This is a genomic window from Sphingobium sp. LB126 (genome assembly GCF_002795205.1).
Taxonomy (GTDB): domain Bacteria; phylum Pseudomonadota; class Alphaproteobacteria; order Sphingomonadales; family Sphingomonadaceae; genus Sphingobium; species Sphingobium chungbukense.
Window position 1 is genome coordinate 348,121 of record NZ_NETV01000002.1, and the last position, 230,686, is coordinate 578,806.

Below are 230,686 nucleotides of genomic sequence, written 5' to 3' on the forward strand. Positions count from 1 at the left end.
TCCTCGAACATGGTGCCGGGTTTGGACGTTTGCGCATTGTTCACCAATATGTCGAGCCCGCCGAACAGGTCGACCGCCTTGGCGACGGCGGCCTCCGCATCCGCGCGCACGCCAGCGGTTCCCGCGATCCAGGCCGCTTCGCCACCCTCCGCCTTCAGCGCTGCAACCGCCGCTTCCAGCTTGTCGGGAGTGCGGCCGGTGATCAGCACTTTCGCGCCTTCGCGCAGGAAAACCTGGGCGATGCCCAGGCCGACGCCCTGACCGCCGCCGGTGACGATTGCGACCTTGCCGTTCAATCTGCCTGCCATGATCTCTCCTTTCAATCTGTGGGTTCAGGCGCCGATGAATTCGCGCAGCGCCCTGTGGAAATTCGATACACTTCGTTCCTGCACGGGGTTGGTGCGCGATCCGGTGAAGCCGGTCGAGCGCATGCCCCGCTGCACTTCGGTCATATTCTCGAAATCCTGCGTCAGGATCAGGCCCCAGGCGTCATGATCGCGCCAATCCCTGAACTCCTGCCGTTCCAGCGGCGGTTCCTGCCCTTCGGGATAAAGGACCAGCGAATAGACTTCGAAGATGCATCGTTCCGGGTCATTGCGGTCGGGGCGCGCACGGTAGGCGAGCATGGCATCGGGCGCCGGCAGAAAGACCATGTTGGGAAAAAGATGCCAGTCCGCTCCGGCGCGGGCGATTTCCTCCGGTGTCAGCGAAGGGAAGGGGATATCGCGTTCCTGTGCGGCCTCGAAGGCGATCTGGCCATATTTCATCAGCACGTCGAGCAACGACGCATCCTGAGGCAGCTCGTCGACCAGCCGGTCCGCCAGTTCCGACATATGCGGCGGGATCGATGCTTTCAGATCCTGTTCCAGCATCAGGACGAAATCGCGGACGTTCCGACGATAGTCGACCTTCGTGCTGGCCAGCCGGGGAGAACGTTCACCCAGCGAAATCCGCCCCGGCGCAAGCTGGTAGCTGCCATGGCGCCCCTCCGCGAACGACAGGGCTTCGTCATCGTGGACCGGCAGCAATTGGGTATGGGTGGTCTGGACGTGATAGCCCTCGTTGAAGGCTTCCAGCGCCGTCTTCCAGTTGCAGTCGATGCCCGTGCGCTTGTACCAGCGATAGCGCATCTTCTCGAACGGGTAATTGCGGAACACCTCCGGGATCGGCGACAGGAATTCCAGCAACGGTTCGGCATTGTCGTCCATGCAGATGAAGACGAAACCGCCCCAGCTATCGACGCGGACTTTGGGCAGGGCGATGTCCTCGTCCTTCAGGCTGCCGTCCCAATTGTCACGGTCGACGACGTTGGCGATCGTCCCGTCCAGCTTCCACGACCAGCCATGAAAGCGGCAGAACAGACGCGCCGTATGGCCGCAACCGTCCGTCAGGCGGCGGCCGCGATGCTGGCACGCGTTGTGATAGGCCGCGATCCGGTCCGCCGCGACACGCACGACGATGAAGGATTCATCGAGCACGTCATAGGTGACATAATCGCCGACGCGGGGGATTTCCTCCTCGCGGCAGGCCATCTGCCATGTCCGCGGCCAGAGACGCTGCTGTTCCAGCCGGGCGAAGTCGCGGCTGACATAATCTTCCTTCGGGATGAAATCCTCTGGACCGGCCTTCTTCCTGCGCGTGATTTCCGGCTGTAGCGCGCCGACTGGCTGGTTCACTGCCCTATCCTCTCCTTCTGATCTCGCCATCAGCTTCTCGCCGGTACGGCGCAAGTCAATGTCAGGGCCGCCAACGCCCCTCCATCATCGCCAGTCTGATCGCTCCTTGTCGCTGGACCGGATGAAATCACGCAGTCGCGGCATGCACCGCCGCGACTGACGTCTCGAAAGCGCGACGGGCGCGTGCTTTCCGGTCAAGCTCCGGTTCCGCGCGTGGTATCTCGACGCCGATGATGATGTCATCGGGCAGGGCGCGGATGAACTCCGCGACCGGCAGCGTGCCTTCGCCGGGCCAAAGCCGGTGCCTGACCGCATCATGTGCATAGCTTTCGAAATCGACCACGCCCGGCGCATCGCACAGTTGCGCGCCCCGGATCATGCCCGGAGGCACGCGGGCAAGGTCGGCCGGCCTTCCGCCCGATTGGGCCAGATGCAGCAGGTCGACCAGCAAGCCTGCATTGGCGCTGTCGACCCGGTCAAGGAAGGCGAGCGCCGCATCCAGCGTACCGATGCGCGAAAGCGGCGTGAATTCCAGCGCGGTGCCGATGCCCGCCACCTTCGCCCATGTGTCGAGCTGGCAGAAACGGTCGAAGCCGCGCTCCATGTCGCTGTCGAAATGCAGGGCGACGATGTTGCGCGCGCCCATTTCCGCCATCAGCGCAATGCCATCACGATAGGCGGCCATGGGCGCTTCATCCCCCAATGCAAAGCCGTCGGCCTGATTGAGCGCCACGCCCGTTTCGCGCAGGCGTCGCGCCATGGCAGCCGTCGCAGGATCGCCGGCGCGCAAATGGTTGGCGGGCAGGGCGTCGTAAGGGACAACCGCGAGCCAGGGGCTGATCGCGGCGAAACCCGCGTCGGCCGCCAGGTCCACCAATTCGGCCGGGTCTGTGCCGATTACGGTCAGTTGGTCGAGGGCAAGGGGACGGGTCATGCCATCATCCTCACATCTGCGGAACCGCGCCGCCATGGGCGGCGATGGAGGCCATGATCTCCTCGGTCGTGGGATTGCGGCGCAGCGTCAGGCCGCCCGTCACGTTGAACGTCTGGCCGGTCATGAAACATTCGTCGCTGGCCATGAACAGCGCCGCATTGGCGATATCCTCCACCGTCGTGATCCGGCCCAGCGGATATTCCTTCGCATAGGCCTCGACCATGCCGGGCACGTTGAACCCGCCCAGCATCGGCGTGATGGTCAGGCCCGGCGCCAGGATGTTGGCGCGAATGCCATGCTTGCCATATTGATAGGCGACGAAGCGTGTCATCTGGTTGAGCGCGGCCTTGGCGCCCATATAGCTGCAATGATCGTCGGACATGATGTCCGCCACGGCGGAGGAGATGTTGATGATCGCGCCGCCCCGTCCACCGGGCCTTTCGCGCTTCATCGCCCCGACCATCACCTGCATGAAGAACAGCCCGCCCTTGAAGATGATGGAGAGCATCGAATCGATCTGCTCCTCCGTCTCCTCCTCGAAAGGCGCAAGGAAGCCGATAGCGGCTGCGTTGACGGCGATATCGATGGCGCCATGACGCGCCAGCACCGCATCGGCGAGGGACTGGATCTGGGCGCGGTGGCTGATGTCACATGGAATGGCGGTGGCTCCGGTTGCCGCCGCGAACGCGTCCAGTCCTTCCTTCCCGCGCCCGGATACGACCACCTGCGCGCCTTCCTCCAGAAAGCGCGTGGCAATCGCCTGGCCCATATTGCCTTCGCGCGTGGCGCCCATGATCACCGCGACCTTGCCCTTCAATCGGCCCATCATGCTCTCCTTATCCTGCCAGTTCCGCCGGTCGTGCGAGCAGCGATTCATAGTCTCGATAGGGCGGGAATTTACGGCGGAAGACGGCGTTGGCGCGCAGGGCCGTCTCGCCGTCCGCGATGAAACGGCATTGCGCGAACGCCAGATTGGGTGTCCACCGCAATATCTCCGCCCGGCCTTCCACCCACTGGCCTTCCGTTGCTGCACCCAAAAAGTCGATGCTCATGGAAACCGTCGGCCCGCTCTGGCCGGTCACGAACCCGACATTCATGCCCATGACCACGTCGGCCATGGTCGCCCAGGTGCCGCCATGGCAGTTGCCGCGCGGGTTGCAGTGCTGGCGCGCGATGTGAAAGCCGAGCGCGATATATCCGCCGTCCTCCTGCCGGATATAAACCGGGTCGAAACCGCCCATGACCTCGTCCAGCCGGTCCAGCCGGTGGAAACCTGCGGGTATGTCCGCCACCCTCGCCTTTACATTTTGCATAATGAGAGAGGACTGCCCCGACTGCCGGATCGGGGCAAGACAAGGGGGGTGCAAGGATCACATTTCCGATAGGCGGCCGAGCCTGCCTCGCCAGCACTACATGAGGCGCGCTATGCTGGGCCGATATGGTTTTGGAGAGCGGAACATGGGCATGAAATGGCTTAAGTCGACGGAATGTATCAGCTTTGAAGTGCGCGACAATGTGGCGCGCATCACCCTGAACCGGCCCGAAAAGCGTAATGCCCTGTCCGGACAGACGCTCAGGGAATTGCATCAGGCCCTGCTGGAAGCGGACGACCGGCGAGATGCCAACGTCATCCTGCTTTCTGGCGAGGGCAAGGATTTTTGCGCCGGCTACGACCTGACGGACAGCTATGGCGGGGCGGCTGACACCGCGACAGAATATGATCCCGCCGCCTATCGCAGCCGTGCCGGGACGATCGACGACGATATCTGGAATCTGGAACGGCAGCAGGAACTGACGTCCATCATGTTGGACCTGCACAAGCCGATCGTGGCGAAGGTTCAGGGCAATTGCCTGGCGGGTGGCACCGATCTCGCCTTCTCCTGCGACATCGTGCTGGCGGCGGACAATGCCAAGATCGGTTTCCCCGCCGCCCGCGCCAATGGCACGCCGCCGACGAACCTGTGGTTCTATCATTGCGGTCCGCAATGGACCAAGCGCATGCTGTTCACCGGTGATACGATCAGCGGCATCGACGCCGCGCGCATCGGCCTGGTCCTGGAGGCCCATCCGGCCGAGGAACTGGATTTCGAGGCCGATGAAATGGTGCGCCGCATCGGCAGCGTCGATGCCGAGATTCTCTCCACCCACAAGCGCGTCGTCAATGCGCAGATGGAACTGGCGGGCGCGAAGCAGTCCATGCGCTATGCCGCTGAACTGGACGCGCGCGCCCACCTGAGCACCGGTCCGCGCCGCAGCCAGTTCCGCAAGGATATGGCGGAAAAGGGGCTGAAGGAGGCATTGACCAACCGCGATGCGCCGTTCGGAAAGGGGCGGATCGAGCTTCGCGCGCGGCGTCCCTGACCGGCAGAGGCGCGCCGCCCCACCCTTCACAATTGCGATATGGAAGGGGCGGGGCTTCCACACCCGGCAAAACATGGCAGATGCTCACATCCGTATAGTGAGAATCCGGCCTTTCGAAAGGACGTCTGAAATGAGCAACAGGGCAACCCCCGATGCGGCGACGCAGATAGAGATCTACCGCCGCATGGCGCTGATCAAGGCGAATGACGAACGGTCGCGCAAGGTCATCATGAACGGGCGGCTGGTCATGCCCTATTACAGCCCGCGCGGTCAGGAAGTGATCCCCAGCGCCATCTCGGTCAACCTGACCGACGAGGATTATATCTGCACCATCTATCGCGGCAGCCACGACCAGCTGGCCAAGGGCCTGCCGCTGAAGGATCTGTGGGCGGAAGTCGCCGGGCGCACCACCGGCACCTGCAAGGGGAAGGGCGGGCCGATGCACGTCACCTATCCCACCAAGGGGATCATGGTGACGACCGGCATCGTCGGGTCGACCATGCCGATCGCCAACGGCCTTGCCTGGGGTTCGCAGTTGCGCGGCGACGGTCGCGTGACGGTCGCCTCCTTCGGTGATGGCGCGGCCAACATCGGCGCCTTCCATGAATCGCTCAATCTGGCCGCCGTCTGGAAATTGCCGGTGATCTTCGTCTGCCAGAATAACGAGTGGGGCGAACATACCGCCTATGACAAGACCAGCAATGTGAAGGTCGCCGACCGCGCAGCCGCCTATGGCATGCCGGGCGTGCGGGTGGACGGCAACGATCCGTTCGAGATGTACGCCATCGCCAGCGAGGCGATCGCCCGCGCCCGCGCCGGTGAGGGGCCGACCCTGATCGAGGCGATGACCTATCGTTTCTTCGGCCACGTCTTCGGTGACGCCGACGCCTATATGGACAAGGCGCGCAAGGAAGAGGCGATGGCGAACGATCCGGTCCCGCGCTTCCGCGCGCAGCTGATCGAAAGCGGCATCGCGACCGAGGAGCTGCTGGCCGAGATGGAAGCTGCCATCGAGAAGGATATCGACGAGGCGGTCGAATTCGCGCTGGCAAGCGACTTCCCCGGCGTGGAGGAACTGAAGCGCGACGTGTTCGCGGAGGAGATGGCCTGATGAACGCCCAGAGCAATGTGAAGGCCGCCAAGGCCAATATCCTTCAGGCCATCAATGCCGCCATCGCCGACGCGATGGAGGCGGATGACAATGTCATCGCGCTTGGCGAAGATCTGGCCGACCCCGAGGAAGGCGGCGTCTGCGGCGTCACCAAGGGGCTTTCGTCGCGCTTCGGCGAACATCGCGTGCGCTCCACCCCCATTTCCGAACAGGCGATCATCGGCGCGGCCATCGGCGCCAGCCTGGTCGGCTTCAAGCCCATCGCGGAAATCATGCTGATGAACTTCACGACGGTGGCGATGGACATGATCGTCAACCATGCGGCGAAGCTGCGCTTCATGTCGGGAGGGCAGACCCATGTGCCCATCGTCATCCGCACGATGACCGGCACCGGCTTTGCCAGTGGCGGCCAGCATTGCGACTATCTGGAGGCATGGTTCGCGCACACGGCGGGGATCAAGGTCGTCGCGCCTTCCAGCCCGCAGGACGCCTATGGCCTGATGCGCAGCGCCATCGACGACCCCGATCCGGTGCTGTTCATCGAGAATCTGCCGACCTACTGGACGCCCGCCGAAGCGCCGGAAAAGGGCCATCGCGTGCCCATCGGCAAGGCCAACGTGCTGAGCGAGGGCAGCGACGTCACCATCATCGCCTATGCCCGCATGATTCAGGAGGCGACGCCTGCCGTCGCGAAGCTCAAGGAAGCGGGGATTTCCGCCGAACTCATCGACCTGCGCACCATTGCGCCGTGGGATCAGGAAACGGTGCTGAAGTCAGTGGCCAAGACCGGCCGTGCCGTGATCGTGCATGAGGCGGTGACGCCGTTCGGCGCGGGCGCGGAAATCGCGGCGGTGCTCAATGAGCAACTGTTCGGCAAGCTCAAGGCCCCGGTCAAGCGGTTGGGCGGCGCCTTTTGCCCCGTGCCTTTCTCCAAACCGCTGGAAACCGCCTTCGCGCCGCAGACGGCCGACATCGTCGCGGCGGCCGAGGCCCTCGCCAAATCCTAATATTCTCAGGGAGTTCCCAATGGCTGTTGAAGTATTGCTGCCCAAGATCGGCTTTTCGATGAATGAAGGTACGCTGGCCGAATGGCTGGTGGAAGATGGCGGCCAGGCCGTCGAGGGCCAGCCGCTCTATGCGTTGGAGTCCGAGAAATCGACGCAGGAAGTCGAAAGCCCCGCCAGCGGCACGCTCAAGATCATCGCTCAGATCGGCGAAACCTACGAAGTCGGCACCCTTCTGGCGACGATCGAGTAACCCGATGCGCTATATCCTGCATGTCACTTCGCGCGCGGTGGTCGGGCGCGAGGCGGAATATGACCGCTGGTATGATGAGATACATTCGGTCGAGATGTGCCGGTTGCCGGGTATCCTGTCCTGCACCCGTTACAGGGAACTGGACATGACCGGCACGCCGACCGGCCTGTTCGTCGCCGATTATGAGGTCGAGACCGACGATCCTCCAGCATTGCTGGAAAGCGTTTTCGCGGCGGCGCCGACCATGCAGCTCACGGATTCCATAGACATGGAAAGCCCGCGCTTCTCATTCCTCAAGCCGACGGGGCCTGAGCGCATATGAGCGATCTTCTGGCCGGTCTTGCGCCTTGGCCTACGGGCGACTTCTCCGCCTTTGGGGAGGTCGAGCAGCGCCCCCTCAGCAAGATTCAAAAATATGTCGCGGCCTTTCTCGGCCGCAACTGGGTTGCCATTCCGCACGTCACCCATCAGGATGATGCGGACGTCACCGAACTGGAGGAGCGGCGCAAGGCGCATAACGCCTCAGGCGGCACGAAGTTGACTGCCGTGCCGCTGCTCGTGAAGGCGCTGGCTGACGGCCTTTCCGCCTTTCCGCAGTTCAACGCCTCGCTCGATCCGGTGAGCGGCATGCTGACGCTCAAGAAATATGTGCATGTCGGCGTGGCGGTGGATACGCCCGGCGGGCTCCTGGTGCCGGTCATCCGCGATTGCGACCGCAAATCCGCGACGCAGATCGCGGAGGAGATCGTCGCCCTCTCGGACAAGGCGCGGACCAAGGGCCTGTCCATGGCGGAAATGTCCGGCGGTTGCATCACGCTGACGTCATTGGGCCATATCGGTGGGACGGGCTTCACGCCGATCGTCAATGCGCCCGAAGTCGCGATTCTGGGCGTTACGCGCGCTCGGCCGGTGCCGGTTCCCGCAGATGATGGGGGGATTGCCTGGCGGCAGATGCTGCCTCTGTCGCTCAGCTATGATCATCGGGTGATCAACGGTGCGGATGCGGCGCGTTTCTGCCGCTTCGTCGCCGACCGGCTGGCGGCGGCCGGCCTCTTCGCCTGAGAGCTGGAATGCGGTTCTGAGGACGTCTCATCTTTCGGCGGATCGACGCGGGCTGGAACGGCCCCGCATCGATCCGCCGAACGATCATTTTCCCGCCCTCATGGCCGCGAGCGCGTCCGCCGTCTCCGTCCAGATCGCGCCCATGTCCGGATGCTGCCGCGCTTTCTCCCGATAGCCCGCCAGATTGGGGCAGTCCGCGAGAGGATCGTCGAGGCCGAAGATTTGGGCGACCACCTCGCATAGCAACAGGCTGGGCAACAGGATGCAGTCAGCCTTGCTGATCGCGCCGCCTGCGGCGAAAGTCGCGTCCGCCACGAACCGGTCGGTGAGCGCCAGCCCGTTGCGCCAATTGGCGATCTCGGCTGTGACGGTCGCGTCGTCGCGGGCTGCGGGATCCATCTGCTTGAACAGGCGGGACATGGCAGGCGTCGCATAGAGTTCGAAACTGCGGATGATGTTGCGCATCCCCGCCCGTTCGGCCGTGTCGGATGGCAGCAGGGATGGAGTGGGGAACCGCTCGTCCAGATAGTCGATGATGGTTTCGGACTCGGCGATCGCCAGCCCATCGTCCGTCACCAGCACAGGCAATTTCCCGATCGGATTGATCGCCAGATATTCGGGCGACCGCGTGCTGCCCCCCGGCGGTGGCTGCATGGCATAGTCCAGCCCCTTGATACGCAGCGCCAGCCGCACGCGGGCGGCGAAGGGCGAAAGGGCGACGGCGTAGAGGATCATGCATCGTCTCCGTCGCGATAGAGGCGCGCTAGGGTGCCGGCGAGCGGTGTGGGTACGAAGCCGTCGCCAAAGGGCCAGTCCAGCATGCCCGCCGCCGCCATGGTGCCGCCGTCGACATGCAGCGTCATCCCCGACACGAAGGTGGACAGGTCCGAACCCAGGAACAGCACGGCATCGGCCAGCGCGTCGACCGGCGGTTGCTCGCCCCTGGGAATGTACATTTCAAGGCCCTTGCCCTGGGCATGGGCAGGCAGTTTCGCAAAGCCCTCCGCAAAGGAGGGCGGCATGGCCGCCACATTGCCCCGGCTCAATGTCGTGTCGGGCGCGATGCAACTGACGCGAATCCTGTCCTTGCCCAGTTCCACGGCCATCGAGCGGGTAAAGTTGGTCGTCGCCGCCTTGGCGCCTGCATAGACGGAGAAGCTGGCGGCGCCGCGATGCGCCTCTATGGTGGTGAAATTGATGATGCTGCCACCCTGGCCCGATCGCTTGATCAGCGGCACGGCGCGCTGCACCGATTGGACGACATAGCCATAGTTGCGGTGAATATCGCGCGCGATGTCGGCCCGGCTGGCCTCGGACAGCAATTGCCGCTTCGTTCCGCCTGCCACGTTCACCACTATGTCAAGGCGCGGGCAGGTGCGTTCGACCATGTCGTAAAAGGCGTCGAGCGCGGCTTCATCCGTGGCGTCGGCGGTCATGGCGGCGACCTTGCCGCCCCTGGATTTGATCGCGCTCTCCGTCTCGGTCAGCGCCGCCGCATCAATGTCGCAGATCGCCAGTTCCACCCCGGCGCCTGCCAGCGTCAGCGATATGCCCGCGCCGATGCCGCCGCCCCCGCCGATAACGGCCGCCACCTTCCCCGCCAGATTGGCGCGTTCGTCCAGAAAACCGCTCATCCAAGGCTCCTCTCTCCGCCCTGTTGTCGCAGGGTTGCATGCAAAGCGGCAAGAAGATCGCGGAAGGCATCAAGAGGCCGATGAGAAGGGCAGGGTGACTGTGCCGCGGGGCATTCCGATGTAGGATGCACGGCTCGACCCACCCGGAACCTCGAAGTCTTGTCAAACGCAATCCCGATGGCGGCTCCCTTGCATTGCCGCGCCCCGGGCCGGCCCAGACCCGTCATCGCACGCAGCAGGAGCAGCAGATGGACCGGCTGACGGCGATGGAAGCCTTTGTGGCGGTGGCCGAGGCGGGCTCCTTCACGCGTGCCGCGCTGCGCCTCAATATCTCGACGCCCATGGTGACCCTGCATGTCAGGCGGCTGGAGGAGCATCTGGGCGTGCGGCTGTTCAACCGCTCGACGCGCCGCGTCGACCTGACCGCCGAAGGGGGTCATTATCTGACCTATGCGCAGGCTGCGCTGGACGCCGTGGCCACCGCCGACATGGCGGTGCGGCCGGGGGCGGGCATAGCGGGGCGCGTGCGGCTGGACGCACCGGCCTCCATGGGACAGGCGTTCATCATGCCCGCTTTGGCGGAATTCCAGCAACGCCACCCGCGGCTCATTCTTGACCTGACCCTGGGCGATCGCGGAACGTTCTTCCGCGTCGACGGCTTCGATCTGGTCATCCGGGCGGGCGAGGCACCACCGACGGGATGGAAGACCGTGACGCTTGGCACGACCCGGCTGATCTGCCTGGCATCCCCCGATTATATCGCCCAGCATGGCCAACCGGCGGAAGCGGACGATCTGGCCCAGCATCGCGCCATCCTCTATGCCAGCGTGGAGACGCCGGGCGGCAATCCGCTGCAACTGCGGCAAGGCGATCGCGCCGTCCGCGTGCGGCCGCCCACCGCCTTCACCTTCAACGACGGCGCAGCGATATTGTCCGCGACGCTGGCGGGGCTGGGTGTCGGCCAGACGCTGGAGATGCTGGCCCGCGACCATATCGATGCCGGCCGCCTGATCCCTCTGCTGCCCGAAGCGAACTGGCCCCGGCTGCCCGTCGTGCTGATGGGCGCGCCGGATCGGCTCGCCCTGCCGCATGTGCAGGCTGCGCTCGCCTTCCTGACCGAGCGGATCGACTGGCACCTCGATCGCGGCTGATCCGTCAGGCCGCCAGATCGGCCCGGCCGCACAGCGCGGGCGTGCCCTTGGTGCTGATCCGGTAGAGCAGGCGGCGCTTGCCGGGTTCGTCGGAATAGTCGATCGGCGTGGCGCTGTGCAGAACCTGGAAATTGTCCCACAGGAAGATGTCGCCGGTCTCGACCTTGTAGCGCGTGACGAATTCGGGCTGGGTGCAATGGGCGCGCAATTGGTTGATCAGCGCGCGTCCCTCATCGACGTCCAGTCCTTCCGCACCGAAGGCCGATCCGGACAGATAGAGCGCCTTTCGGCCCGTGACCGGATGACGCATCACCAGCGGATGCGAAACAATGCCGTGCCGCGCCGTATTTTCCGGAATGAAGGGGATTTTCTCGCCCGGCAGGGCCGGTGATCCGCCCAGGCAATGCAATCCGGTGAGGCCGTCGATCCTGGCCTTCATGCCGTCATCCAGCGCGTCATAGGCCAGGGCGGTGCTGGCGATCAGCGTTTCACCCCCTTCATCGGGGGTTTCCGCGCCGTATAGCATGGTCACGCTGGCGGGCACCGCTTCATAGCTGCTGTCCTGATGCCAGAATTTGGCGCCGTCGCGATAGCGATCGGGCGTGGCGGCGGCATTGGTAATCCGGATCATCTCCGGAAAATCATCCTTCCTGTGCGACGGCAGGTGGAACATCAGCGGGTCGCCCCATTGATGGCCAAAGGCGACATAGTCCGCATCGGTCAGCCGTTGGCCGCGTATCGCCAATATTTGATGTTCGTGAAGGGCGGCGATCAATGCGCGCAAGCTGTCGTCACTCTGCGGGAGGGAAAGGTCGATATCTTCGACGATGGCTCCGAAGGGGCCGGGCATGGCGCTGACGATCATGGGGGAATCCTCTCAATTTCTTGGGAGGCATCATAGGCTCCGACAGAAATAAAGCAAATGCTTTAATTTGAGGTCTGGCCATCCTTTGTGGGCCAGCTACAAGCATCGTCATGGCCTCCACTTCCCGCAGCGAAACCACCCGCCGGCAGCTTTGCCTCGCGGCAGAGACATTGGTGGCGCAATCGGGGATCGGCGTGGCGACGCTGCGTGCCGTCGCGATTGCCGCCGGGCAGAAGAACACCGCCGCCGTCAGCTATCATTTCGGCAGCGTGGAGGAGTTGCTGCGCGCCGTCATCGACCTGCGGCTTCGCGATACGGAGGCGGAGCGCGCGCGGATGATCCGGGAAAGCGGACCCTCGCTGGAGGATGCGGACGCCTTCACCGCCTGGCGCTGCATGATGCGGCCCTATTTCCTCCTCGACGATGAACAGACGCCGCACGCCCATATCCGGTTCATGATGCATATGAGCGCGGCGGGTTTGCTCAGCGATCCGTTCGATGCGCGCATCCCCCGGCCCGGCGCGCCCAGCATCGCGGCCCTGCTGGAACGGCTGCACGCCGCGCTGGCCTGGCTGCCGCCGCAACTGGGCCGCGCGCGCATAGCGCTGGCGGGGGCGATGATGTGGAATGCGGTGGCGCTGTTCGACAAGCATGGCTTTGGCGAGGAGCAGCCCGCGCTGGAGATGGAGACGCTGCTCACCGATGTCGAGAAACTGGTGCGGCTGGTGTTGAGCGCGCCCGCCTGAGGGGCTGGGCGCACTCTCATTCTCCTGCATTTATAGCGTTTCGGCCGTTCCCAGCACGACCGTCGCTTCGCTCGACAACACGCCGCCATTACCATGCGCGACCGCAAGGCGGGCATCCTTGACCTGTCGTTCGCCGCATTCGCCGCGAAGCTGACGCGTGGCCTCCACCAGCAGGAACAGGCCATACATGCCCGGATGCACGCAGGACAGGCCGCCGCCATTGGTGTTGAGCGCCAGCCCGCCGCCCGGCGCGACATGGCCGCCCGAGACGAAACGGCCGCCTTCGCCCTTGGGGCAGAAGCCCAGATCCTCCAGGAACAGGATGGGCGTGATGGTGAACGCATCATAGAGCATCGCCACATCCATGTCGGCGGGCTTGACCCCGGCCTGCGCGAAGGCCTGCGGACCGGAAATCGCGGCCCCCGTCACGGTGAGGTCGGGCATGGAGCTGATTTCGCGATGGGTGACGGCATGGGCCGCGCCCAGCACATGGACCGGCGCCCTGGCGCAATCCTTCGCCCGGTCGGCACGCACCATCACCACGGCGGCCGCGCCGTCGTTGAACAGGCAGCAATCGCGCACGGTCAGCGGATCGGACACCATCCGCGCCTTCAGCACATCCTCGATGCTCAGCGGATCGCGCACTGCTGCTTCGGGGTTGAGCTGCGCCCATTGCCGCGCGGCGACCGCCACTTCGGCCAGTTGCTCGCGGGTGGTGCCGTAGAGATGCATGTGCCGGCTCGCCGCCAGCGCATAGGAGGAGAGAGGAGCGAGCGGCTTGTACGGCGCTTCCCACGGGCTCTGGCGCGTCATGCCGACGCCGGGCGGCGGGTTGCTCGCCGGGTTGGAGCCATAGGCGATCAGCGCGCAGTCGATCAGCCCGGCCTCCAGCGCCAGCGCCGCCTGCTGCACATAGACTTCGAAGGCAGAGCCGCCCGTGCGGTTGCAGTCCGTCACCCTGGGCGTGATGCCCAGATATTCGGCCAGTTCCATGCCGCCCAGCGCCTCATAGGGCGCGGAGGTGTAGAGCGCATCCACTTCCGACAGGGCAATGCCGGCATCGGCCAGCGCCAGCAGCGCGGCCTTCGCCGCCATGTCCACGGCGGACAGGCCGGGGCATTGGCCGATGCCATAGGTGGAAGCGCCCGCGATCACGGTCCGGCCGCGCGGGAAACCGTTCGTCATGCTCATGCGGGCACGAAGACGAGCAAAGGCTTGTCCCCCTCTTGAACGATGCTGGCCTTGACCGCCATGCCGATATGGATGTCGTCGACCGGAACGCCATCGACGCGGCTCATGAGGCGCGGTCCTTCGGCCAGATCGACCAGAACCACATTATAGCTGTCGGCCGGGTCCTTCTTGCGCACGATGGTGACGGCATGCACCGTGGCCGCGCCGGATGCGCTCACCCATTCCAGATCCTCCGCGCCCGTGCCCGGCTCCATGACGCGGGGGTAGAAGACATGGCCGCCGGTCGACCGGCTGCGCTGGATCATGAAACGCCCCTCGGCCAGGTGCGCGCGCCATTCCGCTTCGGGCTGGAGCATCTGGGTCACTCGCCCTTGAACAGCGGCTTGCGCTTTTCGCGGAAGGCGGTCAGCCCTTCCTCATGGTCCTCGGTGCGGCTCATCAGGGGCTGGATCGCGGCCTCCAGCTCCAGATATTGCTCGAACCCGTTGTTCCAGCTCAGTTCGAACTGGCGCTTGGCCATGCCCATGGCGATGGTGGGGCCGGATGCGAAGCTCTCCGCCAGTTCCATCGCCCGGTCCATCAGCGACTCCTGGGCGACCTTCTCATAGGCGATGCCCATCGCCACGGCTTCGTCGGCACGGACGATCCGGCCCGAATAGACCAGTTCCTTGGCCTTCTGCACGCCCAGCAATTGGCGCAGGTGCCAGACAAGCCCGCCGTCGGGCGCCAACGCGATGTTGCGGAATATCGCGGCGAAGCGGGCCTGTTCGCCAGCCAGCACGATGTCGCAGGCCAGCGCGTAGGAGAAGCCGACGCCCACGCATATGCCCGGCACCGCCGCGATCGTGGGCTTCTTGAGCGAATAAATGGCCTTGGCGATGCGATTGAGCGTGTACATCCGGTCCATCGATCCGGTGACGCCGCCCTTGCCCATGCCGGTCACGTCCATGCCCGAGCAGAAATCGCCGTCTGCCCCGGTCAGGACCACGGCGCGGACATCATGGTCCATCGCAATATCCTCGAACGCGCCGTAGAGCTGGCCGCGCATGTCCTGCGTGATCGCGTTCTTGGTTTGCGGGCGATCAAGCGTCACGATCGCGACCGGACCTTGCTTTTCGACGGTAATGGTCATTGGAAGCTCCCTGCTTCGGATTCCTCTCCGCTTTGTGGATCGACGGGGCCGGGGTCAAGAATGGCGGGCGGCTTCATCAAAGACGTGATGAGGCAGGCCGCTTTATGGCAAGGGCCGCCGCCAGCCCCTATTTGCAAGGCAGCTTCTGATAGGAGATTTCTGGGCATGAAGGACGCGGCCATCGTCGCCACCGCGCGCACGCCGATCGGCAAGGCGCATCGGGGCGCGCTCAACAACATCCATGGCGCGACGCTGGCGGCGCACTCGATCCGCGCAGCCGTCGAGCGCGCCGGCATCGATCCGGCGGAGATCGAGGATGTTCTGCTGGGGTCGGCGCGGTGCGAAGGGGCGGTCGGGTCCAACATCGCGCGCCAGGCGGCGCTGCGCGCGGGCCTGCCGATCAGCGTCTGCGGCATGACGCTCGACCGCAAATGTTCCTCCGGCCTTCAGACCATCGCCATCGCGGCCCAGCGCATCCGCAGCGGCGAAGGGGGTATCCATGTGGCAGGCGGCGTGGAAACCGTCAGCCTGGTGGACCCGCATCGCAACAGCTTCCGCACCAAGGACGAATGGCTGCTGGAACATAAGCCCGAAATCTACATGGCGATGAACCTGACGGGCGACAATGTCGCGCGCCGCTATGGCATCAGCCGGGAGGCGCAGGACCGGTTTACGGTGACGAGCCAGTCGCGCACCGCGATCGCGCAGGAAAAGGGCTGGTTCGACGATGAGATCGTGCCGATCACCACGGTCAGGAATGTCGTGGACAAGGCGCTGGCCGTCACCGGTCAGGAAGAGGTCACGCTGACGAAGGACGAATGCAACCGGCCCGGCACCGACATGGAGGGGTTGGCCCGGTTGAAGCCGCTGTTCGAGGGCGGGTCCGTGACGGCGGGCAATTGCAGCCAGTTGTCGGACGGGTCGAGCGCCTGCGTCATCATGGACGCGGATGAAGCGGCGCGGCGCGGCCTGCCGATCCTGGGCCTCTACAAGGGGATGCAGGTGGCCGGATGCGAACCCGACGAAATGGGCATCGGACCGGTCTTTGCTGTTCCCCGGCTGCTGGAACGACTGGGGCTTTCCGTGTCGGACGTCGACCTGTGGGAATTGAACGAGGCCTATGCCAGCCAGGCGCTCTATTGCATCGACCGGCTGGGGATCGATCCTGAACGGGTCAATGTGGACGGCGGCGCCATTTCCATCGGCCACCCCTTCGGCATGACGGGATCGCGCATGACGGGCCATGCGCTGCTGGCCGGAAAGCGGCTGGGCGCGAAGAATGCCGTCGTCACCATGTGCATCGGCGGCGGCATGGGCGCGGCGGCGCTGTTCGAAATCGTCTGATGGACAAGCGGGCCATCAAGCCCGCTTGTCGCTTTCTTCAGTGTGTGTGGGAAGCTTCAACCGCCCTTCGACACCGGGATCAGCGCTCCGCTGATCGCCCGCGCCGCTGGAGAGGCCAGGAACCGGATCACATCGGCGATCGCGGCGGGCTGAACCCACTGGCTGAAATCCGCATCGGGCATGTCGGCGCGATTGGTCGGCGTGTCGATGATGCTGGGCAGGACCGCGTTCACGGTGATGTCCTTGCCCGCCAGTTCGGCGGCGAGGCTCTCGGTCAGCTTGTGCACCGCCATTTTCGACGCGGCATACCCCCCCATGCCCGCAGCCGCGACCACGGCGCCGCCCGCGCCGATATTGACGATGCGCCCCTGCGCCGCCTTTTCCAGTTCCGGCAGGGCCGCCTTCGTCATGTTGACGCAGGTGGTGGCGTTCATCGCGAACATGCGGTTCCACGTCGCGCTGCCGCCATCGGCCAGCGTTTCCCAGACAAAGCCGCCCGCGACATTGACCAGCACATCGATCGAGCCGAGCGCGCTCACAATGTCGGCGACCAGTTTCTGCGTCGCCGCGAAATCGGTGAGGTCGACGCCGCCGAAGTCCTGGCAGCCAGCGGGCGTTTCGGCCGGGGCGGGCGCGTAATCGATGCGCGCCACTCGGTCACCCGCAGCGGCGAAGCCGGCGGCGACGGCGCTGCCCAAGATTCCGAAAGCCCCGGTGACGACGACGGTCCGTGCGGTCATGCAATATCCTCTAGTCAGATGTGAAGGTCGGTTGGTTATATGTTTTGCCGAGGATCGGCAAATCAGCCCTGCGCTTTTCTGACCAGCGGCCTCGCATAGGATATGTCGCCCTTGTCGCGCCGGTTGGGTCCGGTGCTGAAGATACGGGCCTTCCATTCCTCCGGAATTTCCGCCGCCGTCAGCGTCGCCGTCATTTCATTGACGCAGACCCGATCGGCGATACGCCATTCGCCGTCGCGCTTTTCGAACCGGTCGACATAGCGGCCGAAGCTGAGCTGTGGCGGCGCGTCCTTATTCTCGCCCCAGAAGGTGTAATAGGTTTCGCCATGCGCGGTATCGCCGTCGATCTCGACTGTGTGGTTGCTGATCGCGTGATGATGCTTGGTCTGGAACTCCCCGTGCCAGCCGATCGCCCAGTCGACGAAATCGGCGGCATAGCCTTCGGCCACGCCATGATCGTCGAAAGCGTCGGGCCAATAGGCGGAAAGCATCAGTTCGCGGTCGTGCCGGTCGACACCGCGCGTATAGCGCAGCAGGCAGTCCTGGATGGCGGTACGGTCCTTCATCTCCTGGACGAAGGCGATGAGGTCGGGCGTGAGTTCGGTCATGGCAATCCCCTCTGCGCTATCGGTGCATGATCGGTGCATGGGGGCGGACGAGACGGTCGATCCGCTTCGCCCGCCTCCATCCGTCAGGCCGGTTCGAGGCTCTTTTCGGGCGCGATCTTCGGCGCTTCCTGGCCGCCGCGTACAAGGCGGCCGGGCAGGGCACCGGTGGAGCGGCCGTTGCGATAGGTGACCACGCCGCTCACGACCGTCGCGTCATAGCCGTCCGCGCGCTGTTGCAGGCGGCGCCCGCCCGTGGGCAGATTGTAAACGACATGCGGGGCGTAGAGATGCAGCCTTTCCATGTCGATGACGTTGAGGTCCGCCTTGTACCCCGGCTTGATCAGGCCGCGGTCGTCCAGGCCGACCGCATGGGCCGGTTCATAGGTCAGCTTGCGCACGGCATAGGGCAGGTCGATCTTCTTGTCGCCCTTGGCGTCGCGCACCCAATAGGTCAGGAAATAGGTGGTGTAGGCCGCGTCGCAGATCATGCTGTAATGGGCGCCGCCATCCCCCAGTGCGGGGAAGGTGCGGTCATTCTTCACCAGATTGCGGCCGGAGCTTTCGAACTTCTCGCCTTCCGAATTGCCCAGCGGGCGATAGAGCACTTCCCGACCGTCGCGTTGGAGCAGCGCGTCGTAGATCAGTTCCTTGGGATCGACGCCCATGGCGCGGGCGCGGGCGCCGATGCTCTCGTCGCTGCGCGGATTGTAGTTCGGCGGATTGCCGAGCACGAACATGGCGTCGAGGTCGGAGATGACATAGACGAAGAAGGCCTGCGGATCGGTCGGTTCTTCGGCGATCAGCTGCTTGCGGAACGCGGGATCGCGCATCCGCTCCACCTTCTCTTCCAGCGGCAAATGCTCGATCTGCCGGAAGCTGGGATTGAAGGAGAAGGGGTGCATCGACAGTTCGAGGCCCAGCAGCGCGCCGGTGGGACGTGGTATGATCTGGCCGCGCACTTCCAGGCCCTGATTCTTGGAGGCTTCCAGGCGTGCGACCATCTCCTGCCAGTCGCCCTCGCCCTTGGGTGTCTGCATGAAGGTGAAGGAAACCGGACGGCCCGACGTCCGCGCGATGTCGTCCAGCAGGTCCATGCGCTCGCCCGCTGTCACGTCATAGCTGGGCACCATCTGGAACACGCCCTTGCCGGCATCGCGCAGACCCTCGGCGAGCGCCAGCACTTCCTGGTCCTCGCTCTTGACCGAGGGGGCGGGGCGGCCATCGCGGAACTGGTGCGCATAGCTGCGCGAGGTGGTGACGCCCAACGCGCCTGCCTGGATCGCCTCTGCGGTGAGGCGGCGCATTTCCGCCAGATCTTCTTGCGTCGGCGGTTCCAGATTGGCGCCGCGTTCGCCCATCACATAGACGCGCAGCGGACTGTGCGGCAGCTGCGCGGCGAAATCGATGTCGCTTTCGCGCTGTTCCAGAGCATCCAGATATTCGGGGAAGCTTTCCCAGTTGAACGGCACGCCTTCGGCCATCACGACCTCGGGAATATCCTCGACGCCTTCCATCAGCTTGATCATCAGCTTGCGGTGCTCAGGGCGGGAGGGCGCGAAGCCGACGCCGCAATTGCCCATGACCACCGTCGTCACGCCATGGTCGGAGGAGGGGGCCAGCCTGTTTTCCCAGGTGATCTGCCCGTCATAATGGGTATGCACGTCGACGAAGCCCGGCGTCACGATGCGATCCGCCGCGTCGATCTCTTCCTTCGCGCTGCCCTGCACGTCGCCGACCGCGGCGATCACGCCGTCCTTGATGGCGACATCGGCAACGAACGGCTCTCCGCCGCTGCCGTCCAATATCTTTCCTCCCCGGATGATGAGATCATAATCGGGCATAGCGCGTCCTCTCCACTTGGCCTTGGGCCGGTGCGTCTGATTGAGCAGTTCGATCGCAACGCCGGCATTGGGCGGCCATTGCATCCTGTCACCCGCCGGAAGGTGACTCATGGCGAACCGCGTGCCAAGCGCCCTTCGCGCTCATCATCCGACATTTCAGATAAGCGATGCTTATCCTGCCGGGACCAGGGAGGCGGCAGCTTTTCAGTGTGCCGCTTCAGCATCATCGAGGGCACAGAGGCGAGTGCCGTGCCGGTGGTGCGTCCGGCGGAAATGGTGCCCGGAACCCACGCCCCCTTGGTTTGGACGCCGCATCGGGTTATCCGCACGGAATGAGCAGCGAAACCGTGACAGCAGGACCACAGGCAGGCAAACGCTGGCAGGGGGGGCGGCTGCCGCGTGCCGAGGTGGACCGGCGCATCGACCGCCTGCTTGACATCGCGCTGGAGGAGTTCGCGCTGACCGGGTTCGGGGGCACCAGCCTCGACCGGATGGTCGAGCGTTCGGGTGTCAGCAAGACCACCATTTACCGCCGTTTCGGCAGCAAGGAGGGGCTGTTCACCGCGCTCATCCATCGCAGCATGGAGGCGGTGCGTTCCGGCCTGTGGGCGGTGGAACTCGACCTGGAGGACCCGCTGGGTACGATCGAGCGGTTCGTCGCGACCTATACCGATGTGGCTGTCTGCCATCCGCTGGGACGAACTTTGCTCCAGATCGCCGTGGCCGAAGGGCGCGACTTCCCCCATCTGGGCGCGAAGCTGCTGGCCAATGCCTATGAGGGTTTCCGGCCGATCAGCGATTATTTCGAGCGGTTGATGGCAAAGGGTATATTGCGTCCGGGCGATCCGCAGGACGCCGCCTTCGACCTGCAGGGGCTTATCACGCAAGGCTTTCGCGTGATGGTGGATGATATTGCCTTTGTCCATCGCCCGGGGCGTTCGCGGGAGATTGCCGAACGGTTCCTGCGCGGCTGGTCCTGACACGGCCCGGCGTCCTTATGCGGCGCGGATAGATCATACCCGTGATGCATGGCGATCATTGCTGATTTCTACATGCAAAATCCTCTCTCCGCGGCAATAGCGAGGGCCATGACCTGAGGGTCGTTTTGGCCGTCGCGCCGACAATCCAGATGAGAGGGGAGCTCATGACCAGATTCAGCCTTGCCCTGCAATTGCTCGGCACTGCCGCCGCCGTCGGCTGTGCCGGCGCGGCGATCGCGCAGACCGGCGCTGCGGCGCAGATGACGCAGCCCTCCGACGACATCATCGTCACCGCACAGCGCCGCTCGGAACGGTTGCAGGATGTTCCCGTCTCCGTCACGGCGCAGAGCGCAGAACAGTTGCAAAGCGCCAACATCAGCAACGCCCGCGATCTGACGCTGGTCACGCCCGGCCTGCGCGTCGAGGCGAACGGCATCAATGCGCAGCCCGCGCTGCGCGGCGTTTCGTCCACCCTGGGGTCGTCCAACGCTGAAAACAACGTCGCCACCTATGTGGACGGCATCTATCAGCCCAACATCACCGGCGCCTTCTTCTCCTTGCCGGATGTAGAGAATGTCCAGGTACTGAAGGGGCCTCAGGGTTCCCTGTACGGCCGCAACGCGACCGGCGGCGTCATCCTCATCAACAGCAAGTCGCCCTCCTTCACGCCCCAGATGGACCTGGGATTGTCCTGGGCGCATTATGGCCGCGGCAGCGAAGGCGAACTCAATGCCCAGGCATTCGTGACCGGCCCCATCATAGGCGATGTGCTGGCCGCCAGCCTGACGCTGAGCAGCCGGGAACTGGGCAGCTATGTGCGTAACATCGCGACGGGCCGGAACACGCCGGACAACCACAATCGCTTCCTGCGCGCCAAGCTGCTGTTCCAGCCAACCGACCGGATCCGCCTGGAAGGCGCGTTCAGCTATAATCGCGAGAAGAACGCCATCGACCTGGCCTACACCAACTTCAGGGGCGCGAACGCGCTCGCCGGGCTGCCCGGCGTCGTCATCGCCAACCGGCCGTGGCAGACCTCGTCGGATATCGACAGCTATATCGATATCGACATGAAGACCTATTCCTTGAAGGCGGACTTCGAAACGGAATTGGGCACCTTCACCAGCATGACCGGCTATATCGACTATAGCACGCCCATCATGCAGGAGGCCGACTACAGCAATTTCGCGGGTGGCGTGTACGATATATTCAGCTTCTCCAAGTCCTTCTCGCAGGATGTCTATTTCACGTCCCATCCCATCGGTCCGGTTTCCTTCATCGCGGGCCTGAACTATTATCGCCGCAAGGTGGGCGACGACCCCGCGTTCATCAACATCCCGGCCTTCGGCTATATCGACAATATCTACAACCACAGCGTCAACAAGTCGCTGTCGGCCTTCTTCGAGGTGACCTGGAAGGTGACCGACCGGCTGAAGGTCATCGGCGGCGGCCGCTATACCAGGGACAAGAATAACGGCTTCGCCAACGGCTTCAACGACGTCACGCCTGAAGCCTTTCTGGGCGAGGTCAAATCGAAGAAGTTCACGCCGCGCGCCGCGATCATGTTCGACCTGACGGACAGCCTGAACCTCTATTATAATTACGCGCAGGGGTTCAAGGCGGGCCTGTTCAACACCATCGCCCGCCAAGCGACACCCGTTCGTCCCGAACTGCTGAAATCGCATGAGGTCGGCGCGAAATTCAAGTCGGGCGCCATGGCGCTCAATGTCGCGGGCTTCCATTATGACTATAAGAACCTGCAGGCGACGACCACCGTGGGCGGGGTCAGCACCTTGCAGAATGCCGGATCGGCCGAGATTTACGGCGTCGACGCCGACGCCAGCCTGCGCGCGAGCGACGATCTGACGCTGACCCTGGGCGCCGCCTGGCTGCATGCCCGATATGACAGCTTCCCCAATGCCAGCCTGGTGGAGATGGTCACGGATCGCGATTTCGACGGCACGCTGGACGGGCGGGCCGACATCAGCGGCCAGCGGATGATCCGCGCGCCCAAATTCACGCTGAACGGCCTGGTCGATTATCATCATGATTTCGACGCCGGGCGGCTCGCCCTGTCGGTGAACGGTTATTATTCGACCAAGGTGCGCATGGCGCTGGAAAGCCGGGTGTCGCAGAAGGACTATTTCATCGGCAATGCGCGTCTGGCGTTCACGCCGGCGGATACCGGTCTTACCCTGTCGCTGTTCACCCGCAACTTCACCAACGCGAAGGTGATCGGATCGACCTTCGTCAATCCTAGCGCGGATGCGATCATCTATTCGCCGCCACGCCAGATCGGCATCGGTCTGAACTATTCCTTCCGATGATGGGGTAATATCAAGGTCCGACGAGCTTGACTCATCGGACCTTGGTAAAGCCTGCGCGGCGCTTGAGTGTTTCCAAGTCGTGATGCGTCAGCATCTCAGCGACTTGGTATAAGCTTCGCCGTGAGACCGCGCGAAGCACCGGTTACGGCACGAGGCGAGAAGGGAATGGCATATGGCGACGGGCGAACGCACGCTTTTCCACGGTGGCAAGCTTTGGGACGGACGTGCTGAATCGGCGATCGATGCCGATCTTCTGGTGGAGGACGGCGTCATCCGCCAGATCGCGCCCGGTGGCCTGGACGCGGCCGGGGAAGCGCTGAAAATCGATGCCGGCGGGTGTACCATCATCCCCGGCATGGTGGAGGCGCACGGCCATCTCAGCTTTCCCATCGTCACCTACGCCTATCATATAGAGGACACGCCTCCCGAGGAGACGGTCCTTATCACGATGCACAATGCGAAGCGGCTGATCGATGCCGGCTTCACGGGCGTCATAGGAGCCGGATCGCCCAGGATACGGTCCGAAATCGTGATAAGGAACGAGATCGATGCCGGGCTGATTCCCGGACCTCGCCTCATGGCCTCCACGCCCACCCTGACCGCGACGGGCGGTCTCAACGATACCGGGCAATTGCATCAGCAACGGCTCGCCGCCGCGCTGGTGTGCGATGGGCCGGACGAAATCCGCAAGGCGATCCGCCTCTGTTATCGTGAGGGCGTGGATGTCGTGAAGCTCAACATCTCGGGCGACGATTTCTTCCCGCGCCCGGGCGGCCGGGTAACGACCATGGCGGAGGATGAGGTGGCGATGGCCTGCGCCACGGCGAACGAGCTGGGGCTTCTTGTCGCTGCTCATGCGCGGTCGGCGGAATCCGTGAAGCGGGCGGTGCGCTGCGGCGTTACCATCATCCACCATGCCGACTTCTGCGACGAGGAAGCGCTGGACATGCTGGAAGCGGCGAAGGACCGCATATTCGTGACGCCCGGCATCGGCTATTATCATGGGCTGGTCCACTATAGCGGCATGCCGGACGACATGCTGGCCGGAATGAAGGTGCGCGAGGGGATGGATGCCAATATCGCCACCCACAAGGCGCTGCGCAAACGCGGCGTGCGCATGCTGATCGGCGGCGATTATGGCCTGCCCTTCATGCCCAACGGGCTCAATGCCCAGGATGTCGCGCATCTGGTCAACTATATCGGCCTGACGCCGGTGGAAGCGTTGCGCGCGGCGACATGGCATGGCGGCCTCGCCATGGGAAAGGGGGCAGGGCTTTTGGTGGAAGGCGCTCCGGCCGACCTGCTGCTGTGCGACGGCGATCCGATGCAGGATGGCTCGGTCGTGGCCGATGCGGCGAAGCTGCGCGTCATCATGAAGGGCGGTAGCCTGCACAAGGTGCCGGAGCCGGTCCGCGCGCAGTCTGTGGGCGCGGCCTGAAATCGAGACATGAACATGCCGCCCTTCACCCTTTTCCAGATGGCCTATGTGACCGATGATATCGACGCGGCTATGCGGCAGGCGATGGCGACCTTTGGCATCGCGTCCTTTCAGGTCAATCGCGACATGGCGATCCAGACGGGGCAGGGGGTCGCGACGGCTCATTTCGCGCTCTGCTTTCTGGGCGATCTGCAAATAGAGATCATCCAGCCGACCGGCGGCGCGGATTCTGTCTACCGGCAGGGGATTGGGGGAAGCAGTGGCAGCCTGAGCTTCCATCATGCCGGAATGCTCATCACGGACGAGGCGCAATGGCATGCCACCGTGGCCGCGGTCGAACGGTCGGGTTCGCCTGTCCCCGTGCGTGGCGTTTTCGGGGACATGATGCATTATCTGTATGTCGATCAACGGGAGCAGATCGGCCATTATCTGGAATATATGTGGCGGACGGCGGCGGGTGCGGCGATCTTCGACGCGGTCCCGCGCACCTGATGTCATCCATGCCTCGCCGCACGGCGAGCTTGGCGATGATAGCGGGCAGTCGGGATCAGGAGATGGCGTTCGCCGGCAGGATCTGCACCGCTATGCTGCCCATGCGGGGCAGGCCGGTCACGGGGTCATAGCCATCCTCCACCGAAATCAGGCGTCCAGTGTTCGCGCCCAGATGGAGCGGGTCGTCCGATCCGGGATTGGCGCCGAAGCCATGGGCCATGGAGATGGTGCCCCGTCGCAAAGCGGTCTCCGCCGCGACGATGGCCTGGATTTCGCCGTGCAGGGAACGGATCGTCACGCAATCGCCCTCTGCAATGGCCAGGCTCGCAAGATCGTCGGGATGCATATGGGCCGGGTTCACGCCGTTCCCGGCCAGCCTGCCGATCCGCCGGCCGAAGCTGTTGAGGATAGTGTTGGTGCGTCGGGGCAGCAGCCGGAAAGGGTAATCCGCCTCGATGGCGCGATTATCCTCGGCCCATAGCTGCGCCAGTTCCTCCAGCATCGGCGGGGCGGCGAGTTCGAGGCGGTCGTCATTTCCCGCGGCGCGGGGCAGCACGCGTTGGTCGCTTTCGAAGATATGGCCGTCGGGATATTGCTTCACTCGATCCAGCGGAATGCGCGAGCCCTTGCATGACAGTTCGATCAATTCGTCGGTCGTCGGTTTCCGCCCGGCGGGATCGAGCGTGAAGGTCATTGGCGGAGCCTCCGCCTGCGGACCGTTGCCATAGCGGATGGTGGCGTCGATCCGCGATCCCATGCGCTGCGCCAGTCCCCAGAAGAATTCCCAATCCTCCATCACGTCGCTGCCGGTGGGCGGTTCCACCAGTGCCGGCGTGTAGGCGGCATAGGGGCTGGGGAAGCCGCGGGTCGTGCCGTAATATTTGACGCTTTCGGGCATATAGGTCGTCATCGGCGTTTCCAGCGTCAGCCGGGGCGCGATAACATAATCGGAAAGCTCGGCCGTGGCGGTCATCTCCGTATCCATGGTAACGAGCAGATCGAGCGTTTTCAGTGCGGCAAAGGCGCGCTTCTGGTCCGGCCAAGCCATCATCGGATTGCCCCCAGCCACGATCAGCGCCTTCACTTGTCCAGCGCCGGGCAGCAATATCTCGTCAGCCAGCGCGGCCGCCGACAGGCCGCTGGCGCAGCCGCCCAGCCCCCGGACGCGCAGGCGCGGTTCGAAGCCCCATGCCTGGAAGGGCGGCCAAGGCTGGGCGCGCGCCTCATAGCCGGGCAGCAGCACGTTGGGTTTGGCGAGCAGTTCGCCGGCCCGCGCCCAATGGCCGCAAATGCTGGCGAGGCAGAGGGCCAGATATTCGGTCAGCGTCGAATGGGTGGCGAAGCTGGGACCGGTGCCGCAACTCACTCCCGCATTGCCCGCGCCGGCGAAGATGCGCGCCGCCGCCAGCAGGTCGTCTTCCGCAATATCCGCCCGTCGGGCGACATATTCGGTCGTGAAAGGTTCCACCGCATCTCTCAGCGCCGCCACGCCCTGCGTATTCGCTGCAACGAAGTCGCTGTCATCGAGCCCTTCGGACAAGATGATGCGGATCATCCCGGCCAGGATGGCGGCATCCTCGCCCGGCCGTGCCTGCATATGGATATGGGCGCGCTTCGCCGTCTCCGTGACGCGGGGATCGATGACGATCAGCTTCGCCCGCGCTTTTTCCATGTCCTTGAGCACGCGGCCGGGATTTTGCCCCGGAAAGCCGGGAGATTTGCTGATCACCGGATTGATGCCGACCAGCAGCCAGGCGTCCGCCGTGTCGAAATGCGGCTGGCCCGCCTGCCACATGCCATGATGGGCCAGCGCGATCAGGATGCCGGGCTTGTCGATCGATCCTGCGGTGAAGAACATCGATGATCCGATGCCGTTCAGCCAGCCTGCCGCGATGGCGGTGGAGGCGACGAAAGGAACCAGCCCCATGCCGACATATAAGGCGACCGAGCGGGCCCCATGTTCCGCGATGATCGCCCTCAGCCTGTCGGCAACCTCATCCATGGCGCGTTCGGACGGGATCGTGCCGAAGCCGTCCGGTCCACGTTTCAGGCTGTGGAGCAGCCGTTGTTCGCCATAATGCTGTTCGGGCAGGGCGCGACCCTTCGGGCAGCTATAGCCGCCATAGAGCGGCGCGCGCGGATTGCCGGTGACCTTGGTCGCACGGCCGTTTTCGACCGTCACCTGTATCGGGCAATAGGCCGTGCACAGGCGGCAGATGCTGGGATGGACCTGGGCGTTCATGCGCCTTTTCAGTCCACCAGCCGCTTGACCTGCCGGTCCCGGTCGAGAGCCCGGTCGAGATAGCGGCCGACTTTGTAGTCACCCGCGATCGTCGTGCGGCGGGCGGTGCGCTTGCAATCGAGCGGCACGCCATTGGCGGAATGCACGATCCGCCAATTGTCCCAGACGACCATGTCGTTTTCCCGCCATTGGTGGAAATAGGCATGGGCCGGATCGCCCAGATGCGTCGCCAGTTCGGTCAGCAGCGCGTCGCTTTCCGCTTTGTCCATATCCAGCACGTAGCGAGCATGCATGGGCGAGAGTTTCAGCACCTTGCGGCCCGTTTCCCGTTGCGTGATCACCAGCGGATGGACGACCGGCGGGAAATTATAGTGCGACCCCGGCTTGACCGTCGCGCCAAAGTCGAGGCGCTCAATATCCTTGGGGAAGCCGAACTGGCCGGAGCAGAAATCGGGGTTGAATTCATAGACGACCTCCAGCCCCTCGATCCGCGCCTTCATGTCCGGCGATAGGCGGTCATAGGCCTGGATCGCGTCGATGAAGCCGGTTTCCCCCATGGCGCGGGCCGGTTCCGTCATGCGCAGCACGGCGCCGCGCACGATGGTGGGCATGAAGCTTTGATCCCAATGCCAGCCCAGCCAGCCTGCGCGGTCGATGCCGTCCACGCGATAAAAGGGGTTGGGACGGCCCGAGGGGTCCTGCGGATCATAGGCCAGCGTCATCATGAACTGATTGACGGGGTCGTTGAGATCGGCGGTGGCGGCGGGCTCCATTTCCCCGAAGATGGTGCTGAGCCGCATCTGCGCCAGGTCGTCGTTGCGCAGGTCGCGAAAGAGCAGGATGCCGGCGTCGATCCAGGCATCGTGGATCGACTTCCGCGTGGCGTCGTCGATGTCGCGGGTCAGGTCCGCGCCGACGATTTCCAGTCCGAAGGGCGCGTCGAGCGGGCGGCGTTCGATGATGGGGGCTTGGTTCAGCATGCGATCGGCTCCGGTTGCAGGATGAGGCGGCGCAGATCCTGCACCGCGCGATAGGCGTCGCGCACCGCTTCGCCGATCCGCGCGACCTGCGCGGCGTCACCGATGCGGATCATGGGGATGTCGAGACCGGCGAGCGCGTCCGGCAATTCATTGTCGGGAACCAGGCCATGGGCCAGCAGCAGGGCCGCGGCCGGTTGCTCCATCAGCGTTCCATCGCGGGAAAGCGCAACATGCTCGCCATCGACGGCGTGCAGCTTCGCGTGATCGAGGATGCGGATGGCGGGATTGGCGTGGAGCCGCTGCAACAGCGCGATACGATAGAGCACCTCGGCATTGCGGGCGAGGAATTTGGCGTCGGATCGCGTGACCAGCAGCACATGATGGCCGCTTTGGGCCAGAAACTCCGCCGTCTCCGTCCCGGTTTCGCCGCCGCCATAGATGACGATCGGCCGTTCGGGGGTGGAGGGCGGAACATCCGTTTCTCCCATCAGCACCTCATAGGCAGGCGCGGTCGGCAGATTGCCCCATTCGGCAAGGTCCAGCGGCGCCAGGCGCGATCCATTGGCGAGGATGACGACATCGGGCCGGTCGGCTTCGATGGCGTGGCGCGTCGCCTGTGTGCCGGTGCGGACCGCCACCTTGCTGCGCTCGATCCGGCCCAGCAGGAATTTATGATACCAGAACAGCTTGTCTTTTCCCGGAGGCACCGCCGAGGTGATGAGATTGCCGCCCAGACGCTCCCGCCTCTCATAGAGGGTGACGGCAAAGCCCACCTGGTCGAGCAGCAGCGCCGCAGCCATGCCCCCCGGTCCCGCGCCGACCACGACGGCCTTGCGGCCATCGGCGAAGCGGTCCAGTTCCGCTTCCGTCTCCTTGCCGCATCGGGGGTTTTCCGCGCAGGCGACCGACCGGCTCTGCGCCAGTTCGCGGATGCACCAGTTGCAGGAGGTGCAGGGGCGGATGTCGTCGGCCATGCCGCGCTGCGCCTTGATCGGCCACATCGGGTCGGCCAGCAGCGCCCGGCCCAGCGACACGATGTCGGTGTCGCCGTCGATCACCGCCTGTTCGCATTTGTCGGGCCAGCGCATCACGCCCGCGGTGATGACGGGCTTGCCGGTCGCTGCCCGGATGCGGCGGGCATAGGGGAGGCGATCGCCCTCCTCCACGGACATCGGCTCCAGGATGAGGTGCGCGCTTTCCAGAAAGCCCCAACTGATGTCGATCGCGTCCACGCCTGCCTGACACAGTCGAGGCGCGATCGTCTCGCTATCCTCTATGGTGATGCCGCCCTCGACCCCGTCGACCACGGACATGCGGTACAGGAGCGGCTTGTCCCCTATCTGGGCTTTGACAGCCTTGATGACTTCGGTGGGGAAGCGCAGCCGCCGTTCGAAATCGCCGCCCCATTCATCGGTGCGATGGTTCATCAGCGGGGACAGGAACTGCTGGATCAGATAGCCGTGCGCGCCGTGCAGCATCACTCCGTCATAGCCCGCCAGCATGGCGAGCCGCGCCGTGTTGGCGTAGCGGGCGATGATATGGCGTATCTCCGCATCCTCCAGCGGGCGGGGCACGGCGTTCATGTAGATGCTGTTCAGCGGGATCGGGCTGGAGGAGACCGGCTGGCGGCCGATCACGCTTTCCTTGGTCTGTCGGCCGGCGTGGGAAATCTGGATGACCGCCTTCGCTCCGGCGGCGTGGATGGCGGCGACCAGCCGCGCATGTCCGGCCTTGAACCGGTCATTGTCCAGGCGCAGTTGCGGGACATTGGAACTGAAGCCGGTTTCCGCGTCGACGCAGGTGAATTCTGTGATGATAAGGCCCGCGCCGCCGCGCGCGCGTTCGCGATAATAGGCGATGATCGCATCGTTCACGCCGCCGTCGGGTTCGCCCAGATGGGTCTCCATCGGCGCCATGGCGACACGGTTCTTGAGCGTCAGATTGCCGATTCGGAACGGCTCGAACAGGCGCGGATAGGCCATGCATCCTCTCAGCTTGTTTTTGGAACTTGCGCCTTTCTAGCATTGCGCTTTGGCCGGATAATCATCACAATTTGATATGCATTATACGGTGATATGAGATAGTAATGGATCGGCTGACGGGCTTTGAAGTTTTCGTGGCGATCGTGGATTCGGGCAGCTTCAACCGCGCCGCCGAGCGGCTGGCACTTTCGCCCACCATGGTTTCGACCCATCTGGCCAGGCTGGAAGATCGGCTGGGGACGCGGTTGATCCACCGGACGACCCGGCGCTTCGCCCTGACGCCCCAGGGGCATGTGTTTCTGGAAGAAGCGCGGGCCATATTGGAAGCGGTGGAGCAGGCCGAGGGCCGGATGCGGATGAGCGACATGGGGCCTTCCGGCCGCGTCGCGCTGGACGCGCCGGGCGCGATTGGATTGCGTTTCGTCGTGCCGGCGCTGCCGCAACTGCGGGCTGTGCATCCCCGCATCATGCTGGACCTCAGCGTCGGGGACCGGAGCATGATGTTCCGGCCTGAGGGGTTCGACATGCTGATTCGCGTGGGCGTCCCGGCGGAAAGGAGGGGGGACGTCATCAATCTGGGCCGGACCCGGTTCGTGCAGGTCGCGTCGCCCGATTATCTGGCCCGGCGGGGCGAGCCGGCTACGCCTGACGATCTGCACGATCATGACTGCGTGCTTTATGCGACGGTCGACCGGCCGGTCGGCCAATGGCGCTTCGTACGGGGGAAGGAGCGGCGATCATTGCGTCCCGCCAGTGTCGCTACCTTCAATCATGGTGATGCCATCGCGGCGGCCGCCGTCGCCGGAGTGGGCATAGCGCAGACGCTGGAGATGCTGGTCGCGCCCGAACTGGCGTCGGGTCGTTTGCAACCAGTGCTGGCGGAGTGGAACCGGGAGAGCGTGGATGTTCAGCTTTTCATTCCGCAGGACCGGACCAAGCGTCAGGCCGTCCGCGCCGTGGCGGATTTCCTGCAAAGCCGGGTCGACTGGGCGTGTCCTTCCTAAGCGTGCCGTCGTCGCAGGGCCGCGACGATCAGGTCGATGAGCAGCAGCGCCTGGATCGATAAGGTGCGCCGGGCGAGCGAAGCGACCACCAGTTCCAGCGGTTGCGCGACAGGCAGGCCGTGCACCAGCGCGTATCGATCGTCCGCCAGGGCTTCGGCCGTGATCCAGATGGCGTCGCTGGCGAGCGTGACCGATCCTGCAATCTCGAAATTGTCGCAACTGATGGTGGGTTGATAGGCTGGGCCGCCGCCAGTCCCGCCGATGATGGGAAAGGCGGTGATGTCCTCTTCGCTCACCGTTCGGCCGGCGAGGGGATGATCGCGGCGCACCAGCGCGCCGAGCCGGGTCTGGCCGAGGCGCCGGAAGCTGAGGTCGGGCTGGTCTTCGACCAAGACATGCGCCAGCACCGCGAAATCCAGCTCGCCCTCCCGCAGCCGTGTCAACAATTCGCCTGCATGGCCCAATGTCGTCCGCACCCGCAGCGCGGCATGATCCCGCGCCGCATGGGACAGCATGACTTCCAGCGCCAGCGCGGCGGCGAGCGGGCCGAAGCCGCAGCGCACTTCCCCCGCTCCCCGATCGGAGAGCAGGGCCATATTGCGTTCGAGCATCTCCATCTGCCGGAGCAGCGGCACCGCGTCGACCAACAGTGCTTCGCCGGCACGCGTGGGATATACGCCGTCGCGCCCGCGATCGAACAGGCGCAGGCCCAGTTCCGCCTCGGTTGCCTGGATGCTGCGCGTCAAAGCCGATTGCGTCAGGCCAAGCCGGTCCGCGGCGAGGCCAAAGTGCCGTTCCTGCCCCAAGGTGACGATATGGCGAAGTTTACGGATGTCCATGCATCATACTCATCGAAATCACACTATCAATGAATTGGATGCTTTTCCAGCGCCAGCCTAAAATGGCCGAAAGAGGAGAGGAACAATGTCCTATTATGGTCCGGTGCTCGCCGTCACGGCGGTCATCCTGCTGACGGAAATCCTGATGGGCCGACATCGCGGTATCTATCGCCGCGACGACATATTGGTGATCGGCTTGTGTGCCCTGCTCAATCCATTGGTCACGCGTGCATTGGCGGGATTGCTGATCGCGGGCGCGGCGGCGCTGCTGCTGCCGCAGGGGAAGGGCGCGCTGGCCCATCTTCCGCTATTGCCCTCCTATATCGGGCTGTTCCTGCTGGTGGAGTTCGCCTTCTACTGGGGGCATAGATGGGCGCATGAAGGGCAGCGCCGTCCGGCGCTGCGCTGGCTCTGGAAGATACACCGGACCCATCATGCGGGCCGGTACATGAACGTGCTGGTGACACAGCGCATCAATCTCTTCTGGTCCTTCGTCGTGCCGACCGCCTGGATCACCGGCTTCGCCGTCTATCTGGGGCAGGGGATGGCGGCGGGGCTGGTGGTGCTCACCATCTTCTGCTGGAACCTCATCACCCACAGTCATTTCCGCTGGGACGACGCCATCAGGCGCCACCCGCGCCTGGGGCGCGCCTTTCGCGGGATCGAACATCTGCTGATCAGCCCCGGCATGCATCATAGCCATCATGGTTATGGCAAGGATGGAGCCTCCTATCGCAACTATGCCGTGACTTTCGCCTTTCTCGACTGGATGTTCGGGACGCTGCACATTCCGGAGGGGCGCCCCTGGCGCTACGGCGTGCCGGGCGCGCAGCCGCATTGGGCGGAGGAGATATTCTATCCGCTGGTGCGCATCCCCGCCTCGGTACAGGAGGGCGGGAAAGCGCATCCGGCCGATGCGGAGGAGAAGGCGGTGGCATAGAAGCCGACCTGTTTTGGGAGTCACAAAGTCGGCAAGCTTGACGAAACTAATTTACTGAGTGCATCATATCTCCTGTAAATAGCCGAATATCATAGATATTCAGAACGATCGTTCTAAGATTGATAGGTCTGGAGCAGATGACGCCCCGGCCTGCATGGGAGAGGATGCGATGCCACTCGAAACCGGCGATTATTTCCTGTCGGCCACCAATCCGGTCGCGAATGTCGATCAGCGCGATCTCGAAAGGTTGGCAATGCGGCTGTTCGAGCGGCCGGATGTCAAGGCTGCGCGCGCCCGCGCCGAAATCATGTGGCGGCGGGTGGCCGACAGACTCATGCCCGCCGATCAGATGGCGCTGTTCGATGATCATGTGTCCGACTATTGCTTCAAATGCACGCTCGTCGCGGCCAACACGGATGCCAATCATCCGCGTGTCCTGCGGGTATATAGCGAGGGCACCCGATGGTTCGGACACAAGGTCCCCGGCGCCAAATGGGGGGGAGACAATCCCAACAACGCCTATCGCATCATTCCTGTCGCGGCAGGTGGGCGCTATGAAGTGACGGGGCAGCGGCAGGTCGAGCCGTCGACTTACGTGACGTTCCAATTGGTCGGTAACAGCACCACCTCGGCAACGCTGGCCTCGCTTGAACAACTCGACATGGAAATAGGGGGCGATGGCCGCTATACGCTGACGCTGGACGACATGCCGTCGGAGGGGCGGCGGAACCATCTTCAGATACCGCAAGGGACGCTCTATCTCTTCATCCGCGATTCCATGGGCGACTGGGGACGACAGCAGCCCGACGCGCTGCGCGTACGCCGGTTGGATCCGCCGTCGCGCACGCCGCTGACGGACGATGAACTGGCCGCCACTGCCATTCGCAACATCCTGTCCGACGTCTTCTACGCCTATTATGCCCAACGCCTCTTCTTCAACGGCCCGCAAATGATGACCATGCCGGAAGGGGCCGGATCGGTGGGTGGACTGGTTACCCAGCAGGGCAGTCTGGGTCATTTCACGCTGCGGGAGGACGAGGCGGTGATCATCACCGCCAACGCGGCGGGCGCGACCTATCGCGATATCGTGTTGCACGACCTGTGGCTGCGCAGCCTGCCCAATCGCGACAACCAGATCAGCCTGACCAATGCGCAGATGGCGCCGGACGCGGATGGCCGCTTCACCTATGTCCTGTCCATAGCGGACCCCGGCGTGCATAACTGGCTCGATCCATGCGGCCTGCATGATGTGTTGATCCTGCATCGCTGGCAGGGATTCCCTGACCCGGATGCGGGGCCGCCGACGATCGAAAGCCGCAAGGTGGCGTTCGCGGAACTAGGGGGTGCTTTGCCGCCCGGTATTGCAAGGATAACGCCTGAACAGCGTCGCGCGCAGATCGCACGCCGCCAGGCCGAATATGATCGCCGCTTCGCGGTGGATTGAACAGTCAATTCCCGGCGCCCGCGTACCAGCCTCCCCAGCGCAGATCCAGCCCGGCATTCTCTGCCGGGGAGGCGGCCTGCTGACAGAACGCATCCTCTCGTCGCGTCTCTCACCGCTCGCAATGACCGGCATGACCCGCGATCGGGAAATCCGCATCACCGACGATGACAGATGCGGCGGGAAAGATCACATATACGATCAATGCCCGCGCCCTTGCATGCAATATGCGTGAAGATTAGCTTGATATTGGATCTGGTGCAGGAGTGCCAGACCGCGGACCGGGGGCTTAAGCCACCGAACATCGAGACCGGCGAGAACGGCAGATGTCATGTCCGAAGCGGAGGGGACGATGCGACTTGCACGACGCCTGGCCATTTGCACAGATGTGTTCCGCATGGAAGGTCGTCGGCGTCCTACGCGGACATTTTATGCATCCGTGCAAGGCTTCGTCCGTCTTCAGCCGTCAGCCTTTCCCATGAACCATCTATTCGCTCATGGGGACGGCAGGTTTGCTTCGTTCACGCATAAAATAAAATCATAGGGAGAGAGATCAGTGAAAAAGCGGATATTTTTCGCCAGCGTGGCTCTATCGGCCTTATCCATGCCGTCCTTGGCCTGCGCGCAGGACGATGCTGGGCGACCGGCGGCGGGGGACGCGGACATCGTCGTCACGGCTACCCGGCGCGAACAACGGCTTCAGGAAGTGCCGCTCGCCGTCACGGCACTGAGCGGCGATACGCTGCGTAGCCGCGGCATCGAAAATCTGAACGATCTCGGCCCGGGCAAGATCGCGGGCCTGACATCCTATCCGCTCAACGGCACGGAAACGGGGGTGGCGCTCCAGATGCGCGGCTACGGCACGTCGGATGCATCGCAGGGTACGCAGGATAATGCGGTCGCCTTCTATATCGATGGGATCAACATTCCACGCGCCCAGGGCGGGGCGCTCGACCTGATCACGCCCGAACGCATCGAGGTGCTGCGCGGGCCGCAGGGCCAATTGTTCGGCCGCAACGCGGAAGCGGGCGTGGTGCAGGTCGTGTCACGCCGCCCAAGCGGCGTGCTGGGAGGGGATTTCCGCGCCGGCATTGGCAATTTCGATGCCTATGAACTCAAGGGGCGCCTTGATCTTCCTGAAATCGCTGGATTCAAAATACAGCTTTCGGGTATGTACCGCAAGCGAGGCGGGTATTTCCAGAATGTGAAAAGCGCTCTTCTTGAAAATATAACCCCTGTTTCCAGTCCATATTCGTCATTTCATTGGAAGACCGGGGATTATGACAAGGATTTTCGTCAGCTGAAGACTTATGGGGGCCGTATCGCGGTCGAAAGGGATTTCGGCGATCTCAATATCTTCTATGCCTATGACGATGTCTGGGCGAAGGACGACCAGGCCTTTCCTCAAATCCTTGTGTCGCCCAATACCGGCACGATCGAAAACCCCAATGGTGGTATCACTGTGCCACCGACCGGTCCTGCCACGATATTCACCACCGACGGGGGGCGATATCAACAATTACCGCTCGATCTGGACAAATATCCCGACCGCGCACCCTTCGCCATTCCGTCGCTCTATTTCATCACCAAGAATCACGGGCATGTGCTGAACCTGACCTATGGCGCCAGCGACGCCCTCACGCTGAAGTCCATCACCGGATTGCGGCGATCCATCAATTATGGTGGCGCCGTCACGTCGCTCGGGACTTCGCCTGTCCAGGCCTGGGCGAGCAATTATCTGGATTCGAAGGTCTTCAGTCAGGAACTGCAGGCGATCTACACGACCTCCAGCTTCAACATCACGGTCGGCGGCATCTATTTCTATGAAGATGTGCGCGACGAACGCGACTCCGGCTTTTCCACCAATTGTCCGGCAGGCATAGCGGGGGCACCCTGCACGCCCGGCGCCGGCCCCAGCCGCGCGCCATATTATAGTCCGTTCGCGCCCAATGGCGGCTTCATCCGGCAATTTTCGAAGACGAACGCCTATGCGGCCTATGGTCAGGCGAGCTGGACGCCGCCCGTGCTGGATGAGCGGCTGGAACTGACTGCCGGGCTTCGCTACAGTGACGATACGAAAACCGCCCGGCGCGACATCTTCAACGGGGTGATCCTGCCAGTCCAACTCCGCAATGAGGCGAAGGAAAAGCGAGTGGACCCCGCCTTTACGGCCAAGGTCAAGTTGACGGAGGATTTGAACACCTATGTCCGCTATGCCTCCGGCTTCCGGGATGGCGGCGCCAACGTCCGTTCGCAGGTCTTCACCGCTTATGATACAGAAGTCCTGAAGTCTTGGGAAATCGGTATCAAGTCGCAATGGTTCGACCGGCGCGTCACCTTCAACGTCGCAGCGTTCAAATATAAGGTGGATGACCAGCAACAATCGATCCAGACCAGCCCGGCAACGAACCCCAGCATTTCGGATACGTTCAACGTCTCCGTTCCCTACAAGGCCAAGGGTCTGGAAGTGGAACTGAGCGCCCGGATCGTGCCGGGATTGAGCATCGCGGGCAATTATACCTATGTCGACAGCAACAAGCGGCTGATCGGTATCGATCCACGGACGCTGACCACCTTCAAGCCGAACGGGACAAGCATCCTGTCGTCCGGTCCATGCGCGGCAGCTCCGGCAGGCAATTGCGCCGGCGCCCTGCTCGTATCCCCAGCGGATATAGCGGCCCATCCCGGTGCATCTTTCCTCCAGCTGCTGGGTGTGGGTGCGGCCAAGCATGCAGGTTCGGTCTCCGTGGACTTCAGCCAGCCGCTCGATCCCGGCGTCTTCAACATCCATTTCGACTGGACGCGCAGCTCGAAAATGACCTGCTGCGCGCCCTACAAGCTGTTGACGGTGGTCAATGCCGCCGGCACCGCGGCCTCGCCATCGCCGCGCTACAATCCGGGAGTGTTCACCAATCGCATCAACATGCGCACGGGCATTTCCGAGATTCCGCTCGGCAACGGGGTCAAGGGGGAACTGGCCTTCTGGGTCAAGAACCTGCTCAACCATGTCGATCTGGGCCAGCTATTCCCGGCCGGCAATGCGCTCAGCGCGGCACAGCCCTATCCGCAGGCGGCGACATATTTGCAGCCGCCGCGGACGATGGGTGGCGAATTCCGCGTCCAGTTCTGAAGGTCGGAGGGGAACGGCAAGGATTGTCGTTCCCCAAATCCGTCTGCGTACAAGGCCGGCGCGTGTCGGCAGCCGGTCAACATAATATCAGCGGCATTCCGAGATCGGACGGGTTCGCCGGGCCGGGTGAGGAAGAATGCGGATCGTCACCGTTCCGGACGAGGGCGCGATAGTGGCTCGCGCTCATGCCGGTATGTTGGCGGAAGGCCTGCTGGAAGGATTTGAGGTCATTATAGCCGATCAGCGTCGCGATCTGCGAAACAGGCCGGCTGGTATCGCGTAGCTGGGATTGAGCGCTATGCATGCGGATCAGCCGCAGATAGTCCCGGGGCGTCATGTCGAGTTGCGCGCGGAACCGCCGGATAAGGGTCTGCGGGCTGACCGCAAGATGCTCCGCCAGTGCGGCGATGTGCAGCCCACGCGATGCTCGTTCGGAGAGCCACATCTGCGCAGCGGCCACCAGCGGGTCGTCCGACAGTCCGGGGCGGTCCAGTTCCATGCCCATGGCATCCGCGAGCGTCCCGGCCATGGTCGGTGACAACAGCCTTCCGATCAGGCGGGTGAGCAGGCTCATTTCGTGCGTCATGCCGCGCGCCATCATGATGCGATCGACTTCGGCGATGGGGTCCGTGGTGTTGACACGGATATGCGGATAACGCCTGCGGAATTCGGCGGCTGCGCCTCTCGCCACCGGCACGGGGCCGTTTCCCAGCAGTCCGGCCTCAGCCAGCAATTCTATGCCCCGTCCCGTCGCAGATAGATGTGCGCCGCCCGCATATTGACTGCGGAGCCAGTCGATCACGGAATGGAGTTTGGCAATATAGTCCGGCGTCGTTTCCTCCGGACAATAGAAGTCGGGCACATGGATATAGATATGGGGTGTTGCCGCCAGCCCATCTTCCACTTGCAGCTTCCACCCGCCCAGGACTTGAATCGGCCTTGGACTTGGTCCCAACAATTTGGCGCGCGTGTGCATGCCGATATCGTCTCTTGTGCGGAACTGATGGGCCACGCGCAGGCGCATCTGGCCGAACAGATCCAGGAACAAGCCGATGCTGGCGAGACATGCGCCGTCAAATCCGATCACTGCAACATCGCGGGCCATAAGGGATGATAATTTACCCCCGTCACGATGTCAAAATCACACCTGACGCCAGGGCGAGGAGAGTCGCATGATGCATGGACAGAAAAGAGGCCGCACAGGTGGCCATAGGGAGAGTTTAGCATGATCGGGCAAACGACCGGGCGCGCAACAGGCGCGCCGGAGACGGCATTTTCATGTCTTTCGCAGGATGATCGGCCGGGCCGGGGTCGGGCCTGATTCATGCCGCAACCCACTATATTCTACCCTCGTCTCAAGGGGCGTTCGGCCATCGTCACGGGCGCGGGCACGCAGGGCGACGGCGTCGGCACCGGCCGCGCCATCGCGATGCTGCTGGCGGGCGAGGGCGCGCATGTCGCGCTGGTCGACCGTGACGGGGACAGCGCTGAGGAAACGCGCCGCCGCATCGTCGCCGCCGGCGGGCAGGCCTTCACGCTGGCTGGCGATGTCACCGCCAACGCCGATTGCCGCCATTTCGTCGAGCAGGCGGTCGAGCGCACCGGACGGCTGGACATATTGGTCAACAATGTCGGCATTTCCGATCCCGTGGCGTTGGACGCGGCGGACGAGAGCGGCTGGACGCGCGTCATCGACGTGAACGTCAAAAGCGCCATGCTGATGATCCGCCATGCCGTGCCGGCGATGAAGGCGGCGGGCGGGGGATCGATCGTCAACATCTCCTCGATCGCCGGAATGCGCGCGCACGGCTCCATAGCCTATGGCCCGTCAAAGGCGGCGATGGCGCAGCTCGCGGCCGAAATCGCGGTCCTCCATGGCCGCGACGGCATTCGTGTCAACACGGTCGCGCCGGGCCATATCATGACGCCGCATGCCATGCATGTGCTGCCCGAAGGCCTGCGCACCTTGCGCCGCGCCATCGGGCCGTTGGGCATAGAGGGCGACGCCTGGGACATCGCCCGCGCGGTCGCCTTCCTGGCCAGCGACGATGCGCGCTTCATCACCGGGGTTTTGCTGCCAGTGGATGGTGGCGTGACCCAGATCGGCCCCATTCCCGCGCACTTCCTGGCCGAAGCGGAACTGGCGGCGGTCGAGCAAGGAATGGAAGGACAAAAGCAATGAGCAGACTGGATGAAAAACAGGAATCGGGCGTCGCCTTCATCACCGGCGTGATGGGCGAACGCTTTGGCGGCGCCTTCAACGAAGCGGCGACATCGAGCCGGTTCGGGTCCGACATTACCCGCATGGCGGCGGGCTGGGCCTTTCACGACGCATGGCGGCATGACGGCATCAGCCGCAAGGAAAAGAGCATTGCCGTCATTTCCGCGCTGATCGCGTCGCGCCAGTCGCTGGAGCTGAAAAACCATGTGAAGATCGGTCTGGCCAATGGCCTGACGGTGGAGGAGCTGGAGGGGTTGCTGGTGCAACTGACGCCCTATGTCGGTTTCCCCTGCATCGCCTCTGCCCAGACCGCGGTGATCACGGCCATGCGCGAAGCCCATGTATCGCCCGAGGATCTGCCGACGTCGGAGGAACGCGGTTTGCTGTGACGAGGCAGCGATCCGGCGGCGCGCCGGGCCACGATTTTACAACAAAAGCGAACGTCAATGTTTCAGGGGAGGTTGTCATGAAAATTTCGAGTTTCTGGATGTCGTCCTGCGCGTGCCTGCTTTCGGCGGTTCCGGCGCTTGCATCGGCGCAGGGGGCGCCCGAACAGGAGCCCCAGCATGCGCAGGCCGCCTTCGGCAGCGATGACATCGTCGTGACGGCACGGCGCCGCGAAGAACGGTTGCAGGACGTACCGCTTTCGGTCAGCGCCGTGTCGGGCGCCACGTTGCAGCGTGCCAATATCTCGAACGTGGCGGGCCTCAGCCGCGTGGTGCCCAGCCTTGTGTCGGTTCCCGGCCAGGGCGGCAGCCGGTCGCTGCCCAATTTCGCGATCCGTGGTCTCAGCCAGCAGGAACTCACCCTGCTCGCGGACCAATCCGTTTCCACCTATATGGGCGACATCGTGCTGGCCCGTACGCAGGGGGTCAACGGAGCGTTGTTCGACATCGGGTCGGTGGAAGTGCTTCGCGGGCCGCAGGGCACGCTGTTCGGCCGCAACACGACCGGCGGCGCGATCATCATCCGTCCCAACCGGCCGACCGACGATTTCGAAGGCCGTGTCGGCGTCACTTATGGCAATCTGGACACCTTCATCATGGAAGGCATGCTGAACGTACCGCTGTCGCCCAACATCCTGGTACGTGTCGCCGGTCAGCGTCAGCGCGACGACGGCTTCGTCTATGACGAGATATTGGGACGCAATGTCAACGACACCGCGCAGGAGGGCGTGCGCGCCTCCGTCCTGATGAAGAATGACAGCGGCGTGGAATCGCTGACCGTCTATAATTATTTCCACGAAGACGATGGCGGCACAGCGAGCTTCATCTACAAGGTTCGCCCCACCGGATCGCTGAACGGCGCCGCCGTCCGCGCGGCACGCGGCTATCGTCCGCTTGAGCAACTGCTGGCCGAGCAGCAGGCGCGTGGTCCTTATCGCATCGCCAATGGCTCGAATATCTTCACCAAGGTGGAGACGCACGATATCGCCAATACCACGACGATTCCGGTCAACGACATGCTGACCGTCAAGAACATCGTCGGCTACCGTCACATCAAGGACAATATCTTCGATGATATGGACGGGACCATGAACAGCCTGCATCCGCAACAGCGGATAGACTGGACAGCGCAGTTTTCGGAAGAGCTGCAATTGCTGGGCGAAACAGAGAATTTCAACTGGATCACCGGCCTCTATTATTTCTGGGAAAGAGGCCGCAACCAGGGTCTTTCCACGGTTGGCAGCGTCGATCCGGGGCTGATCGAACCTGAAGATATTTTCGGCTATCCCACCGCCGCCTTCAGCAATACCGATGTGGCCGGCCGCAACCGCAGCTACGCCGTGTTCGCGCAAGGAACCTATCGCTTCAACGACAGCCTCAGCCTGACAGCCGGCGTTCGCTACAACCGCGACAAGCGCGAGGCGACGATCCGCAACCGGACGGCCACCGCATGCCGTTTCACCCGCGACCTCGACAATAATCCCGCGACGCCGGAGACCGCGGTGCCGCTTTCGCAGTGCGAACTGAACGTCGGCGACAGCTTCTCCGAGGTCACCTACAATCTCAGCCTGGAATATAAGATCGCGCAGGACAAGCTGATCTACCTTGCGCACCGGCATGGTTATCGCACCGGCGGCTTTGGCGCGCGTGCCTCGACCGAGGCCGGTCTGCGCCGGACCTTCAGGCCGGAAACGGTGGACGATGTCGAATTGGGCGTGAAGGCCGACTGGCGCATGGGGGACATGTTCCTGCGCACCAATCTGGCCGCCTATTACGCCAAATATAACGACATCCAGCGGCTCCTGACCGATCCTCTGGCCGTGCCTCCGACGACTGTCACGACCAATGCGGGCAAGGCGCGTATCTGGGGTATCGAGGCGGATATATTGTTCCGTCCGGTGTCGATGCTGGAACTGTCGGCCAACTATGCCTATACCAATGCGAAGTTCACCAAGTTCATCTATCCCGACGGCAGCGATCACAGCAACGATCCCTTCGCCCGTGCCCCGCGCAATGTCTACACGCTTGGCGCACGGCTGATTGCGCCGCTGGACAGTGCTCAGGGTGATGCATCGGTCGGCATCAGCTATTATCATACCGATGATTATGTCGGGAACGATACGGTTGTGCCCGGATATACGGATGCCAAGGGCTATAATCTGGTGAATCTGGACGCGAGCTGGAACCGGGTCATGGGATCGGGCTTCGACCTGGCGCTCTATGTCAATAATCTCACCAAGAAGAAGTATGATTTCCTGCTCATCAACCTCGACAGCCTGGGTTACACCAGCCACACGCCCGGCTTGCCCAGAACTTATGGCGTGACACTGCGCTATCATTTCTGAAATTGGGGTGGCTGCCCCGCGTCCTTCCCGTTTCGCGGGACGGACGCGGAGCGGCCTGGCTCCACTGACGTCCAGGGGAAGACCGGACATGGCCGACATGATGACTTCCAACTCTCCGGATACGCCGCCGATGCGGGAATTGAGGACCGCCAATCATCTGCTGGGCGATCGTGCGGCGCTGGATGCGGCATGGGAGCGCGATGGCTACTGGTTCTTCCGCGACGTGCTGGACAAGGAAGCCGTCGGGCGGCTGCGGGCGGTCTATCTGGATGTGTTGCGCGACCTGAATGTGATCGATCCGGGGCGGGACGATGCAGCCGTGTATAATGGCGCGCCCCTCGACAATTTCCCGATCCGCAACGACGGCACGCCGGCCACCGATCCGCTGCTGGCGCGCTATCCGCGGGATCAGTTCGTCGCGGAGCCCGCGATCCGTGCCTTTTTCGAGCAACTGTTCGGTGAAGAGGTCTTCTGGGTTCCCAACACCGAATATCACGCGCTGCCGCCGGGGACGGGTCGGCCGAATTCGCGTTTCAACTTCGTCCATTGCGATGGTCCCAACAACAAGGGGCTGCCGCTGAAAATCTGCTGGATGCCGCTCGCGCCGATCGATGAGGAGACCGGCGGTTTGGCCGTGGCGGAAGGGCTGCACCGCCCCCGGATGGATGATTTCCCCCGGCCGCCGCAGGGCATAGGCGACGATGTGATCCCGGCCGAGGCATGGTGCCGCGCCCTCTACCAGCCCGGCGACCTGCTGGTATTCAGCCTGGAAACGCCCCATAGCGGGCTCGCCAACCGGTCGGACCGCTATTTCCGCCTGTCGATGGATATTCGGGGCATGCCGAAGTCGGGCAATATCCCGACCGTCGGCACCGTTGCCGCGCTCGATGCCTGCGCCATCACCGTGGAAACGAAAGAAGGGGAACAGCGCACCTTCCGCATCGACGAGGACAGTTTCTGCCGGATCACGCGTGGACGGCTTACCGGCATGCCACTGGCGCTGGAGGAAATTCCGCAAATGGTGAAGATCGGCGACCCCGTCTATGTCGCATCCGACCATGGCACTGCCATGTTCATTCGTCCGCAGCACTGAAGCGCCAGTCAAGACACGGTTTGCGACAATGCCGCAAATATCGTCCGGCGTACGGACTTGTGATGCATCGCTGCGGTTCGCGTGAAAGCCATTGCCGGAATGGAAGCGATCTCCTCTACCTGACAGGATGATGGGGTAGGGCAGGACGACAGCCATGCGAGAAGCGATATTCCAGACCCGGATCACGGATTTACTGGGCATCCGCCATCCTATTCTCTGCGGGGGCATGGGGCCGCGCGTATCGGACGCACGCTATGTCGCGGCCGTCGTCAATGCCGGGGGCATGGGCTTCATCGTCGCGGCGGGGCATGAGTCCCGGGATGCTTTTGTCGATCAGCTCCGCCTCTGCCGGAAACTCACCGGCGGGAAACCCTTCGGTGTCAATTTCTACGTGTCGCGTCGTCCCGGATCGGTGGAGGCGTTGCTCGCGCTCATCCCGTTGCTTGCAGAGCATGGCGTGAACTGCGTCGAAACCGCCGGCGCCAATCCCGAGGATTTGATCCAGCCGCTACGCGACGCGGGTATCCGGATCATCCACAAGGCGCCGGGTGTCCGCTATGCCCTGACGGCGCAGCGCATGGGCGTGGATGCCGTGATCGTCGTCGGCTATGAATGCGGCGGTCATCCGGGTACGAAGCTGATCGGCAGCATGGTGCAGGCGGCGCATGCACCGCAGGCGATCGACATACCTGTCGTCATTGCGGGCGGCATCGGCACGGGCCGGCAATTGGCCGCGGCGCTCGCCATGGGCGCGGATGCCATATTGATGGGCACCCGTATGCTGGTTGCCGAGGAACTGTGGATCCATCCCGATCATAAGGCCCGGCTCGCCGCCGCCGACGGGACGGAAAGCGTGATCATAAAGACGCTTCTGCGCGATCATCACCGGGTGCTTGACAATCCCGGCGCGCGTGCCGTGCTGGCATTGGAGGCGGAAGGCATTACCGAATATGAGGCCTATAGCGACCTTATTTCCGGCGCTCACACCTATGCGGGTTATCGGAGCGGGAATATCGAGAAGGGCACTTATGATTGGGGGCAGTCAGCGATATTCGCAGGCGAGACAATGCCCGTCGCGGCGATTTTCGATGAGCTGCTGGACGATGCCGTGGCGGCGACGGACCGGATGCGGGAGCTGTGCGCATGGATGTAGTGGCTAACGGCCTTCTGATCCCGGAGGGGCCTGTGGCGCTGTCCGACGGATCGGCTCTGGTGGTCGAAGTGGGCGCCGGACGCCTCAGCCGTGTATGGCCAGACGGCAGGATCGGGCTGGTCGCCGATCTGGGCGGCGGTCCCAACGGGGCGGCGATCGGCCCCGACGGCGCTGTCTATGTGTGCAACAATGGCGGCGGTTTCGACTGTGCGCTCCGCGACGGTCACTTATCCATCGCCTATGCGCCTGACCGGCACGTCGGCGGTTCGATCCAGCGCGTCGATCTGGCAAGCGGCGTGGCGACCAGCCTCTACACCCAGGCCGATGGCCAGCCGCTGCTGGCGCCAAACGATATCGTCTTCGACGTGGCGGGAGGATTCTGGTTCACGGACCATGGCACGAGCACAAAGGAGGGCAAGACCTATGGAGGCCTCTATTATGCCCTTCCGAACGGTAGCGCCATCCACCAGGTCCGGTCGGGCCTGCTCTCGCCCAATGGCATCGGCCTGTCCCCCGACGGTCGCTGGCTCTATTGGGCCGATACGCTGAGCAGCCGGCTCTGGCGTGCGGAAATCGTCGGCCCCGGCCGGCTGCGCGATTATGGCGGTTCGCCGGGGGATGTCGTCGCGACGGGCGCTGGACATATCATGTTCGACAGCCTCGCGGTGGAGGCAGATGGCCGGATCTGCATCGGTTCCATCGTGCGTGGCGGGATCACCATCGTCGATCCGCTGACCGGCGCATGCGATCATATGCCGATCGACGACGCGATGGTCACGAATATCGCATTTGGCGGCGAGGATGGCCGGGACGTCTGGATCACGGCGGCGGGGACAGGCCGGTTGCTGCGGGGCCGGTGGCCCCGGCCGGGCCTGCCGCTGGCCTTCGCGGCATGAGCCACTCGACAAATTTTCGTCCCTGGTCTAGCGCGGATGCCATGACAGCCGACGATCATGCGATGGACCGGCCCGTCGAGCCCCTGCAACTGGAAGTCAGTGACGCACGCTCGCGCATCCTCGATGCCGCGGCGCATCTGTTCCGACGGGAAGGTTTCTCCGGTACGTCGATGGACGCCATCGCGGCGTTGGCGCGCATGTCGAAACGCACGCTATATGCCAGCTTTCCGGACAAGCGGGCCGTGCTGGAAGCGGTGCTTCAGCAGTTCATCGCCCGCCGCTTCTTCCTGATCGAGCGCGTCAGCCGCGACGCGGTGAGCGATGAGGCGTTACTGACGCGGATGGTGGGTGCCCTCCACGCCATGGCCACGGACGAGGATGCGCTTGCCATGTATCGGCTGCTCGTGGCACAGGCGACGAACCTGCCGGCCCTTGCATCGGATGCGAACCGCAACGGGTTGATGCAGGTCCAGGCCATGCTGCGCCAGCCGCTTCGCAACTGCGGTGTGCGTGATCCGGATATGGCTGCCCGCCTCCTTTACGATCTCGCCGTTCTCGCACCGATGCACCGCTTGCTGGTCGGTATGGAGGATATGCCCATGGACACCGTCGCCATCGTCCACATGGTTCTTCAGGGAATGAAAGGAATGTGACGCAGGATCGCGCTCCGATGGACAGGCGGGAACGGCTGGCGCTGACGCTTGGTGCGGCGGTGGCCGATCGTCAGCCCTGGACGCGATTCCTGCGCCTATGTTGCGATCTCGTCGGATTGTCTTACGCGAACCTTATTTTCCGCCGGGGGCCGAGCCGGTCCGTGGACGCCGAATTTTCCGCTGGCGGCACCGTCACTCCCGCGATGAAACAGCGTTATCGCAGTCAGTTCGCGATGGTCGATCCGGTCCATTATTTCGCGATGGAGCCGGGCCGCGTCTATCGCCTGCCCGAATTGCTGCGTACGGGGCGGGCGAGCGACCATCCCTATTATCAGGGCTTTCTCGCGCCGGCGGGGATCGGCCATATGCTGAGCGCCCGCATCGTCGAAGAGGAGGGGGAGACGGCCTGGCTGAGCTGGTGCCGCGACGCGGGGCGGGCGGATTTTCAGGATGAGGACGTCGCCCTGTTCCGGTCCCTTCTGCCGCATGTCGCCGTGGCGCTTCGCAGCTTCGTGCTGATCGACCGGCAGCGGGTGCAGGCCGCAATCGCGCGGCATGTTTCCACGCGGTTCGACATGGCGGCTGTCGCCCTGACCGCAAGCGGCAAGATAGTGGGCGTCGGCCCACTCGCTGCTTCGCTGCTGACGCGGAACGGCGGCGTCACCATCAGCCAGGACGGCTATTTGCGGGTAGGCGATGCCGCCGGACAGCGTCGCCTGTCCGATGCGATCGCCCTGGTCCTGGCAAGCGGTCACAGCCGCGCGCTGCTCGTCGATTTGGCCGGGGAACGTATCGAGATGCTGCTGGTGCCTTTCGGCGCGCAGGAGGGATATGGCGCCGCCCGGCCCGACCTTGTGCTTTATCTGCGTCGAGAGCGGGAGGCGAGCGGGGCGGGGAGCGACGTGCGGCAAAGTCTGGGCGCGATGTTCGGCCTGACCCCGGTCGAAGCGGACATCGCGCTCGGCCTCGCCGCCGGTCGGACGATGACCGCGGTGGCCGGGGATCTCCATCTTTCCGAACATACGGTGCGCAGCTATTCCAAGGCCATCTATGCCAAGCTGGGCGTGAAACGGCAGGTCGATCTGGTCCGTATGCTGCTGCTCAGCGTCGCACAGCTTGCCTGACGCGCCCATGGCAGGGCCGCCACATAGGTGCAGCGGAGGAAAACCCACAAATGGGGGGTGCGGGGCGTCATATCGCGCAGCAAGGTCATGGATGCGCAGACACAGGAGAGGCAAGCATGACATATCGTATCAATCCCCTTGGCGAAGAACTGGGATTCGGCCGTGAGGTTGTCGGGTTGACGCCAGGAGATATTGAGCGGGAAGCGGTTCGGCACGAATTGCGCGAACATTGGCTGAACGACGGCCTGCTGGTCTTTCGCGATAGCGAAGTGACCCCCGATTTCCAGATCGCGCTCAGCCAGGTCTTCGGGGAGCTGGAAATCCATCCGGTACGCGAACTGGTGACGGAGGGTACGCCCGAACTCATCACCCTGGTTTCCGATCAGGACAAGGAAGGGCTGTTCGAAGTGGACGGGAAGCCATCCATCGCCTTCCTGCCATGGCATTCGGACCTGGTCTTCACCGACCGGATCAACCATGGCGGGGTGCTGACCGCACAAAGGATTTCAAGCTGGGGCGGCCAGACCGGCTTCATCGATCAGGTCCAGGCCTACGCCCTGTTGCCCGAAGACCTGAAGGCGCGGATCGAGAATCTGGAGATCGTGTATCAGCTCACCGTCAATCCGGGCTATTCGCGCTACGGCACGAAGAGCCGGGTGCGCACGATCCGCATGAGCGATTTCGAGAAGTCGGTGGGGCCGCGTCTTGACACCGACTTCCCGCCGGTCGTGCATCCGATGGTCTTCACGCAGCCCGATACCGGGCGCAAGGTGCTCAACATCTCGCCTTTCGGCGCTCTCCATATTTTGGGGCAGGATGACGCGGAAGGGCATGCGTTGCTGCAAAGGCTTGTCGATCATCTGGTCGCCTGCCCCGCCTATTATCATGGCTGGAAACCGTCCGAGATGCTGCTGTGGGACAATTGGCGCATGGTCCATTGCGTGACCGGCGCGGCGCCTGACGAGGTCCGGATCATGCAGCGCACCACCATCATGGGCGATTATGGACTGGGCCGGAAGCTGCGCATGGAGGAGGCTGCATGAACGAACCCTGGTTGCCGCTGGTCCCGGAGGATGTCACTGCGCAATGGCTGAGCGACGCTTTGGCGCCGCGCTATCCCGGAACGCGGGTGGAGCGGATCGACATCAGCGAGATTCTCTGGGGCACGGGCACCAAGATGATGGCGACGGCGGCCTATAATGATGCCGGGCGGGTCCATGGGTTGCCGCGGGCGCTCTGCATCAAGGCGGGCCTGGCGGAGCACCGGGAACTGGTGAAATTCTGCTACCAGACGGAAGCGCGCTTCTTCGCGGAACTGGCGCCCCGCCTGACGCTGGGGCTGCCGCACATCCTCTATGCAGCGGCGAATGCCGATCAGGGGATGGTGGTCATGGAGGATCTGAGGCCGGCGGGCGCCCATATCTGCCGTGTGCAGCAGCCCCTGACCCGCGATCAGGCGGCGGCTTTTCTCGACGATCTGGCCGCGTTGCACGCTTGCTGGTGGGACAGTCCGGCGCTGGAGGATCATGGCGATCTCGGCTGGCTGATGCGCCACGATCCATTGCCGGACGAAGCCTGGGGCGATTTCGGACGCGGTCAGCTCCAGCCCGAGACATGGGCGCATTATATGGGGCTGCCCCGGTCGCTCGGGATTCCGGCGGCTTGCCGCGACCGGGAGAGGATTCATGCGGCGCTGCAGCAATTGCGCCGTTTCGGGGAGCAGGGGCCGCGTTGCGTGATCCATGGTGACGCGCATCTGGGCAATATGTATTTGACCCGCGAGGGCCGGCCGGGCTTCCTCGACTGGCAGACCACGCGTCGCGGCCATTGGGCGCAGGACGTGACCTATTTCTACATCTCCGCGCTCGATCCGCTGGACCGGCGGGCTTGGGAGAAGGATCTGGTCGCGGGCTATCTGGCCGCGCTGGCCCGCCATGGCGTCGCCAATCCGCCGTCGGAGGAAGAGGCGTGGCGCGCCATTCGCGCGCATATCGTCTATGGCCTGTTCTACTGGATGGTGAATCCGGTCGAATGGCAGGCGGAGGAGAATAACGCCGCCACCGCGCCGCGCTTCGGCTGGGCGGCGGTCGATCACGCCGCCCCGCCGCTTGGTCCCCTTTAGGCTGGATCGGGCGTCCGCACGAAGCGGTTCTGGATCGAGCCGAACAGATAGTCGCGGTTCGCCTGTTCGTCGAACGCATCGAGCGTCCAGCCGTCGGGATGGATGCTGGTGCGGATCGCTTCGGGTTCGGGGATCAGGGCCACTTCATCGCCCTGGATGTAGAAGTCCCGCCCGCTGACATGGGCGGCGGCGTCGGTGCACAGCCAGACGACCAGAGCGGCGACATGGGCGGGCAGGGCCGTCATGCGCGGCTGTGCCATCGGCTTGTTCCACAGCAGCGGAATGCCGAGCCGCGCCGATTCAGCGATGGTCTCGTCGATTTCCGGCGTATGCGTGCCCGTCAGGTGCGACACCGGGCGGATCAGATTGGCGCGAATGCCGAATTCCCCCAGGTCGCGCGCAATCGTGCGGGTGAAGCCCAGAAGGCCTTCCTTGGCGGCGGAATAATTGGCCATGCCCCAATGACCGAAGCCCGACGGCGATCCCGTATTGACGATAACGCCGGACCGCTGCGCGATCATATGCGCCGCCGCCGCGCGGCAGGTGAAGAAGCTCGACGTCAGGCTGACGTCCATGCAGAGGTTCCAGTCCTGGTCCGTCATCCGGTCTATCCGCGCCGGGCGCACGATCCCCGCATTGTTGACCAGAATGTCGATCCGGCCGAAGGCTTCGATGGCCGCCTGCACCGCCGCCTCGCCGCCCTCGCGGGTCGCCACGCTGGAACATTGGCCGATCGCCTCGCCGCCCGCGTCGCGTATCTCCTGCGCCACGGCCTCGGCCAGCGACGCGTCACCGCTCTCCGTGCCATAGGGGCCACCGCCCAGATCGTTGACCACGACCTTCGCGCCCTGCTCCGCCAGCAGCATCGCTTCGGCCCGGCCGATATTGCGGCCCGCGCCGGTCACGACGGCGACCTTGCCCTTCAGTCTCTGCATATTCCAGCTCCCGTTAATTGTGCCGGGAGAGTAGCCGCTGGCATCTTAAGACCCTAATCACTGACGTGATGATTGCGCCTGACGCGCTTCCCGACGATGCCCGGCTTCGCCACAAGATCACCGCCAACGGAGCGCGGCGATGATCCTGACCGAATGAAGGAGATGCAAGGGTGAAGGCGATCGTGATCAACCGCCATGGCGGCCCGGAGGTGTTGGAGCCTGCCGATTTGCCGCCGCCGCAGCCTCAGCCAGGGGAAGCGCTGGTGCGCATCCTGGCGGCGGCCGTCAATCCGGCGGACGGCAAATGGCGGGCGGGCCTGTTCGAAAGCTTCGCGCCTGTCGGTTTCCCTCATATTCTGGGCTATGACGTGGCGGGCGAAGTCATCGGCGGGGAGGGCTTTGCGCCCGGCGCTCGCGTCTTCGGCATGCTCGATCCGTTCCGCAAGGGCGGCTATGCCGAACAGGTCGCGGTGGCCGCCGATCATCTGGCGCTGGTGCCCGATGGCCTCGATCTGCCGACCGCCGCCGCGATCCCGACCGCTGGCCTGACCGGCTTGCAGATGGTCGAACGCGGGTTGGACCTTCAGGCCGGTCAGAGGCTGATGCTGACGGGTGCGCTGGGTGCCGTCGGCCGTTTCGCGCTGTTCGCGGCGAAGGAGCGGGGCGCCCATGTGACCGCCGCCGTCCGCGCCGCCCATGTCGAGGCTGTCCGCGCATTGGGCGCCGACGATGTGATCGCCCTGGGCGAGGAGGATTGGACCGGCGCGCCCTTCGACCATGTCATCGACACGGTGGGCGGCGAAGCGGTTGGCGCGCTTTGCCGGCGCCTGAAGCCCGGCGGCCGGGTGCTGACCGCCGCCACCACGCCGATCCCCCGCGACGGATTGCCGTCTGCGCCGGAATTTTTCGCCGTCGTCCCGAGCGGTGCCGATGCCGCTCGTCTGGCCGCCGCCGTCGCGCAGGGCAGGATCGCCGTGCCCATCGCCCGCATCCTGCCGCTCGATCAGGCAGCGGCAGCGCAGCGGCTGGTCGATGCGGGCGGATTGAACGGCAAGGTCATCCTGACGAACTGAAAATCCTGGCGACAGGATGGTCTTCAGCGTCGCATCAACCGGCCAGCGCAGCCAGCGCCGATGCCTTTTGCGCCAGCGCCCCGCGCATATCCTCGCCCACCGGCAGGCGCAGCGGCAGCGTTTCGCCGTCCAGCGCCGTCAATATCGCCTCCGCGACCGCTTCCGGCGGGCTGGCGGCGGTGGCGTAATAGCCGTCCAGCACCGCCTTGCCCTGCCCCGACAGAAAGCCGTAATCGGCAATGCGGACCTGCGCCTCGCGGGTGCCATGGCTGATGAAGCGGGTGGCGATCGCGCCCGGTTCGACCAGCATGGCGCGGATGCCAAAGGCCGCGACCTCCAGCGCCAGCGTCTCGGTCAGCCCCTCCAGCGCGAATTTGCTGGCGCAGTAAGCGCCAAGACCCGGCGTGCCGGTCAAACCGCAGCCCGACGACAATTGAACGATCGTGCCCGATCCCCGCGAGCGGAAATGCGGCAGCAGCGCCTGGGTCAACGCCCAGGGGCCGAAGAAATTGACCTCGAACAGTCGGCGCGCATCATCCAGATCGACTTCTTCGACCGCGCCGAACAGGCTCTGCCCGGCATTGTTGACCAATATGTCCACCGGCCCGGCGGCCAGCGTTTCGCTCGCAAGCCTCGCGATTTGCGCGGCGTCGCTCATGTCCGCGACGATGCCCTTGGCGCGGCCCGCGCCCTCCGCTTCAAACGCGGCGATCGCTTGTGCGTCGCGGGCGGTGCCGATGACATGGTCGCCCTGCGTCAAAGCGGCTTTCGCCAGCGCCGCGCCGATGCCGCTTGAAATGCCCGTGATCAGCCAGCGCCTCATACCCATCCTCCTCGACTGCTCGCCCCGGCGTCTCAGAAAAGCGCGATGTCGGCAATTGGCGGGGCGGGGAGCGCATAAACACCACATCCTTGATGCCTGACCGGATCGACCAGATGCCGGCCGCCGTTCAGCCTTCTATCCCCCGCAGGAACAATGCGACCACGCGGGCCGCCCATCGCCGCCGAAACCCTGCATCCGTAAAGTCGTCGGTCAGGAGGAAGCGCAGCCCGCCATTGGCCAGATTGATGAAGTGCAGGGCCAGTTCGGCAGGATCGTCGACCCTGTATCCCGCTTCGCGCAAATGCGTGAGATAGGCGGTGATCGGCGCCACCGTGTCAGCGATATGGCCGTGCAGGCGCATGGCTATGTCGGGGAAGCGTTCCTTCGCGGCGATGGCGAGCCGGAGCAGGGCGATCCGTTCCGCCTCCGCCACTTCGCCGGCGATGCGCAGGGCGAAGTCCATCAGCACGTCGGCGGGTTCCCGCCCGGCGACCGCGATGTCGCGGACATCGCTGCGCATGGATGCGACGCTGTGGAGCGCGACGGCCTCGAACAGCGCGGCCTTGTTGCCGAAACGGGCATAGATGGTCGCCTTGCTGACCCTGGCCGCGTCGGCGATATGGTCCATGCTCGCCCCCGCAAAGCCGTGCGTCAGGAATGCGCGGGCCGCCGCGTCGATCAGTTCGGCCTCCCGCACGGGCGCATCCGCATTTGTCGGCCTGCCCCGGCGCGGTCTTGCGATGTTGTCGTCCGGCACGCTTGCTCCGATAAAATAAAACTATACCGTTCATTTTAATTCATGCGATTCGGTCGCGCAAGGGCGATCGGGGAGAGGACCAATGAAACGCATCATCCGTTTGCGCGGGCCGCGATCGGCCCTGGCCGCATCGGCGCCCGAATGGGCCAAGGCGCAGGGCTGGGCCACAGCCGCCGAGCGGATCGTCGTGCATGTGGGACTGGAGGCTCCGGTCGATGATGGTGGCGCGGCGGTGCCGCCGGTCTATGACGCGGTGATCGAACTTTGGTCCGATGCTCCATGCGATGCGGACAGCCTTCGATCCGACTGGGAACAGGTGGAGGTTCGTTCCTCCACGCAGATCATCGGCAAGCCTTCGGAATATCCGCTTGCGGTCGGCATTTCGCCGGGGCTTTCGCAGCTTTCCTTCATCCGCGCCATCGAAGGCCTCCCGCGAACGGAGGTGGAGCGGCACTGGGGCGAGCATATTCCGCTGGCCTGCGAAATCCATGTCGGCATGAACCGCTATGTGCAGGATCGGCTTTCGCCGCCCGATCCATGGTTCGGCATGGCCCATCTTCATTTTCCAAGCGAGGCGGCGCTGCGCGACGGGTTGTTCCGGAGCGCGGAGGACATCGCCGTTATCACGGCGGACGTTGCCGAGTTCGTCAGCGATTACGCGACCATGGTCGCCATCGAGCATATCGTGAAAGCATAGGAGAGACGGGCATGGACCTTGGATTGGCAGGCAAGCGCGCGTTGGTGACGGGCAGCAGTTCCGGCATCGGCGCGGGGATAGCGCGGCTATTGGCGGCGGAAGGCTGCGCCGTGGTGGTGCATGGTCGCGATGCCGGAAAGGCGCATGGCGTGGCCGACTCCATCGGCGGCAACGCCAGCGTGGCGATCGGTGACCTTTCCGACAATGCGGGCGCGGATGCGGTCGCGGCGGCAGCGGGGGAGATCGACATATTGGTGAACAACGCAGGCGGAGCGGTGGGCACGTCGGCCATGCATTGGACGGAGGTGGACGAAGCGGGTTGGGAGGGCACCTATCAACTCAACGCCATTGCCGCCGCCCGCATGATCCGGCGCCTTCTGCCGGCGATGCAGGCGAAGGGGTGGGGCCGCATCATCAACATCGCCAGCGCCGCGGCCACGCAGCCCATCGCATTCGGTCCGGATTATGGCGCGGCCAAGGCAGCCATGCTGAACATGACCGTCAGTCTGGCGAAGGCGTTGGGGCCGTGCGGCGTCACCGCGAACAGCGTCAGCCCCGGCATGATTCTGACCCCGGCGGTCGAGGCCTGGTTGGGCAGGCTCAAGCAGAATATGGGCTGGGGCGACATTTCGCTGGAGGAAGCGGAAGCGCGCGCCGCGCGCGAGTTGACGCCGATTCCCGTCGGTCGCATCGGCCGGGTCGAGGAGATCGCCCATGCCGTTTGCATGATCGCCAGCCCGCATGCCGGTTACATGACCGGTGCGAATGTGCGCGTGGACGGCGGCCAGGTGCAGGGCGTGAACTGAACCTTGCGCGCAGGTTCATCGAATAGCCGATCTTTCCTCCGTTCGATGGCTTCCGCCGGGTGATGGGATAGGATCAGGCCCGCTTCCGTTCGCGGACATGATCGCCTGATCATGGGGATGAAGGCGCGGACCCAGAACAGACCTTAAGAAGAGGAAAATATGACGGATTTACGCTTCGACGGCCGCGTGGCGATCGTCACGGGCGCGGGCAATGGCCTGGGCAGGGATTATGCGCTGGAGCTTGCCCGGCGCGGCGCGAAGGTCGTGGTCAACGATCTGGGCGGCAGCGGATCGGGGCAGGGGGAATCGCATAATGCGGCGGACCTTGTGGTGCAGGAAATTCGCGACGCGGGCGGGGAAGCGGTCGCCAATTATGACAGCGTGTCGACCCGGCAGGGGGGCGCGGCCATCGTTCAGACTGCCCTCGACGCCTTCGGCAAGGTCGACATCTGCATCAACAACGCGGGCTTCCTGCGCAATGCCCGGTTCGAGGATCTGACCGACGGGCAGATCGATGCGATCATCGACGTGCATCTGAAGGGGGCGATCTACGTCGCCCAGCCCGCCTATAAGGCGATGCGCCGGAACGGTTATGGCCGGTTCCTTTTCACCGGCTCGGCATCCGCGATGTTCGGCCATGCCTGGCAGGCCAATTACGCGGCGGCCAAGGGCGGGCTCATGGGCCTCAGCCATATCGTCGCGATCGAGGGATCGGCCTATGGCATCACGTCGAACCTGCTGCTGCCCACGGCGCAATCGCGATTGGCGGCGGAAATGGATGCCGGTTTCATGGAAATTCCCGCCTTTGCGGAAGCGGTGCAGGGCGCCGATTATGCCGCGAGCGAGGGCCGTGTCGAAGTGCGCTTCAACACGCCGCTTGCCGTCTATCTGGTCAGCGAACAATGCACCTCCACCCATGGCATCTATTCGCAGAATAGCGGGCGTTATGCCAAGGTGCGCATCTGCGCCGCGGACGGTTGGGTCGCGCCGATGGGAGTGACGCCGCCTGCCGTGGAGGATATTGCCGCTCATTGGAGCAGCATCTCGGACGGCGCCATCGCCCATGAACCGCTGACCGTCTATGATGAGTTCACCGCCGTCGCGAAGGCGGCGCGGCGCCAGGGGCTGATCTGAACGGAACAAGTCCGGCCCGGCCGTGGCGGGCCGGGCATCGGCTTATCGATCGCTATAGGGTCCGCCCATGAATTCGCGGTCGAACCGCTGATGCAGGTCGCCCAGCAGACGGGAAAGCGTCTGCTGGTCGGCAGCGCTGAGTTGGCGGAAGAAGCGGACCAGCTTCGATTGCGCGGCTATGTCGACGATCGCCCGCTCGATCAGCGCGCGGCCCCTCGGCGTCAGGAACAGATCGAAGGCGCGACGGTCTTCCGGATTGCGGCGCCTTTCCAGCAGGCCGTCTTTTTCCAGCCGCGCTATCCTGGTCGAGATCACGGCATCGGACACATAGAGGGTGGAGGCGAGATCAGTTGCCCGATGAGGGATGTCCTGGTCGATCGCCAGCGTGCCGAGCAGGTCGAGATCGGCGAAACTATATCCCAGCTTGCCAGCGATGCTGTCGAGATCGGTCGTGACCAGATGCCCGACCGTGAAGAAATGCCAGAGCGGGCCGAAATGCTCGCTCGCCATGTCGGGCATATGGCGGGCATAGAAGGAACGGCCGGCATTGAGTTGGTCAACAGGCTTGCGAGGCATGATATTCGCGCTGTCCTCCTACGCGTAGGGAAGCGATTGGCCGTGGTTCAGGGCCAGCACAGGTCGAGACGGAGCACGCCGTTGACCATGCCCGTCGCCAGCACCGGCTTCGTTCCGGCCTTGATGCGGAAATCCGGAATGCGGCTCAGCCATTCCTGAAGGAAAATGCGGACTTCCCGCCGCGCCAGGACTGCCCCAGGGCAGGCATGGGGGCCATTTCCGAACGCCGCATGCACCGGCTTTTCCCGGTTGAAATCCACGACGAGTGGATTTTCGTTCACGCGGTCGTCCATGCCAACCCACAGATTGGCGGGCAGGATACGGTCACCCGCCCGGAAGTTCACACCTCCATATTCAAAGTCTTCGACGATCACGCGTGCTGTATTGGCAAGTCCATGGCGGCGAATCATTTCTTCGATGGCGTGCTTGACGAAATCTTCGTCATCAAGCCGTTCGACAAGCTGTCTGCGATGGCCGGGGTTCATTGCCAGGAATCGGGCAATGAACCCGATCATTCCGGCCACGGTGTCCAATCCGCCGAACAGCACCAGTGTCGAATAGCTGACGGCCTCCATCTCGGAGATTCGGCCGTCACCGACATTCACATTGACCAGCTTGCTAAGCAGGTCGTCTCCGGGATTTTCCCGGCGGGCGCGGATCTTGTCCAGCAGATACCCGCCCATCTCCTGCTGCGCGTTCAGCCGGATCTCGGCTGTATGACCCCGCACCGAACGTTCCGCGATCGGCAGCAGGCGATTCTTGTCGGATATGGGCAGGTCCACCAGTTCCAGGAAGACGTGGATGGGGAGAATCTTCGCGAAATCCTCGATGAATTCGCATTCGCCCTGCGGCAGGACGCGCTCTATCGCCTCTATCGCGACGTCGCGCACCTTGCTTTCGAGTTCCGACACGATCGCCGGCATCAGCGACTGCATCAACGGACGCCGGTATCGCGCATGTTCGGGCGGGTCCATCTCCAGCGGAATCTGGCGCGGCGTGCCCTTCGGCATGGGGGGCAGGACGATATGCTTGTGCGAGAAATGATGATAGTCGCGCTGCATCGCGATAATGTCTTGGCCCCGGGTCGCAACCCAGTGACCGCCATTGTGCGGCGTCCAGAAAATGTCGGGATTGGCCTGCTGGATCGCCGCATAAGCGGCCTGCACATCCTCTGCCGATCCGGGAACATCGTAGATGTTGAAATCACGCTCCAGCGCGGCCGGTACATGGTCGGGACGCGGCGCCAACTCGCCTTCGGGCACGCTTGTCATGTCAGCGCTCATTTTCTGTTTCCCTCTCCGAAACTGTCTTGACCCTAGGGAGGGGCGCGGCAAGGGCGGCGCCCGTCGATGGGCCAGGATTTCACAGATGCGATGGGTCGCGCGGCTCCTGCCGTTCGCCTCCCCTTCAATCCTCCGGCGCGATTGCGACGCGCAGGCCGTCCAGCTCCGCCGTGAGGGGGATCTGGCAGGACAATCGCGAATGTTCGTCGCGATGCTCCGAACTGTCGAGAAGGTCGCTTTCATCCTCGCTGATCGCGGGCAACAGGCCGATGAAGGCCGGATCGACCTTCACATGGCAGGTGGCGCAAGAGCAGCAGCCCCCGCAAAGCGCCAGCATTTCGTCGATCCCGGCATCGCGGATCGCTTCCATCAAGGACAATCCGGTTTCGGCGGCAATTTCCTTTTCCGCGCCATCGCGGGTCGTGACGATCACATTTGGCATATAGGGTCCCTTGAATGAAGATCAGTCGCCGAAGCGGACATGGAGATGCTTGGGCACCCGCATCATCGATCCGCGAATTTCGGGTCGCGGCTTGTCCGGGTCGAAGCGCAGATTGGGCAGGTTATCCAGCACCGCGTGCAGCGCGCGGGTCATCTCCACCCGCGCCAGATGCTGGCCGACGCAGATATGCGGCCCGCGAGAGAAGGAGAAATGCGCCTTGCGCTCGCGGAATATGTCGAACTTGTCGGGATCGGGGAAGATCGCCGGGTCGCGATTGGCCGCGCCCGCCACCACGTCGAGCAGCGATCCGGCCGGAATCTCCACGCCGCCGAGCACCACATCCACCTTCGCCATGCGAAGCTGCACGGCCACGGGACCGTCCCAGCGCAGCGCTTCCTCGATCGCGACGGGGATGAGCTTGCGGTCCGCCCGGATGGCGTCGAGCTGTTCGGGATTCTCCAGCAGCGCGGTCAACAGCACGCTGGTCCCGCGATAGGTGGTGTCGCCCGCCGCGTTCATCAATTGTCGCAGGAAGGAGATCAGCACCAGGGGCGGCAGATAATCGCCGTCCACTTCGGTATTGGCGAGCAGGCTGACCAGATCGTCGCCGGGATTGCGCCGCCGTTCCTCGACAAGGGCGGTGAAATATTCGCCTAGCTTGCGGGATGCCTCCTGCGCCTTGTCGATGTGCATATAGTCGGTCTGGCCAATGGCCAGCCGCTGGAAAGTGCGGACATCCGATTCCGGCAGGTCAAGCTGCTGATAGATGACTTCGAAAGGATAGAGCAGCGTGAATTGTTCGATGAGGTCGGCGCGGCCGGTGTTCACGAACTTGTCCATCAACTTGTGAACCACCGGATCGACGATGGTTTCGCCCCATGTTTTCACATATTGGGGCAGGAATATCTTCTGGAAGATCTTCCGCCAGCGGCCATGTTCGGGATTGTCCATGACGCTGATGCTGCCCTGGCCGAACGTCTCGCCGATGTTGAACTTATAGCCATGGTTGGAGAAGCGGTCGGTGTCGGTCAGGACCGTCAATATCTCGTCCGAACCGACGACCGTGAACATCCTGCGATCGGGATAGGTGGCGGATTGCAGGCCCATTTTCGGGCGGTAGTCGCCCTCCAGAACCGGGGCTTGCGCCCGCCATTTCGCGATCTCCGGATAGGGGTCCAGCGTATCTCCGAAATTGATGTCGTCCGCGCTGAACGGATCGTAGCTCGGATCGTCATATTCCTGAATCTTGACGGCGGTTTCCATGGCCGGAATCTCTCCTATGCAGTATATGCTACATAAGTCCGCCTGCCGGTGCTGTCAATCGAGCGGTGGCCCCACCAGCGACTGGGCGATCAATTGCTCCAGCACGTCCAGCACGGCTTCACGGCCCGGCGGGTCGGGAAAGAGCGCGTCGCGCAGGATCACGCTGGCGGCGATCATGCCAAAGCCCAGCCGCACGCCGATACCCAGGTCGAAAGGCGGATCGATCCCTGCGAGCGCATAGCGCCGGCGGACCTGATCGACCGACTGTTCGAAAAAGGGAGCAAGTCCGCGCAAACCCGGCGCCGCATCTTCGCCAGCGCTCGGTGGTCCGGCGAGGAGGGCACGGAACATCGCCTCATTGCCCTCGAACAATTCATAGACCTGCCGGGTGAAGCGGCGCGTCTCCGCCTGTCGGGGGAATGGAGCGGTGGGATCGGGATGCAGTTCCACGAAGTCCGCCATCAGCGTGTGGAACGGCGCGATCACCACCTCATTGAACAGCCCGGCCTTGTCGCGATAATAGCGGAACAGCAAGGTTTCGCTGACATCGGCCAGACGCGCGATTTCCCGCGTCGTGGTGCCGCCATAGCCGCGCTCCGCGAACAATTGCCGCGCCGCGTCGCAGATGCGCTGGACCACGTCCTCGCGCGTACGCCGCCGCCGCCGCACGCGCCCGCCATCTTCGGCGGAGGCGGTTTCGTCTGTCAGGATTTTAGCGATTGCGCTCCTCCAAGATCATGTCTGCCGCATTCCAGGCCGACGCCATGATCGGCCCGTTGGTATTGGCCGAAACCATCGTAGGCATGATCGATCCATCCATGACGCGCAAGCCGTCCACGCCCTTCACGCGCAGTTTTTCGTCCAGGACCGCATCGGCGAAATCCCCCATGCGGCAGGTTCCGCAGGCATGATAGCCTGCCTGGCCGATCTGGCGGAAGGCGGAGAGGATTTCATCGTCGGTCTGGAGCGAACGGGTCGGCTCCCGCTCTCCCGCGATCATCGGGGCGATGGCGGGACGGGACATCCAGTCGCGCAGATAGCGGTGCATCGCCACGGTGACCGCGCAATCATAGGGATCGGTAAGGTAGCCCGCCCGAATTTTGGCCGGAGCCATAGGGTCGGCTGCCGTGATCCGCACCGACCCTTCACTGCGTGAACGCAGGGGATAGCCGAACAGGGTGATGCTGTGCGCCGGATCGATGGCCATATTGCCCTTTGCATCCGGTGCCGCGACGGCGGGCGACAGCAGGATTTCGATGTCGGGCGTCTCCGCTTCCGGCAGCACGGTCGCAAAGGCGCCGACATTGCCATATCCCGCCGCCATCGGCCCGGTGCGAGTGAGATAATAGCGCAGCACGTTGCCGATCAGTTTCAGGCCCGCCAGATCCTTGTTCTGACTATGCGGAACGGCAAGGTCATAGACCATCGAAAGCAGGCGATGTTCCAGCATATGTTCGCCCACGCCCCGATTGTCGGCAACGACGGGGATGCCAAGATCGCGCAGCAGTTCGGCAGAGCCGACGCCCGAGCGCTGAAGGATTTGCGGCGACATCAGCGCGCCGGCGCTGACGATGATTTCGCGCCCGCTTGCGAAGTCCTGGGCCGCCCCGTTCACATTGGCGCGAACGCCGGTTGCGCGGCGGTCGGTGAACAGGATCTTGTCGACAATCGCGCCGGTGACGACGCGCAGATTGGTCCTGCCGCGCGCGCGCTTGAGGAAGGCTTGCGCCGCACTCTGCCGCTTGCCCTTCCATATGGTGCGCGGGGTATAGCCGACGCCGGCACGGCCAGACCGGTTGAGGTCGGTAACACGCGGCACGCCCATCTGTTCACCCGCTGCGATGAAGGCTTCGGTCAGCGGGTCACGTATCGGCTCGACCGAGATGCGGAGAGGACCGTCGCCGCCGCGCACCTCGTCGCCGCCCAGCTCGTGGCCTTCCATCGCGCGGAAGGCCGCGCCGATCCTGTTCCATCCCCAGCCCTTGGCGCCAAGGGCTTCCCACCCGTCATAATCTTCGGGCTGACCACGGAAATACATCATGCCGTTGACCGAGGACGAGCCGCCCAGCATCTTGCCGCGTATCCAGGTTTCCGGGGGAATGGCTTCATGCCCTTCGGTCTGGAAATACCAGACATGCCGGGGGTCGGTGTAGAGCTTCGCGGCGCCGCGCGGCATGTGGATGAAGGGGTTGCGGTCGTCCGGCCCTGCCTCCAGCAACAGCACGCTGTTCGCCGGATTTTCCGACAGGCGGTCCGCCAGCACGCATCCGGCGGAGCCGCCGCCGACGATGATATAGTCGTAAGTCATCACAGGGCCGCCCGGATCACATCGCCGATGATGGTGCGGCTGTCTTCTGCGATATCGATCGTATCGAACATGCGGTTGTGGCAGATGCCGACGGCCAATTTGGTTTCAGGGTCCGCCCAGCCGATATTGCCGCCCATGCCCGGATGGCAGAGCGCGCGCATGTTGCGAGGTGCGGAGACCGGAGGGTTTTCCGCGCCGCCCAGCCAGAAGCCCGACCAGGCGATGGGCACGACCATGCCGAAGAAGACGGGATCGGCATCCTCGAAATGCGGGCGCGGGGCGGCGAAGCTGGCGACGCGTTCCTCCGACAGCAGGCGCACGCCGTTGAACTGCCCGCCATTGGCCAGCATCGCCCAGAAGCGGGCGTTGCTCCGCGCGCTAAAGATGCCGCCGACGGCCGGAATGCACGCGCGGCGCACATAGGGCCGCTCGAACGGATCGGGCATCAGGTCGACGACCAGCGGCTGCGCCTCCCGCATCATATTATTGTCGGGAGCGACATAGACGGCGGCGGCGTCCAGCTTGGCGATGCGTGGCTCGACGGAATCGGGGATGCCCATCCACAGATCGGCGGCGCCCAGCGGGTCCGCTATCTCCTCCTTGATGAACTGGCCGAACGGGCGGCGTTTCGGATCGGTCCGGCGTACGACCTCGCCCACCATCCAGCCGAAGGTCATCGACTGGTAGGAGGAACGGCTGCCGGCGGGATAGACCCCCTCCATCTCCGCGATGCGGCGGCACATCCAGTCCCAGTTGGTCATCAGTTCGGGCGTCACGTCCGGCGGCATGCGCAGCACGCCGGAGACATGGGACAGGATGTGGCGGATGGTGACGTCCCCCTTTCCGGCCTGGGCAAATTCGGGCCAGTAGGTGGCGACGGGCGCATCATAGTCCACCAGGCCCCTTTCGGCCTGGATATGCAGGGCGGTGGCGGTCACGGCCTTCGACACGGAATAGACGTTGAACAACGTGTCGCCATCGACCGGCCTGCCGGTGGTCGCGTCAGCGAGGCCCGACCAGCAATCGACAATCTGTTCCTCGCCCAGCCAAGCGCTGACCTGAATGCCGATTTCCTTGCCCTCCGCGACAAGCCGGTCCAGCATCTCCTGCACCGCGTCGTTGACCTTCGTCATCCTTCCAATCGCCTTTCCTGCTTGCCATGGCGTCGACGCCAGCTATCAAGTGTGTGCTTGATAGCACGGAAAAGGACGAGGGAAAGAGAGATGGGCCAGGCGTTCGAAAATATCATAATGACGCACGATGACGGGATCGTCGAATTGCGCATCCACCATCGCGGCGGCTCGGCCAAATGGGCGCTCTGGGGTGGCCTGCACAAGGAATTGGGCATTGCCTTCGCGCACATCGCTGCCGATCCCGACGCCCGAGTGCTGCTGATCACCGGCACGGGCGACACATTCTGTGCTGAGTTCGACATGGATTGCGACATGCCGCAAATGGGCGGCGCAAGCTGGGATGTGATCTTCCGGGAGGGCAGGGCGCTGCTCAATAATCTGTTGGCCATAGAGATACCGGTCGTGGCCGCCGTCAATGGACCCGCTTTCATCCATGCGGAGATCGCGCTGCTGGCCGATGTCGTGCTGGCGGCGGAGGGTGCTGCCTTCGCCGATAAGCCGCACGCTCTTGCCGGTGTGGTGCCGGGCGATGGCGTGCACAGCATATGGCCGATGCTGCTGGGGCCGAATCGTGGCCGTTATTTCCTGATGACGGGGCAAGAGATCTGCGCGCAGGAGGCCCTGACGCTGGGACTGGTAGGCGAAATACTGTCACCTGACGTCCTGATGTCCCGCGCGCGCGAACTGGCCCGTACGATCGCGACCCGGCCGGCGGTCGCCAATCGCTATACCCGTATCCTGCTCACCCGCGATATCAGGGCGCGATTGGCGACTGAACTGGATCAAGGCCTGGCAATGGAGGGCATGGCGATCCTTGCGGCCATGCAAGGACAGGCCTGAGCCGCTCTTCGCTCATCCGGAGAAGAGGTCAGTCGGAATCGCTCAGACAATCCAACTCAGATGGAGCGATTCCATGGAATTCACCAGTCCCGTGGTCATCTTCGGCGGCTTGCCGGGGGTGAGCCGGAAATCGGGGATACGGGCCAGCCATTCTTCCAGAAAGATGCGGATTTCGCGCCGGGCCAGATTGTTGCCGATGCAAGTATGTACCCCGGTGCCGAAGGCCAGATGCCGCCGTCCCTTGCGGGTGAAGTCGAGCGTCATCGGATCGGGATTGATCGTCTCGTCCAAGCCGGCAGCTGGAAAGATGCCCACTATCATGTCGCCCTTGCGAAGTTCGGCACCGCCCAGGCTGGTGTCTTCACGCGCGATGCGACCCAGATTGCTCGTCCCGAACCGGCGAGCGATCTCCTCCGGCGCATCATTCATATAGTCCGGATTTTCGATCAGTTCCCGCCGCTTTTCGGGATGCTGTGCAAGGTAGCAAGCGGCAAAGCTGGTCATCGACACCACGGTATCGAGGCCGCCGCCGACGACAACCAGGCTCATGCTGAAGATTTCCTCGTCCGTCATCTTCCGACCGCCGACATCCGCCTGAAGCATCGAACTGATAAGGTCGTCCTGCGGCTGTTTCTTGCGCAATTCTATATGATAGCGAACATAATCCGAGACTTCGGACCAGGCTTGTGGAGACTTGGGATGAGTCGGCTTCGACATGTAGATCGCGAGCCCGCGTAGATAGGAATAGTCTTCCTCCGGCAAGTTGACGAGCGTGAGAAAGGCGACGATGGGCATCGTCCCGGCAAAATCCTCGACGAACTCGCATTCGCCCTGCGGCCTGATCCGCTCGATAATCTCGACGGCGGCCCTGCGTGCCCGGTCCGTGGCCGCGGCCAGCATCCTGGGAGTGAAGGCCGGCATCAGCAATTTGCGGAACTTCATATGATCCGGCGGGTCGAGTTGCACCGGCAGTTGCAGCGGCAAGGTGCTGCGGGGCAGGAAGGGTTCGGAACTGGAGAATGCTGCGAATTCCCGCAGCATGCGTTCAATCTCATTATAGCGTGTCGCGATCCAGTGCCCGCCATGATGCGGCGTCCAAAAGACCGGTGGATTGCTGTCCTGCACAGTCTTCCAGAGCGCATGAACGTCGTGCGTCGTCCGTCCTTCAATGCCCGGTGGGGCATAGATATCGATATCCCGCACCAAATCGGGGGGAACATGACTCGGAACGGCCTGCGCGACTTGCGGCATCGGAATATCCTCCCACCTGCGCCCTGCATTCCTGGCGCTCCCCACACTTATAGGTACTTTATAGGACCTATAATGTTGTGACGCAAGTCTTCACAGGCCCATCATATCCGCAGACACCACTATTGAGAGAAAGGTTCGCGATGAAATCGTGCGTGAAATCTTCCTTCTCTGCCACAGTCGATAAATCATATTCATGATCGTTGGGATCAAAGGGCTGTGTGCCCCTCCTCCTCTCCGCCGCGCCCACGGGCACTATGACGATGAAAGCCCGGTCTCTTCTCCCATCATGTTGCATGCATATATTGTGTAGTAATCACTACATTGATAACGGGATGCCGATCAAATCCATAAATCAGGGAGATTCGAATGAGAGGGTGCAGCAGGACTTTTCACGGCATGCTTTTGGGTTGCAGCGTTCTGGCGGGTGTTCCGGCAGCAGCCATGGCGCAGCAGCCGGGTGCAGCGGACGCGCGCCCAGCGAATGACGACATCGTCGTCACCGCCCGCCGACGCGAAGAACGTCTGCAGGATGTTCCGGTCGCGGTGACGGCGCTGGGCGCAGCCGCGATCGAGCGGCAGGGCGTCGTCAGCGTGCAGGATATCCGCCGTATTGCGCCCTCCACCAATGTCAGCCAGAGCGCGGGCGGTGGCCGCCAGATCCCGCTCTTCACCATCCGTGGCCAGCGCCAGGGCGACACCCTGGCTTCGGTCGATCCTTCGGTCGGCATCTATATCGGCGATCAGCTGTTCAAGCGCACTTTCGGTGTCGACCAGGTGGCCTTCGACCTCGCCTCGGTCGAAGTGCTGAAGGGTGCCCAAGGTACGCTGTTCGGTCTCAACGTGACGGGCGGCAACATCATATTCCGCCCCGCACTGCCGACTGACGACTTCGGGGCTTCGGTGATGGTCGGCATCGGCAATTTCGACGATCGAAAGATCGAGGGTTATGTCAATATTCCGCTTGGCGAAGGCGCGGCGCTGCGTGTGGCGGGACGTTATGAGAAGCGCGACGGCTATATCCGCGTTACCCGGCGCGACGGTGCCGATATGCCCCGGCCTGAGTTCAAGGACGGGCAGCAGACATATAGCCCAGGCGGTAGGCGGGAGGATGCGCAGGACCTCGATGGTGGTGCGTTCCGGATATCGCTGAAGCTGAATCCCACGGACAATCTCGAATCCGTCTTCTCGGGCAACTACATGCGCTCCGGCACGAACGGCTCGGGCTTTCGGATGACCGAATTCGTTTCACCGAGCACTTTGACCGCGCTGCAAACGCTGCCGGTCGTGCAGGCCGCTTATGACGACAGCCAGGCCCTTGGATTCTACGAAGCGCGATCCAATGTTCGTTCCTATGCGAAGACGTCGCCTGCCTGGAACATCACCAATACGACCAGTTATCATATAAGTGATGCCGTCACGCTCAAGAACATCATCGGATATCGTCGTTACAAGACCAAAAACTTCGAAAATATCGACGGATCCGATCTCCGATACATGGAATATGGCACCAATCAGAATGGCCGAGAATTTTCCGAGGAATTCCAGATCGTTGGTACGACCGATGAACTCGACTGGATCGTCGGGGCCTATTATATGCAAGAAAAGGTTCGGGCCTTTTCCAACTCGATCTCACTTCTCGCACCCTCGTTCGATGCGTTTCAGACACCCTATAACGTGTTCGAGAATGTGAAGAACAGGACCAAGTCGGTCTTCGGGTCCGCCACACAGAAGCTGGACAATATAACCGGGGGCCTGTCGCTGACTTTGGGCGGTCGCTATACCTGGGACACGCGCCAGGCGGAATATGGCACCATTTACCTCATCGGTCAGCCGGGCCAATATTGCGGTTTCGGAGCCGATGTCGCCGCCGCACCGGGCAATCCCTATGATTTCGATCCAGCGACATGTCTGGTGAACAGGAAGAAGACATTCTCCAAATTCACCTATACCGCGACCCTGGACTGGAAGGTCAGCCAGGATCTGCTGGTCTATTTCTCCAATCGAAAGGGTTATCGCGCCGGCGGATGGGGCACGCGCGCGCAGTCGGCGGCACAATTGGTCCCGTTCAATCCGGACACGGTCGTCGATTTCGAACTGGGCGCGAAATATAATCACCGTTTCGGCAATGGCGGATCGGTGACGGTCAACGCCGCGCTTTATCGGTCGAATTATTCCGATATCCAGCGGCTCGTCCCCTACCAGGATCCGGTCACGAAGCTGGTCTTCACCAATGTCGTCAACGCGGCCAATGCGCGCATCCAGGGATTTGAACTGGAAACCACGTTGCGGCCGAACCGGTTCATCGAATTGAGCGGCTTTCTGTCGCACACCGACCCCAAATATAAGAGATTCGACATCTTCGACTCCGCGACCGGCACGACGCAGAACGTCGCCGCGGTGGCCGACTTCTCGGGCGTGTCGCGCTGGCAATATGGGCTGACCGGTCGGTTGTCGTCGGAACTGGGTTCGATCGCGGAGGAAGGCGCCGTGCAGCTCACCTGGTATCACCAGTCGAAGTTCAATATCCAGGATCGGCCCTACAGGTCGCTCTATGGCGTGACGCCGGGCTATGGCTTGCTGAACGGACGCGTGGAGTTGAACAAGATATCCGGCCAGAACATCAACGCAGCCTTTTTCGTCAATAACCTGCTCGACAGGAAATATGAGGTGGCAAATTATTCGTTGGAGCGTGAGATCGGCTTCTCCTCCCGGCTGGTAGGCGCTCCGCGCATGTATGGGCTGGAAGTGCGCTTCACATATTGATCTGTGAAGCATGAGCCATGAAGGGATCGGCTGGTGACCGGCGGTCCCTTCCACTCATGTCGCCCATCCTGTTGCAGATGGGCCTCTGTCATCGATGCTGTGATCGCTTTCCCCAAGCTCTTGTCGTCGCATCATGGGCGGCATTAGCGCTGTGCGCCTTTCCACCGGTGGCAACAGGATGACGAACATGCGCGAAGACAGGAAAAAGGCGTTCCGAAATGCCTTGGGCAATTTTGCGACAGGCGTGACGATCGTCACGACGCGCGATGAGCATGGTCGACCGGTCGGGCTGACCGCCAGCAGCTTCAACAGCGTCTCGCTCGATCCGCCCATGGTGTTGTGGAGCCTTGCGCTGGAAAGTCCGAACATGGCCGCCTTTCGGCGGGCGAGTGGATGGGCGGTCCATATCTTGTCGGCGGATCAGGAAGAGCTGTCCAATCGTTTCGCGACGCGCGGGATAGACAAGTTCGCCGGTCTGGACATCCAGGATGGGCCGGAGGGAGCGCCCTTCATCGCCAACTGCGCTGCGCGTTTCGGATGTCGTCCGACGTTCGAATATGATGGGGGCGACCATGCGATCTTCGTGGGGGAAGTGATCGACTTTGTTCATAGCGAGCGTGCGCCGCTGCTATTTCATGGCGGCAAATATGGCCAGGTCGCCGCAAAGGCGCCGGCGGTTCGTCCGGACCGGATCGATCAGGACGGCGCGTTCGGCCGCTATTTCATCGGTCACCTGCTTCATCGCGCCCATAATGCGGCCTTTGCCGAATTGCGGCGGGAATATCGGCGCAGAGGCTTGCGATCCTCCGAATATACGGTTCTCGTTTCGCTCGGCCTGGGCGATGGGTGCACGCGAGACGCGTTGCTCGCCCGCGCCGCGAATGGCGGGGTCGACCTGCCCCTGGAGGCGATCGAACAGCTTTTGGCGCGCGGCCATCTCGTGACCGAAGGCGAAATGCTTCACCTTAGCGCGGCAGGGCGCCAGATGCTGACGGAATTGATGGCGGTTGCCCAGGCGGTCCAACTGCATTTCGAAGACAGCCTGACCCTGGCCGAAATGACGCAGTTGAACCACCTGCTTCGGCGCCTGTCGGAGGTCGCGCCAAGGGGCCGTCATTGACGGCACCCGTCGACGCTTCCCCGCAACAGGGCAGCGGTTTCAGGAGACGCGGTAGCCGCCGTCGACGGTCAGATGATGGCCGGTGATATAGCTTGCCGCATCGCTGGCGAGGAACAGGATGGCGCGGGCCTGCTCGATGGGATCGGAAATCCGGCCCAACGGGATGCGGCCGGGCGCGGTCATGGGGCCGCGCATCTGTATTTCGCTTCCCATCCTTTTCGCGCCGCCGCTCGCCGTCCCGCCGGGCTGGATCGAGTTGACACGTATTCCATGTTCGGCGAACTCGACGGCGGCAGCGCGGGTCATCGCATCGACGCCGGCCTTGGCGGAATCATAATGGGTGTTGTTGAAGATCGTCGGATGATCGGCGCTTACCGACGACACGTTGACGATGGCGCCGCCGCTGTCCTGATCGCGCATGATCTTGATGGCCTCCCGCATCATCAGGAAGGTGCCGCGCGTGGTGACGGCGTGCATGATGTCCCATTCCGACGCCGGCATCGTCATGGTGTCCGCCTTGCGCCGGTAGGCAGCGACATTCGCCAGCACATCGACGCCGCCGAACAGCGCTTTCGCCCGGTCGAAGGTGGCGATGACCTGCGCTTCATCCGAGATGTCGCAGACGGTGTAGGGGGACTGGCATGCCTCTGCCGCCTCGCTGACGGCGTCCGGGTCTATATCGACGAAAAGAACGCGAGCGCCCACCTGTGTGAACAGCGTGGCAGTCGCCTTGCCGATACCGGACCCTGCGCCGGTGACGATGGCGGACTTGCCTGCAAGGCCGAAGACGGAAAGTGGAGAAAGATCGGACATTGGGGGCTCCCGGGATGTGGATGGGTGGAAGGGGCGGGGATCAGCGCTGCCCGGCGGGATCCCAGACGAGCGGAAGGCGCAGGACGGCGTTCACCATGCCTGCGCCGAAAGTCGGCCGGTCAGTGGGATCAAGGGCGAAGTCGGGAATTCGTGCCAGCCACTCCTCCAGGAAAATCCGCATTTCACTGCGGGCGAGCGTCGCGCCGGGGCAGCGATGCGGTCCATTGCCGAACGCGGCATAGTTGCGTTCAAGAGCGGGACGCTCCCAATCCGCCTCCATCGGATTGGCGAATTTGCGTTCGTCCATCCCGTGCAGCAGAGGGCGAATGTAGATGCGGTCGCCGGCGCGGAAGGTGACACCGCCATGTTCGACGTCGCGGGTCACGACGCGCGCGGTTGATGACGGCGCGAACATGCGCAGAAGTTCGTCGACCGCGTTGGCGATCCATTCGGGGCGTTCGACAAGCTCGCGGCGCTTCGCGGGATTTTCGGCAAGGAACTTGGCAGCAAAGCCGAGCGAGGATGCAACGGTATCGAGACCGCCGAACATGAGGTTGCTCGTGATGCTGAGCAGGTCTTCCCGTGCTATGGCATTGCCGCCCACCTGCGCCATGACGACGGCGCTCAGAAGATCGTTCCCCGGCCTGGCCCTGCGTGCTTCGATGACATCTTCAAGATAGGCATTCATGGCGAGGGCAGCGGCGGTCCGGTCTTCCGGCTTTTTCGGGCGGACCGACATTTCGGTCCATTCCAGAAGCTGATCCAGCTGATCCAGCGGCTGGTCCACCATTTTCATGAAGATCGTGATGGGCAGTTTCATCGAGAAATCATTGATGAACTCGCAGCGTCCATCTGCCTTGAAGCCTTCGATCAGGGCGATGGCCAGTTGACGCGCTTCGTCCTGAAGGGCCTTGATCGCACGGGGCGTGAAGAACTGGTTCAGGATCGAACGGTAACGCGCATGTTCCGGCGGGTCCATTTCTATGGGCAGAAGCCGGGGGCGATCGGCATGTTCGGGCAGCACGATCCGCTGCATGGAAAAAGGATCGTGATGCTTCTGCATATATTCGATGTCATCTGCGCGGGTAACGATCCAATGCCCGCGATTATGGGGTGTCCAAATGATATCCGGTCCATCGTGAAGCTGTTTCCACGCAGCGTTCAGATTGTCTTCGCCACCGGGCGGTCGCGTGAAGTCCCAGTCTACGACGAGAGCGTCGGGTACATGATCCGGCTTGGGCGCTAGCTGCATTTCGGACATCGTCATCTCTCCCGGTCTTCGATTTATGTGATCGCGTACAGAGCGGCCGCGTTGCCGTATAAAATGGCCTGGCGATCCCGGTCGCAAAGCCCGGACAGCACATCGAGATAGGCGCCTACCAGTATGCCGAGATCGCAATGCGCGGCATCGACAGGAAAATTGGTCTCGAACAGGCACCGACCGGGCCCGAAGCGATCAATCAGATGGTCGAGCCAGGGCGCGATATCCTCGGCCAGCGCATCGCGCGTCCAGCGCTCCAGTCCACGCGCCTTTCGCCGGGCATCGACCGCGGTTCCCGGTGTCACGAGGCCGCCGATCTTCACCGCGACATTGGGCCGATCGGCAAGCGCGGCCATGGCGTCCCGCCATTCCCCTTCGACCGCGACACCCGCATGGCGGCCGGATGCCAACGGCGTGCCGGCATGGTCCAGAATGAAGGTGCAGCCGGGCACCGCCATGGCCAACTCTTCCAACTCGCCTATTTGCGGATGATAGAGCCAGGTTTCGAACAAAAGGTCGCGGTCAGCGAGAATATGCGCGGCATCCCGCATCTCGCGCCGCGCAAGCATGCCCCGCGATGTTTGCAGCACGGCATAGTTCAACGAACCATCCTCATCCCACGCCACCGATCGGCGGACGGCGCGAAGCCGCCCGTTCGCCGCATCCCTATGGGCGTCCACCACCGTCGCGAAGGAGGCTTCGTTCGCCAACGGATCGGCGAAGGCGATGATCCCGGAGGCGAAGCGGATGGTGGATGCCGCATGCCGTTCAGCCATGCGCGCGGCGAACCGCGTTTCCCCGGTGGAAGCGAGGGAGGACGGCAGTCGCATGTCATAGGCCGTCATGCATTCGGCAAAGACGGTCGCGACGATCGGCAGATCGGTGTCGGCGGCCATCGCCTGATAATGTTCCGGCCGAAACGGCGTGGCGCGCCTTTCGTCCGCATCCCAGAAATGCTGATGCGCATCCAGGATGCGGTCGACCGCGCTCTCCTCATCCGTCATCGCCGAGGGCCTGGTCATCAGACATCCCAGACCAGAGGCAGGGAATCGACGCCGTTGACCGAACCCGAATGGGTGACGGGCGGCCGTTCCGGATCGAGCCGGAAATCGGGCATCGCCTTCAGCCATTCCTCCAGAAACACCTGGATCTCGGCACGGGCGAGAGGACTGCCGACGCATTTGTGGGGGCCGTTGCCGAACGTGTGATGTTCGGGGTTGCGATCGAAATCGATCTCCATCGGCCTGTCGTAGAGGCGGTCGTCCATGCTGGACATGGAGATCGGCACCATGACCATCTCGTCCTTTCGGAAGGTCGCGCCCTTATATTCCAAGTCGCGCAGGATCAGGCGTCCCGTATTGGAAAGCCCGAACCGGCGCAGAAACTCTTCCGTGGCCTTGGGAATGATCGCGGGTTCATCGATCAGTCTCTGGCGTTGATGCCTATTCCGCGCGAGGTAACGCGTGATGAACGACAACATGTTGGCGACGGTGTCGAGACCGCCGAAAAAGACCAGGACGGCCATACCGATGACTTCATAATCGCCCTGGAAGCGCGAATTTTTTCGCCAGCCGGCAATCCTGCTGAGCAGATCGTCGCCGGGATTGGCAGCGCGTTCGTCAAGCACTTTTTGAAGATAGGCGACCACCTTTTCCTGAGCGCCGAGCTTCACCTTCGAATCCGTGGCGGTCATGAAGGTGACGCCCCATTCGACGAACTGTTCGCGCTGATCGAGCGGCAGATCGACAATTCCCAGGAACATCGTGACCGGCATGACCCGCGCGAAATCGTTGACGAATTCGCATTTTCCCTGCGGTTTGATCTGTTCGATCAGGTTGCGGGTCAGCGCGACCGCATCTTCGCGCATCCGGGAGACGCGGCTGGGCGTGAAGAAAGGGTTGAGGATGGCGCGATACCGGGCATGAAGCGGCGGATCGACAGTCAGTGGCGGCATGCGGATGGGCGAAGATCCACGGGGGATCGTGAACACTTCATGGCTGAAGATCTCGAAATTTTCCTGCACGAACCTGATGTCTTCGCCGCGCGTCACGATCCAGTGACCGCCATTGCAGGGCGTCCACACGATGTCCGGGCCATCATGCAGTCTTTTCCATGCGGTATAGACATCGCCTTCCTCCATGCCCGCAGGATGCAGATAGTCGAAGTCGGTCACCAGTTCGGGCGGCACGTGGTCGGGCACCTGCACCCGACCATAGAGCGCCTGATGCTGCGCATAGATGTCGACCATATCCGTGTCGGCCATCCCTATTTTCCCTTCAATTATGGGGCACGTCGTCATAGATCGACGTCGCTGCTCCGGTCAGATAGACGAATTCGCTGTAAATCCCGGTTTGGGCACGCGTGTCGGCGTAGATATAGTTGAGCTGGCCATCCATCACGGCTCCCCGCATCGGCGTCGCCCACCCTGCCTCCTCGATGCGCCTGTTGATCTCATCCCATATGGCGGCGTCGGCCACGCGAAAGCCGTGATGATGCAGTCGGACGGCAGATGGTTCTTCGGGCACATAGGCCGTGTAGATGTCGGGCGCGCCCGCGCTGACCTGGATGAGTTCCAGCATGGTGGAGCCTACCCAGGCATGGGCGGCGTCCATGGTCGGCGAGGAGCGCTTGCGACGGAAGTGTTTCACGCCGAAGCGCTTCCCCAGCGCCTCCGTGGCCCGGTCGAGATCGCGGGCGACAAAGCCCATTTGGTAGAAGCCGTCGAACAGGGTGGTCATGGAGCCGTTCCTCACGCGATCTGGAAGCCGCCATCGACGACGATCGCCTGGCCGTTGATGTAACGGCCGGCGGCGGAGGCCAACATCAGCGCGACCGGGGCGACGTCTTCCGGCGTGCCATGGCCCATGGGAAAGCGCTCCGGCTGCATGCCGGGTCCTGTAGGAGGCATGGGGCAGCCTGCGGGAAAGGGGTCGGAGGGGATGGCGCCGACCAGGATGGCGTTCGACGCGATTCCGTCCGCTGCACAATCCAGCGCGAACTGGCGGGTGAGGGCGTTCGTCCCGGCTCGCGAAGATCCATAGGCGTAATTGCCATGCAGCACCGGATGGACCGAGCCGATGGTCGACAGGTTGATAAGGCGGCCGCCGCGCCCGTGCACCCGCATCGTCCTGACGGCTTGCCGCATCAGCAGGAATGCGCCCCGAACATTGGTCGCATGCACGCGGTCCCATTCGTCCATGCTGAGCTCATCCAGCGGCCAGGGGCCGGTAACGACGGCGCCGTTCACCAATATATCGAGTTCCGGCGTGCCATCGAACAGGGCCTTCACCCCTTCTTCCGACAATTCCGGCTCCTGCGCATGGACGACTACGGCGCCCGCCGTTTCGAACAGGGACGCTATCGCGTGCGGCACCTTGCCCGCACCGACGATCAGGGCATTCTTGCCCGATAGTCCGTATAGCGAATCCAGCATCAGGGCATTCCTCTCGGCATGTTTTTCTGGTTTTTCGTTGTCTGGTCGTGAGATATAAGAAACATGTCTTATTGCAAGCTGCCCTATGTCGGAAAGGGGTGGTGAGCCGCTTCCATCGCTTATGTGATGGGTTTCATCGGCCGACGCCCGTGCCGACATCTTTCCATGGCGTTGCAATATCGCGACGTTGAGCGGATAGCGGAGCGAGCCACAGCAAGAGCGAAAGAGCGGTTCCAGTCATGAATGATCTTCCTGCCCAACCCTTCAAGGGCACGGCCCTCGCCCTGGTAGAGGCGGCGGAAAGGCTGTTCGGGGAGCATGGGATCGAAAATGTGTCGCTGCGCCAGATCAGGCTGGAAGCCAATGCCGCCAATAATTCCGCCGTCAGCTATCATTTCAACGATCGGGAAAAACTGGTGCGCGCGATCTGGGCACACCGCCTGCCCGCGCTCGACGCACGGCGGCGGGAGATGATGGATCTCATCCGCGCCGAAGGGCGGGAGACGGATGCCGCAGCGGTGCTTGGCGCGCTGGTCCTGCCCAATTACGAGCTTCGCGACGCGCAGGACGTCCATCGCTACGCCGCGTTTTTCCGCCATGCGTTACGGTGGAGGGAGGGCGCCGAGATTCGCAATTCCCAGCTTTATTCGACGCCCGCCAGCGGCGAGGCCATGGCGTTATACTTCGCCCTGCGGCCTGACGTGTCGCCGAACCTGCTCAGTTACCGCCTGCGGCATGGGACATGCACCTTTTTCGACATGATTTTCGAGCGCGACAAGAATGTGGCCGAAGGCCTTGCGGTCATGCCCGAAAGGGAATTTCTTGCCGAAGGTCTCGGCATGCTCGAAGCCATTTGCCTTCGTCCAGCACCCTCCTGTTAAGATAAGCCGATCCTCCCGCCTGGGCGTCCTTGCGAGCCATGGATCGCATAGGCGATCATTTCGGCATGGATTGGCGCTGCCGCTCTCTCCTCTCTAAGAGACGTGTCTCATATTAAGTCGCATGTCTTATATGTCATGTGGCGCAAATGATGAGTGCGAAAAGGGAGAGGATATGCTGAAAAGGACATTATATCTGGCCGGGATTTCGCTGCCCGGTCTTCTGACGGGTCTTGCTGTGCCCGCGCTGGCGCAGGATGGCGTTGCGGAAATCATCGTCACCGCCCAGAAGCGCGCCGAAAATCTTCAGGACGTGCCGATTGCCGTCAGCGCTTATTCGAGCGAGGCGCTCGAAGCCCGAGGCGCGACCGGCTTGACCGCCCTGTTCCAGTCGCCACCGCCAGGGGTGGTGATGCAACCTTTTGCGGGCAGCCAGAGCATGCTGATCGTCGACATGCGCGGCGTCACCAATGCTGATCCGGGCCAGGGCACGGTGGAACTGGGCACCGCCGTCTATATCGATGACGTTTATCTGGGCCGGGCCCAGGGCATGGGTGCCGAACTGGTGGACCCTGAGCGGATCGAGATATTGCGCGGGCCGCAGGGCACGCTGTTCGGCCGCAACGCCGAAGGCGGCGCAATCCGCATCGTCACGAAGAAACCCACCGGCATATTCGGTGGCGACGGCAAGGTGACGATCGGCAATTTCGACCAGCGCCGTTACGAGGCCCATCTCAACCTGCCGGAAATCGCGGGTTTTTCGATCAAGCTGGACTATCTCAATTCCAGTCATGGCGGATGGACCAAGAATGGGCCGCGCGTCGCGCGGATCGCTCGACAGGATGATTTCGGCACATTTGACGGCGAAGGGTATCGCGCCAGCGTGCGGTGGCAGCCGACCTCCGCGATCACCGTCGACTATGCCTATGACCATAGCGTGACCAAGGACACGCGCGACTATAATGTGCTGGTCCGCCCGCCGCTGATCGACCCGAACGGGCGTACGATCCTGCCGCTCGCCACGCTGACGGGTGCGCGTCCCCTGACGGACCGGATCGACCGTCGCACCGACACGGCATGGACATCGCTCTACAATGCGCCTTTACGCACCGAATCGTCCGGCCATATGCTTCAGGCGGGATGGGAACTCAGCGATGCACTCACGCTGCGGTCGATCACCGCCTTCCGCAAGACCGACGAGGAGGGGGGCAATCAGCTTGGCGGCGCTTTCAGCCTGACGAAATTCCCTGCTGCCCGCTCCGCCAGCATCCTGTTTCCGCGGCTGGGCGGGACCAGCCTCGGGATCGATCCCGCAACGCCGATCTGGGGCATTTCGGGCGTGACCTCGTACAACAAGGTCAAGCAGAAGCAGGAGAGCCAGGAATTCCAACTTGTCGGCAGCCTGCCCGAAATCGAGTTCGTCCTGGGCGCCTATTATTTTCATGAAAAGGTGCAGGATACCCGTCAGACGCTGCTCAGCATCGTCTATACCGATCCCACTTTCACCCAGGCGCTGGGGGTCAATCCGTTCTCGGTCGGCAGCGCGGGCGCGGGCCTTAATTCCCAAAGCGCCGAATCCACCTCCTATGCCGGTTTCGCACAGGCGACATGGTCGCCGGATTTCGCGGATAATCGGCTGCATCTGACGGGGGGCCTGCGCTACACGGATGACAAGAAGACCTTCGATCGCACCATGTCCAACGGCGTTTCGACAGCGATCATCGGCGCGCCGTTCCGGGAGAGGGGGCCGCTATGCCCAGGCCTATCGCGCCGGCGGCGTGTCGGTACGCTCGCCCTTGTTCAAGCCCTTTGGCGCGGAGGTGAACAAGTCCTTCGAAATCGGCCTGAAAAGCGACCTGATCGAGCGCCGTCTGCGCGTCAACGCGGCGCTGTTCGAAAACCGTATCCACAACCGCCAGATCACCAGTCAACTTGATCCGACCGGCGATCCGGCGATCACCGATACGCTCAACGCTGCGGGCGTCACCCGCATCCGCGGCGGCGAACTGGAGATCGTTGCGGCTCCTGCCCGTGGGCTTCAGGTTTCCGCGACCTACGCCTATCTGCATGGCAAGCGCCCCGGCAGCTATTTCATCATCGATCCCAATGCCGAATTGCGCATCCAGAGCCTGCCGAAACATGCGGTCACGCTCGCGATCGACTATAGCCTGCCCCTTGGCATCGGCGATCTGGCCTTCCATGGCGATTATGCCATGGCCAGCGACACGTCGGGCACGGGGCGCGTAGCCTTCGGCGCCTTCGCCTATGACATCCGCCGCGACGTCGCCAATGCACGCATCGCATTGCAGAATGTCGAAGTGGGACCCGCGAAGTGGCGGCTCGCGCTGTTCGCCAAGAACATCTTCGACACCGCCTATCCTGTCTTCACCGCGCCGGGGGCCAATGCGGTCCTTTCGCCTCCCAGAACCTATGGGGTCGAACTGGGGGCCAGCTTCTGACGTGATCCATCCGGCGCGCGGCTTCTCCTCGGGGAGCCGCGCGCTCGTCTTTGCAGGATAGTGCCATGACAACCGCCGCTCAGGAATGGAAAAGGCATTGGCGGACCCTTGCCACCTCCTCCTTGGGGGTCGCGACCGGCTTCTCCATGCTGCAATTCAATGCCAGCATCTTCATACAGCCCTGGCAGGAAAGTTTCGGATGGTCGCGGGGAGAAATCGCCGCCGCCCATAACGGGATGATCCTGACCGCGATCCTCTCCCCTTTTGCGGGGGCGCTGCTCGATCGCCATGGCGTGCGCCGTCCGTTGCTGGTGGCGATGGCGCTGACAGGTGTCGCCTATCTGGCCATGACGCAGCTTGGTGGATCGCTGGTTCAATTCTATGCGACCTATCTTGCGCTGCAGGTCATCGGCATCTTCACGACTGGCCTTGCATTCACCCGCATCGTCGCTGCGCGCTTCGTCAAGTCGCGTGGCCTTGCATTGGCATGCACGCGGGTCGGCATATCGATCCTGGGTATATTCCTGCCCGCTACGCTGCACGCCCTTGTCGAGCGGGAGGGATGGCAGGCGGGTTTCTACCTGCTTGCGGGCATCGTCCTGCTGGTCGGCCTGCCGGTCTGCTGGATCGGCATCCGCGATCTTCCGCGGGCGGCCGCGCCTGAAAGGTCGCAAGCGTGTTCGGAGGATAAAGAGAGCTATCTGGGGCTGCTGCGGCGCGAACCGCGCGTCCTGCTGCTGTGCCTCTGCGCGGGTTTCGGCTATGCGCCGTTATCGACCCTGCTCAGCCAGTTCCAGCCGCTGCTGACCGCCCTCGACATCGCGCCGGCCGATGCGGCGATGTTGACCGGCGTGCTGGCGGGGTCGGTGTTGATCGGCACGTTGGTTTCGGGAACGCTGATCGATCGTGTCTGGGCGCCCGCGATCGCATGCCTGTTCAGCCTGGGGCCGATATTGGGCTGCCTGCTCATGTTGCAGGGGAGCCTGACATTCCCCATGGCGCTGATCTCGGCGGTGCTGATCGGCGCAGCGCAGGGCGCGGAGATCGACATCGTCGCCTATATGGCCGCGCGCTATTTCGGCATGCGGCATTATTCCGCCATCTATGGCAGCACCATCACCGTCATGACGCTGATGGCCGTGGCGGGGCAGGTCGGCATCGGCTTCCTGTACGACCGCTTCGGTAATTATCACGTTGCCCTGATCGCTGTGATCGGCGGGCTTGCGGCCTCCATATTCCTCTACCTGTTGATGGGCCGTTACCCGCAGCAGGTAGAAGTTGAACCGGAACGGCCCGCAAGGCCCATCGCCGGAGAAGCCGCCGCCTGATCGTCCGCGCCATTTGATCCACAAATGGCGCGGAAAAGCCATGCTTAGTCCCAGGCGACCGGCAGTTCGCGCTGTCCCCAATATATCCAGCTATTGATCCGCTCGGGACTTCCGGTCAGGCGGAGATGGGGCAAACGCTCGACCAGCTTGCGCAGACCGACCTGTGCCTCCAGCCGGGCGATCGGCGCACCCAGGCAGAAATGAACGCCATAGCCGAAGGACAGATGCCGCTTCACCTGATTGAGTGGCCGATCCATGACGAAGCTGTCGGGATCAGGAAAGATGTCCGGATCGCGATTGGCGCCCATCATGGAGAACATCAGCTTGCTGCGTTCGGGCAACTGCGCGCCATGCATCTGCACCGGGCACAGGCTGGTGCGGAAATGGGAGTTGATCGGCGGGTCGAAGCGCAAGCTTTCCTCGATCACATTCTCCACCAGATGCGGCTCGGCTTTCAACCGTTCCCAGCGTTCGGGGACTTCCAGCAACCGCCAGACGACGTTGGTAAGAAGGCTGGTGGTCGTCTCCTGCCCCCCGGTCAGCAGCGCGGTGCAAATCTGGAACAATTCCATGTCGTTGAAACGCCGTCCTTCCACACGGCTGACAAGGCCAAGGGAGATATAATCGAACGGCAGCACCGTCCCCCAATGGTCGTGGGTGGGTTCATCGATGCCCGCATCGCGCAACATTTGCTTGCGCGCTTCGATAAGGCCCATGAAATGCGGCTGAATCTCCGCGATCAGCGTCTGTTCGGCGCTTGGGTTCTTGTCATTGAACAGCAGCGATTGCAATTCGTCCGCCCAGCGCTTGTAATCCGCGTAGAGCGCCTGATCCGCTCCCAGCATGAAACACATGGTCCGCGCGGGAAGCGGCAGGCAGAAGAGATCGTGGAAATTGCCCTCCTTATCGGCGCGCTTTTCAAGTCCGGAGACCAGATCTTCCGCGATCGCCTCCACCTCCGGCAGATAATAGCGCATCCGGGCCGGCGTCATCCCCTTGCGCAGGGCGGCGATATATTCGAGGTGGAAGGGCGGATCGGTCAATATCCCGAAGTCGCTGAACGTTTCCCAGTCCATGGGTGCGTCGCCCCATTTGAACGACCATGTGGGATTGTCGGATAATATCTTGTCTCGAATTTCCTTGTAGTCGCTGGTGATGTAGAATTGATAATCATCGCCCTTATAATGATAGAAGGGGCACTGCCTGGCGAGCGCCGAATAGGCGGGACCGGGATTGCGAACCGTATCCGGATCGAGCGGATCGAAGACATGGTCCGCCGCTGTTTTCAGTCGGCGCCCTTCCGGCTCCTGTATCCTCGTTTCTGTGATCTCGGTCATCCCATCCTCCGTCATGATGTCGAGCCGGAGCATAAGGGCTGCGGTTCCCGCGTTGAACGAAAAGTATTTTAGGGGCCTAACTATCGGAACATGTCGTCCCGGCGGGCGCACACGACTATGTCGGCGGGCGTCAGTCCCGTTGCTTGGGATAGCGGCCCATCATCAGGTAAACGCCGCCCGCCGCCATGAAGCTGGCGGCAATGACCAGCAGGGCAGCATCGTAATTGCCGTACCGGTCGAAGGCGACCCCGAGCATGGATGCTCCGACCGCACTGGAGAAGGCGATGAAGAAGACTGTCATGCCATAGATGGTCGAGAAGGACCGGATGCCGAAATAGCGCGCCACCATATAGGCGACCACGTCGATCTCCGCGCCCAGACCGAGGCCGATCAACAGGATGGCGAGGCTGGCCATCGGGCCATCGACCGCGCCGTGCCACGCCAGCAGGCAGGTGCCGGCAGCCGATCCGCAGGCGAAGAGAAAGGCGATGCCCGGCGCCCAGAAGCGATCGACCAGGCTGCCGGTGACGATCGCCCCGGCGAAACTCGCAATCCCCGCCATGCCCACCAGCGCGGCGGCGGCGTCGGCCTCAACGCCCTTGCTGATCAGCAGCGGCTGAAGCTGCGTCATGATCGCGGTGGCCGGCGCGTAACCGAGCCCGGCGCCCAGGCACAGCAGCCACACGCGCCGCTCCCGCAGCAAGTGTAACCATGTCGGCAGATCGGAATCGTGCCGTGCCGTGGTTGCAGATGTGCGGGAATCGCCGATCCAGAACCACACGACGGGCAATGCGATGATCAACACCAGCAAGGCTTCTGTCACATAGCCGGCGCGCCAGCCGAAACGCGCGATGATGGCGAAAAGGATGGTGGGCAAGGCCGCGCTGGCGAGCGCCAGGCCGCTGCGTGCGATCGCCAGGGAAACGCCCCGCGAACGGACGAAGGACTGGCTGACCACGCGGGAGCAGGTGAGACCGCTGGCAGACAGGCCGATGACGCCGGCAAGGACGCTGAGCATGTAGAACAGCGCGAGGGCGCCGTTCATCGACGCCAGGCCCAGATAGGTGAGGATCGACAGGACCATGCCGCAGAGCATGATGCGGCGTGCCCCGAACCGGTCCACTGCGCGACCCACGAAAGGCGCTGCGAAGGCGACGACCAGGGATGAATAATGGGCGAAAGCAATCTGGCCGCGCGACCAGCCGAATGCTTCCTGCAAAGGCAGGACAAACAGGCTGGAAAGCGCCTGGTAGGCGCCGTGGGACAAGCCGATGGTTATGAACGCGGCAAACCCTATCCGCCAGTTCAAGCGCCATTCCTCTATGGCATCTTGCCAGCGATGGTCCTCGTTTCGCGTACCGCCCTGGCCCCCGTCGCCAATATCCCGCGCCTTTTCAGTCATGCCAGGGCCTCTCCAATCATCGTTCAATGACTGACTGGCAGTATGCCCTGGAGCGGGTCAATCATCGCACCTTGCACATCACATGTGCGGTGCCCTGAATTCAGTGAATAAATGTGGTTTGAGATCGATCGGTGCGGTGTCTTCCACGCGAATGATTATCCGGACCTTGGCCCCCGCCGATCATCAAAACGGGCCTTGCCAAGCCTCTTTCGAAAATTCCTGTGGTTCAGTCCTGATGGAAACCGGTCCGTCCAGCGAGGGTAAGGATCGAATCATTCTGCGGTGCGTGGGCGCGGCTGCACAGCACATCGCGATAGTGCCGTTCGAGCGGATTATTGCGGGTGAGACCCGGATTTCCGGTGGCCTCAACCGCCAGGGCCACGGCGTCGATGGCATTGCCAGTGATGATATATTTGAGCAGCAGCGTTTCCGATGCAGGCGGGGGGGCTCCTGCTTCGGTCCGTCGCACCAGGTCCTGCAACAGGATGCGATTGTTCAACAGGAGCGCATCGATGCGGCCCAGCAATTCCTGATAGCGATAGAGCGTCGACAGGGGCGCGCCCAGATTGGAGGGCACCCTGGTGCGGGCGAACCGGGCGAACCAATCACGGCCCTGTTGCGCCACCGCGTCGTACAGGCTACCCAAAAGGCTCACCATCCAGGCGGTCTGAACCGAATTTTCTCCGTTCCATTCGGCCGGGCGACGCAGGTCCACCGCATGGTCGAACGGGATGGCCACGTCTTCCAGAATGACATCATGGCTGCCGCTCGCGCGCATCCCTGCATGGTTCCAGGTTTCCTCGATGCGAATGCCGGGGCTGTTGCCGGGCACGAGGAAATGGCCGACATGGGGGTCGTCGCCTTCGGTGCGGCCCCATATGAGCATATAGCTCAGGATCGGGCTTCCTGTGGAGAAGAGCTTGTGGCCGGAAATGCGCCAGCCATCACCATCGCGCCGTGCCGTGGTGACGGGTAGACCGCCGCGTGAAGGCGTGCCAAGTTCTGGTTCTACCCGTAGCGCATTCACGAGCGCTCCCCGCGAGACCGCCTCGGCCTCGATATGTCGGCGCAGATGTCCGGGCCAGCGATCCTTTTCAACGCCGACATGTATCAGATACTGCATGATGAGGACGAGTGCCGTTGAAGGATCGCCCTTGGCAATCTCCGCCACGACACGGCTGGTCTCGGAAAGTCCTCCTCCCAGGCCGCCTTTTTCGGGAGCAATGGTCAGAGCCAACAGCCCGTACTCATGGAGTGCGGAAAAGTTTTCGAAAGGAAAGGAAGCATCGCGGTCATGTTCGGCAGAAGTCTTCGCGAAACCCTCTCGCAAAGTGGCCAGGATTTCGTCTGACACCGGGGTGTGACTCAGATTGGGAGCTGTAGCCATTATTCGTCCAGCATTGTGTTGGGGAAAAGATTGAACACGGATATCACCGCTACCGACCGGCTTCGCAGGGAAGCCGGCAGCGAGGTAGAGCAGCTACGCCTCCGACGTGGATGATGGTCACCGGCCTTCTCCCTGGCAATGATCTGAACCGCATGGACGCCACCCATGGCAGCATCGCGGCAGGGAAACAAATAAATTATCTACTATATCAGTTGAGAAATATTTAGATGTTGAGACGGGGCGTGTCGTATATCCATCTCCCTCCTGTCGGGGCCGCCATCGGCTCCGAGGGCGGCAGCATCTTGGCCGGAGTAGACAGGCATGGTTATCGCAGATTGTATCGCGAATTTCGTCGATAGGTCATTTTGGCCCAGCGATGGGCGCGCCGCCTGGGGGAATTGACATGTCCTTGATCATCGCCAGCCAGCTGGAACCCGATTTCAATCACAGCCTGGGCCTGCATCCTTCCGGTCCGACCCTGATCGATGTGGCGGAGGATGAGCCGTGGACCGCCGCGAACGAGGCGGACATATTGCTGGTGCGACCTTCCCTGGCCTGGCGGCAATCCTCGCAGGTGCGGCCCAAAATATGGCCGGGGCGGCTCAAATGGGTCTATAGCGCTTCGGCGGGCGTGGATTTCTATCCCGGCTGGTTGCTGGACGCGCCGCTAGTCACTTGCGGTCGCGGCGTCGCTTCGGAGGAGATCGCCGATTATGTGATCGCCGCTATTTACGCCCATGCCAAGAATCTGGAGGCAGCGACGGTCCGTTCCCGTGATCAATGGGTTCCTCGTCCGCTGGGCCGGGTTTCGGGAACGACCATCGGTATCGTCGGCCTGGGCGCGATCGGCGCGGCGGTGGCGCGGCGCGGTCTGGCGCTGGGCGCGCAGGTCGTCGGGCTGCGGCGGAGCGGCGCGCAATCGGGCATTAGCGGAGTGCAGCATGTCGGCGATCTCGAAACGCTGGTGTCGGCGTCGGACCATATCGTCGTCGCCGTGCCCGGCACGCCGGAAACCCGCCATCTCTTCAATGAAGCGCTGTTCGCTCGGATCAAGCCGGGTGCGCATCTCATCAATGTGGCACGGGGCTCGGTGATCAATCAGGAAGCCCTGATCGATGCATTGGATCGGGAACGGCTGGGCTTCGCGACCCTGGATGTCACCGATCCGGAGCCGCTGCCCGAAGGCCACGCACTCTACAGTCATCCGCGGGTGCGACTGACGCCACATATTTCGAGCAACTACAATCTCATCCGCCACCGGTTGCTGGAAAAGGTGAATGACGATCTGTCTCGCTTCGTTCGTGGCGAAAAGCCCAGCGACATCGTCGATCCGGCACGGGGCTATTGAGTTTCAGAGCGTCTGAACCGTTTCCCGCGCGAGTTCGGCGAGACGATGCGCCGCCTTGTCCAGCTTATCGCCCGCGCGCAATATGGCGGCGACGCGTGGCAATTGCGGTAGCCTTTCATGTTCGAGCGCCTCGCTATCGCCCAGGAACAGATGGGTGCGGCAGGTGACGCCAAGCCCCGCGCCCACTGCCGCCTTCAGCGTCGCCAGATTGGGGGTCTCCACTGCGATCCGCCATTGCAGCCCACTATCCTCCAGCGCCCGGATGGCGGCTTCGCGGAACCGGCATGGCTCCTCCAGCACGGCGAGCGGAATCACGTCCCGCTCGACAAGCGCCGCTTCGCCATACCAGCTCATCGGCGCGATGGTCACGGCATGCGGATCGTTGGGTGCGGCAAAGCCCAGCAAAATGTCGAGCTCGCGGCGATCCAGCAGAGTCTGCAACTCCGCGGTTCCAGCGACGCGGGCATAGATTTGCGCATCGGGGTGCAGTTCGGAAAAACGCGACAGGAGTCCGCTGAGCAGGCTGTCGGCAAAGTCCTGCACCATGCCTATGCGCGCCGGTCCGGCAAAACGGCCTGCACTGACCGCCGCGACGGCCTCATCATGCAGCAGCAGCACGCGCCGCGCATAATCGAGCAGCACTTCCCCTGCCGAGGTCAGGTTCAACCGTCGCCCCTCCCGAAGGAACAGCGTCTGCTGCACCAGTTCCTCCAGTCGCTTGATTTGGAGGCTGAGCGCGGACTGGGTCACGAACACCTGCTCGGATGCGTTCAGCATCGACCCCGTATCGACGATGGCAACAAAGCTGCGCAAGAGATTGGTAGGCAGATTGACCGGCATGGAAACCTCATGAGGGAAAAGCGCAGCCGATCCGAGGCCGGGCATGGAGTCGCGCTCTTATCATCAATACAAATATATCAATCAAAATAGTAGAGATTTAAAGCGGGCAGAAAAATCTTGGTCCGAACGATCGAAGCCCACAAACCCGCCATTTTCTGCGATCGATAGAGCGTCATTTGCGCCGGATCGCCGCTTATCAGCGTCGCTCATAGATGGAGCGATAAAAACTCAATTGAATTGGTAGAGAATTCATGTTGGGCTTTTCCTCATTACCAAGAGGACGAGTTGATGACGGTTTTGGCAGCGGGCAAGCGCAGTTCCGGATATTCCGGCGTTCGGAGATTTTCCCTCGCACGCTTCGGTGGACGCTGGTTGTCGCCCGTCATCCTGCTGCTGCTCTGGGAGTTGGGATCGCGCAGCGGCCTTATCCCCGAACGTACCTTGGCCGCGCCTTCTGCGGTGATCGGCACGTTGGCCCAAATGCTGCTGTCGGGCGAATTGCCCTCGAACCTGCTGGTGTCATTTGCCCGCGTCGCGGTGGGGTTGCTGATAGGGGTGGGGCTTGGCCTGGGGCTCGGTCTCGTCTCAGGACTGTCCCGCACCGGGGAGTTGGCGGTCGATCCGCTGATGCAGATCAAAAGGACCATTCCCGTGCTGGCGCTGACGCCGTTGTTCATCGTCTGGTTCGGGATCGGGGAAACGCCCAAGATCGCGCTTATCGCCTTCGCGGCAGTCTTTCCCGTCTATCTCAACCTCTATAGCGGCATCCGGGGTGTCGACCTGCGCTTGCTGGATGCGGCGAAAAGCTTCGGGCTCAGCCGCTGGGAACAGATCTGGCATGTCATTCTGCCGTCCGCGCTGCCCTCGCTGTTGGTGGGGCTGCGTTATGCGCTGTCGGTTGCCATCCTGGTCCTCGTCGTGGCGGAGCAGATCAACGCATCGGCCGGCCTTGGTTATCTCATCAACAATGCCCGCGATTTCATGCGGACGGACATCATCGTCGTCTGCCTCATGGTCTACGCCATTCTCGGCCTTGGCGCCGACTGGCTGGTCCGCGCCATCGAAGCCCGCGCCCTTATCTGGCGCCCCAGCATAGTGGAGCAATAAGCATGGACGCCCGTCTCGGATTTTCCGCCCTGCAAAGTGCCGCCCATCACCGCGATCTTCCGCACCCTGAGCCGGTGGTGAGGCTGCGCGGTTTCGTCCGCCGCTTCGGCGCCAACACGATCATCGACGGTCTGGATCTGGACATCGCGCCGGGCGAATTCATTGCGCTCCTGGGCCGTTCCGGTTCCGGCAAGACAACCTTGTTGCGCACGCTCGCTGGTCTCGATGAGATACGTGGACAGGACGTCGAAGTCCCCGACTCGCGCGCAGTCGTGTTTCAGGATGCACGTCTGCTGCCCTGGAAGCCGGTATGGAAGAATGTGGCCCTGGGTCTCAAGGGCGACCGGGTGCGCGACCGAAGCGAGGCGGCGCTCAAGGAAGTCGGGCTTGGCCATCGGCTCGACGCCTGGCCGCTGACGCTCTCCGGCGGAGAAGCGCAGCGCGTCGCGCTTGCCCGTGCGCTGGTGCGCGAACCCAAGCTGCTGCTGCTTGATGAACCCTTTGCCGCGCTGGATGCGCTGACACGCTACAGGATGCATGAACTCGTCCTGTCGCTCTGGCGCGCGCACCGGCCTGCCGTGTTGATCGTGACCCATGATGTGGAGGAAGCGATCGCGCTCGCTGACCGGGTGCTGGTGCTCGACAAGGGGCGCATCGTAGCGCAGGAGCGGATTGCGGCTCCGCGGGGGGAACGGTCCGGTCTTTCGGGGCATCTGCGGGAAAAGCTGCTCTCCCATCTCGGTGGCGATGATGATCATGGCGCCGCTGTCCTGCCCTTCGCGCCGATCGCGGAGGCCGCCGAATGAATGCCGTCGCGACGATAAGTCGGCCTGCCGACGGCGCCGCCGACATCGCGCGTCTGCGCGGCTTCGTCACCGCTTTTGCCGATCTGGTGGCGGCGACGCGCGATGAAGGGGCGATATTGGAGAGTGGCCGCGCCCTGTTGAGCCGGCTGATCGCCAGGGACGACTGGCTGCCGGAGCAATTCACTCGCCCGCATCCCGAGCGCTACCAGCAATATCTGTTGCATTGCGACAGCCGCGAGCGCTTCAGCGTCGTCAGTTTTGTCTGGGGACCCGGCCAGTCCACGCCGGTCCACGATCATACGGTTTGGGGTTTGGTCGGCATTTTGCGCGGGGTCGAGAAGGTCGAGCGCTTCCGCCGGTCGCCCGACGGTCGATTGATCGCGCATGGTGAGCAATATCTTCGTGAGGGCGAAGTCGACGCCGTATCCCCCCGCATCGGGGACATCCATCGCGTGACCAACGGCCTTGTGGATCGGCCGTCGATCAGCATCCATGTCTACGGCGCCAATATCGGCGCGGTCGAGCGGGCGACCTATGCTGCCGACGGGACCGCCAAAAGCTTCATATCGGGTTACGCCAACGGCGTGATCCCCAACCTCTGGGACAGATCGAGAAACGCATGACCACCGATACGCTGGAACGCATTCAGCTTGCCACGCCGCAGGATATCCGTCGCGCCTTGCTGGTGGGCAGTGAGATTGCCCTGATCGACGTGCGCGAGGAGCATGAATTCGCGCAGGGCCATCCTTTGTTCGCCGCTCAGATTCCGCTGCGCCGGATCGATGAGGAAGCACGTTGGCGCATTCCCCGGCCGGATACGCCGATCGTCGTCTATGACAATGGTGAAGGGCTGGCGCGCAAGGCGGCCGTGCGGTTCGAGGGGCTGGGCTATACCGACGTCCGCGAACTGGAGGGCGGCCTCGATGGCTGGCGCACTGCGGGCTATGAGCTGTTCGAGGATGTGAACAGCTATTCCAAGGCCTTTGGCGAGTTGGTCGAGCATCGCCGCCATACGCCCAGCCTGGCGGCGGAAGAGGTGCAGGCGCTGATCAGGGAAAAGGCCGATATCGCGATCCTCGACGCTCGTCGTTACGACGAATATAACACGATGAGCATCCCGACCGGCACCAGCGTTCCCGGCGCGGAACTGGTGCTGCGCGCCCGGTCCATCGCGCCTGATCCCGATACCACGATCATCGTCAATTGTGCGGGCCGGACCCGGTCGATCATCGGCACCCAGTCGCTGGTCAATGCCGGTTTGCCCAACCCGATCTTCGCCCTGCGCAACGGTACGATCGGCTGGACGCTGGCGGGACAGGAACTGGAGACCGGCCAGACCCGCGTCGCGCCGGAGATCGACAATCGCTCTGCCGAGGATGCCCGCGCCCATGCTCGCGATGTTGCCTATCGCGCTGGGGTGAAGCGCATCGGATGGGACGAACTGGAGGCGTTGAAGGCTGACGAGGCACGTACCCTCTATCTTTACGATGTACGCCAGCCGCGTGAATATGAAAGCGGTCATCTGCCTGGCTTCCGCAATGCACAAGGTGGTCAACTCGTTCAGGAAACCGACCATAATGCCCCGGTACGGGGCGCGCGCATCGTCGTCACCGATGACATTGGCCCGCGCGCCGATATGACTGCCTCCTGGCTCGCGCAACTGGGGTGGGAGGTGTTCGTACTCGATGTCGACTGGGCCACGGTAGCGCTGGAAAAAGGACCAGATGGTGCCCCCAGTCCGCGCGGGCCGGAGGGCCGCTACAAGCGCCCCTATGAAGGAACGGACAACAAGGCGGCGGCCATGCAGGCCTATCTCGACTGGGAATATGGCCTTGTCGCTCAACTGGAGCGCGACGGCACTCACGGCTTTTTCGTGATCTGAATTGAGAGGTTACCATGAGCGTCAAATTTATCGGCTATATCGGCTTCAATAATGCCTCTGAAACCCAGGCGGCCGTACGAAGCCGTGTCCTCGACAAGGATTATGTCGAGGCATCAGCCAAGGCCCAGGAAGAGGGGGGCTTCGACCGGGTATTGATACCCTTCAGTTCCAACAGCCCGGAAAGCCAGATCGTTGCAGCCCATGCGGCGGCCATTACCTCGACCCTGGGTTTCCTGGTGGCGCATCGGCCCGGCTTCACCCAGCCGACCGTTGCCGCACGGCAACTGGCGACGCTGGATCAGTTGTCGGGCGGGCGTGTGGCGGTCCACATCATCACAGGTGGCGCCGACGATGAAATGGCGCGGGACGGCGATACCAGGAGCGTGAAGGCGGAACGATACGCCCGCACTGACGAATATCTTACCATCCTGCGGCAGGAATGGACGGCGGCCAGGCCATTCGACCATCAGGGCAGATTCTACGACGTGAAGCAGGCGTTCAGCGCCATCAAGCCCGACAATCTACCGGTTTTCTTCGGCGGTTCGTCGCCCGAAGCGATCGAGGTTGCGGGGCAGCATGCCGATGTCTACGCCCTTTGGGGCGAAACGCTGGAGGCGGTGCAGGATACTGTCCGGCAGGTGCGCCGGTCGGCGGCGCGTTTCGGTCGCGATCCCGGCTTCTCCCTTTCATTGCGGCCTGTGATCGCGGACACGGAAGAGGCGGCGTGGAAGCGCGCGGCCGAGATCGAAGATCAGGTGCGCGAAAACCGGATCGCCGCTGGACTGCCGCTGACCGGCCACCGTCCGCCCAATGCCGGATCGCTTCGCCTGCTCGAAACGGCGCGCGTCAATCGGCAGGACAAGCGGCTGTGGACCGGCGTTGCGGCCCTGACGGGTGCGGCCGGCAACAGCACGGGACTGGTCGGTACGCCCGAGCAGGTGGCGGACGCGATGCTCGATTATTATGATATCGGTATCGACCATTTCCTGATCCGCGGCTTCGATCCGTTGGGCGACTCCATCCTCTATGGCCGGGAACTTCTCCCTGTCGTGCGGCGTAAGGTCGCCGATCGGGAAAAGAACGGTCTGGCGTTGGCGGGCTGAAATGGCGAAAAACAGGGGCGCGATCATCGCGGTGATACTGGTTGCGGCGGCGGGCTTTGGTCTCGCCGCCGCGAAATTTGGCGGCAGCGATGATCGGGTGCTGCGCGTTGCCAACCAGAAGGGGCAGGTCAAATCCATGATGATCGCCTCGGGTGTTCTCAATGATGCGCCTTATACGGTCGAGTGGTCGGAATTTCCGGCAGCCCAGCCCTTGCTGGAGGCGTTGGGTGGCGGTGCGGCGGATCTCGGCCTGGCGGCCGACGCGCCCTTCATCTTCGCCTATCAAAGCGGTAGCCCGATCAAGGCCATCGGGGTGCAGGCGCCCGCTGCCCAGGCTGCGGAGGCGCTGGCCATATTGGTGAAGGACGGCTCGCCCGCGCGGTCGATACAGAATCTGATCGGCAAATCGATCGCCACCACGCGTGGATCGATCGGTCATCATCTGCTGCTTCAGGCGCTCGAACGGGCGCATATCCCGGCGGACAGGGTGCGCGTCACTTTCCTGTCGCCCGGCGATGCCAAGGCCGCCTTCGACAGCGGCGCGATCGACGCCTGGTCCACCTGGACGCCCTATACGAATGTGGCGATCAAGGAAGGCGCACGCGTGGTGGTCGATGCGAAGGATTACGGCCTGCCCAATTATATCGACATTGCCTATGCCGACTCCATCGGATCGAAGCGCGCCTTGCTTGCGGATTTTCTCCGGAGGGAGGCAAGGGCCGTCGACTGGGCGCGGGCGCATCCGGATGAGTTCGCGCAGGTTCTGGCGAAGGAAACCGGTCTGCCGCTCGACATCGCGCGCGCAAGTTTCGACCGCAACAACCGTGTGTCGCAACCCATCGACGGCAAGATCATCGCACACGAACAGGACATTACCCACCGCTTCCAGAAGGCCGGCTTGATTGATGGCAAGCGGGTGGTCGCCGATGCCTTCGATCCCGACTTCGGTAAAGGCGGGTAAAGCTGAATTTCGTCCCTATATAGAATAAATTAAATTCAAATATATTCATAGATGTAATGGTAAAGTCATTTCTCATCAATTTGATAGTAAATAGATGATCCCCATGTGATGGGGGATATGCCATGAACAATGAAAACTATTTTCTGTGCTCGACTGCAATTGCGATCGTCTTACTGACGACTGTTCCCTTGTTCGCGCAAACCGCCGCAGCAACTGAGGGCGTTGCGGCGGAAGCTGCCGACGATGCTGGCGCCATTATCGTGACGGGCGTGCGCGGTGCACCGCGTACCGTGGCGGAAAGTCCTGCGCCGATCGACGTCGTGAGCGCGGAGAAATTGCAGGCCACCGGCTCGGCCGAGTTCGGTGAAGCCCTGTCCAAGCTGCTGCCTTCGCTCAATTTCGGCGCGACCCATGCGGGCGTGTTCTCGATCGGGCGTCCGGTCACCAATCGCGGCCTTGCGCCCGCCTATACGCTGGTGCTGGTCAACGGCAAGCGGCGGCACAACGGCGCTTTCCTCAACAATTCGACCGCCGATACATCTGGCGCGAACCCGGTCGACATCGACCTCATCCCCACCAGCGCGATCAACCGGATCGAGGTGCTGAAGGACAGCGCCGCCGCCCAATATGGCACCGACGCCATAGCCGGGGTCATCAACATCCAATTGGCCGAGAAGGAAGGGCTGAGCGGCGATTTCACCTATGGCACGCTCTATAACGCGAATGGCAAGCCGGATAGCTGGAAGGGCACGATCCGTTACGGCACGAAGATCGGTGACGGCGGCTTCCTGACCCTGAGCGGCGACATTCGCAAGCGCGGCGGCGCCTGGTGGAACCTGCCCGCGACCGATACGAACATCTATGGCCTGCCCGCCAACCGCACGGTCGATCAGGTAGTGGCGACCAGCGGCCTGACCCGTGATCAGGTGCTGGTCAATGTCGCCCAGGCCAATGCCCGCAACGCGCAATGGAGCCGCGACGGCGCGCATAATGGCGACCCGCAGATCAAGGCGGTCAACCTTTCCTATAATGCGGAACTGCCGGTGACGGAGAATGCCACCCTCTACAGCTTCGGCACCTATGGCGAGCGCGACGCCCAGATCGGCAATAATTTCCGCCGTCCCAACAGCACCGCCAATTTCACCGCACTTTTCCCGGACGGCTATTATCCCCTCAACAATATCGACGAGAATGATTTCCAGTTCGTCGGCGGTTTGAGGGGCGTACTCTGGGGCTGGGACTATGATGTCAGTTCCTCTTTCGGCCGCAACTATAGTCATCAATATTCGAAATTGTCGGTCCGTCCCTCGCTCGGGGCGAACAGTCCGACAAGCTGGCCCAATCTCGCCAATTTCGAGTTCCGGCAATGGACTCACAATGTCGATCTTCACCGCGAAGTCGAAATCGGTCTGGCCAGGCCGCTGCAAATCTCCGTCGGCGGCGAATATCGGCTCGATCGCTTCCGGACCTTCGCGGGCGATCCGCTGGCTTATCAACCGGCGACCTATCGTTTCCAGCCCGGCGACCAGCAATATGACTGGAATGTCGGCGTCACCGCCTCGCCCGTGGTGCAGGGGGCGATCGTGCTGTCGCCCGCTGATGAGGCTGATATCGGCCGCAAAGTCTATGCGGGCTATGTCGACCTTGGCATCTATCCGCTCGATGCATGGTATATCGGCGCTGCGGTCCGCGCCGAACATTATAGCGACGGTTCCGGAAGCCCGGTCGGCCTGAAGCTCAACAGCCGCTATGAGATCAGCCCTGCCTTCGCCATTCGCGGCACGGTCGGCACCGGCTTCCGCGCGCCATCGCTGACGCAGATCGGCTACGCGCAGACCGATGGGCGAACCTCCTCCTTCTTCAATGCGCAGACCGGCCAGACGGAATTGCGGCCGACCGTCGCGAAATTGGTGACGGCGGATTCCGCCGTCGGCCAGTTGCTGGGCGCCAAGCCGCTCAAGGCGGAGAAGACCTGGAATGCCGGACTGGGCTTCGTCTTCACGCCTGCGCCGTTCCTGTCGGTGACGCTCGACGGCTATTATATCCGCATCAAGAACCGGATCGAGCGCACCGGCCGTTTGTTCGGACCTGGAATTTCCGCCATTCTTGCGACCAACGGCCTGTCGGACATCGAGCAGGCCGAATATTTCATCAACGCCGCCGACACCACGACCAAGGGTTTCGATCTGGTCGCTGACTATTCCAAAAACCTTGGCGATCTGGGCAAGCTAGGCCTGACTTTCGCATTCAACTATTCGAAGACGAAGGTGACGGATGTCGTCGCTACCCCGTCGCAACTCTTCGGTCCCACCGGCGCGTCGCTGCTGGGTGCGGGGTCGGTCTTCTTCGGCGGCGACAAGATCGGTGAATTGGAAGTGCTCCAGCCACATACGAAGCTGGTCAGCACGCTCAACTGGAGCAAGGGCATTTTCGGCTTCAGCCTCACCGCCACCCGCTACGGCAAATATACGCAGCGCACGGCGGCGGGCGACGACCGGCATTTCGGCGCGAAGATCATCACCGACGCCAGCATCAGCGCGAAGGTGACGCAGTTCGCCACGCTTTCGGCCGGCGCCACCAACCTGTTCGACGTCCGCCCCGAAACCAACGGGCCGGGCAATCCCCAGACGGGCCAAGGCTATTATGGTCCATCCCCCTTCAATCCCGCGGGCGGATATTATTATGGACGGATCGCGCTTGCTTTCTGATCGCCGGACCTTCCTGGCCGGGGCGGCGGCCCTCAGCCTGACCGCTTGCGCGGGGAAGGGCGGTCGCACCAGGCTGGTGCTGGGCGATCAGGTCCACCTCCTTCAGTCGAAAGCAGAGGCGGCGGGTGCCCTGAACGACCTGCCCTATGATGTGGAATGGGCCAATTTCGCCGGCGCCGCGCCGCTGCTGGAGGCGCTCAACGCCGGGGCGGTCGACACCGCTCCGGCGGGCGACCTGCCGGTCGTGCTGGCGGCATCGGCGGGCGTGCCGCTGAAGATCATCGCAGGCTCGATCTCCTCGACCAAGGACATTGGCATCATCGTTCCCGGCGGCTCTCCGATCCGGTCGGTCGCGGGCCTTGCGGGCAAGCGCGTGATCGTGTCGAGCGCGCGGGGCAGCATATCCCATTATCTGCTGCTCGAAGCGCTCAAGGAAACGAAGCTCGACCGGCGAAAGGTCGACATCGGCTTCATGCTGCCCAATGACGCTGCCGCTGCCTTCGCCGCCGGGCAGATAGAGGCATGGGCGACCTTCGGCACCTATCAGATCGCGGCGGAACAACGCGGCGCGCGCGTGTTGCGCGATGGGGAGGGTATCAATAGCGGCCTGACCCTGATCGCCGCCTCCCAGACCGCACTCGACGATCCGGCGAAGCGCGAAGCCCTGCGGGATGTCCTCACCCGCCTCCGCAAGGCGAGCCTATGGTCGCGGGCGCATCCCGCCGACTATGCCCGCCTTTTCGCGCGGCAGACGAAGGTTGACCCGAAGCTTGCCGCCTTGATCGTAGAACGGCAGAACCCGCTGCTCATCGCACCCGATGCGGCGGTGGTGAAGACGTTGCAACGGGTGGTCGACCGCTTCCATGCCGATGGTGAACTGCCCGCCCATATCGATGTCGCCTCCATCGTCGATCCGGGGATATTCCCCGCATGAGCAGCGCCAATCCATTTATCAGCAATTCTCATTGGGCGGCGCCCTGCCGCTTCCCTAAAATCCCGCGCAAAGGAGCAGCGCCATGGCCACAGTCTTGAAGGACGACCGTTTCCGCCAGTCGGGGATCAGCGAAGCGGAATGGAAGGTCCGCGTCGATCTTGCCGCTTTCTATCGCCTGTCCGCCCTCTATGGCTGGGACGATTTCATCTATACCCATATCTCCGCCCGCGCGCCGGGGCCGGAGCATCATTTCCTGATCAACCCCTTCGGCCTGATGTTCGATGAGATCACGGCGTCCAGTCTGGTCAAGGTGGACCTGGACGGCAATGTCATCGGGGAAAATGATTACGGCATCAACTATGCCGGCTATGTGATCCACAGCGCGATCCACGGCGCGCGGGAAGATGCCCATTATATCGCCCATTTCCACAGCGCCGATGGCGTGGCGGTGTCGGCACATGCCGAAGGGCTGCTGCCGCTCAACCAGCGCGCCCTCGCGCTGATCCCTGGTCTGTCCTATCATGACTATGAAGGCGTGGCGCTCAACCTGGATGAGCGGGAGCGGCTGGTAGCCGATCTTGGCAATACCAAGGTCATGCTGCTGCGCAATCACGGCACGCTGGCATTGGGATCGACGCCGGGCGAGGCGTTCAGCGGCATCTATCATCTGGAGGAAGCGTGCAAGGCACAGGTCCGCAGCCTTGCCGTCGGCCGCGACAATGTGCTGATCGCCCCCGAAGCCGCGCAGGAGGAAGTCCGACGCCAGATGAATCGGGACCGCAAGCCGGTGGAGGGCGCCCGATCGCATTACGACCTCGTCTGGGAGGCCGCGCTCCGCAAGGCGCAGCGCCAATCCCCCGGATTCGACGCCTGAGGAAAGCTTTCGGCATTCTGCTATGGCAAAGGCATCCGAGGCGTGGGCATTCTCCTAACAGTTGCCCATGCTTTCGCATGCGGCCGATATGCTGTCGGCCGGTGATCTAATCGGATAGTAATTGGTTGTCGGAGTTTTGGCGGCGCAATCCGGCAAAGCCTGTCGGGCGTGATGGGACGAATGCCAGCCTTGTCTCTGACTACAGCCAGGCATATTTGAAACCGACAGCAAATTTTCCCGGTCGTCGAGGGAAAGCCTCGACCAGATCAGCAATTCTCGTGATTGTCAGGGCAAGTCTCATTGGCGGACGCTGGTCGCGATCGCCAGAACGGGGTGTGCACGGTGAAGGAGATCATCATGGCCACCATAGCCAATGAAACACTCAAATCCCGCTATGCTGCCTTGCAGGCGGAGCGGGAGAGAAGCTGGTCCCCGGCCCAGCTTGAGGGCAACAAAAGGCAACGCACCCAGTTGCTGGAGCGCTTCGATCCCGCTGCCGTAGCTCAGCCCGGCGACGTCCTGTCGCCCCTGTCCTTCGCGGAGGTGGATGGCGGCACATTGAGGCTGGATGATCTCACCGCGGAAGGCCCGGCGCTGTTCGTCTTCTTCCGCTTCGCGGGCTGTCCGGCCTGCAACATCGCCTTGCCTTATTATGCCGAAAGATTGTTCCCTGCCCTCAGGCAGCGGCATATTCCGCTTGTGGCGCTCAGCCCCCAGCTATCCCATCTGTTGCGAGACATAAAGGTCCGGCACGATCTGCCCTTCCCGGTCGCGACCGATGCCGATAATGGCCTGGCGCGGTTGCTGCATATCAGTTTCGAGCCAGACCATCGTCCGTCGCCGCCCCCATCCGGCTGGATCGGTGAAGTGACGGGCACGGGGAGCTGGGAATTGCCCCAACCCGCTTTCCTCCTGGTTGGCCCCGGCCGCGTCGTGCGCTGGTTGCAGGTCAGCCCCGACTGGGTGGACCGGCCGGAAGCGGACGCCGTCCTCGACCAAATCGATCGAAATGGCGGGTAAAGCGATACAGCCGCTTTGAACGGAAAGGTCTGGGGCCGGTCGTTCCTTGGGGATTGATCGGCCCTATCATTCTTCTTTCGTGAGTGTCGGTCAGCGACGTACGGCTTAGTGCAGCAGCGGAGAGTGGCCAACAGCCGTGCAAATGCCCCATGCTGCCTCCCTGCGAGCTGCGATTTTGCCACCGATGACCCAGCAAGTTCGGGGCGGTCCTCCCGTCTATCACTCGGCAGCAATGGCGGGCGGGACCTCCGGCTTGCGTGCATAGCGGTTTTCGGGGACCGGAAGACCCAGATGCTCGCGGAAGGTGGTGCCTTCATAATCGGTGCGGAACAGGCCGCGCGCCTGAAGGATCGGGATCACCTTGTCGACGAACAGATCGAGCTGTCCGGGAAGGGGTTCGAAGAAGACAAAGCCGTCGGCTGCGCCGCCTTCGAACCATTGCTGCAAACGATCCGCCACGGTCTCGGGCGAGCCGATGAAGACACCGCGCGGCGTCGCCAGGCGTTCCGCCGTCTGACGCAGCGTCAGATTTTCCGCTCGCACCATGGCCAGGACCTTTTGCGATGCGCTTTGCTGGCTGTTGAATCCGATATGTTCGACATCGGGAAAGGGCCCGTCGAGATCATATTGGCGGAAATCATGATCGTTGAAGGTCCGGGACAGGAAGCCGAGGCCGGTGTCGATCGATTCCAGTGCCGCCAACTCGCGATAACGCGCTTCCGCATCCTCGTCCGTCTCCCCCACGATGGGCGCAATGCCTGGCAGGATGAACAACAGGTCGGGATTCCGGCCAAAGCTTCTGGCCCTGGCTTTCACATCGGCATAATAGGCCTGTCCGGCCGTCTCGTCTTCGGCGTGGGTGAAGATGACCTCCGCCTGTTTCGCCGCGAAATTGCGTCCGTCGTCCGAGGCGCCCGCCTGAAAGATGACCGGCTGCCCCTGCGGAGTCCGCTTGATGTTGAGCGGACCGCGCACCTGGAAGAATTCGCCCTTGTGGTCGAGGCGGTGGAGCCGCTCGGGATCGACGAATTGGCCGCTTTCCTTGTCCGCGACATGGGCGCCATCCTCCCAGCTGTCCCACAGGCCCTGAACCACGTCGAGATATTCACTGGCGATGCGATAGCGCAGGGCATGGGGCGGATGTTCGGTCTTGCTGAAATTGGCGGCGGTATCGCCCAGCCAGGAGGTCACGATGTTCCATCCTGCCCGTCCGCCACTTAGATGATCGAGCGAGGCGAATTGGCGCGCGACGTTGAATGGCTCGGAATAGCTGACGGTCAGCGTCGCCACCAGTCCGATACGGGATGTCGTGGCCGCTAGCGCGGATAGGATGGTGATCGGCTCGAAGCGGTTCAGATAATGCGGGCTGGACTTTTCCGTGATCGACAAGCTGTCGGCGACGAAGAGGAAGTCGAATTTGCCGCGCTCGGCCGTTGCAGCCTGCTTCTGATAGAGGGCGAGGCTGGTGCTGGCGTTGACATCACGGTCGGGGTGGCGCCAGTCGTTCCATGTGCGGCCCACGCCGTGCAGGATGAAACCGAGTTTGATATGGCGTTGCTGGGACATGATGATTCTCGCTGGATAGAGCCGATGCGAGAAATTTAGTGGCCGCCATGCACCTCGACTAATGCGCTTTGGTCGCCCTCCTATGATTTGGTCTCAACTCGTCGGGCAGATGCCGCCATTGCGAGTGCTCCTACGCCATCCCCTTCATATCTTCGAAGAACAACTCCCGACCGTCGGAAAGCCCGCCAAGATCGCCACCACAGCCCCCATGCGGAAGCGCGTCGTTACCGCGAACGTACTGCCCAAGGTTGATCGAAGCAGATCGCAAACCGCTCTAATGATCGTTTCTGGCCGACGATTTCTTGACCTTCCTGATCTGGCGGATGCCCAGGAAGACGGCAGCGATCGTGACGGGAAATAGCGCCAGATCGACCCAGCCGGGCAGATGAAGGCCCTGATGCTCCAGCGCTTCCCGGAGATGGTGCCACAGACCCAGCGCATAATAGCTGATGGCCACCACGGACAGCCCTTCGACCGTATGTTGCAGGCGCAGTTGCAATCCGGTGCGGCGATCCATCGATGCCAGCAAATCCCGGTTGCGCCGGGCCAGCGCAGTGTCCACACGGGTCCGCAGAAGGGCGCTGGTCCATGCCACGCGCTGGGCAAGGTCCTCCTGGCGCCGGGTGAAGGCATCGCAAGTGCGCATGGCCGGCAGCAGCCTGCGCTCGGTGAAATCGTCAAGCGAGCGATAGCCCCGGACGGGAAGCACACCGAGGCGGCGGATGCGATCGCGGCAGATTTCGGCATAGGCCTCCGTCGCGCTCATGCGGTAGCGGGTGCGCGCGACGATCTCGGCGAGTTCAGCGCTGAGCGAGGTGAGGTGCTCCAATGCCTGATCGTCATCGGCATCCTTTTGCGCCAGGCGGGTGGTGATGGCAGTCAATCGCTGTTCCAGCCCCGTCAGCAGCGGGGTGGCCCGTTGCGCCTCGGGCAGACCGAGCAGGGCGATCTTCCGGTAATTGCCCAATTCCTGCAACCGTTGCACGAGTTGAGAGCTTTCGCCACCCTGCAACCCCTTGTCATGGATGAGCAGCCGGCCGAAGCCGTCGCTGTGCAGGCGGAAGTCGCCCCAGATGCGCGCCTGGCCGTCGGCGACATCGGAGATGATGAGGTCGTCGGTGGCGAAATGCGCAGCGATGCTAGCGAAGGGTGGCTCGTCCTTGACCAGGGAGATATGGGTCGAGCGGATCACTTGGCCGGGGAACGCAGCTATCCAGCGCGCCACGTCGCCAAATGGCGCAAGATCGAACAGCGACCCGCCCTCGACCGGAGCGAGAAAGCTGTAAGTCATGAATTCCGTGTGGCGCTCCCAGGAAAAATGAAGATCGCCGATATGGTCCGTGAAGAAACGATCGCCAGGATTGAGCGTGGGAAATCGTTCGGCAAGAAGGACAAGACTGTCCCGGGCCTGCGCTTCATCGACCAGCAATACGAATTGCAGGGCGATTGCCGGTGCATCGAAGCGGGGCAGGCCGCGAATATGCATTTCCCGGGACAGAGAGGCGCGCAGCGGATGATCGCGCTGGCTGAGCGTACCGGCCGGATCGGCCGTGCTGCTGGTCATGTCGTCCATGGACCGTTCTTTGCTTCGGCATGATTGCGGTAAAAAGTCCGGGCCTGCCCCAACCGTCGTCCTTCCTTTATCGTTGCGGGATGGGGATTGGCAATCCGTACCGCTCGGAAGGATGCAGCCGCCTATTTCGAGGCCATGCTGATCGCGCTGCCGAGGCGATGTTCCTATCCGTTGCCCTTTTAGAGAATTTCCAGTGCCACCGCAGTGGCTTCACCGCCGCCGATGCATAGTGCCGCAACGCCTTTCCTGAGGCCGCGCGCCTTCAATGCGGCGATCAGCGTGGCGATGATCCGCGCGCCGCTGGCGCCAATGGGATGGCCAAGGGCGGTGGCGCCGCCATTGACGTTGATCTTGTCATGCGGAATGTCGAGGTCGCGCATTGCGATCATGGCGACGGTGGCGAAGGCCTCGTTGACTTCATAGAGGTCGACGTCGCTGGCGGACCAGCCGGCCTTTTCCAGCGCCTTGCGGATCGCGAAGACCGGGGCGGTGGTGAACAGCGCAGGCGCATGGGCATGGGCGGCGGTGGCTACGATGCGGGCTTCCCTCGCCAGGCCCAGCTTTTCCGCCACGTCGGCGCGGGTCAGCACCAAAGCTGCCGCACCGTCCGAAATCGAGGCGGAGGAGGCGGCGGTGATGGCGCCATCCTTGGCGAAGGCAGGTTTCAACGAAGGGATTTTCTCGGGCTTCGCATTGCCGGGTTGTTCGTCGGTATCGATCTGGATTTCTCCACTGCGGGTCTTGACCGTGACGGGCACGACTTCGCCTGCAAAGGCACCGCTGTCGATGGCCGCCTTGGCGCGGGCGAGACTCTCCATCGCATAGGCATCCATTTCCGCACGGGTGAACTGATAGTCGCGCGCCGTATCCTCGGCAAAGGCACCCATGGGCTTGCCGCGGTCATAGGCGTCCTCAAGCCCATCCATCATCATCGTATCGATGATCCGGTCGTGACCGATGCGCGCGCCGGACCGGTGCTTGGGGAGGGCATAGGGAGCATTGGTCATGCTCTCCATGCCGCCCGCGATGACGATATCGACGGAACCTGCGGCAATCGCTTCGGCGGCCATGATCGCGGCCTGCATGCCCGATCCGCACATCTTGTTGACGGTCGTGGCCTCGACCGACTGCGGCAGGCCCGCGGCCAACGCGGCCTGACGCGCGGGAGCCTGACCCAAGGCGGCGGGCAGGACGCAGCCCATATAGATGCGCTCTATGGCTTCCGGCGCGGCGCCCGAGCGCTCGACGGCTGCCTTGACCGCGACCGCGCCCAATTCGGTGGCGCTTACGCCGGAGAAAGCGCCCTGAAACCCGCCCATGGGGGTGCGGGCGTAGCCGGCGATGATGACGTCGTTCATATGTCTCTCCTCGAAGCGTATTTTACCGGGCCCTCATTTACAGGGCCCTGGCGATGACCAGCCGCTGTATGTCCGATGTGCCTTCATAAATCTGGCAGACGCGCACGTCGCGATAGATTTTGGCGAGGCCGAATTCCTCCAGATAGCCATAGCCGCCCAAGGTCTGGATCGCGCCCGATACGACCGCCTCCGCGGTTTCGGAGGCGAAGAGCTTGGCCATGGAGGCCTGCGTCAGTGCCGGCTCACCTGCATCCTTCAAGGCAGCCGCGGACAGGACGAGTTGGCGCGCTGCCTCCAGCCGGGTGGCGAGATCCGCAAGGCGGAAACCGACCGCCTGATGCTGGATGATCGACTGGCCGAAACTGTTGCGGTCCTTGGCATAGGCGATAGCGATGTCGAGCGCGGCTTGCGCCATGCCCACGCTCTGCGCGGCGATGCCGATGCGTCCGGCTTCCAGATTGGAGAGGGCGATGCCATAGCCTGCCCCTTCCGCGCCAAGACGAAGGTCATCCTCCAGGAACAGATTCTCGAACCGGATGGCGCAGGTGTCGGATGCACCTTGGCCGAGCTTGTGCTCGACCTTGTCGACGCCATAGCCGGGACGGTCGGTGGGGACGAGGAAGGCGCTGATACCGCGCTTGCCCGCCGCTGCATCGGTGACGGCATAGACGATGGCGAGGCGAGCGATCTTCCCCGAAGTGATGAACTGCTTGGCGCCGTTCAGACGGTAGCCGCCGGGCACTGTTTCGGCGCGGGTGCGGATGGCGGACGCGTCCGACCCGGCATCCGCTTCGGTAAGGGCGAAGGCGCCGATGGCGCGGCCCGATAGCAGGTCGGGAAGGAAGCGGGCCCGTTGTTCCGCCGTGCCATCCTTCAGCAGGCCCGAGACAATCAGGCTGTTCTGGATCGAGAGGATGGTGGATAGCGCGCCATCGGCAGCCGCGATTTCCATCAGCGCAAGCGCATAGGAGACATAATCCGCGCCAGCGCCGCCAATGTCCTCCGGTGCGGTCATGCCCATCAACCCGAGTTGCGCGATCCGTTCGAACAATTCTGCCGGATAGCCGCCTTCCGCTTCGAATGTCGCGCTGTGAGGACGAATTTCGCTCTGGGCGAAATCGCGAACCATGTCGCGGATGGCAGTTTGTGTTTCGGTCAGCATCCGAGCGCTCTCTCCGGGTCAAAATATTGGAACGGCAAGCCGCTCGGCTAAGGGTATCAGAAGGGCGGTAGCGTGTGTTGCCAAGTTTGCGGCAAAATTCCAGGGGATTCGGTAATATCTTTCATGGAAGGATCGTTGACAGAGATTTTGACGATGAAGGGCGATCTGGACAAAACGGGATACCCACATTCCCGAAATCTCAAGGTTGCGCAATTGCCCGAAATCGGCGCCGGCTATCTGATGGCCGGTGGGCGGATTTTATGCTCCATGCGTGACCATCATCCCAACCTGCCGACGATGATTACCCGGATCGAGGGTATCTCCCATATCCAGTCGAGCGTCATCCTCAAGTCGTTCGGCGGTGATGGCACCACAGCCTGATCAACGGTCACCGTCAGGGGCAGAGCCACGGCGATTGGGCATATCGATCTTGCCATCTTTTGACTTTTCCGCCTGACAGCCCAGATGCCGTTCGAGGAGGAGCAGCAGCGTCAGCACCAGCAGGGCGATCGCCGATCCGGCCAGAACGATGACATATTGACCCGCTCCTGCCGTAATGCCGACCGCTGCGGCCATCCAGAGGCTGGCGGCGGTGGTCATGTTGCGGACGTCCCTGCCGCGCACGAAGATCAAGCCTCCAGCAATGAAGCCTATGGCCTGAGCCAGTCCCTGCACGACGCGGATGGGGTCGCCATCGGGGTGGCTTTCGGCAAGTTCCAGCGCCGAGAGGGTGAGCATGGCGGAACTCAGCGACACCAGGCCATGGGTGCGCAAACCTGCATCATGGCCGTGGCGCTCGCGCTCGAAACCCAGGGCAAGGCCGAGCAGCGTCGCAAGTCCGAGGCGAATGAGCGTGATACCGAGATCGTTGGCCAACATGGCCATATTACCCGTGAAGGGCGGAGGCGTTCCCTGGGTAACGTGTCGATTCGTTCAGGGCCGTTCAGTCGGCATCAGACGGGATGTGCACGATCAACTGATTGACGCGCAGGTCATTTTCCGCCGTGCAGGCGAAAAGCTCGCAGAGCCATTCCATCCAATGAGCCAGTAAAATCATGGCTCCTCTCCCCATATTATTAAAGGGATTTTAGCAGAATGCGACGCGCAGAAAAAGGGGTATCAGCAGCCTCGCAGTCCCCTTGCGATGCAAGGCGTTGGCCTCTATCAGGCGGGTTGCGACAGGTTCCCCGCAAGGGGATGAAAAGGGAAGTCGGGTGAGGCCCGCGCTGCCCCTGCAACTGTAAGCGGCGAGCCATCCGGCCATCATGCCATTGGGACGTTCAAGTCCCGAGAAGGCGGTCGGACAGCATCGACCCGTGAGCCAGGAGACCTGCCTGACGCAGTCGTTCTTCGACCGGACAGGGTGTGCCGGACGGACGGGGTTTCCCTCGCTGAGCGACAGCCATTGCCTTGCCGGTTCGGCCGCGCGGGGAGCGCATGCCTGTGCGCCTTCCCCCCGCCGTCTTTCCGGTGAGCTGTTTGCCGTCCGGTTGGAGGAGCGAGGATGATTGATTTTGGGAAGCGGCGCTGATGTTGCATGCCGTGGGAAGCGGGGCTTCGGTGGTGGTCTGTTCGACCTGCCGCCTGTCGACGGAGAGCCGGGAGGATACAAAGGGGCGGCGCGGAGGTGCGCTGCTGGCTGAGGCGATCGCGGCCGTTCGGGCAAGCGATCCGGTCTATGAGGGAGTGGCGGTGCAGGAAATGCCATGCCTCTTCGCCTGTCAGCGGCATTGCACCGTGCATGTCCGGGGACCGGGGAAGATAGGCTATGTGCTGGGCGATTTCACGCCCGGCGAGGCTGCCGCGCGGGCGATACTGGATTATGCCGTGCGGCATGCGCAAAGCGAGGAAGGCGTGGTGCGCTATGCCGACTGGCCCCAGGGGGTGAAGGGGCATTTCATCGTCCGCACCCCGCCAGAAGGCTTTGTCTGTTCATGATCCATTTTGACGACAAGGCAGCCTTTGCCGCGGCATTGACGGATTTGCCGATGCCCGATGCGGCGGCTTTGGAAACGGCGGCCCGGCGGCAGGCGATGCTGACCAAGCCCGCAGGGTCGCTCGGACGGCTGGAGGAGATCGCGCTTTTCATGGCCGGCTGGCAGGGACGGGAAAGCCCTTGTGCGGAACGGATCCGGGCGGTCATCTTCGCGGGCAATCATGGCGTTGCAGCGCGAGGCGTGAGTGCTTTCCCCACGGAAGTGACGGCGCAGATGGTGACGAATTTCCATAATGGCGGGGCTGCTATCAACGCGCTGGCGGGGATGTGCGGTGCGGAATTATCCGTTGTGGCGCTCGATCTGGAACGGCCGACGGGCGATATTTGCGTGGGCCCAGCCATGAGCGAAGCGGAATGCCTGAACGCCCTTAATGCGGGTGCTGCGGCGGTCGATCCTGCGCTCGACCTGCTGCTGCTGGGCGAGATGGGGATTGCCAATACGACGCCGGCGGCGGCGCTGTGTGCAAAGGCTTTCGGCGGAACGGCGGAGCTTTGGGTCGGGCGCGGCACGGGCGTCGATACGCATGGGCTGACACGCAAGACAGAGGCCGTACAACTGGCGCTGGCATTGCATGACGATGCCTGCGGCGATGCCTTCGAGACGCTGCGGCGGCTTGGCGGGCGGGAGATTGCGGCGATGGCGGGCGCGGTGCTGGCGGCGCGCATCGTGCGTGTGCCGGTGATGCTGGACGGATTTATCGGATGCGCGGCGATAGCGCCGCTCGCGAAGGAAGCGCCTGCGATCACCGGGCATTGTCTGGCGGGGCATGTATCTGCCGAAGCGGGGCATGGACGGCTGCTGGCAGCCTTGGGGCTCGTGCCGTTGCTGAATCTCCACATGCGGCTAGGCGAAGGGAGCGGCGCGGCGGTCGCGGCGCAGATCGTGCGTTCGGCGCTTGCGGCGCACGGCGGCATGGCGACCTTTGCCGAGGCGACGGTGGCCCAGGCGTTGTGACTCCCTTCATACTCCATCTGATGCGCCATGGCGCACCGCAGCTTGCGGGGCGACTGCTGGGGCATCTGGATGCGCCGCCCGAAGCGGACGGGATCGAGGCCTGTGTCGCGCGGGCGCGCGGGCTGGACTTTGCACGGGTGGTGACGTCGGATCTGTCGCGCGCAATGGCGCCGGGCGCGATCATCGCGGATGAGCGGGGCCTCTCGCACAGCGTCGATGCGCGATGGCGGGAACTGTATTTCGGATGGTGGGAGGGGGCCGATCCCGCTGCCTTGCCGGGCGAAGCGCTCGCGCGTTTCTGGGACGATCCGGAAGTTTTCCCACCGCCGGGGGGCGAGCGTTGGTCCGATCTTCAGGCGCGGATATCGGCGGCGCTGGCCGATCTGACCGGTCCGGCGCTGGTGATCTGCCATGCGGGCGCGATGCGGGCGGCACTGGCGGTGCTGTGCGGGTTCGACCTACGGCAAGGGTGGGCGATCGATTTCCCCTATGGAGCATTGCTCAGCCTGCGCGTCTGGCCAGGGAAGCCGCTATCGGGCCAGATCACGGGGCTGGTGGCATGAAGCGGCTGGTGCTTGCGTTGCAATTGATGACCCGTCTGCCCCTGCCGTCGATCGAAGCCGACGAGGTGGATTTTGCCGGAGCGATCGGCTGGTGTCCGGCAGCGGGCATGGTCGTGGGCTTGGCCGTGGCCGGGATGGCGTGCCTCGGGCTTCGCGTCGATCCGTGGGTGGGCGCTTTGTCGGGGCTCGTGGCCTGGGTCGCCGTGACGGGTGCGCTGCATCTGGATGGGTTGGGCGATATAGCCGACGGCGCCGGCGCGGCGCACGGCTACAGGGATGGCGACAGCGACCAGGATAGGGCGCGGCTCCTGACGGTGCTCGCCGACCCGCATATCGGCAGCTTCGGCGTCGTTGCCATCGTCCTGCAATTGCTGGCGAAGCTGGTGTTGCTACGGTTCTGGCTGGAGGTTTTTCCGCCCTGGATGATGGTTCCGCTGGCGATGACGGCGCGGATCGGGCCGCTGGTCTGGACGCGCTGCTTGCCTTCTCTGCATGAAGGACTGGCAGACCGGTTCCGTGCAGGGTGGCGAGCAGGCCCTCTCATTCTTTGGGCCGCCCTGGGGCTGTTATGCGGCATCCGTGCGCCGGGCTTGCTGGCATGGATCGTCATGATCCCGCTTTGGGGATGGTGGCTGCGTCGGCGGATCGGCGGGATTTCCGGCGACGGGCATGGCGCAGGCATCGAATTGCTGGAAAGTGGATTGTTGCTCATCATGCTGGTGTCGCGATGAGTGGCTTTACCTGGCATGGCGGGCGGCTGGCGGAGGCGCGCGTGCATTATGGCGGGGAGGATTGGATCGACCTGTCGACGGGGATCAGTCCGCTGGTTTGGCCTGGGGTGGAGGGGATCGCGCCCGATTGGTGCAGATTGCCGGAGCCGAGCGAACTCGCGGCGCTCGAAAGGGCGGCGGCGGCGCATTTCGGAGTCGAACCGGATCATGTCTGCACGCTTCCGGGAAGCGAAATGGGACTGCGGCTGGTCGGGCGGATATTTGATATGCCGGGTCGCTGGCTGGTGCCGAGTTACCGCACCCATGGGGAGGCTTTTGCCGACGGATTGCCCATGGAGACCTGGAATGGCGCAGCGGAGAGGCTGGCATTGTTGCTGGCCAATCCGAACAATCCCGACGGCAGGGTGTTGGCGCCGGACCGGTTGAAGCCATGGCTGGCGGCGCTGGAGCAGGCCGGGGGGTGGCTGATCATCGACGAAGCCTATGCCGATGCCGTGCCTTCATCCAGCCTGGCGCGTGAAGTCGGCGACAACCGGCGGCTGATCCTGCTGCGATCCTTCGGAAAGTTTTTCGGTCTGGCGGGGGTCAGGCTGGGTTTCCTGGTCGGGCCGCGGACGATTGTCTCCCAAGCCCGGAAAATGGTGGGGGAATGGCCGGTTTCGGCGGCGGCGATCGCCTTCGGGCGGGCGGCCTATCGGGACCGGCAATGGATCGATGGGACGATCGAAGCTCTCGGAATGCGGGCGGCGGCTCTGGATGCCGTTCTGGCGCGGCATGGCCTGAGGGCGTGGGGGGAATGTCCGCTGTTTCGTCTGGTGGACTGCGAGGATGGGTTCGCCTTGTTCGAACATCTGGCGCGGCAAGCGATCCTGACGCGGCCTTTCGAGGAAAATCGGCGCTGGTTGCGGCTGGGATTGCCGGGCGACGAAGCGGCATTGGCGCGGCTCGACAAGGCGTTGGCGAGTGGCTGAGCCGGTAGCTTTGACGGCGCTGATATTGGATGCGGCGCTGGGCTGGCCGGGCCGGCTTCATGAACGGATCGGGCACCCGGTCGGGGGCTTTGCGCGAATCATCGACGGGGTGGAGCGGCGATGGAACAGGACAGAGGGCAGCGATCTTGCCCGGCGCTGGGCGGGGATCGGTTTGCTGGCGACATTGCTGGTCATGGCCGGGGGCATCGGCGCGGCCATGGAGTGGGGTATTCGGCATTGGGCCGGAGATTTCGCCTGGCCATGGTTGGCCCTGGCGGCCTGGCCTGGCTTGGCGCAGCGCAGCCTTTACGCGCATGTGGTGCCGGTGACGCGCGCTCTGGCGGCGGGTGATCTGGACGCGGCGCGGCGGACGGTGGGCTGGATCGTCGGCCGCGATACGGCGGTGCTGGACGAGGCGGGGGTTGCAAGGGCGGGCATTGAAAGTCTGGCCGAGAGTTTTTGCGACGGCGTCGTGGCGCCGCTTTTCTGGTTGCTGATGTTCGGACTGCCAGGCCTATGGGCCTATAAGGCGGTGAATACGGCGGACAGTCTGGTCGGGCACAAGGAGGCGCCCTTTACCGATTTTGGTTGGGCCGCGGCACGGTTCGACGATTTGCTCAACTGGGTTCCGGCGCGGTTGGCGGGGTTTTTGCTCTGTATCGCGGGCTGTGGTGGCTGGGCCGTGCTGTGGCGCGATCATAGGTGCCATGCCTCGCCCAATGCGGGTTGGCCGGAGGCGGCCATGGCGGGCGCCCTGGCGGTCCGCCTGGGCGGGCCGACGCGGTATGACGGGGTGCCGCACGACAAGCCATGGATGGGAGAGGGAAGAGAGGCGGACGTTCGGGCGATGCGGGCCGGGCTGCGCGTCTACCTTCGGGCCTGTCTGATGCTCTGGTTGTTGGCGGCATTGTGGGAAGGGATGGGGCGATGACCTTGCTGGTGCTGGGCGGAGCGCGTTCGGGCAAGAGCCGCTATGCGCAGGAGCGTTGCGAGGCAGTGCCGGGAAGGCTTGTCTATATTGCAACGGCGCAGGCGTTCGATTCGGAAATGACAGAGCGGATCGCGCGCCATCGGGGCGAGCGAGGGGCGCGCTGGTCGACCATCGAGGCACCCCTGGATCTGGCGGGCGCGATCGGGGAAGCCGCGGATCAGGGGGATGCGATCCTGATCGATTGCCTGACCTTATGGCTGTCCAACCTGCTCCTGGCGGGGACGGATATGGCGACGGCACGCGCAGGATTGATCGATGGCGTGGCCGCATGCCCCGTGCCCGTCATATCGGTGGCCAATGAAGTGGGCTTCGGCATCGTGCCGGATAATGCGCTGGCGCGGCGCTTTCGGGACGAGGCAGGATGGCTCAACCAGGACATGGCGGCGCTTTGCCGGGAGGTCGTGCTGGTGGCGGCCGGGTTGCCCTTGACCCTCAAGGCTTGATGTTGCGCCATGGGGCGCAATCTTGGTTCGGACGTGGTCGGTGTGGGATCCGCCGGTCCAAGGCCGGACCGAGGAAATAGTCCGGAATTGCGCCGATTTTACGCCAAAGTTCCCCCAAAGTTCACAGTGTATGCGCGCGCGTGCCTGGGCGCGCGTAGGCGTGACGGCGCGATGTGTCGGACGTTTCAAAGAGCGATGCGGGATAATCCTGTGCGTGCGAAATAGGACAGCGAAATCCTTTTCCTTTGGAGAGATAGGATGCTTTTTTGAAGGCTGTGGCCGTTGGGCCACGCATGATCCTTGGCTGATCATGGGACTTAGGGCGGCGGTGAAGGCAGAGTCTGAAACCGACCAGTTGTTGCCGTTGAAAGTGCTGGTTCCGTTTCCAATTAGCGGACAATTGTTGGGTCTACCGAGGCATTCGATTTTCGTTGTGGTGCGGGCCATTTTGGGGGCAAGCATCAAAGATGCGAACAGCTATATTATTTTTTGCGCTTATGGCGATCGGTGGATGCAGTCATCCCTCCGATCGGTACGCACGGAGCTTCGTTGCGTGGGACGCTCGTTCTGATGCCGAAAATGTGGCCGGTGAGCGGTGCAGCCACAGGTATAGGCTAATCGCAGGTCGGTCGGGATTTCTCAGTGACGACTACGAGTGCCTGACGACTTCACTTTTTTCGGGGCAACCTGCATCACTGCCAACGGAATCAGCGGCGGCGAACGGATATGCTTCTTACCAGGACAACATCTGCAAGAGTCTAATAGATGTCTGCGACGGCGTTACGTCGAACACATTTCGCCCGGATGAAGTGAAAAAGTTGGCTTGCCGCCCTGCGGTCCAAGGTGTTGCTCGGTGCACCTTTGAGATACGGGATCACGCTTGCAAGGCGCAGTTTATCCATTCGCCTTCGTCGGTTGACGGCTGGGCGGTGGCGTTCCGAAATCGTGTTCCAAAGGGACCGGATGTGATTTGCAAGTAGCCCCCTGATAGGCAGCTTCTACCTTATGTCGAGAGCGAAGCGGACGGTCTGAAATCCACCCAAATTACTCAGTTCAGCGAGTCTTGAATTTGTCCAGGCCGCCCGGTCAGCAAGCTGCCAGGTCTGCGCAGTCCTCTCCCTACAGGGAGAGGGATAAAGGAATGTCCGCCTTCCGTCCTTTTACCTCATGGGTCCTGAAAATCGGCGCCGATGACACGGTATAGCTGGATATGATTCCGGACCAGCGCCAGATCGGTCGCGATCGCGCTTTGCCGGGCGTTGTAGAGGTTGCGCTGGCTGGTCAGGCTGTTGAGGAAGGTGTCGATGCCTGCTCTGTAGCGCTCCTCGGCCAGGGCGTAGCTGCGCTGGCTGGCAAGCACCAGCCGTTGCTGGGCCGCCTGTTGGTCGTCGATCGTGCCTTCGCGGGCCAGGGCGTCGGATACTTCCCGGAACGCCGTCTGGATCGCCTTTTCATATCGGGCGAGAGTGAGGTCGCGCTGCGCCTTGCTGTAGTCGAGATTGCCGCGCGCGCCGCCGCCGAAGATCGGCAGGCTCGCGGACGGCGCGGCGGACCAGGCAAAACCGCCGCCGGTGAAGAGCGAGGACAGGGCCGAACTGGCGACGCCGATGGCGGCGGTGAGGCTGATTTTCGGGAACATCGCCGCGCGGGCCGCGCCGATATCGGCATTGGCGGCCTTGAGCTGATGTTCGGCCTCCAGCACGTCCGGGCGCTGGAGCAGCACGTCGGAGGAGAGGCCTGCGGGCACCTTCGCGATGGTGCCGGTCAGGCTTTCCAGCGATTGCGGGAGCAGGGCATCCTCCACCGGCGCGCCGGCCAGCAGGTCGAGCGCGTTCCTGTCCTGCGCGACCTGCGTGACATTGGCGGCGATGTCGCTGCGTGCCTGTTCCACGATGGTCTCGGCCTGATGGACGTCGAGCTTGCCCCTCAGCCCGGCACCGTTCAGCGAACGGGTGAGGGCGAGGGAGCGTTCGGCGCTGGCCAGGGTCTGGCGGGACAGGGCCAGCAATTCCTGATCGGCGGCGAGGGTGGCATAGGCGCTGGCCGTTTCCGCGATCAGGGCGATGCGGGTGGCGCGGGCCCCTTCCTCGGTCGCCAGATAGGATTCAAGGGCCGATCGGCTCAGATTCTTCACACGGCCGAACAGGTCGATCTCGAACGCGCTGAAGCCGATGTCGGCGCTGTAGCTGTCCTGTCGATTGTCGTTGCGCCGGGAAAAGTTGGCGGATGCCTCGCCCGTGACGGCGGGAAGCTGGGCGGCGCGCTGGATCCGATATTGGGCGCGGGCCGCCTCGATGGTGGCCAGCGCGGCGCGCAGGTCGCGATTATCGGCGAGCGCGCGGTCGATCACGGTCCGGAGGCGCGGGTCGCCCACCAGCGCCGTCCAGGGCAGGCCGGGTCTTTCCGTGGCCGCCGCCGGAACATAGGCGGGGCCGCTGGGGAAGCTGGCGGGCACGGGGGGCGCCGGACGGACATAATGGGGCGCCATGTCGCAGGCCGACAGAGCGGTCATGGCGCCGAGGGTGAGGAACGCGCGCTTCATGCCGGGACCTCCTCGGCGGAGGTGGGGGCAGGCGGCTGTTGCTTGCGGTTGAAGATGCGCATGATCGTCAGGAAGAAGAGCGGAACGTAGAAGATGGCGAGTATGGTCGCGGTCAGCATGCCGCCGATGACCGCCGTGCCGATGGCGACGCGGCTTTGCGCACCTGCCCCCGTGGCGATGGCGAGCGGGATGACGCCCGCGATGAAGGCCAGCGAGGTCATCAGGATCGGGCGGAAGCGCAGGCGCGCCGCCTCCAGCGCGGCCGCCATGGCATCCTTCCCTTGCAGATAGGCCAGTTCGGCAAACTCCACGATCAGGATCGCATTCTTGGCGGCAAGGCCCATGGTCGTGAGCAGGCCGACCTGGAAATAGATGTTGTTTTCCAACCCCCTCAGCGTCACCGCCAGCACCGCGCCGATCAGGCCGAGCGGGATGACCAGCAGTACCGCGAGCGGGATCGACCAGCTTTCGTAGAGCGCGGCGAGGCAGAGGAACACGACCAGCACGGAGAGGCCATAGAGCAGCGGTGCCTGCCCGCCGGAAAGCTGTTCCTGATAGGAGAGGCCGCTCCACGCATAGCTGGTGCCTGCCGGGAGTTGCCGTTGCAGCTTCACCATCTCGTCCATCGCTTCGCCCGAACTGGCGCCGGGTGCGGCCTGACCCTGGAGTTCATAGGAGGACAGGCCGTTATAGCGCGACAGGGTGGTCGGCCCCATCGTCCAATGGGCGGTGGCGAAGGCGGAGAAGGGCACCATCTCGCCCGTCGCGGCGGACCGCACCTGCCAGTTGTCGAGATCGGTCGGCAGCGCGCGGAACGGCGCGTCCGCCTGCATATAGACGCGCTTCACCCGGCCGCGGTCGACGAAATCGTTGATATAGGTGCTGCCCCAGGCGGCGCTCAGCACATTGTTGACGCTGCTTTGGGTGAGGCCCAGCACGGCGAGCTTTTCGGAGTCGATGTCGATCTTGAGCTGGGGCGTATCCTCCAGCGTGGCGGCGCGCACGCCCGCAAGTTTGGGACTGTCGGCCGCGGCCTTCATGAGCTGGTTGCGCAGCGCGAGGAAGCGTTCCCGGCTGAGGCCGCCGCTGTTGAGCAGTTCGAAGGTGAAGCCGTTGGACTGGCCAAGGCCGCGAATGGGCGGAGGGGTCATGGCCAGCGCCTTGGCATCGCGGATCGCGGCCAGTTGCTTGGTGGCGCGGTTGGCGATCATCGTCGCGCTGTTGGCGAAGCCCTTGCGCTGGTCCCAGGGCGCGAGGTTGATGAAGCCCTGCGCCGTATTCTCGCCCTGGCCGGCGAAGCTGAAACCCTGGGCGAAGAAGAGGAAGGAGACATTGTCCTTCTCATCGCTCATGAAATAATTCTGGATGCTCTCCATCGCGGCCGAGGTGCGGGAGGATTTGGCGCCCGCGGGCAGCGTGACCTGAACCATGACCTGGCCCTGATCCTCCACCGGCAGGAAGCTGGTAGGCAGGCGGACGAACAGCAGCCAGAGCAGGGCGAGCACGACGGCATAGCCGATCCAGAAGAAGGTCCGGCGAGCGATGAAGCCGTTGAGCCGCGTCATATAGCCGTGCGTGACGCGTTCGAACCAGCGGTTGAATTTGCCGGTCCAGCCGCGTTCGCGATGTTCGTTGGCGACGGGTTTGAGGATCGTGGCGCAAAGCGCGGGAGAGAGGATCAGCGCCACCAGCACCGAAAGCAGCATCGAGGACACGATGGTGATCGAGAATTGCCGGTAGATGACGCCGGTCGATCCGCCGAAAAAGGCCATGGGCAGCAATACGGCGGACAGGACGAGCGCGATGCCGACCAGCGCGCTGCCGATCTCCTCCATCGATTTGATCGTGGCGTCGCGGGGCGAAAGCCCCTCTTCCTCCATGAGACGTTCGACATTCTCGACCACGACGATGGCATCGTCGACCAGCAGGCCGATGGCGAGTACCATGCCGAACAGCGTCATGGTGTTGATCGAATAGCCGAACAGCGCCAGCACGCCGAAGGTGCCGAGCAGCACCACCGGCACGGCGATGGCGGGCACCAGCGTCGCGCGCCAGCTTTGCAGGAAGACGAACATCACGACGACGACCAGGCCGACGGCCTCGATCAGCGTCTGCACGACTTCCTCGACCGACAGCTTGATGAAGGGCGTGGTGTCGCGCGGATAGACGATGGTGTAGCCGTGCGGCAGGTGGGTGGAGAGCGCCTCCACCCTGGCCTTGACCAGTTCGGCGGTCTTGAGCGCGTCGGCGCCGGGCGCGAGCTGGATCGCCATGCCTGACGCGGGATGGCCGTTGAGGCGCGCCGACGAGCTATAGCTTTCATTGCCCAGTTCGACCCGCGCCACGTCGGACAGGTGGACGACCGAGCCGTCGTTCTGGGTCTTGACGACGATGTTGCGGAACTGTTCGGGCGTTTGCAGCCGCGCCTGGGCGGTCACGGTCGCGTTGATCTGCTGCCCTACGGGGGCGGGATCGGCGCCGATCTGGCCGGCTGAAACCTCTATGTTCTGGGCGGCGATGGCGCTTTGCACGTCGGACGGCATCAGCTTGACGGTGGCGAGCTTATAGGGGTCGAGCCAGATGCGCATCGCATATTGCGAACCGAAGATCTGGGACGATCCGACGCCGTCGATACGAGCGAGCGAATCCTGGAAATTGTTGACCAGATAGTCGGCGATGTCGGTCTGCGACGCGGTGTCGGTCTTGTCATAGAGGCCGACCAGCATCAGGAAGTCGGTCTGCGACTTGGTGACGGTCAGCCCTTGCTGCTGCACGGCATTGGGCAGGCGGCTCAAGGCCTGCTGCACCTTGTTCTGCACCTGCACCTGGGCGGTGTCGGGGTCGGTGCCCTTCTTGAAGGTGACGGTGATCCGCGCCTGGCCGTTGGCAGTCGAGGAGGAGGAGAAATACATCAGGCCATCGATGCCGGTGAGCTGCTGCTCGATGACCTGGGTGACGCTGGTTTCGACGGTTTCGGCCGAGGCGCCGGGATAGTTGGCGCTGATATTGACCGAGGGCGGGGCGATGTCCGGATATTGCGCGATCGGCAGGGTCAGCATCGCGCCGAGGCCCGCCATCATGATGCCGATGGCGATGACCCAGGCGAAGATCGGCCGTTCGATGAAAAAGCGGCTGAGCAAGGTCCGGCTCCCTTACTTCGCGTTCTGGTTGATGGCGACGGGCTTGACGGTGTCGCCCGGCTGTACCTTGTCGGTGCCCTCCACGATCAGGCGGTCGCCCTTCTTCAGGCCGCCGGTGATCAGCCATTTGTCGCCCACCGCCTGCGCGGCGGTGACGATGCGGCGTTCGACCTTGCCGGACCTGTCCACGATCAGCGCGGTGGCATTGCCCTTGGGGTCGCGGCTGATGCCCTGTTGCGGCGCCAATATGGCATTGGGGACGACCGACTGCGGGGCGACGACGCGGACGAACATGCCGGGCAGCAGCAGGCTGTCGGGATTGGGGAAGCGGGCGCGCAGGGTGACGGTGCCGCTGTTGGGATCGACGATCGGTTCGGCGAATTCGATGCGGCCTTCCAGCGGATAGTCGGTGCCGTCGTCCAGCTTCAGGCGGATGGTCGCGCTGGCGGGCAGCGCGTTGCCGGCGGCGAGCGCCCGGCGCAACTGGAGCAACCTGGCGCTGGACTGGGTGATGTCGACGAAGATCGGGTCAAGCTGCTGGATGGTGGCGAGCGCCGTTGCCTGGCTGGCCGTCACCAGTGCGCCCGGCGTGACGGAGGAGCGGCCGATACGCCCGCTGATCGGGGCGCGGACCTGCGTGAAGTTGAGGTTGATGCCGGTCGTCTGGAGCGTGGCGCGGGCCTGCTGCACGGCGGCGGCGGCCTGGCGCGCGGTGGCGATCACATCGTCGCGGTCCTGCGCGCTCACCGCTTCGCTCGCGCCGAGCGTGCGGTAGCGTGCGGCCTTTGCCTGTGCGGCGGCGGCGGTCGCCTGCGCGCTGGCCAGCGTCGCCTGGGCCTCGTCGCGGGAGGCGCGGTAGAGCGAGGGGTCGATCTGGTAGAGCGGCTGGCCCGCCTTCACGAAGGAGCCTTCGGTGAAGAGGCGTTTCTGGACGACGCCGGCGACCTGGGGCCGGACCTCGGACATCATGGTCGAGGCGGTGCGGCCGGGCAATTCGGTGGAGACCGTCACATTCTCCGTCGCCAGCGTCACCACGCCGACCTCCACCGGACCCTTTTTCGGGGCTTCCCTGTGTCCGCAGGCGGCGATCAGGACGCAAAGCGCGAGCGGCGCGGTTCGGAAGGCGGAGAGGCGGCTGGGCATGGTCGGCGGGTGGGTCCAAGGCTTGAGACGAGGGATCTTCGCCCGGCGCAGGGGGAGGGGAGGGACGCGCCGGGCGAAGGTCGGCTCCCACACGGGGCGCCGACCTTGCCCTCATGATCTTTTGGCATGATGCATGGTAGCGCGACTTATTGTCCCGATGGTTCAATCTGTAGCGGATTGTATCTTTATGTATCTGCGCGGGCCGTGAGCGCAGACTTGGGACGAAAATGCGGTTAGGACAGGGTCATGCCCGATCCGTCCCGTCCACCCTGCGTGATTGTCGTCGATGACGATGAGGATATCCGGGACCTGATCGTCGGTCAGCTTGCCCAGGAACATTATGAGGTGTCGGCGGCGGGGAGCCTTTCGGAGCTGGACGCCGCCATGGCGGCGCGGACGATCGACTTGATCGTGCTCGACCTCAACCTTCCCGATGGCGACGGGTTGTCGCTGTGCCGCGACCTGCGCGCGCAAGGCAGCGCGACGCAGATCATCATGGTGACGGCGCGGGGCAGCGCCATCGACCGGGTGTTGGGACTGGAGCTGGGCGCCGACGATTATCTGACCAAGCCATTCGAGCCGCGCGAGTTGCTGGTGCGCATCCGCAACCTGCTGCGCCGGTCGCGCGGGGAGGACAGGGCGCGGCAGAAGACGGCGCGGATCGCCCGCTTCGGATCCTGGCGGCTGGATTTGTTCCAGCGCCGCCTGATCGCTGACGATGATCGCCTGATCATGCTGTCCTCCGCCGAATTCCGGCTGCTGTCGCGCTTCATCGAGGAACCCAATGTGGTACTGTCGCGCGAGGAGCTGGTGCCCGAACGACGGGCGACGGCCGCCTTCGACCGCTCGATCGACCTTCAGGTCAGCCGATTGCGGCAGAAGCTGGCCGGGGATTCAGGGGACGGGCCTGGCGGCGGCCTGATCCTGACGGTACGCGGCGAGGGCTATGTCCTGGCCAGCACGGTGATCTACGAATGACCGCGGCATGATGGTTCCGGTCCCGGCGCGGGCGCGCAATTTCCTCCGGTCGCTGGTGGGGCAGATCTTCCTGTTGCTGACGGTCGGCATGACGGCCGCCGCCGCGGCGGCGCTGGGCGTGGCGGAGCAGACCCGCCATCTCGATTTCGAGCGTTGGCGCCTGCAACGCGTGGTGGCGAGCGCGGTCGACATCGCCCAGCGCCTGACCCATGATCCCGAACGGATCGAGGCGATGCTGAGCGACCAGCAGATCATGGGGGCGAGAATGGCCCCCCCCGGCATCGCCCTGACCGATCCCGATCCGGCGTTGGCGGATGCATTGGAAGCACGCTTCGGTCCGGATTCCCATCCGGAAGCGGGGCAGGTGCCGGTCGGGCTGTGCTTTCCCGCCACGAAGATGGACCCCAACAACCGAGCCGCCGGGCTGATCGGGGCGCCGCGTCCCGATTGCTGGGTTGTCCGCTTCACCGATGGCACGGGCGAGCGGCGGTCGCTGGCGCTATATCTGCCGCATCTGGTGAAACCGCCCAGCACGCTGGCCAAACCCGTCTATCTGTTGCTGATCGTGCTGTCGTCGGCCGGACTGGCGATCGTCGTCGCACGGTTCGTCGCCAAGCCGCTGCGGCGGCTGGAACTGGCGGCCGAGGCCTTTTCGGTGTCGCTGGATGCCGAGGAAATTCCCGAGCGCGGGCCGGAGGAGGTCCGCGCGGCGCTTTCCACCTTCAACCTGATGCAGCGCCGGGTCAGGGCGGGCTTTGCCGAGCGGACGCAGTTGCTGGCGGCGATCAGCCATGACCTGCAAACGCCGCTCACCCGGCTTCGGCTGCGGCTGGAACTGGTGGAAAATGAGGAATTGCGGGCGCGGCTGTTGCAGGATCATCAGGCGATGCAGACACTGGTGCGCGAGGGGCTGGACCTGGCGGCCAGCACGGAGGCGCAGGAGGATTGGTCCGTCATCGACATCGATTCGCTGCTGACCAGCATGGTGGAGGATGCGCAGGAACTGGGATCGCGGGTGCGTTTCCTGTCGGGCTGCGGCGGCACCGTCAGGGTCAAGCCCAATGCCTTGACCCGCTGCATCAGCAATCTGCTGACCAATGCGGTCAAATATGGCGGCGGCGCGGACATAAGCTGTTCGCGCCAGGCGGGGCGCGTGCTGATCGAGGTGCGCGACCATGGACCGGGCATTCCGCCCGATCAATTGGATAAGATGTTCGAGCCCTTCACCCGCGGCGCCGCGGGCCAGCCGGGCGGGCGGTCGGGAACCGGCATCGGCCTGACCATCGCCCGGTCGCTGGCGCTGAGTTTCAAGGCGTCGGTGCGGCTGGCGAACGCGCCGGAAGGCGGGCTGGCCGCGACGATCGATATGAAGGCCTGAGGGAACTTCGGCCGGGTCGAGGCGATTGTCTCCTTTACCCTCTTTCCTCTTGCGGCCTGAGGTGACACTATGAGTCCAATCGCGGCGGGGGATCGTCGCGCCGATTTTAAGATGCTGCACGACGGTGGCGTGATCATGATGGTGTCGCCCGCCTGATCGATAGTCGTGCATGAGCCGGAAATGCACTTGCGTGGCCGGATGAGTATCGTGCGTTCTTGTGATAGAACTTGTCCGATTAAATTTTTGACAGTTTTGGATTTTTCCGGTCGCAAGTCTCTATTTGGCTGTTTTTACAGTGCATATGCGTCTATATTCAATTCCATGGCTGCTTTAGCGGGAGTCGCCAGTGACAAAGAATGAGTTGTTTTCCAGCTTTACGCGGAAATATGACGATCGGCGCCAGGCCGAAATGTCCGTCGAAGACTATCTGCTCGGATGTCGCAACGATCCCTTGATGCATGCGTCGGCGCCGGAACGGTTGTTGGCGGCGATCGGCGAGCCGGAGATCATCGATACCTCGCGCGACCAGCGGCTGGGCCGGATCTTCATGAACCGGACGATCCGGCGCTACAGGAGCTTCACCAATTTCTACGGCATGGAAGGGACGATCGAACATATCGTCAGTTTCCTGCGCCATGCCAGCCAGGGCTTGGAGGAGCGCAAGCAGATCCTCTACCTGCTGGGGCCGGTCGGCGGCGGCAAATCCTCCCTGGCGGAGCGGCTGAAGGCGTTGATGGAGGTCCATCCCATCTATGTGCTGAAGGCGGGGGAGGAGATCAGCCCGATCTTCGAAAGCCCGCTGGCGCTGTTCGACGCGGAAACCCATGGCGACTTCATCGAGGAGAATTACGCCATTCCCCGCCGACGGCTGACCGGCATGATCAGCCCCTGGTGCCGCAAGCGGCTGGACGAGTTTGGCGGCGACATTTCGAAGTTCAAGGTCGTCAAGATGATGCCGTCGCGCATGCGGCAGGTGGCGATCGCCAAGACCGAGCCGGGGGACGAGAACAACCAGGACATCAGTTCGCTGGTCGGGAAGGTCGACATCCGCAAGCTGGAGATGCTCTCGCAGAACGATCCCGATGCCTACAGCTATTCCGGCGGCCTCAACCGGGCGAACCAGGGGATGCTGGAATTCGTCGAGATGTTCAAGGCGCCGATCAAGATGCTCCACCCGTTGCTGACCGCGACGCAGGAGGGCAATTATATCGGCACGGAGAATATCGGCGCCATTCCCTTTACCGGGATCATCATGGCTCATTCCAATGAATCGGAATGGGCGAATTTCAAGAACAACAAGAATAACGAAGCCTTCATCGACCGTATCTATGTCATCAAGGTTCCTTATTCCCTTCAGGCGACCGAAGAACGGCATGTCTACGAGAAATTGCTGAGGGAATCCGACCTCAGCAAGGCGCCATGTGCCCCGGGGACGCTGGACATGCTGGCGCGCTTTTCCGTGCTGACGCGGCTGCGCGAGCATGAGAACAGCAATCTCTATTCCAAGATGCGCGTCTATGACGGGGAAATGCTGCGGGAGATCGATCCCAGGGCCAAGAGCATCCAGGAATATCGCGATGCCGCCGGCGTGGATGAGGGCATGGCGGGCATTTCCACCCGTTTCGCCTTCAAGGCGCTGTCGGCGACCTTCAATCATGACACCAATGAGATCGCGGCCGATCCTGTCCACCTCATGTACGTGCTGGAAGGCATGGTGCGGCAGGAGCAGTTCCCGGCCGAGGTCGAGTCCCGCTATCTGGAGTTCATCAAGGGCGAACTGGCGCCGCGCTATGCCGAGTTCATCGGCAATGAGATTCAGAAGGCCTATCTCGAATCCTATAATGATTATGGCCAGAACCTCTTCGACCGCTATGTCGCCTATGCCGATGCGTGGATCGAGGATCTGGACTTCAAGGACCCCGATACCGGCCAGTTGCTCGACCGGGACGTCATCAACCAGGAGCTGACCAAGACCGAAAAGCCGGCCGGCATCGCCAATCCTAAGGATTTCCGGAACGAGGTGGTAAAGTTCGCCCTGCGCATGCGGGCCAGCAATGACGGGCGCAACCCGAGCTGGACCAGTTACGAGAAAATCCGCGAGGTGATCGAGAAGCGGATGTTCAGCCAGGTCGAGGATCTGCTGCCGGTCATCAGCTTCGGGTCGAAGAAGGACGGCGACACCGCCAGCAAGCATGACGAATTCGTCGCGCGGATGATCGAAAGAGGCTATACTGAGCGGCAGGTAAGGCGGCTTGTCGAATGGTATATCCGCGTCAAGCAGGCCGGTTGATGGAGGGCGATTGAGCCCCATGCACATAGTCGACAGACGGTTGAACCCGGGGGGCAAGAGCCTGGTCAACAGGCAGCGCTTCCTGCGGAGGGCAAGGGCCTATGTGCAGCAGGCGGTGCGCGACAGCCTGAAGGACCGCAGCATCAAGGACTTGGACAAGGAAGGCCAGGTCACGATCCAGCGCGACGCCATCCACGAACCGACGCTGCATCGCGCATCGCAGGGCGGCAATCGCGAGCGCGTCTTTCCCGGCAATCACGACTATATGGAGGGCGACCGGATCAAGCGGCCCGATGGTGGGCAGGGGTCGGGTTCGCAGGCCGGACAGGGCGAGGGGAATGACGATTTCCAGTTCGCGTTGAGCCGGGAGGAGTTTCTGGGCCTGTTTCTGGACGATCTGGAACTGCCCGACCTTGCCAAGCGGCGGCTGATCGGCGGGGCGGTCGACGGGATCAGGCGGGCGGGCTATTCGGTGGTCGGCAATCCGTCCAATCTTTCCGTCCCGCGCACCATGCAGCGGGCGATGTCGCGGCGCATTGCGCTGCGGCGGCCCAAGGGCAGCGATCTTGAACGGATCGAGCGGGAGATTGCGGAGATCGAGGCGCGCGCCCCGCCCTTGCCCGACGATGCGGTAAGGCTGGAGGCATTGCGGGAGGAGCGCGCCCATATCGTCCGGCGGCGCAATCTGATCGCCTATATCGATCCGGTCGACCTGCGTTACCGGCGGTTCGAAAATGTGCCCAAGCCGGTGGCGCAGGCGGTGATGTTCTGCCTGATGGACGTGTCCGGTTCCATGACGGAGCATATGAAGGACCTCGCCAAGCGCTTCTTCGCCTTGCTCCATCTGTTCCTCTCGCGCTGCTACGAGCATGTCGAGGTGGTGTTCATCCACCATACCGACCGCGCGGCGGAGGTGGACGAGCAGACCTTCTTCTACAGCACGGTGACGGGCGGGACGCTGGTGTCGAGCGCGCTCGACAAGCTGCTGGAGGTGGTCAAGGAACGCTATCGGCCCGACGACTGGAACATCTATGTCGCGCAGGCATCGGATGGCGACACCATGCAGTCGGACAATGGCCGCGTAGTCAGCCTGATGCAGAATGAAATCCTGCCGATGTGCCAATATGTCGCCTATCTGGAGGTCGGGCGGGAGGAGTTCGCCGATATAGAGACGGTCGGGACGATGACCGGCCTGTGGCAGGCCTATGCGCCCGTGTCCGAGGCCAACCGCAATTTCGTGATGCGCAAGGTGCATCACCGCCGGGAAATCTACCCGGTCTTCCGTGAACTGTTCCAGCGCAAGGGTGTGGCGGAGCGGACGGCATGACGGGCAAACATGCGAAAGCGCCGCTGTTCACCGGGAGCGATTGGGACTTTTCGCTGATCAACCGCATCTACGACACGATCGAGCCAATCGCGCTCAAGGAAATGAAGCTGGATATCTATCCCAACCAGATAGAGGTCATCAGCGCGGAGCAGATGCTGGATGCCTATTCCTCCATCGGCATGCCGCTCTTCTACAAGCATTGGTCTTTCGGCAAGCAGTTCGTCACCAATGAAATGATGTACCGCAAGGGGCTGCGCGGGCTGGCTTATGAACTGGTGATCAACTCCGATCCCTGCATCAACTATCTGATGCAGGAAAACAGTGCGACGATGCAGACGTTGGTCATCGCCCATGCGGCCTTCGGCCATAATCATTTCTTCAAGAATAATTATGTCTTCAAGCAATGGACCGATGCGGAGGGGATTCTCGATTATCTGGAGTTCGCCAAACGCTATATCGCCGAGTGCGAGGAGCGGCATGGCCAGTTGGCGGTCGAGCGGGTGCTGGATGCCGCCCATGCGCTGATGAACCAGGGGGTGCACCGCTATCCGCGCATCCGGCCCCGCGACCTGAAGAGCGAGGCGGCCCGGGAAGCGGAACGGCAGGCCTATCGCGACCGCATCTACGACGATCTGTGGCGCACGGTGCCGGGGGGCGCGCGCGCGGATGCGGTGCCCAATGAGGCGCGGCGCGCGGCCCTCGGCCTGCCGCAGGAGAATATCCTCTATTTCCTGGAAAAGACCGGCCCTCGGTTGCAAAGCTGGCAGCGGGAGGTGTTGCGCATCGTCCGGCTGATCGCGCAATATTTCTATCCCCAGCGTCAGACCAAGGCGATGAATGAGGGGTGCGCGACCTACACCCATTATCGGATCATGACCGCGCTGCACGAACGCGGGTGGATCACCGACGGCGCCTTCATGGAATTCCTGTCGTCGCATACCAATGTCGTCTACCAACCCACTTATGATTCAGGACATTTTGGCAGGTTCAATCCCTATGCGCTGGGGTTCGGCATCATGTCCGACATCGAGCGCATCTGCCTGGAGCCGACGGCAGAGGACCGCGAATGGTTCGGGGAGATCGCCGGATCGGGCGATCCGGTGGAGGTGCTCAAGGACATCTGGGCCAATTATCGCGACGAAAGCTTCGTGTCGCAGTTCCTCAGCCCGCATCTGATCCGGCAATGGCGGCTGTTCAAGATCATCGACCGCAGCGGCGAGTCGGAATTGCGGGTGGATGCGATCCACGACGAGCGGGGATACCGCCGGATCAGAAGGGCGCTGGCGCGGGAATATGATATCGGGCGGCAAGAGCCGGATATCCAGGTGGTGGACGTGGACCTGGCCGGGGACCGGAAGCTGATCGTCGAACATGGCGTGGTGGACGGGGTTCAACTGGACCCGAACGATGCGGCTATGGTCTTGCAAAACCTGGCGAATCTCTGGGGCTATGAGGTGGTGTTGAAGGAAGTCGACGCCGAACAGCGCAAGGAGCTGAAGAGCCATGGTGCACAGCCGCAGGAGGGCTGGTTGCGCTGAACCGGTATGGGTGGCCGATGGGTGCCGCCCACCAAGAAGATTCCATTTTCAATCGGACGGCGGACAGGCTAAGTTACGGGCCGATTTTACCGGTCCAGGCTCGTTTCTGGCGTTTTGGCAAAGCGGCAGGGCGAACCCAATCCGGCAGCAGGCAGGAGTTCGATTCATGACGAATGCTCTTACGCGTGAAGAGTGTCTTGAGCGGGCGAAAATGCATGAGCAGTTGGCGGCGACGACCGCTGACGCTTCTGCACGCATGATGCACCACGCCATGGCCGCGGAATTTCGCCGCCGGGCTGAGACCGGAGCCGATGACGGCATCAGGCAGGCGGTCAGCAGACCCATGATGGAACTGGTCCCCAACGTCGCCTGACGGTGTGACGGGTCGCCGCGCAGGCGCCCCGGGTCCACTCGATCTTGTGCAGCCGCTTCCGCGCGCGTGGCTTGCCGCGCGCCTAATCGCGTCGGCGCAGCAGATAGATGTCCATGATCCAGCCATGCTCCCGCCGGAGCGCGGCGCGATGGTCGATGATCTCCGCGCTGACGGCGGCCAGCGGGCCATGGGCAAGCGCCTGCTGCGGCATACCGAGATAGGCGCCCCACCATATGTCGATCCCTTCGGGCGGCAGGGTTTGGAAAGCGCAATGGCCGTCCAGCATGATCACCAGGCTGTCGGTGCATTCCGGCCAGCCCTTCTCGCGCAGGCGGCGTCCCGTGGTGATCAGCACGGGTTCGGCCAGGTCGTTGAGGCAGATGCCATGGGCTGCGGTCAGCGCCTGGATGCTGGTGATGCCGGGGATGACCCGGACCTGCATGCCCGGCAGGCGTTCGGCTATGCGCAGGCTGCTGTCGTAAAGTGAGGGATCGCCCCAGACCAGCAGCGCCAAGGTCCCGCCCTGCGGCAGATGGCGGGTTATCTGCTCCTGCCAGAGCGCCGCGATGGCGTCGTGCCAGTCGAGTACGGCATCGACATAGGCGGGCAGGTCGGCGCGGCCGGGCATGTCGAATTCCACCAGCTTGACCGGCCGGGTCAGCACCTCCGCGCAGATGGCGCGGCGCAGGTCGATGAGGTCCGATTTCGCCTCGCCCTTGCGCGGCAGGAGGATCAGGTCGGCCTTGTTCATGGCCTTGATCGCCGCGCGGGTCAGATGGTCGGGATTGCCCGTGCCGATGCCGATCAGGTTCAAGCGGATCATGTTGCGCAAGCCTGGGCGATGAGATGGAAGAAACCGCCGGTGACGCGGCCGCGATGCGATCCCGTGGATGCGACGGCCTTGCCCTCCGCATCGGTGACGGCGGCGAGCGGGCTGTCGGGCTGGGCAAGGATCGTGGCATAGTGGAATTCATGGCCGTTGAGCATTGCGCCCGCGGCAAATCCGCCCATCGGCGCGAGCAGCCGGGCACGGCGATAGCCCAGATGCAGGCGGCGCTGCGCGAAGCTGGTGACGAGGCCGAGCAGGCCCGCCATGGCATGGCTTTCACCCCGCGCGTCGATCAGGGATTCGCCCAGCACCATATAGCCGCCGCACTCGCCATGAACGGGACGGGTTTCGGCGTGACGGCGAAGCGCCGAGAGGAAACGATCCGCCTGGGCGATGCGTCCGGCGTGAAGTTCGGGATAGCCGCCGGGAAGCCAGACGACATCGGCCATTGCGTCCGGCTCTTCGTTCGCAAGGGGAGAAAAAGGCCGTATTTCCGCGCCCGCCGCGCGCCAGCCCGACAGCAGGTGGGCGTAGGTGAAGGAAAAGGCGGCGTCTTGCGCCAGGGCGATGCGCTGACCGGGGGGCGGGCAGGCAAGGGCGAGGGCATCGTCCCGGCGGGGGCGGGCCCCGGCGGCCCCGGCAGCGCGGCGGATGGCGGCCAGGTCGACATGGGCGGCGACATGTCCAGCCATGCGGTCGATGACGGCATCGGGGTCGGCATGCTCGGCGGCCTGCACCAGCCCCAGATGGCGTTCGGGCAGGCCGAGTTCCTCCAGCCGGGGGATCGCGCCGAGGACGGCTATGCCCGCCTCCGCCATGGCCGCGCGGATCGGCCTTTCGTGACGTTCGCTGGCAAGGCGGTTGAGGATGACCCCGGCGATCATGATGTCGGGGCGCAGGCTGCGGAAGCCCTGGGCAATGGCGGCGGCGGATTGGCTCTGGCCGGAAACGTCCATGACTAGAATGACCGGCCAGCCCAGGGCGGCGGCGATATCGGCGCTGGAGCCGTTGCCGCTTTCCCCCTGTGCCGGGGCGCCGTCGAACAGGCCCATCACGCCTTCCGCGACGATCAGGTCCGCATCGTCGGCATGACCGGCGATCGCGCCGACCAGCGGACGGGGCATGGCCCAGCTGTCGAGGTTGAAGGACGGGCGGCGGGCGGCGGCCCGCTGGAAGGCGGAGTCGATATAGTCGGGGCCGGCCTTGAAGGGCTGCACGCGCAAGCCGTTGCGGGCGAAGGCGCGCAGCAGGCCGAGAGTCACGACCGTCTTGCCCGACCCGGAACGCGGCGCGGCGATGAGGATGCCGGGGGTCATGGTTTGCCGACGAACGGGGAATCGGCGCTGGACGGGCGGAAGCGGCGATCATAGCCGGGGGCGTAAAGGCTGCTTTCCGCGAAATCCGCATTGTCGAGGACCGGGCCGATCAGGATGAGGGCCGTGCGCTCCGGCCCGTCGGCGGCGGCGCCCTCGACCGTGGCGAGGGTGGCCCGAACGATCTGCTGGTCGGGCCAGCTGGCGCGCCAGACGATGGCTACCGGACAGGCGCCGCCATAATGGGGGATGAGGTCCGCCACCACCCCGGCCAGATTGTGGATCGACAGATGGATGGCAAGGGTCGCGCCGGTGGCGCCGAAGGCGGTCAGGCTTTCGCCGGGTGGCATGGAACTGGCGCGGCCGGCCGTGCGGGTGAGGATCAGCGACTGGCCGATTTCGGGCAGGGTGAGTTCAGCCTCCAGCGCGGCGGCGGCGGCGGCGAAGGAGGGGACGCCAGGCGTGACGGTATAGGGGATGCCGAGCGCCTTCAGGCGGCGGACCTGTTCGCCCATGGCGGACCAGATCGAGAGGTCGCCGGAATGGAGGCGGGCGATGTCATGGCCTGCATCATGGGCTTCGCTGATGGTGGCGATGATCTCATCCAGTGTCAGCGAGGCCGTGTTCACGATCAGGGCGCTGGGCGGGCAATGGTCGAGCAGCGCGGCGGGAACCAGCGAACCGGCATGGAGACAGACCGGGCAGCGCGCGATCAGGTCGCGGCCGCGCAGGGTGATGAGGTCGGGCGCGCCGGGTCCTGCGCCGATGAAATGGACGGTCATGCGGGAACTCCTTCGGCAAGGGCGCAGGTGGCGAGGTGATCGCGCGAGATGGCGCGGGGCGCGAGCAGGCGGGCACCGGGGCCGGCCGCGGCAAGGGCTGCGGCTTCGGCGACGCTGCCGGTGCCGTGGGCGGCAAGGCTTTGCCGCGAGCGGGTGAGGGTGGTCTGACGTGTCATCCGATCGGGCGCGACCGTGATGAGAGGCAGGGACAGATGGTCCGCGAAAGGTGTGAGCTGCGTGGATTTCCGGTCCAGCGTCGCCAGCGCGGCAATGGCGGTGCCGCCGCCCGTCGCGGCTTCCAACGCCGACTGGAATGAGGCTAGGGTCGCGTTCGCACGGAAACCAAAGCCGGCGACGATCACAGGATGACGCTCCACTGCACCAGCGGATAGGCGGCCCGCCAGCCATGGCGGCTGCCAAGCGGGACGGCCTGTGCCAGTTCGATACGGAGAAGATCGCCGCCCTTGCGGCCATGCCATCGGGCCAGCAGCGCTTCGGATTCCAGCGTGACCGCATTGGCGACGAGGCGGGTCGGGCCGCCCGGAAGGGCGTACAGGGTTTCGAGCAGCGCTTCGCTTAAGCCTCCACCGATGAAGAGCGCGTCCGGGCGGGTGCGGTCGCGTAGGATATCCGGGGCCTCGCCCTCGATCACGGTCAGGCGGTCGGCGCCCAGCGCGGAGGCGTTGCCGCGGGCGCGGGCGGCGCGGGCGGGATCGGCCTCGAAGGCGAGGGCCTGCGTTGCGGGATGGGAGAGCAGCCACTCGATCGCGATCGAACCCGAACCCGTGCCTATGTCCCACAATGTTTCGCCCGGACGGGGCGCCAGGGCCGACAGGGTGAGGGCGCGGGCGGGGCGTTTGGTGAGCTGGCCGTCATGGTCGAACCAGTCGTCGGCCAGGCCGCTGGCGCGGGGAAGCGTCCGGCCTTCGCCCGCAATGCCGAGGCCGACCGTGACCGGGTGAGCGATATCCGTGAAGTCGATGCCGTTGGCGGGGACCGTGCGGATGCGTTCGCGCGGGCCGCCAAGGGCCTCCAGCACATGGAGCGTCGAAGGGCCGAAGCCGCTGTCCGTCAGATAGGCGGCGAGGTCCGCGACCGCCCGGCCGTCCCGCAGCAGGATGAGGATGCGGCGGCCGGGGACGAGACTGGGGCGCAGACGTTGTAGAGGCGCGGCGTGGAGACCATGGCATTCCACCTCCTGTAGCGGCCAGCCGAGGCGCGCGGCGGCGAGGGCGAAGGTGGAGGGTGCGGGATAGGCCGTCCATTCCCCTGGCAAGAGGTGCCGGGTGATGCTGGCACCCGCGCCGAACCAGAAGGGATCGCCTGAGGCGAGCATCACCGTGGGCCGGCCCCGGCGGGCCAGCAGCGCGGCGATGCCGTCATCGAACGGGACTGGCCAGCTTAGATGTTCGGCCCTAAGGGGAGGCAGCAGGCTCAGGTGGCGGGGCGATCCGGCAACGAAGGTCGCCGCTTCCATTGCCTGACGGGCGGCGTGGGACAGACCGTCGGGGCCATCCTCCCCGATGCCGATGATCATCAGCCAGGGATCGGGAGTTTCAGTCATGGCCCATATCCTCATATTGGGTGGGACCACCGAGGCGAGCGCGCTCGCCAGGGCATTGGCGGAGCGAGGCGCGCGGGCGGTGCTGAGCTATGCCGGGCGGACGGAAAAGCCGCGTCCGCAGCCGGTGCCGGTGCGGGTCGGCGGCTTTGGCGGGATCGCGGGCCTGGTCGAATATCTGCGCCGGGAGGGCGTGACCCATCTGGTGGACGCGACCCATCCCTTTGCCGCGACGATGAGCGGCCATGCCGTTGCCGCGGCGCGCGAAGCCGGGGTGGCGCATATCATGCTGACCCGTCCCGGCTGGGTCGCGGCGGAGGGGGACCGCTGGACCCATGTGGCCGATCTGGAGGGGGCCGTGGCGGCTCTCGCGGGACCTGGGCGGCGCGTGATGCTGGCTTTGGGGCGGATGCATGCCGATGCCTTCACCGTTCGGCCGCAGCATCATTATCTGCTGCGCTTCGTGGACGTGCCGGACGAATTGCCGGTCCTGCCGCGACATGATCTGGTCGTGGATCGCGGGCCGTTCACCGTCGAGGGCGACATGGCCCTGATGCGCGCGCATGGGATCGATCTGGTCATATCCAAAAATGCGGGCGGTAGCGGGGCGGAGGCGAAGCTGATCGCCGCACGGCGGCTGGGGCTGCCTGTCCTGATGATCGACAGGCCCCCTTGCCCCGTGGCGCGGATGACCCATGCGGTTGCGGACGTGCTGGACTGGCTGGATCATGCGGCCGAACGCGGGGTGTAGAGGATGGGCGGGCCGGACCGTTCGATCAGGCGGGTTCGGCTGGAACCGAGGATGACCATCGTGCGCATGTCGGCCATGTCCGGCCTGGCCTGCCCCAGGGGAAGGATGCGCAGATTTTCCTCCGGCGTGGAGACGGCGCGGGCGAAGAGTATCGGGCGGGTGTCGCCGCATTCTTCCCGCAGGATTTGGAGGGCGCGGGCGAAGCCGTCCGGGCGGGACCGCGAGCGCGGATTGTAGAAGGCCATGGCGAAATCCGCCTGCGCGGCGAGGCGTAGACGGCGTTCGATCAGCGACCACGGCTTCAGATTGTCGGACAGGTTGATGGCGCAGAAATCATGGCCGAGCGGCGCGCCCGCCCTTGCGGCGGCGGCGAACATGGCGGTGATGCCGGGGAGAACGCGGATGTCGAGGGCGCGCCACTCCTCCGGTCCCGCTTCGAGCGCTTCGAACAGGGCGGAGGCCATGGCGAAGACGCCAGGGTCGCCGGAGGATACGACCGCCACGCGCCTTCCCTGGGCGGCGAGGGTCAATGCATGGGCGGCGCGGTCCAGTTCGACGCGGTTGTCCGTGGCGTGGAGCGTCAGGCCGGGGCGCTGGGCGATGCGGGCGACATAGGGGATATAGCCGATGACGTCGGTCGCCTCCGCCAGCGCGTCCGATACTTCCGGCGTGACGAGCGCGGCCGCGCCGGGGCCGAGACCTGCTATGGCGATCCATCCGCTCATGGGCGGCGGCCCTGCCCATGGATCAACAGGATCGAGAAATAGGCGGTGACGCCGGCCGCTTCGGCCAGGGGCGTGATGCGCTGATCGGCCATGGTCGCATATTCGACCAGCCAGGCGCAGTCCTGTTTGCCGGCAGCCTCTACGGCGCGGCGGAGCTTGGGGAGGTTGCGGCCGATCTTCATCACGACCAGCGCATTGGTGTCGTGGATACGGCGGACCAGTTCCTCTTCGGGGAGGGTCGCCATCAGCACGGTCATCACATCGTCGCCCCAACTGATCGGCGCGCCGCTGGCGGTCCACGCGCCCGACATGCCGGTGATGCCGGGGACGATGCTGACCGGCGCGGCGAGGCGGCTGTGCAGGTGCATGAAGCTGCCGTAGAAGAAGGGGTCGCCTTCGCAGAGGACCACGACATCCTCACCGCTGGCGGATAGGCCGTCGAGATGCGCGGTGCAACCGGCGTAGAAGCTGGATAGAAGGTCGTTGTAGCGGGGGTCGGTCAGCGGGATTTCCGTCGTCACCGGATATTCCATCGGATATTCGACGACATCATGACGCAACATGCCCTCCACGGTCCGGCGGGCATGGCCGGATTTACCCTTCTTGCGGAAATAGGCAATGTGGCGGGCTTCGCGGATCAGGCGGTCGGCGCGGACGCTCATCAGGTCCTGCGCGCCGGGGCCGAGGCCGACGCCGTGGATGGTACCTTGGGTCATTCCGCCGGGCTCGCTATCGCATTGATCGCCGCGACCGTGATGGCGCTGCCGCCCAGGCGGCCCTCCACGATGCAGCAGGGAACGGTTCGGCTCCGCCAGAGCGCCTGTTTGGATTCCGCCGCCCCTACGAAGCCCACGGGGCAGCCGATGATCGCGGCGGGTCGCGGGCAGGCGGGATCTTCCAGCATGTTCAGCAGATGGAAAAGCGCCGTCGGGGCGTTGCCGATGGCGACCAGCGCGCCCGCAAGGTGCGGACGCCACAGTTCGAGCGCGGCGGCGGAGCGGGTGTTGGACATGCGTGCCGCCAGCACCGGAACCGCCGCATCGTTCAGGGTGCAGAGGATGGGATTGGCGGCGGGCAGGCGTTTGACGGTGATGCCTTCCGACACCATGCGTGCGTCGCAGAGGATCGGCGCGCCTGCCTCCAGCGCGGCGATGGCGGCAGGCGCGAAGCTGGGGGAAAAGCGGATATGCGGCGCAAGGGCGACCAGTCCTGCCGCATGGATCATGCGGACGGCGATGCGCTCCTCCTCTTTCGAGAAGTGGGCGAGATCGGCCTCCGCGCGGATGGTGCGGAAGGACTCGCGGTAGATGGCGGCGCCGTCGGTTTCGTAGCTATGGGGCATCAGGGGCTTCCGAAGAGGGCGAGTATCTGGTCGGGGGCGAGGTCCCTCTTTTCCGGGGGCGATCCGGCGCGGGCCTGGCGGGCGAGGTCGAAGCGGCCCTGTCGCCCGGTGAGGACGATTTGGGCGGGCCGGGGACGGGCGCAGCCCTTGGCGCAACCCGAAATATGGAGCGGGCCCTTCACATGGGGTGCGAGCCGGGCGGCAAGGGCGCGCGTGGCGACGCTGGCCTGCGGGCAGGCGGGAGCGCCGGGGCAGGCGTCGACGCGGAGCAGCGGGTCGGTGGCAGCGTGACCGGGGCTGGTCGTGCCGCCTTCGGCGATCAGGCCCCGCCACGGGGTGAGGCGCAAAGCGATGACGCCCGGCTGTCCGGCCAGTGCAGCGAGGCTGTCGGCATCGATCTGGCCGAAGGGGATGCCGTGAAAGGGACCGGGGGCCTGCGCCAGCAGCCGTTCGAGCGGACGGGAGGGGGCGGGTTCGGCGGCCGGGCCCGGGGGCAGCGGCGCCTGGTGCCGGGCCATGCGGCCGGAGGCGATGCCGCCGGTTTCCAGGAACCAGCGGACAAGCACGATCAGGTCTTGCGCGGCGGTCTGGACGCTGGTGGGCATGCCATGGGGGCGGCCCTCCGCGCGGAGCAGCAGCGTCCCGCCTTCGCTGCGTTCGAAGCGGAAATCGGCAGGGACGAAGCCTAGGGCGGGCGCCGGACCGGCGTCGATCGCGACCCCGATCTTGGGAGGCAGGTGGGGAAGATCGTCCAGACGAGAGAGCAGGGCCCGGGCGATGCTGTCCGTATCGTCGCCGGGGGACCAGTCGGGGGCGAGGAGGAAATTGCGGCGGGCTTCGCGGGCTGGATCGGGATCGGTCAGGCCGAGGGCGATGAGGTGCCGAAGCAACGGGCGATGGCTTTGTTTCGTCACGCCGCGGATTTGCAGCCCTGACCGGTTGGTGAGGTCGAGCAATCCATTGCCGTGACGGTGGGCGGCCTTTGCCATATCGATGGCCTGCGCGGCGGTCAGGCGGCCCAGCGGGGGACGCACCCGCACCAGCAGGCCGTCGCCCGCCATCATTGGGCGCCATGCCGTCGGACACCAGCCGCGAATGGCGGCGGCATGAGCGCTTGGCGCGTCTGGCACTGGACTTCACCTCCCACGTCGCAACGACGACTGGAGGATGCTTTCCACCAGCCGCTTATCCGTCGCTCGTGCGGAGAACCGAGCCGTGACCATCCCCTGGACCATGGCTAGAGCGACCCTTGCGTTCGGCAGGTCTCCTGGCTTGCGGGTCATAGCCTTGGCAGGGGCCTTCCCGGATTGCTCCAGTGGCTGGCCGTCCCGATCACGGGGCGTCCGTCCTTGCCTTGCTCGCCGCTCACAGTTGCAGGGACAGCCACGGATTAGGGAGTTTCCTCCCGCACCGCGTTCCCATTTAAGCCCCTTTCGGGGGCACCGACGCGATCGATGGAGCGGGCGCAGCCCGATCCGGATGCGGTTCATAAGCGCAGAGCGGTGGAAAGGGAAGTGGGCTTCTGCCCACCCACGGAAGGAGGATCAGCGCTTGACGATCGCGGAATGCCAGTCTGTGCGATGTTCCCAACCGCGCCGTTCGAGTTCCGGCGTCGCCTCCTCGCTCTGCGGATAGCCCAGGCACAGCAGGCCGAGGCAGCGCCAGTTTTCCGGAATGGCGAGCATCGCGTCCACCGTGGGCCGGTCCAGGATCGATACCCAGCCCATGCCGATGCCCCGCGTACGGGCGGCAAGCCAGATGGTATGGATCGCCATCACGCAGCTATAGCGCCGTGCTTCGGGCATGGTGATCGCGCCGAGGCGGTGGCCGGTTTCGGTCCCTTCGTCGCAATAGACGGCGAACAATATGGGCGCTTCACGCAGGCCGTGCAGTTTCAGGCTGCGGTAGAGCCTGTCTTCGTCGCCCTCATAGATGCTGCCAGCCTTGGCGATCTGGGCATCGACATGGGTGGCGAGTTGCTCGCGCAAGGCAGGGGTTTCGATCCGGACGAAACGCCACGGTTGGGACAGGCCGACCGAAGGGGCGCTGTGGGCGAGGGCAAGGAGCCGCTCCACCTCCCCCTCGTCCAGCGGATCGGTCAGGAAATGGCGCACGTCGCGGCGCAGGTGGACCAGTTCCTCGAAGGCGGCGATGTCGAAGGCGGTGCGGGTCAGAATTCGATTCCTGCCTGGGCCTTCACGCCGCTGCGGAAGGGATGTTTGACGAGGGTCATTTCGGTGACGAGATCGGCAGCCTCTATCAACGCATCGGGCGCGTTGCGGCCGGTGATGAGGACATGTTTCATGGCGCTTCTGGCGGTCACGGCTTCCAGCACCTCTTCGACCGGCAGATAGTCGTAACGCAGGACGATATTGAGTTCATCGGCAAGGACCATATCATAGGCCGGATCGGCAATCATCCGCTTTACCTCGTCCCACGCCTCGCGGGCGAGGGCGATGTCGCGGGTGCGGTCCTGCGTGTTCCAGGTGAAGCCTTCGCCCATGGGCTTGAATTCGACATTCTCCGGAAACGCGTCGAAGACGGTTTTTTCTCCGCTGGTCATGGCGCCCTTCACGAACTGGACGACGCCGACCTTTTTGCCATGGCCGATGGCGCGCACGACCATGCCGAGTGCGGCGGTCGTCTTGCCCTTGCCCTTGCCGGTGTGGACGATCAGCAGGCCCTTTTCCTGCGTCTTGGTCGCCATGATCTTGTCATGGGCGGCCTGTTTCTTCTTCATCTTCTCGGCATGTTGTTCGGGCGTGCGTTCGATCATGTCAGGCGTCCTTGAGTTGGGTGAGGAGCATGGCGGCGCTGTTCGACCGGGGTTTCCACAGGCGCCGGTCGAGCGCTTCATGGAGGCGGGCGGCGGTTTCGCGCAGGGCGGCGGGGTTAGCCTCCGCCATGAAGGCGCGGACGGTTTCGTCCTCGATGAAGGCGGCGTGGACGGCGTCGAAATGATGGTCCTTCACCGCATGGGTGGTGGCGGCGAAGGCGAAGAGATAATCGACCGAGGCGGCGATCTCGAACGCGCCCTTGTAACCGTGACGCATCATGCCCGCGATCCATTTGGGGTTGGTGACGCGGGCACGGACGATGCGGCCGATCTCATCCTCCAGCGTGCGGATGACGGGGCGTTCGGGGCGGCTGTGGTCGTTATGGTAGCTGAGCGGCTTCTTGCCCGAGAGATGCTCGACGGCGGCGGCGATCCCACCCTCGAACTGGTAATAATCGTCGCTGTCGAGCAGGTCATGCTCGCGATTGTCCTGATTCTGGATCAGGGCGTCGGCCTGGGTCAATCGTTGCGAAAAGGGACTGCGTTCGGCATCGCCCTCGGCCCCGCCGCCATAGGCATAGCTGCCCCAGTCGAGATAGACATTGGCCAGGTCGGCGCGGTCGTGCCAGATTTTCTCGTCGATCATCGCCTGTAGGCCCGCGCCATAGGCGCCGGGTTTCGAGCCGAAGATGCGGGCACCTGCGCGGCGCTGGGCGGTCTTTTCGGGCGTGCCTTCCGCGATCAGGGCGGCGGTTTCGGTGCGGTGGCGGGCGGCGGCGGGATTATCCTCCTCCGTTTCCTCCAGCGCCATGACGGCGCGGGCGGCGCTGTCGAGCAGGTCGATCTGCTCCGGGAAAGCGTCGCGGAAGGAACCCGAGACGCGGACGGTGACGTCGATGCGCGGGCGGTTCAGTTCGGCGATCTTCATGACCTCGAAGCCGATGACGCGGCCCGAGGCCCAATCCCAGCGCGGGCGGACGCCCATGAGCGCGAGGGCCTGGGCGATGTCGTCGCCGCCGGTGCGCATATTGGCGGTGCCCCAGGCGGACAGGGCGATGGCGCGGGGATAGGCCCCCTCGCGCTGGAGATAGTCCTGCACGATGAGGTCGGCGGAGCGTTGGCCAAGATTCCAGGCGGCGACCGTGGGGACGGCGCGGGTGTCGACCGAATAGAAGTTGCGGCCGGTGGGGAGGACGTCTGGGCGGCCCCTTGTGGGCGCTCCGGAGGGGCCGGGGGGGACGAACTGGCCGTTGAGGGCTTTGAGCAGCGCGGTTTTTTCGGCCGCTCCGCAGGCGTCGACGCGGGGGGCGAGGTCTTGCTCGATCACAGTGAGGACTGCCGCGGTCCGGGGGCCTGGGATGCCTCCCCGTCCTTTGCCGTCATCCCCGCGCAGGCGGGGATGACGATGTTCTAATTGGTCCAGCAGCTGGATCGCGTAGAGTTCGAGCCGTTCTACCGTGTCGCCGGTGGTGCGCCATGAGGCTTCGGTGAGGTTCTGGAGGGGGGCGGGACGCGGACCCGCCCAGGGCGTGCCCATGGTGCAGTCGAGCGGGTCGAAATTCAGCACCAAGTCATCCGCCAGCGCGCGGAGGAGGGACTGCTGGCCTGCATCGTCCATGCCTCTGGGACAGCGGGCGAGGGCGATGAGAAGATCGCGGCGGAGGGCGCCCCCCGGGCTCAGGGTGAAGATATGCAGGCCATCACGAATCTGCATTTCCTTGAGGTTGCACAGATAGTTGTCGATTGCAGCTAAGGCATCGTCTCCGCTTCCTTCCGTGCCCGCATCCTTGTCGATGCCTTGCGAGGCGGCGAGGGCGAGAATGTCCTTGCGCAGTGTTTCCAGGCGCCGCGGGTCCATGCCGGCGGCGAGATAATATTCGTCGACCAGCGCCTCCAGTTCCTTGAGTGGGCCATAGGTTTCGGCGCGGGTCAGCGGCGGCGTCAGATGATCGATGATGCAGGCGCCGATGCGGCGCTTGGCCTGGGTGCCTTCGCCGGGATCGTTGACGATGAAGGGGTAGATTTGCGGGATCGGTCCGGCGCAGATTTCGGGGAAGCATTGTTCCGAAAGTGCGATCGCCTTGCCCGGAAGCCATTCGAGATTGCCGTGCTTGCCGACATGGACGACGGCATGGGCGCCAAACACCTGCGCCAGCCAGATGTGGAAGGCGAGATAGGCGTGGGGCGGCGGCAGGGCCGGGTCGTGATAGCTGCTCTTCGGGTCGATATGATAGCCGCGCGAGGGCTGGACTGCGACCGCGATGTTGCCGAAGCGGTGGACGGGCAGGTGGAAGGCGCCGTCGCGGAAGAAGGGGTCGGTTTCCGGAGGGCCCCAGCGGGTCGTGATGGCGTCCTGGGCGGTTTGGGGCAGGGCGGCGAAGGCGGCGCGGTAATCTGCGAGGGGGAGGGATGGAAAGGGTGACGACAGGTTCAGCTCGGATGGGGGAGGAGTGGGTTTGGTCAGGTTGTTGGTCGTGCCGGCGGTCAGGTGGCGCATCAGGGCAGTGCCATCGGTTGGCGCGTCGGCGGTGGCGTAGCCGGATTCCGCCAGGGCATTCAGGATCGCGGCGGCGCTGGCCGGGGTGTCGAGGCCGACGCCGTTGCCGACGCGGCCATCCTTGTTTGGGTAATTGGCCAGGATCAGGGCAATGCGGCGGTCAGTGGTCGGAGTTTGACGGATTTTTGACCAATTTGCAGTGAGTTGAGAGACAAAGCTAACACGATCCGCCAGCACGCGGGGGACGATGATATTGCATTCGGTTCGCTCATCGAAGCGGGCGGAGGCCTTGAAGGCGACGGCGCGGGTGAAGAGGCGGCCATCCACCTCTGGGAGCGCGATGTGCATGGCGAGGTCGCGGGGGCCGAGACCCCGGGCGCTTGCTTCCCAAGCGCCCTGTTCCGCGCCGGCGAAGATGGTCTGGAGGATCGGGCAGTCCGCTTGTTCAAGGATTGAGGGCGTGCGGGGTTCTCCCGGTGCGCTGGCGGCGAAGGCGGTGGCGTTGAGGATGACATCCGGCGGGGCCTCGCGCATCAGGCCCTGGAGGAAGTCCCTGGCGAAAGGTTCGCGCAGCGCCCGGATGTGGACGGGGAGGACGTTGAGGCCCGCGGCTTCGAGACCGACGATCATTGCATCGACCGCTTCGAGCGTCCCGGCGATCAACAGGGCACGGTAGAAGAGAAACAGGGTCGTGGGCCGGCCTGCCGTCCAGCGGGCCTTCACCTGCGCCAGCGTAGGACGGTCGGTGCCCGGGAGGTAGAGGCCCGCGTCGGCCACGGGGACAGGAGCATCGGGCGCGCCGGCGTCAAAGCCGGCCAGACGGGCGGCGGTCTTGAGGAAGGCGACGGCATTGGGAATGCCGCCCTGCCGGAGATAGTCGCGGAGACGATCGCAAGTTTCGGCGGGCAGGGTCGAGGCGGCTTGCAGATCGGGATCGTCTTCGCGGCCATCGGCTATGGCGGCGAAGGCGATGCCCTTTTCGCGTGCCATATTGGCAATTTCATCAATGCCATAGGGCCAATAGCTTTTACCCCCTAGCAGGATCACGCAGATGAATTTGGCGTGAGCGATCACCTTTTCGACATAGAGGTCGACGGAATAGGGATGCTTGAGCTGGAGGAGATTGGCGAGGCGGATCGTCGGGCCTGCCTCGCCCAGCCCCTCCGCCAGCGCATGGGCGGCGCTGGCGAAGCAGGCGAGTTCGCTGTCCGCCACGGTGAGCAGCACGATGTCGCCCGGCGACTGGCCGAGGTCGATCGCTTCGTCGCCATTGGAGACGGTGCCGGGCGTGGCGGTCAGCAGGTGCATCACGCGGGGACCGTCTGGGCGTCGAGCGCCGCTTCGATGGCCGCGCGGTCAAGGCCCGCCCGGCCGATCACGACAAGGCGGGAGGCGCGTTGCTCGCCTGGCTGCCATTGGCGGTCATAATGGTGCTGGATACGAGGGCCGACGGCCTGGACGACGAGGCGGGCGGGGCGGCCTGCGATCGCGAGGAAGCCTTTCACCCGCAACAGGTCGTGCGCGGCGATGACCTTTGCGAGCGTCGCCAGCACAGGCTCCGGATTGCCGAGTTCGCCCAGGTCGACGATGAAGCTTTCGAAATCGTCATGGTCGTGATCCTCCTCATTGTCGTGATGGGAGGGGCGGGCGTCGATCTGCTCCTCAACGCCTAAGTCGAGGCCGAGCAATATGGCGGGGTCGATCGCGCCCTTCGCCGTACGGATGATGCCGACGCCGCGACGGGTTTGCGGGCCTAAATCGCGTTCCAGCGTGGCGAGAGTATCGGCGTCCACCAGATCGGTCTTGTTGAGCAGGACGAGGTCGGCGCAGGCGAGCTGGTCCTCGAACAGTTCCTCGATCGGGCTGTCATGGTCGAGCGTCGGATCTGCGGCGCGGGCGGCCGTCAGGGCGGCTTCGTCATGGGCGAAACGGCCCGCCGCCAGCGCTTCGGCGTCGATCAGGGCGATCACGCCGTCGACCGTGGCGCGGGTCCGGATGTCGGGCCATTGGAACGCCTTCACCAGCGGCTTGGGCAGCGCCAAGCCGGAGGTTTCGATGATGATGTGGTCGGGCGGCGTCGGGCGGTCGAGCAGGCGCTGCATGGTCGGCAGGAAATCGTCCGCAACGGTGCAGCAGATGCAGCCGTTCGCCAGTTCGATGATGTCCTCGTCCGGGCAGGCTTCGTCGCCGCAGCCCTGTACCAGTGCGCCGTCGACGCCGACGTCCCCGAATTCGTTGATGATGAGGGCGAGGCGGCGGCCGCCCGCATGTTCGATCAGGTGACGGATCAGCGTCGTCTTTCCGGCGCCGAGGAAACCGGTGATGACGGTAGCGGGAACCTTGTTCATGCGGGATTTCCTTGGGGTTCGAGGGTGACTTCGATCTCGTCGAAGCCTTTCCAGCGGTAGATGATCCAGCTTGCCAGCCAGCAGGCGGCGAACAGGCCGATGATGATGAAGCCGAGGCTGTTGAAATGTTCGCCAAGGTCGGCGGCAAGGGTCCAGATGCCGCCGGTGAGGCCGAGCTTGTCGCCCAGCAGTGCGGTTGCCTCGATTCCGCCGATGAGGAGGGCGACCAGTGCCGAGACCAGGGTGATGGTGATGTTGTAATAGAGTTTGCGGATCGGCTTCACGAACGCCCATTGATAGGCGCCCATCATCAGCGCCCCGTCCGCCGTGTCGATCAGCGCCATGCCCGCCGCGAAGAGCAGCGGGAAGATGAGGACGGTGGAGATGGAAAGGCCGCTCGCCGCCTGTCCTGCGGACAGGCCGAGAATGGCGACTTCGGTGGCCGTGTCGAAGCCGAGGCCGAAGAGAAAGCCGAGCGGGGCCATGTGCCAGCTTTGCCTCACCAGCCGGAAAAGCGGACGGAAGATGCGGGCGAGGAAGCCGCGATTGCCGAGGAGAATATCCATGTCTTCATAGATATGGGCGCCGCCGCTACGGACATGGTTGAAGGTCTTCAGAACCGATCTCAGGATGATCAGGTTCATCGCCGCGATGGTGAAGAGGAAGGTGGCGGACACGATCGTCGCGATGGTGCCGCCGATCGCGCCCACGGCCTCGACGCGGGTCAGCGCATTGGCGGCAATGGCGATCGCGACGGCGGCGATCAGGACGATGCCGCTATGGCCGATGGCGAACCAGAAGCCGACCGTCAGCGGGCGCTGGCCGTCCTGCATCAGCTTGCGGGTCACATTGTCGATGGCGGCGATATGATCGGCATCGACGGCATGGCGCAGGCCGAGGCTCCAGGCGAGAAGCGCGGTGCCCAGCATGACCGTGTTGCCGGCGAAGACGATGAAGGCCCAAAGCCAGGCGGCCAGATTCGCGGCGATCAGGGCGGCGAACATGCTCGTCGCGCGACCGCGTGGGAGGCGCGGCGGGACCAGCGCATTGGAAAAGAATGTCATCGGGATCGATCCCCGTAGGCGTCGGCGAAACCGGACGGAAGCTGCCTTCATGCCGGGCGGACGCGCTTGCACCCGGCATGCGGACAGCAGCTCCCGCTGCGTGAAGCGTCGCTCAGACGGAGTACCGTGCCGCGGCCATCCCCTGGACCAAGGCAAGAGCGACCAGACGCAGGCAGGTTTCCTGGCTCGCGGGTCATAGCTTGACACATGGCCTTCCCAGGCCTCGCAGGATTTAGCGTCCGGCCCAGTGGCTGATCCTCTGGCATTTCAGAGAATCGATATGCGTCTCGCTCGCCGCTTACAGTTGCAGGGACAGCCGCGGATTCATCACCGCATTCCCTATTAAGTCCCCTCGCGAGGACACCGGCGCGATCAGTGAAAGCCGGCCGAAGCCAACCTTCGCCCGACTGCATAAAGGCTGATGCGCAGGATGGGAAGGGGGTGCCGGCATCGGGTCGACTTGCCGGATGCGCGGCGGGTGACGCTGACGGTGGAAATGCAAGGGATGCGGACCGGCGGCGCGCTGGAGAAGGCGCGGGGCGGACCGGCGGGGAGCGCGCCGCGTCAAAACGGACGCAGCCGTGCGCTCTGCTTCCTTGTTATCGCATCATGCGCAAAACCGGATTGCGCGCACGATGCTCCAGATTGGGATACGGCCTTCGAAGGCGCGTGATATTGACTCGTTCAATGCATCTCCGCCTTCAGCCGGTCGACCAGTTTTTCGATCTCCCAGGGTTCCAGCACCCAGGTCCGGGTCTTGCGGCCTTCGCGGTGGACGGGTTGGGTCAGCAGGACACGCGCCTGCTCCTTGGCATGGGGCTTGAAGATGGCGAAATGCTGGGCGCAATCGCGGATCGTGCCGATGATCGGCGCCTTGCCGTCAAGGTCGATCATGGTGGCGGGCTGGTCCCAGGGGATGTTGAGCATGCAATATTCCTGTTGTTGAAAGTCAGCGACCCGGTTCGCGAATGATGCAGCGGAACCCGATATGGCTGGTCGAACTGTCCACCGCCTGCGGATGGCGGGCGGCGGGGCGGTAGCGCTGGCAATAGCTTGGCGCGCAGAGATGGGAACCGCCCTTGAGCACTTTTCGCGGCATGGGCACATGGGGATTGGCGGGGTCCAGGCTTTCGCGCTTCGTACCCCCGCGCGGATTGGCGGGAACGCAGCAACTGCCCTTCGCCTTGCGCTCTGGCCTGGGCTGGGCATACCAGTCGGTCGTCCATTCCCAGACATTGCCGATCATGTCGTAGAGGTCATAGCCATTGGGCGCATAGGTCCGGACCGGCGAAGTCCGTTCATAGCCGTCCTCCAGCAAATTGCTGTACGGAAACAGACCCTGCCAGTAATTGGCGAGCATGGCACCCCGAGGCGCCAGTTCATCGCCCCAGGCATAGTCCGCGCCGTCCAGGCCGCCGCGCGCGGCGAATTCCCATTCCGCCTCGGTCGGCAGCGTCTTGCCCGCCCATTTGGCATAGGCCTCCGCATCCTGGAACACGACATGGACCACGGGATGATCCCATAGCGCATCGAGATCGCTGTCGGGTCCGTGGGGATGACGCCAGTCGGTGCCGAAGCTGAAATGCCACCATTGGCTGAAGTCGTGGAGGTCGACGGGCATCGCCGTCCGCTGGAACAGCAGCGATCCGGCCCGCGCCATTTCGGGCGGCATGCCCGGATAATCCTTCGGGTCGGGCGCGATCTCGGCAAAGGTGCGATAGCCGGTGGCCTCGACGAATTCCGCGAACTGGCGGTTGGTGACGGGCGTTTCGTCGATCCAGAAGCTGTCCACGCGGACCTGCCGGACCGGAGCTTCTTCCGGATAGAAGCGGTCGGAGCCCATGGCGAAGGCACCGCCTTCGATAAAGCGCATATCCTGCGTGATGCTGGTCCCGGTGTCGATCATCGGGCGACCATAGCGGCGGATCGGCCGGGTGTATCGGGCAAAAATAGGACGCCGGAAGCGGCAAGGCTCCCGGCGTCCTCATGGGCTGAGCGTCTAGAGCATCGTGCGCAAAAGTGGGAACCGGCTTTGCGCTTAAACGATGCGACAACAAAAACTTAGAGCGCGCGACTTGGGTATGATCTAACGCAGCGCGCTCTAGAAATCCTTGCGGACGGTCACGCCGATCTTGCGCGGGGTGCCGATATTATAGCCGAGCCGTCCCCGGCCGCCCCGTTCGCGGTCCAGCGAATAGAGCGCGTTTTCGTCGAACAGATTGTTGACGTAGAGCGTGACCGACAGGCCGCTGTCCCAGCTTACGCCCGTCGACAGGTTGACCAGATTATAGGCGCCAAGCTTGTAGGAGCCGAAGTTGAAGGCGCCGGTGCCATAGGCTCCGGTGGCCGGGTCATAATAGATGGAGTTGGGGAAGCTGCCCGAGCCTGGTTCCTGATCGGCAAGCTGGGTATAGCGATCACCCACATGCTGGAAGCTGGCGGTGAAGGACCAGTCGGTTTCCGCAGCGACCTCCATCGTATAGGTCGCCGCAGCCGCCATCTGGAATTTCGGCACGGTAGGCAGGCGGTTGCCCTTGCGGATGCCCGCGACGATCGCGCCGCCCGCGTCGGTGACGTTGCTGTCGATCTTCGAGTCGATATAGCTGCCGCTGAGCGACAGGTCGAGATTGGGGGAGAGGCGGGCGCTCAGTTCCGCTTCCAGGCCTGTCGTATGCGCCTTGGGTACGTTGAAGAGAACGCGGGATGAGCAACTGCCCGCATCCGCCGTGACCTGGAGGTTCTTGATTTCGTTGTGGAAGACCGCGGCATTCAAGGTGATGCCGCTGCCCGACGCCTTGACCCCGGCCTCATAGTTCCACAGCGTCTCGTCGTCGAAAGTCGGGCGGTTGCCGTAAGTGGCCGCGTCCGGCCCGGTCGCGCCGCCGTTGCAGAGCGGCAGGTTCAACGGATCGTTGACACCACCCAGGCGGAAGCCCTTTGACGCCTGGACGTTGAAGGTCAGGTCGCGATTGGCCTCATAGCTGGCGATGAAGCGCGGGGAGAAGCCGGTCGATCCGGTCTTGTCCCCCACCCGGTTGTCCCCATTGGAGAAAACGCCGCCGGTTTTGAAGTCACGCTCTTCCTTGAAGTCGTAATAGCGGCCGCCGGCGGTCAGCTTGAACTGGCCGATCTTGTAGCTTGCCTCGCCAAAGGCAGCATATTGTTTGATGATATAGGGGATGTCGGCGTTATAGGGCGAGTTGAGCGGGAAGCCGTTGGCCGCTCCGGCCGACGTTCCAGCGCCCAGCGCCGCGTCGACGATGGCATCATAGCCTGGTGTTGGCAGACGCTGCTCATATGTGCGGTCGACATGGCTGTAGAAGCCGCCCAAGACCCATTGGAGCGGTCCGTTGCCGGTCGAGGCGAGGCGCAATTCCTGCGTCCATTGCTTGAGCTTGGTCGTATCGCGCAGATTTGACGGCAGGTTGGCGAGCGCGGGTGCTGCACCCAGCGACAATATGAAGGGCGTGACCGACACCGATCCGGTCAGGGCAGAGGCATCGCGGCTGACCAGGATGTCGCGGTGGATGTAGGTGGTTATCGAGGTCAGCGCGACGTCGGAGCCGATATCGATATTCGCCGTGAAATCCGCCAAGGTCGTCTTGTCGCGGAATTCCTCGCGCAGCTTCAGATATTGGGTGCGTTCGGGCAGGATATCGAGCGGGTTGATCAACTTGTTATAATAGAGGTGATAGCTGTCTTCCCGGTTGAAGCCGTTGGTCCTGATATCCTGATAGATGATGCGCGGGGTCAGCTTGATGCCCGGCGCGGGTTCCCAGAGCAGGCTGAGGCGCCCGCCATAACGGCGGCCGTCATTGATATTCTTGCCCGCGGCGGGGCCGATGGCATCGATGAAGCCGGCATAATGCTCGCCATAGCCCACGGCGCGGATCGCTGCCGTCTCGCCCAGCGGCAGGTTGATCGCGCCCTTGCCCGAATAGCCGACATCGCCGCCCTTGAGGACGTTGACGCCGCCCTCCACCGTGCCTTCGGTCTGGCCGAGCTTGGGCTGTTTGGTGATGTAGCGCACGGTGCCGCCTTCGGAACCCGATCCGAAAAGCGTGCCCTGCGGCCCGCGCAGCGTTTCCACGCGGTCAAGGTCGAACAGGTCGAAATCGGGCGTGAACAGCGACATGGAGATGACGGATTCGTCGAGATAGACGCCGACCTGTTCCTTGACGCCCGGCTGGTCGCGCACGACCTGGCCCGCCGACACGCCGCGCACGGACACCTGGCTTTGGCCCGGCCCCAGATTCTGGACGGTCAGGCCGGCGACGCTGCGCGAGACATCCTCGATCGAGGTGGCGCCCATGCGCTGCATCGCCTCGGCGGTCTGCGCGTTGATAGAGAAGGGAACGTTCTGGATGGATTCATTGCGCTTCGTCGCGGTGACGATGATCTCGTTGCCGGACCAGTCGGAGCCGGCACCCGTTTGTTGGGCAAGGGCGCCGGTGGATATCGCCGTCATTGCCAGAACAAGGCATGAAGCGGACAGGCGATAGACGGAATTCTTGCGTGGAAATTGCTTCATTGCATCCTCCCTTTAGTGAACATCCTGTTATTTTTATTCCAAAGTGATCGGCATTTATCTTCCATTGCCGATGAATATTCACTCGTTGCTAATCTAAATCAGCTCTTTTGCACGTTGCAATGAAAATTGCGCGATGGAGATCGAATCTTACCAAACTGTCACTTCCTTGCCGCACCTTCCTCTCAGGCCGCCATTTCATCTTGCGACGCACCATGGGGCAGGGTTATGACGGCCACGACGATGCTAAGGGGGGTTTTGCAAGGACTGATCCTGCAAGGCCGAGGGGATAAGCCTTTGAGCGCTGTGGGGAAGATCATTTGCGGGCTGGCCGCTACGGGCGTCCTGAGCCTGTCGGTTGGGGTGCGGGCGCAGGCGAGCGATCCGTTGTTGCAGGACAGTTTCCGTGTCGGCAGCGAAGGCGGGGCGCTATGTCAGGCACAGAGCGCGACAGGCGATCCGGCGGCGCGGACCATGTTCGATCGCGCCTGGACGCTGGTATGCCGCGACGCGGCGCGCCCGGTTGGACAGGTCTATGCGCTGAGGCAGGGATCGGCCGATCCGGATACGGGACTGCTGGATCGGCTCAATGCTTCCCGCAAGGTGGCGGTGGAATGCAGCGCGGCCGGCAGCGCCACCTTGCCGCAGATCGGCGCGGCATTGATCCGCAACTGCACCGGGTCGCTCGGCGCCTATCGCATCGTCACGGTGAAGCGGGGCAAGACGCTTTATGCCGTGCAAGGCTATGCCGCCTATGCCAGCGCGCTCGACCTGGGATTGCGATCCGTCATGGCGGGGCGGATCGTGCCGGGAAAGGTCGATATCGCCACGGTCGGCAACAACGACACCGGTTTCGCGCGATTGCAGGCGGCGACACTCGATCCGCAGATCGTGATGGCAGAGGGCTACAGGCGGAACGCCTCAGGCAATTATGCCGAGGCGGCGGAATTTTTCGACAGCCTGACCGACCGTCTGGCGCGCGACCCCGATGCCCATCGGCTGACCCCGGCGGAACGAACCAACCGGGCGCATGAATATCTGGTCAATCGCGGGTTGCAATTGTCCAATCTGGGGCTGTTCGATCAGGCCGATGCCGCCTTTGCCAAGGCCCGTGCCGTGGCGACGGGCGATGCTGTCCAGTTGAGGCTGCGCCGGAATTTCGAGGCGATGCACCATATCAACCAGCGGGATCTGCAAGGCGCATTGGCGATATTGGATCGTCCGCTGACAGGCAGCGGCAATGGGCTGGAGCAAGGCGACGAGGTCGTCACGCTGACGCCGGAAGTCGCGGCGGAGATGAGCAGCGGCGTATCGCAGGCGCGGGCGCTGGGCGTGCGGCAGGATACGGTGCTGACGCCGGTCGAGCGGGCAGCGATCATCGATGCGCAGGCGCAGCAGTTGCGCGGCACGATCCTGCGCCTGTCGGGACAGCCGGGGCCTGCGCGCGAGGTGCTGGGCAAGGCATTGGCGAGCGCGGTGGCGATCCGCGACGGGCGCGTGACATCGATCACCCGGCTGCGGGCGCAATTGCTGGGCGAGATCGGGCTGACGTTCGAGGCGGAAGGGAGTTTCGGACAGGCGGAGAGCCAACTCGACCAGTCGGTTGCCTTGCTGGGCGCGCAATATCCCGAGACGGTGGCGTTGAACGGAGCGCGGGCGCGGTTGGGCGCATTCCTTGTGCGGCGGGGACGCAGCGAGGATGCGTTGCAGGTCTATCGCGGCATCATGGCCTCGGCCCTGGGCAATCGCGCGACGCTGACCGGCATGGCGAACCAGTTGCAGCCCTATTTCGCACTGCTGGCGCGGGACATCCCGCAGCGGCCGGAACTGGCGGCCGACCTCTTCACGGCATCCCAGATGCTGGTGCGGCCGGGCGCCGCCGATACGTTGGAGCAACTCAGTCGCGAACTGTCCGCGGGAGACGGCGAGGCGGCGCGACTGTTCCGCCAGTCGGTTTCCCTGTCGCGCGATATCGAACGCGGACGGATCGCGCTGGCGCAACTGCGGCAGGCGGCCGAGACGGATGCGACGCTGGGGCAGCAGGTCGCGCAAGCGCAGGCGGAAGTCGATCAGCTCGCCACCGATCAGGCGAATACGCTGGCGGCGCTGGCGGCCTATCCGCAATATCGGGCGGTCAGTCCGCAAGTGCTGACGCTGGCGGAGATGCAGGCGACGCTGAAGCCAGGCGAAGGCTATTTCAAATTGGCGCAACTGGGTGACGCACTCTATGCGCTGTGGATCGACGGCGCTGGCGCGACCGGCTACCGGCTGGCGGCCGGCGCTGGCGACGTGGCGCAGAAGGTGGCGGCGCTGCGCGAGACGATTTCCATCGACGTGAACGGCGCGCAGACCACCTATGCGCTGGACGTGCCGATGGCGCGCAGCCTCTATCTCGATCTTTTCGGGCCGGTGGAACCGCGGCTGGCAGCGGTGCGGCACCTGATCTTCGAGCCGGACGGCGCCATGTTGCAACTGCCGGTCAACCTGCTGATCGCCGGGCAAAAGGGCGTCGATGCCTATCAGGCTCGGGTCGCGCAGGGCGGCGACGAGTTCGATTTTCGCGGGATCGAATGGCTGGGGCGCGACCATGCGGTGAGCACGGCCCTCTCGGCGCGCGCCTTCCGCGACGCGCGGGCGGCAGCGCCGTCCAACGCGGCGCAGAGCTATATCGGTTTCGGGGACAATGCGCCGCTCGCGGGGCCCAGGCTGACGGCATCGACCCGTGGCGTGCTGGCGGACGCTGGTGCGGACGATTGCGGCTGGTCGCCCATGCAGTGGAACCGGCCGATACCGGCGACCGAATTGCGGGAAGCGGCGCAGGCGATCGGCGGGCAGGGCAGCGAACTGGTGACCGGTGCGGCCTTCACCGACGAAGCCGTCACGGGGCGGCGCGATCTCGACAGTTTCCGTATCCTGCATTTCGCCACCCACGGGCTGGTGACGCCGCCGCATCCGGGCTGCCCGGCCCGGCCCGCGCTGCTCACAAGCTTTGCTCCGGACAAGGCTTCGGATGGGCTGTTGCAGTTCGGCGAGATTTTCGACCTGCGGTTGAATGCCGATCTGGTCGTGCTGTCGGCTTGCGATACGGCGGGTGCAGCGGGCGTGGAGACGACGCGTGCGGCGGGCCTTTCGGGCGGCGGCGGGGCACTGGACGGGCTGGTGCGTGCCTTCATCGGCGCGGGCAGCCGGTCGGTGATTGCCAGCCACTGGCCCGCGCCGGAGGATTATCATGCGACCGAAAGGCTGATGGCCGGCCTGTTCGCGGCCGCGCCCGACCAGCCGGTGGCGGAGGCGCTGCGGCAGGCGCAGGTGAAGCTGATGGACGATCCGGAAACCTCCCATCCCTTCTACTGGTCCGGCTTCGCGATCATCGGTGATGGTGCGCGTCCGCTGATCGCGCGTCGCTGATCGCCATGATGAGCGGCTTGTGGCGACGCGGTGCGCGAGTGGTTCGCGATGCCGGGCGCTGGCGGCTGGCCTCGACGCTGATCGTGTTGCTGCTGGCGTTGTTCGTGGCCGGCTGGGACTGGAACCGGCCGCTGGACGGCGTGTCCTCACAGCGGGAAATTCCGACCGCCGATGCCGAACGCGGGCTGTACGATTGGCGGGCGGCCACTTTCGCGCCGCGCGTGGCGCAGGACCCGCGCATATTGATGGTGGTCTATGACGACCAGACGTTGATCGCGACCCGGAAACGCTCTCCGTTGGACCGGGGGCTGCTTGCAAGGGCGCTGCGCAATATCGATGCGATGGGCGCGAAGTCGATCGGCATCGATATATTGTTCGACCAGCCGCAGGATGAGGATGCCGAACTGCTCGCCGCGCTGCACGCGATGCGCACGCCGGTCTGGCTGGGCTATGCCAATCTGGGCGACAATCGCGAACAGATCATCTTCGAGCAGCAGCAATTTCTCGACCGCTTCATGGCTCAGGCGCGGACGGATCGGGTGCACCCGGCCAGCATAAGGCTGGAAACCGATGCCGATAATGTCGCGCGAAGCTGGCCTGTTCCGACCAAGGGTCAGCCGCCGCTGCTGACCCTCGCGATGCAGCCTTCGCCGCCGTTCCGTGACTATCGGGGGGCGATCCGGTTCCGCTTGCCGCTCGCTCATGTGGATGGGTCGGAGGCGCCCGTGATCCCTAGCCTTCAGATCGATTTGCTGGCCGATCCCGCCATGGCGCCGGCCCTGGCATCGATGGTGCGCGGCCGCCATGTGCTGATCGGTGGAGACATCGTCGATATCGACCAGTTCGAAACGCCGTTGTCGGGGCGTCAGGCGCGATCGACCATGATCGGGCTGGAGGTGCATGCGACGATGCTGGCCCAATTGCTGGACGGCGCGAAGCTGCCCGCCGTGCCGGAGGGTGCGCGCTGGTTGGCGGCGCTGGCGGTGATCCTGGCCGCGGCGATCACCAGCCTGGCCGAATTGCGCTGGTTCACCCTGCTGCCGGCGCTGGCGGTGCAGGCGGGCGCGATCGCCGGGTTGCCGGTCTGGTTGCAGGCGCGGGGCTGGGATACCAAGGGGCTGCCCGCGGTCGGCTGGGTGCTTGGCTGGGTCTTGGCCTTTACCGCCATCGGGGTGACGGCGCGGGCGGTGACGTCGCAACAGCGCCGGTTCGCGCAAGCCGCGTTGGGCAAATATCTGCCGCGCGATATTGCCGCGCAAATCCTGGCCGAGCCTGAAAAACTGGCGCTTCACGGCGAGAAGCGGCCGATCTTCACCCTGTTCACCGATCTGGAAGGCTTCACCAAGCTCAGCCATGCCATCGCCCCCGAAATGGTGGCGCAACTGCTCAACCGCTATCTCGACATGCTGAGCGACGTGGTCCTGTCGCATGGCGGGACCATCGACAAATTCGTGGGCGACGCGGTGGTCGCCTTCTGGGGTGCGCCGATCGCGCGGTCCGACGACGGGCGCAATGCGGCGCTGGCGGCCTATGCCATGTGGCAGGCGGGGGAGGCTTTCCGCCGGAACCTGCCGCCCGGCGTGCCGCCGATCGGGCGGACCCGTGTGGGGCTGCATCATGGCGAGGCGATCGTCGGCAATTTCGGCGGGGAGGGCCGTATTCAATATACCGCGCTGGGCGACAGCATGAATACGGCCTCCCGTCTGGAAGCGGCGAACAAGGCGCTGGAAACCAATGTGCTGGCAAGCCGGGATGCGATGGAGCGGTCGGGACTGGACTGGTGGCGGCCGATGGGACGGGTCCGGCTGCGCGGACGAGCGACACCGGTGGATCTGTTCGAGCCGGCGCCGGATTTCCCGGTCGGGGATCGGGCGGAACTGGCGGAGATATTGGAGGCATTCGATGCGGAGGATGGCGCAGCGCGGGCCGAGGCCATGAAACGTCTTCAAATGCTGGTTAACCATCATCCGGAGGATGCGGCGCTCGCCAATCTGCTCTATCGTTGCGAATATATCGGGGAAGGAGGAATTTATGGCCTTGGCTAGGATCGCCGCGCGTGGGACTGCGGCAGGATGGGCGCTGGCAGGGTTGATCCTGGCGGTTTTCGGCACGTCGGCTTCGGCCGAAACCATGGTGGTCCGGGCGAGCGGTCCGTCGGCCGCGACCTATCGGCCCGGCAGCAAGCTCGCCGACGGCGGGATGGTCGCGCTCAAGGCCGGCGATGTGGTGACGCTGCTCGATGCGAAGGGCACGCGGACCCTGCGCGGGCCGGGCAGCTTCAGCGTGAGCGCCGCGGCAAGCGCTGCGCCCGCCAATGGAGTCATGCTTTCCGCGCTGCTCGATACCAAGCGGGTAAGGCGGGCGCGTACCGGGGCGGTACGGGGCAATGTCAGCGAAAAAGCTGCCGCGGCGCCCCGCCGTCCGAATTTGTGGATGGTCGATCTGGCCCAGCCGGGACCTTTCTGCGTGGCCGATCCGGCGGCGGTGCGGCTGTGGCGTGCCGATGCGGCCAACGCGGCAACGGTGCGGATCAGCGGCAACGGCGTCAATGCCAGCGCATCCTTCGCCGCGGGCGAGGCCGTGGCGGCATGGCCCGCTGCCGCTCCGATCCGCGAAGGTGCGGCCTATCATCTGGGCGATGGCGCCCGGAGCGCCGAGATCCGCTTCGCCCTGCTGGGCACGGCGGCGGCGCTGGACGGCGTGGCGGCCGGCCTGATCGCCCATCAGTGTGCGGCGCAGCTCGACCTTCTGGTCGACACGGCGGCGCTGGCGGATGGTATGGCGCGAAATTGACGGCCATGGCGCTTGTGGGCGCGTGGACGCGCTGATAACGCGCTCGGAACGGTCGCAAAAGGAGTGGGGGGTGACAGGCCGAAAGGGCCGGCGCCTGCCAAGAAGGACAGGGTAGGGACAAGGCGGCTTCAGGGACGAGCCTGCCGGACGGTTTGGGGACGTCTATGCGCGATAAGGGGTTGGCCAGGACAACGGGGCTGAAGCGCCTGGCTTTGGCGGCGACGATGCTGATGCCGGTGGCGGCCCTGGCGCAGGTCGCGCCGCGCGCGCCGACGCGTGAGGAACTGACTCGCGGCCAATTGCCCGGCGATGCGGCGCGGGAAGGCAACCGGCTGAGCGTGGTGGGCGGAGTCGAGCGGGCGCCCTGTCCGCTGGCCGATCCGCGCTATGCCAATGTCACCGTGAATTTTGCCGATGTGCAGTTCGACGGCCTGCGTGTCGTCGATCCCGCAGCCCTGAAGGACAGTTGGAACGATCTGGCTGGCCGGGACGTGCCAATCGCCAGCCTGTGCGAAGTCCGCGACCGGGTGGCGACGGCCTTGCGCACCATGGGCTATCTGGCGGCCGTGCAGGTGCCGCCCCAGCGCATCGGGAAGGGCGGGACGGTTCGCTTCGACATCTTCATGGCGAAGTTGGTCGCGATCGAGATCCGCGGCAATGCCGGGTATAGCGAGAAGCTGACCGCTGCGCATATGGAGGCGCTGAAGGGGCAGCCGGTGTTCAATGTGCGCGAGGCGGAGCGCCATCTGCTGCTGGCACGCGACCTGCCGGGCTATGATGTGCGATTGGCATTGCGGCCGGCGGGGACTGCGCCCGGCGAAGTCGTCGGTGAGGTGCAGGTGGTGCGGCAACGCGTCGAGATGGACGTCAATGTCCAGAATCTCGGCAGCAACGCGGTCGGGCGTTTCGGCGGGCTGGCGCGGGTGCGTTTCAACGACATGACCGGCATGGGTGACAGCACGGTCTTCAGTATCTTCAACACCGCGCAGCCCAGCGAACAGACCGTGCTCCAGGTCGGACACAGTATGGCGCTCGGCCATGACGGGCTGCGGCTGTCGGGTGACCTGACCTATGCGTGGAGCAAGCCGGGCATAGCCGGGGCGCCCCTGTCCTCCGAAACACTGATCGCGACGGCGGCGCTCAGCTATCCGCTGGTGCGGCGGCAGGTGCATACGCTGCTGGCCACGGGGGGGCTAGACGTTGTGAACCAGGATCTGCGGTTCGGCACGGGCGGGGTGAAGGTGCCGCTGTCGCGCGACCGCATCCGCGTCCTGTTCCTGCGGCTGGAGGGGGAGGTGATCGATCCCGACAGCATCGTCAGCACCACCGGCTATTCGGGGATCGAACCGAAATGGCGGATCGGCGGAGCGATGGAGGTGCGGCAGGGTGTGAGCGCGCTGAGCGCCAGTGAGGCTTGTGGTCCCGCCGCCGCGAATTGCGCCTATCCCGCCATTCCGATCAGCCAGCTGGATGGCGATCCGTCCGCCTTCGTCCTGCGGGCGAGCGCGCTGGCGGAATATCGGCCGGTGCCGGACGTCACCTTCTCGCTCGCGTCCAGGGCGCAATATAGTCCGGATATATTGCTGTCCTACGAGCAGATGAGCGCCGGCAACTATACGGTCGGGCGCGGCTATGACCCCGGCATATTGACCGGCGACAGCGGTGTCGGCATCGCGGCGGAACTGCGTTACGGCAGGATCACGCCCAAGGGACCGGGTGCCGTCGCCCTCCAGCCCTTCGTCTTTTTCGATGGCGCATGGATGTGGCATCAAAGCGCCAATTATGCCGGGCTCGATCCGCAGAAGCTGTATTCGGCGGGCGGCGGCGTCCGTGTCACATGGTCCAACCATGCGCGGCTTGACCTGACGGCGGCCACGCCGCTGCGCAAGGCCGGATTCCAGACGGAGCGGGGCGATACACGCCTGCTCTTTTCGTTCACCACGCAGCTCGTGCCGTGGAGGCGTTGATGATGAACAGATCCCCCGCAAGGCTGCTGCGTGGTTGCGCCAGCGTGATTGCGTTCGCCGCCGCGTGGAGCGCCCCGTCCCATGCGCAGACCGGATTCCAGGGCACGCCTTCCGTCATAACGGGATCGGCATCCATCAATCCCGGCCGCGACACCATCACGGTGAATACGGCCGAAACCGTCATCAACTGGACACCGAGCGATACCAGCGGAACAGGCGTCGTCGATTTCCTGCCAGCCGGAAACGCCGCACAGTTCCAGACCAATGTGAGCGTGCCGTTCAGCGATTACACGGTCCTCAATCGTATCCTGCCGGTCGATGGCGGCGGCCTGCCGGTATCACGCATCGTGGCGCTCAACGGCACGGTCCAGTCCAGCCTGTTCGGCAGCACGGGCGGGAAGATCTGGTTCTACGCGCCCGGCGGCATCATCGCGGGGCCGAGCAGCGTCTTCAATGTCGGATCGCTGGTGCTGACCAGCAACGACATCGATACGACCGGCGGACTTTACGGCAGCAATGGCGAAATCCGCTTCCGCGGCGCGGCGGGCAGCACGTCCGCAGTCGAAGTGCAGGCTGGCGCGCAGATCAATGCGCTGGCGGCAGGCAGCTATGTCGCCCTGGTCGCGCCGCGCGTGGTGCAGGCGGGCACCGTCAATGTCGACGGTTCGGTCGCCTATGTGGGAGCGGAGCAAGCGGACGTCCGTATCAACAGCGGGTTGTTCGACATCACGATCACGGCCGGGACGGGCGATGCCAACGGCGTGGTGCATAGCGGCACGACGACGGGCCCCGGCTCCAGCGGCATCGGAGATTCGCAGCGCATCTACATGGTCGCGGTGCCCAAGAACAACGCCCTGACCATGTTGTTGTCCGGCTCCATGGGATATACGCCGGCCGTTTCCGCGACCTCCGACGATAACGGGGTCGTGCTTTCCGCCGGCTTCGATGTCGCGGGTGGCTTTGCCGATTTCGCCCCCAGCGGCACCCAGGGTGGCAATGCCAGCGGGCATATACTGGTCCAGTCCGGATCGGGGACGCCCACTCATTTCCTGAACAGCGTCACGGCATCGGCCGAGAATGGCATCGCCCTGAACGCGGCCCAGTTCGGGTCGATCGTCGCGGATGGCGACATGATCCTGACCGCGAGGAACGGGGCGAAAGGTGGCACGATCGACCTGCTGACCTTTGGCGGGACCGGCGATGCTGCGACCAACGGGCAGATCAGCATTGCGGGCAGCCTGGGATTGAACGCCAATGGCCTTGGCAATGCCGGGGTGAGTGCGCCGCCTTTGATCGGGGAAGACGCCAATGGAGGCTCGATCAATCTGATCGCCACGGGCGGGTTGATCCAGGCGGCATCGCTGAACGCCAGCGCATCGGGCTATGCCGGTTTCGGCAGCGACCGTTCGGGCAATGCCACCGGCGGCGCGATCACCTTGTCTGCGCTCACCGCGGCAGGGCCCAGCGGGGCGGAGGGCGGCACGCTGCGCTTTGGCAGTACGACGCTGGACGCGTCGGCGGCCATGGGCTTCCAGTCTCCGGCGCCGCCGATCGACGGCGGCAATGCCATGGGCGGCAGCATCATGCTGACAGGCACGGCCGGGGTGGCCAGCATCGGCGCGACCGGCGGCCTCGACCTGGGGGCCGTGACCCTCTCGGCGCTGGCGACGGGGGGTGACGCTGGTGCAGGTCTGGCGGGCAGCGCGACAGGTGGCAATATCGGCCTGATCCTGTCCAGTGGCACGCATTCATGGTCGACTCTTGATGCCGATGTGTCCGCGACGGCGGGTTCCGCGGGCGACGGCGGCCGTTTCGGCGGGGTAACGCCGGGTGCGACCGGAATCGATATCGACGTCGGCGGGACCGGCAGCCTCGTCATCAGTGGCGGCGTATCGCTTTATGCGGACGCCGCCGGGGCGGGCGGCCTGGCATCGGGCGCGACCTTGCGGGGCGGACGAATCGCGGTGGCCGCGCATGACGGGGGAAGCCTGAGCATCGCCCAAAGCCTGTATGCGACCGCCAATGCAAGAGGTTATTCGGGGGATTCCCTGGCGCTTCCGGCGCCGGGTACGCCTGATGCGATCGGCGGGACGATCAGCATCGGCGCGGCGGGCGGCAGTTTCAGCGCGGCCGATCTTTCCGTCTATGCCAATGGATCGGCAGGGGGCGCACCGGGCGCAGCGGGCAATGGAACCGGGGGCAATATTACCCTGTCCGCCAGCATGTCCGGCGGACAGCGGGGCAGCTTCTCGCTCGATTGCACGAGTTTCTTTTGCGAGGCCTCCGCCAATGGCGACGGCGGCTACGGGCTCAATGGTGGCAATGGGACGGGTGGCACGATCCTGCTCTATGCCGCAGATGCCGATTTTTCCGCCTTGGGCGATTTGCAGATGCACGCCGAAGGCCATGGCGGGGGAACCGCCTATGACGGACTGCCCGGCCGCGGCGGCGATGGACTGGGCGGCAGCGTGACGGTGGAGAGCCGTGCCGGAACCGGCGTGATGACCTTTGGCAATCTCTCCTTGTCGGCGTCCGGCACCTCGGTGCCTTCCATCGAGGGGATCAGCTTCAACGACGGCGATGGCGGCAACGGCACGGGCGGCACGGTGAACCTCAACGTGCTGGGCGGCAGCCTGACCGCCGGCATGGTCGATGTGCAGGCCGCCGGTTTTGGCGGGGCGTCGGCCATGAATTGCCCGAGTCCGATCTGCGAGGGTGGGGGGACAACGCCCTTCCGTGCGGGCAACGGACTTGGCGGAACGGCCGGATTCCTGATTTCAGGTGGCACGGCGACCATCGGGACGCTGACCATCGGTGCTTCCGGGTCGGGCGGCGCGGCCGATGGGATGGACGTCGCCCCGTCAGCGGCGGCACTGGCCGGAACCGGGCAAGGCGGCACCGCACGGATGGAATCGCGTGGTGGCGACTTGCAGATCACGACGCTGGATATCGATGCGAGCGGCTTTGGCGGCGAAGGCATGGCCTATTACGCTCCCAACGGTGCCAATGGCGGGACCGGCACAGGCGGTAATGCCGGATTGCTGATGACCGCGGGCAGCAGCGGGCAAGTGCGGGTCGATGGCGGCGTGACCGTTCAGGCCCTGGGCAATGGCGGCAATGGCGGCCAGAACGGTTTCGATGACCAGGGCCTTTACAGTGCCGGCGCGGGTGGTGGCGGGACCGGCGGCACGGTCGACGTGACGTTGGCGGGCGGCATGCTCACAACCCCGTTCCTGTCAGTGTTGGCCGTGGGCACGGGCGGCAACGGAGGCAGCGACAACAATGGCGGCGCGGCGGGTGACGGCGCGGGCGGCACGGCGCGCTTTTCCTATCTGAACGAAGGCCATCTCATCGGCGATGTCACGATCAAGGCCGACGGGCTGGGCGGTCAGGCGGGCAGCAGCCGCATCTTCATCGGCTATGACAGCAATTTCAAGCCGATCTACGACAATGGCAATGGCAGCGGCGGCGCGGGCGGCGACGGTGCGGGCGGCAATGCCGCCATGCTGGTCGACGTCGATCCGGCCTTCACGACCCTGATCGTCAGCGCGGATGGCATCGGCAGCACCGGCGGTAACGGGGTGACGGGCAGTGACGGGGGCGTGGGCACGGGCGGTATCGCGGCGCTCAACCTGGCCTTCGGCGCGACCGCGGTGAGCGATACGTTGAGCGTGACCGCCAATGGCCTGGGCGGCCTGGGCGGTTCGGGCTATGACGATGTCGGCGGGCGTGGAGGCGATGCCTTTGGCGGATCGGCTACCCTTGCCCTGTCGGGGACATCGACCGTGCTGGATGCGGGCGATATCGCTGTGTTGGCCCAAGCGCTGGGCGGAATGGGCGGCGCTGGCGGATTACGCAGCGGTTCCGGGCTTGCCGGGGCCGCGGGCGGCCATGCGACCGGCGGCAATGCCTTGTTCGACATCAGCGCGGGTGCGACGGCGGTCCTGGGCGCCGCGTTGCGGATCAGCGGCGATGCGACGGGCGGCGCTGGGGCGCCGGGCACGGCCGGGGCGCTGGGCGGCGCTGGCGGAGCAGGAGGCAATGCGAGCGCGGGATCCGCCACCTGGCGCATCGACGGCGCGCATCTTGGCTTTGCAACGGGTCTGCCCAGAACGCCAGGCTATACCATAACGGCGGTCGGTCAGGGCGGCATGGGCGCCGATGGCAGCGCGGGGAGCAATGCGGGCCTGAGTGGCGGCACGGGCGGTCGCGGCGGCGATGGCCAGGGAGGCACCGCGGCCTTCCAGGCCAATGATGGCGATTATGCGCTGGGCGGTCTAGACCTGCTGGCCGATGGGTCGGGAGGGGTCGGCGGTACTGGCGGAAACGGACCGGCAGGCGCGTCGGCGGCGGGTCTGGCTGGTCTTGGCGCGGGTGGCGCGGCCAGCTTCGTCAATGGCGATGGCGGCACGCTGATGCCGGGGGCTCAGCGGCTGATCGACGCGCTCACCATGCGTGCCAGCGGCACGACGGGCGGACGCGTGACCTTTGCCGACAACAGTATGGCGGTCAATGGTGGACTGCGCGTCAGCGGATCGGTTGGGCTGGTCAGCGCGGGTGCGCCGGTGGCGGGCTTTTCCGGCATCTCCGTCAGTGCGGCCAACAGGGTGCAGATCGGCGGCAACGCTGATTTCACGAGCGACGGTCCGCTCGCCTTCGCCTTTGCGGGGATAGGCGGTGTGGCGGTGACGGGGGCACTGACAGGCACGTCGGGAACGAATATCGCCCTCAGCCATAGTGGCCGACCGGCAGGGAGCGACAGCCTGTCTGCCGACAGCATCCTGTTCACCACTCCGGGGGATGTCAGCCTGCTTTCCGCCGGATCGCTGCGGGCGGTCAACAGCCTGACGATCCTGAGCCAAGGTGGCAATATCAACCTCGCCAGCGGCAGCGTGCTGGATGCAGGCACCGACTTGCGGCTTTATGCGCTGGGCAGCCTCGATGGCGCGGGCGCCAGCGTGGCAGCGGGCGGAGCTGTGGCGATCGGCCTGGGAAGCGCGGGTGATATCCTGCTGGGCAATCTGACCTCCGGCGGGTTGTTGGATCAGGCCGATGCCAGCGGCAATGCGCTGGGCACAGGCGGTATAGCGATCGGCGGCGATTTCGCCGTCAGCGGACAATTGAGCATCGGTGCGGGCAGTGGAACCATCTCCGCCGCCAGCATCGTTATCGGCACATTGCTGGCGGACAGCCAGTCGCTGACTGCAAGCAGCGGCGGGATACGGGTCGGCAATGCCGCCCTGACCGGACTGTTGCAGCTTCGTGCGCTGAATGGTCTGGCGCAGTTGACCGGGCAGGTGACGGCCGGGTCCATCGATATCGCCGCCGACGGCATCGCCAGCAATGGCCTTGGCGCATTGACGGGCGATCTGCTGCTGCAATCCGGCACCAGTCTTACGGTCACGAATGCGCAGGCGGCGGGTGCCATCGGGATGACCGCCAGCACGGGTGGTCTCACGATCGGCAATGCCATCGCGGGCGGCAATCTGAGCCTGACAGGGCTTGGGATCAGCGCCCAGCGGCTTGGCGCGGGCGGGCAGAGCCTGTTGAATGCCGGGACGGGTGTGCTGAGCGTGGCTGACATCGCCTCCACCGGGGCTATCACCGCAAATGGTGCAGCCGTGAGCCTGGGTGCGGGCGGCGCCATGATCATCGCGCAGGCCACGGCCACTGCGGGGGCATTGACGCTGGATGCAGGCGGTGATCTGAGCATCGCCAATGCCTCTGCCACTGGGCCGATGACTGTGAACGCCGGCGGCCTGGCGAATATTACAGGGACGCTCGGCGCTCCGACGATCGCCATTGCGTCCGGCGACATCGCTATCGGCAACGCCGCGCAGATCGGCAGCCTCAGCGGCACGACCAGCATCGGCTTCCGGTCGGTGAATGGGCAGCAACCGGCCTATATCGGCGGCGGCGATGTGACGGGAGCCTATAGCCTGTCGGCGGCGGAACTGGCGCGGGCGGCGGCGGGCAATATCGCCATCGATGCGCCGTCGCGCGGGACTGCGACGCCCGATCTGATCGTCCAGGACCTGACCTTGGGCGCGGCCAATCTTGCCAGCGGGGGGACGCTGAGCATCGGTACGGGCGGGCGCCTCAGAGTGCAGGGTGCGCTGCGGCTGACCGGACGGTCGGGACAGGGCGGGCTCGCATTGTCGGCGGGACAGGCATTGGAAATCATCGCCGGCCCCGGACTGATCGATATCAGCGATGTGAATGGCGGTCTGGCGGGCGTATTGTCGTTAAGCGCCCCCAGCGTCATCGCGGCCACCCTGTCGGCACTGTCGGATGTGGCGGCCACACCGACCCTGAATGGCCGGGAATTGCGGCTGGCGCAGAATGACGGACTGGTGAGCGATGCGGGAACGTTGCGTGCCGGGACGATCAGCGTCGATGTGAGCGATGCCTTCTATATCCAGAATAGCGGCATTTCGAACCTTTTCACCGACCGGCGCGGGTTTACGGCCGACCGATTGCTGATCGCATCTCAGGGGACGAGGCCGCAAATCGCCATCAACGGCCAGCTTGTCCGCTCGACCGGCGGTTTTGCGACCGGGCTGGAGACCATTCCGCTGGTGGCGATCGCCGGAGGCTTCGCTCCGGGTTCGAAGATCAACGGCTGCCTTATCGGGGGGGCTTGTTTCGCCTCGACGCTGGAAAATCGCGATACTCTGGATGCGGTGCTCGATCCCTCGGTGGCGGTGGGACGCATCTTCACCTTGTCCCTGATCGAACTGCGCGACATCATCGCCCAGGGTTATCCGCCGCTGATCGACGAGCCGGTGACGGGCGCGGGCAATGAGGATCTGTGGGAGCGGTCCTGCGGCAGCGCGGACGAACCGGGCTGTGGCGACAATGACAAACGCTGATGCGCGGCCACAGGCAAAACGGGATTGAAACAACGGGTTGAACCCGTAGAGAGAAGCGCACGGTTGGACGCTACGGATAGGGCGTCCGAATCACCGGCACGGGGGCGTGACGAATGGGGGGCGGTAAGGGCAGGGTGATCAGCAGCTCCTTCGGCGGCGTGGCATTGGCTGTCATGCTGTTGGGGGTGTTGCTGCTGTGGGGCTTGCCCGGCGGCGGATCAGGCGTGGCGGATGCGGCTTCGTCAGCCCGGACCTATGTCGGGGTTGCTTCCTGCGCCGGATCGACCTGCCATGGCCGGATGGAAGGCGACGGCAAGGTCGTGCGCCAGGACGAACTGATGCGCTGGCAGGAGCCTTCGACGCCGGGTGGAGCGCACAGCCGGGCCTTTGCGGTGTTGAACGGCGCGCGCGGGCGGCAGATCGCGGCGACCCTGGGGTTGGGCGATGCGGCGTCGGCGCCCGCCTGTCTGGGGTGCCATTCGACCCCGGCGGCGGCGCGCGGCACGCGCTTTCTGGCGCAGGACGGCGTGGGCTGCGAAGCCTGTCACGGTGCGGCGAGCGGGTGGATCGCATCGCACTATGCGGTCGGTGCGAGCCATGCCGCCAATGTCGCGGCAGGCATGACCCCGCTCGACCGGCCACAGGCGCGGGCGTCTGTCTGCCTCGATTGCCATTTCGGCAGCGCGCGGGACGGGCAGTTCGTCACGCACCGGATCATGGCGGCAGGGCATCCCCGCATCTCCTTCGAACTGGACCTCTTCTCGTCGATGCAGGCGCATCATGACGAGGATGCCGACTATGCGCAGCGCAAGGGACGGACCGACAGCCTGAGGCTATGGGCCGTAGGACAGGCCATGGCGGTGGAACGGGCGCTGACGCTCTATACGGGAGCGAAGGGGACGGAGGGGACCTTCCCCGAATTCTATTTCTTCGACTGCCAGAGCTGCCATCGCCGCATCTATGACCAGGCCGAGCGCAGCAAGACGTGGGAAGCCAATCCGGGACGGCCGATTCCGGCGGGCATGCCGCCCTTCAATGACGAGAATATGATCATGCTGTCGGCGGCGGCCCGCGTGGCTGCGCCGGGGTTGGCGGGGCGGTTCGATGCCGACAGCCGGTCTTTCCACGCGGCGATCGCGCAGGATCGGACGGCGGCCGTCGCAGCGGCGGCCAAGCTGGCCCAGAGCGCCCGTGCGCTGGCCGACATTTTCGCCGCGAACGGGATACGGGGCGATATGGCCTTCGCCATCGTGCGCGAGATTTCCGGCAGCGCGATATCGGCGCGCTTCACGGATTATGAAGGGTCGGTACAGGCGGTGATGGCGATCGACACGCTGCTCAACAGTCTGGTGAAGTCAGGGCGCGTGACGGTTGGCGCCGCGGCGGGAATCCGGGCGGACGTCAATCGCGCCTATGCGGCGGTCAAGGAACCGAACGGCTATCGGCCGGGTGATTTCCGTTCCGCCCTGGGTAGCGCGGCGCGCAGCATCGGGGCGCTCCAGTGAAGGGCCGGCCTCTGAGCGCGCTGGCAGCGAGCGCAGCGCTGATCCTCTCCTCCTGTGGCGGTGGCGGAGGCGGCGGGGGCAGCAGCACGCCGACGCCCGGGCCGACGCCCACGCCCACCAGCCTCTATGCGGTCCCCGCGCAGGAAGCTCTGACGGTGGCCGATGTCGAAACGGTGGTGGCGCATGCCGTGGCGGAAGCCAGTGCGCGCAATCTGCCCGCCGTGATCGCGGTAACGGACCGTGTGGGCAATGTCCTCGCGATATTCCGCATGACCGGCGCGCGGGCGACCGCGACCACCAGCGCCGCGCCCAATGGCGACAATATCGACGCGCAGAACCTGACCGTCCCGGCGGAAGCGGGCGCGATCGCCAAGGCCATTACCGGCGCCTATCTGTCGAGCGGTGGCAATGCCTTTTCCACACGCACGGCGAGCATGATCGTGCAGCAGCACTTCCCGCCCGCGCCGACCACGGCGGGGCTGGAGAGCGGGCCGCTCTTCGGCGTGCAGTTCAGCCAGTTGCCTTGTTCGGACCTCTCCGCCCGCTTCGTGTCATCGGGGACGATGGCGATGATCGGGCCGAAGCGTTCGCCGTTGGGGCTGGCGGCCGATCCCGGCGGCTTTCCGCTCTACAAAAATGGTGTGGTGGTCGGCGGCATCGGCGTGATGGCGGACGGGGTCTATGGCTCCGACACCAATGTCCTCGACGACGACAATGACCCGGAGGAATATATCGCTCTTGCCGGGACGCTGGGTTTCGAAGCGCCCGAAGGCATTCGCGCCAATCGCATCACCGTGGACGGCACATCGCTGCGCTATTCCGACGCTGCCTATGGCGGCTTGCTGGCGACAGGCGCGGTCAGTTTCGCCGCGATCAACGGCAGCAGGGGGGCGTTGGTCGCCGTGCGCGGCTATTATGGCGATCCTGCGCCGATGATCATTGCCGGGGCCGCCTATGGCACGGAGGCGTCGGGTGTCCGTCCCGCGCGGACCAGCGAGTTCTCCAAGACCGACGCCTTCGTCCTGACCGACGGGTCGGGCAATGACCGCTTTCCCATCCGTGCCGGGACCGATGCAGGCGATGTGGCTCAGCCGCTGACGGTGGCGGAAGTGACCGCGATCCTGGAGGAAGCCTTCACCATCATGAGCCGGGCGCGGGCGCAGATTCGCCAGCCGCTCGACAGCCGGGCGCAGGTGACGATCAGTCTGGTCGACACCCGCGGGCAGGCGCTGGGCATCGTCCGTTCGCCCGACGCACCGATTTTCGGCACCGATGTCAGCTTGCAGAAGGCGCGGACCGCGGCCTTCTTCTCCGGCTCCCATGCGGGTCCCGACCTGCTGGCAAGCAGCAGCGCCGATGTGGCGGCTTTTGTGGGGAAGGCGCGCACCTTCCTCAACGATCCCTCCGCTCTGACGGGGCGCCATGCGTTCAGCGACCGGGCAAACGGCAATCTGTCGCGCCCCTATTTCCCGGATGGTGAGGTCGGACGGCCCAACGGCCCATTTTCGCGCCCCATCGCGCAGTTCAATCCCTTTTCGACCGGGTTGCAGTCGGCGCTGGTGGTGGGCGATCTTGCCGCGCATCTGGCCTATGTGACCGGCGCCAGCGCGACCGACACGCCCCAGCGTTGCTCTGCGGTGCCGACCGTCTCCCATCAGAACCGGGTGCAGAACGGCATCCAGATATTCCCCGGTTCCGTGCCCATCTATCGCGGCAATGTGCTGGTGGGCGGGATCGGCGTGTCGGGTGACGGCATCGATCAGGACGACATGATCAGCTTCCTCGGGCTCCACAATGGCGGGGTGCGCGTGGGCGGGATCGGCAATGCGCCCGCCGCGATCCGCTCCGACCAGATCGTCGTCGACCTGGGCAATGCGACCGTGCGGCTGCGTTATGTGAGTTGCCCGTTCGCGCCCTTCCTCGACAGCGCGTCGCAAAATGTCTGCGCGGGGTTGTAGGATATGGGCCTGCCCTCGTTCCTGCCCTTGCTCGCGCTGGCCCAGCCGGGGGAGCCGGTGCCGCCACCGCCGCCGGAAAACTGGCAGGAGATACTGGACGTCGACCAACAGTCCATCGAGGGCCGCCGCCGTCCCGGCTATGAAGCGCCGCTGCCCGAAGCGGTGACACAGGATAATAAGGGCGCCGTCCGCGCGCCGCCGCCCGAAGCCTTTCCGACCGATCAGGTGCCGATCCCCGATCGCTGGCGGTTGATCGAAAGCCTGGGCGTGGTCAAGGAGCGCTGGTTCGATCCCTATCATCAGAACACGCTGAAGGGCGACCGGCCGATCGACCGCGAAAAGGTGAAGTGGCTGCCGATCAAGGGGGACGACTGGTTCTTCGTCGCCAATGCCGTGAGCGATACGGTGCTGGAGCCGCGCACTTTCCCGATCCCGGTCGGCGTCCAGACGACGGAGCGGCCCGGCAGCATCGATGTGTTCGGCAAGGATGCCAGCTATGTGCTGAGCCAGACCTTCATCGGCGGCGTGGCATTGATCAAGGGGGCCACCGCCTTCAAGCCGCCGGAGATCGAATATCGGCTGACGTTGGCGCTCAATGTCAATCATGTGAATGTGCCCGAACGGCGCGTGCTGTTCGTCGAGCCGTCCAGACCCTCCCACCGCACCGACCATTTTCTGGGCGTGCAGGAAGCCTTTGTCGACTATCACCTCGCCAACACGTCGGACCGTTATGATTTCCGGTCGCTGCGTATCGGTATCCAGCCCTTCCAGTCGGATTTTCGCGGCTTCCTGTTCAATGATCAGCAGTTGGGAATCCGGCTGTTCGGCAATCGTGACAATAATCGCTTTCAATTCAATCTCGCGGCGTTCTGGCGGTTGGAGAAGGACACCAATAGCGGGCTGAATTCGGTCGTGCAGTCGCCGCGCAACGACTGGCTATTCGTCGCCAATCTCTACCGGCAGGATTTCCTGATTCCCGGCCTCACCAGTCAGATCACGGCCGTCTACAATATGAACCGCGAAAAACGGGACGTGGAGATTGACGATAATGGCTTTCCGGTCCGTCCGGCGCTGCTCGGCGACTTGCGGGGGCGGGAATATGATGTCGTCTATCTCGGCTATAATGCCGACGGACGGATCGGGCGGATGAACCTGACGGCGTCGCTTTACGGCGCGCTGGGGGAGGACCGGAACAGTTTCTTCACATCGAAGCCCGCGCGGATCAGGGCTTTCTTCGCCGCGGCGGAGGCGAGTTACGACAAGGATTGGATGCGTTTCCGCCTGTCGGGGCTTTATGCCAGCGGCGATGGCGACCCTTATGACAATCGCGAAAATGGTTTCGACGCGATCTTCGAGAATCCGGTCTTCGCCGGCGCCGACACCAGCTATTGGATCAGGCAGTCCATTCCTTTCGCCGGGGGCGGGCGCGTCATCGGGATCAACGGCCGCAACGGCCTGTTGAATTCGCTGCGATCCTCGAAGGAGCAGGGGCAGTCGAACTTCAACAATCCCGGCACGATGTTGCTGGGGGCGGGGGCGGACTTCGATCTGATGCCGCAATTGCGCCTGTCGGCCAATGCCAATCATCTCTGGTTCCAGAATACGGCGACGCTGCAGGCGCTGCGCAATGAGGGCAGCATTCCCAAATCGATCGGATGGGACTTGTCGACCGCCGCGATCTGGCGGCCCAGGGCGACGCAGAATATCGTCTTCCGCCTGTCGGGCGCGACATTGCTGCCGGGCGCGGGTTTCCGCGACCTCTTCACCAACAACCAGGGCAACCGGAATTATTATTCGGTGCTCGCCAACCTGATCCTGAGCTATTGATGCGCGCGCTCCTTGCCTTCCTGCTGTTGATCGTCGCCGCATTGACGGTGCCGGTGGTCATGCTCCAGGCCTCCGACGCGGAAAAGCCGGTCGAGCGCCATTACACTGCTGCGCCGCCCGCGCCGATGAGCCAGACAGCCGATCAGGTCGCGGCGAAATCCGATGGCTGCTATAGTTGCCACACCAAAACCGACGAACCGTCCATGCATGCCACGCCGGCGGTGATGCTGGGCTGCACGGACTGCCATGGCGGCAACGCGGCGGTGCGGGGCGACCCGGCGATGGGTTTCGACGATCCCGCCTATGTCGCCGCGCGGGAAAAGGCGCATGTGCTGCCGCGCTATCCCAAGAGCTGGCACTATCCCTCCTCCGCCAATCCTCAGCGCAGCTACACTCTGCTCAACCGCGAAGCGCCGGAATTCGTGCGTTTCGTCAACCCCAGCGACTATCGTGTGGCGCGGGAAGCCTGCGGATCATGCCATATGCAGGTGATCGAGGCGGCCGAACGCTCGCTGATGGCGTCGGGCGCCATGCTGTGGGGCGGGGCGGCCTATAATAACGGCATCGTTCCCTACAAGAATTACATTTTCGGGGAGGCCTATACCAAGGACGGCAAGCCCGCGAAGATCGTCTCCCCCGGCAGCCCGCCCGGCACGTTGACCGCCGAGCAGAAGGCGCGCGGTGCGCTCTCGGAACTGTATCCGCTGCCCACATGGCAGGTGATCCCGCCCGGCGACGTATTCCGCGTGTTCGAGCGCGGTGGGCGCAACATCAATACGCAGTTCCCGGAGATCGGCCTTCCCAATCCCACCGGATCGATCCAGCGGCTGGAGGAGCCGGGGCGGCCCGACCTCAAGCAATCCAATCGCGGCCCCGGCACCGGGCTGCGCGTCGCGATCCCGGCGCTCAACATCCACAAGACCCGCCTCAACGACCCCTATATGTGGTTCATGGGCACCAACGACCAGCCGGGCGATTATCGCCATTCGGGCTGTTCGGGTTGCCATGTCGTCTATGCCAACGACCGCGAACCGCGCCACAGCCTGATCTATGCGCAATATGGCCGCGATGGGCAGACCGCCACGGTCGATCCCACCATTGCCGGCAAGATCAGCCATGGCGGGTTGAAGGGGCCGCATGGCGAAACGGTGGCGCCTGATCATCCGGTGGGCGCAGTCAAGGAAAGCGGCCATCCGATCCGCCATGCCTTCACCCGCGCGATCCCGACCGCCCAGTGCATGAATTGCCACATGCACCAGCCCAACATCTTCCTGAACAGCTATCTGGGCTATACCATGTGGGACTATGAGTCCGATGCGCCGTTGATGTGGCCGGAAAAGCAGAAATATCCGACTGCTGCCGAGGTGCACCAGACGCTGGAGCGCAATCCCGAAGGCGCCAGTCCGCGCGGCAAATGGTCGGATCTGGAATTCCTGCGCAACGTCTATGATCTGAACGACAAGGCGAAGGATACGCAGTTCGCGGATTATCATGGCCATGGCTGGAACTTCCGCGGCGTGTTCAAGCGCGACCGCGAGGGCAATCTGCTCGACGCGGACGGCAAGATCGTGTCGCCCGAAGACCCGGAAAAATGGCGCAAGAAGGGCGAGGACAAATTCGTTCCGGTCGGCACCAATCCGGGCAAGACCGTGCACCTTATGGACATTCACGCCGAAAAGGGGCTGCAATGCGCCGATTGCCATTTCGCGCAGGACAGCCATGGCAACGGCTTCATCTACGGCGAGGTGGCCAATGCGATCGAGATCGGCTGCAAGGATTGCCACGGGACCGCGGACGCCTATCCGACGTTGCTGACCTCCGGTCCGGCCGCGCCGCCCAAGGGGACGAACCTCGCGCTGCTCCGCAACCCGGATGGCAAACGGCGCTTCGAATGGTATTATGACGCCAGCGGGCGGCAGCGGCTGATCCAGCGTTCCATCGTCGATCCCAAGCTGGAGTGGGAAGTGTCGCTGGTGAAGGATTCGGTCGATCCGGCCAATCCGCATTTCAACGCAAAGGCCGCCCGCGCCAAGTTGATGAGCCGGTCAGGCGCGGAGGATGGCAGCTTTGCTTTCGGTCCGGGTGTTGCGAAGGAAGATCGCGCCCATGGCGATGACAGCATGGCCTGCTTCACCTGCCACCTCAGCTGGACGACCAGTTGCGGTGGCTGCCACCTGCCGATCGAGGCGAACTGGAAGACGTCGCTGCACCATTATGACGGGGAGGAGACGCGCAACTTCGCGACTTACAATCCGCAGGTGGCGCGGGACGAGATGTTCCAGCTCGGCAAGCATATGACTACCAAGGGCAATGAAACCGCCCCGGTGCGATCGACATCGGCGCTGGTCCTGTCCTCGACCAATATCAATCGCGAGCGCATCTATATTCAGCAGCCGCCGGTGTCCGGCATCGGTTTCTCGTCCCAGGCCTTCGCGCCGCATTTCCCGCATACGGTGCGCCGGACCGAGACGAAGACCTGTAGCGATTGCCATTTGTCGGTGAAGGACGACAATAATGCGATCATGTCGCAACTCCTGTTGCTCGGCACCAATTTCGTGAATTTCGTGGGCCTGAATGCCTGGACCGGCCTGGAAGGCGGGTTCGAGGCGATCCGCGTCACCGAATGGGACGAACCGCAGGCGGTGATCGGCAGCTATCTCCAGAAATATGCCTATCCCGATTATTGGAGGCTGCATGTCGATCAGAACAAGCGGGAGTTGAAGGACTGGGTACGCGGCAAATATTTCGACAGGAAGGCTTCGGGCGAGACCCATGCCGTCGAGGAATTCCGCAATGTGGTGAAAAGCACGGCGGATCGCGTCGGCTGCCTGCAACTGCGCGGCGAATATATGTATGTGGCCGAAGGGAAGGGCGGTTTCCGCGTCTATGACGTGGCGTCGATCGCCAACAAGGGTTTTTCCGAACCGATCGTGAGCGGGCCTTTCTCGAAACTCGGCCATAATACGGGCGTGCCGTCGAAGAACGCGACCTGCATGGCGCTGCCGACCAACCAGCCGATCAATCCGCTGCGCAACACCAGGGAACTGCGAGAGATCAACCAGGAGCAGCCTTTCCTGGCCGTCTACAGCTATGCGGCGGTGACGGACAGTGTCGAGGGCCTGATCATGGTCAATATCGAGACCATGGCCGATGGGGAGTTCCGCAACAATTTCCTGAAGCGGGCCGTCACATGGAACCCCAATGGCGTGTTGAATGGGGCGCGGCATATCCAGTTGGCCGGGCAGATCGCCTATATCACGGCGGATGTCGGGCTCGTGGTGGTCGATCTGGCCGATCCGCTGCACCCGCGCCTTGCCGCCGTCCGTCCGATGAAGGATGCGCGGGCGAGCGCGATCCAGTTCCGCTATCTCTGGGTGACGGACGCGGAGGGGTTGAAGCTGTTCGACGTGACGCGCCTTGCTGATCCCGTAGCGGTTCCGTCCGCGACGGTGCCGCTGGCCGACGCGCGGCGCGTCTATCTGGCGCGTACCTATGCCTATGTCGCCGCCAAGGCAGAGGGGTTGGCGATCGTCGACATCACCAATCCACTACGGCCCAAAGTCTATGCCAAGGAGACGTTCGGCGGTCAGATGACCGATGTGGAGGATGTGATCGTCGGCACGACCAATGCCTCGCTGTTCGCCTATGTTGCGGATGGACGGAATGGCATGAAAGTCCTCCAGCTTACCAGCCCGGCGAGTCAGCCCAATTTCTATGGCTTCTCACCTGCACCCAAGCCGGAACTGATCGCCTGGGCACGGACGCCCTCGCCGGCAGTGGCGCTATCCAAGGGGCTGGACCGCGACCGGGCGGTGGACGAGACGGGCGGGCAGATCGCGGTGTTCGGGCGATTGGGATCGCGGCCCTTCACCCGGCCGGAGATGGAGCGGCTGTTCCTGAATTCGAGGGGAATTCCCTACAAGGTCAGCGACGAGGTGGACATGAAGGGGTGGCGGCCGCCCCTGAAGGCACCGCTCGGCCTGTAGGTCATGGGTGACGAAGGTGATGCGACAGAGGTGCGGAAAGGCATCGGTTCCTGACAGGGCCGCCGGGAATGCGGGGGCGTTTCAGGAATGACCCTCGATCGCAAATCCTGCCAGCATCTCGGCAAGGGCTTCGATCTCTCCATCGCCCTGATCGAGCACGGCGCTCAGGGCTTTTTCAACCTTGGCGGCAACGAAACGGGATGGTCCGGCATAGGCGAGTGACCAACCCAGGAACCGTCGATGGTCGAACGGCCCATAGGCTATCGTATGGATCGCCTCGTGCCGCGCATCCCGGCTGATGCTCTGCTTGAGCTCCGCGATCGCCGCCGGAGAGCCTTCGAGATATTGCGTGAATTTCTGGCCGGTGAAAAGCAAGGCGCCGGTTACGCGGAGCGACCGATTGCGAGGCAGCGAAACCTCTACAATCTCCTGGATACCTTCGTTGGTTTTGCGGGCGTCCAACCGGCTTGTGCTGATGTAGAACCATCTGTGGAGCATCGCGCCATTATGACGATTGTAAAATTATGAGTAAAGGCGAGGCGCATGGTGGGGACCATTTTTATGCGCCTCGCCTCCCCCACTTGACCGCCTCTTCGGGGGAAGAAGCGATTGATCGAACAAGGCTTTTCTGCCTGAAAGGGGTGAATGATCGACCTATGTCGATGTTGTAAAAATACGACACTCCGCTGGGTGAGATCGTTATTTATGGAACATTATAGAATTGTTCCGCACTGACGGAGCAAGACTATGTTTTCACCGAACAAATCTGAGTTCCGGTCCGACGGGCCAATCGAAGAACAGCGTCGGCATCCTCGTAAGGCGGTCTTCAAATCCGCACTAATCTATCCCGTGTTGAGCAGAGCCTGCCTGTCTGTCACCAATGTTTCCCCGCATGGCATAAGCGGGCGGGCGGCGCTCACGCTCGGCTTGCGGGAGCAGGTGCATGTCGGCTTTGACGACACCAACTTCATCACGGCCGAAGTTCGCTGGACCAACGGGCAGCAAGTCGGCCTTATGGTCGAAGACCCTCTTCTCTGGGTGACGGGGAATGACTCCCTGCTCGAACGCCTGAGCGACAGCCATCATCCCAGGGAAAGCCGCGTCGTGGTCAATATTTCCGCCACGCTGGTCACATCCGCGCCCGTCATGGTCGGAACCATCCGAAACATGTCGGAAGAGGGCATGATGATCGAATCTTCCGGCCTGAGGGAGGGAACGAGGCTGCTGGTGAAAAGCCGCGGTAGAAGTACCCGGATGGGCCGCGTACAATGGGCGACCGATCACATGGCCGGTGTCTTTTTTGAAGGAGGCGTTTAAAAAAAGTTAACCATGTCTGGAACCTAATTTCCTTAACCACGTTATGGGGGCAGGGAAATTATATATGTAGGTCGCAATGAGGACAAAATGTCCCGTCTACATTGTAATTGGGGAGGCGCCTCTCGCCGTCATCTGGTGTCGATGCTGCGGTCGCACGGCCATGTCCCGACCCCTTTCTCCACCGGAACCGATTTTCTTGAAGCGAGCCATTTCCTCCATCCGGGCATTGCGGTTCTCGACGTCCATCTGCCCGACATGCCTGGCCTCCTCACCCTTCAGGAATTACTTTCCAGACGGCGCGATATTCCCATCATCATGACGTCCACGGGCGCGGACATTCGCGTTGCCGTGCAAACGATAAAAAAGGGTGCGGACGACTTTGTCGAGCAACCCGTCGATGACCAGATTCTTCTGGAAACCATCGACAATACCGCTTTGCTTCTGGAGGAGAGAATCGATCTGCAGAAGGAAAAGATTCGCGTCGAAATCTTCCTCGACAGACTTAGCAAAAGAGAATTTGACGTCTTGAAAGAGCTTGCCAACCATGACGACAATTACAGTGTCGCAAAGAAGCTCAATTTGACGGTAAGGTCGATAGAAACCTATCGCTCGCGCATCATGCGGAAATGCGGGACGTCCAAATTTGCCGATGCCGTCTCCATGTGCCGAGGATATATATCATAGGGGAGCCTGGTATTCTCTTGGTCGCAAACGATCGATCCCACTATGTCCGGCCAATCGTTATCTGGCGCACAGGCCTTGCGGTGACGCCTATATGAGCAGAAATATGGTCAGGAGGTGCGGCAAGGAGTGGGAGCAGGGAGAAGATCACGACCCATGATCCCATATTTGCCGATACCGCTCCCCGCGACAGCCGAGGATGCGTGGGTGGCGATGATCGCCGCGCAATCCATCCCCGCCGGCCGCCCCCGCTTGCGATATGCCGGAGCGATCGATCTGATAATGGAATCAGATCGATCGCTCCGTTTCTTTGTTTTACTGCGATTTCTTGACCGTCAAATGATGCCATCGGACGGGAATTCGCCCTATTGCGAGGCCGACCGAATATAGGCGATGACGTTCTGGCGGTCCGCCGGCTGCTTCAGCCCGCCGAACGGCATCCGGTTGCCCGGAAAATTCTGAGACGGGGCAGCCAGAAAGGCGTCCAGCGTCGCGTCGTTCCATGGCCGGGCGGCCTTCGTCATGGCCGGGGAAAAGCGGAAATCGGCCAGGCTGCCCGACTTGCGGCCGAACAGCTTGTAGAGATTGGGTCCGATGGTGGATTTTCCGCTGGCATCGATCCGGTGACAGGCCTGGCATTGCGCGAAGACCTGTTTTCCCTTTACCGGATCGCCCGCCGCAAAGGCATTTCCGGTGGAAATCGCGACAAGAAAAGTGACGGCTGACAGGGACGCTAAAGATCGCTTCATGGGACAATTCCATTTGGAGGATGGGAGGAAAGGATGGGGGTGAGAATTGAGCTGCCGCGCATCTTTCACCCGATCGAGCGGGCAATGGATTTCAGGATGCCGCCGCCCAGAAAATAGCGTTTCTCCATCATCGTATCGATCCGGCAGAGCGTTTCGAACGACAGGGATGATCCGTCGGCCCGATCCACCCGGACCGTGACAGGCCCTAGCGGTTCCAGATCGGCCAGATCGAGGATGGTGAAACGATCGCTGTGACACAGCCCCAGACTGTGGCGGTCCTCGCCCGGCATGAACTGGAGCGGCAACACGCCCATGCCGACAAGGTTCGCGCGATGAATCCGCTCGAAACTCTCCGCGATCACGACGCGGACACCAATCGCCGCCGTTCCCTTCGCGGCCCAGTCGCGGGCCGACCCGGTGCCATATTCCTTGCCCGCGACGATGACGAGGGGGATGCCGTCCTGACAGAAACGCAGGGCCGCATCATGGATGGGCATGACCTGTCCTTGATGGAGCGTCATGCCGCCTTCGATGCCTGGCACCATCTCGTTGCGGATGCGGACATTGGCGAAGGTGCCGCGCACCATCACCTCATGATTGCCGCGCCGCGTGCCATAGGAATTGAAATCCTCCGGCGCGACATCCAGCGCGCGCAGATAATGACCGGCGGGGCTGTCGACCGCGATCTGCCCCACCGGGGAGATATGGTCCGTGGTGATCGAATCGCCCAATATCGCGATGGGTGCCGCCCGGAGCACATCGTCTGGCGGCGTCGGTTCGGGGGACATGCCGTCGAAGAAGTCCGGGCGGGCGATATAGGTCGACCCTGCCTGCCAGGGGAAACGCTCCGCCGCGTCCGCCGGAAGGTCGGACCAGCGGGCATCGCCGGTGAAGACATCGCCCGCCAGCGCTGAAAAGCCCGCCCGGGTGACGAAGCGGGCGACAAGGTCCGCCACTTCGCCGGCACTGGGCCAGATGTCGCGCAGATGGACCGGCCTGCCGTCGGCGTCGGCGCCTAGCGGTTCGGTCATGATGTCGCGGGCCGTGGTGCCCAGCAGCGCATAGGCGACGACAAGCGCGGGCGAGGCGAGATAATTGGCCCGGACCAGCGGCGAGATGCGGCCTTCGAAATTGCGGTTGCCCGACAATATGGCGGAGGTGACGAGGCGGTTGTCCGTGATCGCCGCCGCGATATCATCCGCCAGCGGCCCGGAATTGCCGACGCATGTGGCGCAGCCATAGCCGACAAGGTGGAAGCCCAGCGCATCGAGATCGTCCTGAAGCCTGGCGCGCTTCAGATAGTCGCTGACCACCCGGCTGCCCGGCGCGAAGGACCGTTTGACCCAGGGTTTGCAGGACAGGCCCATGGCCCTGGCCTTGCGCGCGAGAAGCCCGGCGGTGATGACCGAAACCGGGTTTGACGTGTTGGTGCAACTGGTGATCGCGGCGATGACGATGTCGCCATGGCCAAGGTCGAAATCTCTGCCTTTGACCGGGTGGCGGTCCGCTGCGCCCGCTGTCACGCCGAAGCCGGGCAGCGCGTCGGCGAAGCCTGTCGCCAGCGCCGGCAGATCGACCCGGTCCTGCGGACGGCGCGGTCCGGCGAGCGACGGGACGATGGCCGACAGGTCCAGTTCGACCAGATCGTCATAGCTCGGTTCGGGGTCGGCCGGGTCGCGCCACAGATCCTGCGCCCGTGCATAGGCTTCGACGAGGGTCACAAGCGCCTCGTCCCGGCCGGTCAGCCGCAGATAGGCGATGGTCTGCCTGTCGATCGGGAAATAGCCGCAGGTCGCGCCATATTCGGGCGCCATATTGGCCAGCGTCGCCCGGTCCGCGACCGGCAGCGTTTCCAGCCCCGGCCCGCAAAATTCGACGAAGCGCCCGACCACGCCCCTGGCGCGCAACAATTGGGTGACGCGCAGCACCAGATCGGTGGCAGTCGTGCCTTCGGGCAGGGCGCCGGTCAGCCGCACGCCTGTCACCTGGGGGCGCAGCATGGATACGGGATGGCCCAGCATCGCCGCCTCCGCCTCTATGCCGCCCACGCCCCAGCCCAGCACGCCAAGACCGTTGACCATGGTGGTATGGCTGTCGGTGCCGACGCAACTGTCGGGATAGAGCAGCGGCATGGCTTCGCCGTCCTGCTCGCTCCACACCACGCGCGCGATATTCTCGATATTGATCTGATGGCAGATGCCCTGACCGGGCGGTACGACATGGAAATTGTCGAGCGAGCGCGCGCCCCAGCGCAGAAAGGCATAGCGTTCCGCGTTGCGCGCATAATCCAGCGCAAGATTGCGTTCGAAGGCGTCCGCGCTTCCCGCATGGTCGACCATCACCGAATGGTCGATCACCAGATGCACCGGGATGGCCGGGTTCACGGCTTTGGGCGACTTGCCCAGGGCGGGCATGGCGTCGCGCATGGCGGCCAGATCGGCGAGGCAGGCGGTGCCGGAGAAATCCTGCATCAAAACGCGGGCGGGATAGAATTGGATCTCCCGCGCCGCGCCCGCAGCGGGCGCCGCGAACGCCTCTATATCCGCCGCGCCGATATGGAGCCCGTCCTCCTTGCGCAGCATATTTTCCAGCAGCACGCGCAGCGAATAGGGCATGTGCCGCAGGCTGCCGAACCGGGCCTCGGCTCGTTTCAACGAATAATAGGCATAATCCTGACCCCCCAGGTGCAGCGTGGCGCGCGTGTCGAAGCTGTTCATTCCCGATGTCATGGCGATCCTCAGGCCGTCGTGCGCAGGGCGCTGCGCAATGCCGCGAGATTGCCGCCCGTCTTGACCTTGCCGGGCAGGGGGTGGCCGACGATCTGCTCCGCCATGGCGGCGCATTCGATCAGCGCATCCAGGTCGATGCCGGTTTCGATGCCCATTTCATGGCACATCAGCACCAGATCCTCGGTGCAGACATTGCCCGCCGCGCCCGCATGTTTGGCGAAGGGGCAGCCGCCAAGGCCAGCCACCGCCGCGTCGAAATGGGCGACGCCCATCTCCAGCCCGGCATAGGCATTGGCAAGGCCCATGCCCCGCGTGTCGTGCAGGTGGAGCGATATGGCGACGTCCGGATTGGCACCCCGCACCGCGCCGACGACGCGCTTGATCTTTTCCGGCGTGGCCCAGGCCATGGTGTCGCCCAGACCGATGATCTTCAGATCCTCGCCCTGATCCGCCGCGATCCGCCGCATCGTGCCGACCAGTTCGACCACATAGGCGGGATCGACATCGCCTTCGAAATTGCAGCCGAAGGCGGCCGTGACGAAACCGGTGGTGATGGGCACGTCATGCGCCTGATAGAGGCGGATGAGATCGGGCTGCGCGGCCAGTTGCTCTTCGGGCGTGCGGTTCTGGTTGCGCTTCAGAAATGCCCTGGAGGCGTAGAGGGTCAGCTTCCCCTCCATATGCAGGCGCTTGCTCTCCAGCGCGCGGAGGAAGCCCTGCTGGTTCAGCCAGAGGCCGGTATAATGCACGCCTGGAATCGGCGTGATTCCGGCCACGATCGCTTCTGCATCGGCCATGCCCGGAACCCGTTTGGGATTGACAAAGGATACGATCTGAATGTGTTTAAGCCCTGTCTGCGACAATGCATTGACCAGGCCGATCTTATGGGACGTGGGAATAGCGGCGGATTCGATTTGAAATCCCTCTCTCGGACCTTCCTCCTTGATATGGATTTCCTTGGGCAGATCATTCATTTCCTGTCTCCGCATGGAATGAAGGCTCGACAATGGCTTTTGCTTCACTAATAAGAATATTGTTCTGATAGTCGGAACCAAGAGGGGTGACGTGACGAAGCGCGATCAAGAAGAAGGCCAAAGCAACTCCAAATCGGGCGTCGCTGCTGTCGACCGTGCTTTCACCATATTGGGGGCATTCACCCATGAGCAGCCGGTGCAGTCGCTTGCCGAACTGGCGCGCAACACCGGGCTTTACAAGAGCACGATCCTGCGCCTGCTGGGATCGCTGGAGGGCTTTGGCTATATCCGCCAGATGGCAGACGGCAATTACCAGCTCGGGCCGAAGCTGGCCGAACTGTCGTCCATCTTCCAGGATGCGTTCGACCTGCGCGACTATGTCGAGCCGGCGCTCAAGGACGTGGTGAACCAGACCCATGAAGGCGTGTCCTTCCTGGTCCGGGACGGCGACACCCAATTGTGCCTGTTCCGGCAGGACGGCCGCCATGCGGTGCGCGATTATCATATCCGCGTCGGCACGCGGCTCAATCTGGACAGCGGCGCTTCCGCGCGGATTTTCCGCCATCTGAGCAATCCCGCCAGGCTGCCCAACCCGCTGCCGCGTTATTATGCGATTTCGCGGGGCGAGGTGAACGGCGAAATGGCGGCGATTTCCGCACCCGTCTTTGGCGCCCGCAACGAACTGGTGGGCGCGCTTCAGATTTCCAGCCCGATCGCGCGCTTCACCGACGATCATGTGGAAATGCTGAAATCGGTCGACACCGAAGCCAGCGTGAGGCTGTCGATTTCGCTGGGTCTCGATCCCCGGCAATTTTCGTCGGATCTGGAAGCCCTGCACGATTGAAGGCGCTCTCCTCTGTTCCCCTGTCCGGAAGGACGGACAGGGGGTGGGGGCGCGCCGTCCCGATGGGGCGGCGCGGGTCGCCGAAGCGCCGGTCACACCACCCTCTGTTCGCGCAGCGCCGTTAGCTCCGCCTCGTCGAGGCCGAATTCACCGTAGATTTCCGCATTATGCTCACCCAGCAGCGGCGGCGCGTGACGCGCGCCCGGTTCGCTGTCGTTGAAGCGATAGCCGCCGCGCACCACCCGGACGCTGTCCAGTCCGCCATGGGCATAGGGTATTTCCTGCACAAGCCGCCGCGACTGAACCTGCTCGGATGCCAGGATTTCCGGAATGGTCAGCACCCGTCCGCTCGGGACGCCCGCTTCGTTGAGCAGCGTTTCCCATTCCAGCGCGGGGCGGGCGCGCAGGGCGGTGTTGACCTCCGCATTCAATGCCTCGCGATGGGCCTTGCGATCCTCGCGCCCGGCAAAGCGGCTGTCGGTGATCAGATCCTCGCGGCCGATCAGGCGGCAGAGCGTCTCGAACTGCTCCTGCTTGTTCGCCGCGATGTTGAGCGGGCCGTCGGCCGCGGTGAACACACCCGATGGGGCCGCCGTCATATTCTGGTTGCCGATGGGGCGCGGCTCCACCCCTGCGAGCAGATAGTTGGACACCGCCCAGCCGAGCGCGGACAGGGTGGAATCCAGCATCGACACATCGATGAACCGTCCCTTGCCGCTGTCCTTGCGGGCATAGAGCGCGGAAACGACGGCGAAGGCGGCCGACAGCCCGCCCAGAGTGTCGCACAGCGGATAGCCCACCCGCAACGGCGCGCTGTCCTTGTCGCCGGTGATGCTCATCACGCCCGACATGCCCTGCACGATCTGGTCATAGGCGGGATTGCCGCGCATCGGCCCATCCTGCCCGAAACCGGAAATGGCGCAGAAGACAAGGCCCGGATTGATGGCGCTCAGCACGTCATAGCCAAGGCCCAGCCGGTCCATCACGCCGGGACGGAAATTTTCCACCAGCACATCGGCGGTGGCGACGAGCTGCTTGAACAGTTCGCGCCCCTCCGGCGTCTTGAGGTTCAGCGAGACGGACTTCTTCCCCGCATTCTGCGCGAGGAAGGAAGTCCCCAGCATCTGCCGGTTGAGGTCGGACGAAGCGCCAAGCTGGCGGGCGAGGTCGCCCCCCTGCGGATTCTCGACCTTGACGACCTCTGCGCCCAGCATCGCCATCTGATAGGTGCAATAGGGACCGGACAGGATATTGGTCAGGTCCAGCACCCTGATGCCCGACAGCAGGTCGGCCGGCGGAAGGGAAGACGCTGCGCTCATCAGATTTCCGCTGTCAGCACGTCGTAGCGATAGAGCCAGTCATAGCGATCGGTGATCGGATCGCGGCTCCATTCGCTTTCCATATAGGTGATGGCGCCTTCTTCGGTCGCCAGCGCCTTTTCATGGAAGCGCCCGGTATTCTCGCGCGCACCCTGCACCATCTTGGTGGTGCGTTCGACGCGGGCGCCCTCATAATGCTGCAAGGCTGTTTCCGCATCGTCGAAGCCGTCGAGGCAACGGCCCAGAATGACGCCGTCCTCGATCGACATCACCGCGCCCTGCGCCAGGAAGGGCAGGGTGGCGTGGCAGGCGTCGCCCAGCAGGGAAACCCGGCCCTGGCCCCAGGTCTGGCGCGGCTTGCGCTCCATGAACGCCCATTTCATCAGCGTGGGGGCGGTCTGGATCAGCGTCTGCACATCCTCGTGCCAGCCGGCGAAGTCGCGGGCGCATTCTTCCTTCGACCCTTCGACGCGCCAGCTTTCCACCTGCCAGTCATTGCGCTCGATGGTGCCGATCATGTTCATCAGCTTGCCGCCGCGCAGCGGATAATTGACCATGTGTCCGCCCGGCCCGATCCAGGTGGAGCCGACCATCTCCTGCATATGCCTGGGCAACGTCTCCATCGGAATGACCGAGCGCCAGGCGACCAGGCCATAGAATTGCGGCGCGTCGTCGCCCCAAAGTTGCTGGCGGATCGTCGACTTGACGCCATCGGCGCCGATCAGCACGTCACCCGTCGCGACCGTCCCATTGGCAAGGAGCAGGCGCACGCCATCGTCGTCCTGCTCGAAGCCCGTGACGGTGGCGTCGAGATGGATCGAGTCCGGGGAGATCGCCTTTACGCCGTCCACCAGCGCGCCCAGCAGGTCCGGACGGTAGATGGTGAGATAGGGATAGCCGTAGCGTTCGATGGCGGAATCGCCCAGATCGAACATCGGCCAGGCCTTGCCCGTGTTCCAGAGGCGGAATTCCTTGCGCTTGGGCGCGCAGGAGGCGGCGCGCAACTGTTCGAACACGCCCAGCGCATCGAGCGCGCGCGAACCGTTGGGGCTGATCTGCACGCCTGCGCCGACCTCGCCCAGTTCGGGCGCCTGCTCGTACACTTCGACCTCAAAGCCCCGGCGCAGCAGCGCGAGCGCGGCCGACATGCCGCCAATGCCCCCGCCGGCGATGAGTATCTTCTTGGGCTTGCTCACTTCATGCTCTCCTCATGGGAAATTTCAGATGGCCAGATCGGGTCGGCCATTTCAAAAAGTCTGGGTTCTCAACCAGCCGAAGGCGTCCATCGCTGGCGCATCTGACACTTTCAGCAACACGGCATTCTCGCTCGCGCGATGGCGGTAGGGCCGCCATGCGGGCACGCAGACGGTGTCGCCGAAATTCCAGGCGAAGCGCTGGCCGTCGATTTCCGTCTCGCCGCTGCCGCGCACCACCGCGTAGATGATGTTGGCGGTCGTGCGACTGAGGCCTGTCGGCTTGCCCGCATCGAGCTGCTGCATGTCGAGCCGGATGGTCTTGAGCGCCGGATCGCCAAGCTGGACGGAGGCATGGGCATCGACATGGCCGTTGCCGCGATCCGCCTCCAGCCGGGCCAGCGTGTCTTCCCAGCGGAAGGCGAGCGCCCCGCCCTCGCTGGGCGTGCTTTCCTTTTCCAGTCCTTCGGGATGCGGTTCGAAGAACATGGGTTCCAGCAGATGCACCAGCGGAACGTCCAGAAAGTCCATCCAGTAGCAGTCGTCCTTGCCCACATTGTCGTGCGAATGCCATGCCCAGTTGGGCGTCAGCAGCACGTCGCCGGGACGCATCTCGACCCGTTGGCCGTCCACCACCGTATAGGTGCCGCGCCCTTCCAGGATCAGGCGAAGCGCGTTGGGGGTGTGCCGGTGGGCGCGAGCGATCTCGCCCGGCTTGACCAGCTGATAGGCGGCCACCAGCGTCCGAACGGTGGGATAGATGTTCCCTTCCGCCGGATTGAACATGGTGAGGTTGCGCCGTTCGGCCTTGTCCGTGCCGATCAGGTGGCCTGCGGCCTCCAGGATCGGTTTCACCTCGCTGTAGCGCCACTGGAAGGGCAGGAAATTCGCCACCGGCTCCCGCCACAGGGCAGGACGGGTGCGATGCCAGCCGCCTTCCATGTTGAGGTCGGTGAAGGCCGCGTATAGCGCCTCCAGAGACTGAATATTCGCTGCCATCGGATCAGTTCTGCTTGATGATCGGCGGGACATAGGCCTGAGCGAAGACTTCGGTCGCGCCTTCGCTGCCCTGCACGACATCCACGGTCATTTCGCCGACATTTTCGATCCAGATGCGAACCTTGTCGCCGTCGACGATCGGACCCACGCCTTCGGGCGTGCCGCTAGCGATGATGTCGCCGGGCTGGAGCGTCATGACCGCCGAAGCGGTTTCGATCATGCCGGGAATGTCGAGTACCAGGTCGCGGGTGTTGGCCGACTGGCGCAGTTCGTCGCCCACCCACAGCTTGAAGTCGAGCTGTTCGGCGTCGCCCACCTCGTCGGCAGTCGCGATCCAGGGGCCGACCGGGCAGAAACTGTCATAGGCCTTCCGGAAGACGCGCTCCTCGCGGCCGCGCACCACCATGTCCATCAGACAGGCGTAGCCGAACACATAATCCTTCCAGTCTTCGCGCTTAACCCCGCGCGCGGTGCGGCCGATGATGATGCCCAGTTCGGCTTCGTGATGGACCTCGCGGCCCGGCACATTGGGCAGCACCACCGGGTCGGCGGGGCCGGAAAGCGAGGAATTGGGCTTCAGGAAGAAACCCTGATTGGTGGCGCGGTAGCCCGCCTGCATTTCCTTGCCATGGGCATGGTAGTTCACCGGATAGGCGATGATCTTGTTCGGCCATGGCACCGGCGTTTCCAACCGGACGGAGGCGAGGGGAAGCCGCTCGCCCGCAGCCGCCGCCGCTTCGATGGCGGGACGCAGTTCAGCGAAATCGCGGATCAGGCGCACCGGCCCGACCGGGGGCCATTCGCCTGGAGCGATGCCGCAAGCCTCAGTCACGTCGACGATCTCGTCCCCCAGGACGACACCGATCCTACCTCCGTCGAAACGAGCAATTTTCACCGCGATCTCCACTGTATTCTGTCTGATAGAATATAGTTCTATTTTATTATGCGAGGCGTACAGGAGTCAAGGCCGAGCACGCCGATTTGCTGCATTTTTGAAAAGAAAAAAGGGCGGAAATCCGCCCTTTTCCCAATCTGAGGCCGGGCGCGGATGCCGATGCACCCACGCCCCGGAACGCTCAGGCGACCTTTGGCTCTTGCCTTTAGAAATTGGCGCGCAGGCGAACGCCATAGACGCGCGGTGCCGCGATCGTCGCGGCGAAGAAGCCGCCAATGGCCGGGATCTGATCGCCGCCGGTATAGACCGCCTTCTTGGTCAGGTTCTGGACGAAGGCATCCACCGTGAACCGATCTTCCGGCGCCGTGTAAGTCGCGTTCAGATTGACCAGCGCGTAGCCGCCGGCATGCGCGTTCGGCACGAAGGACGCGTGCAGCCAGCGACTCGAAGCGAAGGTCATGTTCGCGCCCAGGTCCAGATGACCGCCATTGCCGACATTGAAGCTGTGCGTATAGCCCGCGCTGCCCGTCCATTCGGGCGAACGTGCCATCTGGAAGCCAGAACAGTCGACGCTGTAATTGGCCGTGCCCGAAATCGGGCTGAAAGCGCATCCGGTCGACGGAGCCGTGGTATAGGCGGTCCAGATGAACTCACCATAGCGCGCCTTGTTATATTCTACCGCGAAGTTCAGCGTATCGGCGTCCGTGACCTTTGCAATCACATCCAGATTCGCGCCCTTGGAGGTCGCCTTGCCTGCATTGATGATGGTGGACACGCTGCGACCATTGCGGCCCAGCCGCTGTAGGCTCTGCTGAAGATTGTTATACTTCCAGTAGAAGAGTTCCAGATTGGCCTGCAAACGCCCGTCGAAGAAGCGGTTCTTGGTGCCGGCCGTGAAGGCGGTGATGGTTTCCGCCTTATAGGGTTCGACATCCGCCACGGTCTGGCCACCTGACTTGAAGCCGGTCGATACGGTTCCATAGATCATACTGCGCGGCGCGATATTATATTCGAAGCCCGCCCGATAGTTGATCCGGTCATCCTTCAGACTGGTGTTGATGTTCAGCGACGATGCACAGGGCGTCGTGACAGTCGCCGAGCAAGCCGTGGACGGATAGCGCGGCAGCAGGAACTGCTTACCATCGATGATGGAACGCTTTTCATTGGTGTAGCGCAGGCCACCGATCAGCTTGAAACCATCGAACAGTTCATAGCTCAACTGACCGAAGGCGGCATAGCTCTTGGTCTTGAGCAAAGCCGAATAGGCAAGGGCGACGGTCGCCAGGTCGACGGTCGATGCATTGGTCTGATTCTCGTCGAAATAGAACAGGCCCAGCGTGTAGGTCAGCGGGCTGCCGCCATTGTCGATCAGACGGGCTTCCAGCGATTTCGCCTTGGACACCTGGCCTTCGTCGGTCAGCGCGGAAACCGTGCTGTACATGATGCCGGGATAATTTTTGGCCCGCATGCTCACATGCTGATAGGCCGGGACGACCGTCAGCGTGGCGAAGCCCAGATTGACGTCGGCCTGCGCGTGCAGATTGTAGGCGTCGATATTCTGATAGCTGTCGGAAGAATCGTAGCGGCGCGGGGCCCGCAGAAGGGCGAGCCGCTTGTTCAGTTCCGGAACAACGCTGGTCCATTCATTGTCGGGCAGGTCGGGACCGCCCAGGGGCGTGCTCGCGCTGGGATTGTAGGACACATTGCCGGGGCCGCGGCCGCCCAGATGCTGATAGCTGCCCCAGAGCCGCAGGGAGAAGGCGTCGCTCGGCTTGAAGAGCAGTTGGAGACGAGCGGACTGGTGCTTGTCGTCATCCGAACCGTCCGAAATATAGCCGTCTCGCGACACAATCTGGCCGGAAGCACGAAGGGCGATGGTATCGCTGATCGGGAGGTTGACCGCTGCCTCGCTGCTGACGCCCGAATAATTCTGGATGCCGAGCTGAACATAGCCGCCGCGCTCGCCCAGCTTGGGCGTCGCGGGAATGACGTTCAGCGCGCCGCCGCTCGAATTGCGGCCATAGAGCGTGCCCTGCGGACCCTTCAGCACTTCGACGCGTTCAATGTCGAAGAAGGACCCGCCAAAGGACTGGGACCGGGCGACATAGACGCCGTCGAGGTTGAGCGACACCGACGGATCGCTGAGCGGCGTCGTGGTCGGCGTACCCGCGCCGCGGATATAGACCTGCGTGGCCGTACCGCCCTGGGCGATCTGCACGCCGGGGGCGATCCTCGCTATGTCGGTTGCCTGCGACACGCCTGCCTTGCGCAGGGAATCGGCGGAAAGGACTTCGATGGACAGCGGCAGGCGTTGCGCGCTTTCCGAACGGCGCTGCGCGGTGACGACGATATCGCCAAGGCCGCCCTGGGATGCTTGTTCGGTTGCCGATTCGGCAACGGCGGCGGGCTGGGTGGCGGCTTGTGCCGCGCTCTCCTGCGCCCACACCGCTGCGGGCATCAGCGCGCTGGCCGCGATGCCGGCAAGCAGTGAAGAATAAAGCGAATTCCGGTGCATTAAGCTCCCTCCTGAAAGATTCCGTGATTAACGGAACGGTGATGTACGGCGCCACCGCCAACCATTCTTATTATCGTTCCGTATGTCAGAACGGCATTCTCTTTTTATAACCATCTTTGATACCGGTCAAGTCGGCCCGAAAACTCTTGCTCGATTGTTGCCGATTGGCCGCAGTAAGGCGGCGGCTGCCGGGCGGGGATGACCATTCTCTCCCTTGACCTTCGAAAAAATAGAACATAATTCTCTCTACCGGAACCATGACATCGATAGAGCTGCGTTGACGCCCATCGCGCCCAGCTTCGTCGCCTGATAGGAGAAGAGGATGACCAGCTTTCCCAACACCCCCAGCTTCACCGGCTTCAATACGCCGTCACGGGTGGAAGCCGATGTGCAGGACCTGAATGTCGTCGGCACGGTGCCTGCGGAAATGGACGGCGCCTTCTATCGCGTGCAGCCCGAACATCAGTTCCCGCCGCTGCTGGGCGACGACATCGCCTTCAACGGCGACGGCATGATCAGCATGTTCCGGATCAAGGGCGGCAAGGTCGATTTCCATCAGCGTTGGGCAAAGACCGACAAGTGGAAATTGGAAAATGAAGCGGGCCGCGCGCTGTTCGGCGCCTACCGCAATCCGCTGACCGACGACGAGTCGGTCAAGGGCAGGATTCGCGGCACGGCGAACACCAACGCCTATATTCATGGCGGCAAGCTCTATGGCCTGAAGGAGGACTCGCCCGCGCTGGCGATGGATCCGGCGACGCTGGAAACCGAAGGTTACACGGATTTCGGCGGCAAGATGAAGGGCGAGACCTTCACCGCCCATCCCAAGACCGATCCCGTCACCGGCAATATGTGCGGCTTCGGCTATGCGTCGAAGGGCATATTGACCCGCGACATGACCTATTACGAGATTTCGCCGCAGGGCGAACTTCTGTACGATATCTGGTTCGAAACGCCCTATTATTGCATGATGCATGACTTCGCCATCACCGAAGACTATGCACTCTTCTCCGTCATGCCGATGACAAGCAGCTGGGAACGGCTGAAAGCGGGCAAGCCCCATTTCGGGTTCGATACGTCCATGCCCAGCCACCTCGCGGTCGTGCCGCGTAAGCCCGGCACCGCGGCTGACGAGATTCGCTGGTTCAAGGGCGAAAGCTGCTTCACCGCCCATGTCATGAACGCCTATCAGGAAGGGTCGAAACTGATCCTCGACATGCCGGTGGCGCAGAACAACATGATGCCCTTCTTCCCGGACATCAACGACAAGCCCTTCGATCCCATGGCGGGCCGCACCTTCCTGACGCGCTGGACCGTCGACCTCAGCCAGAATGAGGAGGAATATCGCAGCGAGCGCCTGTCCGATATGATCGGCGAATTCCCCCGCTATGACGAGCGTTACACGGGCCGCAAATATCGCTATGGCTGGATGGTCGTGATCGATCCCTCGCAGCCGGTCGAACTCAAGGGCGGCAGCGCGGGCGGATGGGTGATGAACACGCTCGGCATGGTCGATCTGGAGACCGGAGAGGAGCAGAAATATTGGGTCGGGCCGACCTCCAGCATTCAGGAACCCTGTTTCGTGCCCCGTTCCAAGGATGCGCCGGAAGGGGACGGCTGGATCGTCATGGTCTGCAACCGGCTGGACACCCACGGCAGCGACCTGCTGATCTTCGAGGCGACCCGCATTGCCGACGGTCCGATCGCGACCGTCAATATTCCGGTGCGGCTGCGTTTCGGCCTGCACGGCAACTGGGCCAGCGCCGAAGATCTGAAGGTGCTGGAAAATATCTGACTTGCGGCCTGGCCCGGCCGCTGGAAGCGGTCCGGGCCCCGCATAGCGTAGCAGGATGATATGACCTCTCTCACTCCCCGGAATGTCAGCGCCGCCGCCTTCGCCAAGGCCATCGACCGCTTCGGCGCGGCGATCGGAAAGCAATGGGTGCTGACCAGCGACGAGGATCGCGCCACCTATCTCGATCCTTACGCGATGGGCGATGGCATGGACCATGAGTCGTCCGCCGTCCTCGCCCCTGCGTCAGCGGAAGAAGTGCAGGCGCTGGTGCGCATCGCCAATGAGCATAAGGTGCCGCTGTGGCCGGTCGGCCGGGGCAAGAATTTCGGCTATGGCGCTGCTGCTCCGGCGATGCGGGGCAATGTCATCCTGGATTTGAGCCGGATGAACCGCATCCTCGATGTCGACGAAAAATTCGCCCATTGCCTGCTGGAGCCGGGGGTCAGCTATTTCGACCTCTATAATCACCTCAAGGACAATAATATCCCGCTGTGGATGTCGGTGCCGGGCAATAGCTGGGGCAGCGTCGTCGGCAATGCGCTGGATCGCGGCATCGGCTACACGCCCTATGGCGACCATACCGAAACCCTCTGCGGGCTGGAGGTCGTTCTGCCGGACGGCGACATGGTCCGCACCGGAATGGGCGCACAGGCGAACAGCAAGGTGTGGCAGGCCTATCATTACGGCTATGGCCCCGGCTGGGACCAGATGTTCGTCCAGTCCAATCTGGGCGTCGTGACCAAGGCGGGCCTGTGGCTCCAGCCCGAACCGGAAATGACGGCGAAGATCACGCTCGCCCTCCCCAATTTCGAGGATGCGAGCTGGGCGCTCGACATATTGACCGAACTGCGCCGCCGCGACGTCATCCAGCATAATATCGTCTTCGGCAGCCCGGTGCGCGCCGCATCCGTCCAGTCGCAGCGCAAGGACTGGTATGACGGCCCCGGCGCGCTGCCGGATTCGGCCAGCGAAGAAATGATGAAGAAGCTGAACCTTGGCTGGTGGAACACGAAACTGTTCCTGTTCGGCTATGCGGGCGCGGTGCAGGCGCATGTGAAGCTGATCCGCGACCTGTTCGAACCGAAACTCGGCAAGAAGATCGACTTCGAAATCTGGCAGAAGGGTGATCCGGTGGAAAAGTCCGCGCGCGGCATTCCCTCGACGCTCGCGCTGCAATCGGTGAACTGGTATGGCGGCCGCGGCGGGCATTTGAGTTTCGCGCCGGTCATGCCGCCGGACGGCAAGCTGATCCTCGACTATGCCAAGCGCACCAAGCGTCTCTATGACGAGGTCGGCCATGATTATTATGCCAGCTTCACCATCGGCAAGCGGCATATCAACAATGTCAGCCTGATCCTCTACGACCGCGACGATGCCGACATGACGGCGCGCGTGGACAAGCTGTACCGTACCCTCGTCGCGCGCGCGGCGGCGGACGGTTACGCCGAATATCGCGGACATATCAGTTATATGGACATCGTCGCCGACACGTTCGACTTCAACAACGGCGCCATTACCCGGCTCAACGACCGGGTGAAGAAGGCGCTCGATCCCAACAACATCATCGCGCCGGGCCGCAACGGCATCGGCCGGGAAGGGGCGAAGGCATGATGCGGCGTAACGGGTCCTTCTGGGCGACGACGGGCACCATGGCGCTCGCCCTGACGGCACTGGTCGCCTGCGCGCGGCCGGATGGCGGGGAAAAGGCCGATGCGGCCACAGTGGAGCCTTCGGCCAGCGCCATGTCGCCCGGCGAAAAGCTTTATCGCCAGGAATGCGGCTTCTGCCATATCGGCCATAATACCGGCACCATCATGCTGGAGCGGCGGCTGGGCGAAGGGCAGGGCGAACTCGCCAAGCGCACCGACCTCGACGCCGATTTCGTCGTCAGCGTGGCGCGCAACGGTCTGATGAGCATGCCGCCCATTTCCCGTGTGGAGGTGACGGACGAGGAACTGAAGCTGATCGCCGGCTATCTGGCCCGCAACAACAAGGCCGGGGAGGCCGCCAAGTGATCACGCGGCGGCGCCTGATCGGGACGATGGGGGGCGGGGCGGTCCTGTCCGCCGTGACCCTGCCCGAGGGGCTGTTCGCGGCGGTGCGCCCGCCCTTTCGCGCCGTCTGCGACAGGCGGCTGGAAGGCGGACGGTCGCTGCATGACGCCGCCCGCGCGGCCGGTTGCGACGTGGCCGATCCGCAGGGGGAAATGGTCCGCCTGTTCCACGGCGATTGCGCTGCATGGCTGGCCTCGGACGTGCCGGTGGTCGGCTATACGAGCTGGTCGGACTATCACATGATGGGTGAACTGGCGCGTTCGGCTGGTCGCCGGATGACACAGGGCGCCATGATAGGCCGTGACCGCGACAGCCGCGAACTTGTGCTGGGCCGGGACAACAGGATGACGCTGCGGATGCGCGGTCTGCTCGACCAGAGCTGTGCCGGTTGCACGCAGGGCGGGATCGCCTGGATCGTCGAGAGCTGATCCCAGGAGCTTATAGTCGCGGGATGTGATGCGGCCGATCTGATCCAGTCAGATCGGCCGCTTTTTCATGGCTGCTGCTTGAAGGGCAAACCGATCCGCCGAGTCACATCAGCACAAAAAAAGGCCGCTCCTAAGAGCGGCCTTTCCTGTATCGCAGGGGATGAAGGGGCGATCAGGCGCCCTTGTACCCCACCCAATATTTGGGCTTGAACGTCAGCGCGAGGGCGCTGGCGACAAGAGCGGTGACGATCACGCCGATGAACGGCACGGTATAGCCGCCGGTCATGTCATAGCCGAGGCCAATCAGGCCGATGCCCGTCGCCGCGCCCAGGTGGAAAGCGGCCATCAGGAAGGCGATGGTCTGCGCCACCGGGCGCAGGCCGAACATATGCTTCGCCAGGATGGGTTGCTGCACCACGACGCCGCCCTGGGCAAGGCCACGGAACAGGGTGAAGGTGATGAATGTCACAGGGCCAGCGACCGGGAAGGCCAGTGCGACGGCGACGGCGCACAACAGCCAGCACAGCGCCACGCCGCGCGTGGAAATGCGGTCGAACACCCAACCGAAGGCGATCTTGCCGAGCGCGGAGATCACCATGACCATCGTGAAGCCGAGCGCCGCCATATATTTGCTGAGGTCCGCATGGTGCGACAGGAACAGCGCGGTATGTTCGTTGATGCCGTTACTGAAGGCGCCCGATGCGAACACCGCGGCCAGCAGCACATAGAAGCGCGGCGAACGCAGCATAAGGTTGAAATCCTCGCCCGGAGGCGGTCCCGCGACAGCAGGCGCGGCGTGCTGCGTGCTGCCCTTTGGCGGGTCGATCTCGTCGGACGTGTAGCCATAGACTTCCGGCGATTCATGGGCGAGCAGCGCCACCAGCGTGGTCAGCACCACCAGCACGACCAGACCGGCAAGACCCGAAGTGACATGCCAGCCATATTGCTGGACCAGATAGGTGGTCGTCAGCGGAATGATCGCACCCGCGACGGCACCGCCCAGCAGCGCCGTGCCGGTGATCGAACCCAGCCGCGCCGAAAACCAGCGGGCCAGCGTCACCTGGAAGGCGATGTTGCAGTTGATGCTGAAAAAGCCCGACAGCGCCGCCGCGCCATAATAAATGGGCAGGGTCTTGGCGAAATAGAGCAGGCAGGTCGAAAGGCCGATGGCGGCCAGCGACACGATATAGACCCGCTTCAGCCCGAATTTGATGAACATCGGCCCGACCAGCAGGCCGGTCAGCGCGGACACCAGCGACTTGATCACCATGAAGTTGGTGGTCTGGCCCAAGGTCCAGCCGGTATCCTTGGCGATGCTGTCATACATGACCGGCATCATCATGGAGATGCCCGCCAAAGCGAAACCCCATACCAGGAAGCTGGCGACGACATTCAGATAGGCATATCGCCGCACGGTGGCGATGGGCAGCCTGGCAGTTGTGGACACGTCAGTGACCCTTTCGATCTCGGGCGTCTCGCCTTCGGTGGATTGAAGGAATATCCGAAGCCGGATATTCGCTCCGACGGGCCATACCGCGCGGAATGCAGGCGCCATCCGAGTCGTCTTGCTGCGCGACCCTTTGAGACATCCTTATCCTAACGGTTCCGTCTGTCAGAACTTCGTTCCCTTTTATGCGCGATTCGTTTGCGCACTGTCAAATGATTTTGCCCTCGACGGGCATGAATGCCCAGGAAATCCGCCGTTTTTCAAGGTCTCATTTTCCATCTTGCGCCCCTGCTCCTTAACGAATACATATGTATTCATCAAACGATTTTCGCTTCAGGAGTAGGGTGAATGGCAGTTCGCAACGGGCAGCAATATCTTGCGGGTCTGAATGACGACCGCGTCGTCTGGCTGGGAGACAAAAAGGTCGATGTGCTGAACGAGCCCAAATTCCAGGGTTCGCTGAACGGCATGGCCCGCTATTTCGACTATCAGATCGAACATGCCGACGACTGCATCGTCGACGATCCCGAAAGGCGCGACGAAAAGATGAGCGCCAGCCTGATCGTACCGCGCTCGAAGGAAGACCTTCAAATCCGTCACCGTGCGCTCGACCGTTTCGCGCGCTATAGCTACGGCATGTTGGGTCGCACGCCTGACTATGTGAACGTGGTTCTGTCGGGCCATGTCGCCCGCCGCGACATCTGGGAAAAGGGCGATCTGGTCTATCATGACCGCCTGACGAAATTCCACCGCGAAGTCATCGAGGGTGACCTTTCGCTGACGCACGCCATCGCTCATGCCAACATCGACAAGGGCACGGGCGATCTGGCTGGCATGAATGCAGACCTTACCCTGCATGTCGTCAAGCGCACCGAAAGCGGCGTCGTGGTACGCGGCGGCAAGATGCTCGCAACGCTCGGGCCGTTCTCCGACGAATTCTATGTCTATCCTTCATCACCGATTCCGAGTGGTGCTGAAGACTATGCACTCTGCTTCTCTGTGCCGTCGAACACCAAGGGTCTTACCATGTTCTGCCGCGACCATTATGGCGTGCAGGCGAGCGTGGCCGACGCGCCCTTCTCCTCGCGCTTCGACGAGCAGGACGTGTTCGTGGTCTTCGACGATGTCGAGGTGCCCTATGAGCGGCTGTTCATCGACGGCAATCTGGACGTCTACAACAATGTGACGCGCGGCGTCTCGCCGGGCAACACGCTGCAACAGACCGCGATCCGCGCAATGGTGAAGCTGGAATTCGCTTACGATCTGTGCACGCTGATGGCGCGCATCACCAACAGCGAGGGCCGTTCCGACGTGGCCGCCATGCTGGGCGAAATCCACACCTATATGAAGCTCACCAAGTCGGCGATCACCGCCGCTGAAGCCAATGCCCATGAATGGGGCACCTCGGGGGCCTTCTTCCCCCATGGCGATCTGGCGGTCTTGCGCTCGATCATGCCGGAATGGATGGTCCGGGTGAACCAGATCATCTGCGCGTTGGGGTCGCACAACATGCTGGCGACGCCGTCGATGGACCTGTTCGAAAATCCCGAAGTGGGCGACATGCTGCGCCGCTACCTGCCGGGCGCGAACGACATCCCGGCGGAGGAACGCGCCCAGATCATGCGCACCGCGCGCGATTTCGCCATCTCCTCGCTGGGCGGGCGCGTCGAGCTCTATGAAATGTTCTATCTGGGCAGCCTCAACCGCGCCCGCGCAGGCGACCATATGGTGGCCCAGCGCAACGGCTTCGGCGGTCAGGTCAAGGAATTCCTGGCCAAGTCGGGCGTCGGCCGCAAGTAAGAAGAACAGGTGCAGCCGGGCGGCCTTCACGCCGCCCGGCTGCATGAGGAGTGGAGTGACCCATGGCATCAACTGCATATTTCGAGCGTCTGAACCCGCTTGACGGGACGGTCGCCAGCCGTTCGCCGCGCGCGACCGTGGCCGACGCCATCGCCGCGGCCGACCGCGCTGCCGCCGCGCTTTCCCAATGGTCGGCGCTTGGCCCCAATGCCCGCCGCGCCGTACTGAACCGGGCGGCCGATGCGCTCGACGCCCGCGCCGACGCGCTGGTCGATGCGATGAAGACCGAAATCGGCGCGACCGAGGGCTGGGCGCGCTTCAACGCGACGCTGGCCGTCGGCATGGTCCGTGAGGCCGCCGCGCTGACCACCCAGATCGGCGGAGAGGTGATCCCCTCCGACAAGCCCGGTTGCCTCGCCATGGCGGTTCGCGAACGGGCGGGTGTGGTGCTGGGCATCGCGCCGTGGAACGCGCCGATCATCCTGGGCGTCCGCGCCATCGCCGTGCCGCTCGCCTGCGGCAACACGGTGATATTGAAGGCATCGGAAACCTGCCCGCGCACGCACAGCCTGATCATCGAGGCCTTTGCCGAGGCGGGCTTCCCCGAAGGCGCGGTCAACAGCGTCACCAACGCGCCGGAGGATGCGGGTGACATCGTCGGCGCCCTCATCGACCATCCGGCCGTCCGCCGGATCAACTTCACCGGTTCCACCCATGTCGGCCGGATCATCGCCAAGCGGGCCGCCGAACATCTGAAGCCCGTTCTGCTCGAACTGGGGGGCAAGGCGCCCTTCGTCGTGCTGGACGATGCCGATCTGGACGAAGCGGTGAAGGCCGCCGCCTTCGGCGCCTTCATGAATCAGGGCCAGATCTGCATGTCGACCGAAAGGATCATCCTGGTCGACGCCATCGCCGACGCCTTTGCCGAGAAATTCGCGGCCAAGGCGGCAACGCTCGTCGCGGGCGACCCGCGTGAGGGCAAGACGCCGCTCGGCTCGGTGGTCGACATCAAGACGGTGAACCATGTCAACGCGCTGATCGACGATGCGCTCGCCAAGGGTGCGCGCTTACTGTCGGGGGCCAAGGGAACGGGCGTGCTGATGTCCGCCACCGTCATCGACGGCGTGACGCCGGAAATGAACCTCTATCGCGACGAGAGCTTCGGCCCGGTCGTCGCCATCATTCGCGCAAAGGACGAGGCGGACGCGATCCGCATCGCCAATGACAGCGAATATGGCCTGTCCGCCGCCGTCTTCACCGGCGACGCCGCGCGCGGCCTGCGCGTTGCGCGCCAGATCCGGTCGGGCATCTGCCATGTCAACGGCCCGACCGTGCATGACGAGGCGCAAATGCCCTTCGGCGGCGTCGGCGCGTCGGGCTATGGCCGTTTCGGGGGCAAGGCGGGGATCGACAGCTTCACCGAACTGCGCTGGATCACGGTGGAGACCCAGTCGGGCCATTTCCCGATCTGAACGATAAAGACGCGCGAGAGGAGTATCGAGGGATGAGCCACCCCGCGCTCACGCAGGATCATCCGATATTGGACGATTTCCGCCAGGCCATGCGCCGGGTGGCGAGCGGGGTCGCGCTCGTCACCACCGGCGACGTTGAGGGCAACCGCTTCGGCATTGCGATGACGGCGTTCATGTCATTGAGCTTCGATCCTCCCTCGCTGGTCATCGCGGTCAATCGCACGGCCTTGATTCACAAGCCGTTGCTTGCCAACGGCGCGTTCTGCGTCAATGTGCTGTCCGACAGTCAGGAGGCGCTGTGCCAGGACTTCGTGTCCCGCGCTTCGCACGACCGCTTCGGTGCGGGCGAATGGCTGGCGGACGAACGGGGGATTCCCTATCTTCCCGGCGCGCTTTCCAATATTTTCTGCGCCGTCGGTTCCCGCCAGTCGTCCGGATCGCACGATGTGATCGTCGGCCTGGCGAGCAGGGTGGCCAATCGTGATGAAATATCGCCGCTGCTCTTCGTCGATGGCCGATATGGCGCTATGGCCGGGTCATGAACAAGTCAGACAGCAGCGCGGCGGCAGCCGCCAATGGAAGCAGGGGACGAGGCGCGTCGGAGCGCGGCGGGGAAAGCAGCCGCGAGCGTTTCCTGGACGCCGCCGATCAACTGTTCATCCGCGAAGGCTATGACCGCTGCACCATCCGCGCGATCAGCGCCGCGGCGGGCACAAGCCTTGCGGTGCTCAGCCGCCATTGGGACAACAAGCAGCAATTGTTCGAGGAGGTGTTCAAGCGCCATTTCGACCCGATCCATTCGGCGCAGAACGCCCGTTTCGATGCGCTTGAGGCAAAGGGCGAACCGGCCCTGCGCGCCATATTGGAGGCTTTTTTCAGCCCGGCGCTGGCGGGCAATATCGGTCCGCTGGAACAGCGCACCAGCCATCTCGTCTATTGCCGCGCCTTGATGGACCCTTCGCCGGAGGCGCGGGCGATCGCCCGGCCGCTGGTGCGGGCGACGCGTTCGCGGCTGATCCGGCTGCTGCGCACGGCTCTGCCCCATCTTGACGAGACCCGTTTCTTCCTCGCCATGTCCACCGTGCTCGGCGCCTATATCTATCCGCAGGTCAACGGGCCACGGCTGGCAGAAATCATGGATGTCGAATTCGGCAAGATCGACTGGGCCAGCGCCGCGCTCATCATCCCCCATTTTCTGGAGGCCGGCCTGCGCGCGGACAGCGCCACCCGGACACCTCTTGAGAGGCAGATGTGACATACACCATCGCCACCACCGAAGAGATCGTCGAGGAGGCGCGGCAGGGCCGGATGTTCATCCTGGTCGATGACGAGGATCGCGAAAATGAGGGCGATCTGGTCATCCCGGCGCAGATGGTGACGCCCGAAAAGATCAGCTTCATGGCGACCCATGGGCGCGGGTTGATCTGTCTCGCGCTGAGCCGGGAGCGGGTGGAGGCGCTGGGCCTCACGCCCATGAGCCGCACCAACGGCACGCAATATGAAACCGCCTTCACCGTCTCCATCGAGGCGAAGGAAGGGGTGACGACCGGCATTTCCGCTGCCGACCGCGCCCGTACCATCGCCACGGCGATCGACGGGACCAAGGGTGCGGCGGACATCGTGACGCCTGGCCATGTCTTCCCATTGATCGCCCGCGACGGCGGCGTGATGGTGCGCGCCGGCCATACCGAGGCATCGGTCGATATCGCCCGGATGGCAGGGCTGAATCCGTCCGGTGTGATCTGCGAGATCATGAACGATGACGGCAGCATGGCGCGGCTGGACGACCTCATCGGCTTTGCCGAACGTCACGGGCTGAAGATCGGCACGATCCGCGACCTCATCCATTATCGCCGCCGCTTCGACAAGGTCGTCGAGCAGGTCGCGCAGTCCACCCTGCATTCCGATTTTGGCGGCGAATTCACGATCAAGGTCTATCGCAGCACGGTCGACGGCGTGGAAAGCGTGGTGCTGCAAAAGGGCGAGATCGACGATGGCGAACCCGTGCTGGTCCGCGTCCATGGCAGCCTGCCGCTCTACGACCTGTTCGGCATGAGCGGCCCGCGCAGCCGCCTGTTGCAGCGTTGCATGGAGGAAATCGGGTGCGAGGGCAGGGGCGTCATCGTGCTGGTGCGCACATCGACATCGGATCATATTTCCCGCGCGGTCGAAACGGGCGATCATGTGTCGGAAATGGAGCTGCGCCATTATGGCACCGGCGCGCAGATATTGGCCGACCTTGGCGTGCAGAAGATGGTGCTGCTGACGACGCTGCGTCGCCATATCGTCGGGCTGGAAGGGTTCGGCCTGGAAATCGTGGGGGAACGGACCCTATCGGGTGACGCCTGATCGTCCCCTCCCTATCTGCGACAAGAAGAGGATATAATGACAGCCTATCCGCAACTCCACATGATGATCGACGGAGAACGCGTCGCAGCCGGGGACCGCGCCACGCACCGGGTGATCAATCCCGCGACGGGCGAGACCCTGGGCGAACTGCCGCTGGCGACCGCCGCGGATCTCGACCGGGCGCTGGAAGCCGCGCAGCACGGCTTCCGCCGCTGGCGCAATTCCTCCGCGCAGGAACGCGCCGCCGTGCTGCAAGGGGCCGCGCGCCTGCTGATGGAACGGGCCGATACGATAGCCCGCATCGCCACGATGGAGGAAGGCAAGACCGTCGCGGAGGCAAAGGCGGAGGTCGGCATGGTCGCCGGTCTTTTCAACTTCTATGCCGGCGAATGCCAGCGCATCTACGGCCGCACCCTGGTCCGCCCGGCGGGCCTACGCTCCATCGTGACGAAGGAGCCGGTCGGCCCGGTCGCCGCCTTCGCGCCGTGGAATTTTCCGTTGTCCAATCCCGGCCGCAAGTTGGGCGCGCCGATTGCCGCGGGTTGTTCGGTCATCCTCAAATCGGCGGAGGAAACCCCGGCCTCCGCGCTGGGCGTGCTCCAGTGCCTGCTGGACGCGGGCCTGCCCGGCGATGTGGCACAGGCGGTGTTCGGCGTTCCAGATGAGGTGTCCCGTCACCTGCTCGCCAGCCCGATCATCCGCAAGCTGAGCTTCACCGGATCGACCGTCATCGGCCGTCATCTGCTGAAACTGGCGGCCGACGACCTCAAGCGCACGACGATGGAACTGGGCGGCCACGGCCCGGTGCTGGTGTTCGACGATGTCGACACCGGCCGGGTGCTTGACGCGATGGTGCCGCACAAGTTCCGCAATGCCGGTCAGGTCTGCGTCGCGCCCACCCGCTTCATCGTTCAGCAGGACATATTCGACGACTTCGTCCAGGGCTTTGCCGAGCGCGCCGCAGCGCTGAAGGTCGGCAACGGCCTGGACCCGGACGTCCGCATGGGACCGCTCGCCAATCCGCGCCGTCCCGACGCCATGGAAAAGATGGTCGCCGACGCGGTGGCCCGCGGCGCGAAGCTCCACACTGGCGGCGAACGGCTGGGCAATCAGGGCTTTTTCTACGCGCCCACGGTCCTGTCCAATGTTCCGCTCGATGCGGAGATCATGAACGAGGAACCCTTCGGGCCGGTCGCCATCCTCAACCCCTATGTGGGTGAGGAAGAGATGATCGCAGAGGCCAATCGCCTGCCCTATGGTCTTGCCGCCTATAACTGGACCGACAATGCCGCCCGCCAGCGCCGTCTGGCCCGCGAACTGGAGGCGGGCATGATCACGATCAACAACATCTCGGTCGGCGCGCCCGACTCGCCCTTCGGCGGGGTCAAATGGTCCGGCCATGGCTCCGAGGACGGGCCCGAAGGGATCGAGGCGTGCCTCGTGACCAAGGCCGTTCACGAAGCCTGAGTAACATAGAAGGGGGTGCATTCCAGACGAAATGCACCCCCTTCCTGTATCTATGCCCAAGGCTGGCGGCTTGACGAAGGGGCTCGGCCGGTCCGGCGCGCTTTTCCCTTGTCACGACACCGGATCAGCGATGTCGCGATATTTCCCCAGCGCTTCATACCAAGTCGCTGAGATGCTGACGCATCACGACTTGGAAATGCTCAAGCGCCGCGCAGACTTTGCCAATCAGCCATTGCGCATGAACGCCGCGAAAAAGGCATAGAGTCGGTCGATCCCGTCCAGCGGCAGGACATGCGCGACATATTGGTCCGGTCGCACAACCACCATCGCGCCCCGCGCACGGTCGATGCCGCGTCGGTCGTAAATGTCCCCTTCCGGCCCTGCTGCCGCGCAGAAGATCTTTTCATAGTCATGCAGGCCGTATCGACCCTTTTTCGGCCGGAGGATCGCGGGCATGCGATCGATGCGCAGCGCGTCGCGCGGCTGTTGGAACACAGCGCGTATGTCGAGGAAGGCGTCCGGGTCCTCGCCTTCCCGCGTATAGAGCCGCAGCGGCGAGTTTGCGTCCCGCGCCAGCCGGGCGCAAAGACGGGCCACGGGCGAATCCGCGACACCCTCATCCTCCTTGCCTGCGAAGAGGAACAAGCGCCACCGGCCGTCCGCCTTGATTTCATGTCCAAGGTGCAGCGGCTTGCCGTCCGCCAGCCGTTCGACCGGCGCGGAGTGGAAACGGGTGCCGATCTCGAAGCCCGTGGCGAGCGGCTGGTCATCGGCCGTGCCGGTGAGCTGCGAGGGTGAATAGCGCGTCGCCGTACCAGCGGTGAACCGGCCCTGCCGGATGAAATATCGCCTGAACTCCTCCGGATCGATCCCGCCCTCGTCATTTTCCGAGGTTTTGGGCTTTTCGCTGAACATCGCCGCCCATTCACGGTCGAAGTCGATCAATTCCCGGGCGATCGTCTGCCGTTCGGCCGAATAGCTGTGAAGAAGCTCGGGCCTGGCCTTGCCGGAGAGCACGGCGGCGAGTTTCCAGCCAAGGTTGAATGCGTCCTGCATGGACACGTTCATGCCCTGACCCGCCTTCGGACTATGCGTATGGCAGGCGTCGCCTGCAATGAAGATGCGCGGGGTAGTACCGGCAGGATCATCGTCGCGCACGTCGTCGAACTTGTCGGTCAGTCGCTGACCGATCTGATAGCAGGACCACCAGGCAACTTCCTTCACCTCCAGGCTGAATGGTTTGATGATGCGCTGCGCTGCCGCGACCAACTGCTCGATGGTGATGGTCTTTTCGGTGATGCGCTGGTTCTCGTTGAGCGCGTCCAGCTCGACATAGAAGCGCGTCAGATAGCCGCCTTCGCGCGGGATGATGAGGATGCTGCCTTCCTCGGCCGACTGGATCGCCGCTTTGTGCCGGACATCGGGAAAGTCGGTGACGGCAAGCACATCCATCACGCCCCAGGCATGGTTGGCGGAATCGCCGTCGAGCGTGCGGCCGATCAACTGCCGCACGGCGCTGCGCGCGCCGTCGCATCCGACGACATAGCGGGCGCGGACGGTTTCGGTGCCCAGGACCGTGCCATCATCATCGATCCGTTCGATCGTCGCCGTCACCGGATAATCCGGATCGGCGGCATCGTCGCGTACCAGATTGACGAGCTGACGGCTGTAATAGGGCACCAGGCGGCGCGGCGAATTGGCCATGATGCGCAGATAGCGGTCATGGACGCGCGCCTGGTTCAAGATGATGTGGGGCTTTTCCGAAAGCCCTTCCTCCACGTCGCGCACGCGTCCGCTCCGGACGATGCCGCCCCTGGCGTCCGGCTTCCAGAAGGTGACTTCGTTGACCCAATAGCCTTCATTCTCGATCTCGTCGGCGAAACCGAAGGCCTCGAACATTTCCATGGTGCGGCAGGCAATGCCGTCCGCCTGACCATGGGTCAGCGGGCCGCCCTTGCGCTCGATGATCATCGTGCGGATATCGGGGAAGGCGGAAAGCTGGGCCGCCAGCGTCAGCCCGGCCGGGCCGCAGCCGACGATCAGCACATCGACTGCGTCTGGAACGGTTTTCGGGTCAAGGATGGTGGCGGCAGCCTCGGTATAGGAGGGGTCGCCCGGTCGGAAGCCGTTTAGGTGAAACTGCATGTTCGATCCTGCTATATGATATGCGTGGGGAGGCGGGGCGGTATCAGGCCGTCTCTTCGACGACGCCGCTTTCGATATGTCCCAGACCCTCGATTTCGATGCGGACGCGGTCGCCGGCTTTCAGGAATTCGGGCTTGCCCGCATTGGGCGGCGGCGATCCGGTCAGGATCATGTCGCCGGGCCGCAGTTCGAAGAAGCCGGAGAGATAGCTGATCAGCTTGGGCAGCTTGAACACGGCCTCCGACGTATTGGCCGAGGTGCGGAGGTCGCCGTTCAAATACTGGCGCACTTCCAGATCGTGCGGATCGGCGATCTCGTCGCGCGTGGTGATCCACGGGCCTGAAGGCGCGAAGCTGTCGAAGGTCTTGGCCATGGCGTAGGGACCGGGCGATCCGACGATCACCTGCAACCGATGGCTGAAGGCGGTGACGTCGTTCACGATGGTATAGCCTGCGACATGGGACAGCGCGTCTTGCTCCGCGATGTGGCGGCCGCGCTTGCCGATGATGGCGGTCATTTCCGGTTCGACCACGATATCGCCCGCTATGCGCGGCAGGATGATGTCGGACGTGGGGCCTGTTATGGCGCTGTCGAACTTGGAGAAGAATACGGGCTGGTCCGGCAGCTTCGCCATCGCGGGATTCAGATAATTAACCCAACTGCACAGGATTTTCGAGGGATCGGCAATGGGTGCAAGCAGGCTCACATCGCCCAGAGGCTGCCGCGCCTCAGCTGGCGCCGCCCGCGCAATGGCTTCCAGTTCGGCCAAGGCCTCACCGCCCAGCGTCAGCAGCGTCCGCGTGTCGCCCGGAGCGAAGCGCTCCGCCAGCTCGGGCGCGGCCCAGTGCAGATCGACGACGGTCTCGTTCAGGACGATGCCGCTGCGTTCAGCCCCCTGATGCTCGAAACGGCAAATCCTCATGATAATCCTCCCGCTATTATGAACATGTTTTCGATGGATTGAGGGATGGTCGATGAAAGGCCTACCCCTTGTACCCATAAAGCTTGCTGGCGTTGTCGAACAGGATCGCCGCCTGCATCTCCTGACTGAGACCCGAGAGGGCGGCGCAGGCCTTCTCCACCATCTTCAGATAATCGCCACGCGTCTGACCAATGTCCGATCCCCATATCAGCCGGTCATGGCCGAAGCGGGAAACGGCCTCGTCGACAAAGGCGGCCGGGTCGGGCGCGCAATCGAAATTGATCGTCGACATCTTCATGACGGCATTGGGGCAGTCGGCCAGCGCGCCGCTTTGTTCGACAAAGGGTTCACCGATGGAGAGTCCCTGTTCCTTTAACCACAGCTGTTCGATATGCGCCGGATGAGCGCCGCCGACATGGTCGATCACGAAGGTCGCGTCGCGAAATTCACGGGTCAGGCGCACGACTTCGGGCAGCACGGCATCGCGCTGCACATGCAGGACATGGACGCAGATCGGGATGTCGAGATCGGCCGCCGCGCGAAAGGAGGCCTGCGCTTCATCCGATACCAGCCAGTCGAGCGCGGCGCTGGGGAAACCCGGCGAGACGTAACGGACACCCGCCGCGCCGCGGTCGCGCACAAGGCCGCGCAGCGTGTCGGGCGTCGCGGGATCGGCGGAGTTGAGGACGACGACGGCGCGCAGATCCCGCGGGTGCTCCTTCGAACAGTCGAGAATATAGCTATTGTCATAGCCATAGACATGCGCGCGCTGCACGGCGCAGGTGGAGACCACGCCGGCTTGCGCCGCAAGTGCCAGAAAAACCTCCTTGCTGTTCGGATTGTCGAACTCTCCGGGAGCAAGCACGCCCCTGAGCGGACGTGGCGGATATGCGTCCTGATCCGGCGTGACGAGATGGGCGTGGGTGTCGAATATAGGCTGTTTCTGAGTCATGCCTGATTTATTGTCCTACAATCCATTTTCGTCAACTGCTCTTTTGCGGAATCCTGCTGCCGTGATGAAATTCACCTGTTCCGGAGCAATATTCGGTATCCCGGAATGAAAAAAAACGCGACCTCGGATGAGGTCGCGCTTCAATTATTATCCATGATGGAAGGCGTTTATGGCATTCAGCGAAACAGCGTCTTCAACTCGTTGAGGCAATCGGCCGTCGGTTCATCGGTCGTGGGTCGGAAAAGTGGCTTGAAGGACTTGATATAGCCGACACCCATAAGGGCAAGAATGACGAGGATCACTGTTGCCGTCGCAAAGCTTTCCGCCCCTTTGTTCAGGAAATAGTTTATATAGGCGATGACGACTGCGGGGGGCACTGCCAGTACGATGCCGAGCGGCACGAAGCGGTGGGTGAGAAGCAGGATGCCGCTGACGATCTCTCCTCCCTTGATGAGATCGAACAGTCCGGTGTCGATCATGACGCGGATGAGTTGCGAGGTCAGGCTGTCGGATCCTGGCGGTTGCGGAAAGAAATGAACCCAGTGGTTCAGCCCGTGGATCAGGAACCACGCGCCGAAAAAGGTCTGTCCTGACAGCACCGCGACCCGGAACCAGTCCGTCTTCGCCGCAGCGTGGGGCGCTGCGCTGCCTGCTTGCATTATCGGTTGGGAACTCATGGCCTGTATCTTCCTCTGGAAAGCGCCGCTGCGCGGGTCAGGACTTCTTGCTGCGGAATTCGGAAATCTCGGCGATCTTGCCGCCTTCGACGCGATAGGCGACGGATATATTGCCGTTGACGCCGTCATCGTAGAATTCGACGATCATATTCTTGTCGGCAATTTCTTTCGTGACTTTCTGGTCTCCATTCTGCCTGAGCCAGGCGCGCACGGCGTCCCGCCCGGTGCCGCTGGGCAGTTGTGTCGCGACATCGGGCGCGACATATTCGGCGACGGCCTCATCCGGCCGCCCTTGTTGCCCGGCCAGGTCGCGGAAGCCGCGGACGATGTCCCTGGGCTTTGCCTGGGCGGCCTGCTGGGCGCGGACGACGGCGTAGTTGGCCTGCGCATTGCGCTCCTTGGTCAAGGTGATGGCAAAGACCAGTGCGCCTGCCGCCACGGCGGCGAGCAGTTTCTGAATGGCTGTCACAATCTCTCCCCAATATATTTTGTGGTGATGGTGGAGGCGCCGGTGCCGGCGCCCGCAATCGAGGGTGGGCGATCACGCACGGGGCGGAAGGTCCCAGGGCCTGGGCTTCTTCCAGGGCTGCGCATGATTGTCCCAGCGGTTGATGGTGAAGCGGCGGAACTTCCACCGGCCGTCTTCCTTCACGCAGTCATTGACGAAATAGCCGAGGCTGCGCACGCCCATCGTGACTTCCGCGGGGTAGGGCTTGGACGCAGGCGTGCCACGGAAATGCGTGGCGTAGCAATAGACGATACAGTTGCCGCCATCGCCCTCGAAACGGAACTGGCTGGCTTCGTGAAGCCAGTAATCGTCGGCCTTGTCGCGTATGTCGAGGAGATAGCGGAACCATTTGCGCATGGCGGCCTCGTCCCGGTGCCAGGTGCCATGGCCGATGACCATGCCATCCTTGGCGAAGAGGTCGATGAAACCCTGTTCGTCGCTGCAGTCATAGGCCCAGACATATTCGGTGTGCAGATCCTGAAGCCCGATGCGATCCTCGACCGTCAGCGGGCGGGCGACGGACCCCTTGGCTTGTGCCAGGCCAGGAACGGCAGCGGCTGCCCCCAGCATGCCCGTCGCGAGGAGGGCGGAACGTCTGTTCATTGGGGCGGCGGGGTCGGTCATACGGTCTCTCCTGTCATTTTCGATTTTGGCCGCTGGATGATGAGCAGCAGGATGGAGGCGCTGCAGAGCATGAAACCCAAAGCGATGATGAAGGCCATGCCACCGCCACTGCCATATTCCAGCGTGGCGGCAAGGCTGGCCGCCAGCGTCCCGAAGGCGAAGGTGGTGGCGCCGTAGAGCGCCGAGGTCGAGCCGGCCCGTAGCGGATCGACCGAAAGGGCGCCCGCCATGACATTGGCCTGGACGATGGCGGTGCTGGATACGCCGGCGAACAGCAGCAGCATGAGGAAAGGCAGGCCGCCGATCTGGGTCAGCGCGAACAGCAGGAACAGCGGCCCCATGATCGCGGCGCTTACTGCCGATCGGCGCAGGACGGTTTCCACGTCGCGACTTTTCAGCATATGGCGGTTGGACTGGTTGGCGATCAGCAGCCCGACCGCATTGGCGCCAAAGGCCAGCGAGAAGGCAAAGGGGTTCAGGCCATAGCCCTTCATCAACACCGTCGCCGAATTGGCGATATAGGTGAACAGGCAGGCGCTGTTACCTGACGCGGCGAGCAGATAGCCAAGGATTCGCCGGTTGCCGAGCAGGGTGAGATAGGATCGTAGCGGGCTTTCGCTGCGGGACTGGCTTTCGGCCGCCGCCGATCGGGTTTCCGGCAGGAAGGCAAGCTGGCACACCAGAACGACAAGGGCAAATCCGCCCATCACCTGGAAGATGGAGCGCCAGTCGCCGAATTTCGTGACCAAGGTTCCCAGCATCGGCGCCAATATGGGCGCAATGCTACCCACCAGCGCGAGCAGGGAGAAGGTGCGTGCCGCTTCCCTGAGGTCGAGGCAGTCGCGGACGATGGCGCGGCCCGCAACCGTTGCGGCGCAGGCGCCGAAAGCCTGGGTCACGCGCGCGAGCATCAGCAGGAGGAAGCTGTCGCACAGCGCGGCGGCGACGGATGCCGCGATGAACAGGATGAGGCCGCCCGCGATCACTGGCTTGCGCCCATGGCGGTCGGATAGCGGTCCGGCGAAGAGCTGGCCGAAGGCGACGCCAAAGAAGAAGGCGGAAATGGAGTAGCTTGCCGCGCTCATGCCAACGCCCAGATCGTCGGCGAGGCCCGGCATTGCCGGAAGATACATGTCGACAGCCATTGGTGTGAGCGCCGCAAAACTGGCGAGCAGCAGGATCCGCTGGGTGGGAAGCGCCGTCATGACCGGAGCGCGGCTCCGCCCGCAGGGTGCGGAGCGGCTGGTTTGCCCTCCTGCATCTTCATATATTCGGGGTCCTGCGGCAGGAACACCTTGAACGTGCTCCACGGCAGCAACCACTGGTCGACCACCGCCAGCAGCCATCCCGTCGATGTGACGCCAAGGAACAGGGACAGCACGGCCAGCGCGACCATGGCGCGCCGTTTGAATCGCGTGCCGGCGCTCATGCGGCGAACCTCGGGTTGGCGCGCCATGCCAGCATGGGGCGGTATTGGTCGAAATAGGCGAACATCAGAAAGGCCTGCATCACCAGGACCGCGCCGCCAAAATAGATGGCGTCGAGCAACTTGGCGAAAATATGGGCGTTGGATGCGTGGCCGGTGGCCCAGGCCACGATGTCCTTCCAGATCAACGCGTCGGTGATGAAGGTCATGAATGTCACCGGCACCGCCACCACGAGCATCAACGCGACGAAGCGGTTGGTGATGAGGGCAAGGCCGAGCGCCAGTTCAATGCATTTCGCCGCGCCGAACATCCAGCCGGAATCCAGCATGACGCGGACGATCTCCGCCTTTACCGGCAGGCCGGGCGGGTCGAACATGTTGGGGAAGGGCAGGATCTTGATCCACCAGTTGATGCCGTGCAGCATGCACTGGATGCCGAGCAACCAGCGGATACATAGTGTCGACGCCTGCAGGAAGCCTTCGCTCTTCGCGTCGGCCAGGTCATTTTCCGATGTCATCTGCGGTCCTGGATTGAAGGGGTCATGCGCTCGGGACGCGCTTTCGACGCGGGGGTACGGGCGAGCGCAGCGCCCCCCGACAGGAACAGCGCTATGAAGGTCAGCGCGATCATCCCCATCATCAGCATGAAGAAGGTGGAGGTTCCGAACATCTCGAACACCCGCGCTCCGATGAAGGCGCCGACAATGGCACCGACCCGCCCGCAGGTCGCCGAAAAACCGACGCCGGTGGCGCGAACGGCGGGATCGAAGCTGCCTGCGGCATGGGCATAAAGGCTGGTCATCGCACCGTTGAACATGAAACCTGCGGCAGCGATGATGCCGTAGAAGAAGATATAGCCGCCACTGGCCTCGACGGAGGCCGGCGAGGTGGGCAGGGCGACGACGATCGTCATGACCATGAGGATCGCACCCGCCGTAAAGCCCATGGCGACGCGGCGCGTGTCGTGCGCCGACATGAGCAGGCCGGCATGGAGCGTGGCGGCGATGCCCGCAAGACTGAATGTCGACAATGCGCTGCTCGCAATCTCGACCGAGAAACCGCCGCTCTTGAGCAGCGAGGGCATCCAGTTCAGCACCAGTGTCAGCGCGAGATAGGCTGAAAAGAAGGCAATGAAGATGGAGATGGTGAGGCGACGATGTTCCCCTTTGAACAGGGCGCGGGGTGTGGCCTTCGCAGGCTGAGAGGAAGCCGAGGCGCCGCCTCCTCCCTGCCGTTCCGCGGCGCGCGCGAGGAAGGCCGGGGATTCGGGCAGGCCGAAATAGCCGATGACGGCAATGAGGAGGGGAATGAGCCCGAAGAGGATATACATGCTCTCCCAGCCGAAGCGCGGGATGGCGAGCGCGGCACATCCGCCCGCCGCCGCGATGCCGAGCGGATTGGCGAGGATGCAGAGCGACACGCCGACGGCTCGGAGACGCGCGGGCAGCGTTTCGGACACCAGCGCCAGCGCCGGCGGCAGGCATCCCCCAAGACCGAGGCCCGCGACAAGACGCGCGAATGCGATCTCGCCGGTCGTCCTGGCCATCAGCGTCGCCAGCGTGAAAAGGCTGAACCACAGCACGCCCAGCAGGATCGTGGTGCGTCGGCCGATGCGGTCTGCGAGCATGCCGCCTGCCGTCGCGCCGATGGCAGCGCCCAGATGGCCGGCAGCCATCGCCATGCCGAAGGCCGATAGCGGCAGGCCCCATTGCTCCGATATGGCGGAAACGGTGACGCTCAATATCTGCATGTCGACGCCGTCCACTGTCAGCAGCAGGACGATGACGATCAGGAACAGAATTTGCGATCCGTCCAACCGGACCGGCCCTTCCGCATGATCGGCGTGAACGATGTCTGGTGCGTGCATGCTCTCTCCTCGAGGCGCACCGCAGCGATTTTTCGCTTCCCTGGCGGTTCGCTCTCCTGCTCGAAGATATCGTCCAACAATTTTTTGCTGTCAACAGCGATTGGCGCATGTTTCAGCTTTTTTGGTCCGGATTTTTGAACGGCTTCCAATTCTTTGGCAATTCTTTGGAACGTCGATAGAACCGGAATAATGTAAATGAATCTGGAAATTATGATGGAATAGCCATTGTCAATGTCCGCAATATCCGGCGAAACGGGAATCCGATCTGCTCAGGATGGAATGTTGGACAAAATATGCGATCACTACGCGCGGGGGCCTTGTTGCCGTCAACGCGATGCCCGACCGGATTCGCGCTGCGTCGCCATGAATGTACAGAATAATCCGCCGATCGCGAAGAGAGTGATGGCAATGGCATAGGGCAACAGAGTGCCGTCGAATGCCTGCCCCGCCCAACTGGCGAGCAGGGTTCCCGCCAGCATCGAACCGCTGCCCTGGATCGAGCTGGCGGTGGCCGCCTGTCGGCCCATATTTTCCATGGCGAGCGCCTGGAAGCAGGTGTTGCAGATGGAGGTGAGCGCGCTGATCGCCGCCTGGAAGGCGATGAAGCCGATGAGTCCGAAGGATCCCAGCGCAACCCATGCAAGCTGCGCCGCGCAGATGGTGGTCAGCAACAGCGTCGTGATGCGGCTCATCCGCATCAGCCCGACCCGTGTCACCAGCCTCGCGTTCACCATCGATCCAATGGCGATGACGGCGGCAACGAAGCCGAAGACCGGGGCCAGCAAGTCCTCGCGCTTCCACACCTGCTCGAATATCTGTTGTAGCGAGAGGAAGAAGGCGAATTGACCGGCAAAGCGGAAGGACATGGCGGTCGTGAACCAGGTGGATTGCCGGTCCTGCAAGACATGCTTCACGCCTTCCACCAACGACTTTGCCGACAATTTTCGCCGCATCGCGGGAGGGAGCGTTTCGGGCAGGCGGAAACAGATGATGAGGAAGGAGAGAATGCCAAAACCGGCAAAGGCAATGAATATCCACCGCCAGGACGCGACCGCCAGGATGAGCGTGCCGAGCGCCGGTCCCAATATAGGCGCGATGATGAAGGCCGTGGTCGCCATGCTCATCACCCGCGCCATCTGCGCGCCGCTATAAAGGTCGCGCACGGCGGCGTTGATGAGGACGCGGGTCATGCCGCCGGCCGCGCCCTGCAGAAAGCGCACGATCAGCATGACGGTCAGATCCTGCGCCGCCGCCGCCGCCAGGCTGAACGCCGCATAGCCGCCGACGGCGCCAAGCAGCAGGCCGCGTCGGCCCAGCGCGTCGGACACTATGCCGACCCCCGCCTGGCTGATCGCAAAACCGAACATGAAGGAACTGATTACATATTGGCGGTCATTGTCCCGCGTGACCGCCAGCGCCTCGCCAATGTCGGGCAGGGCCGGCAGGACGACATCGATGGCCAGCGTCACCAGCATCATCACGCTGGCCACGATGAACGGCAGCGACCTGCCCGGAGCGGCCGGCGCCGATGCCCGCATCGCCGCCATGCTCCGCGTCACCGCGTGGCCGAACGGGGGGTGAACCCGCCTGTCCTCCGGCCGATGGCGATGTTGAGGAGCGAAAGGCAAGCGGCGAGCGCGGCGATGACGAGCAGCGCGTTCTCCAGCCCGCGAAGGCCTGCCGACAATGCGAGTATGGCGAGGGGGCTGAGGAAATTGCCGAGGAAAAATGCCGTCTGCCACCCGCCGGTGCCGCGGCCGCGATCCTCGAAGGAGAGGTTGGCCATCAACGCGGTCAATATGGCGGGCAGGGTGATGCCGCAGCCGATGCTGGCGACGATGACGCCTCCGAGCGTCATGAAATAGCTGCCGTCGCCGATGAACAGACCCATGCCGATCGCCACCAGCGAGAAGGCCAGTGCCAGCACATGTTCCAGCGCGACCTTGCTGATGGCCTTGAACAGGAAGCCGCCCGCCGTCACCGCGGTGCCGCTGACTGCGGCCGTGAGGCCGATGAGGGTCGGGGAGTCGAGGCCGCGCCCGGTCAGCAGGAACGGCGTCTGGATGGGCACGATGAAGAAGATGAGGGCGGCCGGGAAACCGATGGCATAGAAGCGCCAGACGGACGCCCAGGGGAAGGGCTGCGTCGCCGGCCGGATCGTGGTTGCCGCACGTGCGCGCCGGGGTTCCCTGATCAGGAACAGGACCAGCGGGATGTAGATCAGCGCCATGCCGTAGACAAGGAAGGGCGCGCGCCAGCCCCATTCGCCCAGCAGGCCGCTCGCAAAGCCGAACAGGACCGAGGCCAGGCTGGCAATGCCTGTCTGGATGACCAGCCAATATTCGCGGCGGCTGCCCTTGAAATAATCGCCGATGAGCGTTGTCGAGGTCGTCATCACCCCCGCCTCTCCCAGCCCCACGCCGATGCGCGAGAAGATGATGTGATCGAGGCTGGCGAGGAAATAGGGGGCGATGCCGCAGAAGAAATAAATGGCGAGTGCCGCCAGCAGCACCGGCTTGCGGCCGACGCGTTCGATCAGGCGCCCGATGAAGGGGGCGGTGATCGTCACCACCAGCGCCGGGATCGTCAGCGCCAGCACGACCTTCGTCTCCGCCGCGGGATCGCCGGCGAAGGCGGCGAGCATGCGCGGCAGCACCGGCGCGATCAGCAGCGCGGCGGCAACGGCCAGGGTGGAGAGTATCGCGAGCAGCGCGCCCTGAAAGGCCGTGCCGGTGCCGCCCTCTTCATCGATGCCGGTCATGGGGATCTCCGGAGAAAGAAAGAACGGTCGCGCCGCATGATGGCGGCGCGGCCGGGACAGGCAGGGTTCAGGGGGTCGCGGCGACGGCCTGCGCCACCGCTTCGCCTGTCGGCGCCGCCGGTTCCGCCCGCATGACGAACATCGGCAGATAGTAGCGCAGGTAGAAGAGCATCAGCAGCGCCTGCGGCACGACCAGCAGCGCTCCGAAGACGATGCTGTTGGGGCTGACGATCAGGACGAAGTCGACCCAGGCGATCACCACCGTCAGCGGCAGCATCGCCGCCAGCGCCAGCGGTACGAAGCGGTTGAAGATCAGCATCAGCCCCGCCGCGACCTCGACGACCTTGACGCAACTGAACAGCCCCGATGCCACCAGTCCGTGCATCAGGTCGAGCGCGGTCTGGCTGTCGGGCATCTGCACAGGCAGGAACGGGAACCACATGTTGATCCCGTTGAAGAGCAGGAACACCCCCAGGAAGAGGCGTGTCACGGTCAGTAGGATGCGCATGCCCTTGTCTCCTTACGCCTTTTCATATTGCAATGCGCCGGCCAGCCGGGCGGGGACGGCCTTCCAGTCCTCGCTGTTCCGGACGACCTGATCATAGGACTGCGCGGCGGACATGTCCTCGACATGGAGCGCGGGCGGGTTTTCACCGGCCTCGAAACGCTTGAGTGCGTCGAGTAGCGTCTGGCGCAGGGTGACCACCGCTATGTCGGCGGCGACCAGATTTTCCGTGCTGCGGTCCCACGGCTCGGTCAGCGACACGGCCATGGCGACGTCTTCCACCTCGATCGCCGGCAGGCCGCTCCAGCTCCTGTCCATGATGCTGCGGTCCTGCTGCATATTGTCCGGCCAGGAAACGTTAACATTGCAGGTCTTTTCATCATAGACGGGCGGAACGAAGCCCAGGAACCGCGCGGCCCATTCGCGGTCGATCGGCTGGCTGTGGCTGTAGGCCATCTGGTAGGTCGCGGTACGCTTGTCGTCCATCGGCACTTCGAAGATCGCGATGGCGAAATCGGCATGGCCGGGGATGATGCGCATATTGGGCAGGATCGCCGGCACCTGCCGGGCATGGCGCGCGTCGGGATTGCCGGGAATGCCGCGGAAGGCGACGTAGCGATAGCCATAGGGCGTCCTTTCGACTTCATAGGTCGGCGCCAGGCTATCCCAGGCCGAAGGCCCCACATCCTCGCCGCGCAGCTTGGCTCCCCAGCTCGGACGCGCATCGTTGGTGTGCAGCATGCCGACATGCGAGCTGTCGACGCCGCCTTCCCACAGCACCAGATAGGGGGCGGCGGCATTGCCGCGGAACACGCTCTTGTTGCCGTCGGGCACCTGGTCGAAGTCGAAGGTGCGGAACGGCGGCTCCTGGTCGGCGGGGCCGATATAGGTCCAGATCAATCCGGAGGATTCGCGCACCGGAAAGGCGCGTGCTTTCTTGCGCTCGCGGAAGGCGCAGCTGTCATGGTTGGGCGTCTCCAATATCCTGCCGTCGCGGGCGAACTTCCAGCCATGGTAGATGCAGCGGATGCCGCCTTCCTCCACGCGCCCAAGGCCGAGTGAAACCCCACGATGCATGCAGTGGTCGTCGAGCACGCCGACCTTCCCTTCCGTGTCGCGGAACACGACAAAGCGTTCGCCCAGAAGCCAGGTGACGAGCGGTGCGCCATCGGGTGCGGCGACCTGCGCGGAGGTGGCGATGGGGTGCCAGTAGCGGCGCATGAAAGTCCCCATGGGCGTGCCGGCGCCCACACGGGTGAGGCGTTCGAATTGCTCGTTGTTCATCGCTGTTTCCTGAATATTAGGTCCGGGTTCAGAAGCGGTTCTGAAGAAATTCGTGGACCACATGGGCGAACTTGTCGGGATGCTCGATCATCGCCCAATGGCCGCAATGCGGCATGATGAAGCCGGTCGAGTTTTCCAGCAGCTCAAGGTAGCGATAGCCCATGGATACGGGGACGACCTTGTCATCCTTCCCGTTGACGACCAGCGTGCGATGCTTGACCCTGGCGATCTCCTCATCTTCTATCCACAGGCCGCCGCGTTCCTTGAGGATTTTCATGGTGGCGCCGAAAGCCTGGCGCTGCGCGGGCTGGAGGGAGAGGTCGAGCCGATACTGAATCAGCCTGTCGTCCTGCGGGAAGCCGTCGTGGGTCAGCGCCTCGACGATTCGCTTCATGCCGTTGAAGGTGAAATCATATTCGGTGAGCGCGCGCAGGACGCCGCCCATCGAGCGGTCGAGTCCGGCGCTGCCCATCAGCACGAGATTGCCGATAAGGTCGGGGCGGGCAATGGCGACGGCGAGCGAGGTGCGCCCGCCCATCGAATTGCCGACGATGTCCACCGGGCCAAGCTCCAGCGCCTCGATGAAGGCGATCAGCTGCTCGACGCGCGCTTCGGGAGTGTAGGCGAAATCGTCGGGCGAAGGAGCGTCCGTATGGCCGAAGCCGACCATGTCATAAGCGATCGTCCGATAATTGTGGGCAAGAAGGGGCATGCACAGATGCTCCCAATTGCCACGCGCGTCGGCGCCGGCGCCGCCGCCATGAACCAGCAGGAGCGGGCGGCCCGTGCCCATTTCGATATAATGAGTTGAATATCCAAGTGTTTTGACGAACTGGCTTTGCACGTCGCTCATCCGAGCCCTCTCCATCATTGTCTGATAATTTTTCCTCTTATTGTTCGACAATCTTGTCTTGTCAACCGATGCCCGACGTGGGAAATGCGTGATTGCGGAGCATTTGTGAATTTTTTGCGGTTGCAGCTCTGTCGATCTTGTCAAACAATGTTGTGACACGATATGGCTTAGGCGGGATCGGCACCTGCGGCCGCTTCTGCAAGATGATCATGAGGAGGCGGCAGCTCGGTACGCCCGGAACAGGAAAGAGGAAGACTTGTCTCAGAATCCAGCGAACGAAGACGGCGACATTCGCAAGACGGTAGCGGACATGGCCTATGATGCCATCGCCGAGCGGATCGCTTCAGCCGAATATGGCGCGCTGGAACGCATCACCGAAGCGCGGATCGTCGAGGAGTTCGGCGTCAGCCGCGGCGCGGCGCGCGAAGCGTTGAGCCGGCTGGCCGCCGACGGGCTGGTGGTGCTGGAGATCTACAAGGGCGCCGTGGTGCGGGCGATCAGCCGCAAGGATATGGCCGATTTCCTGGATGTGCGCGGGTTGTTCGAAGCCTATGCGGCGCAGCGGTCGGCCGGGCGCATCAATGAGGAAGGCGCGCGTGAGCGGGTGCATGAGGTACTGGAGCATTGCCGTCAACTGGAAGAGGCGCCCACGTCCGACGGCATGGTGGAAAATGATACGCTCTACCATTCGACCATCATGGACCTGTCGGGCAATTCGATCCTGCCCGCCGAATGGCGCCGCCTGCGTCGTTCCCGTTACCGCATACGCTTCATCGAATCGCTGAACAGGGACGAGATACTGGAAACCACGGCGCAGACCCGGGACATATTGCACGCGATTCTGGACGGCGACACGGAGCTGGCGGCAGAGCTTGCCACGCGCCACATCCGGCTGGTGAACAGCCGTATCCAGCGTATGCCGACCGAACAGTTCGACGCCATTTTCAATCCTCCCGCCCGCAAGAAGGGCCGGGCAGGCAAGAAAGATGGGGAGGGGGAGGGCGCACCGGCCAAGGCCCGCCGACCCCGCACCAAGGTGGCCTAGGGTGTGTGGGGAGCGTATTTCAAATCCATAAACCACACTAGAATCATATATTTGCTAGTGACCCTGATGAATCTGAAGTTCGTTCAACGCCTGCCCGACAATGTGACGAACTTCAGATTCAGGTCACTAGGTCCAATCGACATTGAGCCCTGACGGCCTGCAAGTGCTCAAGGCGAGTCGCGTGCCTCGCTTCGACCATTTTCGGCTCGTCCTCTTCTGAATGTCGATCGGCCCTGGAAGGCCGAGTCCCATTGCTGCGGACGGAACGCGCTTCATGCGCGTGCCGGGGACCTGTGCCCGCAGCGCATCCATGGAGAGAGATATGAAGGTAGACCAACTCGGATATCTGGCGTTCGATTTTCCCTCAGCGGCGATGGCGGACATGCGCACCCTGTTCCAGCATGTCATCGGCGCGGATGTCGTCGACGGCGAGGACGGATCGGTCCGGGTGCGGCTCGACGGCCGCGCTTTTCGCATCGACATGCGGCAGCAGGACGGTCTGGAAAGCGGCTACCGGGTCGCTGCGGTGGGCTGGGAAGTGGCCGACGGGCCCGCGCTCGACGCCCTCGTCGCCCGCGTGCGGGCGCGGGGGATTGAGGTGACGCAAGGCGATGCCGCTGCCTGCGAAGCGCGCAGCGCGGCAGCGCTGGTGCGTTTCACCGATCCCTTCGGCTTCCCGGTCGAATTTTTCGTCGACCGGCCGTTTGGCACCGACGAGCGGCTGTCCACGCGGTTTGTCTGCGGCTCCACCGATCGGGGCAAGTTCGGACTGGGCCATGTCGTGCAGATCACGCATGACCATTTGGCCGCGCTCGATTTCTATCGTGACGTTCTGGGCTTCGGCTTCAGCGACCGCATCACCTGGGACGCGGCCGACCTGTTCTTCCTTCATTGCAACAAGCGCCATCACAGTGTCGCGCTAGGCGGCGAGATATTCGGAATGAAGAGCGGCCAGATCGACCATTTCATGATCGAGGCGACAGCCAGGGAATATGTGGACGAAGCCTATGCGAAGCTCAAGGAGCATGGCTTTGCCGTGTCGCAGACGCTGGGCCAGCACACGAATGACGATGTCTATTCCTTCTACCTGATGGCGCCGGTCGGCTTTCGCGTCGAATTCGGCTTCGGCGGCAACATTGTGGACGATCCCGAACACTGGGTGGCGAAACAATATGATTCGCCCAGCCGCTGGGGACATGAACTGATGCATCCCTAGAGCGCGCTGCGTTAAATCGTACGCAAACCGCGCGCTCTAAGTTTTTGTTGTCGCATCGTTTTAAGCGCCAAACCGGTTCCCACTTTTGCGCACGATGCTCTAGACGAGGATGGGGATTGCGGGTTGAGCATTGGATCCAAGAGCGGAGGGCTTGCGCTCATGCATATCTATGTCGGCACCTTCACCGATGGATTCATGGGCGGGGCGCCGTCCGAAGGTCTTTACATCTTCGATTTCGACGGCGACGCGCTTCGGGCGAAGCCGGTGGGGATCGCGCGGGATGTCTTCAGCCCCTCCTATCTTGCTCTGGATGCAGCCGGGCGGCGCCTTTATGCGGCCGAGCGGCAATTGGACATCGACGACCGTACCACCGGGGCGATATCGGCCTGGTCGATCGCGGCGGACGGCGGGCTTGCACCACTCTGGAAGATCGCGTCCGGTGGCGCGAACTGCGCCCATATCAGCGTCGCGCCCGACGGGCGGTCGCTGGCGGTCGCCAATCCGCTGGGGCCGACAGTCGCGCTGTGCCGGTTGGGCGCGGACGGACGACCGGACGGGCCGCTGAGGATCGCGCGCCATGAAGGACGGGGCGCGCGGCCGCGCCAGGCCGAACCCTGGCCTCACAGCGCCTATTTCGATCGCGACGGCGCACGCCTGCTCGCCTGCGACCTCGCGCTCGACCGGATCTTCGTCTATCGCACGGATGCGCGGGGCATGGGCCTGCCGCCCGGCCCGCAGCCCTTCGCGCAGGTGCATTCGGGCGCTGGCGCGCGTCATATGGCCTGGTCCCGCGATGGCGCGACGGCCTATGTCGCCAATGAGCTGGACAGCACGCTGTCGGTCTTTGCCTATGATGGGGAGAGCGGCAGCCTGATCTGCAAGCAGACACTGCTGTCCGTCGCCGACGAGGCGCAGGCGGAGGGCAATCAGCCGGCCGAGATAATGGTCTCGCCCGATGGCCGCCATCTCTATGTCTCCAATCGCGGGGCGGACTGCATTTCGGTGCTGGCGATCGACGCTGTCACGGGCCGGCTGGCCCATGCCTCGCAGGCGCTGGTGCATGGCCGGGTGCCGCGCAACATCTGCCTCTCTCCCGATGGCCGCTTCGCCTTTGTCGCGAACCAGTTGAGCGGGCAGATCGGGCTTTATCGGGTGGACGGCGCGTCAGGCACGCTCGCCTATGCGGGCGTGCTGTGCGAGGTGCCCAATCCGTCCTGTATCGTGCTGTTCGATTCCGGTTTCGGCTGATGTTCCGTCTGGCCTGGGGCCTGATGTCCTTACGCCAGAGCGGTTTTCGATCTGATTGAATCAGATCGCCGCTCCAAGCCTTTTGTCTGCCGCGATGTCCTGACCAGCGATCGGTTCCGATCGCTTGGGCGGGAGAGGATGCCGCCGGGGCTGCGGATCGCAGCCCCGGCAAGCCGTCAGCGGCCGAAGACCCGGATGTCGTCGCCGTTGTAGAAACCCGGCATCTTCCAGCCGTTGATGTCATATTCGTCCATGCACTGTTCGGTCAGGTCCGCGAACCGCTTGGCATCGCCATTGGCAAGCGCGCGGAACAGCGGGCCCATCAGCACATCCTCATGACCGCCCAGATAGTTGCGTTCATACAGCTCGTGCCGGGCGCCGAATTCACTGCTGACCGAATCCCACAACAGCTTCATCGTCTTGGACCGTTCCTCCGCCGTGATGCCGTCCGATCCGCGCAGATAGACGTCCAGATAGGGGCGCAGCTCCTCATTCTGGAAGTCGACAGAATTGGAGTTCAGATAGATCAGGCTGGAGCTGGAGACCTTCTGCACGATGTCGCGCATGCGGGTGTAGATGTGCGGGCCAAGGCCGCGCAACGTCATGCCATAGGTTTCGTTGAAGGTGATATAGTCGCCATGCAGTTCGTCCGGATGGGCGATCATCGCGTCCGTCAACCCCTTGATGACGTTGCGGTACATGATGAGCTCGCCGATCAGCACCTGATTGGTCCGCATTTCATGCGTGCCGGCGATGCGCGACGCCTTCATCACCAGACCGATGATGAAGTCGAGCTTCACCTTCAGGCGGGTGAAGGCCTGGATGACGACGCGGCCGGTGGTGCGGGCATTCTGCATCAGCTTGTCGGACTTTTCGACATCGCCGTAGAAGAAGACGTTTTCCCACGGAATGAAGGCGTTGTCGAAGACGAGCACGGCGTCATTTTCATCGAGTCGGCTCGACAACGGATAGTCGAACGGGCTGCCGGTCGCCGCCGCCGCCAGTTCGTAGCTGTGGCGGCAGATCAGTTTCACGCCCGGCGTGTCCATCGGCGCGAAGAAGGCGAGCGCATATTCGCGCTTGCGCAGGGTGCCGCGGTTGCTGGCGCAGAAATTGGCCTGGGTCAGGGCCGATCCGGTCGCCACGACCTTCGCCCCGCGCACGACGATGCCCGCGTCGGTTTCCTTGACCGCATGGACGAACACGTCCTCCACTTCGTCCACCGGGCGGTTGCGGTCCACCGGCGGATTGACGATGGCGTGGTTCAGGAACAGCACCTCGTTCTGCGCCCTGGCATACCAGTTGCGGGCGGTATCGGCGAAGGGCGCGAAATGATCGGGATTGGCGCCGAACACGCCGGTGAACGACGCCTTGTAATCGGGGGTGCGGCCCATCCAGCCATAGACCATGCGCTGCCAATATTCGATGGCGTCGCGCGCATGGGCGAGGTCTTCCTTCGTCTTGGGCGCGCGGAAGAAGGCATGGGTGTAGCCGCCATTGCCGGTGTCGGTGGGGCAGGTCAGTATGTCCTTGCTCTCCGGCGCGTGCAGCGCATCATAGAGGCGCGCGACCGACTGGGCGGAATTGCGGAAGCAGGGATCGGTGGTCACGTCCTTGACGCGCTTGCCGTAGATCCAGATTTCGCGGCCGTCCTGGAGCGATTCCAGATATTCCTTGCCCGTGGGCGGGCGGCTTGCCTGCTTGGCAGATGCGTTGGCGGGACGGGGGTCTGTGTCGGTCATGTCATTGCCCTGGGCGCTGCTTTCCAAATTCATCTCTCTCTCCCAATATCTTGAATTATGTCTCAAGGATGCAGGTCGTTTTCATAGGCGAGGCCGTTGATCAGAACGTCGTGCGTCGGCTTGCTGATCGGCGCCAGTTCGCGCGCGATCGTCTGCCAGCTCTCACCGCCATCGCTGCTTATCAGCACTTCGCCGTCGGTCGTGCCGGCAAAGATGTCATAACCCCCGGAATGAGCGCACATGGACATCGCCTCGACATTGCTGCGGCCCTCCGGGAAGCCGGAGCGGGGCGCCCGCCACGACCTGCCGCCATCCTCGGAGATCATGACCGTCCCCCTGGCCGATTTCGCCTCCACCCAATAATAGGGAATGGCAAAGCCGCCGGACACGAACAGGCGCTGGTCGTCATTTGGTGCGAAAAGCAGTTGGTCGGGATAGCCGATGCGGAAATCGTCCCCGGTCAGCCGTTCCCAGGTCGATCCTCCATCGTGGCTGCAATAGATGCCAAGGCCGGTCGTGATATAGACTTCGTCGGCATTGCCGGGGCGCAGTAGGACCTGGTGGATGTCCTTGTAGACGAAATTCTCATAGTCGACGAATTCGTCCAGGTCGTTCCAGCTCTTGCCGCCGTCGGTGCTTTTCAGCAGCGCGCCCTGTTCGACGCCGGCATAGATGACATTGGCATCGCGGGGATCGACATAAAGCGTTTTCAGATGGGGCTGGTGCCCCGGCGCGGGAAAGCGCCACTGGTCGTGCATCGGCGCCGTGCGGATGCTGGCAATGTCTTCCCAGCTCGCCCCGCCATCGTCGCTGCGATACAGGCCCGCGGGCTGAGTGCCGACATAGATGCGCGTGCCGCCCTCATGCGGGTAGCAGCGCACCGAATAGGCGCCTTCTTCCCTCCAGCCAGGCGTCAGATCGTCCCAGCTTTGCCCGCCGTCGACCGAAGCCATCAAGCTGCCGGGCATGCAGGCGGCAAGCAGGCGCCCGGTGCCGGGTTCCACCGTCATGGCGGAAATATGGTTGCCGGACAGCATGTCCCGCACGCGGGTCCAGCTTCCGTCGCCTTCCCGCCGCAGCAAGGCAATACCGCTGGTGGTTGCGACGAACAGCTCGGTGACAGGAACGTCGGTCCGAAAATGGTTCCACCCGTTGGTGGAAAGGCAGGCAATGGTCATGAATCGCTCCAACATGGGGTTGCGCCAGGCCGCAAGCGGCCTGCGGCGAATCGTTGTCCTCAGACGAAATTGTTCGATTTGGCGGGCGGCAGGCCGAGCAGCGCGCGGCCGTAATTGGACGCGGCGATATCGTCGGTGAAGGCATAATGGGCGGCACCCGCATTCACATCCCTCAGCATGCGCTCCAGCGTGCCGTTCTGATAGATGGCGCTGCCGCCGCTACCCTCGAACAGACGGATGGTGGCATAGCGTGCCAGTTGCGGCGCGGCCGCCAGATCGCGCCGGAAGCGGGCGAGGACCAGAGGGTCGACCGCCGCAAACTCGACCGTGTCGACGGTCTTGAGGTCGTCGAGGATCAGGCTGTGCGCCGATGCGATGTCCTGATCGCTGTGGGAGAGGCGGCTATAGAGCGCGGCCATGGTCGCCAGCAGTTCATCATCCCATCCGGCGATGCGCTTCTTGACGCCGGTGAGAGCGGTCGTCAGCGCGCCGCGCGCGACGCCGAGCGGGGCACCCACGATGGCATAGGGCGCGATCGCGAAATAGGGCCAGGAAAAGACCGGGCCTTCCTCTGCCGCCGGACCGACGGCGGGACCGCCAAGATCCACGGCAAGCGCCGTCATTTCATCCGAAACGAAGACGTTGTCGATGACGATGGATCGGCTCTGCGTGCCGCGCATGCCAAGCGTATGCCAGTCGTCGAGCAGTTCCAACCGATCCTTGTCGATCATGCAGAAGGCGAGCTGGCCCGCGTTGGGACCGCTGTCGATGACGGCGTTGACGCCCACATATTTCGCATAGTCGACGCCGCTGCAAAAGCGCCCCTGGCCGCCGGTCAGCACATATCCGTCCTTGGCCGGAGTCGCCTTCCACGGTTCCGACAGGCGGAACACCACGGAGATATGCGATCCGGGCGTTCCCAATATCCGTTCCTGAACATGGACGGGAAAACGCGTGAGCATATGATTATGGCCGGTCATCACGCCATAGACCCATGCCGTCGAGCCGCAAACCGAACCGATTTCCGATACCACGGAAAAGAAAGCCCGCCATCCCAGCGCCGATCCGCCGAAGGCGCGCGGCGTCAATATGCCGAAAAGCCCGGCATTCTCCAGCGCGCGGATCGACTCTGCGGGAACGCGGCGATTCTGGTCGGTGTCCCGGGCAAACTCGGCGAAACGGGGCAGAAGCGCGCGGACCGCCGCCAGCGCCTCCTCGGTCGATTCCAGCCGAGGAGGGCCGTCACCGATGTCAGACAATCTGGCATCCCTCATGATTTCCGCTTTATGGATTCCCATCGACATTCCTCGCCTAGAAAGCTGGTAACTTTGTGTTGTCCGACAATCTTATGACATTTATCTCTTCGGTCAATAGGAGAAATCAGGCATTAAATCGCTGACATCGATCGGAGTTGGTAAATTTTGACGTTGAATGATTGACAATACCGGCGACGCAGAATATTCGATGAAAAGATGTCCGACAATATTGAAAGATCACCACTCTGATCCCGGCATGCGGGGTTGGGCTGAGGCGGCTGACAGATCGGACTGACTGAGAGGAGCCTTTGAAAGTGCAAAAGGCCGAAGACCTGGTGCGGGCGCGCATCGTGCAGAAGCGCCTGGAAGCCGACGATATAGTGAGTGTGCTGCTGCGCGGCGAGGGAAGTGGCCCGCTGCCGTCCCATGAAGCGGGCGCGCATATCGACCTTCACCTGGGCGAAGGCGTGATACGTCAATATTCGCTCTGTCCGTCATCGGGGAAAGATGGGGAATATGAAGTCGCGGTGCTGCGGGAACCACAGTCACGCGGCGGATCGAGGGCCGTGCACGACCTTCTCCAGGTCGGGCAAGTGATTGATATCAGTGTGCCGCGCAATCATTTCCCGCTGAAATCCTGCAAGGGCAAGGTTCTGCTCTTCGCCGGTGGCATCGGTATTACGCCGATCCTTGCCATGGCGGAGGAATGCGTACGGCGCGGACAGCCATTTTCCATGCATTATTGCGCCCGCTCGGCTGACCGCATGGCCTATGCGCGCCGCATCAGCGAAGGCGCGGTGGGTCCGCACTGCCAATTGCATTATGATGACGGGCCGGACAGCCAGAAGCTGGATCTCGCGGCCGTTCTTCAGGCTCCTGGCCCCGACGATGCCCTTTATGTCTGCGGCCCGGCCGGTTTCATCAACTGGGTGCTGGAAACGGCGGCGGCCAACGGCTGGACGGAGGCGCAGCTCAACCGGGAATTCTTCGCCGCGCCGGAAATCGATGCCGGCCAGGACAGCGCCTTCACCGTGCGGCTGGCCCGCACCGGCAGGGATGTGCAGGTCGCGCCCGGCGTGTCCATCGTCGAGGCACTCGATGCCGAAGGGGTGATGGTGCCGGTATCCTGTTCGGAAGGGATTTGCGGCATGTGCGTCGTGTCCGTGCTGGATGGCGAGCCTGAGCATCGGGACTTCGTGCTGAGCGCGGAGGAGCATGCCCGCAACGATTGCCTGACGGCCTGCTGTTCCAGGGCGAAGACCCCGGTTCTGGTCCTTGATCTCTAACAGGGGATGCCGCCGGTCGGCGGTTGTCCCGGACGAGGAGGATGTGAATGTCTCAATCGCAGTTTGAACCGGATGTCGGGATGTCGCTCAAGGTGGCGATGCGCCGTATGGCGAGCGCTGTTTCCATCGTGACGGCAGTGGATGCGGCCGGCGAGCGTGCGGCGATGACGGCAACGTCGGTGACGTCGCTGACGCTCGATCCGCCCTCCATGCTCGTATGTATCAACCGGAATGCCCGTATCCACCGCTTTCTGGAGGCAGCGGGCAATTTCTGCATCAACATCCTTGCCGCCGACCAGATCGTCCACGCCCAGGCCTGCGGCGGCGGGTCCGTGCCCGGTGAGCGGTTCGCCATTCCCGGTTGGGATGAGAAAGCCGGCATTCCCGTGCTGGACGGCGCGCAGGCGGCAATATTATGCCGGCAGAAAAGTCAGATGACTTTTGGGACGCACGATATCGTTATCGGCGAAGTCATGAAAGTTCTGATTGGAAATACGGATGTCGATCCCTTGCTTTATATCGACGGATCCTATGCCCGCGTAGGAGAGAAGATTTGAATCTCAATGTTTCACGGGAACAAATGAACATCAAAGCCACAAGGTCGCTCTAAAAATATATGATCGCAAAACGTCAATCACTCTATTTGTTCGTATAAATACCGATAAAAGTTCAACACAATCTTGCGCCGGAAAGCGGGCAGCGGGCATTTCTTGTCCCGATGCTACATACCCTGCGCATAAGGAGGAGATCTGAAAAGCCATGTTGCCTAATCCTTGTCATGCGCGCGTGCGGCGCGGCTTCCGGTCGATCGCGGTTTCATCGGCATCCCTGCTGGCGCTGGGGGGCATTCTGGCCCCGGCGGCAGCGCAGGAGGTGGCCCAAGCGCCCGAGCAGACTGGCCTGGGCGACATCGTCGTCACGGCACAGCGTTATGAGCAGCGCCTTCAGGACGCGCCGATCTCCATCGTCGCCGTGGGCGGCGAGCAGTTGGCGTCGATGGGCGTGGACAGCCTCAACGGCTTCGACACGTTCGTGCCCAACGTCACCATCGGGGGTACGTCGGGGCAGGGAAATTCTGTCGCCAACTTCGCCATTCGCGGCATCGGCGGCGCGCCGTCGGGATCGCTGACGCAGGAAAGCGCCGTCGGCGTCTATATCGACGACGTGCTTTATGCGCGCCCGAACGGCGCCTTGCTCGACCTGCTCGACATCGAGCGTATCGAAGTGCTGCGCGGGCCGCAGGGCACGTTGTTCGGCCGCAACACGGCCGGCGGCGCCATCCGCTATGTGACGAAGAAGCCGTCTGACCAGATCGAAGGCAATGTGCGCGCCGTCATCGGCTCATATGACCGCCGCGACTTCTCGGGCGTGCTGAACCTGCCGCTGGGCGACATCTTCGCCGCGCGCGTCTCCTTCTCCAGCAACGACCGCGACGGCTATGTGAAGCGCATCGTTGACGGCAACCGGCTGGGTTCGATCAATTCGCAGACCGGCCGCCTGCAACTGCGGGCGCGCCCGACCGACCGGCTCGACATCAATTTCTCCGTGGATACGATCAGGTCGAAGGATAATGGTTCGGCGACGATCGTCCCCAACTGGTCAGCATCCGACATTTTCACCGCGGGCCTGTACGGCGCGCAGGTCCCTGGCGGTCCTCCGGTCAACGTCGCGCTGGTAAATCAGATGCGCGCGCTGATGCCGGCATCGGTTTCGCGGTCCAATTATTGCGGGCAGGGCACTACGCTGGCGGCGCCTGTGGCGCTCAGCAGCGTCCTCGGCTGCATCCAGTCCGACATGGATTATTACCACAACCAGGGCGGCAAGAAGACCGTCTATGGCGGCGTGCCTGATGTGAGCAAGTTCGACAGTACCGGCCTGTCGCTCAGCCTGTCCTATGAGTTGTCCGATACCGTTACGCTGAATTCGATTTCCGGATACCGCAATTCCGATCAATATATATTCCAGGATTGGGACCGCACGCCGCTCCCGTTCATGCAGCAGGTCGACGAGAACAAGATCGAATATTTCACCCAGGAGTTTCAGGCTATCGGAACCGCCTTCGACAAGCGGCTGAAATGGCAGGCAGGTGTCTTCTATTATTGGGACGATGCGACAAATTATCGCCGGCGTTTCGATCCGACCGCGGGTGCCAACAGCGCGTCCGAGGGCACGATCGGCCTTGGCGCCATCGAGAACAAGTTCATCACGACCAAGAGCATCGCTGCGTACAGCCAGGGCACCTTTGAAATCACGGACCGGCTGAGCGCCACGGTCGGCATCCGCTGGACACAGGACAAGAAGGACTTCTCGACCTTCCGCGACGGGCGCGGCCGTGTCCTGGTGAACGGCGTGCTGACCCCGACCCAGCAGTCGCGCAAGGGCAAGTGGAGCAACTTCTCTCCCAAGGTCAGCATCGACTATAAGTGGACGCCCGACATCATGACCTATGCATCGGTGGCGCAGGGCTTCAAGGGCGGCGGCTTCAACGACACGCTGCAGACCACCTGCTCGACTTCGCCGCTGCCCTTCTGCGGCCTCAGCGAATATCAGGAAGAAAATCTGCTGACCTATGAAATCGGGTTCCGCTCGGAATTCTTCAACCATCGCCTGCGGTTCAACACGACCTTCTTCCAGACCAATTACAAGGATCAGCAGATCCAGCTGATCGACATGGGACCGCCGCCGCTGCAATATATCGTCAACGGGGATTCGACGGTAAAGGGTGTGGAAGTCGAACTCATGGCGGCGCCGGTCGATGGATTGGTGTTGCGCGGGGGCTTTGGCTATGTCGATGCCAAATATGACGATGCCATGATCGGTCTCAGCGGCAAAACAGCACTGACGCCGCAGACGCCCTATTTCCGTAGCCCCAAATATTCCTACACGCTGGGCGCGAACTATAGCTATGATCTCGGGGACTTCGGGGATCTATCCTTCGACCTGAACTATGGGTACAAGAGCAAGCAGGCGAGCTTCCCCAACCCGACCAACATGTCGATCCTGCCATCTTACGGTATTCTCAACGGACGGATCGAATTGAAGGCGGATGCCGGATGGACATTGGCGGTGGTCGGGACGAACCTCACCAATGAATATTATTTCACCAACGGCTTCAATCCCGGCGGACCGACGACCAAGGCGACACCGGGACTCCCCGGCGGGACGCACGACTTCCTGATGGGGTTTGAAATCCTCGACGTCGGTCGCCCGCGCGAGTTCGCGGTGGAACTGAAGTATAAATTCTAGAGCGGATTCCGATCTGATTGAATCAGATCGGCCGCTCCAAGTCTTTTATTTGCCGCGATTTCTTAACCGTCAGATGATGCCATCTGACTGGAAATCGCTCTAAAAGGACAGAAGAAATATTTAGGGCATGGAGTCGCTCCCGATGCGGGGCGGCTCCATGCTCTGCGTCTGTCCAGACGGGGAAGGGACATGGATTGCCGCTTGCATCATGCTCCCACGCTCAGGTCCGACATCGGCCTGCCGGGTTAAAGCGGCAAGCCCACATAATTTTCCGCGATCGTCGTCTGCGCCGCGGGAGAGGAAGCGATATAGTCGAGATCGGCCAGTTGGACACCTCGAAAAACCGGGTGATTTTGGTCTGATGGCGTAGGAAGGGGCACGCGGCGCTGATGAAAGGCACCGCTTCGGCGGCATTGGCGGGGTGATCGCCGTGTCGGCGGAGTTCTGGGCGCCAATTCCATGTCATGCAGGCGCAGCTCTGCCCTCGATCCAGGCGAGACGCTGGAAATTATAGACCAGGTTGGCCATGCCGATCTTGATCCTGGCGCGAGCGATGCCGATGGTGCGGACGACGAGGCCCATGCGGTGTTTCTGCCCGGCAAAGACATGCTCCACGGCGGCGCGGACCTTTGAGCGCCTTGCATTGGCCCTGGCTATCCGTTCGGGCAGCGGCCGCTTGGGCAGGCGCTTCTGGTGGATATTGCTGGTGAACATGCCCCTGGCGAGAAACGCCTCGTTCTTCTTGGATCGATAGGCGGTATCGGCCCAAACGCCTGAGGCGGTGTTCTCCTTGCTGATCAGATCGGGCAGTCGCGCGCCATCATGGGCATTGGCGGCGCTCGCATCCCAGGTGCGGATCAGTCCGTGGACCCGATCGATGCCGATATGGTTTTTATAGCCGAACATCGGGATGGCCAGATCGACCGGCTTTGTCGCCTTAGGATCGTCGCCTTCCCTGACCTTGGCTTTGGTATATTTGATCGACCAGCGCGCATCGCGGTCTTTCTGTCGGGTCTTGGCGGGGTTCCAGTCCTGAGGGATCCGGCCTTCCTTGATCGCCGCCTTCTCCTCCTGAGTATTGCGTTGCTTGGGCGCGGGCACGACGGTAGCGTCGATGATCTGCCCGCCCATGGCCAGATAGCCCCGATCCTTGAGAGCGGTATCGAAGCGCACGAACAGCCGGTCGATTGCTTTGGCCTTCACAAGCCGTTCGCGGAACAGCCAGACCGTGGTGGCATCGGGCACGGTGCCTTCCAGGCCAACGCCCAGGAAGCGCTGAAACGAAAGCCGGTCCTTGATCTGGAACTCGGTCGCCTCGTCGGACAGCGAATACAATGCCTGTAGAACCAGGATTTTGAACATCAGCACCGGATCGAACGGCGGTCGTCCGCCCTTGTTACGAGGGCCGCGTCGCAGCGCGGCCACCAGCGGTCCCCGGAATAGCTCGAAGTCCACCACGGCGGACAACCGTTCCAGGGGATCGCCCGCCGCGCTCAGCGCCTCGTATCGGTCCGAAAGATCAAAGAAACCCGGCTGTACTGCCATCTCTGCCTCCGCTGTCGCGTACGCGCAGTGAATCACCTCAAGCCGTCAGACGCCACCGGTTTTTCGAGGTGTCCAGTTGCATGCGCCGGTCGAACGCATCATTGTCGGGGAAGCGATGCATGAGCCGTGTAAGCTGCCAGGAGAAGCGCTCCGCCTTCCATATCCGTGCCAATGCCCGGTCCGAATAGCCTGCGATCGCGTCCGGGTCCGCCCGACGGAAGTAGCCGGTCAACGCTTCGGACAGATAATGGACGTCCGAAGCGGCCAGATTCAATCCCTTGGCCCCGGTAGGCGGGACGATGTGGGCGCTGTCGCCGGCCAATAGGAGCCGGCCGTGGCGCATCGGCTCGAATACGAAGGATCGAAGGGGAGCGATGGACTTTTCCAGCGCAGGCCCGCGCGTGATCCGGCCGCCTGCTTCCGGTCCAAGACGGACGGCCAGTTCGTCCCACAGCCGATCGTCGGGCCAATCCTCGATCTTCTGGTCGAGGGGCACTTGAATATAATAGCGGCTTCGCTTTTCGGATCGCATCGATGCCAGCGCAAAGCCGCGCTCATGATTGGCGTAGATCAGTTCATCGTCGCATGGGGGCACATCGGCAAGAATGCCCAGCCACCCGAAGGGATAGATTTTTTCATAGGTGCGGGCCGCGGCGGGAGGGATGGCAGCGCGGGATGGGCCGTGAAACCCGTCGCAGCCGCATATGAATTGTGCATCTATGCGACGCGGAGCACCGTCTTCAACAAAGGTAAGATAGGGCGCGTCGCTTGCCAGATCATGAAGTGCGACGTCCCTGGCACCATAGATGATCGGCAGGCCGCGCTCGGGCGCTGCATCCATCAGGTCGCGCGTCAGTTCCGTCTGGCCATAGACCATCACTTGCCGGCCGGTGAGCGCGGCTATGTCGATCCGGATCAGTCGTTGACCATCCGCCAGATGGAAGCCGCCATGAGGCAACCCGTCGCGGTGCATCCGTTCGCCAAGACCGATCCGGTCCATAAGGTCGGTCGTGGTGCGTTCAAGAACACCGGCGCGAATACGCGCGAGCACATAGTCGGCCGTGGCCCGCTCGACGATGACGACCTCCAGCCCCTCGGCCCGCAGCAAATGCCCCAGCAGGAGCCCCGCGGGGCCTGCGCCGACAATGGCGATCTGCGTTTTCATGGGCCATCTCCTCTCTGCTCCTCGATGTCGGCATGGTGGCGGGGATGCCGCTTGCAGACCATGGCCATCCCCGCTAATGATTTGGACGATCCAGCAGGTTTTCTACCCACTATGAGTGCAGCCGTTCCCGCCTTCTACCTTTATGGAGAACCGCAGCGTGCTGTCGAAGTCGGCTTTGTCCATGTGGAAAGCCTCGACGATCGGTCCCGGCCCAGCGAATGGACGATTCAGCCGCATGTGCATCGCGACCTCAACCACATCATTCTGATTGCCCAGGGCGGGGGAACGATGCGCGCGGACGGCAACACCCTTTCCTTTGATGCGCCCTGCCTGCTGCTGGTACCTCGCGGCATCATTCATGGTTTTACCTGGTTGCGGGAGTCCCGCGGTTGGGTGATGACGATTTCCGACAGCTACCTTCAGCATTTGCTGGAGCGCGATGAAGACCTCCAGCCTCTTTTTCGCGTCCCGCGCGCCGTCCCTTTGCCGCCAGCAGAGCTGAGCGAAGTGGAGGCGGATATCCAGCGCCTGGCACAGGAACTCGCCTGGTCGGGGCCGGGCCAGCGAGGCGCCATCGAGGCTCTGCTACTCGGCCTGATGGTTCAGGCATTGCGCCACGCTGCCCTGACGGAGGCTGGACCCAGAGCCGGTGGAAGGCAGGCGCGTCTGGTCGCGCGTCTGCGTGAACGCATCGAACTGCATTTTCGGCGGCGCGAACCTGTGGACGCCTATGCCCTGGCGCTGGGCGTCAGCGAGACTGCCCTGCGCCAGGCCTGTTCTCATGTCGCGGGCATGTCGCCGGCCGCCATGGTCGATGAACGCGCTTTGCTGGAAGCGCGGCGTCTGCTGCTCTATTCCAACCTGTCGATAGCGGAAATCGCCTATGCCGTTGGCTTTGACGATCCGGCCTATTTCTCGCGCTTCTTCGCTCGCCATCTCGACCGTCCGCCGCGAGACTGGCGTGCAGAGTACGGTTCCGCGCCGGGTTCATGAGATTGTTGGGGGAACGCAGGCGCGCGTCCCGCCCCATGGAAGACATGATCGCGGAGGCATTCATAATGCCGTCCACACCATCACCAGCCGATCATTACCGACTTCTTTTCGATAAAGGCTTCCACCCCCTCGCGGCCATTTTCCCGCCCTATGCCCGACTGTTTGAAGCCCCCGAAGGGCAGGGCGAATTCCATGCCGGACCCGTTCACCTTGACCGATCCGGCGCGCAGATAGCGCGCCATGGCATGGGCGGTCGAAAGGTCGCGGGTCCACACATAGGCGGACAGGCCATAGATGCTGTCATTGGCCTGCCGCGCCAGATTTTCCAGATTGTCGTCGGAAAAGCGCATGACTGAGAGGACCGGGCCGAAAATCTCCTCCCGCACGATCCGCATGTCGGGGCGGGTGTCGACGAAGATCGTCGGCTTGACGAAATAGCCCGGCTCGTCCGGCGCGCTGCCCCCGGTCGCGATCTGCGCGCCCTCGGCCTCCCCGGCGGCGATATAGCCCATGACCCGTTCCTTCTGCCCTGCCGAAATCAGCGGACCCAGCGCGACGCCGGGCTGGTCGCCGGGGCCGACCATCAGCTTTTCGGCAAAGTCGACCAGGCCGGTGACGAAGCGGTCGAAGACAGAGTCATGCAGGAACAGGCGGGAACCCGCCGCGCAGACCTGCCCGCTATTGCCGAAAATGCCCATGGCAACGGCAGGGATGGCCTTTTCCAGATCGGCGTCGGGGAAAACCAGCACCGCCGACTTGCCGCCCAGTTCCAGGGAAACCCGCGTCAGCCTGCCCGCGGTTTCGCGCAGGATCGACTGGCCGGTCGCGGTGGAGCCGGTGAAGGAAATCTTGTCGACGCCCGGATGACGCACCAGCGCCGCGCCTGCCTGCGCGCCAAGGCCGGTGACGACATTGAGGCAGCCATCGGGAAAGCCCGCTTCCTGCACCAGCTCGGCCAGGCGCAGGCCCGACATGGGGGCCAGTTCGGCGGGTTTCAGCACCACCGTGCAGCCCGCCGCCAGCGCCGCTGACACCTTGTTGCAGGTGATGGCGAAAGGCGCGTTCCACGGCACGATCAGCGCCGCGACGCCCAGCGGCTCGCGGCTGGTATAGCCGTGCCAGCGTCCGGGCACGGAAACGGGTGCTTCCTCCCCCGTCATCCGGCGTGCCCAGCCCGCATTATAGCGGATCGCGCTGATCGCGGAGCCCACCGCCATCATGCGGGCAGGGGCGAAGGGCATGCCATTGTCCAGCGTCTCGATGGCGGCCAGTTCATCGCGGTCCCGCTCGACAAGGTCGGCCAGACGCAGCAGCAGCCTCTCCCGTTCCGCGGCGGGCATGCGCGTCCATTCGGCGCTTTCGAACCGCTGGCGCGCAGCCGCGACCGCCCGGTCGACTTCCGCTTCGCCGCCTGCGGCGATGCTGCCGATCGGCTGCTCGGTCGCGGGATTGACGACAGCGATCGGTTCGCCCGATCCCGCTTCCCATAAGCCATTGATGAAATGGCCGAAGGGACGGGCGATGCGCGCCCGCGCCTGCTCGAAAATCGCCGCGTTCCCCGTGCTCTCCATCATCCTCTTTCCTAATATTCTGAAATTATGCGGCGCGACCCAATATCAGGTCCGACGCCTTCTCGCCGATCATGACGGCTGCGGCATTGGTGTTGGCCCCCACCAGGAAGGGCATGATCGACGCATCGGCCACGCGCAGCCCGTCAATGCCCCGGACGCGCAATTGCGGGTCGACCACGGCATGGGCGTCGGTGCCCATCGTGCAGGTGCCGACCGGATGGTGGACGATGCCGGTCAGTTCCGCCTTCATCGCGTCCAGATCGGCATCGCTGGTCTTGTCCGCGCCGGGCAGAACTTCGCGTTCCAGATAGCGGGCAATCGGCCCGTCCGAATAGATTTTGCGCGAAATGGCGAGGCCTTTTTTCAGCGTCGTCCAGTCATTCTCATTTTGCAGCAGGTTGAACTCGATGCGGGGCGCGGATCGCGGATCGGCGCTTTTCAGCGTTACCGTTCCGCGGCTTGCGGGCCGCAGCAGGCAGATGGAATTGAAGAAGCAGTCCTTCTTGGGCTTGGCGATGCCGGGGAACCAGATATTGGCATCCACGCGGACAGGGCTGACCATGATCTGGAGGTCGGGGCGTTCCAGTCCTTCTTCCGAACGCGCCAGGATACAGGACGATGCGATCTGGTTGGCGAAGGTTCCGGTGCCGGTCAGATACCAGCGTAGGAAGGAAATCGTCGCCCGATCGAAGCGCAGTTCCCGCGCGAAGCTATGCGGCGGCGCCGCATCATATTGATGCGCTAGGCGGACATGTTCCTGAAGATTGGAACCGATGCCCGCCAGATCGTGCACGACATTGATACCATGTCCGGAAAGTTGCGCACCCGGTCCCACACCCGACAGCATCAGCAGATGGGGCGAACCATAGGTGCCCGCGCTCAGAATGACTTCATGGCTGGCGCTGGCGGTTCGTATCATGCCATCGCGTTCGAAACTGACGCCCGACGCGCGACGGCCCTGGAACAGGATGCGATGCACCTGCGCCCCGGTCAGGATGGTGAGGTTCGGCCGGGATCGCACCGGATCGAGATAGGCACGGGCCGATCCACAGCGGCGGCCATTGCGCAGCGCCACCTGAACGTCCGAACAGCCCTCGTTGCTGGCCCCGTCATAATCCGGATTATAATCATAGCCGCACAGGGCCGCCGATGCGCGGATTTCCTCCGCCATCAGCTTGCGCGTGTCGACGGGCTCCACCCGGATTGGCCCATCGTTGCCGCGCCATTCATTGCCGCCGCTCCAATGGTCCTCCGACCGTTTGAAATAGGGCAGGACGTCCTGATAGCTCCAGCCGGTGCAGCCATGGGCCGCCCATTCGTCGAAATCGGCCGGATGGCCACGGAAATGGACCATGCCGTTGATGGAGGATGACCCTCCCAGCATCCGGCCACGCGGAACCGGCAACCGGCGGCCGCCGATATGGGTCTGCGGTTCGGATTCATAACCCCAGGTCAGCTTGGGATTCCGCAGCGCCTGGAGGAAGCCCACGGGCATCTGCACATAGGGGTGGCTGGCCTCTCCGCCAGCCTCCAGCAACAGAACGCGGTTCGCCGGATTGGCGCTCAGCCGATTGGCCAGCACGGAACCTGCCGAACCCGCGCCGATGATGATGAAGTCAAATTCCATGATCAAGTCTGAAGCTCTTTCGAGGAAAGCGATTGTTCTATTTAACAGAACGATATTCTGAAAAATTACTGGGATGGAGCATCATTGTCAATGGAGCGCGAAAAGGCCGAAAACATGCCGCGCATAATGTCATAGGGCTTCACGACCCAAAATGCGGATGAGGCCGGTGCTGCGGAATAACGTCCGGTCTGGGGCGCATCGATGGGGCATCCGCCTTTCGGAAGGATCGAAAGGAACGGGTACAACCCAGGCCGTCGCGAAGCGCCGCGATGTCTGTCGGTTTCTGCCGATCAGGGGTGAGCGCTTCTCACCTCATGGTGGAAGCACCCGATTATCTTTATTCGCCGGGCCAGTAGAGGCGCATGGGATTGTCGATAAGCAGCTTGCGTTGCAACTCGATGGTCGGCGCGATGCGGGGGATCATGTCGACCAGCGCGCCATCGTCGGGAATGGCCTTTTCCATGTTCGGGTGCGGCCAGTCGGTCCCCCAGAGTACGCGATCCGGATAGTCCGCCACCAGCGGCGCGACCGAACGCGCAAAATCGTCCCAGGGCGCGCCGTTGGGATCAAGCCGGTCGGGACAGGTCACCTTGGTCCAGATGTCATCGCGGCTGTCGAGCAGCCTGCGGAACGCCCGCATGTCTGCGCCGTCCGGACCCTGGCTGACGTCGGGCCGGCCCATATGGTCGATCACGATCAGCGTCGGGATGGCGTCGAGGAAGGGACGCATTTCCTCCAATATATCCGCTTCGAAATAGACCACGACATGCCAGCCGAGCGGCTGGATGCGTTTTGCGATTTCCAGGAACTTGTCCTTGGGTGCGTCGTCGACCAGCCGCTTCAGGAAATTGAAACGCACCCCGCGCATGGCGCCTTCGTGCAGCTTTTCCAGTTCCGCATCGGTGATGGCGGGATCGACCACGGCAACGCCGCGCGCCTTGCCGTCGGAACGCACAATGGCGTCCAGCGTCGCGCTGTTGTCGGTGCCATGGCAACTGGCCTGAACGATGACGTTGCGGGCGAAACCCAGCCGGTCGCGCAGCGCGAACAGCATGTCCGGGCCAGCGTCTTCGGGAAGATATTTGGCCTTGGGGCTGAAGGGGAACTGCGCCATGGGACCGAACACATGGCAATGCGCGTCGACCGCGCCCGGCGGAGGGGTAAAGGTCGGGATAGAGGGATTGCCGTGCCAGGAGACGATGCGGGCGGTGTCTTGGGCACTCATACGAAAACCTCTCCATCCATCAATTTGCGCGCCGTGCGCAGCATGGCCGCACTCGTCACCGCGCCGCTTTCATCCAGTTCCATGACGCAAGTGGTCTCGCCCGTCGGATGCTCGACCGAAAGGGTCTTGCGGCGGCCGCGGGGAATGCTGGCCACTTCGGCGGCGGGCGATCCGTCGATCAGGCAGGCGGTGGCGACGCTGACCGCGCCCAGCACGCCGATCGAGGCGTGGGCGCGATGCGGGATGAAGCTGCGTACCGTGACCGCTCCGCCATTCCTGGGTGGTGCGACCAGCATCATCTTGGGGACGGACTTTTCCCTGACGTCGCCCAGGTTCATCCGTTCTCCCACGGCGAGGCG

General features: G+C 63.6%; 191 protein-coding genes, 1 pseudogene and 3 riboswitches (2 of these 195 running past the window's edge). Of the genes and pseudogenes, 93 read left to right on the forward strand and 99 right to left on the reverse strand.

Annotated features, from left to right (window positions below):
• From CAF53_RS17810 to CAF53_RS17830, 5 genes are all read right to left on the reverse strand, one after another.
• On the reverse strand, window positions 1-308 hold the 5' end (the start) of the coding sequence (locus tag CAF53_RS17810) for an SDR family NAD(P)-dependent oxidoreductase (RefSeq protein ID WP_100239060.1). It extends 451 nt beyond the left edge of the window; only the first 308 of its 759 coding nucleotides appear in the window; the start codon lies at window positions 306-308; the stop codon falls past the left edge of the window.
• A gap of 24 nt (window positions 309-332) precedes the next feature.
• Entirely contained in the window at window positions 333-1,676 is a 1,344-nt protein-coding gene (locus CAF53_RS17815) for an aromatic ring-hydroxylating dioxygenase subunit alpha (RefSeq protein ID WP_046763888.1), read from the reverse strand.
• 127 nt (window positions 1,677-1,803) lie between these two features.
• A complete protein-coding gene (locus CAF53_RS17820) occupies window positions 1,804-2,610 on the reverse strand; it encodes a TIM barrel protein (RefSeq protein ID WP_157801288.1) in 807 nt (268 codons plus the stop codon).
• A 10-nt stretch (window positions 2,611-2,620) separates the two neighbouring features.
• Window positions 2,621-3,436: an SDR family oxidoreductase gene (locus CAF53_RS17825; RefSeq protein WP_046764109.1), complete on the reverse strand. Its 816-nt coding sequence runs from the start codon at window positions 3,434-3,436 to the stop codon at window positions 2,621-2,623.
• Between the two features lie 10 nt (window positions 3,437-3,446).
• Window positions 3,447-3,902, reverse strand: coding sequence for a PaaI family thioesterase (locus CAF53_RS17830; RefSeq protein WP_052757397.1), 456 nt, complete (start codon window positions 3,900-3,902; stop codon window positions 3,447-3,449).
• A gap of 172 nt (window positions 3,903-4,074) precedes the next feature.
• Between CAF53_RS17830 and CAF53_RS17835 the strand changes: the two genes are divergently transcribed.
• From CAF53_RS17835 to CAF53_RS17860, 6 genes are all read left to right on the forward strand, one after another.
• A complete protein-coding gene (locus CAF53_RS17835; RefSeq protein WP_232307529.1) occupies window positions 4,075-4,971 on the forward strand; it encodes a crotonase/enoyl-CoA hydratase family protein in 897 nt (298 codons plus the stop codon).
• 130 nt (window positions 4,972-5,101) lie between these two features.
• On the forward strand, window positions 5,102-6,082 hold the full coding sequence (locus CAF53_RS17840) for a thiamine pyrophosphate-dependent dehydrogenase E1 component subunit alpha (RefSeq protein WP_046763890.1): 981 nt from the start codon (window positions 5,102-5,104) through the stop codon (window positions 6,080-6,082).
• Window positions 6,082-7,089: an alpha-ketoacid dehydrogenase subunit beta gene (locus CAF53_RS17845; RefSeq protein WP_100239062.1), complete on the forward strand. Its 1,008-nt coding sequence runs from the start codon at window positions 6,082-6,084 to the stop codon at window positions 7,087-7,089. The genes CAF53_RS17840 and CAF53_RS17845 overlap by 1 nt, the downstream gene beginning before the upstream one ends.
• A gap of 19 nt (window positions 7,090-7,108) precedes the next feature.
• Entirely contained in the window at window positions 7,109-7,339 is a 231-nt protein-coding gene (locus tag CAF53_RS17850; protein WP_013849477.1) for a lipoyl domain-containing protein, read from the forward strand.
• Between the two features lie 4 nt (window positions 7,340-7,343).
• A complete protein-coding gene (locus tag CAF53_RS17855) occupies window positions 7,344-7,661 on the forward strand; it encodes a hypothetical protein (RefSeq protein ID WP_046763892.1) in 318 nt (105 codons plus the stop codon).
• A complete protein-coding gene (locus tag CAF53_RS17860) occupies window positions 7,658-8,401 on the forward strand; it encodes a 2-oxo acid dehydrogenase subunit E2 (RefSeq protein ID WP_100239063.1) in 744 nt (247 codons plus the stop codon). Before CAF53_RS17855 ends, CAF53_RS17860 begins: the two co-directional genes overlap by 4 nt.
• Before the next feature lie 84 nt (window positions 8,402-8,485).
• Here the strand turns inward: CAF53_RS17860 and CAF53_RS17865 are convergent, their stop codons facing one another.
• Both CAF53_RS17865 and CAF53_RS17870 read right to left on the reverse strand, forming a co-directional pair.
• The gene (locus CAF53_RS17865) at window positions 8,486-9,136 is read right to left on the reverse strand and encodes a glutathione S-transferase family protein (RefSeq protein ID WP_100239064.1); all 651 of its coding nucleotides are present in this window, start codon (window positions 9,134-9,136) and stop codon (window positions 8,486-8,488) included.
• Window positions 9,133-10,035, reverse strand: coding sequence for an SDR family oxidoreductase (locus tag CAF53_RS17870; RefSeq protein WP_100239065.1), 903 nt, complete (start codon window positions 10,033-10,035; stop codon window positions 9,133-9,135). The genes CAF53_RS17865 and CAF53_RS17870 overlap by 4 nt, the downstream gene beginning before the upstream one ends.
• Window positions 10,036-10,283: 248 nt before the next feature.
• Here CAF53_RS17870 and CAF53_RS17875 point away from each other — a divergent pair, with 248 nt between their 5' ends.
• Window positions 10,284-11,186: a LysR family transcriptional regulator gene (locus CAF53_RS17875; protein ID WP_046763894.1), complete on the forward strand. Its 903-nt coding sequence runs from the start codon at window positions 10,284-10,286 to the stop codon at window positions 11,184-11,186.
• A gap of 4 nt (window positions 11,187-11,190) precedes the next feature.
• On the opposite strand, the gene CAF53_RS17880 is transcribed toward CAF53_RS17875, so the two are convergent.
• Window positions 11,191-12,051 carry a TauD/TfdA family dioxygenase gene (locus CAF53_RS17880; protein ID WP_046763895.1) on the reverse strand — a complete coding sequence of 287 codons (861 nt, stop codon included), beginning with the start codon at window positions 12,049-12,051 and terminating at the stop codon, window positions 11,191-11,193.
• A 110-nt stretch (window positions 12,052-12,161) separates the two neighbouring features.
• On the opposite strand from CAF53_RS17880, the gene CAF53_RS17885 reads away from it, so the two are divergent.
• Window positions 12,162-12,797, forward strand: coding sequence for a TetR/AcrR family transcriptional regulator (locus CAF53_RS17885; RefSeq protein ID WP_100239066.1), 636 nt, complete (start codon window positions 12,162-12,164; stop codon window positions 12,795-12,797).
• Between the two features lie 30 nt (window positions 12,798-12,827).
• Here the strand turns inward: CAF53_RS17885 and CAF53_RS17890 are convergent, their stop codons facing one another.
• Genes CAF53_RS17890 through CAF53_RS17900 form a run of 3 tightly spaced genes read right to left on the reverse strand, consistent with a single transcriptional unit; the run spans window position 12,828 to window position 15,120 of the window.
• On the reverse strand, window positions 12,828-13,988 hold the full coding sequence (locus CAF53_RS17890; protein WP_100239067.1) for a thiolase: 1,161 nt from the start codon (window positions 13,986-13,988) through the stop codon (window positions 12,828-12,830).
• Window positions 13,985-14,344, reverse strand: a complete 360-nt coding sequence (locus CAF53_RS17895; RefSeq protein WP_046763898.1) for an OB-fold domain-containing protein — start codon at window positions 14,342-14,344, stop codon at window positions 13,985-13,987. Before CAF53_RS17895 ends, CAF53_RS17890 begins: the two co-directional genes overlap by 4 nt.
• Window positions 14,345-14,349: 5 nt before the next feature.
• Window positions 14,350-15,120 (reverse strand): enoyl-CoA hydratase/isomerase family protein, encoded by a 771-nt coding sequence (locus CAF53_RS17900; protein ID WP_100239068.1) that lies wholly within the window; start codon window positions 15,118-15,120, stop codon window positions 14,350-14,352.
• 165 nt (window positions 15,121-15,285) lie between these two features.
• Between CAF53_RS17900 and CAF53_RS17905 the strand changes: the two genes are divergently transcribed.
• On the forward strand, window positions 15,286-16,464 hold the full coding sequence (locus tag CAF53_RS17905; protein ID WP_100239069.1) for an acetyl-CoA C-acyltransferase: 1,179 nt from the start codon (window positions 15,286-15,288) through the stop codon (window positions 16,462-16,464).
• A gap of 56 nt (window positions 16,465-16,520) precedes the next feature.
• On the opposite strand, the gene CAF53_RS17910 is transcribed toward CAF53_RS17905, so the two are convergent.
• The 3 genes from CAF53_RS17910 to CAF53_RS17920 form a co-directional block, all read right to left on the reverse strand.
• A complete protein-coding gene (locus CAF53_RS17910) occupies window positions 16,521-17,204 on the reverse strand; it encodes an SDR family NAD(P)-dependent oxidoreductase (protein WP_046763901.1) in 684 nt (227 codons plus the stop codon).
• Window positions 17,205-17,266: 62 nt separating this feature from the next.
• Entirely contained in the window at window positions 17,267-17,812 is a 546-nt protein-coding gene (locus tag CAF53_RS17915) for a nuclear transport factor 2 family protein (RefSeq protein ID WP_046763902.1), read from the reverse strand.
• An 83-nt stretch (window positions 17,813-17,895) separates the two neighbouring features.
• The gene (locus CAF53_RS17920) at window positions 17,896-19,653 is read right to left on the reverse strand and encodes an amidohydrolase family protein (RefSeq protein WP_046764113.1); all 1,758 of its coding nucleotides are present in this window, start codon (window positions 19,651-19,653) and stop codon (window positions 17,896-17,898) included.
• Window positions 19,654-19,985: 332 nt separating this feature from the next.
• Between CAF53_RS17920 and CAF53_RS17925 the strand changes: the two genes are divergently transcribed.
• The 4 genes from CAF53_RS17925 (at window position 19,986) to CAF53_RS17940 (ending at window position 24,887) form a co-directional block, all read left to right on the forward strand.
• Window positions 19,986-20,633 (forward strand): TetR/AcrR family transcriptional regulator, encoded by a 648-nt coding sequence (locus CAF53_RS17925; protein ID WP_157801289.1) that lies wholly within the window; start codon window positions 19,986-19,988, stop codon window positions 20,631-20,633.
• A 164-nt stretch (window positions 20,634-20,797) separates the two neighbouring features.
• Complete coding sequence (locus tag CAF53_RS17930; protein ID WP_046763903.1) at window positions 20,798-22,957, forward strand: TonB-dependent receptor; 2,160 nt, start codon at window positions 20,798-20,800, stop codon at window positions 22,955-22,957.
• Window positions 22,958-23,129: 172 nt separating this feature from the next.
• A complete protein-coding gene (locus CAF53_RS17935) occupies window positions 23,130-24,395 on the forward strand; it encodes an amidohydrolase family protein (RefSeq protein ID WP_100239070.1) in 1,266 nt (421 codons plus the stop codon).
• Between the two features lie 9 nt (window positions 24,396-24,404).
• A complete protein-coding gene (locus CAF53_RS17940) occupies window positions 24,405-24,887 on the forward strand; it encodes a VOC family protein (protein WP_242443509.1) in 483 nt (160 codons plus the stop codon).
• Between the two features lie 55 nt (window positions 24,888-24,942).
• On the opposite strand, the gene CAF53_RS17945 is transcribed toward CAF53_RS17940, so the two are convergent.
• The 3 genes from CAF53_RS17945 to CAF53_RS17955 are packed head-to-tail and all read right to left on the reverse strand — an operon-like array spanning window position 24,943 to window position 30,091.
• On the reverse strand, window positions 24,943-27,129 hold the full coding sequence (locus tag CAF53_RS17945; protein ID WP_100239071.1) for a molybdopterin-dependent oxidoreductase: 2,187 nt from the start codon (window positions 27,127-27,129) through the stop codon (window positions 24,943-24,945).
• Window positions 27,130-27,137: 8 nt separating this feature from the next.
• Complete coding sequence (locus tag CAF53_RS17950; protein ID WP_100239072.1) at window positions 27,138-28,109, reverse strand: TauD/TfdA family dioxygenase; 972 nt, start codon at window positions 28,107-28,109, stop codon at window positions 27,138-27,140.
• Complete coding sequence (locus CAF53_RS17955) at window positions 28,103-30,091, reverse strand: NADH:flavin oxidoreductase (protein ID WP_100239073.1); 1,989 nt, start codon at window positions 30,089-30,091, stop codon at window positions 28,103-28,105. The genes CAF53_RS17950 and CAF53_RS17955 overlap by 7 nt, the downstream gene beginning before the upstream one ends.
• Before the next feature lie 104 nt (window positions 30,092-30,195).
• Between CAF53_RS17955 and CAF53_RS17960 the strand changes: the two genes are divergently transcribed.
• Entirely contained in the window at window positions 30,196-31,095 is a 900-nt protein-coding gene (locus CAF53_RS17960; RefSeq protein ID WP_242443510.1) for a LysR family transcriptional regulator, read from the forward strand.
• Here the strand turns inward: CAF53_RS17960 and CAF53_RS17965 are convergent.
• Window positions 31,092-31,934 (reverse strand): LysR family transcriptional regulator, encoded by an 843-nt coding sequence (locus tag CAF53_RS17965; protein ID WP_100239075.1) that lies wholly within the window; start codon window positions 31,932-31,934, stop codon window positions 31,092-31,094. The two genes, CAF53_RS17960 and CAF53_RS17965, sit on opposite strands and share 4 nt — an antisense overlap.
• A gap of 85 nt (window positions 31,935-32,019) precedes the next feature.
• On the opposite strand from CAF53_RS17965, the gene CAF53_RS17970 reads away from it, so the two are divergent.
• From CAF53_RS17970 to CAF53_RS17980, 3 genes are all read left to right on the forward strand, one after another.
• Window positions 32,020-32,874: a sterol desaturase family protein gene (locus tag CAF53_RS17970; RefSeq protein ID WP_046763909.1), complete on the forward strand. Its 855-nt coding sequence runs from the start codon at window positions 32,020-32,022 to the stop codon at window positions 32,872-32,874.
• 169 nt (window positions 32,875-33,043) lie between these two features.
• The gene (locus CAF53_RS17975; protein WP_157801290.1) at window positions 33,044-34,318 is read left to right on the forward strand and encodes a hypothetical protein; all 1,275 of its coding nucleotides are present in this window, start codon (window positions 33,044-33,046) and stop codon (window positions 34,316-34,318) included.
• Between the two features lie 601 nt (window positions 34,319-34,919).
• Complete coding sequence (locus CAF53_RS17980) at window positions 34,920-37,445, forward strand: TonB-dependent receptor (RefSeq protein WP_100239077.1); 2,526 nt, start codon at window positions 34,920-34,922, stop codon at window positions 37,443-37,445.
• A gap of 76 nt (window positions 37,446-37,521) precedes the next feature.
• On the opposite strand, the gene CAF53_RS17985 is transcribed toward CAF53_RS17980, so the two are convergent.
• Window positions 37,522-38,550, reverse strand: a complete 1,029-nt coding sequence (locus tag CAF53_RS17985) for a helix-turn-helix domain-containing protein (protein WP_100239078.1) — start codon at window positions 38,548-38,550, stop codon at window positions 37,522-37,524.
• Window positions 38,551-38,769: 219 nt separating this feature from the next.
• Here CAF53_RS17985 and CAF53_RS17990 point away from each other — a divergent pair, with 219 nt between their 5' ends.
• The 10 genes from CAF53_RS17990 (at window position 38,770) to CAF53_RS18035 (ending at window position 49,498) form a co-directional block, all read left to right on the forward strand.
• Window positions 38,770-39,627, forward strand: a complete 858-nt coding sequence (locus tag CAF53_RS17990) for an SDR family NAD(P)-dependent oxidoreductase (RefSeq protein WP_046763912.1) — start codon at window positions 38,770-38,772, stop codon at window positions 39,625-39,627.
• The gene (locus tag CAF53_RS17995) at window positions 39,624-40,055 is read left to right on the forward strand and encodes a carboxymuconolactone decarboxylase family protein (RefSeq protein ID WP_100239079.1); all 432 of its coding nucleotides are present in this window, start codon (window positions 39,624-39,626) and stop codon (window positions 40,053-40,055) included. Before CAF53_RS17990 ends, CAF53_RS17995 begins: the two co-directional genes overlap by 4 nt.
• A gap of 77 nt (window positions 40,056-40,132) precedes the next feature.
• Entirely contained in the window at window positions 40,133-42,457 is a 2,325-nt protein-coding gene (locus CAF53_RS18000; RefSeq protein WP_100239080.1) for a TonB-dependent receptor, read from the forward strand.
• 88 nt (window positions 42,458-42,545) lie between these two features.
• Window positions 42,546-43,550, forward strand: a complete 1,005-nt coding sequence (locus tag CAF53_RS18005) for a phytanoyl-CoA dioxygenase family protein (RefSeq protein ID WP_100239081.1) — start codon at window positions 42,546-42,548, stop codon at window positions 43,548-43,550.
• 154 nt (window positions 43,551-43,704) lie between these two features.
• Window positions 43,705-44,703, forward strand: coding sequence for a nitronate monooxygenase (locus CAF53_RS18010; RefSeq protein WP_100239082.1), 999 nt, complete (start codon window positions 43,705-43,707; stop codon window positions 44,701-44,703).
• Window positions 44,694-45,599: an SMP-30/gluconolactonase/LRE family protein gene (locus tag CAF53_RS18015; RefSeq protein ID WP_100239083.1), complete on the forward strand. Its 906-nt coding sequence runs from the start codon at window positions 44,694-44,696 to the stop codon at window positions 45,597-45,599. Before CAF53_RS18010 ends, CAF53_RS18015 begins: the two co-directional genes overlap by 10 nt.
• Window positions 45,600-45,640: 41 nt before the next feature.
• Window positions 45,641-46,252, forward strand: a complete 612-nt coding sequence (locus CAF53_RS18020; protein ID WP_157801292.1) for a TetR/AcrR family transcriptional regulator — start codon at window positions 45,641-45,643, stop codon at window positions 46,250-46,252.
• Window positions 46,249-47,376, forward strand: a complete 1,128-nt coding sequence (locus tag CAF53_RS18025) for a helix-turn-helix transcriptional regulator (protein ID WP_100239085.1) — start codon at window positions 46,249-46,251, stop codon at window positions 47,374-47,376. The genes CAF53_RS18020 and CAF53_RS18025 overlap by 4 nt, the downstream gene beginning before the upstream one ends.
• A gap of 116 nt (window positions 47,377-47,492) precedes the next feature.
• Entirely contained in the window at window positions 47,493-48,419 is a 927-nt protein-coding gene (locus CAF53_RS18030; RefSeq protein ID WP_046763919.1) for a TauD/TfdA family dioxygenase, read from the forward strand.
• Window positions 48,416-49,498, forward strand: a complete 1,083-nt coding sequence (locus CAF53_RS18035; RefSeq protein WP_100239086.1) for a phosphotransferase — start codon at window positions 48,416-48,418, stop codon at window positions 49,496-49,498. The genes CAF53_RS18030 and CAF53_RS18035 overlap by 4 nt, the downstream gene beginning before the upstream one ends.
• Here the strand turns inward: CAF53_RS18035 and CAF53_RS18040 are convergent.
• Window positions 49,495-50,433 (reverse strand): SDR family NAD(P)-dependent oxidoreductase, encoded by a 939-nt coding sequence (locus CAF53_RS18040; protein WP_100239087.1) that lies wholly within the window; start codon window positions 50,431-50,433, stop codon window positions 49,495-49,497. The two genes, CAF53_RS18035 and CAF53_RS18040, sit on opposite strands and share 4 nt — an antisense overlap.
• 170 nt (window positions 50,434-50,603) lie before the next feature.
• Here CAF53_RS18040 and CAF53_RS18045 point away from each other — a divergent pair, with 170 nt between their 5' ends.
• Window positions 50,604-51,506 (forward strand): NADP-dependent oxidoreductase, encoded by a 903-nt coding sequence (locus CAF53_RS18045; RefSeq protein WP_100239088.1) that lies wholly within the window; start codon window positions 50,604-50,606, stop codon window positions 51,504-51,506.
• Between the two features lie 34 nt (window positions 51,507-51,540).
• Here the strand turns inward: CAF53_RS18045 and CAF53_RS18050 are convergent, their stop codons facing one another.
• Entirely contained in the window at window positions 51,541-52,329 is a 789-nt protein-coding gene (locus CAF53_RS18050) for an SDR family oxidoreductase (RefSeq protein WP_100239089.1), read from the reverse strand.
• Between the two features lie 127 nt (window positions 52,330-52,456).
• On the reverse strand, window positions 52,457-53,086 hold the full coding sequence (locus CAF53_RS18055) for a TetR/AcrR family transcriptional regulator (protein ID WP_157801293.1): 630 nt from the start codon (window positions 53,084-53,086) through the stop codon (window positions 52,457-52,459).
• A gap of 82 nt (window positions 53,087-53,168) precedes the next feature.
• Between CAF53_RS18055 and CAF53_RS18060 the strand changes: the two genes are divergently transcribed.
• The 3 genes from CAF53_RS18060 (at window position 53,169) to CAF53_RS18070 (ending at window position 55,723) form a co-directional block, all read left to right on the forward strand.
• Window positions 53,169-53,783 (forward strand): hypothetical protein, encoded by a 615-nt coding sequence (locus tag CAF53_RS18060; protein WP_100239091.1) that lies wholly within the window; start codon window positions 53,169-53,171, stop codon window positions 53,781-53,783.
• Between the two features lie 11 nt (window positions 53,784-53,794).
• Window positions 53,795-54,589, forward strand: a complete 795-nt coding sequence (locus CAF53_RS18065) for an SDR family NAD(P)-dependent oxidoreductase (RefSeq protein ID WP_100239092.1) — start codon at window positions 53,795-53,797, stop codon at window positions 54,587-54,589.
• 159 nt (window positions 54,590-54,748) lie between these two features.
• Window positions 54,749-55,723, forward strand: coding sequence for an SDR family NAD(P)-dependent oxidoreductase (locus CAF53_RS18070; protein ID WP_100239093.1), 975 nt, complete (start codon window positions 54,749-54,751; stop codon window positions 55,721-55,723).
• 42 nt (window positions 55,724-55,765) lie between these two features.
• Here the strand turns inward: CAF53_RS18070 and CAF53_RS18075 are convergent, their stop codons facing one another.
• The 7 genes from CAF53_RS18075 to CAF53_RS18105 all read right to left on the reverse strand — a co-directional run bounded on the left by CAF53_RS18075 (window position 55,766) and on the right by CAF53_RS18105 (window position 62,728).
• On the reverse strand, window positions 55,766-56,299 hold the full coding sequence (locus CAF53_RS18075) for a MarR family transcriptional regulator (protein ID WP_046763927.1): 534 nt from the start codon (window positions 56,297-56,299) through the stop codon (window positions 55,766-55,768).
• A 47-nt stretch (window positions 56,300-56,346) separates the two neighbouring features.
• Complete coding sequence (locus tag CAF53_RS18080; protein ID WP_197707475.1) at window positions 56,347-57,582, reverse strand: cytochrome P450; 1,236 nt, start codon at window positions 57,580-57,582, stop codon at window positions 56,347-56,349.
• A gap of 124 nt (window positions 57,583-57,706) precedes the next feature.
• A complete protein-coding gene (locus CAF53_RS18085; RefSeq protein WP_046763928.1) occupies window positions 57,707-58,024 on the reverse strand; it encodes a 2Fe-2S iron-sulfur cluster-binding protein in 318 nt (105 codons plus the stop codon).
• A 21-nt stretch (window positions 58,025-58,045) separates the two neighbouring features.
• Window positions 58,046-59,287: a cytochrome P450 gene (locus CAF53_RS18090; protein ID WP_100239094.1), complete on the reverse strand. Its 1,242-nt coding sequence runs from the start codon at window positions 59,285-59,287 to the stop codon at window positions 58,046-58,048.
• Window positions 59,288-59,341: 54 nt separating this feature from the next.
• Window positions 59,342-59,956, reverse strand: a complete 615-nt coding sequence (locus CAF53_RS18095) for a TetR/AcrR family transcriptional regulator (protein WP_100239095.1) — start codon at window positions 59,954-59,956, stop codon at window positions 59,342-59,344.
• A 43-nt stretch (window positions 59,957-59,999) separates the two neighbouring features.
• Window positions 60,000-61,595 carry a GMC family oxidoreductase N-terminal domain-containing protein gene (locus CAF53_RS18100; RefSeq protein ID WP_100239096.1) on the reverse strand — a complete coding sequence of 532 codons (1,596 nt, stop codon included), beginning with the start codon at window positions 61,593-61,595 and terminating at the stop codon, window positions 60,000-60,002.
• Window positions 61,595-62,728: a serine hydrolase domain-containing protein gene (locus tag CAF53_RS18105; protein ID WP_100239097.1), complete on the reverse strand. Its 1,134-nt coding sequence runs from the start codon at window positions 62,726-62,728 to the stop codon at window positions 61,595-61,597. Before CAF53_RS18105 ends, CAF53_RS18100 begins: the two co-directional genes overlap by 1 nt.
• A gap of 117 nt (window positions 62,729-62,845) precedes the next feature.
• On the opposite strand from CAF53_RS18105, the gene CAF53_RS18110 reads away from it, so the two are divergent.
• Window positions 62,846-63,568, forward strand: coding sequence for an enoyl-CoA hydratase/isomerase family protein (locus tag CAF53_RS18110; protein ID WP_242443511.1), 723 nt, complete (start codon window positions 62,846-62,848; stop codon window positions 63,566-63,568).
• Between the two features lie 42 nt (window positions 63,569-63,610).
• On the opposite strand, the gene CAF53_RS18115 is transcribed toward CAF53_RS18110, so the two are convergent.
• Window positions 63,611-64,819 carry a cytochrome P450 gene (locus CAF53_RS18115; protein WP_100239099.1) on the reverse strand — a complete coding sequence of 403 codons (1,209 nt, stop codon included), beginning with the start codon at window positions 64,817-64,819 and terminating at the stop codon, window positions 63,611-63,613.
• Window positions 64,820-65,215: 396 nt separating this feature from the next.
• On the opposite strand from CAF53_RS18115, the gene CAF53_RS18120 reads away from it, so the two are divergent.
• Window positions 65,216-67,582 carry a TonB-dependent receptor gene (locus CAF53_RS18120; RefSeq protein ID WP_197707476.1) on the forward strand — a complete coding sequence of 789 codons (2,367 nt, stop codon included), beginning with the start codon at window positions 65,216-65,218 and terminating at the stop codon, window positions 67,580-67,582.
• A gap of 187 nt (window positions 67,583-67,769) precedes the next feature.
• On the forward strand, window positions 67,770-68,702 hold the full coding sequence (locus CAF53_RS18125) for a flavin reductase (RefSeq protein ID WP_052757405.1): 933 nt from the start codon (window positions 67,770-67,772) through the stop codon (window positions 68,700-68,702).
• A 39-nt stretch (window positions 68,703-68,741) separates the two neighbouring features.
• Here the strand turns inward: CAF53_RS18125 and CAF53_RS18130 are convergent, their stop codons facing one another.
• Genes CAF53_RS18130 through CAF53_RS18155 form a run of 6 tightly spaced genes read right to left on the reverse strand, consistent with a single transcriptional unit; the run spans window position 68,742 to window position 74,209 of the window.
• Complete coding sequence (locus CAF53_RS18130) at window positions 68,742-69,515, reverse strand: SDR family oxidoreductase (RefSeq protein WP_046763935.1); 774 nt, start codon at window positions 69,513-69,515, stop codon at window positions 68,742-68,744.
• A 40-nt stretch (window positions 69,516-69,555) separates the two neighbouring features.
• Complete coding sequence (locus tag CAF53_RS18135) at window positions 69,556-70,776, reverse strand: cytochrome P450 (RefSeq protein WP_197707477.1); 1,221 nt, start codon at window positions 70,774-70,776, stop codon at window positions 69,556-69,558.
• Window positions 70,777-70,799: 23 nt separating this feature from the next.
• On the reverse strand, window positions 70,800-71,798 hold the full coding sequence (locus CAF53_RS18140) for an amidohydrolase family protein (protein ID WP_157801294.1): 999 nt from the start codon (window positions 71,796-71,798) through the stop codon (window positions 70,800-70,802).
• Complete coding sequence (locus CAF53_RS18145; RefSeq protein ID WP_242443512.1) at window positions 71,798-73,039, reverse strand: cytochrome P450; 1,242 nt, start codon at window positions 73,037-73,039, stop codon at window positions 71,798-71,800. The genes CAF53_RS18140 and CAF53_RS18145 overlap by 1 nt, the downstream gene beginning before the upstream one ends.
• Window positions 73,040-73,052: 13 nt before the next feature.
• Window positions 73,053-73,514, reverse strand: coding sequence for a VOC family protein (locus CAF53_RS18150; RefSeq protein WP_100239102.1), 462 nt, complete (start codon window positions 73,512-73,514; stop codon window positions 73,053-73,055).
• Between the two features lie 11 nt (window positions 73,515-73,525).
• Window positions 73,526-74,209 (reverse strand): SDR family oxidoreductase, encoded by a 684-nt coding sequence (locus CAF53_RS18155; RefSeq protein ID WP_100239103.1) that lies wholly within the window; start codon window positions 74,207-74,209, stop codon window positions 73,526-73,528.
• Between the two features lie 239 nt (window positions 74,210-74,448).
• Between CAF53_RS18155 and CAF53_RS18160 the strand changes: the two genes are divergently transcribed.
• The 4 genes and pseudogenes from CAF53_RS18160 (at window position 74,449) to CAF53_RS18175 (ending at window position 78,874) form a co-directional block, all read left to right on the forward strand.
• Window positions 74,449-75,090 (forward strand): helix-turn-helix domain-containing protein, encoded by a 642-nt coding sequence (locus tag CAF53_RS18160; RefSeq protein WP_100239104.1) that lies wholly within the window; start codon window positions 74,449-74,451, stop codon window positions 75,088-75,090.
• A gap of 172 nt (window positions 75,091-75,262) precedes the next feature.
• A pseudogene (locus CAF53_RS28260) lies at window positions 75,263-75,715 on the forward strand (TonB-dependent receptor plug domain-containing protein); the annotation flags it as partial.
• 1,039 nt (window positions 75,716-76,754) lie between these two features.
• The gene (locus tag CAF53_RS18170; protein WP_100239106.1) at window positions 76,755-77,546 is read left to right on the forward strand and encodes a TonB-dependent receptor; all 792 of its coding nucleotides are present in this window, start codon (window positions 76,755-76,757) and stop codon (window positions 77,544-77,546) included.
• 65 nt (window positions 77,547-77,611) lie between these two features.
• Window positions 77,612-78,874, forward strand: a complete 1,263-nt coding sequence (locus CAF53_RS18175) for an MFS transporter (protein ID WP_100239107.1) — start codon at window positions 77,612-77,614, stop codon at window positions 78,872-78,874.
• A gap of 44 nt (window positions 78,875-78,918) precedes the next feature.
• Here CAF53_RS18175 and CAF53_RS18180 read toward each other — a convergent pair whose 3' ends face one another.
• The 3 genes from CAF53_RS18180 to CAF53_RS18190 form a co-directional block, all read right to left on the reverse strand.
• Window positions 78,919-80,211: a cytochrome P450 gene (locus tag CAF53_RS18180; protein ID WP_100239549.1), complete on the reverse strand. Its 1,293-nt coding sequence runs from the start codon at window positions 80,209-80,211 to the stop codon at window positions 78,919-78,921.
• A 130-nt stretch (window positions 80,212-80,341) separates the two neighbouring features.
• Window positions 80,342-81,613: an MFS transporter gene (locus CAF53_RS18185; protein ID WP_100239108.1), complete on the reverse strand. Its 1,272-nt coding sequence runs from the start codon at window positions 81,611-81,613 to the stop codon at window positions 80,342-80,344.
• A gap of 226 nt (window positions 81,614-81,839) precedes the next feature.
• Window positions 81,840-83,000 carry an acyl-CoA dehydrogenase family protein gene (locus tag CAF53_RS18190; RefSeq protein ID WP_100239109.1) on the reverse strand — a complete coding sequence of 387 codons (1,161 nt, stop codon included), beginning with the start codon at window positions 82,998-83,000 and terminating at the stop codon, window positions 81,840-81,842.
• A gap of 403 nt (window positions 83,001-83,403) precedes the next feature.
• Here CAF53_RS18190 and CAF53_RS18195 point away from each other — a divergent pair, with 403 nt between their 5' ends.
• Window positions 83,404-84,348, forward strand: coding sequence for a D-isomer specific 2-hydroxyacid dehydrogenase family protein (locus tag CAF53_RS18195; RefSeq protein ID WP_100239550.1), 945 nt, complete (start codon window positions 83,404-83,406; stop codon window positions 84,346-84,348).
• Between the two features lie 3 nt (window positions 84,349-84,351).
• Here the strand turns inward: CAF53_RS18195 and CAF53_RS18200 are convergent, their stop codons facing one another.
• Window positions 84,352-85,188, reverse strand: coding sequence for a LysR substrate-binding domain-containing protein (locus CAF53_RS18200; RefSeq protein ID WP_046763942.1), 837 nt, complete (start codon window positions 85,186-85,188; stop codon window positions 84,352-84,354).
• A 288-nt stretch (window positions 85,189-85,476) separates the two neighbouring features.
• Between CAF53_RS18200 and CAF53_RS18205 the strand changes: the two genes are divergently transcribed.
• From CAF53_RS18205 to CAF53_RS18250, 10 genes are all read left to right on the forward strand, one after another.
• A complete protein-coding gene (locus CAF53_RS18205; protein WP_046763943.1) occupies window positions 85,477-86,295 on the forward strand; it encodes an ABC transporter permease in 819 nt (272 codons plus the stop codon).
• A gap of 2 nt (window positions 86,296-86,297) precedes the next feature.
• Window positions 86,298-87,101 carry an ABC transporter ATP-binding protein gene (locus tag CAF53_RS18210; protein WP_046763944.1) on the forward strand — a complete coding sequence of 268 codons (804 nt, stop codon included), beginning with the start codon at window positions 86,298-86,300 and terminating at the stop codon, window positions 87,099-87,101.
• The gene (locus CAF53_RS18215; RefSeq protein WP_046763945.1) at window positions 87,098-87,724 is read left to right on the forward strand and encodes a cysteine dioxygenase; all 627 of its coding nucleotides are present in this window, start codon (window positions 87,098-87,100) and stop codon (window positions 87,722-87,724) included. Before CAF53_RS18210 ends, CAF53_RS18215 begins: the two co-directional genes overlap by 4 nt.
• Complete coding sequence (locus tag CAF53_RS18220) at window positions 87,721-88,983, forward strand: rhodanese-like domain-containing protein (protein WP_100239110.1); 1,263 nt, start codon at window positions 87,721-87,723, stop codon at window positions 88,981-88,983. The genes CAF53_RS18215 and CAF53_RS18220 overlap by 4 nt, the downstream gene beginning before the upstream one ends.
• 14 nt (window positions 88,984-88,997) lie before the next feature.
• Window positions 88,998-90,086 carry an LLM class flavin-dependent oxidoreductase gene (locus CAF53_RS18225; protein WP_100239111.1) on the forward strand — a complete coding sequence of 363 codons (1,089 nt, stop codon included), beginning with the start codon at window positions 88,998-89,000 and terminating at the stop codon, window positions 90,084-90,086.
• A 1-nt stretch (window position 90,087) separates the two neighbouring features.
• Window positions 90,088-91,047 (forward strand): ABC transporter substrate-binding protein, encoded by a 960-nt coding sequence (locus CAF53_RS18230; protein ID WP_100239112.1) that lies wholly within the window; start codon window positions 90,088-90,090, stop codon window positions 91,045-91,047.
• A gap of 122 nt (window positions 91,048-91,169) precedes the next feature.
• Window positions 91,170-93,755: a TonB-dependent receptor gene (locus tag CAF53_RS18235; RefSeq protein ID WP_100239113.1), complete on the forward strand. Its 2,586-nt coding sequence runs from the start codon at window positions 91,170-91,172 to the stop codon at window positions 93,753-93,755.
• On the forward strand, window positions 93,730-94,689 hold the full coding sequence (locus tag CAF53_RS18240; protein ID WP_100239114.1) for an ABC transporter substrate-binding protein: 960 nt from the start codon (window positions 93,730-93,732) through the stop codon (window positions 94,687-94,689). The genes CAF53_RS18235 and CAF53_RS18240 overlap by 26 nt, the downstream gene beginning before the upstream one ends.
• A gap of 82 nt (window positions 94,690-94,771) precedes the next feature.
• On the forward strand, window positions 94,772-95,563 hold the full coding sequence (locus CAF53_RS18245) for a class II aldolase/adducin family protein (protein WP_046763951.1): 792 nt from the start codon (window positions 94,772-94,774) through the stop codon (window positions 95,561-95,563).
• Between the two features lie 357 nt (window positions 95,564-95,920).
• Window positions 95,921-96,583, forward strand: coding sequence for a peroxiredoxin-like family protein (locus CAF53_RS18250; RefSeq protein WP_100239551.1), 663 nt, complete (start codon window positions 95,921-95,923; stop codon window positions 96,581-96,583).
• A gap of 219 nt (window positions 96,584-96,802) precedes the next feature.
• Here the strand turns inward: CAF53_RS18250 and CAF53_RS18255 are convergent, their stop codons facing one another.
• The 4 genes from CAF53_RS18255 to CAF53_RS18270 all read right to left on the reverse strand — a co-directional run bounded on the left by CAF53_RS18255 (window position 96,803) and on the right by CAF53_RS18270 (window position 102,242).
• Window positions 96,803-98,149 (reverse strand): LLM class flavin-dependent oxidoreductase, encoded by a 1,347-nt coding sequence (locus CAF53_RS18255; protein ID WP_046763952.1) that lies wholly within the window; start codon window positions 98,147-98,149, stop codon window positions 96,803-96,805.
• Between the two features lie 274 nt (window positions 98,150-98,423).
• Window positions 98,424-99,722 (reverse strand): DUF3422 domain-containing protein, encoded by a 1,299-nt coding sequence (locus CAF53_RS18260; protein WP_046763953.1) that lies wholly within the window; start codon window positions 99,720-99,722, stop codon window positions 98,424-98,426.
• A 179-nt stretch (window positions 99,723-99,901) separates the two neighbouring features.
• Window positions 99,902-101,080, reverse strand: a complete 1,179-nt coding sequence (locus CAF53_RS18265) for an acetyl-CoA C-acyltransferase (RefSeq protein WP_100239115.1) — start codon at window positions 101,078-101,080, stop codon at window positions 99,902-99,904.
• A gap of 37 nt (window positions 101,081-101,117) precedes the next feature.
• Entirely contained in the window at window positions 101,118-102,242 is a 1,125-nt protein-coding gene (locus CAF53_RS18270) for an acyl-CoA dehydrogenase family protein (RefSeq protein WP_100239116.1), read from the reverse strand.
• Window positions 102,243-102,395: 153 nt separating this feature from the next.
• Between CAF53_RS18270 and CAF53_RS18275 the strand changes: the two genes are divergently transcribed.
• Window positions 102,396-102,623 carry a hypothetical protein gene (locus tag CAF53_RS18275; RefSeq protein WP_157801296.1) on the forward strand — a complete coding sequence of 76 codons (228 nt, stop codon included), beginning with the start codon at window positions 102,396-102,398 and terminating at the stop codon, window positions 102,621-102,623.
• Here the strand turns inward: CAF53_RS18275 and CAF53_RS18280 are convergent, their stop codons facing one another.
• The gene (locus tag CAF53_RS18280) at window positions 102,624-103,121 is read right to left on the reverse strand and encodes an MgtC/SapB family protein (RefSeq protein WP_100239552.1); all 498 of its coding nucleotides are present in this window, start codon (window positions 103,119-103,121) and stop codon (window positions 102,624-102,626) included.
• 284 nt (window positions 103,122-103,405) lie between these two features.
• Window positions 103,406-103,595, forward strand: a riboswitch (cobalamin riboswitch).
• A gap of 177 nt (window positions 103,596-103,772) precedes the next feature.
• Between CAF53_RS18280 and CAF53_RS18285 the strand changes: the two genes are divergently transcribed.
• The 7 genes from CAF53_RS18285 to cobU are packed head-to-tail and all read left to right on the forward strand — an operon-like array spanning window position 103,773 to window position 108,892.
• Entirely contained in the window at window positions 103,773-104,180 is a 408-nt protein-coding gene (locus CAF53_RS18285) for a DUF1636 domain-containing protein (RefSeq protein ID WP_100239118.1), read from the forward strand.
• A complete protein-coding gene (cobT, locus tag CAF53_RS18290; protein ID WP_100239119.1) occupies window positions 104,177-105,193 on the forward strand; it encodes a nicotinate-nucleotide--dimethylbenzimidazole phosphoribosyltransferase in 1,017 nt (338 codons plus the stop codon). Before CAF53_RS18285 ends, cobT begins: the two co-directional genes overlap by 4 nt.
• Window positions 105,190-105,756 (forward strand): histidine phosphatase family protein, encoded by a 567-nt coding sequence (locus tag CAF53_RS18295; RefSeq protein ID WP_100239120.1) that lies wholly within the window; start codon window positions 105,190-105,192, stop codon window positions 105,754-105,756. Before cobT ends, CAF53_RS18295 begins: the two co-directional genes overlap by 4 nt.
• Window positions 105,753-106,487, forward strand: coding sequence for an adenosylcobinamide-GDP ribazoletransferase (locus CAF53_RS18300; protein ID WP_100239121.1), 735 nt, complete (start codon window positions 105,753-105,755; stop codon window positions 106,485-106,487). Before CAF53_RS18295 ends, CAF53_RS18300 begins: the two co-directional genes overlap by 4 nt.
• Window positions 106,484-107,458 (forward strand): aminotransferase class I/II-fold pyridoxal phosphate-dependent enzyme, encoded by a 975-nt coding sequence (locus tag CAF53_RS18305; RefSeq protein ID WP_100239122.1) that lies wholly within the window; start codon window positions 106,484-106,486, stop codon window positions 107,456-107,458. The genes CAF53_RS18300 and CAF53_RS18305 overlap by 4 nt, the downstream gene beginning before the upstream one ends.
• A complete protein-coding gene (gene cbiB / locus CAF53_RS18310; RefSeq protein ID WP_100239123.1) occupies window positions 107,451-108,389 on the forward strand; it encodes an adenosylcobinamide-phosphate synthase CbiB in 939 nt (312 codons plus the stop codon). The genes CAF53_RS18305 and cbiB overlap by 8 nt, the downstream gene beginning before the upstream one ends.
• Window positions 108,386-108,892 carry a bifunctional adenosylcobinamide kinase/adenosylcobinamide-phosphate guanylyltransferase gene (gene cobU, locus CAF53_RS18315; RefSeq protein WP_197707479.1) on the forward strand — a complete coding sequence of 169 codons (507 nt, stop codon included), beginning with the start codon at window positions 108,386-108,388 and terminating at the stop codon, window positions 108,890-108,892. The genes cbiB and cobU overlap by 4 nt, the downstream gene beginning before the upstream one ends.
• 1,165 nt (window positions 108,893-110,057) lie before the next feature.
• Here cobU and CAF53_RS18320 read toward each other — a convergent pair.
• Genes CAF53_RS18320 through CAF53_RS18330 form a run of 3 tightly spaced genes read right to left on the reverse strand, consistent with a single transcriptional unit; the run spans window position 110,058 to window position 115,717 of the window.
• On the reverse strand, window positions 110,058-111,434 hold the full coding sequence (locus CAF53_RS18320) for an efflux transporter outer membrane subunit (protein WP_100239124.1): 1,377 nt from the start codon (window positions 111,432-111,434) through the stop codon (window positions 110,058-110,060).
• Window positions 111,431-114,574, reverse strand: a complete 3,144-nt coding sequence (locus tag CAF53_RS18325; RefSeq protein ID WP_100239125.1) for an efflux RND transporter permease subunit — start codon at window positions 114,572-114,574, stop codon at window positions 111,431-111,433. The genes CAF53_RS18320 and CAF53_RS18325 overlap by 4 nt, the downstream gene beginning before the upstream one ends.
• Before the next feature lie 12 nt (window positions 114,575-114,586).
• Window positions 114,587-115,717, reverse strand: coding sequence for an efflux RND transporter periplasmic adaptor subunit (locus CAF53_RS18330; protein ID WP_046763967.1), 1,131 nt, complete (start codon window positions 115,715-115,717; stop codon window positions 114,587-114,589).
• Between the two features lie 246 nt (window positions 115,718-115,963).
• On the opposite strand from CAF53_RS18330, the gene CAF53_RS18335 reads away from it, so the two are divergent.
• The 6 genes from CAF53_RS18335 to CAF53_RS18360 all read left to right on the forward strand — a co-directional run bounded on the left by CAF53_RS18335 (window position 115,964) and on the right by CAF53_RS18360 (window position 123,601).
• Window positions 115,964-116,695, forward strand: a complete 732-nt coding sequence (locus tag CAF53_RS18335; protein WP_046763968.1) for a response regulator transcription factor — start codon at window positions 115,964-115,966, stop codon at window positions 116,693-116,695.
• Between the two features lie 7 nt (window positions 116,696-116,702).
• Window positions 116,703-118,073 (forward strand): ATP-binding protein, encoded by a 1,371-nt coding sequence (locus CAF53_RS18340; protein WP_052757411.1) that lies wholly within the window; start codon window positions 116,703-116,705, stop codon window positions 118,071-118,073.
• Between the two features lie 346 nt (window positions 118,074-118,419).
• Window positions 118,420-120,363: a PrkA family serine protein kinase gene (locus tag CAF53_RS18345; protein ID WP_046763969.1), complete on the forward strand. Its 1,944-nt coding sequence runs from the start codon at window positions 118,420-118,422 to the stop codon at window positions 120,361-120,363.
• Window positions 120,364-120,382: 19 nt separating this feature from the next.
• Window positions 120,383-121,690 carry a YeaH/YhbH family protein gene (locus tag CAF53_RS18350; protein ID WP_100239126.1) on the forward strand — a complete coding sequence of 436 codons (1,308 nt, stop codon included), beginning with the start codon at window positions 120,383-120,385 and terminating at the stop codon, window positions 121,688-121,690.
• On the forward strand, window positions 121,687-123,228 hold the full coding sequence (locus CAF53_RS18355; RefSeq protein ID WP_100239127.1) for a SpoVR family protein: 1,542 nt from the start codon (window positions 121,687-121,689) through the stop codon (window positions 123,226-123,228). Before CAF53_RS18350 ends, CAF53_RS18355 begins: the two co-directional genes overlap by 4 nt.
• 166 nt (window positions 123,229-123,394) lie before the next feature.
• Window positions 123,395-123,601 (forward strand): hypothetical protein, encoded by a 207-nt coding sequence (locus tag CAF53_RS18360; RefSeq protein ID WP_046763972.1) that lies wholly within the window; start codon window positions 123,395-123,397, stop codon window positions 123,599-123,601.
• 82 nt (window positions 123,602-123,683) lie between these two features.
• On the opposite strand, the gene cobF is transcribed toward CAF53_RS18360, so the two are convergent.
• The 5 genes from cobF to cbiE are packed head-to-tail and all read right to left on the reverse strand — an operon-like array spanning window position 123,684 to window position 128,089.
• Window positions 123,684-124,424 carry a precorrin-6A synthase (deacetylating) gene (cobF, locus tag CAF53_RS18365; RefSeq protein WP_100239128.1) on the reverse strand — a complete coding sequence of 247 codons (741 nt, stop codon included), beginning with the start codon at window positions 124,422-124,424 and terminating at the stop codon, window positions 123,684-123,686.
• Window positions 124,421-125,746 (reverse strand): cobyrinate a,c-diamide synthase, encoded by a 1,326-nt coding sequence (locus CAF53_RS18370; protein ID WP_100239129.1) that lies wholly within the window; start codon window positions 125,744-125,746, stop codon window positions 124,421-124,423. Before CAF53_RS18370 ends, cobF begins: the two co-directional genes overlap by 4 nt.
• Window positions 125,743-126,525 carry a precorrin-4 C(11)-methyltransferase gene (cobM, locus tag CAF53_RS18375; protein WP_100239130.1) on the reverse strand — a complete coding sequence of 261 codons (783 nt, stop codon included), beginning with the start codon at window positions 126,523-126,525 and terminating at the stop codon, window positions 125,743-125,745. The genes CAF53_RS18370 and cobM overlap by 4 nt, the downstream gene beginning before the upstream one ends.
• Window positions 126,522-126,887 carry a cobalamin biosynthesis protein gene (locus tag CAF53_RS18380; RefSeq protein WP_100239131.1) on the reverse strand — a complete coding sequence of 122 codons (366 nt, stop codon included), beginning with the start codon at window positions 126,885-126,887 and terminating at the stop codon, window positions 126,522-126,524. The genes cobM and CAF53_RS18380 overlap by 4 nt, the downstream gene beginning before the upstream one ends.
• Entirely contained in the window at window positions 126,884-128,089 is a 1,206-nt protein-coding gene (cbiE, locus tag CAF53_RS18385) for a precorrin-6y C5,15-methyltransferase (decarboxylating) subunit CbiE (RefSeq protein WP_100239132.1), read from the reverse strand. The genes CAF53_RS18380 and cbiE overlap by 4 nt, the downstream gene beginning before the upstream one ends.
• Here cbiE and CAF53_RS18390 point away from each other — a divergent pair.
• Window positions 128,088-128,837 carry a cobalt-precorrin-6A reductase gene (locus CAF53_RS18390; protein ID WP_100239133.1) on the forward strand — a complete coding sequence of 250 codons (750 nt, stop codon included), beginning with the start codon at window positions 128,088-128,090 and terminating at the stop codon, window positions 128,835-128,837. The two genes, cbiE and CAF53_RS18390, sit on opposite strands and share 2 nt — an antisense overlap.
• On the opposite strand, the gene cobJ is transcribed toward CAF53_RS18390, so the two are convergent.
• The 12 genes from cobJ to CAF53_RS18455 all read right to left on the reverse strand — a co-directional run bounded on the left by cobJ (window position 128,813) and on the right by CAF53_RS18455 (window position 144,120).
• A complete protein-coding gene (gene cobJ, locus CAF53_RS18395; protein WP_046763978.1) occupies window positions 128,813-129,562 on the reverse strand; it encodes a precorrin-3B C(17)-methyltransferase in 750 nt (249 codons plus the stop codon). The two genes, CAF53_RS18390 and cobJ, sit on opposite strands and share 25 nt — an antisense overlap.
• A complete protein-coding gene (gene cobI / locus CAF53_RS18400) occupies window positions 129,559-130,278 on the reverse strand; it encodes a precorrin-2 C(20)-methyltransferase (protein ID WP_046763979.1) in 720 nt (239 codons plus the stop codon). Before cobI ends, cobJ begins: the two co-directional genes overlap by 4 nt.
• Window positions 130,275-130,904, reverse strand: coding sequence for a precorrin-8X methylmutase (locus tag CAF53_RS18405; RefSeq protein ID WP_100239134.1), 630 nt, complete (start codon window positions 130,902-130,904; stop codon window positions 130,275-130,277). The genes cobI and CAF53_RS18405 overlap by 4 nt, the downstream gene beginning before the upstream one ends.
• Complete coding sequence (locus CAF53_RS18410; RefSeq protein WP_100239135.1) at window positions 130,904-131,968, reverse strand: cobalamin biosynthesis protein CobG; 1,065 nt, start codon at window positions 131,966-131,968, stop codon at window positions 130,904-130,906. Before CAF53_RS18410 ends, CAF53_RS18405 begins: the two co-directional genes overlap by 1 nt.
• 175 nt (window positions 131,969-132,143) lie before the next feature.
• Window positions 132,144-132,366, reverse strand: a riboswitch (cobalamin riboswitch).
• An 82-nt stretch (window positions 132,367-132,448) separates the two neighbouring features.
• Complete coding sequence (bluB, locus tag CAF53_RS18415) at window positions 132,449-133,057, reverse strand: 5,6-dimethylbenzimidazole synthase (RefSeq protein WP_084733139.1); 609 nt, start codon at window positions 133,055-133,057, stop codon at window positions 132,449-132,451.
• A 17-nt stretch (window positions 133,058-133,074) separates the two neighbouring features.
• Window positions 133,075-133,680, reverse strand: coding sequence for a cob(I)yrinic acid a,c-diamide adenosyltransferase (gene cobO / locus CAF53_RS18420; RefSeq protein ID WP_100239136.1), 606 nt, complete (start codon window positions 133,678-133,680; stop codon window positions 133,075-133,077).
• Between the two features lies 1 nt (window position 133,681).
• Window positions 133,682-137,485, reverse strand: a complete 3,804-nt coding sequence (cobN, locus tag CAF53_RS18425; protein ID WP_100239137.1) for a cobaltochelatase subunit CobN — start codon at window positions 137,483-137,485, stop codon at window positions 133,682-133,684.
• Entirely contained in the window at window positions 137,485-138,525 is a 1,041-nt protein-coding gene (cobW, locus tag CAF53_RS18430) for a cobalamin biosynthesis protein CobW (protein WP_100239138.1), read from the reverse strand. The genes cobN and cobW overlap by 1 nt, the downstream gene beginning before the upstream one ends.
• Complete coding sequence (locus CAF53_RS18435; RefSeq protein ID WP_100239139.1) at window positions 138,522-139,589, reverse strand: HoxN/HupN/NixA family nickel/cobalt transporter; 1,068 nt, start codon at window positions 139,587-139,589, stop codon at window positions 138,522-138,524. The genes cobW and CAF53_RS18435 overlap by 4 nt, the downstream gene beginning before the upstream one ends.
• A 153-nt stretch (window positions 139,590-139,742) precedes the next feature.
• A riboswitch (cobalamin riboswitch) is annotated at window positions 139,743-139,972 on the reverse strand.
• 301 nt (window positions 139,973-140,273) lie between these two features.
• Complete coding sequence (locus CAF53_RS18445) at window positions 140,274-140,516, reverse strand: hypothetical protein (RefSeq protein WP_046763988.1); 243 nt, start codon at window positions 140,514-140,516, stop codon at window positions 140,274-140,276.
• Window positions 140,517-140,538: 22 nt separating this feature from the next.
• Complete coding sequence (locus CAF53_RS18450; protein ID WP_100239554.1) at window positions 140,539-141,462, reverse strand: formylglycine-generating enzyme family protein; 924 nt, start codon at window positions 141,460-141,462, stop codon at window positions 140,539-140,541.
• Window positions 141,463-141,690: 228 nt separating this feature from the next.
• Window positions 141,691-144,120, reverse strand: coding sequence for a TonB-dependent receptor (locus CAF53_RS18455; RefSeq protein WP_100239140.1), 2,430 nt, complete (start codon window positions 144,118-144,120; stop codon window positions 141,691-141,693).
• A gap of 342 nt (window positions 144,121-144,462) precedes the next feature.
• Between CAF53_RS18455 and CAF53_RS18460 the strand changes: the two genes are divergently transcribed.
• From CAF53_RS18460 to CAF53_RS18500, 9 genes are all read left to right on the forward strand, one after another.
• Window positions 144,463-147,525 carry a CHAT domain-containing protein gene (locus CAF53_RS18460; RefSeq protein WP_100239555.1) on the forward strand — a complete coding sequence of 1,021 codons (3,063 nt, stop codon included), beginning with the start codon at window positions 144,463-144,465 and terminating at the stop codon, window positions 147,523-147,525.
• An 8-nt stretch (window positions 147,526-147,533) separates the two neighbouring features.
• Window positions 147,534-149,570 carry an adenylate/guanylate cyclase domain-containing protein gene (locus CAF53_RS18465; RefSeq protein WP_242443513.1) on the forward strand — a complete coding sequence of 679 codons (2,037 nt, stop codon included), beginning with the start codon at window positions 147,534-147,536 and terminating at the stop codon, window positions 149,568-149,570.
• Window positions 149,557-150,318, forward strand: a complete 762-nt coding sequence (locus CAF53_RS18470) for a hypothetical protein (protein WP_046763991.1) — start codon at window positions 149,557-149,559, stop codon at window positions 150,316-150,318. Before CAF53_RS18465 ends, CAF53_RS18470 begins: the two co-directional genes overlap by 14 nt.
• 164 nt (window positions 150,319-150,482) lie before the next feature.
• Window positions 150,483-152,285 (forward strand): ShlB/FhaC/HecB family hemolysin secretion/activation protein, encoded by a 1,803-nt coding sequence (locus tag CAF53_RS18475; protein ID WP_100239142.1) that lies wholly within the window; start codon window positions 150,483-150,485, stop codon window positions 152,283-152,285.
• On the forward strand, window positions 152,285-159,157 hold the full coding sequence (locus tag CAF53_RS18480; protein WP_100239143.1) for a histidine kinase: 6,873 nt from the start codon (window positions 152,285-152,287) through the stop codon (window positions 159,155-159,157). Before CAF53_RS18475 ends, CAF53_RS18480 begins: the two co-directional genes overlap by 1 nt.
• Before the next feature lie 113 nt (window positions 159,158-159,270).
• The gene (locus tag CAF53_RS18485; RefSeq protein WP_100239144.1) at window positions 159,271-160,662 is read left to right on the forward strand and encodes a multiheme c-type cytochrome; all 1,392 of its coding nucleotides are present in this window, start codon (window positions 159,271-159,273) and stop codon (window positions 160,660-160,662) included.
• Entirely contained in the window at window positions 160,659-162,620 is a 1,962-nt protein-coding gene (locus tag CAF53_RS18490; protein ID WP_100239145.1) for a heme-binding protein, read from the forward strand. Before CAF53_RS18485 ends, CAF53_RS18490 begins: the two co-directional genes overlap by 4 nt.
• Window positions 162,621-162,623: 3 nt before the next feature.
• On the forward strand, window positions 162,624-164,447 hold the full coding sequence (locus CAF53_RS18495; protein ID WP_100239146.1) for a hypothetical protein: 1,824 nt from the start codon (window positions 162,624-162,626) through the stop codon (window positions 164,445-164,447).
• Window positions 164,447-168,433, forward strand: coding sequence for a multiheme c-type cytochrome (locus tag CAF53_RS18500; protein ID WP_100239147.1), 3,987 nt, complete (start codon window positions 164,447-164,449; stop codon window positions 168,431-168,433). The genes CAF53_RS18495 and CAF53_RS18500 overlap by 1 nt, the downstream gene beginning before the upstream one ends.
• Window positions 168,434-168,514: 81 nt before the next feature.
• On the opposite strand, the gene CAF53_RS18505 is transcribed toward CAF53_RS18500, so the two are convergent.
• Window positions 168,515-168,931, reverse strand: coding sequence for a BLUF domain-containing protein (locus CAF53_RS18505; RefSeq protein WP_100239148.1), 417 nt, complete (start codon window positions 168,929-168,931; stop codon window positions 168,515-168,517).
• Between the two features lie 249 nt (window positions 168,932-169,180).
• Here CAF53_RS18505 and CAF53_RS18510 point away from each other — a divergent pair, with 249 nt between their 5' ends.
• Together CAF53_RS18510 and CAF53_RS18515 are read left to right on the forward strand one after the other, a co-directional pair.
• On the forward strand, window positions 169,181-169,750 hold the full coding sequence (locus CAF53_RS18510) for a PilZ domain-containing protein (RefSeq protein ID WP_046763999.1): 570 nt from the start codon (window positions 169,181-169,183) through the stop codon (window positions 169,748-169,750).
• A gap of 87 nt (window positions 169,751-169,837) precedes the next feature.
• Window positions 169,838-170,434, forward strand: coding sequence for a response regulator (locus tag CAF53_RS18515; protein WP_100239149.1), 597 nt, complete (start codon window positions 169,838-169,840; stop codon window positions 170,432-170,434).
• 362 nt (window positions 170,435-170,796) lie between these two features.
• Here the strand turns inward: CAF53_RS18515 and CAF53_RS18525 are convergent, their stop codons facing one another.
• The 3 genes from CAF53_RS18525 to CAF53_RS18535 form a co-directional block, all read right to left on the reverse strand.
• A complete protein-coding gene (locus tag CAF53_RS18525) occupies window positions 170,797-171,180 on the reverse strand; it encodes a cytochrome c family protein (protein WP_046764002.1) in 384 nt (127 codons plus the stop codon).
• A 65-nt stretch (window positions 171,181-171,245) separates the two neighbouring features.
• Entirely contained in the window at window positions 171,246-173,909 is a 2,664-nt protein-coding gene (gene acnA, locus CAF53_RS18530; protein WP_100239150.1) for an aconitate hydratase AcnA, read from the reverse strand.
• Between the two features lie 8 nt (window positions 173,910-173,917).
• A complete protein-coding gene (locus CAF53_RS18535) occupies window positions 173,918-174,898 on the reverse strand; it encodes a hydroxymethylglutaryl-CoA lyase (RefSeq protein ID WP_347337868.1) in 981 nt (326 codons plus the stop codon).
• A 76-nt stretch (window positions 174,899-174,974) separates the two neighbouring features.
• Between CAF53_RS18535 and CAF53_RS18540 the strand changes: the two genes are divergently transcribed.
• Window positions 174,975-175,727, forward strand: coding sequence for an IclR family transcriptional regulator (locus CAF53_RS18540; protein WP_046764004.1), 753 nt, complete (start codon window positions 174,975-174,977; stop codon window positions 175,725-175,727).
• 92 nt (window positions 175,728-175,819) lie between these two features.
• Here the strand turns inward: CAF53_RS18540 and CAF53_RS18545 are convergent, their stop codons facing one another.
• From CAF53_RS18545 to CAF53_RS18565, 5 genes are all read right to left on the reverse strand, one after another.
• Complete coding sequence (locus CAF53_RS18545; protein WP_100239151.1) at window positions 175,820-177,046, reverse strand: CoA transferase; 1,227 nt, start codon at window positions 177,044-177,046, stop codon at window positions 175,820-175,822.
• Window positions 177,046-178,242, reverse strand: a complete 1,197-nt coding sequence (locus tag CAF53_RS18550) for an FAD-dependent monooxygenase (RefSeq protein WP_084733140.1) — start codon at window positions 178,240-178,242, stop codon at window positions 177,046-177,048. The genes CAF53_RS18545 and CAF53_RS18550 overlap by 1 nt, the downstream gene beginning before the upstream one ends.
• A 51-nt stretch (window positions 178,243-178,293) precedes the next feature.
• The gene (locus CAF53_RS18555; protein WP_100239152.1) at window positions 178,294-179,238 is read right to left on the reverse strand and encodes a cupin domain-containing protein; all 945 of its coding nucleotides are present in this window, start codon (window positions 179,236-179,238) and stop codon (window positions 178,294-178,296) included.
• A gap of 4 nt (window positions 179,239-179,242) precedes the next feature.
• Window positions 179,243-180,133, reverse strand: a complete 891-nt coding sequence (locus CAF53_RS18560) for a fumarylacetoacetate hydrolase family protein (RefSeq protein ID WP_100239557.1) — start codon at window positions 180,131-180,133, stop codon at window positions 179,243-179,245.
• A 205-nt stretch (window positions 180,134-180,338) separates the two neighbouring features.
• Window positions 180,339-182,648: a TonB-dependent receptor gene (locus tag CAF53_RS18565; RefSeq protein WP_100239153.1), complete on the reverse strand. Its 2,310-nt coding sequence runs from the start codon at window positions 182,646-182,648 to the stop codon at window positions 180,339-180,341.
• Window positions 182,649-182,970: 322 nt separating this feature from the next.
• On the opposite strand from CAF53_RS18565, the gene CAF53_RS18570 reads away from it, so the two are divergent.
• The 4 genes from CAF53_RS18570 to CAF53_RS18585 are packed head-to-tail and all read left to right on the forward strand — an operon-like array spanning window position 182,971 to window position 186,925.
• The gene (locus CAF53_RS18570; RefSeq protein WP_100239154.1) at window positions 182,971-184,443 is read left to right on the forward strand and encodes a carotenoid oxygenase family protein; all 1,473 of its coding nucleotides are present in this window, start codon (window positions 182,971-182,973) and stop codon (window positions 184,441-184,443) included.
• A gap of 60 nt (window positions 184,444-184,503) precedes the next feature.
• Window positions 184,504-186,054, forward strand: a complete 1,551-nt coding sequence (locus tag CAF53_RS18575) for an FAD-binding oxidoreductase (RefSeq protein WP_100239155.1) — start codon at window positions 184,504-184,506, stop codon at window positions 186,052-186,054.
• The gene (locus tag CAF53_RS18580) at window positions 186,051-186,458 is read left to right on the forward strand and encodes a cytochrome c (RefSeq protein WP_100239156.1); all 408 of its coding nucleotides are present in this window, start codon (window positions 186,051-186,053) and stop codon (window positions 186,456-186,458) included. The genes CAF53_RS18575 and CAF53_RS18580 overlap by 4 nt, the downstream gene beginning before the upstream one ends.
• The gene (locus CAF53_RS18585) at window positions 186,455-186,925 is read left to right on the forward strand and encodes a hypothetical protein (protein WP_046764010.1); all 471 of its coding nucleotides are present in this window, start codon (window positions 186,455-186,457) and stop codon (window positions 186,923-186,925) included. The genes CAF53_RS18580 and CAF53_RS18585 overlap by 4 nt, the downstream gene beginning before the upstream one ends.
• 172 nt (window positions 186,926-187,097) lie before the next feature.
• On the opposite strand, the gene CAF53_RS18590 is transcribed toward CAF53_RS18585, so the two are convergent.
• Window positions 187,098-188,372: an MFS transporter gene (locus tag CAF53_RS18590; RefSeq protein ID WP_157801297.1), complete on the reverse strand. Its 1,275-nt coding sequence runs from the start codon at window positions 188,370-188,372 to the stop codon at window positions 187,098-187,100.
• A gap of 348 nt (window positions 188,373-188,720) precedes the next feature.
• Between CAF53_RS18590 and CAF53_RS18595 the strand changes: the two genes are divergently transcribed.
• The 6 genes from CAF53_RS18595 (at window position 188,721) to CAF53_RS18620 (ending at window position 195,460) form a co-directional block, all read left to right on the forward strand.
• Window positions 188,721-190,172 carry a 4-hydroxyphenylacetate 3-hydroxylase N-terminal domain-containing protein gene (locus CAF53_RS18595; RefSeq protein WP_100239157.1) on the forward strand — a complete coding sequence of 484 codons (1,452 nt, stop codon included), beginning with the start codon at window positions 188,721-188,723 and terminating at the stop codon, window positions 190,170-190,172.
• Between the two features lie 62 nt (window positions 190,173-190,234).
• Window positions 190,235-191,644 carry an aldehyde dehydrogenase gene (locus CAF53_RS18600; protein ID WP_100239158.1) on the forward strand — a complete coding sequence of 470 codons (1,410 nt, stop codon included), beginning with the start codon at window positions 190,235-190,237 and terminating at the stop codon, window positions 191,642-191,644.
• Window positions 191,645-191,676: 32 nt separating this feature from the next.
• Window positions 191,677-192,186, forward strand: a complete 510-nt coding sequence (locus tag CAF53_RS18605; RefSeq protein ID WP_100239159.1) for a flavin reductase family protein — start codon at window positions 191,677-191,679, stop codon at window positions 192,184-192,186.
• Window positions 192,183-192,899, forward strand: a complete 717-nt coding sequence (locus CAF53_RS18610; protein WP_100239160.1) for a TetR/AcrR family transcriptional regulator — start codon at window positions 192,183-192,185, stop codon at window positions 192,897-192,899. The genes CAF53_RS18605 and CAF53_RS18610 overlap by 4 nt, the downstream gene beginning before the upstream one ends.
• Window positions 192,896-193,993, forward strand: a complete 1,098-nt coding sequence (gene ribB / locus CAF53_RS18615; protein ID WP_277949208.1) for a 3,4-dihydroxy-2-butanone-4-phosphate synthase — start codon at window positions 192,896-192,898, stop codon at window positions 193,991-193,993. Before CAF53_RS18610 ends, ribB begins: the two co-directional genes overlap by 4 nt.
• A gap of 36 nt (window positions 193,994-194,029) precedes the next feature.
• Entirely contained in the window at window positions 194,030-195,460 is a 1,431-nt protein-coding gene (locus CAF53_RS18620; protein WP_100239161.1) for an NAD-dependent succinate-semialdehyde dehydrogenase, read from the forward strand.
• Between the two features lie 225 nt (window positions 195,461-195,685).
• Here CAF53_RS18620 and CAF53_RS18625 read toward each other — a convergent pair whose 3' ends face one another.
• The 15 genes from CAF53_RS18625 to CAF53_RS18695 form a co-directional block, all read right to left on the reverse strand.
• Window positions 195,686-197,605 carry an FAD-dependent monooxygenase gene (locus CAF53_RS18625; RefSeq protein WP_100239162.1) on the reverse strand — a complete coding sequence of 640 codons (1,920 nt, stop codon included), beginning with the start codon at window positions 197,603-197,605 and terminating at the stop codon, window positions 195,686-195,688.
• Window positions 197,606-197,648: 43 nt separating this feature from the next.
• Window positions 197,649-198,527, reverse strand: coding sequence for a fumarylacetoacetate hydrolase family protein (locus CAF53_RS18630; protein WP_052757413.1), 879 nt, complete (start codon window positions 198,525-198,527; stop codon window positions 197,649-197,651).
• A gap of 61 nt (window positions 198,528-198,588) precedes the next feature.
• Window positions 198,589-199,479, reverse strand: a complete 891-nt coding sequence (locus tag CAF53_RS18635; protein WP_046764019.1) for an amidohydrolase family protein — start codon at window positions 199,477-199,479, stop codon at window positions 198,589-198,591.
• Between the two features lie 176 nt (window positions 199,480-199,655).
• Entirely contained in the window at window positions 199,656-200,156 is a 501-nt protein-coding gene (locus CAF53_RS18640; RefSeq protein ID WP_157801298.1) for a hypothetical protein, read from the reverse strand.
• Between the two features lie 37 nt (window positions 200,157-200,193).
• A complete protein-coding gene (locus CAF53_RS18645) occupies window positions 200,194-200,625 on the reverse strand; it encodes a hypothetical protein (RefSeq protein WP_100239164.1) in 432 nt (143 codons plus the stop codon).
• Between the two features lie 72 nt (window positions 200,626-200,697).
• Complete coding sequence (locus tag CAF53_RS18650; protein ID WP_046764021.1) at window positions 200,698-201,288, reverse strand: nuclear transport factor 2 family protein; 591 nt, start codon at window positions 201,286-201,288, stop codon at window positions 200,698-200,700.
• Window positions 201,285-202,493, reverse strand: a complete 1,209-nt coding sequence (locus tag CAF53_RS18655; protein WP_157801299.1) for a multidrug effflux MFS transporter — start codon at window positions 202,491-202,493, stop codon at window positions 201,285-201,287. The genes CAF53_RS18650 and CAF53_RS18655 overlap by 4 nt, the downstream gene beginning before the upstream one ends.
• Complete coding sequence (locus CAF53_RS27150) at window positions 202,490-202,717, reverse strand: hypothetical protein (protein WP_157801300.1); 228 nt, start codon at window positions 202,715-202,717, stop codon at window positions 202,490-202,492. The genes CAF53_RS18655 and CAF53_RS27150 overlap by 4 nt, the downstream gene beginning before the upstream one ends.
• Window positions 202,714-203,232 (reverse strand): hypothetical protein, encoded by a 519-nt coding sequence (locus CAF53_RS18660; protein WP_100239166.1) that lies wholly within the window; start codon window positions 203,230-203,232, stop codon window positions 202,714-202,716. The genes CAF53_RS27150 and CAF53_RS18660 overlap by 4 nt, the downstream gene beginning before the upstream one ends.
• The gene (locus tag CAF53_RS18665; RefSeq protein ID WP_100239167.1) at window positions 203,229-204,581 is read right to left on the reverse strand and encodes an MFS transporter; all 1,353 of its coding nucleotides are present in this window, start codon (window positions 204,579-204,581) and stop codon (window positions 203,229-203,231) included. The genes CAF53_RS18660 and CAF53_RS18665 overlap by 4 nt, the downstream gene beginning before the upstream one ends.
• 326 nt (window positions 204,582-204,907) lie before the next feature.
• On the reverse strand, window positions 204,908-206,128 hold the full coding sequence (locus CAF53_RS18675; RefSeq protein WP_157801301.1) for an MFS transporter: 1,221 nt from the start codon (window positions 206,126-206,128) through the stop codon (window positions 204,908-204,910).
• A gap of 8 nt (window positions 206,129-206,136) precedes the next feature.
• Window positions 206,137-207,342 carry an MFS transporter gene (locus tag CAF53_RS18680; protein WP_100239170.1) on the reverse strand — a complete coding sequence of 402 codons (1,206 nt, stop codon included), beginning with the start codon at window positions 207,340-207,342 and terminating at the stop codon, window positions 206,137-206,139.
• Between the two features lie 67 nt (window positions 207,343-207,409).
• A complete protein-coding gene (locus tag CAF53_RS18685; RefSeq protein ID WP_100239171.1) occupies window positions 207,410-207,850 on the reverse strand; it encodes a DoxX family membrane protein in 441 nt (146 codons plus the stop codon).
• A gap of 12 nt (window positions 207,851-207,862) precedes the next feature.
• Window positions 207,863-209,131 carry a Rieske 2Fe-2S domain-containing protein gene (locus CAF53_RS18690; RefSeq protein ID WP_157801302.1) on the reverse strand — a complete coding sequence of 423 codons (1,269 nt, stop codon included), beginning with the start codon at window positions 209,129-209,131 and terminating at the stop codon, window positions 207,863-207,865.
• 28 nt (window positions 209,132-209,159) lie between these two features.
• On the reverse strand, window positions 209,160-209,984 hold the full coding sequence (locus CAF53_RS18695) for an alpha/beta hydrolase (protein WP_052757416.1): 825 nt from the start codon (window positions 209,982-209,984) through the stop codon (window positions 209,160-209,162).
• A gap of 256 nt (window positions 209,985-210,240) precedes the next feature.
• On the opposite strand from CAF53_RS18695, the gene CAF53_RS18700 reads away from it, so the two are divergent.
• From CAF53_RS18700 to CAF53_RS18710, 3 genes are all read left to right on the forward strand, one after another.
• A complete protein-coding gene (locus tag CAF53_RS18700; RefSeq protein WP_046764030.1) occupies window positions 210,241-211,029 on the forward strand; it encodes a GntR family transcriptional regulator in 789 nt (262 codons plus the stop codon).
• Between the two features lie 322 nt (window positions 211,030-211,351).
• The gene (locus tag CAF53_RS18705; RefSeq protein ID WP_100239173.1) at window positions 211,352-212,245 is read left to right on the forward strand and encodes a VOC family protein; all 894 of its coding nucleotides are present in this window, start codon (window positions 211,352-211,354) and stop codon (window positions 212,243-212,245) included.
• Window positions 212,246-212,368: 123 nt separating this feature from the next.
• Window positions 212,369-213,493, forward strand: a complete 1,125-nt coding sequence (locus CAF53_RS18710) for a lactonase family protein (protein ID WP_157801303.1) — start codon at window positions 212,369-212,371, stop codon at window positions 213,491-213,493.
• 176 nt (window positions 213,494-213,669) lie between these two features.
• Here the strand turns inward: CAF53_RS18710 and CAF53_RS18715 are convergent, their stop codons facing one another.
• The 3 genes from CAF53_RS18715 to CAF53_RS18725 all read right to left on the reverse strand — a co-directional run bounded on the left by CAF53_RS18715 (window position 213,670) and on the right by CAF53_RS18725 (window position 217,672).
• The gene (locus CAF53_RS18715) at window positions 213,670-215,235 is read right to left on the reverse strand and encodes a 4-hydroxyphenylacetate 3-hydroxylase N-terminal domain-containing protein (protein WP_100239559.1); all 1,566 of its coding nucleotides are present in this window, start codon (window positions 215,233-215,235) and stop codon (window positions 213,670-213,672) included.
• 62 nt (window positions 215,236-215,297) lie between these two features.
• Window positions 215,298-216,413 (reverse strand): hypothetical protein, encoded by a 1,116-nt coding sequence (locus CAF53_RS18720; protein ID WP_100239175.1) that lies wholly within the window; start codon window positions 216,411-216,413, stop codon window positions 215,298-215,300.
• Between the two features lie 59 nt (window positions 216,414-216,472).
• Window positions 216,473-217,672 carry an acyl-CoA dehydrogenase family protein gene (locus CAF53_RS18725; RefSeq protein ID WP_197707480.1) on the reverse strand — a complete coding sequence of 400 codons (1,200 nt, stop codon included), beginning with the start codon at window positions 217,670-217,672 and terminating at the stop codon, window positions 216,473-216,475.
• 311 nt (window positions 217,673-217,983) lie between these two features.
• Here CAF53_RS18725 and CAF53_RS18730 point away from each other — a divergent pair, with 311 nt between their 5' ends.
• From CAF53_RS18730 to CAF53_RS18740, 3 genes are all read left to right on the forward strand, one after another.
• The gene (locus tag CAF53_RS18730; RefSeq protein WP_100239560.1) at window positions 217,984-218,955 is read left to right on the forward strand and encodes a PDR/VanB family oxidoreductase; all 972 of its coding nucleotides are present in this window, start codon (window positions 217,984-217,986) and stop codon (window positions 218,953-218,955) included.
• A gap of 47 nt (window positions 218,956-219,002) precedes the next feature.
• Window positions 219,003-219,512, forward strand: a complete 510-nt coding sequence (locus CAF53_RS18735; RefSeq protein ID WP_100239177.1) for a flavin reductase family protein — start codon at window positions 219,003-219,005, stop codon at window positions 219,510-219,512.
• A gap of 202 nt (window positions 219,513-219,714) precedes the next feature.
• Window positions 219,715-222,201 (forward strand): TonB-dependent receptor, encoded by a 2,487-nt coding sequence (locus tag CAF53_RS18740; protein ID WP_100239178.1) that lies wholly within the window; start codon window positions 219,715-219,717, stop codon window positions 222,199-222,201.
• A 462-nt stretch (window positions 222,202-222,663) separates the two neighbouring features.
• Here the strand turns inward: CAF53_RS18740 and CAF53_RS18745 are convergent, their stop codons facing one another.
• Window positions 222,664-223,746 carry an IS5-like element ISSsp126 family transposase gene (locus tag CAF53_RS18745; RefSeq protein WP_100238210.1) on the reverse strand — a complete coding sequence of 361 codons (1,083 nt, stop codon included), beginning with the start codon at window positions 223,744-223,746 and terminating at the stop codon, window positions 222,664-222,666.
• Window positions 223,747-223,783: 37 nt separating this feature from the next.
• A complete protein-coding gene (gene pobA / locus CAF53_RS18750) occupies window positions 223,784-224,911 on the reverse strand; it encodes a 4-hydroxybenzoate 3-monooxygenase (protein ID WP_100239179.1) in 1,128 nt (375 codons plus the stop codon).
• A 111-nt stretch (window positions 224,912-225,022) separates the two neighbouring features.
• Here pobA and CAF53_RS18755 point away from each other — a divergent pair, with 111 nt between their 5' ends.
• Window positions 225,023-225,904 carry a helix-turn-helix domain-containing protein gene (locus CAF53_RS18755; RefSeq protein WP_100239180.1) on the forward strand — a complete coding sequence of 294 codons (882 nt, stop codon included), beginning with the start codon at window positions 225,023-225,025 and terminating at the stop codon, window positions 225,902-225,904.
• A gap of 80 nt (window positions 225,905-225,984) precedes the next feature.
• On the opposite strand, the gene CAF53_RS18760 is transcribed toward CAF53_RS18755, so the two are convergent.
• From CAF53_RS18760 to CAF53_RS18775, 4 genes are all read right to left on the reverse strand, one after another.
• The gene (locus CAF53_RS18760) at window positions 225,985-227,478 is read right to left on the reverse strand and encodes an aldehyde dehydrogenase family protein (RefSeq protein WP_100239181.1); all 1,494 of its coding nucleotides are present in this window, start codon (window positions 227,476-227,478) and stop codon (window positions 225,985-225,987) included.
• 22 nt (window positions 227,479-227,500) lie between these two features.
• On the reverse strand, window positions 227,501-229,102 hold the full coding sequence (locus CAF53_RS18765) for a GMC family oxidoreductase N-terminal domain-containing protein (protein WP_100239182.1): 1,602 nt from the start codon (window positions 229,100-229,102) through the stop codon (window positions 227,501-227,503).
• A 337-nt stretch (window positions 229,103-229,439) separates the two neighbouring features.
• Window positions 229,440-230,327, reverse strand: a complete 888-nt coding sequence (locus CAF53_RS18770; protein ID WP_100239183.1) for an amidohydrolase family protein — start codon at window positions 230,325-230,327, stop codon at window positions 229,440-229,442.
• On the reverse strand, window positions 230,324-230,686 hold the end of the coding sequence (locus tag CAF53_RS18775; protein ID WP_100239184.1) for a 4-oxalomesaconate tautomerase. The gene runs 708 nt beyond the window's last position; only the last 363 of its 1,071 coding nucleotides appear in the window; its start codon lies beyond the right edge, outside the window — the gene reads right to left on this strand; the stop codon is at window positions 230,324-230,326. Before CAF53_RS18775 ends, CAF53_RS18770 begins: the two co-directional genes overlap by 4 nt.

Bases quoted from the DNA above. Each gene is read 5' to 3' on its own strand.
- cbiE (WP_100239132.1), bottom strand. From the start codon at position 128,089: ATGACTGAAACTCCCGATCCCTGGCTGATGATCATCGGCATCGGGGAG.
- CAF53_RS18505 (WP_100239148.1), bottom strand. From the start codon at position 168,931: ATGCTCCACAGATGGTTCTACATCAGCACAAGCCGGTTGGACGCCCGC.
- CAF53_RS18050 (WP_100239089.1), bottom strand. From the start codon at position 52,329: ATGAGGCGCTGGCTGATCACGGGCATTTCAAGCGGCATCGGCGCGGCG.
- CAF53_RS18605 (WP_100239159.1), top strand. From the start codon at position 191,677: ATGAGCCACCCCGCGCTCACGCAGGATCATCCGATATTGGACGATTTC.
- CAF53_RS18580 (WP_100239156.1), top strand. From the start codon at position 186,051: ATGATGCGGCGTAACGGGTCCTTCTGGGCGACGACGGGCACCATGGCG.
- CAF53_RS18255 (WP_046763952.1), bottom strand. From the start codon at position 98,149: ATGTCCCAGCAACGCCATATCAAACTCGGTTTCATCCTGCACGGCGTG.
- CAF53_RS17945 (WP_100239071.1), bottom strand. From the start codon at position 27,129: ATGAACGCCCAGGTCCATCCCAGCATCTGCCGCCTGTGCACGGCCTAT.
- CAF53_RS18075 (WP_046763927.1), bottom strand. From the start codon at position 56,299: ATGCCTCGCAAGCCTGTTGACCAACTCAATGCCGGCCGTTCCTTCTAT.
- CAF53_RS18225 (WP_100239111.1), top strand. From the start codon at position 88,998: ATGAGCGTCAAATTTATCGGCTATATCGGCTTCAATAATGCCTCTGAA.
- CAF53_RS18465 (WP_242443513.1), top strand. From the start codon at position 147,534: ATGAGCGGCTTGTGGCGACGCGGTGCGCGAGTGGTTCGCGATGCCGGG.
- CAF53_RS18035 (WP_100239086.1), top strand. From the start codon at position 48,416: ATGAACGAACCCTGGTTGCCGCTGGTCCCGGAGGATGTCACTGCGCAA.
- CAF53_RS18545 (WP_100239151.1), bottom strand. From the start codon at position 177,046: ATGAGCGCAGCGTCTTCCCTTCCGCCGGCCGACCTGCTGTCGGGCATC.
- CAF53_RS18260 (WP_046763953.1), bottom strand. From the start codon at position 99,722: ATGGACGACATGACCAGCAGCACGGCCGATCCGGCCGGTACGCTCAGC.
- CAF53_RS18555 (WP_100239152.1), bottom strand. From the start codon at position 179,238: ATGGCAGCGAATATTCAGTCTCTGGAGGCGCTATACGCGGCCTTCACC.
- CAF53_RS18100 (WP_100239096.1), bottom strand. From the start codon at position 61,595: ATGACTTACGACTATATCATCGTCGGCGGCGGCTCCGCCGGATGCGTG.
- CAF53_RS18350 (WP_100239126.1), top strand. From the start codon at position 120,383: ATGCACATAGTCGACAGACGGTTGAACCCGGGGGGCAAGAGCCTGGTC.
- CAF53_RS18085 (WP_046763928.1), bottom strand. From the start codon at position 58,024: ATGCCAAATGTGATCGTCACGACCCGCGATGGCGCGGAAAAGGAAATT.
- CAF53_RS17875 (WP_046763894.1), top strand. From the start codon at position 10,284: ATGGACCGGCTGACGGCGATGGAAGCCTTTGTGGCGGTGGCCGAGGCG.
- CAF53_RS18330 (WP_046763967.1), bottom strand. From the start codon at position 115,717: ATGCCCAGCCGCCTCTCCGCCTTCCGAACCGCGCCGCTCGCGCTTTGC.
- CAF53_RS18130 (WP_046763935.1), bottom strand. From the start codon at position 69,515: ATGTCCGATCTTTCTCCACTTTCCGTCTTCGGCCTTGCAGGCAAGTCC.
- CAF53_RS17870 (WP_100239065.1), bottom strand. From the start codon at position 10,035: ATGAGCGGTTTTCTGGACGAACGCGCCAATCTGGCGGGGAAGGTGGCG.
- acnA (WP_100239150.1), bottom strand. From the start codon at position 173,909: ATGACATCGGGAATGAACAGCTTCGACACGCGCGCCACGCTGCACCTG.
- CAF53_RS18765 (WP_100239182.1), bottom strand. From the start codon at position 229,102: ATGGAATTTGACTTCATCATCATCGGCGCGGGTTCGGCAGGTTCCGTG.
- CAF53_RS18495 (WP_100239146.1), top strand. From the start codon at position 162,624: ATGGGCCTGCCCTCGTTCCTGCCCTTGCTCGCGCTGGCCCAGCCGGGG.
- pobA (WP_100239179.1), bottom strand. From the start codon at position 224,911: ATGAAAACGCAGATCGCCATTGTCGGCGCAGGCCCCGCGGGGCTCCTG.
- CAF53_RS18635 (WP_046764019.1), bottom strand. From the start codon at position 199,479: ATGACTCAGAAACAGCCTATATTCGACACCCACGCCCATCTCGTCACG.
- CAF53_RS18475 (WP_100239142.1), top strand. From the start codon at position 150,483: ATGCGCGATAAGGGGTTGGCCAGGACAACGGGGCTGAAGCGCCTGGCT.
- CAF53_RS27150 (WP_157801300.1), bottom strand. From the start codon at position 202,717: ATGAGCGCCGGCACGCGATTCAAACGGCGCGCCATGGTCGCGCTGGCC.
- CAF53_RS18120 (WP_197707476.1), top strand. From the start codon at position 65,216: ATGCTTTTGGGTTGCAGCGTTCTGGCGGGTGTTCCGGCAGCAGCCATG.
- CAF53_RS18080 (WP_197707475.1), bottom strand. From the start codon at position 57,582: ATGAGCGCTGACATGACAAGCGTGCCCGAAGGCGAGTTGGCGCCGCGT.
- CAF53_RS18665 (WP_100239167.1), bottom strand. From the start codon at position 204,581: ATGCACGCACCAGACATCGTTCACGCCGATCATGCGGAAGGGCCGGTC.
- CAF53_RS17970 (WP_046763909.1), top strand. From the start codon at position 32,020: ATGTCCTATTATGGTCCGGTGCTCGCCGTCACGGCGGTCATCCTGCTG.
- CAF53_RS17825 (WP_046764109.1), bottom strand. From the start codon at position 3,436: ATGGGCCGATTGAAGGGCAAGGTCGCGGTGATCATGGGCGCCACGCGC.
- CAF53_RS18040 (WP_100239087.1), bottom strand. From the start codon at position 50,433: ATGCAGAGACTGAAGGGCAAGGTCGCCGTCGTGACCGGCGCGGGCCGC.
- CAF53_RS18285 (WP_100239118.1), top strand. From the start codon at position 103,773: ATGTTGCATGCCGTGGGAAGCGGGGCTTCGGTGGTGGTCTGTTCGACC.
- CAF53_RS18620 (WP_100239161.1), top strand. From the start codon at position 194,030: ATGACAGCCTATCCGCAACTCCACATGATGATCGACGGAGAACGCGTC.
- CAF53_RS18485 (WP_100239144.1), top strand. From the start codon at position 159,271: ATGGGGGGCGGTAAGGGCAGGGTGATCAGCAGCTCCTTCGGCGGCGTG.
- CAF53_RS17885 (WP_100239066.1), top strand. From the start codon at position 12,162: ATGGCCTCCACTTCCCGCAGCGAAACCACCCGCCGGCAGCTTTGCCTC.
- CAF53_RS18770 (WP_100239183.1), bottom strand. From the start codon at position 230,327: ATGAGTGCCCAAGACACCGCCCGCATCGTCTCCTGGCACGGCAATCCC.
- CAF53_RS18160 (WP_100239104.1), top strand. From the start codon at position 74,449: ATGAATGATCTTCCTGCCCAACCCTTCAAGGGCACGGCCCTCGCCCTG.
- CAF53_RS17925 (WP_157801289.1), top strand. From the start codon at position 19,986: ATGAGCAGCGAAACCGTGACAGCAGGACCACAGGCAGGCAAACGCTGG.
- CAF53_RS18125 (WP_052757405.1), top strand. From the start codon at position 67,770: ATGCGCGAAGACAGGAAAAAGGCGTTCCGAAATGCCTTGGGCAATTTT.
- CAF53_RS17840 (WP_046763890.1), top strand. From the start codon at position 5,102: ATGAGCAACAGGGCAACCCCCGATGCGGCGACGCAGATAGAGATCTAC.
- CAF53_RS18625 (WP_100239162.1), bottom strand. From the start codon at position 197,605: ATGCAGTTTCACCTAAACGGCTTCCGACCGGGCGACCCCTCCTATACC.
- CAF53_RS18410 (WP_100239135.1), bottom strand. From the start codon at position 131,968: ATGATGGCGGGCGACGGCCTGCTGGTGCGGGTGCGTCCCCCGCTGGGC.
- CAF53_RS18240 (WP_100239114.1), top strand. From the start codon at position 93,730: ATGGACGGATCGCGCTTGCTTTCTGATCGCCGGACCTTCCTGGCCGGG.
- CAF53_RS18755 (WP_100239180.1), top strand. From the start codon at position 225,023: ATGAGTGCAGCCGTTCCCGCCTTCTACCTTTATGGAGAACCGCAGCGT.
- CAF53_RS18245 (WP_046763951.1), top strand. From the start codon at position 94,772: ATGGCCACAGTCTTGAAGGACGACCGTTTCCGCCAGTCGGGGATCAGC.
- CAF53_RS18145 (WP_242443512.1), bottom strand. From the start codon at position 73,039: ATGGCCGACACGGATATGGTCGACATCTATGCGCAGCATCAGGCGCTC.
- CAF53_RS17910 (WP_046763901.1), bottom strand. From the start codon at position 17,204: ATGACCGCACGGACCGTCGTCGTCACCGGGGCTTTCGGAATCTTGGGC.
- CAF53_RS18610 (WP_100239160.1), top strand. From the start codon at position 192,183: ATGAACAAGTCAGACAGCAGCGCGGCGGCAGCCGCCAATGGAAGCAGG.
- CAF53_RS18030 (WP_046763919.1), top strand. From the start codon at position 47,493: ATGACATATCGTATCAATCCCCTTGGCGAAGAACTGGGATTCGGCCGT.
- CAF53_RS17890 (WP_100239067.1), bottom strand. From the start codon at position 13,988: ATGAGCATGACGAACGGTTTCCCGCGCGGCCGGACCGTGATCGCGGGC.
- CAF53_RS18470 (WP_046763991.1), top strand. From the start codon at position 149,557: ATGGCCTTGGCTAGGATCGCCGCGCGTGGGACTGCGGCAGGATGGGCG.
- CAF53_RS18305 (WP_100239122.1), top strand. From the start codon at position 106,484: ATGAGTGGCTTTACCTGGCATGGCGGGCGGCTGGCGGAGGCGCGCGTG.
- CAF53_RS18275 (WP_157801296.1), top strand. From the start codon at position 102,396: ATGAAGGGCGATCTGGACAAAACGGGATACCCACATTCCCGAAATCTC.
- CAF53_RS18685 (WP_100239171.1), bottom strand. From the start codon at position 207,850: ATGCGCATCCTACTGACCGTGACACGCCTCTTCCTGGGGGTGTTCCTG.
- CAF53_RS18205 (WP_046763943.1), top strand. From the start codon at position 85,477: ATGACGGTTTTGGCAGCGGGCAAGCGCAGTTCCGGATATTCCGGCGTT.
- CAF53_RS18060 (WP_100239091.1), top strand. From the start codon at position 53,169: ATGAAACGCATCATCCGTTTGCGCGGGCCGCGATCGGCCCTGGCCGCA.
- CAF53_RS18110 (WP_242443511.1), top strand. From the start codon at position 62,846: ATGACGCACGATGACGGGATCGTCGAATTGCGCATCCACCATCGCGGC.
- cobI (WP_046763979.1), bottom strand. From the start codon at position 130,278: ATGACCCAAGGTACCATCCACGGCGTCGGCCTCGGCCCCGGCGCGCAG.
- CAF53_RS18300 (WP_100239121.1), top strand. From the start codon at position 105,753: ATGAAGCGGCTGGTGCTTGCGTTGCAATTGATGACCCGTCTGCCCCTG.
- CAF53_RS17940 (WP_242443509.1), top strand. From the start codon at position 24,405: ATGAACATGCCGCCCTTCACCCTTTTCCAGATGGCCTATGTGACCGAT.
- CAF53_RS18600 (WP_100239158.1), top strand. From the start codon at position 190,235: ATGGCATCAACTGCATATTTCGAGCGTCTGAACCCGCTTGACGGGACG.
- CAF53_RS17820 (WP_157801288.1), bottom strand. From the start codon at position 2,610: ATGACCCGTCCCCTTGCCCTCGACCAACTGACCGTAATCGGCACAGAC.
- CAF53_RS18355 (WP_100239127.1), top strand. From the start codon at position 121,687: ATGACGGGCAAACATGCGAAAGCGCCGCTGTTCACCGGGAGCGATTGG.
- CAF53_RS18270 (WP_100239116.1), bottom strand. From the start codon at position 102,242: ATGCTGACCGAAACACAAACTGCCATCCGCGACATGGTTCGCGATTTC.
- CAF53_RS18640 (WP_157801298.1), bottom strand. From the start codon at position 200,156: ATGAGTTCCCAACCGATAATGCAAGCAGGCAGCGCAGCGCCCCACGCT.
- CAF53_RS17845 (WP_100239062.1), top strand. From the start codon at position 6,082: ATGAACGCCCAGAGCAATGTGAAGGCCGCCAAGGCCAATATCCTTCAG.
- CAF53_RS17990 (WP_046763912.1), top strand. From the start codon at position 38,770: ATGCCGCAACCCACTATATTCTACCCTCGTCTCAAGGGGCGTTCGGCC.
- CAF53_RS18170 (WP_100239106.1), top strand. From the start codon at position 76,755: ATGACAAGAAGACCTTCGATCGCACCATGTCCAACGGCGTTTCGACAG.
- CAF53_RS18090 (WP_100239094.1), bottom strand. From the start codon at position 59,287: ATGGAAACCGCCGTCAAGATTCAGGAATATGACGATCCGAGCTACGAT.
- CAF53_RS18650 (WP_046764021.1), bottom strand. From the start codon at position 201,288: ATGACCGACCCCGCCGCCCCAATGAACAGACGTTCCGCCCTCCTCGCG.
- CAF53_RS18185 (WP_100239108.1), bottom strand. From the start codon at position 81,613: ATGACTGAAAAGGCGCGGGATATTGGCGACGGGGGCCAGGGCGGTACG.
- CAF53_RS18435 (WP_100239139.1), bottom strand. From the start codon at position 139,589: ATGACATTCTTTTCCAATGCGCTGGTCCCGCCGCGCCTCCCACGCGGT.
- CAF53_RS18695 (WP_052757416.1), bottom strand. From the start codon at position 209,984: ATGAGCGACGTGCAAAGCCAGTTCGTCAAAACACTTGGATATTCAACT.
- cobF (WP_100239128.1), bottom strand. From the start codon at position 124,424: ATGATCCGCTTGAACCTGATCGGCATCGGCACGGGCAATCCCGACCAT.
- CAF53_RS18740 (WP_100239178.1), top strand. From the start codon at position 219,715: ATGTTGCCTAATCCTTGTCATGCGCGCGTGCGGCGCGGCTTCCGGTCG.
- CAF53_RS18210 (WP_046763944.1), top strand. From the start codon at position 86,298: ATGGACGCCCGTCTCGGATTTTCCGCCCTGCAAAGTGCCGCCCATCAC.
- CAF53_RS18595 (WP_100239157.1), top strand. From the start codon at position 188,721: ATGGCAGTTCGCAACGGGCAGCAATATCTTGCGGGTCTGAATGACGAC.
- CAF53_RS18500 (WP_100239147.1), top strand. From the start codon at position 164,447: ATGCGCGCGCTCCTTGCCTTCCTGCTGTTGATCGTCGCCGCATTGACG.
- CAF53_RS17835 (WP_232307529.1), top strand. From the start codon at position 4,075: ATGAAATGGCTTAAGTCGACGGAATGTATCAGCTTTGAAGTGCGCGAC.
- CAF53_RS18010 (WP_100239082.1), top strand. From the start codon at position 43,705: ATGCGAGAAGCGATATTCCAGACCCGGATCACGGATTTACTGGGCATC.
- CAF53_RS18445 (WP_046763988.1), bottom strand. From the start codon at position 140,516: ATGCTCAACATCCCCTGGGACCAGCCCGCCACCATGATCGACCTTGAC.
- CAF53_RS18135 (WP_197707477.1), bottom strand. From the start codon at position 70,776: ATGTCCGAAATGCAGCTAGCGCCCAAGCCGGATCATGTACCCGACGCT.
- CAF53_RS18630 (WP_052757413.1), bottom strand. From the start codon at position 198,527: ATGAGGATTTGCCGTTTCGAGCATCAGGGGGCTGAACGCAGCGGCATC.
- CAF53_RS17965 (WP_100239075.1), bottom strand. From the start codon at position 31,934: ATGGACATCCGTAAACTTCGCCATATCGTCACCTTGGGGCAGGAACGG.
- CAF53_RS18235 (WP_100239113.1), top strand. From the start codon at position 91,170: ATGAACAATGAAAACTATTTTCTGTGCTCGACTGCAATTGCGATCGTC.
- CAF53_RS18115 (WP_100239099.1), bottom strand. From the start codon at position 64,819: ATGCCGCAAGTCGCGCAGGCCGTTCCGAGTCATGTTCCCCCCGATTTG.
- cobO (WP_100239136.1), bottom strand. From the start codon at position 133,680: ATGATCGAACGCACGCCCGAACAACATGCCGAGAAGATGAAGAAGAAA.
- CAF53_RS17995 (WP_100239079.1), top strand. From the start codon at position 39,624: ATGAGCAGACTGGATGAAAAACAGGAATCGGGCGTCGCCTTCATCACC.
- CAF53_RS18020 (WP_157801292.1), top strand. From the start codon at position 45,641: ATGACAGCCGACGATCATGCGATGGACCGGCCCGTCGAGCCCCTGCAA.
- CAF53_RS17915 (WP_046763902.1), bottom strand. From the start codon at position 17,812: ATGACCGAACTCACGCCCGACCTCATCGCCTTCGTCCAGGAGATGAAG.
- cobN (WP_100239137.1), bottom strand. From the start codon at position 137,485: ATGCACCTGCTGACCGCCACGCCCGGCACCGTCTCCAATGGCGACGAA.
- CAF53_RS18320 (WP_100239124.1), bottom strand. From the start codon at position 111,434: ATGAAGCGCGCGTTCCTCACCCTCGGCGCCATGACCGCTCTGTCGGCC.
- CAF53_RS17935 (WP_100239070.1), top strand. From the start codon at position 23,130: ATGGCGACGGGCGAACGCACGCTTTTCCACGGTGGCAAGCTTTGGGAC.
- CAF53_RS18370 (WP_100239129.1), bottom strand. From the start codon at position 125,746: ATGACCCCCGGCATCCTCATCGCCGCGCCGCGTTCCGGGTCGGGCAAG.
- CAF53_RS17860 (WP_100239063.1), top strand. From the start codon at position 7,658: ATGAGCGATCTTCTGGCCGGTCTTGCGCCTTGGCCTACGGGCGACTTC.
- CAF53_RS18335 (WP_046763968.1), top strand. From the start codon at position 115,964: ATGCCCGATCCGTCCCGTCCACCCTGCGTGATTGTCGTCGATGACGAT.
- CAF53_RS18515 (WP_100239149.1), top strand. From the start codon at position 169,838: ATGTCCCGTCTACATTGTAATTGGGGAGGCGCCTCTCGCCGTCATCTG.
- CAF53_RS18690 (WP_157801302.1), bottom strand. From the start codon at position 209,131: ATGAACAACGAGCAATTCGAACGCCTCACCCGTGTGGGCGCCGGCACG.
- CAF53_RS18680 (WP_100239170.1), bottom strand. From the start codon at position 207,342: ATGACCGGCATCGATGAAGAGGGCGGCACCGGCACGGCCTTTCAGGGC.
- CAF53_RS18230 (WP_100239112.1), top strand. From the start codon at position 90,088: ATGGCGAAAAACAGGGGCGCGATCATCGCGGTGATACTGGTTGCGGCG.
- CAF53_RS18535 (WP_347337868.1), bottom strand. From the start codon at position 174,898: ATGCGGAGACAGGAAATGAATGATCTGCCCAAGGAAATCCATATCAAG.
- CAF53_RS18455 (WP_100239140.1), bottom strand. From the start codon at position 144,120: ATGAAGCAATTTCCACGCAAGAATTCCGTCTATCGCCTGTCCGCTTCA.
- CAF53_RS17960 (WP_242443510.1), top strand. From the start codon at position 30,196: ATGGATCGGCTGACGGGCTTTGAAGTTTTCGTGGCGATCGTGGATTCG.
- CAF53_RS18150 (WP_100239102.1), bottom strand. From the start codon at position 73,514: ATGACCACCCTGTTCGACGGCTTCTACCAAATGGGCTTTGTCGCCCGC.
- CAF53_RS18195 (WP_100239550.1), top strand. From the start codon at position 83,404: ATGTCCTTGATCATCGCCAGCCAGCTGGAACCCGATTTCAATCACAGC.
- CAF53_RS18190 (WP_100239109.1), bottom strand. From the start codon at position 83,000: ATGGCTACAGCTCCCAATCTGAGTCACACCCCGGTGTCAGACGAAATC.
- CAF53_RS17950 (WP_100239072.1), bottom strand. From the start codon at position 28,109: ATGCTGAACCAAGCCCCCATCATCGAACGCCGCCCGCTCGACGCGCCC.
- CAF53_RS18675 (WP_157801301.1), bottom strand. From the start codon at position 206,128: ATGGCGGCGATGCGGGCATCGGCGCCGGCCGCTCCGGGCAGGTCGCTG.
- CAF53_RS18065 (WP_100239092.1), top strand. From the start codon at position 53,795: ATGGACCTTGGATTGGCAGGCAAGCGCGCGTTGGTGACGGGCAGCAGT.
- CAF53_RS18735 (WP_100239177.1), top strand. From the start codon at position 219,003: ATGTCTCAATCGCAGTTTGAACCGGATGTCGGGATGTCGCTCAAGGTG.
- CAF53_RS18715 (WP_100239559.1), bottom strand. From the start codon at position 215,235: ATGACCGACACAGACCCCCGTCCCGCCAACGCATCTGCCAAGCAGGCA.
- CAF53_RS18015 (WP_100239083.1), top strand. From the start codon at position 44,694: ATGGATGTAGTGGCTAACGGCCTTCTGATCCCGGAGGGGCCTGTGGCG.
- CAF53_RS17980 (WP_100239077.1), top strand. From the start codon at position 34,920: ATGCCGTCCTTGGCCTGCGCGCAGGACGATGCTGGGCGACCGGCGGCG.
- cobJ (WP_046763978.1), bottom strand. From the start codon at position 129,562: ATGAGCGGATGGATCGCCATAGCAGGTCTCGGCCCCGGCGCGGCCGCG.
- cobT (WP_100239119.1), top strand. From the start codon at position 104,177: ATGATCCATTTTGACGACAAGGCAGCCTTTGCCGCGGCATTGACGGAT.
- CAF53_RS18265 (WP_100239115.1), bottom strand. From the start codon at position 101,080: ATGAACGACGTCATCATCGCCGGCTACGCCCGCACCCCCATGGGCGGG.
- CAF53_RS18655 (WP_157801299.1), bottom strand. From the start codon at position 202,493: ATGACGGCGCTTCCCACCCAGCGGATCCTGCTGCTCGCCAGTTTTGCG.
- CAF53_RS18360 (WP_046763972.1), top strand. From the start codon at position 123,395: ATGACGAATGCTCTTACGCGTGAAGAGTGTCTTGAGCGGGCGAAAATG.
- CAF53_RS18720 (WP_100239175.1), bottom strand. From the start codon at position 216,413: ATGACCATTGCCTGCCTTTCCACCAACGGGTGGAACCATTTTCGGACC.
- CAF53_RS18280 (WP_100239552.1), bottom strand. From the start codon at position 103,121: ATGTTGGCCAACGATCTCGGTATCACGCTCATTCGCCTCGGACTTGCG.
- CAF53_RS18510 (WP_046763999.1), top strand. From the start codon at position 169,181: ATGTTTTCACCGAACAAATCTGAGTTCCGGTCCGACGGGCCAATCGAA.
- CAF53_RS18105 (WP_100239097.1), bottom strand. From the start codon at position 62,728: ATGACGAAGGTCAACGACGCGGTGCAGGAGATGCTGGACCGGCTTGTC.
- CAF53_RS18155 (WP_100239103.1), bottom strand. From the start codon at position 74,209: ATGCTGGATTCGCTATACGGACTATCGGGCAAGAATGCCCTGATCGTC.
- CAF53_RS18450 (WP_100239554.1), bottom strand. From the start codon at position 141,462: ATGCGCTTTATCGAAGGCGGTGCCTTCGCCATGGGCTCCGACCGCTTC.
- CAF53_RS18745 (WP_100238210.1), bottom strand. From the start codon at position 223,746: ATGGCAGTACAGCCGGGTTTCTTTGATCTTTCGGACCGATACGAGGCG.
- CAF53_RS18525 (WP_046764002.1), bottom strand. From the start codon at position 171,180: ATGAAGCGATCTTTAGCGTCCCTGTCAGCCGTCACTTTTCTTGTCGCG.
- CAF53_RS17985 (WP_100239078.1), bottom strand. From the start codon at position 38,550: ATGGCCCGCGATGTTGCAGTGATCGGATTTGACGGCGCATGTCTCGCC.
- CAF53_RS18660 (WP_100239166.1), bottom strand. From the start codon at position 203,232: ATGACATCGGAAAATGACCTGGCCGACGCGAAGAGCGAAGGCTTCCTG.
- CAF53_RS18570 (WP_100239154.1), top strand. From the start codon at position 182,971: ATGACCAGCTTTCCCAACACCCCCAGCTTCACCGGCTTCAATACGCCG.
- CAF53_RS17920 (WP_046764113.1), bottom strand. From the start codon at position 19,653: ATGCCCGATTATGATCTCATCATCCGGGGAGGAAAGATATTGGACGGC.
- CAF53_RS17865 (WP_100239064.1), bottom strand. From the start codon at position 9,136: ATGATCCTCTACGCCGTCGCCCTTTCGCCCTTCGCCGCCCGCGTGCGG.
- cobM (WP_100239130.1), bottom strand. From the start codon at position 126,525: ATGACCGTCCATTTCATCGGCGCAGGACCCGGCGCGCCCGACCTCATC.
- CAF53_RS17880 (WP_046763895.1), bottom strand. From the start codon at position 12,051: ATGATCGTCAGCGCCATGCCCGGCCCCTTCGGAGCCATCGTCGAAGAT.
- CAF53_RS18250 (WP_100239551.1), top strand. From the start codon at position 95,921: ATGGCCACCATAGCCAATGAAACACTCAAATCCCGCTATGCTGCCTTG.
- CAF53_RS18390 (WP_100239133.1), top strand. From the start codon at position 128,088: ATGGCCCATATCCTCATATTGGGTGGGACCACCGAGGCGAGCGCGCTC.
- CAF53_RS18000 (WP_100239080.1), top strand. From the start codon at position 40,133: ATGAAAATTTCGAGTTTCTGGATGTCGTCCTGCGCGTGCCTGCTTTCG.
- CAF53_RS18760 (WP_100239181.1), bottom strand. From the start codon at position 227,478: ATGATGGAGAGCACGGGGAACGCGGCGATTTTCGAGCAGGCGCGGGCG.
- cobU (WP_197707479.1), top strand. From the start codon at position 108,386: ATGACCTTGCTGGTGCTGGGCGGAGCGCGTTCGGGCAAGAGCCGCTAT.
- CAF53_RS18565 (WP_100239153.1), bottom strand. From the start codon at position 182,648: ATGCACCGGAATTCGCTTTATTCTTCACTGCTTGCCGGCATCGCGGCC.
- CAF53_RS17905 (WP_100239069.1), top strand. From the start codon at position 15,286: ATGAAGGACGCGGCCATCGTCGCCACCGCGCGCACGCCGATCGGCAAG.
- CAF53_RS17850 (WP_013849477.1), top strand. From the start codon at position 7,109: ATGGCTGTTGAAGTATTGCTGCCCAAGATCGGCTTTTCGATGAATGAA.
- CAF53_RS18070 (WP_100239093.1), top strand. From the start codon at position 54,749: ATGACGGATTTACGCTTCGACGGCCGCGTGGCGATCGTCACGGGCGCG.
- CAF53_RS18200 (WP_046763942.1), bottom strand. From the start codon at position 85,188: ATGCCGGTCAATCTGCCTACCAATCTCTTGCGCAGCTTTGTTGCCATC.
- CAF53_RS18175 (WP_100239107.1), top strand. From the start codon at position 77,612: ATGACAACCGCCGCTCAGGAATGGAAAAGGCATTGGCGGACCCTTGCC.
- CAF53_RS18215 (WP_046763945.1), top strand. From the start codon at position 87,098: ATGAATGCCGTCGCGACGATAAGTCGGCCTGCCGACGGCGCCGCCGAC.
- CAF53_RS17895 (WP_046763898.1), bottom strand. From the start codon at position 14,344: ATGCTCCAGCCCGAAGCGGAATGGCGCGCGCACCTGGCCGAGGGGCGT.
- CAF53_RS18405 (WP_100239134.1), bottom strand. From the start codon at position 130,904: ATGCCCCATAGCTACGAAACCGACGGCGCCGCCATCTACCGCGAGTCC.
- CAF53_RS18220 (WP_100239110.1), top strand. From the start codon at position 87,721: ATGACCACCGATACGCTGGAACGCATTCAGCTTGCCACGCCGCAGGAT.
- CAF53_RS18480 (WP_100239143.1), top strand. From the start codon at position 152,285: ATGATGAACAGATCCCCCGCAAGGCTGCTGCGTGGTTGCGCCAGCGTG.
- CAF53_RS17955 (WP_100239073.1), bottom strand. From the start codon at position 30,091: ATGGCCTATCCGCGCCTGTTCGAGCCGTTCCGAATCGGCAATCTGACG.
- CAF53_RS18005 (WP_100239081.1), top strand. From the start codon at position 42,546: ATGGCCGACATGATGACTTCCAACTCTCCGGATACGCCGCCGATGCGG.
- CAF53_RS17975 (WP_157801290.1), top strand. From the start codon at position 33,044: ATGCCACTCGAAACCGGCGATTATTTCCTGTCGGCCACCAATCCGGTC.
- CAF53_RS17900 (WP_100239068.1), bottom strand. From the start codon at position 15,120: ATGACCATTACCGTCGAAAAGCAAGGTCCGGTCGCGATCGTGACGCTT.
- CAF53_RS17855 (WP_046763892.1), top strand. From the start codon at position 7,344: ATGCGCTATATCCTGCATGTCACTTCGCGCGCGGTGGTCGGGCGCGAG.
- CAF53_RS18575 (WP_100239155.1), top strand. From the start codon at position 184,504: ATGACCTCTCTCACTCCCCGGAATGTCAGCGCCGCCGCCTTCGCCAAG.
- CAF53_RS17930 (WP_046763903.1), top strand. From the start codon at position 20,798: ATGACCAGATTCAGCCTTGCCCTGCAATTGCTCGGCACTGCCGCCGCC.
- CAF53_RS18180 (WP_100239549.1), bottom strand. From the start codon at position 80,211: ATGACCGAGATCACAGAAACGAGGATACAGGAGCCGGAAGGGCGCCGA.
- CAF53_RS18340 (WP_052757411.1), top strand. From the start codon at position 116,703: ATGATGGTTCCGGTCCCGGCGCGGGCGCGCAATTTCCTCCGGTCGCTG.
- CAF53_RS18140 (WP_157801294.1), bottom strand. From the start codon at position 71,798: ATGACCAGGCCCTCGGCGATGACGGATGAGGAGAGCGCGGTCGACCGC.
- cobW (WP_100239138.1), bottom strand. From the start codon at position 138,525: ATGAACAAGGTTCCCGCTACCGTCATCACCGGTTTCCTCGGCGCCGGA.
- CAF53_RS18705 (WP_100239173.1), top strand. From the start codon at position 211,352: ATGAAGGTAGACCAACTCGGATATCTGGCGTTCGATTTTCCCTCAGCG.